The sequence below is a fragment of the Leisingera sp. JC1 genome, assembly GCF_001679925.1.
Lineage (GTDB): Bacteria > Pseudomonadota > Alphaproteobacteria > Rhodobacterales > Rhodobacteraceae > Leisingera.
The window spans coordinates 1-198,314 of record NZ_LYUZ01000125.1; the positions used below are offsets into that span (position 1 = coordinate 1).

The 198,314-nt window shown below is 63.6% G+C and carries 192 protein-coding genes, 6 tRNA genes and 3 pseudogenes; 108 read left to right on the plus strand and 93 right to left on the minus strand.

The genetic code is table 11. The features are described 5' to 3' along the window. The 3 genes and pseudogenes from A9D60_RS26690 to A9D60_RS20210 form a co-directional block, all read left to right on the plus strand. Positions 1-1,033: pseudogene (locus A9D60_RS26690) on the plus strand (hypothetical protein); the annotation flags it as partial. 164 nt (positions 1,034-1,197) lie between these two features. Next, positions 1,198-1,274: transfer RNA gene (locus tag A9D60_RS20205), tRNA-Pro, on the plus strand. A 125-nt stretch (positions 1,275-1,399) separates the two neighbouring features. Continuing rightward, positions 1,400-2,479 (plus strand): 2'-deoxycytidine 5'-triphosphate deaminase, encoded by a 1,080-nt coding sequence (locus A9D60_RS20210; protein ID WP_065269263.1) that lies wholly within the window; start codon positions 1,400-1,402, stop codon positions 2,477-2,479. Positions 2,480-2,523: 44 nt separating this feature from the next. On the opposite strand, the gene A9D60_RS20215 is transcribed toward A9D60_RS20210, so the two are convergent. Then, entirely contained in the window at positions 2,524-3,057 is a 534-nt protein-coding gene (locus A9D60_RS20215) for an Lrp/AsnC family transcriptional regulator (protein ID WP_065269424.1), read from the minus strand. Between the two features lie 71 nt (positions 3,058-3,128). Between A9D60_RS20215 and A9D60_RS20220 the strand changes: the two genes are divergently transcribed. Further along, entirely contained in the window at positions 3,129-4,283 is a 1,155-nt protein-coding gene (locus tag A9D60_RS20220) for an MFS transporter (RefSeq protein WP_065269264.1), read from the plus strand. Here the strand turns inward: A9D60_RS20220 and A9D60_RS20225 are convergent. The 10 genes from A9D60_RS20225 to A9D60_RS20270 all read right to left on the minus strand — a co-directional run bounded on the left by A9D60_RS20225 (position 4,276) and on the right by A9D60_RS20270 (position 13,069). Continuing rightward, positions 4,276-4,473, minus strand: a complete 198-nt coding sequence (locus tag A9D60_RS20225) for a hypothetical protein (RefSeq protein WP_065269265.1) — start codon at positions 4,471-4,473, stop codon at positions 4,276-4,278. The two genes, A9D60_RS20220 and A9D60_RS20225, sit on opposite strands and share 8 nt — an antisense overlap. An 80-nt stretch (positions 4,474-4,553) precedes the next feature. Then, complete coding sequence (gene scpB / locus A9D60_RS20230) at positions 4,554-5,231, minus strand: SMC-Scp complex subunit ScpB (RefSeq protein WP_175392997.1); 678 nt, start codon at positions 5,229-5,231, stop codon at positions 4,554-4,556. After that, positions 5,231-6,025 carry a segregation and condensation protein A gene (locus tag A9D60_RS20235; RefSeq protein WP_065269266.1) on the minus strand — a complete coding sequence of 265 codons (795 nt, stop codon included), beginning with the start codon at positions 6,023-6,025 and terminating at the stop codon, positions 5,231-5,233. The genes scpB and A9D60_RS20235 overlap by 1 nt, the downstream gene beginning before the upstream one ends. Beyond that, entirely contained in the window at positions 6,018-7,022 is a 1,005-nt protein-coding gene (nagZ, locus tag A9D60_RS20240; protein WP_065269267.1) for a beta-N-acetylhexosaminidase, read from the minus strand. The genes A9D60_RS20235 and nagZ overlap by 8 nt, the downstream gene beginning before the upstream one ends. 153 nt (positions 7,023-7,175) lie before the next feature. Then, the gene (locus A9D60_RS20245) at positions 7,176-8,390 is read right to left on the minus strand and encodes an SPOR domain-containing protein (RefSeq protein ID WP_065269268.1); all 1,215 of its coding nucleotides are present in this window, start codon (positions 8,388-8,390) and stop codon (positions 7,176-7,178) included. 118 nt (positions 8,391-8,508) lie between these two features. Further along, positions 8,509-10,254, minus strand: coding sequence for an arginine--tRNA ligase (gene argS / locus A9D60_RS20250; protein ID WP_065269269.1), 1,746 nt, complete (start codon positions 10,252-10,254; stop codon positions 8,509-8,511). Between the two features lie 89 nt (positions 10,255-10,343). Then, complete coding sequence (locus A9D60_RS20255; protein WP_065269270.1) at positions 10,344-10,682, minus strand: YciI family protein; 339 nt, start codon at positions 10,680-10,682, stop codon at positions 10,344-10,346. Then, entirely contained in the window at positions 10,679-10,978 is a 300-nt protein-coding gene (locus A9D60_RS20260; protein ID WP_019296548.1) for a YciI family protein, read from the minus strand. The genes A9D60_RS20255 and A9D60_RS20260 overlap by 4 nt, the downstream gene beginning before the upstream one ends. 146 nt (positions 10,979-11,124) lie before the next feature. Then, entirely contained in the window at positions 11,125-11,517 is a 393-nt protein-coding gene (locus A9D60_RS20265; RefSeq protein WP_065269271.1) for a GFA family protein, read from the minus strand. A gap of 400 nt (positions 11,518-11,917) precedes the next feature. Continuing rightward, positions 11,918-13,069: a deoxyguanosinetriphosphate triphosphohydrolase gene (locus A9D60_RS20270; protein ID WP_065269272.1), complete on the minus strand. Its 1,152-nt coding sequence runs from the start codon at positions 13,067-13,069 to the stop codon at positions 11,918-11,920. A gap of 91 nt (positions 13,070-13,160) precedes the next feature. Between A9D60_RS20270 and A9D60_RS20275 the strand changes: the two genes are divergently transcribed. After that, positions 13,161-13,484 carry a HesB/IscA family protein gene (locus A9D60_RS20275; protein WP_039178633.1) on the plus strand — a complete coding sequence of 108 codons (324 nt, stop codon included), beginning with the start codon at positions 13,161-13,163 and terminating at the stop codon, positions 13,482-13,484. A 123-nt stretch (positions 13,485-13,607) separates the two neighbouring features. Here A9D60_RS20275 and A9D60_RS20280 read toward each other — a convergent pair whose 3' ends face one another. The 3 genes from A9D60_RS20280 to A9D60_RS20290 form a co-directional block, all read right to left on the minus strand. Further along, positions 13,608-14,525: a DMT family transporter gene (locus tag A9D60_RS20280; protein ID WP_065269273.1), complete on the minus strand. Its 918-nt coding sequence runs from the start codon at positions 14,523-14,525 to the stop codon at positions 13,608-13,610. Beyond that, a complete protein-coding gene (locus tag A9D60_RS20285) occupies positions 14,525-15,586 on the minus strand; it encodes a DUF6902 family protein (protein ID WP_065269274.1) in 1,062 nt (353 codons plus the stop codon). The genes A9D60_RS20280 and A9D60_RS20285 overlap by 1 nt, the downstream gene beginning before the upstream one ends. A 97-nt stretch (positions 15,587-15,683) precedes the next feature. Then, on the minus strand, positions 15,684-16,352 hold the full coding sequence (locus tag A9D60_RS20290) for a DUF6749 family protein (RefSeq protein WP_065269275.1): 669 nt from the start codon (positions 16,350-16,352) through the stop codon (positions 15,684-15,686). 362 nt (positions 16,353-16,714) lie between these two features. Here A9D60_RS20290 and xth point away from each other — a divergent pair, with 362 nt between their 5' ends. Next, positions 16,715-17,521 carry an exodeoxyribonuclease III gene (gene xth / locus A9D60_RS20300; protein ID WP_065269277.1) on the plus strand — a complete coding sequence of 269 codons (807 nt, stop codon included), beginning with the start codon at positions 16,715-16,717 and terminating at the stop codon, positions 17,519-17,521. A 107-nt stretch (positions 17,522-17,628) separates the two neighbouring features. Here xth and A9D60_RS20305 read toward each other — a convergent pair whose 3' ends face one another. Then, positions 17,629-18,795, minus strand: a complete 1,167-nt coding sequence (locus A9D60_RS20305) for an FAD-dependent monooxygenase (protein ID WP_065269278.1) — start codon at positions 18,793-18,795, stop codon at positions 17,629-17,631. A 104-nt stretch (positions 18,796-18,899) separates the two neighbouring features. Continuing rightward, complete coding sequence (dksA, locus tag A9D60_RS20310; protein ID WP_039146440.1) at positions 18,900-19,322, minus strand: RNA polymerase-binding protein DksA; 423 nt, start codon at positions 19,320-19,322, stop codon at positions 18,900-18,902. A gap of 175 nt (positions 19,323-19,497) precedes the next feature. On the opposite strand from dksA, the gene A9D60_RS20315 reads away from it, so the two are divergent. The 5 genes from A9D60_RS20315 (at position 19,498) to A9D60_RS20330 (ending at position 24,278) form a co-directional block, all read left to right on the plus strand. After that, positions 19,498-20,337 carry an AAA family ATPase gene (locus tag A9D60_RS20315; RefSeq protein WP_065269279.1) on the plus strand — a complete coding sequence of 280 codons (840 nt, stop codon included), beginning with the start codon at positions 19,498-19,500 and terminating at the stop codon, positions 20,335-20,337. A 191-nt stretch (positions 20,338-20,528) separates the two neighbouring features. Then, complete coding sequence (locus tag A9D60_RS20320) at positions 20,529-21,890, plus strand: DUF2927 domain-containing protein (RefSeq protein ID WP_065269426.1); 1,362 nt, start codon at positions 20,529-20,531, stop codon at positions 21,888-21,890. A gap of 48 nt (positions 21,891-21,938) precedes the next feature. Further along, entirely contained in the window at positions 21,939-22,106 is a 168-nt protein-coding gene (locus A9D60_RS26695) for a hypothetical protein (RefSeq protein ID WP_039178657.1), read from the plus strand. A gap of 53 nt (positions 22,107-22,159) precedes the next feature. Continuing rightward, the gene (locus tag A9D60_RS20325) at positions 22,160-23,344 is read left to right on the plus strand and encodes a vWA domain-containing protein (RefSeq protein ID WP_065269280.1); all 1,185 of its coding nucleotides are present in this window, start codon (positions 22,160-22,162) and stop codon (positions 23,342-23,344) included. Between the two features lie 25 nt (positions 23,345-23,369). Next, on the plus strand, positions 23,370-24,278 hold the full coding sequence (locus tag A9D60_RS20330) for a PhzF family phenazine biosynthesis isomerase (RefSeq protein ID WP_065269281.1): 909 nt from the start codon (positions 23,370-23,372) through the stop codon (positions 24,276-24,278). 214 nt (positions 24,279-24,492) lie between these two features. Here the strand turns inward: A9D60_RS20330 and A9D60_RS20340 are convergent, their stop codons facing one another. After that, positions 24,493-24,861, minus strand: a complete 369-nt coding sequence (locus tag A9D60_RS20340) for a hypothetical protein (RefSeq protein ID WP_065269283.1) — start codon at positions 24,859-24,861, stop codon at positions 24,493-24,495. A 188-nt stretch (positions 24,862-25,049) separates the two neighbouring features. Between A9D60_RS20340 and A9D60_RS20345 the strand changes: the two genes are divergently transcribed. The 5 genes from A9D60_RS20345 (at position 25,050) to A9D60_RS20365 (ending at position 30,220) form a co-directional block, all read left to right on the plus strand. Further along, positions 25,050-26,516 (plus strand): alkaline phosphatase D family protein, encoded by a 1,467-nt coding sequence (locus tag A9D60_RS20345; RefSeq protein ID WP_065269284.1) that lies wholly within the window; start codon positions 25,050-25,052, stop codon positions 26,514-26,516. A gap of 201 nt (positions 26,517-26,717) precedes the next feature. Continuing rightward, positions 26,718-27,467, plus strand: a complete 750-nt coding sequence (gene minC, locus A9D60_RS20350; protein WP_065269285.1) for a septum site-determining protein MinC — start codon at positions 26,718-26,720, stop codon at positions 27,465-27,467. Continuing rightward, on the plus strand, positions 27,467-28,315 hold the full coding sequence (minD, locus tag A9D60_RS20355) for a septum site-determining protein MinD (protein WP_065269286.1): 849 nt from the start codon (positions 27,467-27,469) through the stop codon (positions 28,313-28,315). The genes minC and minD overlap by 1 nt, the downstream gene beginning before the upstream one ends. A gap of 3 nt (positions 28,316-28,318) precedes the next feature. Beyond that, complete coding sequence (minE, locus tag A9D60_RS20360; RefSeq protein ID WP_065269287.1) at positions 28,319-28,582, plus strand: cell division topological specificity factor MinE; 264 nt, start codon at positions 28,319-28,321, stop codon at positions 28,580-28,582. Between the two features lie 186 nt (positions 28,583-28,768). Further along, positions 28,769-30,220 (plus strand): HD-GYP domain-containing protein, encoded by a 1,452-nt coding sequence (locus A9D60_RS20365; protein ID WP_065269288.1) that lies wholly within the window; start codon positions 28,769-28,771, stop codon positions 30,218-30,220. 10 nt (positions 30,221-30,230) lie between these two features. Here A9D60_RS20365 and A9D60_RS20370 read toward each other — a convergent pair whose 3' ends face one another. Beyond that, positions 30,231-31,403, minus strand: coding sequence for a threonine/serine ThrE exporter family protein (locus A9D60_RS20370; protein ID WP_065269289.1), 1,173 nt, complete (start codon positions 31,401-31,403; stop codon positions 30,231-30,233). Positions 31,404-31,553: 150 nt separating this feature from the next. Here A9D60_RS20370 and A9D60_RS20375 point away from each other — a divergent pair, with 150 nt between their 5' ends. Beyond that, complete coding sequence (locus A9D60_RS20375) at positions 31,554-32,240, plus strand: M48 family metallopeptidase (protein ID WP_065269427.1); 687 nt, start codon at positions 31,554-31,556, stop codon at positions 32,238-32,240. 55 nt (positions 32,241-32,295) lie between these two features. On the opposite strand, the gene A9D60_RS20380 is transcribed toward A9D60_RS20375, so the two are convergent. Both A9D60_RS20380 and A9D60_RS20385 read right to left on the minus strand, forming a co-directional pair. Further along, entirely contained in the window at positions 32,296-32,844 is a 549-nt protein-coding gene (locus A9D60_RS20380) for an RSP_2648 family PIN domain-containing protein (protein ID WP_065269290.1), read from the minus strand. A gap of 5 nt (positions 32,845-32,849) precedes the next feature. Beyond that, positions 32,850-34,064: an RSP_2647 family RNA methyltransferase gene (locus A9D60_RS20385; RefSeq protein WP_065269291.1), complete on the minus strand. Its 1,215-nt coding sequence runs from the start codon at positions 34,062-34,064 to the stop codon at positions 32,850-32,852. 151 nt (positions 34,065-34,215) lie between these two features. Here A9D60_RS20385 and A9D60_RS20390 point away from each other — a divergent pair, with 151 nt between their 5' ends. Continuing rightward, the gene (locus A9D60_RS20390; protein WP_065269292.1) at positions 34,216-35,349 is read left to right on the plus strand and encodes a WD40/YVTN/BNR-like repeat-containing protein; all 1,134 of its coding nucleotides are present in this window, start codon (positions 34,216-34,218) and stop codon (positions 35,347-35,349) included. 19 nt (positions 35,350-35,368) lie between these two features. On the opposite strand, the gene A9D60_RS20395 is transcribed toward A9D60_RS20390, so the two are convergent. Continuing rightward, positions 35,369-35,641 carry a hypothetical protein gene (locus A9D60_RS20395; RefSeq protein WP_065269293.1) on the minus strand — a complete coding sequence of 91 codons (273 nt, stop codon included), beginning with the start codon at positions 35,639-35,641 and terminating at the stop codon, positions 35,369-35,371. Further along, positions 35,622-38,429 (minus strand): glutamine-synthetase adenylyltransferase, encoded by a 2,808-nt coding sequence (locus A9D60_RS20400; RefSeq protein ID WP_065269294.1) that lies wholly within the window; start codon positions 38,427-38,429, stop codon positions 35,622-35,624. The genes A9D60_RS20395 and A9D60_RS20400 overlap by 20 nt, the downstream gene beginning before the upstream one ends. 476 nt (positions 38,430-38,905) lie before the next feature. On the opposite strand from A9D60_RS20400, the gene A9D60_RS20405 reads away from it, so the two are divergent. The 4 genes from A9D60_RS20405 (at position 38,906) to A9D60_RS20420 (ending at position 41,207) form a co-directional block, all read left to right on the plus strand. Continuing rightward, a complete protein-coding gene (locus A9D60_RS20405) occupies positions 38,906-39,361 on the plus strand; it encodes a DUF2852 domain-containing protein (RefSeq protein WP_065269295.1) in 456 nt (151 codons plus the stop codon). Between the two features lie 76 nt (positions 39,362-39,437). Beyond that, positions 39,438-39,869: an RDD family protein gene (locus A9D60_RS20410; RefSeq protein ID WP_065269296.1), complete on the plus strand. Its 432-nt coding sequence runs from the start codon at positions 39,438-39,440 to the stop codon at positions 39,867-39,869. A 130-nt stretch (positions 39,870-39,999) separates the two neighbouring features. Then, a complete protein-coding gene (locus tag A9D60_RS20415) occupies positions 40,000-40,824 on the plus strand; it encodes an arginyltransferase (protein ID WP_065269297.1) in 825 nt (274 codons plus the stop codon). Continuing rightward, positions 40,824-41,207, plus strand: a complete 384-nt coding sequence (locus A9D60_RS20420; RefSeq protein WP_065269298.1) for a VOC family protein — start codon at positions 40,824-40,826, stop codon at positions 41,205-41,207. The genes A9D60_RS20415 and A9D60_RS20420 overlap by 1 nt, the downstream gene beginning before the upstream one ends. Before the next feature lie 144 nt (positions 41,208-41,351). On the opposite strand, the gene A9D60_RS20425 is transcribed toward A9D60_RS20420, so the two are convergent. The 3 genes from A9D60_RS20425 to A9D60_RS20435 form a co-directional block, all read right to left on the minus strand. Continuing rightward, complete coding sequence (locus A9D60_RS20425; RefSeq protein ID WP_065269299.1) at positions 41,352-43,706, minus strand: TRAP transporter large permease; 2,355 nt, start codon at positions 43,704-43,706, stop codon at positions 41,352-41,354. A 14-nt stretch (positions 43,707-43,720) separates the two neighbouring features. Continuing rightward, positions 43,721-44,647: a TRAP transporter small permease subunit gene (locus A9D60_RS20430; protein WP_065269300.1), complete on the minus strand. Its 927-nt coding sequence runs from the start codon at positions 44,645-44,647 to the stop codon at positions 43,721-43,723. 133 nt (positions 44,648-44,780) lie between these two features. Beyond that, positions 44,781-45,863 carry a TRAP transporter substrate-binding protein gene (locus A9D60_RS20435; RefSeq protein ID WP_065269301.1) on the minus strand — a complete coding sequence of 361 codons (1,083 nt, stop codon included), beginning with the start codon at positions 45,861-45,863 and terminating at the stop codon, positions 44,781-44,783. A gap of 283 nt (positions 45,864-46,146) precedes the next feature. Between A9D60_RS20435 and A9D60_RS20440 the strand changes: the two genes are divergently transcribed. The 3 genes from A9D60_RS20440 to A9D60_RS20450 all read left to right on the plus strand — a co-directional run bounded on the left by A9D60_RS20440 (position 46,147) and on the right by A9D60_RS20450 (position 49,322). Beyond that, a complete protein-coding gene (locus A9D60_RS20440; RefSeq protein ID WP_065269428.1) occupies positions 46,147-47,574 on the plus strand; it encodes a cache domain-containing protein in 1,428 nt (475 codons plus the stop codon). 66 nt (positions 47,575-47,640) lie between these two features. Beyond that, positions 47,641-48,285 carry a response regulator transcription factor gene (locus A9D60_RS20445; RefSeq protein ID WP_065269429.1) on the plus strand — a complete coding sequence of 215 codons (645 nt, stop codon included), beginning with the start codon at positions 47,641-47,643 and terminating at the stop codon, positions 48,283-48,285. A 68-nt stretch (positions 48,286-48,353) separates the two neighbouring features. Then, positions 48,354-49,322: a LuxR C-terminal-related transcriptional regulator gene (locus A9D60_RS20450; protein WP_065269302.1), complete on the plus strand. Its 969-nt coding sequence runs from the start codon at positions 48,354-48,356 to the stop codon at positions 49,320-49,322. A 3-nt stretch (positions 49,323-49,325) separates the two neighbouring features. On the opposite strand, the gene A9D60_RS20455 is transcribed toward A9D60_RS20450, so the two are convergent. Further along, positions 49,326-50,474 carry a lytic murein transglycosylase gene (locus A9D60_RS20455; RefSeq protein WP_065269303.1) on the minus strand — a complete coding sequence of 383 codons (1,149 nt, stop codon included), beginning with the start codon at positions 50,472-50,474 and terminating at the stop codon, positions 49,326-49,328. Positions 50,475-50,739: 265 nt separating this feature from the next. Between A9D60_RS20455 and A9D60_RS20460 the strand changes: the two genes are divergently transcribed. After that, complete coding sequence (locus A9D60_RS20460; protein ID WP_065269304.1) at positions 50,740-51,729, plus strand: MBL fold metallo-hydrolase; 990 nt, start codon at positions 50,740-50,742, stop codon at positions 51,727-51,729. A gap of 65 nt (positions 51,730-51,794) precedes the next feature. Here A9D60_RS20460 and A9D60_RS20465 read toward each other — a convergent pair whose 3' ends face one another. Continuing rightward, positions 51,795-52,646: a HalD/BesD family halogenase gene (locus A9D60_RS20465; protein ID WP_065269430.1), complete on the minus strand. Its 852-nt coding sequence runs from the start codon at positions 52,644-52,646 to the stop codon at positions 51,795-51,797. Between the two features lie 404 nt (positions 52,647-53,050). Between A9D60_RS20465 and A9D60_RS20470 the strand changes: the two genes are divergently transcribed. Both A9D60_RS20470 and ilvN read left to right on the plus strand, forming a co-directional pair. Then, a complete protein-coding gene (locus A9D60_RS20470; RefSeq protein ID WP_065269305.1) occupies positions 53,051-54,802 on the plus strand; it encodes an acetolactate synthase 3 large subunit in 1,752 nt (583 codons plus the stop codon). 87 nt (positions 54,803-54,889) lie between these two features. Continuing rightward, entirely contained in the window at positions 54,890-55,450 is a 561-nt protein-coding gene (gene ilvN, locus A9D60_RS20475; protein WP_065269306.1) for an acetolactate synthase small subunit, read from the plus strand. A gap of 29 nt (positions 55,451-55,479) precedes the next feature. Here the strand turns inward: ilvN and A9D60_RS20480 are convergent, their stop codons facing one another. Then, a complete protein-coding gene (locus tag A9D60_RS20480; RefSeq protein ID WP_065269307.1) occupies positions 55,480-55,830 on the minus strand; it encodes a hypothetical protein in 351 nt (116 codons plus the stop codon). 235 nt (positions 55,831-56,065) lie between these two features. Here A9D60_RS20480 and A9D60_RS20485 point away from each other — a divergent pair, with 235 nt between their 5' ends. Next, entirely contained in the window at positions 56,066-56,863 is a 798-nt protein-coding gene (locus tag A9D60_RS20485) for a helix-turn-helix domain-containing protein (protein ID WP_083194284.1), read from the plus strand. A gap of 2 nt (positions 56,864-56,865) precedes the next feature. Here A9D60_RS20485 and A9D60_RS20490 read toward each other — a convergent pair whose 3' ends face one another. After that, entirely contained in the window at positions 56,866-57,636 is a 771-nt protein-coding gene (locus tag A9D60_RS20490) for a DUF2189 domain-containing protein (RefSeq protein ID WP_065269308.1), read from the minus strand. A 250-nt stretch (positions 57,637-57,886) separates the two neighbouring features. After that, positions 57,887-59,014 (minus strand): peptide chain release factor 2, encoded by a 1,128-nt coding sequence (gene prfB, locus A9D60_RS20495; RefSeq protein ID WP_065269309.1) that lies wholly within the window; start codon positions 59,012-59,014, stop codon positions 57,887-57,889. Positions 59,015-59,239: 225 nt separating this feature from the next. Between prfB and A9D60_RS20500 the strand changes: the two genes are divergently transcribed. Continuing rightward, positions 59,240-61,237 carry a Hint domain-containing protein gene (locus A9D60_RS20500; RefSeq protein WP_065269310.1) on the plus strand — a complete coding sequence of 666 codons (1,998 nt, stop codon included), beginning with the start codon at positions 59,240-59,242 and terminating at the stop codon, positions 61,235-61,237. Here A9D60_RS20500 and A9D60_RS20505 read toward each other — a convergent pair. The 3 genes from A9D60_RS20505 to A9D60_RS20515 all read right to left on the minus strand — a co-directional run bounded on the left by A9D60_RS20505 (position 61,231) and on the right by A9D60_RS20515 (position 66,363). Then, positions 61,231-63,732 (minus strand): penicillin-binding protein 1A, encoded by a 2,502-nt coding sequence (locus tag A9D60_RS20505; RefSeq protein WP_065269311.1) that lies wholly within the window; start codon positions 63,730-63,732, stop codon positions 61,231-61,233. The genes A9D60_RS20500 and A9D60_RS20505 overlap by 7 nt on opposite strands. 166 nt (positions 63,733-63,898) lie before the next feature. Next, positions 63,899-65,125 carry an N-acetylmuramoyl-L-alanine amidase gene (locus A9D60_RS20510; RefSeq protein WP_065269312.1) on the minus strand — a complete coding sequence of 409 codons (1,227 nt, stop codon included), beginning with the start codon at positions 65,123-65,125 and terminating at the stop codon, positions 63,899-63,901. Between the two features lie 92 nt (positions 65,126-65,217). Further along, entirely contained in the window at positions 65,218-66,363 is a 1,146-nt protein-coding gene (locus tag A9D60_RS20515) for a pyridoxal phosphate-dependent aminotransferase (RefSeq protein WP_065269313.1), read from the minus strand. Between A9D60_RS20515 and A9D60_RS20520 the strand changes: the two genes are divergently transcribed. Then, positions 66,362-67,741, plus strand: a complete 1,380-nt coding sequence (locus A9D60_RS20520) for a M48 family metalloprotease (protein ID WP_065269314.1) — start codon at positions 66,362-66,364, stop codon at positions 67,739-67,741. The two genes, A9D60_RS20515 and A9D60_RS20520, sit on opposite strands and share 2 nt — an antisense overlap. Beyond that, entirely contained in the window at positions 67,738-68,502 is a 765-nt protein-coding gene (locus A9D60_RS20525) for a DsbA family protein (protein ID WP_065269315.1), read from the plus strand. The genes A9D60_RS20520 and A9D60_RS20525 overlap by 4 nt, the downstream gene beginning before the upstream one ends. A gap of 77 nt (positions 68,503-68,579) precedes the next feature. On the opposite strand, the gene ispG is transcribed toward A9D60_RS20525, so the two are convergent. The 3 genes from ispG to hemA form a co-directional block, all read right to left on the minus strand. Continuing rightward, positions 68,580-69,701, minus strand: coding sequence for a flavodoxin-dependent (E)-4-hydroxy-3-methylbut-2-enyl-diphosphate synthase (gene ispG, locus A9D60_RS20530; RefSeq protein WP_065269316.1), 1,122 nt, complete (start codon positions 69,699-69,701; stop codon positions 68,580-68,582). Positions 69,702-69,805: 104 nt separating this feature from the next. Continuing rightward, a complete protein-coding gene (locus tag A9D60_RS20535) occupies positions 69,806-71,035 on the minus strand; it encodes a helix-turn-helix domain-containing protein (protein WP_065269317.1) in 1,230 nt (409 codons plus the stop codon). Between the two features lie 130 nt (positions 71,036-71,165). Continuing rightward, positions 71,166-72,401, minus strand: coding sequence for a 5-aminolevulinate synthase (gene hemA, locus A9D60_RS20540; RefSeq protein ID WP_217492080.1), 1,236 nt, complete (start codon positions 72,399-72,401; stop codon positions 71,166-71,168). A gap of 387 nt (positions 72,402-72,788) precedes the next feature. On the opposite strand from hemA, the gene A9D60_RS20545 reads away from it, so the two are divergent. Beyond that, positions 72,789-74,180, plus strand: a complete 1,392-nt coding sequence (locus tag A9D60_RS20545) for a M20/M25/M40 family metallo-hydrolase (RefSeq protein ID WP_065269318.1) — start codon at positions 72,789-72,791, stop codon at positions 74,178-74,180. A 38-nt stretch (positions 74,181-74,218) separates the two neighbouring features. Here the strand turns inward: A9D60_RS20545 and A9D60_RS20550 are convergent, their stop codons facing one another. Further along, on the minus strand, positions 74,219-74,869 hold the full coding sequence (locus tag A9D60_RS20550) for an imm11 family protein (RefSeq protein WP_141117993.1): 651 nt from the start codon (positions 74,867-74,869) through the stop codon (positions 74,219-74,221). Between the two features lie 375 nt (positions 74,870-75,244). Here A9D60_RS20550 and A9D60_RS20555 point away from each other — a divergent pair, with 375 nt between their 5' ends. The 3 genes from A9D60_RS20555 (at position 75,245) to A9D60_RS20565 (ending at position 76,943) form a co-directional block, all read left to right on the plus strand. After that, complete coding sequence (locus A9D60_RS20555) at positions 75,245-76,123, plus strand: alpha/beta fold hydrolase (RefSeq protein WP_065269320.1); 879 nt, start codon at positions 75,245-75,247, stop codon at positions 76,121-76,123. Positions 76,124-76,244: 121 nt separating this feature from the next. Next, positions 76,245-76,466: a hypothetical protein gene (locus A9D60_RS20560; RefSeq protein WP_019296794.1), complete on the plus strand. Its 222-nt coding sequence runs from the start codon at positions 76,245-76,247 to the stop codon at positions 76,464-76,466. Positions 76,467-76,526: 60 nt separating this feature from the next. Then, positions 76,527-76,943: a nuclear transport factor 2 family protein gene (locus A9D60_RS20565; RefSeq protein ID WP_065269321.1), complete on the plus strand. Its 417-nt coding sequence runs from the start codon at positions 76,527-76,529 to the stop codon at positions 76,941-76,943. A gap of 44 nt (positions 76,944-76,987) precedes the next feature. Here A9D60_RS20565 and A9D60_RS20570 read toward each other — a convergent pair. The 7 genes from A9D60_RS20570 to A9D60_RS20600 all read right to left on the minus strand — a co-directional run bounded on the left by A9D60_RS20570 (position 76,988) and on the right by A9D60_RS20600 (position 79,118). Continuing rightward, a tRNA-Asp gene (locus tag A9D60_RS20570) sits at positions 76,988-77,064 on the minus strand. A gap of 67 nt (positions 77,065-77,131) precedes the next feature. Beyond that, positions 77,132-77,208, minus strand: a tRNA-Asp gene (locus A9D60_RS20575). A gap of 82 nt (positions 77,209-77,290) precedes the next feature. Next, positions 77,291-77,367, minus strand: a tRNA-Asp gene (locus A9D60_RS20580). 201 nt (positions 77,368-77,568) lie between these two features. Then, a tRNA-Val gene (locus A9D60_RS20585) sits at positions 77,569-77,644 on the minus strand. A 75-nt stretch (positions 77,645-77,719) separates the two neighbouring features. After that, complete coding sequence (locus A9D60_RS20590; protein ID WP_065269322.1) at positions 77,720-78,289, minus strand: histidine phosphatase family protein; 570 nt, start codon at positions 78,287-78,289, stop codon at positions 77,720-77,722. 117 nt (positions 78,290-78,406) lie between these two features. After that, positions 78,407-78,481, minus strand: a tRNA-Val gene (locus tag A9D60_RS20595). Positions 78,482-78,662: 181 nt separating this feature from the next. Then, complete coding sequence (locus tag A9D60_RS20600) at positions 78,663-79,118, minus strand: Lrp/AsnC family transcriptional regulator (protein WP_065269323.1); 456 nt, start codon at positions 79,116-79,118, stop codon at positions 78,663-78,665. A gap of 132 nt (positions 79,119-79,250) precedes the next feature. Here A9D60_RS20600 and A9D60_RS20605 point away from each other — a divergent pair, with 132 nt between their 5' ends. Next, positions 79,251-80,306, plus strand: coding sequence for a Glu/Leu/Phe/Val family dehydrogenase (locus A9D60_RS20605; RefSeq protein WP_065269324.1), 1,056 nt, complete (start codon positions 79,251-79,253; stop codon positions 80,304-80,306). Between the two features lie 319 nt (positions 80,307-80,625). Here the strand turns inward: A9D60_RS20605 and lon are convergent, their stop codons facing one another. The 4 genes from lon to tgt all read right to left on the minus strand — a co-directional run bounded on the left by lon (position 80,626) and on the right by tgt (position 86,422). Next, positions 80,626-83,037 (minus strand): endopeptidase La, encoded by a 2,412-nt coding sequence (gene lon / locus A9D60_RS20610; protein ID WP_065269325.1) that lies wholly within the window; start codon positions 83,035-83,037, stop codon positions 80,626-80,628. 236 nt (positions 83,038-83,273) lie between these two features. After that, positions 83,274-83,933, minus strand: coding sequence for a hypothetical protein (locus tag A9D60_RS20615; protein ID WP_065269433.1), 660 nt, complete (start codon positions 83,931-83,933; stop codon positions 83,274-83,276). A 133-nt stretch (positions 83,934-84,066) separates the two neighbouring features. Beyond that, positions 84,067-85,152, minus strand: a complete 1,086-nt coding sequence (locus tag A9D60_RS20620; RefSeq protein ID WP_065269326.1) for an alkene reductase — start codon at positions 85,150-85,152, stop codon at positions 84,067-84,069. Between the two features lie 139 nt (positions 85,153-85,291). Beyond that, a complete protein-coding gene (gene tgt / locus A9D60_RS20625) occupies positions 85,292-86,422 on the minus strand; it encodes a tRNA guanosine(34) transglycosylase Tgt (RefSeq protein ID WP_065269327.1) in 1,131 nt (376 codons plus the stop codon). Positions 86,423-86,492: 70 nt separating this feature from the next. On the opposite strand from tgt, the gene rimK reads away from it, so the two are divergent. From rimK to A9D60_RS20640, 3 genes are all read left to right on the plus strand, one after another. After that, complete coding sequence (rimK, locus tag A9D60_RS20630) at positions 86,493-87,899, plus strand: 30S ribosomal protein S6--L-glutamate ligase (RefSeq protein ID WP_065269328.1); 1,407 nt, start codon at positions 86,493-86,495, stop codon at positions 87,897-87,899. 233 nt (positions 87,900-88,132) lie between these two features. Beyond that, positions 88,133-89,023: an SPFH domain-containing protein gene (locus A9D60_RS20635; protein ID WP_039179938.1), complete on the plus strand. Its 891-nt coding sequence runs from the start codon at positions 88,133-88,135 to the stop codon at positions 89,021-89,023. Further along, on the plus strand, positions 89,023-89,298 hold the full coding sequence (locus A9D60_RS20640) for an NfeD family protein (RefSeq protein ID WP_065269329.1): 276 nt from the start codon (positions 89,023-89,025) through the stop codon (positions 89,296-89,298). The genes A9D60_RS20635 and A9D60_RS20640 overlap by 1 nt, the downstream gene beginning before the upstream one ends. A 680-nt stretch (positions 89,299-89,978) precedes the next feature. Here the strand turns inward: A9D60_RS20640 and betI are convergent. Continuing rightward, positions 89,979-90,620, minus strand: coding sequence for a transcriptional regulator BetI (gene betI / locus A9D60_RS20645; RefSeq protein WP_065269330.1), 642 nt, complete (start codon positions 90,618-90,620; stop codon positions 89,979-89,981). Positions 90,621-90,729: 109 nt separating this feature from the next. Here betI and choX point away from each other — a divergent pair, with 109 nt between their 5' ends. The 7 genes from choX (at position 90,730) to A9D60_RS20680 (ending at position 95,783) form a co-directional block, all read left to right on the plus strand. Further along, complete coding sequence (choX, locus tag A9D60_RS20650; RefSeq protein WP_065269331.1) at positions 90,730-91,656, plus strand: choline ABC transporter substrate-binding protein; 927 nt, start codon at positions 90,730-90,732, stop codon at positions 91,654-91,656. 5 nt (positions 91,657-91,661) lie between these two features. Further along, positions 91,662-92,594 (plus strand): alpha/beta fold hydrolase, encoded by a 933-nt coding sequence (locus A9D60_RS20655; RefSeq protein WP_175392998.1) that lies wholly within the window; start codon positions 91,662-91,664, stop codon positions 92,592-92,594. Then, positions 92,581-93,414: a choline ABC transporter permease subunit gene (gene choW / locus A9D60_RS20660; protein ID WP_065269333.1), complete on the plus strand. Its 834-nt coding sequence runs from the start codon at positions 92,581-92,583 to the stop codon at positions 93,412-93,414. The genes A9D60_RS20655 and choW overlap by 14 nt, the downstream gene beginning before the upstream one ends. 1 nt (position 93,415) lies before the next feature. Further along, entirely contained in the window at positions 93,416-94,447 is a 1,032-nt protein-coding gene (gene choV, locus A9D60_RS20665; RefSeq protein WP_065269334.1) for a choline ABC transporter ATP-binding protein, read from the plus strand. A gap of 124 nt (positions 94,448-94,571) precedes the next feature. After that, on the plus strand, positions 94,572-95,036 hold the full coding sequence (locus A9D60_RS20670) for a MarR family winged helix-turn-helix transcriptional regulator (protein ID WP_065269335.1): 465 nt from the start codon (positions 94,572-94,574) through the stop codon (positions 95,034-95,036). Continuing rightward, positions 95,029-95,403 carry a hypothetical protein gene (locus A9D60_RS20675; protein WP_065269336.1) on the plus strand — a complete coding sequence of 125 codons (375 nt, stop codon included), beginning with the start codon at positions 95,029-95,031 and terminating at the stop codon, positions 95,401-95,403. Before A9D60_RS20670 ends, A9D60_RS20675 begins: the two co-directional genes overlap by 8 nt. Before the next feature lie 59 nt (positions 95,404-95,462). Then, positions 95,463-95,783, plus strand: coding sequence for a monooxygenase (locus A9D60_RS20680; RefSeq protein WP_065269337.1), 321 nt, complete (start codon positions 95,463-95,465; stop codon positions 95,781-95,783). A gap of 444 nt (positions 95,784-96,227) precedes the next feature. On the opposite strand, the pseudogene A9D60_RS25680 reads toward A9D60_RS20680, so the two are convergent. The 5 genes and pseudogenes from A9D60_RS25680 to A9D60_RS20715 form a co-directional block, all read right to left on the minus strand. After that, positions 96,228-97,593, minus strand: a pseudogene (locus A9D60_RS25680) (IS1182 family transposase); the annotation flags it as partial. Positions 97,594-97,842: 249 nt separating this feature from the next. Beyond that, on the minus strand, positions 97,843-98,253 hold the full coding sequence (locus tag A9D60_RS20700; protein WP_141117994.1) for a nuclear transport factor 2 family protein: 411 nt from the start codon (positions 98,251-98,253) through the stop codon (positions 97,843-97,845). A gap of 64 nt (positions 98,254-98,317) precedes the next feature. Continuing rightward, positions 98,318-98,911 carry a carbonic anhydrase gene (locus A9D60_RS20705; protein WP_065269341.1) on the minus strand — a complete coding sequence of 198 codons (594 nt, stop codon included), beginning with the start codon at positions 98,909-98,911 and terminating at the stop codon, positions 98,318-98,320. 20 nt (positions 98,912-98,931) lie between these two features. Continuing rightward, complete coding sequence (locus A9D60_RS20710; RefSeq protein ID WP_065269342.1) at positions 98,932-99,540, minus strand: glutathione S-transferase family protein; 609 nt, start codon at positions 99,538-99,540, stop codon at positions 98,932-98,934. Beyond that, positions 99,533-100,573, minus strand: a complete 1,041-nt coding sequence (locus A9D60_RS20715) for a PhzF family phenazine biosynthesis protein (RefSeq protein ID WP_254656754.1) — start codon at positions 100,571-100,573, stop codon at positions 99,533-99,535. The genes A9D60_RS20710 and A9D60_RS20715 overlap by 8 nt, the downstream gene beginning before the upstream one ends. Positions 100,574-100,656: 83 nt before the next feature. Between A9D60_RS20715 and A9D60_RS20720 the strand changes: the two genes are divergently transcribed. The 6 genes from A9D60_RS20720 to A9D60_RS20745 all read left to right on the plus strand — a co-directional run bounded on the left by A9D60_RS20720 (position 100,657) and on the right by A9D60_RS20745 (position 105,255). After that, entirely contained in the window at positions 100,657-101,595 is a 939-nt protein-coding gene (locus A9D60_RS20720; RefSeq protein ID WP_065269343.1) for a LysR family transcriptional regulator, read from the plus strand. Between the two features lie 100 nt (positions 101,596-101,695). Continuing rightward, on the plus strand, positions 101,696-102,562 hold the full coding sequence (locus A9D60_RS20725) for a PhzF family phenazine biosynthesis protein (RefSeq protein WP_065269344.1): 867 nt from the start codon (positions 101,696-101,698) through the stop codon (positions 102,560-102,562). After that, a complete protein-coding gene (locus A9D60_RS20730) occupies positions 102,559-103,542 on the plus strand; it encodes an ornithine cyclodeaminase family protein (RefSeq protein ID WP_065269345.1) in 984 nt (327 codons plus the stop codon). The genes A9D60_RS20725 and A9D60_RS20730 overlap by 4 nt, the downstream gene beginning before the upstream one ends. Positions 103,543-103,642: 100 nt before the next feature. Next, positions 103,643-104,065, plus strand: a complete 423-nt coding sequence (locus tag A9D60_RS20735) for a hypothetical protein (RefSeq protein ID WP_065269346.1) — start codon at positions 103,643-103,645, stop codon at positions 104,063-104,065. Between the two features lie 2 nt (positions 104,066-104,067). Further along, positions 104,068-104,808: an SDR family NAD(P)-dependent oxidoreductase gene (locus A9D60_RS20740; RefSeq protein ID WP_065269436.1), complete on the plus strand. Its 741-nt coding sequence runs from the start codon at positions 104,068-104,070 to the stop codon at positions 104,806-104,808. A 60-nt stretch (positions 104,809-104,868) separates the two neighbouring features. After that, on the plus strand, positions 104,869-105,255 hold the full coding sequence (locus tag A9D60_RS20745; protein ID WP_065269347.1) for a TetR/AcrR family transcriptional regulator: 387 nt from the start codon (positions 104,869-104,871) through the stop codon (positions 105,253-105,255). A 472-nt stretch (positions 105,256-105,727) separates the two neighbouring features. On the opposite strand, the gene A9D60_RS20750 is transcribed toward A9D60_RS20745, so the two are convergent. The 7 genes from A9D60_RS20750 to A9D60_RS26705 all read right to left on the minus strand — a co-directional run bounded on the left by A9D60_RS20750 (position 105,728) and on the right by A9D60_RS26705 (position 111,803). Continuing rightward, positions 105,728-106,168, minus strand: coding sequence for a c-type cytochrome (locus tag A9D60_RS20750; RefSeq protein WP_065269348.1), 441 nt, complete (start codon positions 106,166-106,168; stop codon positions 105,728-105,730). A gap of 15 nt (positions 106,169-106,183) precedes the next feature. Next, on the minus strand, positions 106,184-107,434 hold the full coding sequence (locus A9D60_RS20755; RefSeq protein WP_175393000.1) for an ABC transporter ATP-binding protein: 1,251 nt from the start codon (positions 107,432-107,434) through the stop codon (positions 106,184-106,186). Positions 107,435-107,489: 55 nt separating this feature from the next. Continuing rightward, the gene (locus tag A9D60_RS20760; protein ID WP_065269350.1) at positions 107,490-108,188 is read right to left on the minus strand and encodes a copper-binding protein; all 699 of its coding nucleotides are present in this window, start codon (positions 108,186-108,188) and stop codon (positions 107,490-107,492) included. 37 nt (positions 108,189-108,225) lie between these two features. Continuing rightward, positions 108,226-109,584: a multicopper oxidase family protein gene (locus A9D60_RS20765; RefSeq protein WP_065269351.1), complete on the minus strand. Its 1,359-nt coding sequence runs from the start codon at positions 109,582-109,584 to the stop codon at positions 108,226-108,228. Positions 109,585-109,598: 14 nt separating this feature from the next. Continuing rightward, positions 109,599-111,059 (minus strand): TolC family protein, encoded by a 1,461-nt coding sequence (locus tag A9D60_RS20770; RefSeq protein ID WP_065269352.1) that lies wholly within the window; start codon positions 111,057-111,059, stop codon positions 109,599-109,601. Further along, positions 111,059-111,283 carry a hypothetical protein gene (locus tag A9D60_RS20775; protein ID WP_083194293.1) on the minus strand — a complete coding sequence of 75 codons (225 nt, stop codon included), beginning with the start codon at positions 111,281-111,283 and terminating at the stop codon, positions 111,059-111,061. Before A9D60_RS20775 ends, A9D60_RS20770 begins: the two co-directional genes overlap by 1 nt. Positions 111,284-111,365: 82 nt before the next feature. After that, positions 111,366-111,803 carry a hypothetical protein gene (locus tag A9D60_RS26705; protein ID WP_175393001.1) on the minus strand — a complete coding sequence of 146 codons (438 nt, stop codon included), beginning with the start codon at positions 111,801-111,803 and terminating at the stop codon, positions 111,366-111,368. 295 nt (positions 111,804-112,098) lie between these two features. Here A9D60_RS26705 and A9D60_RS26265 point away from each other — a divergent pair, with 295 nt between their 5' ends. Together A9D60_RS26265 and A9D60_RS26710 are read left to right on the plus strand one after the other, a co-directional pair. Continuing rightward, complete coding sequence (locus A9D60_RS26265; protein ID WP_065269355.1) at positions 112,099-112,356, plus strand: hypothetical protein; 258 nt, start codon at positions 112,099-112,101, stop codon at positions 112,354-112,356. A gap of 33 nt (positions 112,357-112,389) precedes the next feature. Further along, positions 112,390-112,986, plus strand: coding sequence for a hypothetical protein (locus A9D60_RS26710; RefSeq protein WP_065269356.1), 597 nt, complete (start codon positions 112,390-112,392; stop codon positions 112,984-112,986). Here the strand turns inward: A9D60_RS26710 and A9D60_RS27105 are convergent. Both A9D60_RS27105 and A9D60_RS20795 read right to left on the minus strand, forming a co-directional pair. Next, positions 112,939-113,382, minus strand: a pseudogene (locus A9D60_RS27105) (integrase); the annotation flags it as partial. The gene A9D60_RS26710 and the pseudogene A9D60_RS27105 sit on opposite strands and share 48 nt — an antisense overlap. 333 nt (positions 113,383-113,715) lie before the next feature. Next, positions 113,716-114,474, minus strand: a complete 759-nt coding sequence (locus tag A9D60_RS20795; protein ID WP_065269357.1) for a hypothetical protein — start codon at positions 114,472-114,474, stop codon at positions 113,716-113,718. Between the two features lie 240 nt (positions 114,475-114,714). On the opposite strand from A9D60_RS20795, the gene A9D60_RS20800 reads away from it, so the two are divergent. The 4 genes from A9D60_RS20800 to tpiA all read left to right on the plus strand — a co-directional run bounded on the left by A9D60_RS20800 (position 114,715) and on the right by tpiA (position 117,860). Beyond that, entirely contained in the window at positions 114,715-115,077 is a 363-nt protein-coding gene (locus tag A9D60_RS20800; protein ID WP_039178951.1) for an SUF system Fe-S cluster assembly protein, read from the plus strand. A 126-nt stretch (positions 115,078-115,203) separates the two neighbouring features. Further along, the gene (locus A9D60_RS20805) at positions 115,204-116,427 is read left to right on the plus strand and encodes a glycerophosphodiester phosphodiesterase family protein (RefSeq protein WP_083194288.1); all 1,224 of its coding nucleotides are present in this window, start codon (positions 115,204-115,206) and stop codon (positions 116,425-116,427) included. A 168-nt stretch (positions 116,428-116,595) separates the two neighbouring features. Beyond that, positions 116,596-116,955, plus strand: coding sequence for a HesB/IscA family protein (locus A9D60_RS20810; RefSeq protein ID WP_065269358.1), 360 nt, complete (start codon positions 116,596-116,598; stop codon positions 116,953-116,955). Between the two features lie 155 nt (positions 116,956-117,110). Beyond that, positions 117,111-117,860: a triose-phosphate isomerase gene (gene tpiA, locus A9D60_RS20815; protein ID WP_065269359.1), complete on the plus strand. Its 750-nt coding sequence runs from the start codon at positions 117,111-117,113 to the stop codon at positions 117,858-117,860. Positions 117,861-118,039: 179 nt separating this feature from the next. On the opposite strand, the gene A9D60_RS20820 is transcribed toward tpiA, so the two are convergent. The 5 genes from A9D60_RS20820 to A9D60_RS20840 form a co-directional block, all read right to left on the minus strand. Continuing rightward, complete coding sequence (locus A9D60_RS20820) at positions 118,040-119,416, minus strand: TRAP transporter large permease (protein WP_065269360.1); 1,377 nt, start codon at positions 119,414-119,416, stop codon at positions 118,040-118,042. After that, complete coding sequence (locus A9D60_RS20825; protein WP_065269361.1) at positions 119,416-120,093, minus strand: TRAP transporter small permease; 678 nt, start codon at positions 120,091-120,093, stop codon at positions 119,416-119,418. Before A9D60_RS20825 ends, A9D60_RS20820 begins: the two co-directional genes overlap by 1 nt. A gap of 101 nt (positions 120,094-120,194) precedes the next feature. Then, a complete protein-coding gene (locus A9D60_RS20830) occupies positions 120,195-121,196 on the minus strand; it encodes a DctP family TRAP transporter solute-binding subunit (RefSeq protein ID WP_065269362.1) in 1,002 nt (333 codons plus the stop codon). A 692-nt stretch (positions 121,197-121,888) separates the two neighbouring features. Beyond that, entirely contained in the window at positions 121,889-123,118 is a 1,230-nt protein-coding gene (locus A9D60_RS20835; RefSeq protein WP_065269363.1) for a sigma-54-dependent transcriptional regulator, read from the minus strand. Then, positions 123,115-124,857, minus strand: coding sequence for a sensor histidine kinase (locus A9D60_RS20840; protein ID WP_065269364.1), 1,743 nt, complete (start codon positions 124,855-124,857; stop codon positions 123,115-123,117). Before A9D60_RS20840 ends, A9D60_RS20835 begins: the two co-directional genes overlap by 4 nt. Positions 124,858-124,916: 59 nt before the next feature. Between A9D60_RS20840 and A9D60_RS20845 the strand changes: the two genes are divergently transcribed. Next, positions 124,917-126,101: a cytochrome P450 gene (locus A9D60_RS20845; RefSeq protein ID WP_065269365.1), complete on the plus strand. Its 1,185-nt coding sequence runs from the start codon at positions 124,917-124,919 to the stop codon at positions 126,099-126,101. 190 nt (positions 126,102-126,291) lie between these two features. Here A9D60_RS20845 and A9D60_RS20850 read toward each other — a convergent pair whose 3' ends face one another. Beyond that, complete coding sequence (locus tag A9D60_RS20850) at positions 126,292-127,200, minus strand: LysR substrate-binding domain-containing protein (RefSeq protein ID WP_065269438.1); 909 nt, start codon at positions 127,198-127,200, stop codon at positions 126,292-126,294. Between the two features lie 105 nt (positions 127,201-127,305). On the opposite strand from A9D60_RS20850, the gene A9D60_RS20855 reads away from it, so the two are divergent. Next, positions 127,306-127,587, plus strand: coding sequence for a hypothetical protein (locus A9D60_RS20855; protein ID WP_065269366.1), 282 nt, complete (start codon positions 127,306-127,308; stop codon positions 127,585-127,587). Positions 127,588-127,626: 39 nt separating this feature from the next. Here the strand turns inward: A9D60_RS20855 and A9D60_RS20860 are convergent, their stop codons facing one another. Then, positions 127,627-128,094 carry an Lrp/AsnC family transcriptional regulator gene (locus A9D60_RS20860; RefSeq protein WP_019295909.1) on the minus strand — a complete coding sequence of 156 codons (468 nt, stop codon included), beginning with the start codon at positions 128,092-128,094 and terminating at the stop codon, positions 127,627-127,629. Positions 128,095-128,303: 209 nt separating this feature from the next. On the opposite strand from A9D60_RS20860, the gene cobA reads away from it, so the two are divergent. The 7 genes from cobA (at position 128,304) to A9D60_RS20895 (ending at position 133,859) form a co-directional block, all read left to right on the plus strand. Next, positions 128,304-129,059 carry a uroporphyrinogen-III C-methyltransferase gene (gene cobA, locus A9D60_RS20865; RefSeq protein WP_083194289.1) on the plus strand — a complete coding sequence of 252 codons (756 nt, stop codon included), beginning with the start codon at positions 128,304-128,306 and terminating at the stop codon, positions 129,057-129,059. Further along, entirely contained in the window at positions 129,059-129,367 is a 309-nt protein-coding gene (locus A9D60_RS20870) for a DUF2849 domain-containing protein (RefSeq protein ID WP_065269368.1), read from the plus strand. The genes cobA and A9D60_RS20870 overlap by 1 nt, the downstream gene beginning before the upstream one ends. Beyond that, positions 129,360-131,024, plus strand: coding sequence for a nitrite/sulfite reductase (locus A9D60_RS20875; RefSeq protein WP_065269369.1), 1,665 nt, complete (start codon positions 129,360-129,362; stop codon positions 131,022-131,024). The genes A9D60_RS20870 and A9D60_RS20875 overlap by 8 nt, the downstream gene beginning before the upstream one ends. A 4-nt stretch (positions 131,025-131,028) precedes the next feature. After that, positions 131,029-131,790: a phosphoadenylyl-sulfate reductase gene (locus A9D60_RS20880; protein ID WP_065269370.1), complete on the plus strand. Its 762-nt coding sequence runs from the start codon at positions 131,029-131,031 to the stop codon at positions 131,788-131,790. Between the two features lie 5 nt (positions 131,791-131,795). Then, complete coding sequence (locus A9D60_RS20885) at positions 131,796-132,191, plus strand: DUF934 domain-containing protein (RefSeq protein WP_065269371.1); 396 nt, start codon at positions 131,796-131,798, stop codon at positions 132,189-132,191. A gap of 141 nt (positions 132,192-132,332) precedes the next feature. Next, positions 132,333-133,199, plus strand: a complete 867-nt coding sequence (locus tag A9D60_RS20890; protein WP_065269372.1) for a ferredoxin--NADP reductase — start codon at positions 132,333-132,335, stop codon at positions 133,197-133,199. A gap of 135 nt (positions 133,200-133,334) precedes the next feature. Continuing rightward, positions 133,335-133,859 (plus strand): hypothetical protein, encoded by a 525-nt coding sequence (locus A9D60_RS20895; RefSeq protein WP_254656755.1) that lies wholly within the window; start codon positions 133,335-133,337, stop codon positions 133,857-133,859. A gap of 94 nt (positions 133,860-133,953) precedes the next feature. Here the strand turns inward: A9D60_RS20895 and A9D60_RS20900 are convergent, their stop codons facing one another. Further along, a complete protein-coding gene (locus A9D60_RS20900) occupies positions 133,954-134,523 on the minus strand; it encodes a hypothetical protein (RefSeq protein WP_065269374.1) in 570 nt (189 codons plus the stop codon). 457 nt (positions 134,524-134,980) lie between these two features. Here A9D60_RS20900 and infC point away from each other — a divergent pair, with 457 nt between their 5' ends. Together infC and A9D60_RS27285 are read left to right on the plus strand one after the other, a co-directional pair. Continuing rightward, positions 134,981-135,442: a translation initiation factor IF-3 gene (infC, locus tag A9D60_RS20905; RefSeq protein ID WP_441295068.1), complete on the plus strand. Its 462-nt coding sequence runs from the start codon at positions 134,981-134,983 to the stop codon at positions 135,440-135,442. A 127-nt stretch (positions 135,443-135,569) separates the two neighbouring features. Beyond that, complete coding sequence (locus A9D60_RS27285; protein ID WP_065269376.1) at positions 135,570-136,208, plus strand: methyl-accepting chemotaxis protein; 639 nt, start codon at positions 135,570-135,572, stop codon at positions 136,206-136,208. A 55-nt stretch (positions 136,209-136,263) separates the two neighbouring features. Here the strand turns inward: A9D60_RS27285 and A9D60_RS20915 are convergent, their stop codons facing one another. The 7 genes from A9D60_RS20915 to A9D60_RS20945 form a co-directional block, all read right to left on the minus strand. Then, a complete protein-coding gene (locus A9D60_RS20915) occupies positions 136,264-137,052 on the minus strand; it encodes an FAD binding domain-containing protein (RefSeq protein ID WP_065269377.1) in 789 nt (262 codons plus the stop codon). An 86-nt stretch (positions 137,053-137,138) separates the two neighbouring features. Further along, complete coding sequence (locus A9D60_RS20920) at positions 137,139-139,502, minus strand: xanthine dehydrogenase family protein molybdopterin-binding subunit (protein WP_065269378.1); 2,364 nt, start codon at positions 139,500-139,502, stop codon at positions 137,139-137,141. Positions 139,503-139,602: 100 nt separating this feature from the next. Then, positions 139,603-140,088, minus strand: a complete 486-nt coding sequence (locus A9D60_RS20925) for a (2Fe-2S)-binding protein (RefSeq protein ID WP_065269379.1) — start codon at positions 140,086-140,088, stop codon at positions 139,603-139,605. A 164-nt stretch (positions 140,089-140,252) separates the two neighbouring features. Next, positions 140,253-141,254: a molybdopterin-binding protein gene (locus A9D60_RS20930; protein ID WP_065269380.1), complete on the minus strand. Its 1,002-nt coding sequence runs from the start codon at positions 141,252-141,254 to the stop codon at positions 140,253-140,255. Further along, positions 141,251-142,231 carry an XdhC family protein gene (locus A9D60_RS20935; RefSeq protein WP_441295067.1) on the minus strand — a complete coding sequence of 327 codons (981 nt, stop codon included), beginning with the start codon at positions 142,229-142,231 and terminating at the stop codon, positions 141,251-141,253. Before A9D60_RS20935 ends, A9D60_RS20930 begins: the two co-directional genes overlap by 4 nt. Positions 142,232-142,306: 75 nt before the next feature. Then, positions 142,307-143,557, minus strand: coding sequence for a vWA domain-containing protein (locus tag A9D60_RS20940; RefSeq protein WP_065269381.1), 1,251 nt, complete (start codon positions 143,555-143,557; stop codon positions 142,307-142,309). A gap of 58 nt (positions 143,558-143,615) precedes the next feature. Then, positions 143,616-144,533 carry an AAA family ATPase gene (locus tag A9D60_RS20945; protein ID WP_065269382.1) on the minus strand — a complete coding sequence of 306 codons (918 nt, stop codon included), beginning with the start codon at positions 144,531-144,533 and terminating at the stop codon, positions 143,616-143,618. 210 nt (positions 144,534-144,743) lie between these two features. Between A9D60_RS20945 and A9D60_RS20950 the strand changes: the two genes are divergently transcribed. The 26 genes from A9D60_RS20950 to A9D60_RS21080 all read left to right on the plus strand — a co-directional run bounded on the left by A9D60_RS20950 (position 144,744) and on the right by A9D60_RS21080 (position 171,829). Next, positions 144,744-145,805, plus strand: a complete 1,062-nt coding sequence (locus A9D60_RS20950; protein ID WP_065269383.1) for a glycosyltransferase family 2 protein — start codon at positions 144,744-144,746, stop codon at positions 145,803-145,805. A gap of 156 nt (positions 145,806-145,961) precedes the next feature. Continuing rightward, entirely contained in the window at positions 145,962-146,918 is a 957-nt protein-coding gene (locus A9D60_RS20955; RefSeq protein ID WP_065269440.1) for a phosphoadenosine phosphosulfate reductase, read from the plus strand. Positions 146,919-146,982: 64 nt separating this feature from the next. Beyond that, a complete protein-coding gene (pyrC, locus tag A9D60_RS20960) occupies positions 146,983-148,023 on the plus strand; it encodes a dihydroorotase (protein ID WP_065269384.1) in 1,041 nt (346 codons plus the stop codon). A 132-nt stretch (positions 148,024-148,155) separates the two neighbouring features. Next, a complete protein-coding gene (locus A9D60_RS20965; RefSeq protein WP_065269385.1) occupies positions 148,156-149,781 on the plus strand; it encodes a calcium-binding protein in 1,626 nt (541 codons plus the stop codon). 109 nt (positions 149,782-149,890) lie between these two features. Continuing rightward, positions 149,891-150,568, plus strand: a complete 678-nt coding sequence (locus tag A9D60_RS20970; protein ID WP_065269386.1) for an orotate phosphoribosyltransferase — start codon at positions 149,891-149,893, stop codon at positions 150,566-150,568. A gap of 334 nt (positions 150,569-150,902) precedes the next feature. After that, positions 150,903-152,441: a replicative DNA helicase gene (locus A9D60_RS20975; RefSeq protein WP_065269387.1), complete on the plus strand. Its 1,539-nt coding sequence runs from the start codon at positions 150,903-150,905 to the stop codon at positions 152,439-152,441. 76 nt (positions 152,442-152,517) lie between these two features. Continuing rightward, complete coding sequence (locus A9D60_RS20980; protein ID WP_254656756.1) at positions 152,518-153,510, plus strand: agmatine deiminase family protein; 993 nt, start codon at positions 152,518-152,520, stop codon at positions 153,508-153,510. Between the two features lie 104 nt (positions 153,511-153,614). Beyond that, complete coding sequence (alr, locus tag A9D60_RS20985) at positions 153,615-154,652, plus strand: alanine racemase (protein WP_065269388.1); 1,038 nt, start codon at positions 153,615-153,617, stop codon at positions 154,650-154,652. Continuing rightward, entirely contained in the window at positions 154,649-155,431 is a 783-nt protein-coding gene (locus A9D60_RS20990) for an MlaE family ABC transporter permease (RefSeq protein WP_065269389.1), read from the plus strand. Before alr ends, A9D60_RS20990 begins: the two co-directional genes overlap by 4 nt. Beyond that, positions 155,428-156,174: an ABC transporter ATP-binding protein gene (locus A9D60_RS20995; protein WP_065269390.1), complete on the plus strand. Its 747-nt coding sequence runs from the start codon at positions 155,428-155,430 to the stop codon at positions 156,172-156,174. Before A9D60_RS20990 ends, A9D60_RS20995 begins: the two co-directional genes overlap by 4 nt. A 16-nt stretch (positions 156,175-156,190) precedes the next feature. Continuing rightward, positions 156,191-157,159, plus strand: coding sequence for a DUF2971 domain-containing protein (locus tag A9D60_RS21000; RefSeq protein WP_065269391.1), 969 nt, complete (start codon positions 156,191-156,193; stop codon positions 157,157-157,159). Positions 157,160-157,164: 5 nt separating this feature from the next. Beyond that, positions 157,165-157,617, plus strand: a complete 453-nt coding sequence (locus A9D60_RS21005) for a paraquat-inducible protein A (RefSeq protein ID WP_065269442.1) — start codon at positions 157,165-157,167, stop codon at positions 157,615-157,617. A gap of 148 nt (positions 157,618-157,765) precedes the next feature. Continuing rightward, complete coding sequence (locus tag A9D60_RS21010; RefSeq protein ID WP_065269392.1) at positions 157,766-158,557, plus strand: DNA repair protein; 792 nt, start codon at positions 157,766-157,768, stop codon at positions 158,555-158,557. A gap of 65 nt (positions 158,558-158,622) precedes the next feature. Continuing rightward, on the plus strand, positions 158,623-159,984 hold the full coding sequence (gene radA, locus A9D60_RS21015; protein ID WP_039179052.1) for a DNA repair protein RadA: 1,362 nt from the start codon (positions 158,623-158,625) through the stop codon (positions 159,982-159,984). Positions 159,985-160,026: 42 nt separating this feature from the next. Further along, the gene (locus A9D60_RS21020; RefSeq protein ID WP_039179055.1) at positions 160,027-160,581 is read left to right on the plus strand and encodes a CvpA family protein; all 555 of its coding nucleotides are present in this window, start codon (positions 160,027-160,029) and stop codon (positions 160,579-160,581) included. 387 nt (positions 160,582-160,968) lie between these two features. Next, positions 160,969-161,649, plus strand: a complete 681-nt coding sequence (locus A9D60_RS21025) for a Hint domain-containing protein (protein WP_065269393.1) — start codon at positions 160,969-160,971, stop codon at positions 161,647-161,649. Positions 161,650-161,900: 251 nt separating this feature from the next. After that, complete coding sequence (locus tag A9D60_RS21035) at positions 161,901-163,301, plus strand: selenium-binding protein SBP56-related protein (protein ID WP_065269395.1); 1,401 nt, start codon at positions 161,901-161,903, stop codon at positions 163,299-163,301. A gap of 3 nt (positions 163,302-163,304) precedes the next feature. Continuing rightward, entirely contained in the window at positions 163,305-163,964 is a 660-nt protein-coding gene (locus A9D60_RS21040; RefSeq protein ID WP_065269396.1) for a hypothetical protein, read from the plus strand. Between the two features lie 183 nt (positions 163,965-164,147). Next, positions 164,148-165,170, plus strand: a complete 1,023-nt coding sequence (locus A9D60_RS21045) for a DMT family transporter (RefSeq protein WP_065269397.1) — start codon at positions 164,148-164,150, stop codon at positions 165,168-165,170. Between the two features lie 254 nt (positions 165,171-165,424). Next, the gene (gene purF, locus A9D60_RS21050; protein ID WP_039179065.1) at positions 165,425-166,945 is read left to right on the plus strand and encodes an amidophosphoribosyltransferase; all 1,521 of its coding nucleotides are present in this window, start codon (positions 165,425-165,427) and stop codon (positions 166,943-166,945) included. A 102-nt stretch (positions 166,946-167,047) separates the two neighbouring features. Beyond that, entirely contained in the window at positions 167,048-167,635 is a 588-nt protein-coding gene (locus A9D60_RS21055) for a DUF2199 domain-containing protein (protein ID WP_254656757.1), read from the plus strand. A gap of 156 nt (positions 167,636-167,791) precedes the next feature. Then, positions 167,792-168,052 carry a hypothetical protein gene (locus A9D60_RS21060; RefSeq protein WP_065269398.1) on the plus strand — a complete coding sequence of 87 codons (261 nt, stop codon included), beginning with the start codon at positions 167,792-167,794 and terminating at the stop codon, positions 168,050-168,052. A 115-nt stretch (positions 168,053-168,167) separates the two neighbouring features. Further along, positions 168,168-168,815 carry an SDR family NAD(P)-dependent oxidoreductase gene (locus A9D60_RS21065; protein ID WP_065269443.1) on the plus strand — a complete coding sequence of 216 codons (648 nt, stop codon included), beginning with the start codon at positions 168,168-168,170 and terminating at the stop codon, positions 168,813-168,815. 237 nt (positions 168,816-169,052) lie between these two features. After that, positions 169,053-169,847, plus strand: a complete 795-nt coding sequence (surE, locus tag A9D60_RS21070) for a 5'/3'-nucleotidase SurE (protein WP_065269399.1) — start codon at positions 169,053-169,055, stop codon at positions 169,845-169,847. Beyond that, positions 169,844-170,491: a protein-L-isoaspartate(D-aspartate) O-methyltransferase gene (locus A9D60_RS21075; RefSeq protein WP_065269400.1), complete on the plus strand. Its 648-nt coding sequence runs from the start codon at positions 169,844-169,846 to the stop codon at positions 170,489-170,491. The genes surE and A9D60_RS21075 overlap by 4 nt, the downstream gene beginning before the upstream one ends. Before the next feature lie 102 nt (positions 170,492-170,593). Further along, positions 170,594-171,829 carry a peptidoglycan DD-metalloendopeptidase family protein gene (locus tag A9D60_RS21080; protein ID WP_065269401.1) on the plus strand — a complete coding sequence of 412 codons (1,236 nt, stop codon included), beginning with the start codon at positions 170,594-170,596 and terminating at the stop codon, positions 171,827-171,829. A gap of 75 nt (positions 171,830-171,904) precedes the next feature. On the opposite strand, the gene A9D60_RS21085 is transcribed toward A9D60_RS21080, so the two are convergent. Next, positions 171,905-172,747 carry an ATP-binding protein gene (locus A9D60_RS21085; RefSeq protein ID WP_065269402.1) on the minus strand — a complete coding sequence of 281 codons (843 nt, stop codon included), beginning with the start codon at positions 172,745-172,747 and terminating at the stop codon, positions 171,905-171,907. Between the two features lie 117 nt (positions 172,748-172,864). Between A9D60_RS21085 and A9D60_RS21090 the strand changes: the two genes are divergently transcribed. After that, positions 172,865-174,028: an adenylate/guanylate cyclase domain-containing protein gene (locus A9D60_RS21090; RefSeq protein ID WP_254656758.1), complete on the plus strand. Its 1,164-nt coding sequence runs from the start codon at positions 172,865-172,867 to the stop codon at positions 174,026-174,028. A gap of 63 nt (positions 174,029-174,091) precedes the next feature. Here the strand turns inward: A9D60_RS21090 and A9D60_RS21095 are convergent, their stop codons facing one another. Further along, on the minus strand, positions 174,092-174,733 hold the full coding sequence (locus A9D60_RS21095) for a hypothetical protein (RefSeq protein ID WP_065269404.1): 642 nt from the start codon (positions 174,731-174,733) through the stop codon (positions 174,092-174,094). Here A9D60_RS21095 and A9D60_RS26270 point away from each other — a divergent pair. Next, positions 174,732-175,022, plus strand: a complete 291-nt coding sequence (locus A9D60_RS26270) for a hypothetical protein (RefSeq protein WP_141117996.1) — start codon at positions 174,732-174,734, stop codon at positions 175,020-175,022. The genes A9D60_RS21095 and A9D60_RS26270 overlap by 2 nt on opposite strands. A 67-nt stretch (positions 175,023-175,089) precedes the next feature. Further along, on the plus strand, positions 175,090-175,587 hold the full coding sequence (locus A9D60_RS21100; protein ID WP_065269405.1) for an AAA family ATPase: 498 nt from the start codon (positions 175,090-175,092) through the stop codon (positions 175,585-175,587). 131 nt (positions 175,588-175,718) lie between these two features. Here A9D60_RS21100 and tatC read toward each other — a convergent pair whose 3' ends face one another. From tatC to A9D60_RS21115, 3 genes are read right to left on the minus strand one after another with little or no spacing between them, the layout of a single operon-like run. Then, positions 175,719-176,615 (minus strand): twin-arginine translocase subunit TatC, encoded by an 897-nt coding sequence (gene tatC / locus A9D60_RS21105; protein ID WP_065269406.1) that lies wholly within the window; start codon positions 176,613-176,615, stop codon positions 175,719-175,721. Beyond that, a complete protein-coding gene (gene tatB / locus A9D60_RS21110) occupies positions 176,612-177,088 on the minus strand; it encodes a Sec-independent protein translocase protein TatB (protein WP_065269407.1) in 477 nt (158 codons plus the stop codon). Before tatB ends, tatC begins: the two co-directional genes overlap by 4 nt. 6 nt (positions 177,089-177,094) lie before the next feature. Beyond that, positions 177,095-177,310 carry a twin-arginine translocase TatA/TatE family subunit gene (locus tag A9D60_RS21115; protein WP_065269408.1) on the minus strand — a complete coding sequence of 72 codons (216 nt, stop codon included), beginning with the start codon at positions 177,308-177,310 and terminating at the stop codon, positions 177,095-177,097. Between the two features lie 226 nt (positions 177,311-177,536). Here A9D60_RS21115 and A9D60_RS21120 point away from each other — a divergent pair, with 226 nt between their 5' ends. Together A9D60_RS21120 and A9D60_RS21125 are read left to right on the plus strand one after the other, a co-directional pair. Further along, positions 177,537-177,845, plus strand: coding sequence for a hypothetical protein (locus tag A9D60_RS21120; RefSeq protein ID WP_065269409.1), 309 nt, complete (start codon positions 177,537-177,539; stop codon positions 177,843-177,845). 72 nt (positions 177,846-177,917) lie between these two features. Continuing rightward, positions 177,918-178,592, plus strand: coding sequence for a helix-turn-helix transcriptional regulator (locus tag A9D60_RS21125; RefSeq protein WP_065269410.1), 675 nt, complete (start codon positions 177,918-177,920; stop codon positions 178,590-178,592). Between the two features lie 64 nt (positions 178,593-178,656). On the opposite strand, the gene A9D60_RS21130 is transcribed toward A9D60_RS21125, so the two are convergent. The 5 genes from A9D60_RS21130 to A9D60_RS21150 all read right to left on the minus strand — a co-directional run bounded on the left by A9D60_RS21130 (position 178,657) and on the right by A9D60_RS21150 (position 184,017). Then, positions 178,657-179,508: a GNAT family N-acetyltransferase gene (locus A9D60_RS21130; RefSeq protein WP_065269411.1), complete on the minus strand. Its 852-nt coding sequence runs from the start codon at positions 179,506-179,508 to the stop codon at positions 178,657-178,659. A gap of 42 nt (positions 179,509-179,550) precedes the next feature. Next, a complete protein-coding gene (locus tag A9D60_RS21135) occupies positions 179,551-180,657 on the minus strand; it encodes an ABC transporter ATP-binding protein (protein ID WP_065269412.1) in 1,107 nt (368 codons plus the stop codon). Between the two features lie 228 nt (positions 180,658-180,885). After that, positions 180,886-181,935 carry a methyltransferase domain-containing protein gene (locus tag A9D60_RS21140; protein WP_065269413.1) on the minus strand — a complete coding sequence of 350 codons (1,050 nt, stop codon included), beginning with the start codon at positions 181,933-181,935 and terminating at the stop codon, positions 180,886-180,888. 156 nt (positions 181,936-182,091) lie between these two features. Next, positions 182,092-183,222 (minus strand): hypothetical protein, encoded by a 1,131-nt coding sequence (locus A9D60_RS21145; protein ID WP_065269414.1) that lies wholly within the window; start codon positions 183,220-183,222, stop codon positions 182,092-182,094. A 15-nt stretch (positions 183,223-183,237) separates the two neighbouring features. Beyond that, positions 183,238-184,017 (minus strand): SDR family oxidoreductase, encoded by a 780-nt coding sequence (locus tag A9D60_RS21150; protein WP_065269415.1) that lies wholly within the window; start codon positions 184,015-184,017, stop codon positions 183,238-183,240. A gap of 205 nt (positions 184,018-184,222) precedes the next feature. Here A9D60_RS21150 and A9D60_RS21155 point away from each other — a divergent pair, with 205 nt between their 5' ends. From A9D60_RS21155 to A9D60_RS21165, 3 genes are all read left to right on the plus strand, one after another. Further along, a complete protein-coding gene (locus tag A9D60_RS21155) occupies positions 184,223-185,236 on the plus strand; it encodes a Hint domain-containing protein (RefSeq protein WP_065269444.1) in 1,014 nt (337 codons plus the stop codon). 213 nt (positions 185,237-185,449) lie between these two features. Then, entirely contained in the window at positions 185,450-187,255 is a 1,806-nt protein-coding gene (locus A9D60_RS21160) for a CHASE domain-containing protein (RefSeq protein ID WP_065269416.1), read from the plus strand. Between the two features lie 15 nt (positions 187,256-187,270). Then, on the plus strand, positions 187,271-187,693 hold the full coding sequence (locus A9D60_RS21165; RefSeq protein ID WP_065269417.1) for a response regulator: 423 nt from the start codon (positions 187,271-187,273) through the stop codon (positions 187,691-187,693). Between the two features lie 63 nt (positions 187,694-187,756). On the opposite strand, the gene A9D60_RS21170 is transcribed toward A9D60_RS21165, so the two are convergent. From A9D60_RS21170 to A9D60_RS21190, 5 genes are all read right to left on the minus strand, one after another. Next, a complete protein-coding gene (locus A9D60_RS21170; protein ID WP_065269418.1) occupies positions 187,757-189,211 on the minus strand; it encodes a caspase family protein in 1,455 nt (484 codons plus the stop codon). Between the two features lie 278 nt (positions 189,212-189,489). Beyond that, on the minus strand, positions 189,490-190,293 hold the full coding sequence (locus A9D60_RS21175) for an abortive infection family protein (protein WP_065269419.1): 804 nt from the start codon (positions 190,291-190,293) through the stop codon (positions 189,490-189,492). Positions 190,294-190,456: 163 nt separating this feature from the next. Then, entirely contained in the window at positions 190,457-190,828 is a 372-nt protein-coding gene (locus A9D60_RS21180) for a hypothetical protein (protein WP_065269420.1), read from the minus strand. A 284-nt stretch (positions 190,829-191,112) separates the two neighbouring features. Further along, positions 191,113-191,478, minus strand: a complete 366-nt coding sequence (locus tag A9D60_RS21185) for a BrnA antitoxin family protein (RefSeq protein ID WP_052272283.1) — start codon at positions 191,476-191,478, stop codon at positions 191,113-191,115. Positions 191,479-191,680: 202 nt separating this feature from the next. Beyond that, the gene (locus A9D60_RS21190) at positions 191,681-193,294 is read right to left on the minus strand and encodes an ATP-binding protein (protein WP_065269421.1); all 1,614 of its coding nucleotides are present in this window, start codon (positions 193,292-193,294) and stop codon (positions 191,681-191,683) included. 186 nt (positions 193,295-193,480) lie between these two features. Between A9D60_RS21190 and A9D60_RS21195 the strand changes: the two genes are divergently transcribed. The 4 genes from A9D60_RS21195 (at position 193,481) to A9D60_RS21210 (ending at position 198,107) form a co-directional block, all read left to right on the plus strand. Then, positions 193,481-195,088 (plus strand): peptide chain release factor 3, encoded by a 1,608-nt coding sequence (locus A9D60_RS21195; protein ID WP_065269422.1) that lies wholly within the window; start codon positions 193,481-193,483, stop codon positions 195,086-195,088. Positions 195,089-195,186: 98 nt separating this feature from the next. After that, on the plus strand, positions 195,187-196,128 hold the full coding sequence (locus A9D60_RS21200; protein ID WP_065269423.1) for a glycosyltransferase family 2 protein: 942 nt from the start codon (positions 195,187-195,189) through the stop codon (positions 196,126-196,128). A 183-nt stretch (positions 196,129-196,311) separates the two neighbouring features. Next, complete coding sequence (locus tag A9D60_RS21205) at positions 196,312-197,724, plus strand: DEAD/DEAH box helicase (RefSeq protein ID WP_065269445.1); 1,413 nt, start codon at positions 196,312-196,314, stop codon at positions 197,722-197,724. Positions 197,725-197,927: 203 nt separating this feature from the next. Beyond that, positions 197,928-198,107, plus strand: coding sequence for an RSP_7527 family protein (locus A9D60_RS21210; RefSeq protein ID WP_141117998.1), 180 nt, complete (start codon positions 197,928-197,930; stop codon positions 198,105-198,107). Positions 198,108-198,314: the final 207 nt, after the last annotated feature.

Consider the following 198,314-nt stretch of genomic DNA (forward strand, 5'->3'; position numbering starts at 1 on the left):
GCTGACAGGCCAGGCGCACTTGCCGGAACCGGAGCCGGTCTCCGAAGATGCCCCTGCAGAGGAGCCAGCCCCGGCCGCCGCCGAGCTGCCGCTTGTGGCCGGGCATCTGTTGCAGGAAGACATTCAGGAAACCGCCCCGGAAGCGGCTTCAGAGCCAGCCCCTGAGGCACCGTCCGCGCCGCTGGAAGAAATCGCACCGCTGACCGGTCAGGAAGACCTGTCAGAGCCGGACGACGGTCGCGCCACAGAGCTGAAAGATCCTGAGGAGCCGGAACCGGATCGCACCGCTGCGGAAACGCCTCTGGCCGCCGGGCGGCCCCCGGAAGAGGGTATTCAGGACTATACTCCGCAACCCGAACCTGCGCCGGAACCCGCTGCCGAAGCCATGGATTTTGAGGAAGAGAACCTTACCTCTGCCGCAGGTCCTGAGGCAGAGGAGCAGACGCCGCTTGCAGAAGGGCCTGCTGAGGCGGAGGCGCCGGCAGAACCGGCCCCGGCGGAAGACACGCTGGTCGCCGCCGCAGGGATGCAGCCGGAAGAGCCGCTGGATTTCACCTTTGCTGCGGAAGAGCCGGTGCCCGAACCGGAAGAATCCCCCCTCTCCGACCCAGCTGCAGCCTTCCCGCCGCACGACTTGGACGAAGCCGCCCGCCAGGTGGACGCACTGGAGTTTGCTGCCGGTTTCAACGGCGGCGGTGGTGACAGCGCCGGGGAGGCAGCCCAGCCGGACCCGGAACTTGAGGAAGAACCGGACGTGCAAACGGCTGACCTGGAGGAGCCGTCCGCCCAGCCGGACATTGTGCCCGGGGAAGTGCCGCAAGAGCCAGCAGAACCGGCACCGGAACCTGCACTGGAGGATGCCGCCGAAGAGCCGGCAGAAGCGCTCGGCGAAGAGGCGCCGGCCACCCCGGTGCCAATTCAGCCCGGCATTCTGGCGCTGCTGGCAGAAACCCGCAGCCTGCCGCCGCAGTCGCTGGCGGCGATAGCCGCCTGCACCGAAGAGCTGCGCACGCTTGTTCAGAACAGGTCCTGAAACCGGCAAGCCGGAGTTCTGCGTGAATTCCGCCCCGGGGAAACGGCTGCAGCCCGGGCCTGCCCCGGCAACTGCCTCTGCCTGCTGAATTTCTTTGCGGGGCTGCAAAAAATCTTGCCGCCCCCTCTTGCCCCTGCTGCGAAAACGGTTAGAAGGCTTTGCAACGGGCTATGGCGCAGCCTGGTAGCGCGTCCGTCTGGGGGACGGAAGGTCGCAGGTTCGAGTCCTGCTAGCCCGACCAAATGAAAAACGCCCGGGTGTTTGCGCACCCGGGCGTTTTCGTATCCGGCGCAAGGCTTTGGCGATTGCGCAACGGGGCCAATTGAGCCAGCATCGCCGCAAAGCCGGCGCGGAGGGGGACAGGACATGACAGGCGTATTGCCCAGCCAAACCATTGAAATGATGCTGGAGCGCGGGGATATCACCGTCAGCACGCCGCTGGTGGAGGGCCAGGTGCAGCCCGCGAGCCTTGATTTGCGCCTCGGCAGCGTGGCCTACCGGGTGCGGGCCTCGTTCCTGGCGGGCCAAGGCCGGAGCGTGTCCGACCGGCTGACCGAATTCGAGATGCACCGGATCGACCTGAGCCATGGCGCGGTTCTGGAAAAAGGCTGCGTCTATGTGGTGCCGCTGATGGAGGGGCTGGCGCTGCCGCAGGATGTCTCTGCCGTCGCCAACGCCAAAAGCTCCACCGGGCGGCTGGACCTTCTGACCCGCACCATCACCGACGGCGGTGAGGAGTTCGACCGCATCAAGCCCGGCTACACCGGGCCGCTTTATGCGGAGATCTGCCCCCGCTCCTTCTCGGTTCTGGTGCGTCCCGGCATGCGCCTCAACCAGATCCGTTTCCGCACCGGCCAGGCGGTTCTGTCGGACGCCGAACTGAAAATGCTGCACGCCGGCTCTCCACTGGTGGACGGCGAAGCGGTGATCGAGGACGGGCTGGGCTTTTCCGTCGATCTGAAATTGCCCGGCACCGATCTGGTCGGCTACCGGGCCAAGCCGCATACTGGCGTGATCGACCTGGACCGGATCGGCGAATACGATCCGCAGGAATACTGGGAAGAGGTGCGCACCAAGGACGGCCGCATCATCCTGGACCCCGGCGCGTTCTACATTCTGGTCAGCCGCGAGGCGGTGCATATCCCACCTGCCTATGCCGCTGAGATGGCGCCCTATCTGGCGATGGTGGGCGAGTTCCGGGTGCATTACGCGGGTTTCTTCGATCCCGGCTTCGGCCACGACGCCGCTGGCGGCACCGGCTCGCGCGGAGTGCTGGAGGTGCGCTGCCACGAGGCGCCTTTTGTGCTGGAGCACGGCCAGGTCGTCGGGCGCCTGGTCTATGAGAAGATGGCCGAGGTGCCGGAGCAGCTTTATGGTGCGGGCATTGCCTCCAACTACCAGGGCCAGGGGCTGAAGCTGTCGAAACACTTCAAAACGCCTGCTTGACCCTTTCGCCCGGCGGCACCGCCGGGCCGCGTCCGTCCGCGATCTCAACGTTTGATATACAGCTCCTCCTCCAATTCCGCGCTGACGCCGGCCTGCACCGTGCGCTCCAGATGGGTGGAGAGCGTCATATAGGTGCGGGTGCCGCGCACGCCTTCAACGTCATAGATGCGGGCCAGCAGCCCCTCCAGCGCATGCGGAGACGCCACCCTCACTTTGAGGATCAGGCAGGTGTCGCCGGTGGCAGTGTGAATCTCCTCCACCTCCGGCCAGGCCTCCAGCGACAAAAGCTCCGCCGTCTTGCCCCAGCCCACCGTGTCCACATGGATGAAGGCCAGCATCGGCTTGCCCACCGCGGGCCCGTCCAGCTGCGCCACCGTCGCCCGGATCGCGCCGGACGCCCTGAGCCGTTTCACCCGCTCATGCACCGCGGGCGCCGAGAGGCCCACTTCCTGCCCGATGGCGGCGTAGGAGAGCGTCGCATCAACGCTCAGCGCGCCTAATATTTTTCGGTCTAATGCGTCCAGCGCACGGGGTGTTCCGCCGCTTCTCCGAACCTCATCTGTTTTTTCTCTCACCATTTCTGCGCGCCCTTCACAGAACCTCATTCAGAACATAGCAAAGATACCCGAACATTCTTCAAGGTAAACCCATGCGAACCCCGATTCTGATCCTGATGAGCGCCATTGGCGTGATTGGCGCCAACTCCCTGCTGCTGTCGCCGGTGGTGACGGCGGTCAGCCAGACCCTGAATGCCACCACGGCAGAGGTGATGCGGGCCGCCAGCGCCTATGGGCTTGGGGTCGCCGCCGCAGCCTTGCTGCTGGCGCCGCTCGGGGACCGGATCGGTGCCGGGCGGCTGATGCGTGCTGCCCTCCTGCTGCTTGGGGCCGGGCTGGGCGCCAGCGCCGCAGCACCGGATGTCTGGACACTGATGGTGGCACAGGCGGTGTGCGGGCTGGCGGCCGGGGCCGCCCTGCCCTCGATCTACACGCTGGCGATGGTGATTGCCCCCAAGGGGCGCGAGGCGCAAGTGCTGGGCTACGTGCTGGCGGGATGGACGGTGTCGATGGTGCTGGGTGTCAGCGTCAGCGCCTGGGCCACTGATCTGGCAGGCTGGCGCGCGGTCTATGGCACTCTAGCAGGGGTGGCGCTGCTGCTGTGGGCCGCCTCCGCTTCGCTGCGGGCCGCGGGCAGCCCCAGCGGCCAGGCGACCTCGCCGCTGACGGCACTGCGGGTGCCGGGAATCGCGCGCGGCCTCCTGGCAACCGCGCTGCTGATGATGGGGTTCTACAGCAGCTATTTCTTCACTGGCGCCCATATCACGCAAGGATTGGGCCTGAGCACCACCCAGGCGGGCCTGCTGCCGCTGTTTTACGGCATCGGCTTCGGCCTTGCGGTGCTGCTGGATCCACTGTTGGACCGGCTGGGGCTTGCCCGTGCCACCGCACCTGTGCTGCTGGCGGTCACAGCCAGCTACCTTCTGATGATGGCAGTTTCGCAGGAGTATATGCTGCTGCTGGGTGCCGCTCTGATCTGGGGCGTGTTCCAGCATCTTGCGCTCAATTTGCTGGTGGCGCGGCTTACCGCGCTGGAGCCTGCGCAGCGCGGTGCGATCATGGGGCTTTACAGCACCGTCACTTATCTCTGTGTCTTTGCAGCGCCCTTTGCGGGTGGGCTGCTGTTCGCAGGCTGGGGTTTGGCCGGCTGCCTGATGCTGTCCGCTCTGCTGGCGCTCAGCGGCGCGGCTGAGGCGCTTGGCCTCCGGCGCAAGCCCGGCGCGCTGCCTGCCGGTTCCGCTACCTGACCTTGGGGATGCGCGACCTTGCATTGCGCAATTTGCGCTGCGGGCTGGGGCCGGGCCCGAATCCCGGTGTCGGCCCCTTGCTCTTGCCCAGTCGCTTCGCGCCGTGTTGCGCGGCGCGGCGCAGCCCGGCATTAACCGCGCGCCCGATCAGGCGGCGCAGCACCATGCGGATGATCCAGTTCGCACTCATGGCATAAATCCCCAGTCTGCCTGCCAGCCATCATAGAATAGTAATGCGGCAATTTCCGGGCGCTCTGAGCCGCGGGGGTGTCACTCCTCGAACAGTTCCGCCTGTTCTTCTGTCTCGTCGTCCTCGTCGCCGCCCTGGCCCAGCGGCAGGCTGCCCGGCGGCGGGCGGTTCTCCAGCAGGCCCGCGGCGCGCAGTTCCTTGAGCCCCGGCAGGTCGCGGGCGCTTTCCAGCCCGAAGTGGTCCAAAAAGTCCGGCGTCACCACAAAGGTCACCGGCCGGCCCGGTGTCATCCGGCGGCGGCCGAGGCGGATCCAATCCATTTCCATCAGCTGGTCGATGGTGCCGCGCGACACCGACACGCCGCGGATTTCCTCGATCTCCGCCCGGGTCACCGGCTGGTGGTAGGCGACAATTGCCAGGGTTTCGATCGCGGCACGGCTCAGCTTGCGCAGCTCGGTGGTTTCCTTCTGCATCAGGAAGCCAAGGTCCGGCGCGGTGCGGATCGCCCAGGCATCGCCCAGCCGCACCACCCGCACGCCGCGCCCCTCATAGCGCTTGCGCAAATGCTCCAGCGCCTCGCGCGGGTTGCAGCCAGGCGGCATGCGGCCTTCGAGATCGCGCAGGGTAACGGGCTCGGCGCTGGCAAACAGCACCGCCTCCACCATCCGCTCCTGCTCGGCCATGGGCGGTGCGTCAAACAGGGTGTCGTTCTCGGTCCGGCCAGAGCTGCCGGCCGCATCCATGATCTGATCTTCCATCAGGTATCCTCGTCGAGGCTGCGCAGCTGAATCGGCGCAAATGTTTCGCTCTGGCGCAGCTCTGCCTTGCCTTCCTTGACCAGCTGCAGCGAGGCGGCAAAGGTCGCTGCGGTGGCCGAGCGCCGCTTCACGGGATCGCTGTGCCAGCCATCCGGCAGATAGCTGATCAGGTCGGTCCAGTCGCCGGTAAAGCCCAGCAGGTGGCGCATCCGGTCCAGCGCCTCCTCCATGGTGAAGACCGAATCCCGGTCCATCACGAAGGGGCGGAAATCCTCCTTGGTGCGGATGCGGGCATAGGCCTGCATCAGATCCAGGAGGTTGGCGGTATAGGTGACGGTCTTGATCCGTGCGACGCTCTCTTCCTCGCCACGGGCAAAGAAGTCGCGGCCCAGCCGGTCGCGGCCCATCAGCCGCGCAGCGGCATCGCGCATCGCCTGCAAGCGCTCCAGCTGGAATGCCAGGTGGGCGGCCAGCTCTTCACCCGACGGCCCCTCTTCCTCAGGATCGGGGGGCAGCAGCAGGCGGGATTTCAGGAACGCCAGCCAGGCCGCCATCACCAGGTAATCGGCGGCCAGCTCAATGCGCAGCTCCTTGGCCTTCTCGACAAAGGCCAGGTACTGTTTCGCCAGCTCCAGCACGGAGATCCGGCGCAGGTCCACCTTCTGCGTGCGCGACAGCGTCAGCAGCAGGTCGAGCGGCCCTTCGAACCCGTCCACATCCACGATCAGGGCCTCGGCCGCCAGCCGTTCCTCTACGCTCGTGTCCGCTTCTGAAAAAAGTGTCTGCTCAGCCATACACCTGCCCGCCCATGAGGGCGGCAAGTTCTCTTTCAGCGCTCATAATGTCAAGGGCAACAGGCGCGCGGCGGGCCTCCAGCGCGCGCTCTGCGCGGGACTGCGCCGCTTCGCTCATGGTGCCGGCAGCCTCAGCCACCGCCATCCGTTCCTCCAGCGAGGCATTGCACAGCAGGACCACATCGCAGCCCGCCTCAATCGAGGCGCGGGCGTTGTCCGCAAGCGATCCCTGCAGCGCCTTCATCGAGATATCGTCGGTCATGATCAGCCCGTCAAAGCCGATGCGTTCCCGGATCAGCCGCATCATCACCGGCGACGTTGTGGCCGGGCGATCGTCATAAGCGCCGTAGACCAGATGCGCGGTCATCCCCAGCGGCAGATCATTAAGCGCCGCAAAGGCGGCAAAATCGCTGTCCTCCAGCGTCTCCGGGTGGCTGGCCACATGCGGCAGGTCCAGATGGCTGTCTGCGGTGGCGCGGCCGTGGCCGGGGATGTGTTTCAGCACCGGCAGCACGCCGCCGTCCAGATGCGCGGTGGCCACCGCGCGGGCGATCCGCGCCACCGTTGCGGCACTGGTGCCATAGCAGCGGTTGCGCAGGAATTCATGGGTTTCGGCAAAAGCGATATCCGCGATCGGGGCGCAGTTGCTGTCGATGCCCAGCCCGTGCAGCTCATGCGCGATCAGCCGGTAGCGCAGGTACATGGCACGGACGGCATCCTCGCCGGCCAGTTGCACATGCTCCAGCGGCGGGCGCCAGTTGCGCGCCAGCGGCTTGCGCAGCCGCTGCACCCGGCCGCCTTCCTGGTCGATGGTGATCGGGCAGTTGCGGCCAACCGCCTCGCGGAAATCCCCGCAAAGGGCCTGGATCTGTTCGACATCTTCCAGGTTGCGGGCAAACAGGATGAAGCCAAACGGATCGGCATCACGGAAGAACGCCTTTTCATCCGCTGTCAGCCGCAGGCCTTCGGCATCAAGGATCGTGGCTCCGTAGGTCATGAGTGCCCCCTGGTGTTCGCGCTCCCCCAGTCAGTGACAAAAAGGGCTGCGCCCGGCCCGGCGGGGAGGGTGCAAAGCGCCCGCCCCGTGGGGGGCGGGACGGGCGCTGCCCGGCCTCGCAGCCGGGCGGAACATAAGTCTGCCTCTGTACTGTTACCGGGTGGTTACCGGAATGCAATCCGCATTGCCGGCCACCAGCGCCGAACAGAACCGGCGCGCGTCCGACAGACCGTCGAACCCCATCGCCCGCAGCCGGTAGAAGGTGCGGCCGCCGCTTTCGGCGCGCTGAATCACCCGCTGTTTGCTGTCCAGATACTCCGGGAAACGGGCGCTGATACGGTCCCATTCCGCGCGCGCGACTTCCGGGCTTTCATAGGCGCCCAGCTGCGCCAGACGGGTGCCGGCGGTCAGGGTTGCCGGATCCACATCCACGGTTCCGGCTCGCGCTGCCGGTGCGGCTGCGGCCGGAGCGGGGCTGAACCGTGCCGGACGGGCCGAGGGCCGCAGCGAGACCTTGACGCCGGGCGCATTCAGCAGCGCCGGAGACACGGTGGCAGCGGCCAGCGTTGGCTGCAAGGGTTCCGGCTGCACAATCGCCGGGGCTGCTGCCGAGGCGGGAACCGCAGCGGAAACATCCTCGGCTTCGCGTGCAAGCTCCGCCACAAGCGCATCAATGTCGCCGTTCTGGAAGGAGGCCACCGCCTCATCGCTGACACTGGCTGAGGCACCAGGGGCAGAAGGCAGCTCAGGCTCTGCCGGGACCGCGGGCAATTCCGCGGCCGGCGCAGCTTCGGCTGCCAGTTCCGGCAGCGGCTTGTCATCTTCTGTCAGCTGAATGGCAGCGGGGGCCAGGGTCAGCCGGTCTGCGGGCGCCTCGGCGCTGCCGCTGGCCGCCACGGCGTTCACCGCAAGACCCTGATGGTCCGCCTGGCTGCCGCCCGGATTTGCAGGCTGTTCGCGCATCGGACCTTCAGCCGCACGCACTACCGGCACGCCGCTGACGTCGCGCATCACCAGCTTGTACCCCCAGAACCCAACGCCCGCGACCAGCGCGATGGAGGCCACCGCACCCAGGATGCTCAAGGATTTGGAGAACCGCGCCCGCAAGCCAGCTGGCGCCGCGGCGTAGGCTGCGTAGTCATCAGCGCCATAGCCCTGCCCCTCCGGCTGATAACCATAGGCCGGATCCTCATAGCCATAGGCCGGCTCAGCGCCGGGCCCTGTATACTGCTGGCCGCCATAAGGCTGGCCCGCATAATGCTGATCGGAGTACTGCTGCCCGTAAGAACCGCCAGTTGCAGTGTCCTGCTGCTGGTCACTGCCCTGAGAATAGGCGTGGCCGTGGCCCGCCTGCGCAAAATACGCCATTGTCCGCCTCACTGCCCGGAATGGCGGCGCCTTTTGGCACCGCGCTCCCAGATCTCTTGAACTGCCTCGTTCCGGCGGAATGCGCAATTTATGTCCGCAGGGGCGTGCGCCCCTTTGGTTATCGCATCTCTTCTGCCGGTTTCACGCCAAGAATACCAAGACCAGCGGAAATAACAACGGAAACGGCCCGGGCCAGCGCCAAATTTGCATGTGTTGCCAATTGGCTGCTTTCGTTAACAAAGCGTAAACCTTCGTTCGACTTGCCCAGATGGTACAACCCGTGCAGCTCGGACGCGAGGTCATAAAGGTAGAAGGCCACCCGGTGCGGCTCATGGGTGCGGGCAGCGATTTCCACCTGACGCGGCCATTCGGCCAGCTTCTTGGCCACTGCCAGCTGCGCCGGATCAGCGATCAGGGTCAGGTCAGCGGCGTTCAGGGTGGCGTCATCCGCAGCAATGCCCTGCTCCTCTGCCTTGCGCAGGGTCGAGCAGATCCGCGCGTTGGCGTATTGCACGTAAAACACCGGGTTGTCCTTGGACTGCTCCAGCGCCTTGTCGAGGTCGAAGTCGAAGCCCTGATCGTTCTTGCGCGTCAGCAGCATGAAGCGGGTGACGTCCGCGCCCACCGCATCGACCACATCGCGCAGGGTGACAAAGGTCCCTGCCCGCTTGGACATCTTGAATTCCTGGCCGTCCTTGAACAGCTTGACCAGCTGGCACAGCTTGATATCCAGCGGCACCTTGCCGTCGGACAGCGCCGAAACCGCGGCCTTCATCCGCTTGACGTAACCGCCATGGTCGGCGCCGAAAATGTCGATCAGCTCGTCAAAGCCGCGCTCCACCTTGTCGAAGTGATAGGCGATGTCCGGCGCGAAATAGGTCCAGGAGCCATCGGATTTCTTCACCGCCCGGTCAACATCGTCGCCGTGGTCGGTGGATTTGAACAGGGTCTGCTCGCGCGGCTCCCAGTCGTCGGGCTTCTTGCCCTTCGGCGGCTCCAGCACGCCCTGATAGATCAGTCCCTTGGATTCCAGGCTGGCCAGTGCCGCCTCGATCTTGCCGGTGCCATAGAGCGATTTTTCGGAATAGAACTTGTCCATTTTGATGCCGAGCTGGGCCAGATCCTCGCGGATCAGCTCCATCATCGCATCGGTGGAGAACTCGCGCACCTCGGCCAGCCAGACGTCCTCGCCCTTGCCGACATAGGCATCGCCCACCTTGTCCTTCAGCGCCTGGCCGACGGGGACCAGGTAGTCGCCCGGATAGGTGCCGTCGGCAAAAGCCACTTCCTGCCCGTGCGCCTCCAGGTAGCGCAGGTAGACAGAGCGTGCCAGCACATCGACCTGGCCGCCGCCGTCGTTGATGTAATACTCGCGGGTGACGTCGTATCCGGCATAGGCCAGCAGCGCCGCCAGCGCATCGCCGAACACCGCACCGCGGGTATGGCCCACATGCAGCGGGCCGGTCGGGTTGGCGGAGACATATTCCACATTCACGCGCTTGTCCGCGCCCATGTCCGAGCGGCCGAAATCCGTGCCCGCGTCCAGGACCGATTTCAGAACACCCTGCCAGACGCCCGGCGCCAGCCGCAGGTTGAGGAAGCCGGGGCCTGCAACCTCAGCCGAAGTGATCCGCTCATCCGCGGCCAGTTTGGCCGCCAGCGCCTCGGCAATATCGCGCGGCTTCATTTTCGCGGGCTTGGCCAGCACCATCGCCGCATTGGTCGCCATGTCGCCATGAGCGGCATCGCGCGGCGGCTCCACCGCCACATTGGCAAAGTCGAGCCCCTCGGGCAGCGCGCCTTCGCCGGTCATGGCGGTCAGGCTGTCAATCACAAGCGTGCGGATATCGGTAAAGAGGTTCATGTCTGGCGTCCCAATGGTTCGGCTTTGCGGCTTATCATGCCTAGCCAGAGGGTCAACACTTCTGTGGACTCTTCACCCGTTCGCGCTGTTCAAAGAACCGCGGTACGGTCTTCCAGGATCTTACCCCAGGTGAAGATCTCGTAGGAGCGGAAGGCGGGCACGTAAAACGGATCGCCATGGATCAGGTGCTCCACCTCGATCCGGTCCTCGGCCTCGACAATCCACAGGGCGCCGCAGAAATCGCCATCCGTGTCCGGCTTCAGCCCGCCGCCGATGCGCAGCTCCGGGTGATCCTCGACATAGGCCACATGGGCGTCGCGCCGGGCCTTGTCCGCGCGGATATCCATCATCGCAGGCGCATCGCGGAACAGCACCGCCCAGCGGGTCAGTGCGGGCGCGGATTTACGGGCTTCACGGGCGGCGGTCATGAAAACATCCCCTGGATGGCGGAGGCGGTGCCCCATTCGGTTATCTTATAAGTGCGCAGAGAGGCCACGTAGTACGGGTCCTGCAGGATCAGCCGCTCCACATCCTGGCGGGTTTCGGCCTCGACATTCCAGATCGCGCCGGGGAAATCCTGCATCGGCCGCATCGCCAGCGCGCCGCCGATCTGCAGCTCTGGCCGCGCACGCACAAAAGCGATATGCGCCTCGCGCCGCTTCTTGTCGCTGCGCACCCGGTCCATTTCGGGCTTGTCCGTGAATGTGACGGTCCAGCGTGCCATGGCTTTTCCCTCGTTATGCCTCCCCTCGCGGATACCGCCGATGCCCCGCGGCATCATAGGGCCAGATCATAACACGGCTTACGGCCAATTCGGGAAACCGCATCGCACGCAAGGCGGGCAGTCCGCCCCGCCCTGCGCTGCAATGCCTAGGCCGGATGCCCCTGCGATTGCTTTGCCCCGTCGCAGATTTCATACCAGCCAGGCTTCTCGCCCACGAACTCATGAAAGCTGTTTGCCACCTCCAGCGCACCGTCCAGCGCATTTGCGGCGATCGGGAAGCTCTCCTCCTCCGACAGGATTTCCCCGAGCGAACTGCCGCAGATCCGGCAGAAGCAGCGGCCGTATTTGTAGGGCGGCGCAGGCTGATACAGCGCCACCTCCTCCTTGCCTGCAATCCAGCGCAGATCGTCCTTTTTGACAAAGACAATGGTGCTGGCCCCGGCCTTGCGGCAGCGGGAGCAATGGCAGGTGCCCATCAGCGCGGGCTGCGCCAGCAGTTCAAACTTCACCGCGCCGCAGCAGCAGCTTCCCTCAATCATTCCGGCAATCCTTCTGTTCACTTGAATTTATCAAGAACATTACAAGAACATCTATTGCCGAACAAGCCGCCGAAAGGCGTTGCGCAAAGGCCCGCCGCAGCGCACGCCCCGCTTGCCCGCCCTTAACCTGGATCTGCGATTATCACTTCCGCTGCAGCACATGGCGCGGGTCTGGCACCCCGTGCGAACAGGAGACCAGGACCCCCAAGACCACCTCCACAAAAGGTGCAGGGGCGTTAAATGGTTGAAGCTTTTGACCGGACCCGGGGCGCGCTGGCGTTCCGGCCCTACCCTCCGCCCCCGTTGGCGGCGCCGCCATCTTAACACCGCCCCATTGAAAGGCATGCAGACAGGACAGACGCAGACAGAAGAACAGCAAAACGGCAGCAGCCGGAAGCCCTTACACCTCGACCTTCACCCCGATCAGCCGCTCATGCAGCTGCAGGGCAAAGCGGTCGGTCATGCCGGCAATATAATCCGACACGATCCGCGCCAGCGCGGTGCGGTCCTGTGCCGCCGCGATCTCGGCGTGCCAGCGTTCCGGCATGTCCTGCGGGTTGTCCAGGAAATAGGGAAACAGCGCCTCCACCACCTTGGCCACCTTAGCACGCTTCTCCATCACCGAGGGCGCCCGGTACATACGGGTGAACAGGAAGGCGCGGATCTCCTTCAGCCCCTCCCAGATCTGCGGCGAGAACTGCACCACAGGGTGATCCAGTGCCCGCACCTCCTCAACGCTTTGCACGCCGGTCTCCGCCAGCAGGCCACGAGCTGTGGAAATCACATCGCCCACCATCACCCCGAAGAACCGCCGCAGCGCCTCGTGCCGGCGGCGGTTCGGGTCCAGCCCGGGATACAGCCGGTCCACCTCGCCATAGGCCTGATCCAACAGCGGCAGCCGCGCCAGATCATCGTCGCTGAACAGCCCGGCCCGCAGCGCATCATGCAGATCGTGGTTGTTATAGGCGATGTCATCCGACAACGCCGCCACCTGCGCTTCGGCGCTGGCGTGGGTGTGCAGTTCCAGGTCGATGGCGGCATTGCATTCCGCCAGCGCCCAGGGCAGTTCGCCCACTACCGGGCCATTGTGTTTTGCAATGGCTTCAAGGGTTTCCCAGGTCAGGTTCAGCCCGTCAAACTCGGCATAGTGGCGCTCCAGGCAGGTCACGATACGGATCGCCTGGGCATTGTGGTCAAAGCCGCCATAGGGCGCCATCAGCGCATGCAGCGCATCCTCGCCGGTGTGGCCGAACGGCGTGTGGCCCAGGTCATGCGCCAGCGCCACTGCCTCGGTCAGTTCCTGATTCAGCCCCAATGCTCCGGCGATGGTGCGGCCCACCTGCCCGACCTCGATCGAATGCGTCAGCCGGGTGCGGTAGTTGTCGCCCTCATGCTCCACAAAAACTTGCGTCTTGTGCTTGAGCCGCCGGAAGGCGCTGGCGTGGATGATCCGGTCGCGGTCACGCTGGTAGGGCGAGCGGAAGGAGCTTTCCTCCTCCGGCACCTGCCGCCCGCGGCTGCGGTCCGGCATCGTGGCATAAGGCGCATGCATATGAAATCTTTTCCCTTACAAATCTTGCCGCCTGAATTGCACCTTTCTATATAAAGCTTTGCGCTGCAACCTACGCCCGTGGAGAAAGCTGATGAACCTGCCCCCCAAAGTCACCGACCGCGCCTTTGCCCGGCTGGCCGAGATCGGCGCCGCGGACCAGGGCCAGGCACTGCGGGTCGCGGTGGAAGGCGGCGGCTGCTCCGGCTTCCAGTACGAGATCGCGCTGGATGAGGCCAAGGAGGACGATCTGGTGCTTGAAGGCCAAGGCGAAAAAGTCGTGGTCGACAGCGTCTCCCTGCCCTTCCTGGAAAACGCGGTGATTGATTTCACCGAGGAACTGATCGGTGCGCGGTTCACCATCGAGAACCCAAACGCTACCTCCAGCTGCGGCTGCGGAACCTCGTTTTCGATGTAATCCTTACCTTTCAGGCACGTTTCCCGGCGCGGGAAACGACTCGGAAAACATGTGCTCTCCGGGCCGGAATTATCGCATAAATTCGGCGCCCCTTGCGGGGCACGGCGGCTTTGCCGTCAGATGTTACGGATCAGTCTGCAGCTGTCCCGATGTACGCAGCCGCGGCATTGGCGGGCCGAATTGGTCCCAGACCAGATAGAGGCCGGACAGGATCACGATCGCACCGCCCAAGTAAGTGGAGGCAGGTGGGAACTCCCCAAAAAACACCGCGCCGATCACTGCCATCCAGATGAACTGCAGGTTCATCAGCGGCGTCACCGCGTAGGAGGCCAGCAGACGCAGCGCCACCACCAGGAGCCAGCGCGCCCCGAACAGCAGGAACGCATAGGCCGCCGCCCAAGCAACATCCGCCAGCGGCATCGGCACCCAGACAAAGGGCAACACCACCAGCATCGCACCGCACAGTGTGAGGTTCGGGTACAGCACCTGTGCCAGCGCATTGCTTTCATAACGGCCGATAAACCGTGCCATGGTCATGGAAAACGTGCCGGACACCACTGCGCCGAAGGCAATCAGATGCCCCCAGCCGGAATGCGCCCCGCCATCGTTGTGGGGCAGCAGGAACAGCACCCCGGCAAAGCCCGCCAGCAGCGCAATCCAGGCCGCCGGGCGCACCGGCTCTTTCAGCACCAGCCCGGACATCGCCCCCGCCAGAAGCGGCATCAGGCCGATGAAGACAAAGACCTCTGCAAAGGGCAGCAGCCGGAAGGCATAGAAGAAACAGACCGCGGCAATCAGCGTCGCCACCGAGCGCAGCGCCATCGCCCGCGGGCAGCGGGTGCGGAAGCCACCGCGCTGCCTTGGCATCCTGTCAGCCAGCAGGCAGAAGCCCGCGACCATGGCACCGGACAGCGCATAAAGCTGCGCCGCCGCATACTGGCCCGCCAAAAGCTTCGTGATCCCGTCAGCAGAAGCGATCAGCCCGGTGTAGGCCACTACCAGCATGGCCCCGCCCAGGGCCTGGTTGCGGGAACACGCCATCACGCGGCCCCTGCGCTGCCCGCCCGGGCAAATCCTTCGAAGAAACTCGCGAACCCGGCGCAGCTGCGCTCCGCGGCGCTCAGCAGCCCATGCTCTTCCTCATTCAGCATGGCCTCGATCCGCGCCTTGACCGCGCCCCAGCCCGGCCGGCCGGTTCCAGCTTCAAAAACGGCTTCTGAAAGGCTTCTCAAGATACTTCCTCCCCGCACCGCTGACACATGCACGCCCCCTGAGGGTACGGCCTGCCGGAACGCCGGGCGCCCGGACAGGATCATGAGCCAGTTAGCAACAAAATACTCGTGATAAGAATCATGAAGTCCAGAAAATTCTCGTTCTGATAGAGTAAAAGCGGAAACCTGCCTGTCAACCCAGCTCTCCCAGGCAGCAGGCGGCTGCTGCCCGGCGTAGCGCAACGCGATGCAGATCTCGGCCAGCAGATCGGCGTTCTGGTCGAGGAAGGCCACCAGACCGGCAAACTCCAGGCTGGTCAGTGCTGCCTGGGGCAATTGCGGGTCGCGGCGGCCGTATTCCGACAGGTAAAAGACAATGTGGGTCAGCTCGTAAGCGGCTTTCTTGTTCGGTATGGCGAAGGTTTCAGGCCGCGAGATGAACGCGCGCAGCCGGTCGTCCAGCCCGTCGTCCGCCAGGACCTCTCCGCGGCGCGCCAGCAGGCGGCGGGCCTCGGCGCGCTGCAGGTCGGACAGCTCTGCCTGCGCCAGCCCCTCTGCCTGAATCCAGGCGGCCAGCTGCGCGCCGGTCCCGCCGGGCAGGCCCAGATCCTCCAGATCCAGGCAGATCGACAGGATGAAGCGGTAATACTGGCGGAAGAAACTGATGTGCCGCGCCGCACCGTCGTAAAACCCCTGCAAGGGCGCCAGGGCCTCAGCGGCAACATCGGCCCCGGTGCATTCCAGAATGTTCAAAAGCTCGGCGTTTTCCTTGAGCCAGAACACGTCTTCCTGGGTGCGCCGCTGCGTGGCAAAGCTGCCGATCAGCGCGGCCTGCGCAGCCGCCCGGGACTGGCGGGCGGCAGGTGAGAAGAACGGGATGATCTGGGCCATGGAAACCTCCTGCGGGTGTGTGCGGCGCGGCAAGGGCGGCCCCCTATTAGGGACCGCCAATGGTCAGGGGCCGGGAGGGAGACCGGCCCCGTCCTGATCAGCTGCCGGAGGAGAACAGCCGGGTTGCATCGCCATCGCTGGTGCGGGCCTCTGCCGCCGGTGCGGAGCCGGAGGAGAACAGATGCGTTCCCTCGCCTGCGCCGCGCTCAGCCGTGGCGGCCGGAGCCGAGCCCGAGGAGAACATCTCCACGCCCTCTCCCGCTTCGGTACCGGCACGTGCTGCGGGGGCAGAGCCTGACGAGAACATTTCGGTCAGATCACCGGAGGCCGTTTCGCTTTCCGCTGCCGGCGCGGAGCCGGACGAAAACATCTCCGTCAGATCACCGCTGGCAACCTCTGATTGATCACTGGGCGCAGAGCCGGATGAAAACATCTGCACCAGGTCGCCCGCAGACGTGTCGGCACGGGTCGCAGGCGCAGAGCCGGAGGAGAACATTTCCACCAGGTCGCCAGCGGCGGTTTCGCTGCATGCCGACGGCGCCGAACCGCTGGAGAACAGCCCGGTTTCCCCGCCCGCCCAGCTCTCCGCCGTCTGCGGCATGGAGCCCGAAGAGAACAGCGAAACGCCTTCGCCTGCTGACAGATCCGCAGTGCATACAGGTGCGGAGCCGGAGGAGAACAACTCTGTTGCATCACCTTCAAACAGGCTGGCGCCTGCGGCCGGGCGTGTGGCGCGGATGGTCTGGATTTTACGCTGAGCAGTCATGTTTGGAACCCCATTCGTTAAGGACAAAAGGCTCCTTGACGCTGGCACGGGCGCCGCGCAGCGCAAACAAAAAATGCAATTTCACATTGTATTTTGTAGTTTCAATTACTTTAACTTCAAGCCGCTATTTTTTGCGCAATTTCAATTATTTCAATTCGTCCACAGGATATTCACCGCGTTATTCACACGCATATTATTGCAAAGTAAAGAAACTCAACCCTAGGGGTATTTTTCACCCATGCAAAACGCCGGTGAGTCGCAGCGCCACAGGTGATTCGCGAATCGCGCATCGGGCTTGCCCCGGGACGCTGATTCAGCGATAGATCGGCCCCGAATAAAGAATTCTGCGCCGGAGGCAAGCCATGAAAATCGCCACTTTTAACATCAATGGCATCAAGGCCCGGGCGCAGGCGCTGCCGGACTGGCTGGATGAGGCGCAGCCGGACGTGGTGCTGCTGCAGGAAATCAAGTCGGTGGATGAGGCCTTCCCGCGCGAGATTTTCGAGGAGCGCGGCTATAACGTCGAAACCCACGGCCAGAAAAGCTTCAACGGGGTGGCGATCCTGTCCAAGCTGCCGCTGGAGGACGTGACCCGCGGGCTGCCCGGCGACGACAGCGACGAACAGGCACGCTGGATCGAGGCCACAGTGGTGGGCAAACAGGCGATCCGGATCTGCGGCCTGTACCTGCCCAATGGCAACCCGGTGGAGCTGGAGGCGGACGGCAGCCCGGTAGCGGGCGGCAAATATGCTTACAAACTCGCTTGGATGGAACGGCTTAAGGCCCGCGCAGAGGCGCTGATGGCCGCAGAGATGCCCGCGCTGATGGCCGGGGATTACAACATCATCCCGCAGGCCGAAGATGCCAAGCGCCCGGAGGCCTGGACCGAGGACGCACTGCACCGGCCGGAAAGCCGTGCAGCGTATCAGCGGATCGTCAACCTGGGCTTTACCGAGGCGTTCCGGGCACGCCACCAGGGGCCGGGGCATTACTCCTTCTGGGACTACCAGGCCGGCGCCTGGAACCGCGACGACGGCATCCGCATCGACCACTTCCTGCTGACACCGCAGGCCGCCGACCTGCTGCGGGACTGCCAGATCGACAAGGATGTGCGCGGCCGGGAGAAACCCTCCGACCACGTGCCGGTCTGGGTGGACCTCGACATCTGAACGCGGCCCGCGCCGCGTGTCAGCGCGGCGCTGTGCCCAACGGGAGCGGTTCATTTTCAATGAAACTGCGACGGGCGGGAGCCGACCCTGCCCGCCATGGGACCGCCTCAGGCAGTGACGTCGTGGCGGTAGATCCAGTCGAACTGGCTGACCATACGGTCCGGGGCGAAGCGGCCGCCCAGCTTCAGCACCTGATGCGCAGGCCAGCTGAGCGGCGCGCGCAAATGGTATTTCCACGCGTTGATGCTGGCAGCCTGCACCACTTTTTCGGCCCGCGCGCGGCGGCGTTCCTGGAACATTGCCAGGCCGGAGGCCATGCCCGCGGCCTCCTGCAGGGAACGCGCCAGCACCCAGGCATCCTCCAGCGCCAGGTTGGCGCCCTGCGCCATGAAGGGCAGAGTCGGATGCGCGGCGTCCCCCAGGATGACAGTGTTTTCGCCGTGCCAGCGGTCTGCCACCGGATGGCGGTACAACCCCCAGAGCAACACCTCCTCCACCGCCTCAAGGAGCGCTGCAGCGTTGCCGCCGAAGCCAGCGAAGGCGGCGCGCAGGTTGGCGGGATCATCCTTGAAATTCCAGCCTTCCTCAGCCCAGGCGCGGCGCTCCTGCACTGCGACCAGGTTCATCAGGCTGCCATCGCGCAAAGGATAGGCCACCAAGTGCCGTCCCGGCCCCATGAACACCTGCGCCTCCGGCGGCAGGTTCAGGTAATTGGGCACCGTGGCGCGCCAGGCGACCTGGCCAGTGAAAAAAGGTTTGCGCTCTCCGTTCAGGGCCACCCGGGTTTTCGAATGCAATCCGTCGGCGCCAACCAGCAGATCACCGCCGCACTGTGCGCCATTGCTGAGATGCACCAGCGGTTGCGGGCCAGGCACAACCCGGTCGGCCTTCTGCAGCAGCCGCACCTGAACGCCTTCGCGGCGGGCCGCACCGGCCAGGATGCCAATGAGGTCGGAACGGTGCACAAAGTAGTAAGGCAGCCCGGCGGCGTATTCATCCAGATCCAGCCGCAGCACCTGATTGCCGCGCCGGTGGCCGCGCAGCACCACCGCACGCGCCCGCTGCGAGCACCAGGCCAGATCATCGGCCAGCCCCAGCGCCTTGAGCACCTGCACGCCATTTGGGGTGATCTGCAGGCCCGCGCCCACCTCGGAGATCTTCTCGGCCTGCTCCAGCACGGTGACGGATGCACCAAAGCGGCGCAGCGCCAGCGCTGCAGCCAAGCCGCCGATCCCGGCGCCGATGACGGTTGTTTTCAGGCCTTTGAGGTCCATGGGGCTCCCGCAGATTCTCCGCCCGCCCCCAATGGAACAAAAAACGCCGGAGCAAAAGGCCCCGGCGTCAATGTTTCCTGCGATTTTGCCGCCAAAATCAGCGGTTAATCGTCGCGGTGGACCTTTTCGCGGCGCTCGTGGCGCTCCTGCGCTTCCAGGCTCATGGTTGCGATCGGACGCGCATCCAGGCGTTTCAGCGAGATCGGGTCGCCGGTCACTTCGCAATAGCCGTATTCGCCCTCGTCGATGCGGCGCAGCGCCGAGTCGATCTTGGCGACCAGCTTGCGCTGGCGGTCGCGGGTGCGCAGCTCCAGCGCGCGGTCGGTCTCTTCGCTGGCACGGTCGGCGACATCGGGAATATTGCGGGTGCTGTCCTGCAGCCCCTCAATCGTGTCGCGGGTATCCGCCAGCAGATCCTGCTTCCATTCCAATAGCTTGCGTCGAAAGTATTCGGTCTGCCGCTCATTCATGAACGGCTCATCTTCGGCCGGGCGGTAGTCGTCCGGCAGAAACACTTCTTGCTTCATTTCGGCTCCTTCGGTCTGGCCCATCATGCTGGTCATAAACAATACCTCAACACTTTGGATCCCCCTCTGCCGCAGCGTTTATCCCTATCGGACAGGAATGTCACTACACAATAGTGGCGCCGTTTGGTTAAAACCGTGATAACAAGACGGCAATCACGGCTGAGACGGGAAAGATATGCGATTTCAGGGCACTAAGGAATATGTTGCAACGGACGACCTGAAGGTTGCGGTTAATGCGGCGGTGACGCTGGAGCGGCCGCTGCTGGTCAAGGGCGAGCCCGGAACCGGCAAAACCGAGCTGGCCAAGCAAGTTGCCAGCGCGCTGGGGCTCAGGATGATCGAGTGGAACGTGAAATCCACCACCCGCGCCCAGCAGGGCCTCTATGAATACGATGCGGTCAGCCGCCTGCGCGACAGCCAGCTGGGCGAGGAGCGCGTGCATGATGTGAAGAACTACATCCGCAAGGGCAAGCTGTGGGAGGCATTTGAAGCTGACGAGAAGGTCGTGCTGCTGATCGACGAAATCGACAAGGCCGACATCGAGTTCCCCAACGACCTGCTGCAGGAGCTCGACAAGATGGAGTTCCATGTCTACGAGACCGGCGAGACCATCAAGGCAAAGCACCGCCCGGTGATGATCATCACCTCCAACAACGAAAAGGAACTGCCGGACGCCTTCCTGCGCCGCTGCTTCTTCCACTACATCCGCTTCCCCGACGCGGAGACGATGAAGAAGATCGTCGAGGTGCATCACCCCGGCATCAAGGAAAGCCTGCTGACCGCCGCGCTGACCCAGTTCTACGAGATCCGCGAGACGCAAGGCTTGAAGAAGAAGCCCTCCACCTCCGAGGTGATCGACTGGCTGAAGCTGCTGCTGGCCGAGGATCTGAGCCCCGAGGACATTGCCCGCGACGGTGCCGATGCGCTGCCCAAGCTGCACGGGGCGCTGCTGAAGAACGAGCAGGACGTGCATCTGTTTGAACGGCTCGCCTTCCTGGCGCGCGGGCGGCGCTGAGGGCGGGATGAAGCCACACTGGCAGGCGCTCTTGCAGCGGCCTGCCTGTTTCGCTTCAAATCGCCGCCGCTTTCCCCTATCAGAAGTGAAGGGCCAGGCTGCGGCAGCCAGGCCGCTAGGGAGACACCTGAGTGCCCGCGGACGCAGCAATTGAACCGGTCAAGACACCCCGCCGCGGCGGGCGCCGCCTGATGCAGGCCGCCGCCGGAGTTCTGGCGGCACTGGCGCTGGCCGCCTGCACCGCCCCGACAGCCCGGGTCGAGGCGCCAMCCCGCGCGGCCGCCGAGCCACTGGCGCTGCCGCCAGTCAAGGTCTTTTCCGCGCCGCGCCCGCAAGCCCCGCAGCGCGCCAATTCTGAAATTGCCCGTGATTTCCTGGATCTGCACTTCCAGCTGGAAGGCGGCAGCACCCTGCCCCATTTCACCCGCTTCGAAACACCGGTCACCCTGCGCGTCACCGGCGCACCGCCACCGGGGTTTAACCGCGACCTGTCGGCGCTGCTCAACCGTTTGCGCAACGAGGCCGGCATCTCCATCCGCAGGGTCGCAGAGGGTGAAGCCAGCATCACCATCCAGGCCGTCACCCGTGCCGAGATCCGCCGCGCCCTGCCCAAGGCGGCCTGTTTCGTGGTGCCCAATGTCTCGTCTCTGGCGGAGTACCGCCGCAACCGGCGCAGCCCGCGCACCAATTGGGCGCTGCTGCGCGAGCGCAGCCGGCTGGCAGTGTTCATTCCCAATGACACCAGCCCGCAGGAAGTGCGCGACTGCCTGCACGAGGAACTGGCACAGGCCATCGGCCCGCTGAACGACCTTTACCGGCTGCCGGATTCGATCTTCAACGACGACAACATGCACGCGGTGCTGACCGGGTTCGACATGCTGATCCTGCGCGCAACCTATGCGCCTGAGCTGCAAACCGGCATGACCCGCGCCCAGGTGGCCGCCCGGCTGCCCGCGATCCTGTCCCGGCTGAACCCGCGCGGGAATAGCGTTGCGGCATGGCCGCTGCCGGCGACTCCGCGGGCCTGGTCTGCCGCTTATGAGCAGGCGCTGGGGCCGCAGGCCGCCCTGCGGGAGCGGCTGCGCGCCGCCAACAGGGCCGCGGAAATCGCCCGCGACCTGGGCTGGAGCGACCACCGCCGCGCCATGAGCCACTATACGCTGGGACGGATGCTGCACATCCGCGAGCCGGAGCTGGCATTGCAGCATTTCCTGACCGCCCAGACCTATCTGCAGGCGCAGCGCGGCACAGCTATCCATCAGGCCAAGCTGGCGGTGCAGCTGGCCGCCCATGATGTGGCCACCGGAAATGGCGCTGCAGCCCTGGCCCGGCTGAAGCCCGCCGCGGCAACGGCAGCGGCGCATGAAAATGCCGCGCTTCTGTCCACGCTGCTGATGCTGCAGGCAGAGGCCCTGGACCTGCAGGGCAAGACGGTTGAGGCACGCCGGGTCAGACTGGACAGCCTGGGGTGGGCGCGCTACGGCTTTGGCCCCGACTGGGTGGTGGAGGCCCGGCTTGAGGAGGTTGCGGCGCTGCGGTCCGCCGGCTCCTGATACAGCCTTGAATACACAGATTCTGAAAGACAACGGACGGAAAGAACCATGATCGTAATCCTCGGCGTTCTGCTGGGCGGCCTGATCGGCGCCCTGAAGGCAAAGAAACGGGGCGGCAACACCTTGGACATGCTGCAATACGGTGCTGTTTATGCCATCATCTTTGGCGTGCTCGGCCTGCTGGCCACCATCCTGACCCACCGGGTGCTGGCCTAGCGCCCGCCCTCGCCCGACCGCGCCAGTTCACCCCTGCCGGAGACCGATCCGCGATGTTCCAGCCCTTCTTCGAAAATCTGCGCAAGGCGTCCATTCCTGTGTCCTTGCGCGAATATCTGACCTTTCTGGAAGGGATGAAGGCGGGGCTGGCCACTTATGACATCGAGGCGTTTTATTTCCTCGCCCGCGCGGCGATGGTGAAGGATGAGCGCAACATCGACAAGTTCGACCGCGCCTTTGCCGCTACATTTGAAGGCTTGGAGGCAATTCCTGCAGAGGCGGTGATGGAGGCCGTGGACATTCCCGAGGAATGGCTGCGCAAGATGGCGGAGAAGCATCTGAGCGCGGAGGAGAAGGCCGAAATCGAGGCGCTCGGCGGCTTCGACAAGCTGATGGAAACGCTGAAAGAGCGTCTCAAGGAACAGCAGGGCCGCCACCAGGGCGGCAACAAGTGGATCGGCACCGCCGGAACCTCGCCCTTTGGGGCCTACGGCTATAACCCCGAAGGCGTGCGCATCGGCCAGAAGGAAAGCCGCCACCAGCGCGCGGTCAAGGTCTGGGACAAGCGCGAGTTCAAGAACCTCGACGGCGATGTGGAACTGGGCACCCGCAACATCAAGGTCGCCCTGAAGCGGCTGCGCCGCTGGGTGCGTGAGGGTGCGCAGGAAGAGCTGGACCTGGACGGCACCATCCGCTCCACCGCCGAGCACGGCTATCTGGACGTGAAGACACGGCCGGAGCGGCACAACGCTGTGAAAGTCTTGCTGTTTCTCGACGTGGGCGGCTCGATGGATCCGCATATCCAGGTGGTGGAGGAGCTGTTCTCCGCCGCACGTGCCGAGTTCAAGCACCTGGAATACTACTACTTCCACAATTGCCTCTATGAAGGCGTGTGGCGCGACAACCGGCGGCGCTGGAACGAGAAGACACCGACCCATGAGGTGCTGCGCACCTACGGTCCGGATTACAAATGCATCTTCGTCGGCGATGCCTCAATGTCGCCTTACGAGATCGCCTATCCCGGCGGCGCCAATGAGCATTGGAACGAGGAAGCAGGCCAGGTCTGGCTGCAGCGCGCGCGGGAGGCCTGGGCGTCGAACCTGTGGATCAACCCGGTGCCGGAAAAATACTGGGACTACACCCATTCGATCAGCATGATCCGGGAGATTTTCGAGAACCGGATGGTGCCGATGACGCTGGACGGGCTGGAATGCGGCATGCGGGAGCTGAGCCGGTAAGAGGCAGTCACCACGGGGACGTTCAATGACAGTGATCCATGTGATCGACGCCTTCACCCGGACGCCCGGCCAGGGCAACCGGGCCGGGGTTGTGCTGGAGGCCGAGGGGCTCAGCAGCAGCGAGATGCAGGCGATTGCGGGTTTTGCCGGGTTTTCCGAGACCGCCTTTGTGCTGCCTGCCCAAGGCAAGGATCACGACCTGCAGGTCCGCTATTTCACTCCCAGCGCCGAGGTGCCCATCTGCGGCCATGCCACCGTCGCGGCACATTTCCTGCGGGCACGGATGCTGGGGCTGCCGGACTACCGCGTGCGGGCGCTGACAGGTGCAGGGGTGCTGCCGGTCCGCGCTGCGGAGGGCGGTGCGGATATGCAGGTGGAGATGACTCAGGGCGCGGTGGTTCACGGACCTGTTCTGGAAGCTGCTGACCGCAAGGAGCTGCTGGCGGCGCTGGGGATCGGTGAGGCGGAACTGGTTCAGGGGCTGCCGGTTCAGGTGGTCTCGACCGGCCATTCCAAGGTGATGGTGCCGCTGCGGCACCGCGCGACCGTGGACAGGCTGGAACCTGACCTGCCCCGGCTGGCGGCACTGAGCAAGCGGATCAGCTGCAACGGCTATTTTCCGTTTGCCGCCGAACGGGCAGACGGCAGCCTGGAAACCCACGGCCGCATGTTCGCCCCGGCCATCGGCATCGCCGAGGATCCGGTGACCGGCAACGCCAACGGCCCGGCCGGTGCCTATCTGCTGGCACAGGGGCTGCTGCCGGATGTGCCGCTGCAGACCTACGCCGGGCATCAGGGCCGCGCCATGGGGCGGCCGGGCACCGTCTTTGTGACACTGGATCAGACCGGAAGCAGCCTGTCGGTCCGGGTATCCGGCCACGCGGTGGAGGCCGGAACACTCACATTCCCGGCGGCCCGGCCGCACAGCGGCTAACCGCGGCCAAGGGATGGTTAGCGGGCGGCACCGCAGCCCTCCCGCGCCTGCAGGTGCAGCGGCTGCCGCCGCTCCCCCTTGGCAGCCTTGGGCATGGCATCCTGCCCGGCGGGCAGGATGCGCGCCGGAGCCCCGGTTCCGGCGCCGGGCCCTACCGGCAGGCCGGCATTTTCAATGCAGGCCGGACGGGCGGGAGTGATCAGCCAGCAGTTCGTCAGCCGCCCCACAGCCCCCAGGCGCCCAAGCCGGCTACCGGCACGAACAGCCAGCCCTGGGGCAGCAGGCGGTAGCCTGCCCGGCGCAGCGGCGGCAGCAGCAGGCCCACCAGCGCCGCCGCCGCTGCCATTGCCGTCCCCGCCAGCGCCATCCCTGCTGTTCCGCGGGCGCCGAGGAACAGGAAAAGGGCCATCAGGCCAAGAAACCCGGTGACCATGTGCCAGCACAAAAGCATGGTTTCGCGCGCCGCGTCCGGCAGCTGCCGGTCCTGCGCCAGCGGCCGGGCGCATTCACGGCCGCCCGCAAAAGCGTGAACCAGCATCCACAGGGCGGCCAGCGCCGCAGCGGCAAGAAAGCTCCATTGCATCTCAAATCTCCTAAAAAAATCAGCCGCATCGGCCGGGCCGGAGGCGGCAGGGAAACACGCGCGGCCACTCAGACCACGGCGGCCGCGGCAGCGCCACTGTCAATTCTGCCGCAGTCCCGGGCCATGACCCGGCACAATGCCGCCAGCGGTTGAATGCTGTGCAAGGCGCACCTAGGTGCTGGGACGGTATGAGCAGCAGCACCCGGACACCAGGCCCTGTCGGCGGACCCGCCATGGAAGCAATCACCGGCCCCATCCTGATCCTTGATGATCTGCGTGATGGCCGGATGTTTCTGGCTGCCCTGTTCATTGCCCCCAAAGGTGCCACCCTGCCGCCGCTGCTGCTGGATGATGGCGCAACGCAGCCCGAGCCGCTGGCGGAATACAGCGCCTGCACGGTGCTCGGGGCGCGGTTCAGCCTGCCTGCGGACCGTCCCTCTGCCTACCAGTGGAACGGCACGCGTTTTGCGCTGGCAGGCGGTTTTGGCGGCGATCTGCGGATCGCCTATGCCTCCTGCAACGGTGAGGAGCATGGCGACCTGGACCGCGACGGCGCTGAACGCAACGCGATGTGGGCGCGGATGGGCGCGGAACATGCGGAACAGCCGTTCTCGCTGCTGCTGCATGGCGGTGATCAGGTCTATGCGGATGAGGTGACACATGGCCATCCGCTGAGCGACGACTGGCCGGACCGCCTGCCCCGCGATCCCGCACGCGCAGAGCTGGACGATCTGCGCCGCCACCTGCGCGAACGGTTCCTGGAGCGGTACCTGGCGGTCTACAGCGCGCCGGAGTTCGCCTGGATCGCCGCCCGGGTGCCATCGCTGATGCAATGGGACGACCACGACATCTGCGACGGCTGGGGATCCCTGCGCCGCTCACGCACCTGTTCCCCGGTCGGCCAGACCCTGTTTGCCGCTGCACGGGAGGCGGCGCTGCTGTTTCAGCACGGCTGTGCGGACGGAGACCTGCCTGCCCGCTTTGCCGATCCCGAAGGCAGCCACCTGGGCTGGCGCGTCGAAGCACCGGGGCTGCGGCTGCTGGCCCCCGACCTGCGGTCGGAACGCAGCCGGCGCCGGGTGATGGCGCGGGGCGGCTGGCGGATGATGAAGACCGCGGCCAAGCAGCGCTTTGACGGGCGCAGCCTGATCCTGTCGAGCGTGCCGCTGCTGGGGCCGCGGCTGTCGCTGCTGGAGCTGCTGATGGTGCTGACACCCCGGATGCAGAAATACGAGGACGACCTGCGCGATCAGTGGCAGAGCCGGGCGCACCGGGCTTCCTGGCGGCGGATGCTGCGGCTGGTGCGGGACATGGCGGCGCAGGACGGCCAGCAGGTGACAGCCCTTTCCGGCGAGATCCATCTGGCCGCGCGCGGAGAAATGGCACTTGGCGGCGGCAAGCTGCTGCACCAGCTGGTGGCCTCCGGCATTTCCCACCGGGCACCGCCGCGGGCCTGGGCTAGGGTGCTGGGGATGCTGTCGCGGCTGGGCGACGCGCCCTTGCCCGGCCACCCCATCCGCATCCGCAAGATCCCCGGCCAGACCGGGCGCTATGCCGCCGAGCGGAACTATCTGGTTCTGGAACGCAACGGTGAAACCTGGTCTGCCGCCTGGGAGCTGGAAACCTCCGGCCGGTCTGCGCCGCTGACGCTTTAGCCCGGGCGCCGCGGCCAGGGCGGCAACCGTTTTCTGCGCAACCCCAGGCAGATCATCTGCGGAAATCCGCCGCCGGGTGCGGCGGCAGGCGCATGTCCGCCGACCCTGCCCGGCTGCGGTTGAACGGCCTGCCCGCCTGACGCTACCCAAGGGGAAAAGCCGCGGGGAAACAAGCCCGCCATTTCCGAGCAGGAGCATCGCGTGAGCGTGCCGCATCAAGACATCAAACCGCGTGGCAGTGCGCCTGCCGCAAGCGTGAAGCCGTTCCAGATCCGCGGGCGGTATTTCACCGCTGTTGCCTTGCGCCCCGAAGACGGGCCGCTGGACCAGGCGTTTTACGCAGCACTGGACGCGCAGCTGCGCTGGAGCCCGCATTTCTTTGACGGCGCGCCGCTGATCCTGGATCTGGCGCAGGCCCCGGGGCTGAGCCGCCCTGCCGAATTGCGGGCGCTGGCGGACAGCCTGCGCAGCCGTGATCTGGCGGTCTTCGGGGTGCAGAACGCCACCCCCGCGCAGGCCGCAGCGGCAGAGGACGCCGGGCTGATCACCCTGGCCAGCGGCAAGGACGCGCCGCTGAACACCGGACCGGGTACACGCCGGGAAATCCCCAAGAAATTGCGCCCGCCCCAGAATGTGGTGATCACCCGGCCGGTGCGCTCCGGCCAGACGGTGGTGGCGGAGGGCGGCGACCTGGTGGTGGTCGGACCTGTCAGCTCCGGCGCGGAGCTGATCGCGCGCGGCAATATCCATGTCTACGGCCTGCTCAGGGGCCGTGCCATGGCCGGTGCCGAGGGCGACGAGAGCGCCCGCATCTTCTGCCAGCGGCTGGATGCGGAGCTGCTGGCCGTCGCGGGCCTTTACCGGACGAACGAGAATTTGGAGCCGGAGCTATTGAACCGCGCAGCACAGGTATTCCTGCGCGATGGCCGGCTGTGTGTGGAGGCACTGTAATGAGCAAGGACCTGACTTTGGAAGAACCGATGGGCCGGGTGATCGTTGTCACCTCAGGCAAGGGCGGCGTGGGCAAGACCACAACCTCGGCGGCGGTGGGCGCCGAGCTGGCACGGCGCGGGCACAAGACGGTGGTGATCGATTTCGATGTGGGTTTGCGCAACCTGGACATGATCATGGGCTGCGAGCGCCGGGTGGTGTTTGACTTCATCAACGTCATTCAGGGCGACGCCAAGCTGAAGCAGGCGCTGATCCGCGACCGGCGGCTGGAAAACCTGGCGGTGCTGCCGACCTCTCAGACCCGAGACAAGGACGCGCTGACCAAGGAAGGCGTCGAAAAGGTGCTGGAAGAACTGCGCAAGGAGTTCGACTACATCATCTGCGACAGCCCCGCGGGAATCGAGCGCGGCGCCCAGATGGCGATGCATTTTGCCGATGAGGCGATTGTCGTCACCAACCCCGAAGTGTCCTCTGTCCGCGACAGCGACCGGGTGCTGGGACTGCTGAACAGCATCACCGAGCGGGCCGGCAAGACCGGCGCCGAGCCGGTCAAGGCGCAGGTGCTGATCACCCGTCACGACAAGGCCCGCGTCGACAGCGGCGAAATGATGACGGTGGAGGACGTGCTGGAGGTCCTGGCGGTGCCGCTTTTGGGGATCATCCCCGAAAGCAAGGCAGTGCTGCGCGCCTCCAACCTCGGCGTGCCGGTGGTGCTGGATGACCCCTCGGCGGCGGCCGCCGCCTATGAGGACGCGGTGGGCCGGCTGATCGGCGAGCAGATCGAGATGCGGATTGCGGCAGACCCGCGCCGCGGCTTGCTGCAGCGGCTGTTCCGGCGGGCGGTGTAAGGCATGTTCGGATTTTCCCTCCGCCCCCGCAAAGCGGCCTCTGCCAACACGGCCAAGGAACGGCTGCAGATCCTGCTGGCGCATGAACGAAGCGGTGCCGCCGCCCGCCCCGACTGCCTGCCGCAATTGCAGCGCGAGATCCTGGACGTGATCCGCCGCCACATGCAGATCGGCGACGAGGCGATCGACATCCGCATGGAACGCGGCGACGAACTGTCGAGCCTGGAGATCAACATAGAGTTCCCGGGCAAACTGGGCGTGAACTAGGGCCGGGGCCCGCCGGGCTGCCAGCCGGCCGCCCCTGCACGCTGACCAAGGGGCTGCCATCCGGCGGCCCCGGACATTTTAGGAAAATCCGGCGCAGAGTCCCCACCCCTATCCTGCGCCGGGTAAGGGCAGGTTAATCCTGTCCGTGCTGTCATGGGCCTTCCGCATTTTCCCTGCCGAAGGCCCATGACACATTACGTTTCCCCACTCAGTCCCGGACAGGCCGGAGATGCCGCGCCGCAGGAGACCTTGCGCCTTGGCGAACTGCTGGGTGCGCTCAGCCATGCGCTGGACCTGACCGAAGGCCAGCCCGAAGGCCATTGTGTCCGCTGCTGCTGGATCGGCATGCAGGTGGCGGCTGAACTGGGACTGGGGCAGCAGGCGCGCTCTGATCTCTATTTCACGCTGCTGATGAAAGATCTGGGCTGCAGCTCCAACGCGGCGCGGATCTGCCAGCTGTATATGACCGATGACCTGTCCTTTAAGCGCAGCTTCAAGACCGTCAGCGGCCTGCGCCAGGGCCTTGGATTCCTGTGGCGCAACACCGCCGCCGCGGCCGCGCCCTGGACCCGGCTGAAGACGCTGAAGCACGTGCTGGCCAGGAACAGCGAAATTGCCGGGGAGCTGATCGAGACCCGCTGCAACCGCGGCGCGGCGATTGCCCGGCAGATGCGGTTCTCCGAAGACGTGGCGGAAGGCATCGCCTGCCTGGATGAGCATTGGGACGGCGGCGGCCAGCCGCTGGGACTGACGGGCGATGCGATCCCGCTGTTTGCGCGCATCGCGCTAATGGCGCAGGTGACGGATGTTTTTGCCACGGATCTCGGGGCTGAGGCCGCAGCAGAGGAACTGGAGCGGCGCGCGGGCACCTGGTTCGATCCGGACCTGGTGCCGGTCTTCACCGCAGTGATCCGGCGGCCGCGGTTTCTGGCGGATCTGCAGGACCCCGGGCTGGAGGCAGAGGTTTTTGCCACCCCTCAGGCCCGGCACATTCATGCCGTGGACGAGGAATACCTGGATGAGATCGCCCGGGCGTTCTCGCTGGTGATCGACGCCAAGAGCCCCTTCACCCACGGCCATTCGCAGCGGGTGGCGCGCTATACCGGGCTGATATGCGACCAGCTGGGATATGCCCCCGGCCGCCGCCGCTGGATGGTGCGCGGTGCGCTGTTGCATGACATCGGCAAGCTGGGGATCTCTAACACCATCCTGGACAAGCCCGGCAAGCTGACAGATGAGGAGTTTGCCCTGATGAAGCAGCACCCGGTACTGGGCCATGAGGTGCTGAGCCGGATCCATGCCTTCCGCGATCTGGCGGATGTGAGCGCGGCGCATCACGAGCGACTGGACGGAAAGGGCTACCCCTACGGGATGGATGCCAGCCAGCTGACCCAGGAGATGCGGGTGATGGCGGTGGCCGATATCTTTGACGCGCTGACCGCCGAACGCCCCTACCGCGCGGCGCTGCCGCTTGAGAAGACCTATGCCATCATGGATGACCTGGCCGGTCCCGGCATTGATCCGGAGTGTTATGCCGCGCTGCAGGACGCGGTGACGGCCAGCGGCTGGCCCGCAGCCACGGACGCGCCTCTGGCCGGCGGTGAATGGGAGCTGTCCGAAGCCGAACGCAGCGCATAGGGTCCCGGCCCTAGCTGGCGAGGTTGCGGTTTTTCTGCGAATAGAGTGCCAGTGCCGTCMCCTGCCCCGCCACGATGGCCGAGAACATCAGCAGCGCCGACAGGCCGATGCTGGCATCCGCCATCAGGGTTTCGTTGAACAGCGACTGGGTAGCGCTCATCAGCACCCGGCTGCCGGGGACCAGGATCAGAATGCCCTGCACGATGTAGATGGCGCCGGTCAGGTTCAGCGTCTTGGCGAGCCAGGTGCCATAGAGGGTGATACACATGGCGGTGACCCAGGTGCCGACGATCCAGCCGCCGCCAAAACCCAGGTAGAGCGGCCCCCACATGCCCAGCACGGTGACCGGCAGCGCCCGCAGGATATCTGCCAGCCGTGCGTTGAAGATCACCCCGATCGAAAACGACAGCGCAGGCAGCGCCAGATAGGGCATCCACCACAGGACGCCGTTCACGTTCTCCACATGCGGTGTTGCCCCCCACAGCGCGGCGCCGATACTGACGCCGATGTAGATGCCGATGAACAGTTTCATCAGCACAAAAATCGACTGGGCAAACAGGCTGGAGCCGGAGATCACGTCGTTGAAGGCGAGGCATTCCAGCGAGTTGGCAATCGACAGTCCTGGCACGAACAGCACGATGGCAGCGATGCAGGTGCCCCAGACCGGCACCTCCACCCCCATGCTGCTGACCAGCGATACGGTAAGGCCCGCAACCAGCGCCGACAGGAATTCGACCAGGATCACCCGGTCGCCGCGGCAGAACAGCTGGCACAGCCAGACCAGAAAGCCCAGCACCGCTGACAGCGCAATGGTGGTCAGCGCGCTGCCGATCAGGGTCAGGAAGGCAGGCGGGATCGCGATATTGGCAAGCATGATCAGCCAGCCGGGATAACGGCCCGGCTCCTCAATCCCCGGGTCCTCCACCGCGTTGATGCGGATGATGGTGCGGGCCAGCAGGCTGAGATTGATCTGCGCGGGCTCCAGCCGGCGGATGATGAACTGGTTGTCCTCGTCCGGGAACTGGCAGGAGATCGAGGTGGGCGTGGCCTGCACGATCACGTTGATGCCCTGTTTGCGGGCATAAAACTGCAGGTATTTTTCGATCTTGTAAGGCGCACAGCCGCTGCGGTGCAGGGTTTCGCCGGTGTCGGCGATATTGCGGAGCTGAGAGAGCGGAGCCATGTGCCGGAAGCCGTTGTTATCTGGAGCCTTTGGGAACGCTCCCCTTATAGGATGGATTGCCCGGCAGCGAGTGCGGAATTTGCATGGCGGCTTGCACGGAATGCAAGGCTGACCCTTGCTGCTGCCGGGCTTTCCGCCCATATCTGTGCCATGCTGCGCCTACTTCCCATTCTGCTGGCCGTTGCCTATGGCCTTGTCATGTACCGGATCTCGATCTGGCGCACCCACCGGGAGCTGGACCAGCGCTCAACTGAGCTGGCAGACCCCAGGCTGAAGCAGCTGACCGACCGGCTGGCGGCAGCGCTGAACGTGGCCCGCATCCCGGTCCATATCTACGAGGTCGACCCGGTCAACGGGCTGGCCGCACCTGACGGGCGGATCTTCATCACCCGCGGGTTTTACCGCAAATACCAGAATGGCGAGGTCAGCGCCGAGGAAATGGCGAGCGTCATTGCGCATGAACTGGGCCATGTGGCGCTGGGGCACGCGAAGAAGCGGATGATCGACTTCTCCGGCCAGAACGCGCTGCGCACCGCGCTGATGATGATCCTGGGCCGCTACATCCCCTTTATCGGGCCGTGGATTGCCGGGGTGCTGACATCGCTGCTGGCGGCACGGCTGTCGCGCGGCGATGAGTATGAGGCGGATGAATACGCCGCCGCGCTGCTGACCAAGGCGGGCATCGGCCTGGCGCCGCAGAAAAGCCTGTTTGCCAAGCTAGAGGAGCTGACCCAGCAACGCGCCGGCATGGCACCAGCCTGGCTGATGAGCCATCCCAAGACGGACGAGCGCATCGCCGCGCTGGAGCGGCTGGAAGACAAATGGGCCAAGGGCTGAGCCTGCTGGCAGGCCGGGATTGAGGGGCTCGCCCCTCAAACTCCCCGGAGCATTTTCACAAAGAAGAAGAGAGCGCCTTGGCGAGCCGCGGCAGGCGGGCTTTCTTGAGCAGCGGACGGATCTCCCAGCTGCCGCCGGACAGGCGGTTGGCTTCGGCCAGAACCTCTGCCCCCAGCGCCTCCATGCCTGAGCTGTCCTGCAGCCAGAAGCCATAAAGCAGCTCGTCCGGGCCGAGGCGCTGCAGGCCTTCCTCTGCCAATGTGTGGCGGGGGAAGTCCTTGTTGTTGACGGTAACGATAGCGTCGGCGTGGCCAGCGATGGCGGCGGCCAGCACATGAGTGTCGGCGCTGTCAGGCAGCCAGAGACGCGCCTCGACGCCCGGTGCGGCGGGGACTTCAGCCTTGGGCCACCCGGCGCGGACTAGGGCGATCTCCGCCTTGGCCTGCGCCGCGCCCGCGGGGCCGAGTTTCAGCGCCGCGCGTTCCCACTCGCCCAGGATCCGGGCGGACCAGAGAGGGGTGAAATGGCCGAGGCGCGCCGCGCCCAGCAGCATCTCCCGCATCACTGTCGGGTAGAGGACGCAGGTATCGAGGAGCAGCTTCACCCGCGTCAGTCCAGCCGGAAGAACACGGCTTTCAGATAGCCGCTTTCGGCCAGCTGGGGCAGTTGCGGGTGGTCGGGGCCTGCATATCCGGTGTGGATGAGCGCCGCCCGGCGGCCGCCCTTGCCGATGCCGCGAGCCGAGGCGTTGCGGAAACGGGTAAGGTCGGCGGCGTGCGAGCAAGAGCAGAGGCCCAGGTAGCCGCCGGGTTTGATCAGCGGAGCGGCCAGTTTGGCGACGCGCTCATAAGCGCGCAGCCCGGCTTCCAGCGCCTGTTTCGAGGGCGCAAAGGCGGGCGGGTCGCAGATGACGACGTCAAAGGTCTCGCCCTCTTCCCCCAGCGCCGTCAGCACGTCGAAGGCATCGCCCTGGCGGGCCGTGAACTTGTCCTTGAACCCGGCAGCTTCAGCACCCTGGGCGGCCAGTTCCAGCGCCGCGGCGGAACCGTCGACGCAGGTGGCTGCCCCGGCACCGCCTGCCAGCATCGCAAGACCAAAGCCGCCGACGTGGGAAAACACGTCCAGCACCTTGGCGCCCGGCGCGGTCAGGCGGGCGGCAAAGGCATGGTTTTCGCGCTGGTCGAAGAACAGCCCGGTTTTCTGGCCGCCGGTGAGGTCGGCCATATAGGTGGCGCCGTTCATCTGTACCGGCACCGGCGCAGCGGGGGCCGCGCCCAGCAGGGTCTGGTTCACATCATCCAGCCCTTCCAGCCCGCGGGTTCGGCCTGAGGCGTTTTTCAGGATCACCTCTGCGCCGGTCACCTCGGCCAAAGCGGCGGCGAGCATGTCCAGATGCGCCTCGGCCCAGGCGGCGTTGGGCTGCACCACGCAAGCGGCGCCGAAGCGGTCGATCACCACGCCGGGCAGACCATCGGATTCGGCGTGCACCAGCCGGTAGAACGGCGCGTCATACAGGCGTTCGCGCATCTCCAGCGCACGCGACAGGCGGGCGGCAAACCACGCCTGATCAATCACCGCTTCCGGGTCGCGGTCCAGCATCCGGGCGATGATCTTGCTTTCGGGATTGACCGAGACCAGCCCCAGCGGGCGCTGCGCCTCATCCTCCAGCACCGCCAGGGTGCCGGGCGCCAGCTTGCGGGTGCGGCGGTCGGTCACCAGTTCATTGGCATAAACCCAAGGGAACCCGTGCCAGATGGCGCGGGCGTTCGATTTGGGTTTCATTTTAACGCGGGGGCGCTGGAGCGCATCGGAGGAGGCTGTCATGGGGTCCTCTTAGCGGTAAGCCCGGGACAGGAAAAGAGGCCGCGTGGCCCCGCCCGCATGACGGTGTTGCCACGCAGCCCCCTGCTGACCGCCCCCTGCCGGTGCGACATTGGCAAGAACCTGTGGTAACCTTGCGGCAGGAGGAGCCGCCATGAGCACAACCGCAAGAGTTCTTCTTGGCACCACCAAGGGCGCCTTTGTCCTGACACCGGACGGCAAGGACTGGTCTGTCAGCGGCCCCCACTGCGATGGCTGGTGCATTAACCACGTGATCGGTGATCCGGAAAACGGCATTCTGTGGGCCGGCGGCGGCGGCGACTGGCCGGGCGCCGGGGTCTGGCGCTCCGCGGATGGCGAGGCATGGGAGCTGTGCAAACTGTCCAATGGCCAGATAGATGAATGGGCGGCCGCGGACCCTGAAACGGCGGCCTTCTTCAACTGGGAACCGGTTGAGGTGCCTTTTGACGATCTCAAGTCCGTGTGGTCGCTGCACAGCGCGCATGGGGTTCTTTTTGCGGGGACCAAGCCGGCTGCACTGCTGTCCAGCAGGGATGGCGGCAGGACGTGGGAGAGGAACAGCGCCCTTGATGGCCACCCGTCGCGCGAGAGCTGGAACCCAGGTGCGGCCGGGCTGGTTCTGCACACCCTGCTGAGCGATCCGGAAAACGCGGGCAAGCTGTGGCTGGGGATTTCCGCGGCGGGCGTTTTTGCGACTGAGGATGGCGGCAATAGCTGGGAGCGGCGCAACCGGTTGTCCAATGACACGGTCTGCACGGAGCATCATCACCCCGCAGCACCGCGCAACGGCGAGACCGGCCACTGCGTGCACAACATGCAGCGCGGCCCCGGCGATCTGCTCTATCAGCAGAACCATCACGGCACCTACCGCAGCAGCGATGGCGGGCGCACCTGGAGTGACATCACGGATGGGTTGCCCTCCACCTTCGGCTTTCCCATTGCGGTGCATCCGCAGGATCCGGACACGATATGGGTGCTGCCGCTGAACGGCGATGCCGCCGGTCGGTTTCCGCCGGAGGCCTCGGCGGCAGTTTGGAAGTCCACCGATGGCGGAGAGACGTGGCAGGCCAAACGCGAAGGGCTGCCGCAAGGCGCGTGTTTCTTCACCGTGCTGCGCCAGGCCATGGCCACCGATGCGCAGGCAGGGGTCTATTTCGGCACCAACTCCGGCTCAGTCTTTGCCAGTTTCGATGCAGGTGAAAGCTGGTCGGAAATCGCCCGGCACCTGCCGACGATCCTGTCTGTTGAAACACTTAGCCGCACGTAGCGGCCAGCCAGCCCGGAGCCTAGCGCTCGCGCGAGCGCCAGCCGCCGCGGCGGCGCGGTTTTTCGGCGCCTTGCAGCCCGTCGCGCAGTACCGCGGTCATCGGATGCTCTGGATGGGCATCGCCATAGAGCTCCAGCAGTGCCTGGATGTCGGCGCGGCTGTCGCGCGCAGCGTCCATACCCAGCGCCCAGTCAAAGAAAATGCTGCGGCACTGGGCATCAGTGATGCCCTCGATCCGGTAGGATTCGTAGATCAGCCCGCGCGGGTCCTGTTCAGTGCTGCCCGTCTTCATCCGCCGCTTCCCTTTCCAAGGTTTCGCCAATCAGCGCTGCGCAGCGGCTGTAACGGTCCTGCAGTTCCTGCTCCAGCGCATCCAGCCGGTCGAAGCCGGTGGTGCGGCAGAGGAACTGCGCCCCGCCCTCTCCCAGTGTTGCGGCGTCCAGCGCCTTGGCAGAAAGCAGCCGGGCTGCGCATTGCACGGACCAGAATAGCCGGTATCCGGCAGTCAGGTATTCCGCATCCGCGTCATTCAGCCACCCGGCAGCGACAGCGCCCCGAAGACCTGAAGCCACATCGCGGGCGGCGGAAGCAGAGGTGAGCGTGCCCGCCTGCGACAGCAGCTCGATATCCATCATCCGCCCTGATCCGTTCTTGGCGTCCCAGACGCCTGCGGGTGTCTTGGCGGCGGCGAGGCGTTCCCGCATCTGCGCCACCTCGCGCAACACCTTGCCGCTGTCGCGCGGCTCTAACAGGAAGCCCGTTCGGAATTCCTCGATTTCGGTGGTCAGGCTGCGGTCGCCAGCAATGGTGCGGGCGCGGGTGAGGGCCAGATGCTCCCAGACCCAGGCCTCGTTCTGCTGGTACAGGGTGAAGCCTGCAAAGCTGACAGCGACGGGACCTTGTGTGCCCGACGGGCGCAGGCGCATGTCGACCTCATAGAGGCGGCCCTGCGCCATCGGGGCCGACAGCGCGGTCACAAAGGCCTGGGTCAGGCGCGCGTAATAGGGGCGCGTGGCCAGCGGGCGCTTGCCATCGGACATTTCCACACCTGCGGGGTCGTAAATCACGATCAGGTCGAGGTCGGACTGCGCGTTGATCTGCCCGGCCCCCATCGAGCCCATTGCCAGCACTGCGGCGCCGCGGCCGGGCGGGGGCCCGTGCTTCTTCGAGAACTGCGCCACAACCTCCGGCGCGATCCCGGCAATCACCACCTCTGCCAGCTCAGCATACTGGGCGCCTGCCTGGTGGCCGTCGATCAGCCCGCGCAGATGGTGCACACCGATCCGGAAGTGCCACTCCTTGCACCAGCGCCGGGTGGCGTCGAGGCGGGTTTCGTAGTCGTCTTCCTGCTCCAGCCGCGCTTTCAGTTCCGCCTTCAGTTTTTCCGCCCCAGGCCATGGGTCGAAGAAGGAGCCGCCGATCACCGCATCAAAGACGGCAGAATTGCGCGAAAGGAAGCTGGCCAGATCGCCTGAGGTACCCGCGATATCAATCAGCAGGTCGATGAGTTGCGGGTTCGCGCCGAACAATGAAAACAGCTGCACCCCAGCCGGCAGCCCGGCCAGGAAGCCATCCAGGGCCAGCAGGGTCTCGGCTGGCTTGGCCGTCTTGGCCACGCGGGCCAGCAGCTCCGGCTTCAATCCTTCGAAGATCCGCGCGCCGCGTGATGAGCGCAGCGCTGGATAGGTGGGCCATCGGGCAATGATGGCGCCATCAAGTTCCGCCGTCTCCTCTGCCAAAGGCGCAGGCGCCGGTGCGGCGCCAGGGGAGAAGAACCCCTCGGTCAGCTCATGCACCTCTTCCAGGCGGCTCCGTATTTCGGATTGCAGCTCTGCCGGGTCGCGGTCCATCAGGCAGGCGATGCGGGAAATGCCGTCCTCCGACTTGGGCATCTTGTGGGTCTGGGCATCATGCACCATCTGGATGCGGTGCTCGACCTCCCGGTGGGCGCGGTAATGGGCAGTCAGGATCTCTGCCGCTTCCGGCGGTACCCAGCCCTTGCCTGCCAGTGCCGCCAGCCCCTCCACCGTGCCGCGCAGGCGCAGATCCTCGTCGCGCCCCCCCGCGATCAGCTGGCGGGTCTGGGTGAAAAACTCGATCTCGCGGATGCCGCCGCGGCCCAGTTTCATGTCGTGGCCCGGCACGTGCAGGGCACCGCCAGTGCCCTTGTTCTCGCGGATGCGCAGGCGGATGTCATGGGCGTCCTGGATCGCGGCAAAGTCCAGGTGCCGCCGCCACACGAAGGGACGCAGGGTGTTCAGGAACCGCTCCCCCGCCGCGATGTCGCCTGCGCAGGGGCGCGCCTTGATATAGGCGGCTCGCTCCCAGGTGCGGCCCAGGCTTTCGTAATACCGCTCCGCCGCTTCCATCGCCAGGCAGACGGGCGTGACCGCCGGGTCCGGACGCAGCCGCAGGTCGGTGCGGAACACATAGCCGTCGCCGGTGCGGTCGCTGAGCGCGGCGCACATGTTCTTGGTCGCGCGCACCATGCCCTGGCGCGCCTCGTAGAAATCATCCGGGTCAAAGCGGGTTTCGTCGAACAGGCAGATGAGGTCGATGTCGGAGCTGTAGTTCAGCTCATGCGCACCCATCTTGCCCATCGCCAGGATAGTGAGCCCCCCCGCGGTCTCCACGTCGTCCTCCGTGAGGCCGGGCAGTTTCTTGCGGCGGATCAGATTGGCGATCTCCGCCTTGATCGCCACATCTGCGCACAGCGCGCCGAAATCGGTGAGTGCGCCGGTCACCCGCTCCAGGGTCCAGCCGCCCGAGAGATCGCAGAGCGCTGTCAGCAGAGCCAGCCGCCGCTTGGCCTGGCGCAGGCCCGGTTTCAGCTGCGCCGTCTCCAGCGCGCGGCAGTCCGCAAAGACCTGCTGCAACGCGGCCTGCGGATCGTGCAGCGCTTCCGGCAGCCAGCCTGCTTCGCGATCCGTCAGTTCCTTGAGGTACGGGCTGGAGCCGCAGGCGCCGGCAACCAGCTCTGCCAGTTCGCCGGACAATTCCGGGACCAGTGCACGCGCCTCTGCGCCAAGCTCCGGGTCATAAGGGCGGGGAATGCGGGAGATCGTCAGGCCAGTCGTCATGGAGCGAGACTGTGCCGCAGGCAGGATGGCGTCAATGGGTGAATTGCCGCGCTGCCGCACAGGTTTACCAAGGGTCAGGAATACCCGAATAGGTTAAGATTGAGTTTTAAGGTAATGTTAACGTTACGGTTATGCTCCCGTTACGGAGCCATTTCGAAGTAAAGAGTGTTTTGTTTTCAAGGGGCGCTTGGATCGGTCCGTGAATTCTTACTGGTTCTCGCAACTGCATTGCAGTGTCGCCCCCGCATCCGGCCATGTAACCGGAGCATAACCGCGCCTTCCTCTTCCCAGCATTCTCCGCAGCTTCCTGTATGCCCCGACCGCATACGCGGATTTCGCGCCAGGCTGCCGTTGCTGCGTCTTCCAGCGTGAAAATGTGAAAAAGATTTACATGGGGACTTGAAAGCCCGCGGGCGGCTTCCGATATGCAATCATGTGAAAGGGATTTACATTCACCCGCAACCTGGAGGACCCCGATGACGAGTTTCACCCCGACCGCCCCTGCCGCCCCGGTACAGGGCTGGTTTTCCCGCAGCGAAGCCTGGCTGGACAGCAAGGGCAAGGGCGCCTGGATCGCCGCCATGGTCCTGGGTTTCGTGTTTTTCTGGCCGGTTGGCCTGGCCCTTCTCTTCTACATGATCTGGAGCAAACGCATGTTCAGCAAATCCTCCTGCCGCCACCGCAAGTCCTGGGCCCGCCACGGCTACTCGGCGATGAAACCCTCGGGCAACAGCGCCTTTGACACCTACAAGGCCGACACGCTGCGCCGCCTGGAACAGGAGCAGCATGATTTTGAGGCCTTCCTGCAGCGCCTGCGCGAAGCCAAGGACAAGGTGGAGTTCGACGAGTTCATGGACGAACGCGCCCGCACCGCCTCCAGCGAGGACCTGGAGGACGAGGATCAAGACCAGGGCGAGCCCAAGCGCCACTGACCTCATCCGCCTCCGGCTGCCCCGCCCATCCGTCCGGGCGGGGCTTCCCCGTGCCCATTCAGCAAAGGACCCCTTGATGACCGCCCTGCCCGATCCCGACTACCAGGCAGAATTCTATGCGTCTGTGCCCGCCAAGCGTTTGATCGCCTGGGTCATCGACAGCATCCTGATCTTTACGCTCAGCGCCGGTGCCGTGGTGCTGACGGCCTTTACCGGCCTGTTTATCTGGCCGCTCCTGTATCTGGCGGTTGGCTTTGCCTACCGGACCGTGACCATCGCCAACGGGTCCGCCACTTGGGGCATGCGTTTTGCCGGGATTGAACTGCGCGACGGCGAAGGCCGCCGGATGGACAGCGGCATGGCTGCGCTGCACACCGCGGGCTATTCTCTGTCACTGGCGCTGCCGGTGCTGCAAGTGGTCTCCGTAATCCTGATGCTGACCTCCGCGCGAGGCCAGGGTCTGACGGATCATTTCCTCGGCACCGTGATGCTGAACCGGCGGGTTTGAATGAAACCGGCAAGACAGCGTTAAACCATTTTCCACAAGACCGCTTGGCGCACCGGAACCGCGTTGCTATCATCTTTGTGACCACAGGCGATCTGTTCCGCCTGTTCCGCGAAACTGCCGACGGGTTCCGATGCGCCATACACTACCCATTGCGCCGCAATTCTATGTGACGGCACCGCAGCCCTGCCCCTATCTGGAGGGCCGGATGGAGCGGAAGCTGTTCACTGCGCTGCAGGGCGACGGGGTGGACCAGCTGAACAACAGCCTCAGCCAGCAAGGGTTCCGCCGCTCGCAGAATGTGCTGTACCGCCCGTCCTGCTCGGAATGCTCCGCCTGCCTGTCGGCGCGGATTGACGTTGCGGCCTTCAGTCCCAGCCGCAGCCAGAAACGCACGCTGAAACGCAATGCGCATCTGGAACGGCGGGCGACCTCGCCCTGGGCGACAGAGGACCAGTTCGCGCTGTTCCGCAACTACCTGGACAGCCGCCACGCGGATGGCGGCATGGCCGATATGGACGTGTTCGAATACGCCGCAATGATCGAGGAAACCCCGGTGCGCAGCCGGGTGGTGGAATATGCGGCACCCGGCAGCAGCACCCTGACCGCGGTGTCGCTGACCGATGTGCTGGAGGACGGGCTGAGCATGGTCTATTCCTTCTACGCCCCGGACCGGCCGCAGGACTCGCTCGGCACCTTCATGATCCTGGATCACATCAAGATCGCGCAGGAGGCGGGGCTGCCGTATGTCTACCTCGGCTACTGGGTGCCAGGCAGCCAGAAGATGGGCTACAAGGCCAAGTTCTCCGGACTGGAGATCTATCACCAGAGCGAATGGAAGAAGATGAGTGACCCGTCGCAGTTCGAGACCGCCAGCCATCCGCTGTCGACCGATCCGATTGCCGAACAGGTCGCCAATATCCAGCTGCCTGAACAGCCGATTCACCGCGAACGCTGATGCAATTCCTCCATGCCGTTTCGCTGGTGGTGCCGGATTACGACGCCGCCATCGCCTTTTACTGCGGCCAGCTGGGCTGGCAGCTGGCGGAGGATATCGACCAAGGCCGCAAGCGCTGGGTGCGGATCCTTCCGCCCGGAGCGCAGCAGGGCAGCCTGATCCTGGCCCGTGCCGAAGGGCCTGAGCAAGAGGCTGCCATCGGCAACCAGTTCGGCGGCCGCGTCGGACTGTTTCTGGCCACGGATGATTTTGCCCGCGACCACGCGGCAATGCAGGCCCAAGGCGTGCAGTTTGAGGAGGAGCCGCGGCACGAGCCCTATGGCACCGTCGCCGTCTGGCGCGATCCCTTCGGCAACCGCTGGGACCTGATCCAGTTCACCTGAGGCCCCCGCCGCCCCCTTTCATCTTTCCGCAAATACTCCGGGGTGAATGCGCCAACGGCGCAGAGGGGCAGCGCCCTTGCCGGTTCCAGATATGCAAAGGGGCCCGCATGGGGCCCCCTTTTCGTTTCATTTGCACAACCCGGATCAGTTCGGGATCAGCGCGGGCACGATGGTGACGATCGACGGGAACAGCCACAGGATGCCGATGCCCACCACTTGGATCAGCACAAACGGCACGATCCCGCGGTAGATATGGGCCGTTGTCACCTCCTTCGGCGCAACCCCGCGCAGGTAGAACAGCGCAAAGCCGAAAGGCGGCGTCAGGAACGACGTCTGCAGGTTCACCGCCACCATGATGGTCACCCATTTCGGATCAAACGACCCGCCATAGATCACCGGGCCGACGATCGGGATCACGATGTAAATGATCTCCAGGAAGTCCAGCACGAAGCCGAGGAAGAACAAGACCAGCATCACGATCAGGAAGACCGTCATCTCGTTATCGAAGCTCTTCAGGAACTGCTGGATGTAGTGCTCGCCGCCAAAGGAGATAACCACCAGATTGAGCAGCTGGGAGCCGATCAGGATGGTGAAGACCATCGAGGTCACCTTGGCGGTTTCCCGCACCACCGGGGTCAACACGCCGGAGCGGAACAGAACCCAGCAGCCATAGAGCAGGCCGAACAGCGCATAGAGGTACATCGCGTAGGCCGCAAAAAAGGCGATCCAGCTTTCGACGCTCACGCCGCCCTGGTTTACGCGCAGGTCGAAGTTCATGCCGATCAGGATGCACAGCATGACAGCAAATGTGGACCAGATGATGATCTTGCCCGATTTGCCCTCGTCCTGCAGCTTGCGGTAGGCCGCCAGCATGATGGCACCGCCTGCCCCCAGCGCCGCGGCCGGCGTCGGGTTGGTGATGCCGCCCAGGATCGAGCCCAGCACCGCAACGATCAGCACCAGCGGCGGGAATACCACCCGGATCAGATCGTTTTTGGCGCAGCGGGCCGCAGCCTCACGGCAGCCATAAAGCGCCAGCAGCAACGGCAGTGCGATCCACAGCACCGTCACCCCGGCAGAGGTGGTGGGCGCAATCGCCACAAGATCCACCAGCGCAATCAGCAGGATACCGATAGAGCCGAGGATCAGCGGTTTGGCATCGCGCGACGGCGCCACACCGCGACCGAAGGCCAACACCAGACCCAGCAGAACCATGATCACGGTGATACCGGTGCCGATGGGCGCAGCAGAAGCGATCTTGGCTTCGCGGGCGGCAGCGATTTCCTCTTCGCTCAGCCGCTTGGCCAGGGCCACGCCGCCTGCCTCGTTGATGGCCTTCTGCTCTTCCACCGCGGTATCCCAGGCTTCCTGCCCGTGCAGTTCGATCATGGACGCCTTGCATTCCGCACCGACACTGGTGCGCAGGGAAGCGGTTTCACCAGCGTCCGAGAAAGTGGACACGACAATGTTCTGGCTGCCGATCACGTTGAAGCTGTTCAGCAGGATGGCACCGCCGATCAGCGCCGCAGGCACACCGAGGAACCAGATCAGGCCTTCGTTGCGGGTGATCACCTCGCCGGTGCCGCCTTCGATATTCACGGCCGGCGCCTTGTGCGGGTTCAGCAGCGCATAGCCGAATGCATAGGTGGCATAGAGGATCGCCAGCATGATCCCCGGCAGCAGCGCCGCCTGGAACAATGTGCCGACCGAAACAACCGCCGGTTCGCCCAGATAGGTGAGCGCGTCAGAGCAGCCTGCTTCCATCGCGCGGGTTTCCTGCGCGGTGGAATAGAGGTCGCCCGCCAGCGTGCCCAGAAGAACAATCACGATAGACGGCGGGATGATCTGCCCGAGGGTGCCGGAGGCGGCGATCACGCCGGTCGCCAGTTCTGGCGAGTAGTTGTTGCGCAGCATGGTCGGAAGGGCCAGCAGGCCCATGGTCACCACGGTGGCACCGACGATGCCGGTGGAGGCCGCCAGGAAGGCGCCCACGACAACAATCGACACCGCCAGACCGCCGGGCAGCGGCCCGAAGACGCGCGCCATGGTGGTCAGCAGGTCATTGGCGATCTTGGAACGTTCCAGGGTGATGCCCATCAGGACGAACATCAGAACCGCCAGCAGGGTTTCAATCGATGCGCCCGCCAGCACCCGCTCGTTCATCCGGTTGACGATGAAGGAGACGTTGCGGTCCAGCGCCACTTCCCAGCCCTGAACAAAAACCGGTTCCGCCATGCGCGGCAGGTCCGGGTACCTGAATATGGATATCTTGTCGGGCCTGATGCCCGATCCCACCAGATCACGGTAGGCCTGCGACGAGGTGTCGATGGCCTGGTGGATCAGGATGCCGGCGCTGTCCAGCGCCGCGATGATCCCGAAGGAGATGATCCCGGCACCGCCGATGGCAAAGGCCACCGGGAAGCCGGAGAGGATGCCCCCGAAGAGGCAGAAGAATACGATGAGCAGGCCGATCTCGACGCCATCAAGTCCAAATAGCATGTTTCCGACGTCCCTTAATGCGTGCCTTCGTAGGCTTCTTCACCCTCTCCAAGGCTGTCCTTGTCGAGGTATTTGTTTTCGCTGCCCTGGCCTTCGACGAACTCCAGGAAGGAGCGGTAGAAGAAGGCGATAGCGTGCAGGAACACCAGGCCTGCAAAGGCGATCAGCAGGATTTTGAACAGGAAGTAGGCGTTGAATCCGTTGGGGCTGAAGCCGATGGTCTCCACGTTCCAGCGCAGGGCGCGGGATTTCATCACCAGCCGGTCAAGCGAGTCCGAAGCCGATGGTTTCGGCACGATCAGATGCCGCCACAGGAAGAACCAGCCGTACATCCACGTCAGAACCGCGGCGGGCATCATGAATAAGAGCGAACCGAGCATGTCGACCACCCGCTTGGCGCGGAAGCTGATGCCGGAATAGATCAGGTCCACCCGCACATGGCCGCCCTGCACGAAGGTGTAGGTCACGCAAAGACAGACCACCAAGGCGTTGTAAAACTTCAGTTCTTCTGCAAACCAGCTGATGTCCTGGCTGAACGGAATGCCAAAGCCGAAACTGATGTCGGGCCGCGCGAACACCCGCTGCATGAACACGATGATGATCTGCTGCAAGACCATCAAAAGGCCCGCCCAGGCAAAGAAGCGGCCGACGGTATTGGCCAGTCCCTCCAGCCCGCGGACCATGCCCCACATGAAGCCGCGGAAGTAGATGCCGACAGCGGTCAGCACCAGGAAGGCGGTGAAGATCACAAAGAAGAACTCGACCGAGCCGCCGTAATAGACGAAGCGCATGATCGAGGCCTTGTCGGACCAGTCGAGCCAGAGCTGCGGATGGGTTATGGCATAGCCGAAATTGTAAAAGGCGCCGGCGATGTTCTGGACCAGCCAGAGCAATCCGCCCGCTATGGCGCCGAAGAAGGTGAGGCCACTCTCTTCCTGCATGTTTCCCCCGGGGGTCTTTGCTGCGGCGGGTCAGGCGCGCGGCCCGTCGGCCGGCCTGTATCCCGCGTCACGCAACTGGAAAAGGATCCCCCGCGGCGCGCGCGGAGGATCCGGTTGATGCCGGTCAGGCAGATCAGCCGAGGACGCGGTCGCGCTGAACGCGGTAGGCGCCTTCGGATTTGGTGATCCAGCCGGAGGAGGCTTTCATCGACGCTTCGACGCTGCCGCGGATTTTTGCAAACAGCTCATCGCCCATGAACTCGTCCAGGGTTTCCTTGGTGGCTGCGCCGAAGGCATCCCAGACGCTGTCGGGGAATTCCAGGGTCTTCACGCCGCCGGACTGCAGGCGCTGCAGCGCTGCACCGTTGTTGTTCATGAACTGCGCCAGGCTCCACTGGTGGCCGGCGGCCGATGCCATCTCGATGATCTTCTGATGGGCAGGCGACAGGCCTTCGAAGACTTCGCGGTTGGTGGCAACCGACAGCGCCGCGCCCGGCTCGTGGAAGCCAGCGGTGTAGTAGGTCTTGGTGATTTCCTGGAAACCAGCCTTTTCGTCCGCCCAGGGGCCGATCCACTCGGTGCCGTCGATGGCGCCGGAGGACAGCGCCTGATACACTTCGGAGCCCGGGATGTTCTGCACGGACGCGCCCAGCTTGCCCAGAGCCTTGCCGCCCAGGCCCGGCATCCGGAATTTGAGGCCGTTGAAGTCCTCGGGGCCGTTGATTTCCTTGTTGAACCAGCCGCCGGACTGCGGGCCTGTGTTGCCGCCGATGAAGGACTTGAGGCCGAAGATCTGACCCAGTTCGTCATGCAGCGCTTGGCCGTCGCCGTGGTAGTACCAGTTGGTCAACTCCTGCGGGGTCATACCGAACGGCACGGCGGTGAAATACGCATAGCCCGGGTGCTGGCTGACGAAGTAATAGTCAGCGGCGTGGTACATGTCGGCCTGGCCCGCGGTCACGGCGTCGAACACTTCGAACGCGCCAACCAGCTCGCCTGCGGCTTTCACGTCAACGGTCAGGGTGCCGTCGGACATGGCAGTGATGGTGTCGGCCACAAACTGCGCCGAGTCATGCACACCTGCCAGACCGCGGCCCCAGGTGGTGACCATGGTCAGGGTGCGGTTGCCCTGGGCATAGGCCGGTGCCGCCAGGGTGCTGGCTGCTGCTGCGGACCCGCCCAGCGCGGATGTTTTCAAGAAAGAACGGCGATCCATTAATTATTCCTCCCATTATCAATTCGGATTGCCCCAGGTCCCCCCAAGGCGGATCGGTTCGAGTGCGGTCAGCCTAGCGGCGGTGAATTTTATGTGAATACCTAGTACTGCGTAGAACGGAACGTTTTTGCCGGTAATTGCAGCAAATCGCATGCATTTCATGCACGAAGCGAAAGGCACCCGGCTCCCGCAAGACGTGCAAACCACCCCTGCCCCTTTGATTCCTCTGGGCGGCTGCGCAATGATTCGGTACACGATTCTGACCCATTCCAGCGGAGTGCCCATGCGCCTGTTCCGTTCCTTGCTGCGCCCTGACTATGCGCAGAAACTGTCGCTGCTGATGACCCTGCCGCTGATTGTGGCGGGCACTGCGATTGCGCTGGTGGTGGGCTATCAGTCCCGCGCCCTGGCCGAACGCGAGATCCAGGCGCTGGAGCTGCAGCTGCTGGAGGCCAAGAAAGCGGAGCTGCGCAATTACGTGACCCAGGCGCGCAACGGCTTTGCCCACATCTATGGCCTGGCGGCGCCGGATGACGCAGAGGCCAAGGAGCAGGTGACCCAGATCCTGAGCGCGATGATCTACGGTAAGGACGGGTTCTTTTTCGTCTACGACTATGACGGCACCAACCTGGTGAGCCCGCGGCAAACCGAATACATCAACCGCAATTGGGCGGGTCTCACCGACAGCGCTGGCGTGCCGGTGGTAGACGAGTTTATCCGCCTGGCCCGCGACGGGGCTGGCTGGCACAGCTTCACTTGGGACAAACCCTCCACCGGGGAAGAGGCGCAAATGATCGCCTATGTGCTGGGGCTGCAGGACTGGCAGTGGGTGATCGGCACCGGCGTCTTCATCGACGATGTGCTGGCCTCGGTGGCCGCCTCTCGAGCGGAGGTGGAGGCCCGGGTGCGGCGCACGTTCTTGTATATCGGCGGCATCACCTTGGTGTCACTGGCGCTGGTCTTTGCTTCCGGCATGTTCCTGAACATCCGCGAGCGGCGGCTGGCGGACGCCAAGCTGAAGGAGCTGACCCAGCGGGTGTTCGACGCCCAGGAAGAAGAACGCGGCCGGGTAGCGCGGGAGCTGCATGACGGGATCAGCCAGCTCTTGGTCGGGGTGCGCTACGCGCTGGACAACACCCGCCGGCGCCTGTCGCGCGGCGATGGCGAAGGTGCGGCAGCCCCACTGGAAAAAGGCACAGAGAACCTGCTGACTGCCATTACCGAGGTGCGCCGGATCAGCCGCGACCTGCGCCCCGGCGTGCTGGACGATCTTGGCCTTGGGCCGGCGCTGAAGGCGTTGACCGATGACTTCGCCGTGCGCACCGGCATCGAGACCGAGTTCTCCACCGTCGTTTTCCGCAACCGTCTGGACCAGGATTCCAAGATTGCCCTTTACCGTATCGCACAGGAAGCGCTGACCAATATCGAGCGCCATGCGGAAGCGTCCAAGGTCAGCATCGACCTGCGCGGCCATACCCGCGGCGCCACCATGCGGATCTCCGATAACGGCCGCGGGCTGCCGCCGCGCGACGCCCGCACCGGGCCGGGGATCGGCCTTCGCAACATGCAGGAGCGGATTGAGCAGCTTGACGGCACCTTGCGCATTCTGTCATCACGGGGCACCCAGAGCGGCACCGTGATCGAGGCAAGCCTGCCCCTGAGCCACCTGCTGCCGCCGGGCGAGGAAGGCACACCAGCGCAATTGCCGTAAATCCTGGGGAGGATACGGCACCCTGCGCGGCCTTTGCAAAGTTCAACAACTGCCGTTGGGGGGATGATGGCGGATCCGGTGAAAGTTCTGATCGTGGATGACCACCCGATGGTGGCAGAGGGCATCCAGTCGATCCTGGAAAGCTATGACGATATCGAAGTTGTCGGCTCCCTGACTGACGGGCAGGATGCGGTGGACCGGATGGGCGGGCTGGCACCTGACGTGGTGCTGATGGACCTCAACATGCCCAAGCTCGGCGGCCTCAGCGCCACTGAGATCATCCTGGAGCAGCACCCCGGCACCCGCATCCTGATCCTGTCGATGCATGACAGCGCCGAATATATCTCCACCGCGCTCAGCCACGGGGCCATGGGCTATGTGCTGAAGGATGTGCCGACCGACGAGATCAAACAGGCCATTGACGCGGTGATGCAAGGCAAGACCTATCTGTGCACCGGCGCCGCAGGCTCGCTGAAACCCAAGGATGGCGATATCCGCGAGGCGCTGACGGGGCGTGAACAGACCATCCTGCTGGAACTGGCGCAGGGCAAGTCCAACAAGGAAGTCGCGCAAACGCTTGATATCTCCGTCAGGACCGTCGAGACCCACCGCAAGAACATCAAGCGCAAGCTGGGGATTTCCTCTACCGCCGGCCTCACCCGCTATGCGCTGGAGCATGGCGTGCTGCAGGGCACCGGCGCCGGGTTCTGACCGCCATCCAGATTTTCCTTTGTGATCCGCAGCCCCTGCCCTAGCCTTGCGCGTCAAGGAGCTGCGCCATGACAACAGACAAGCCCGCGATCCCCCCGCAGACCCAGGCCAAATGGCAGAGGGTGGTGGATCTGGTGGCAGAGCTGACCGATGTGCCCGCCGCGCTGATCATGGCAACGGTCGATCTGGATCACCGGGTCAAGGTTTCCAACACTTCAGAGAACAACCCCTATTATCCGGGCCGAAAATACCATCTGAACGAAAAGCTCTATTGCTTCGGTGTTTTTGAAAACGACGGCGAGCTGGTGGTCGAGGACGCCCAGTGCGAACCGCGCTGGCAGGACAACGAGGATATGGAGCACGCCATGTCCTTTTACATCGGCTATCCGATCAAATGGCCGGATGGAGAGGTTTACGGCACCATCTGCGTGCTCGACACCCGGCGCAACAAACGCGCGCTGATGTTCCGCAAAGGGCTGCAGGAGTTCTGCCGGGTGGTCGAGGGCGATCTGGCGCTGTTGCTGGAGGTGGCCCAGCGCAAGCAGGCGCAGGCAGAGCTGCGCGAGACGGTGCGGGCGCGGGAAGACACCATCAAGCGCCGCACCAAGGCGCTGGAGGAGGCCAACACCGCACTGCGGGTGCTGATCGACAACGTGGAGGCGTCGCGCCACGAGAGCGAGCAGCAGATCGTGCAGCAAATCAAGGGAATGGTGCTGCCCTATGTGGCCAAGCTCAGGCATCTGGATTCGGGCCGCGAGCTGCAGAGCGCCTATCTGATGATGATCGAGGACAATCTGAAGAACATCACCTCAGCGCTCTCGTCCAAGCTGGCACAGACGCTAGAGCAGCTGACGCCAGCGGAGACAGAGATCATGCAGCTGATCATGATGGGCCGCACCACCAAGGAAATCGCCGCCACCCTGGGACGCGAAACCAGCACCATCGACTTTCACCGCAACAACATCCGCCAGAAACTGGGTCTCAGCCGGCGCGAGAACCTGCGCCAGCATCTGATTGCGCTGAGTTCGGCGGAGTAGCCGCTAGTTCAGACTGCTGAGCAGTGCCTGCGACGGGTCACCGGTTGCCGGCAGGCCGCGGCTGGACTGGTAAGCGCTGATTGCCGCGCGGCTTTTCGGCCCCAGTACCCCATCTGCGCCACCGGTGTCGAAACCGCGCGCAGTCAGGCGTTTCTGCAGCAGGATGCGGTCGTCCTTGGTTAGCCCGTATTTGTCCGGCGGAAAGCTGGCGCGCAGCGGGGCGCCGCCGGCAATGCGGTCGGCCAGATGGCCCACACCGATCGCATAGGCATCCGAATTGTTGTAGCGCTTGATCACGTTGAAGTTGCTGGTGACGGTGAACACCGGCCCGCCCGGTTGCGGCTGCAGGCTGCGGCCCGAAGGGATGCCCGGCGCACCGGCCTCGCCGCCCCATTTCAGGCCGCGGGTCCAGCCGTTCCGTTGCAGATACGCGGCAGTGGAGGCAAGCGCGTCGGTCGGGTCCTCCGACCAGATGTCGCGGCGCCCGTCGCCGGTGAAATCCACCGCAAAGGCCTGATAGGAAGTCGGGATGAACTGGGTATGCCCCATGGCGCCCGCCCAGCTGCCGGTCATCCGCGCAGGTGCAATGTCACCGTTCTGCAGGATCTTCAGCGCCGCAATCAGCTGTTTTTCAAAAAACGCACCGCGCCGCCCGTCGTATGCCAGCGTCGAGGTGGCTGAGATCACCGGCACGTTGCCGCGGCGTTCACCGAAGAAACTCTCCAGCCCCCAGATCGCGCAGATGATTTCCGCATCGACGCCATAGCTGCGTTCCAGCGTGCGCAGGGTGGACTGGTGGCGGGCAAAGGCGGCACGGCCCTTGGCAAGGCGTTCGTCCGAGACGGCGATGGAGAGGTAATCCTCCAGCGAGCGCTTGAATTCGGTCTGATTCCGGTCGCGCTTGACGACGCCCGGCAGATAGCCCGCACCGCGGAAGGCGGCACGCAGGGTGGCGCTGGAAATGCCGCGGGCCTCTGCCCGAGTGCGGAAGGCGGCAACCCAGGCGTCATAGCCCGCATTAGGCACGGGCCGCAGGTCCGCAGGCAGGCCGGAGGTGCCGCTGGGCCCGCTGCCTGCCGGCACCGTGCTGCTGCAGGCGCTCAGCCCCAAGGCTGCAAGGCCAAATCCGAAATGACGCCGTGTGATGTTCATGCTCTCTGCCCGCTCCAATAGGTGATTAGCTGCCCGGTTCCGTCCGGATCCTTTGAAAACAGGCTGCCAGAAACCAGCAGATGCGCCAAGGCCCGGTTTTCCTCCACAGCAAGGACCCGCCGCTGGTACACGCGCACCCATTATGGGGACTACCCCCATATTCCCCCCACAATCTTCCGGGGCACCCCTTGGAGCCGTTGATGCCTAGCCTGTTTGCATCGCTGCGCCAAGGCGGCAGCCAGACAACAACAGGGAGACGGAACCAATGGATGAGCAAAAGAAAAACCTGAAACCGGCCAGGCTTGATGGCAGCAAGGATGATCTTGCCCCCGGCCTGTCCCGGCGCAGTTTCTTTGCGGCAGCGGGCGCGGCAGGCGTCGGAACAGCCGCCAGCCTGCTGGGCAGCACCAGCGCACATGCGCAATCAACCGACTGGCTGCAGCCCGGCAACAACAACCATGTAATTGATCTGCAGAACATGTCTGCCTTTGCGGATGGCGAGGTGAAGATCGATTTCTACGGCCATTGCGCTCTCAAGATCACCTCGCCCGGCGGCGCCTCCATCCTGTTCGATCCGTGGCGGGACGATCCCTCCGGTGCCTGGGGGCTTTGGTTCAAGCAGAAATTCCCGGAAACGCTGGTGGATATCACCATGTCCACCCATACCCATTTCGACCACGACGCCATCGACCGCCCGCAATCGACGATGGTGCTGGACCGGATGGTGGGCAGTTTCGAATTCGCGGACCTCAAGATCACCGGCTACGCCGACAAGCACGCCTGCGTGGCGCCGGGCTGGTACCCCTGGACCAACGCCCTGGCGGAATTCGGGGTTGAGGCCTGCCCGCCCAACAACCCGGGCCACATGGACATGGTGACCTATGTGGTGGAGACCGGCGGCATCCGCACCCTGATCTGGGGTGATAACCGGCCCGACCCGGCCGACGGGTTCTGGGACGCCATCGGGCGCATCGACGTGCTGACCCTGCCGGTCGACGGTTCCGAGCACATCCTGTCCTATGAGCAGGCCAACGCGCTGGTGGAACGGATCCAGCCCAAGGTGGTGATCCCCACCCATTACCTGTCGGAAACCACCACCTACACCCTGTCGACGCTGCAGCCCGCCGACACCTGGGTAAAGGACCAGAAAAGCTTCAAGATGCTGGACGGAGCCTCTCTTTCGCTGGCGGCGGCGGATGTGCAGGGGATGAATATGGAGTTTCTGTATTTCGGGCATAACGCGCTGACGGAGTAATCCTCGGCATTGCCGCAACATTGTTGTGCCCGTCCGGGCGCCCTCCCCCCGGGGCGCCCGTTTTGTCAGTCCCGCAGCGCGTCTGCGCGCAGGCCCTCGCGCTCGTAGTGGCGCGGCAGGACGCGGCCATAAAGCTGCCGGGTGCGTTCCACCCCGCCGCACATGCCCTCGGTCTCGACAAAGGAGAAGATGCCAACATACCGCCTGCGCGGGCCTTCCACCGGAGCCACCCTGTGCAAAGAGTAGCGGCCGCGGAAGATCTGCAGATCGCCCGGCTGCAGCACCAGCCTGCGCACCAGGGGCGAGCCGCCCGCCAGCACCCGCGCCACGCCGTCGTAGTTTTCATCCGTGGGTGTGCGCAGCATTGGCGCGTATTCGAAATCTCCACCCGCCTCGCCATTCTGGATCGCCAGCGTCACCGTGTAGTTGTTGGTGTCAAAATGCCAGGGGAAGCCGTCCCCCTCCTCCACCATGTTGATGATCACATCCGCCAGCGGATCGTCATAGCGGAAGAAACGGTCCTCCGGCTCCCCCAGCGCTTCGCGGATGAACGGCATGAAGCCTGGAAATTCATAGATTGACCGCAGCGGGCTGGCGGCGCCGAAATTGTCCGCAGGAATAAAGGCATTGGAGCGGTCGTAGAACTGGCGCACCGGGTGGGTTTCCGGCAGCGCCGGGTCGTCTTTGGAGAAATAGGCATTGGTGCGGCTGAACGATTTGTGCCCCTGAACTGCCACGGTATCAGCTTCGGCTGCCAGCCTAACGATGCCGTCCGGGTGCACAAATCCTGGCAAGACCGCGCAGCCGTCAGCCTCCAGCTCGCTTTGCACGTCCGCCATCATCCGCGCGTAGGCGGGCGAGCCGGGCCTGTCGATGGGATACCGGCCCAGATCCACCAGTTCTGCAAGTTCAGCCATGTTCATGTCCTTCCCTGTCGCCTCATTTAAGATCAGCTTGCCCGCTGGTTCCGGAGCGATCTGGCACAATCGGGACATGGGAACGCCGGTTTTGAACGAATCCACACCGGCACGCGCCGTCACTTTCGCGGAAATTTCGCCGCACCCCGGTCCGCAAGCAAGAAAATGTCCCTGAACCGGTGTTTTTTGACAGCTTTCGCGGTTGACGCCCCTGTCCGGCAGACATAATGTCGCCCGCAACGCAAGAAGGAGCCTGTGGCAGTGACCACCCTAGTCGTAATCGTAGGAACCAAGCGCATGGGCCGGTAACGGTAGACCATAATCGAACCCATGCGCCTCCGACCTGAAATCGGGGGCTTTTTTTATGCGTAACGGACGATGCCGCCAATTGGAGCAAAAAGCAGATGACACGTGAAATGACCGGCGCAAAGATGGTTGTCCAAGCCCTGAAGGACCAGGGTGTGGACGTAGTCTTCGGATACCCAGGCGGCGCCGTGCTGCCGATCTATGACGAGATCTTTCTGCAGAATGACATTCGTCACGTGCTGGTCCGCCATGAGCAAGGCGCGGTCCACGCCGCCGAAGGCTATGCCCGCTCCACCGGCAAGCCCGGTGTTGTCCTGGTGACCTCCGGCCCCGGTGCCACCAATGCGGTCACCGGCCTGACTGATGCGCTCTTGGATTCGATCCCGATTGTGGTTCTGACCGGCCAGGTGCCGACCTTCATGATCGGCTCCGACGCTTTCCAGGAGGCCGATACCGTCGGCATCACCCGCCCCTGCACCAAGCACAACTGGCTGGTCAAAGACACCGATGCGCTGGCAAGCACCCTGCATGAGGCCTTCCATGTCGCCAAATCCGGCCGTCCTGGCCCGGTTCTGGTGGACATCCCCAAGGACGTGCAGTTTGCCAATGGCAAGTACCAGGGGCCGAAGCCCTCGGCTTCGCATTACCAGCCGCAGGTCAAAGGCGACATGGAAGAGATCACCGAGCTGGTCGAGGCCATCGAGAAGGCCAAGCGCCCGGTGTTCTATACCGGCGGCGGCGTCATCAACTCCGGCACCGCGGCCAGCCAGCTGCTGCGCGAACTGGTTGATGCCACCGGCATTCCGGTCACCTCGACCCTGATGGGGCTTGGCGCCTATCCGGCCTCCGGCAAGAACTGGCTGGGGATGCTGGGCATGCACGGGCTTTATGAGGCCAACATGGCGATGCACGGCTGCGACCTGATGATCAACATCGGCGCCCGCTTCGATGACCGGATCACCGGCCGCATCGACGCCTTCAGCCCGAAATCGAAAAAGGCCCATATCGACATCGACCCCTCCTCGATCAACAAAGTGATCCGGGTCGACATTCCGATCGTCGGCGATGTGGCCCATGTTCTGGAGGACCTGCTGAAGGTCTGGAAATCGCGCGGCCGCAAGGTGAACCGTGAGGCGCTGGATAAATGGCACAAGCAGATCAACGAATGGCGCGCGGTGAACTGCCTGTCCTTCAAGAACTCGGAAAAGACCATCAAGCCGCAGTACGCGCTGCAGCGCCTGGAGGAGCTGACCAAGGGCCGTGACCGTTACGTCACCACCGAGGTCGGGCAGCACCAAATGTGGGCGGCGCAGTACCTGGGATTTGAGGATCCGAACCGCTGGATGACATCCGGCGGGCTTGGCACCATGGGCTATGGTTTCCCGGCTTCGATCGGCGCGCAAATGGCGCATCCGGACGCGCTGGTGATCAACGTCGCGGGCGAGGCATCCTGGCTGATGAACATGCAGGAAATGGGTACCGCGGTGCAGTTCCGCCTGCCGGTGAAGCAGTTCATCCTCAACAACGAGCGCCTGGGCATGGTGCGCCAGTGGCAGGAGCTGCTGCATGGCGAGCGTTACAGCCACAGCTGGTCCGAGGCGCTGCCTGATTTCGTGAAGCTCGCCGAGGCCTTCGGCTGCAAGGGCATCTGCGTCAGCGATCCTGCCGATCTGGATGATGCGATCATGGAAATGATCGACTACGACGGGCCGGTGATTTTCGACTGCCTGGTCGAGAAGCACGAGAACTGCTTCCCGATGATCCCGTCGGGCAAGGCGCATAACGAGATGCTCTTGGGCGAGGCCGAGACGCAGGGCGTCATCCAGGCCGGCGGCGCAGTGCTGGTGTAACCGCGGCGGCGCCGCAAATTTCTTCGAAGAAATTTGCCAGGAAAATTCGAATTTTCCTGGCAGCGACATACGAGAGGAAGACCACGAATGTCTGCCCTGCATATCAAAAAAGGCTCCAACCGCCATTCCGCCTACAACCTGCGCCCGACGTTCTCGGACGTGCAGGAGCGCCACACCATTGCGGTGCTGGTGGAAAACGAACCCGGCGTTCTAGCCCGGGTGATCGGCCTGTTTTCGGGCCGCGGCTACAATATCGAAAGCCTCACCGTGGCCGAGGTGGACCATACAGGCCACCTGTCGCGTATCACCATCGTCACCACCGGCACGCCGCAGGTGATCGAGCAGATCAAAGCGCAGCTGGGCCGGATCGTCTCGGTCCGTGACGTGCATGACCTGACGGTCGAAGGCGCAGCGGTGGAGCGTGAGCTGGCCATCCTCAAAGTGGCCGGCGAAGGCGACAAGCGCGTCGAAGCGCTGCGGCTGGCGGATATCTTCCGTGCCAATGTGGTCGACAGCACCCTGAACAGTTTTGTGTTTGAAATCACCGGCGCACCGGAAAAGATCGATGCCTTTGCCGATCTGATGCGCCCGCTGGGGCTGAGCGAAATTGCCCGCACCGGCGTTGCCGCCCTGCTGCGCGGGAACTGATCCTGGCACCGGCCCTTGAAGGGCCGGCGTTATCCTTGAATGTTGCGAAGCGGTGCGGAAACGCGCCGCTTTGCTGCTGCCTGCAGCGGGAAGGGAACGACTTTCTGCTCCTGGCTGCCGGCGTCAGCCGCCTTGCACTCTGCCGTTGCACTCAACCGGTCTGCCAGATCAGGGCTGCCCTGCTCCAGCACAATAGCGAGATTTTCAGCAACTCTGATATTGCCACTCAGGGTTACATCAAATTCAATCCAGTCCCCCGGATTGAGTTCAGCGCACTCTGTTCCAGCCTTGTTTGTATAAAAAGCAAGGTCCCCCTGGTCATCGCACCAGATCACGGCTTTGGTCAGGGGGGCGTCACTCCATAAAATGACTCCAATCATACCAGTCCTCGTATTGCCGCCCTCCAATTCTGAAGCAATTGAGCTGACGCCAACATGACAAAAAACGAGTCCCGCTGTTGCATTTTGTGTCAGTTCGGCTAGCCTCCTGACGTGAACTAGAGACACCCCTGACGCGATTTGGGTGCACAGACTGATGTGCTGATGCCTGAAACTGGCATAACCCACCGGTAAAAAGGGAAAATTCTACGTAAATGCCGAACCATCAGGACCCCGAATGAACAGCCAGAACCGCTCTCCAGCTGACCTGAGGAACATGTTTGGCGCGAACTTGCGTCAATTGGCGCGGCAATACCGGTCGATTTCAGAGCTGTCGCGCCAGCTCGGAATCAACCGCACGCAATTCAACCGGTACCTGTCTGGCGAGAGTTTTCCGCGCCCGGATATTCTCGACCGCATTTGCCGTTTCTTCGACGTGGACGCCCGTATCCTGCTGGATCCGGTGGATACGCTTTCAAAGGCGGGTCAGGTCGTAAACGGCGCGTTTCTGGCGGATTTCCTTGGCCATGGCGTTCAGCAGCTGACCGAGGAGTTTTTCCCTTCGGGGTTTTACCGTTTCACGCGCCGCAGTTTCATCAATGAAGAGAAATTCGTGATCGGCCTCGTCTACGTGTTCCGCACAGGGGGCGTCACCTATATCAAGGGGTTCGAGGCAAAGGAGGCGATGCTGAGCCAGGGTTTGCCGGCCAGCACCGGGGTGCGTGAGTTCCGCGGCTACGTCAGCGGCCACGAGGACGGCGTCGCCTTTGTCATTGCCCGGCGCAAGGCAATGACATACTCGTTCAACTACCTGGCGCGGGTGGCATCCCTGCAGAACAACTTCTGGTCCGGATATGTTGCCCGCACTGTCCGGGAGAGCGGTACCGGGGAGAGGGTGACGCGAATGGTCTATGAACACCTGGGCCGCGACACGTCCCAGGTTCTGGCCGCCGCGCGCAGCGCGGGATTTGCTGACGAGGATGCTCTGCTGCCCTTCCACCGCCGCCTGCTGAACACCACCCAGCCCTTCCGCTGACGCTAACCAGCGTCAGCCAGCCTGTAGATGTGCCAGGTGGCGTGGCCCAACAGCGGCAGCACCAGGAACAGTCCCAGGAACCATGGCAGCAGCGCTGCAAAGGTCAGAACCGCAATCAATCCTGCCCAGACCATCATCACTGCGAAGTTCTGCTGCACATACTGGAAACTGGTGATCATGGCGGTGACGAAATCCACCTCGCGGTCCAGGAGCAGTGGCAGCGCAATGACGGTGATCATGTAAAGAAGCAGGGCAAACAGTGCCCCCACCACGGTGCCGACTGCCAGCATGGTCAGCCCGTTGGCCGTCAGGAACACCTCTGCCGAGGTGGAGATATTGGTCATCGTCGCATTCCCCAGGAACAGGGCAAAGATCATGTGGCCGAGAAAGAACCAGAACAGGAACACCACCACGATGATGGCGCAGATCGACGGCAGTTGGCGGCGGCTTTGCTGCAGCACCACGCCCAGGATTCGGCCGACTGCGATCCCCCTGCCCTGTTCCAGCCGGTGCGACACCTCATAAAGGCCCACGGCAGCAAAGGGGCCGATCAGCGGGAAGCCGATGGCCGCCAGCACCAGCCAGTAGGTGGTGCCTGTGCGCACGGTGATCCAGGCCATCACCCATCCTGCCAGCACATAGACGGCAGCAAAGAACAGCCCGTATAGCGGCTTCCTGCGATAATCCGCCCAGCCCCGGCGCAGTGCCTCGAACAGCATCTGCGTCGTAACCGGCTGCAGCGGCGGCACACCAAAGGGCTTTTCAGGTGTCATGACGCTACTCCTCCCCTCAGGCAGGCCCGGTTTTCTGTCCTGTAACGGATGGCCTGCGTCCTTTTCAAAATGAAGCATCAAAAATGCTGCATTTGAGCCTAGCCGGGAAACCTTCGGAATAAAATGCTTTGCAGATGCATGATTTAGCTGCCGTCCCGCCCTTGGCAGTGCCAGCCCGAAACAAAAGGGGCAGCCCGCTCAGGCCGCCCCTCCTAGGTCCGCAAGATGCCCAAAGCGGGCATCAAATGGATCAATCCTCGGCCTGCGCGTCGGCGCGGCTCTTGCCGGACACGTTCAGCGCCAGGGTGGCGGCCATGAAGCCGTCCAGGTCCCCATCCAGCACGCCTTTGGTATCAGACGTCTCATGCTGGGTGCGCAGATCCTTCACCATCTGATAGGGCTGCAGAACATAGGAGCGGATCTGGTTGCCCCAGCCGGCATCGCCCTTGGCCTCATGCGCCTCGTTGATGGCTGCGTTGCGGCGGTCCAGTTCCTGCTGGTAGAGGCGCGATTTCAGCGCCTTCATGGCGATGTCGCGGTTCTGGTGCTGGGACTTCTCGGACGAAGTCACCACAATGCCGGTCGGGATGTGGGTGATCCGCACCGCCGAGTCAGTGGTGTTCACGTGCTGGCCGCCCGCGCCCGAGGAGCGGTAGGTGTCAACGCGGATATCAGAAGGGTTCACCTCGATCTCGATATTGTCGTCCACCACCGGATAGACCCAGACGGAGCTGAACGACGTGTGCCGCTTGGCCGCCGAGTCGTAGGGCGAAATCCGCACCAGCCGGTGCACGCCGCTTTCCGATTTCAGCCAGCCATAAGCGTTGTGGCCGGAAATCTTGTAGGCGGCGGATTTAATACCCGCCTCGTCACCTGCGCTTTCGGACTGCAGTTCGACCTTGTAGCCCTTTTTCTCTGCCCAGCGCACATACATCCGCGCCAGCATAGACGCCCAGTCGCAGCTCTCGGTGCCGCCGGCGCCTGCGTTGATTTCCAGGAAGGTGTCGTTGGCATCCGCCTCGCCGTCCAGGAGCGCTTCCAGCTCCTTTTCGGCCGCCTTGTCCTTGAGAGCCGCCAGCGCCGCCTCGGCATCCTTGATCACCTCGGCATCGTCTTCCATCTCGCCCAGTTCGATCAGCTCGATGTTGTCCGACAGATCCTGTTTGATGCCCTTGTAGGTATCAATGGAGTCCACCAGCGCCTGACGCTCGCGCATCAGCTTCTGTGCCGCCTCCGGATCGTCCCACAGGTTCGGGTCTTCGACCCGCGCGTTGAACTCCTCCAGCCGGTACTCGGCAGTTTCCCAGTTCAACCGCTGGGCCAGCAGCTCCAGCGATTTCTCGATGTCTGCGACGATATTCTGGGTTTCCGCGCGCATGGGAGGTCCTTGCAATCTGAGATCAGGCCTGCGTGATAAACCACCCTTGCGCCGCGGGCAAGCGGCCAGCATGTCCCGGCGGGCGCCAGGAGACACAGAAAATGCATCTTAAATGCCGCGCGTTATCCGATCCGGAAAATACGTGGAATTAACGCGGCCTGCCAAACCCTGAAAGCTGAAACGCGCGGTCAGCCTGCGCTGCCGAGTACTTGGGGAACTAGGATTATGCCCAGCGGATATCTTGTCCAGCTTGGAGACGGGTCGCTCGATCACGGCGATACCATCACGTCCACCTATTCCTCCTTTACCACCGACCAGAACCTGGGGGCCGGCAATTGGAGCTGGAGCGGGACGCACGGCGGCACGCCCTATTCCAACGAGGTGGAACCAGGCGTCTACTATCTGGCGACCAACGGCAACGTCTATTTCGTTCCGGACTACGGTCCGGTCGACTCGGTCAGTTCCGCCAGCGCAGACAGCCCGCCTGCCTATTCCGACACCGATGGCGAGGTTGAGGGCACCAGCGGCTCCGACACCATCGATAGCAGCTATTCCGATGCGGACGGCGACCAGATCGACAATGGCAACGGCGGCGGTGCCTCCGGCAACCAGGACACGGTGGAGGCCGGTGCGGGCGACGATACCGTGGATGCAGGCGCTGACAACGACATGGTGTTCGGCGGCTCCGGCGGCGACAGCCTGGCAGGCGGCAGCGGCGGCGACACGATCTATGGCGACAGCAGCAGCGAAGCAGGTCTGACAGAATCCGACCAAAGCATCGGCAATTCAAACGTCACCGACACCAGCAGCGGCTTCACCGTCACCGCCAGGGACCTGTCCGGCACCGCAAACGCCGCCAACATCGACTATTACGACGGCGGCTTTGGTGTCGCCGGTGCGATCTCCGATTCAGACAGCTCGGTGGACGCGCAAATCGGCTACGACAAGGCTTCGGGAATATCCGAAGAAATTATCGTCGACTTCGATCAGGATACAGACGACGTCAGCTTTTCCTTCAAACACCTTTATACTGACACCTACGGCGAAGAGGGCCATTGGGCGATTTACAAGGACGGCGCCCTTGTCGCTGAGGGCGACTTCACGGAGACCACGCCAGGCTCAGGCACCGGCACCATCGACATCAACGGCTACGGTGATTTCGACCAGCTGGTGCTGTCCGCCAACCTGCAGACCGATGGCACCGACGGCTCTGACTATATGGTCACAGATGTCACCTTCACCGTTCCGCCGGAAGACCCTGCGGATGGGGATGACAGTATCGACGGCGGCGACGGCGATGACGTGATTTATGGCCAAGGCGGCGACGATACCCTGGTGGGGGGCAGCGGGGCTGATACGCTGGACGGCGGTGCGGGCGACGACAGTATTGTTGCAGGAGAAGGAGACTCCGCCAGCGGTGGCGCTGGCGACGATTACTTTACAATCGAAGACACGGGCGACAGCGGCAGCAACGATGTCACCATCACCGGCGGGGATGACGGTGAAACCTCGGGCGACACGCTGGATTTCAACGGCCAGCTGGACAAGGGCACGCTGGTCATCACCGATGACACCGGCGGCAGCAAGACCGGCAGCGCCAAATTGCTGGACGGAAGCACGGTCTATTTCTCCGGCATCGAAAACATCATCTGCTTTACTGCAGGCACACGTGTCGCCACGCCTGCGGGCCTGCGCCGCATCGAAACACTGCGCCTGGGCGATCTGGTGATGACCCGCGACAACGGCATGCAGCCGGTGCGCTGGATCAGCCAGTCAACGGTCCCGGCCCAGGGCAACCTCGCGCCGGTCCGCATAAAGGCCGGCCAGTTCGGGGCGGAGCGCGACCTCTTGGTCTCGCCGCAGCACCGGATGCTGTTCTCCGGTTCACAGGCCAGCCTGCTGTTCGGTGCAAGCGAGGTTCTGGTCTCTGCCGTGCATATGCTGAACGACCGCTCTATCCGGCGGGAGCCGGGCGGCACGGTGACCTATGTGCATGTGCTGTTCGGCCAGCATGAGATCATCTATGCCGAAGGCGCCGCCTCCGAGAGCTTCCACCCGGGCATTCAGGCTGTCTCAGCGCTGGAGGAACCGGTGCGCGAGGAACTGTTCCGCATCATGCCGGATCTGCGCTGGCACAGCGGCGAAGGCGGACGAACCGCCCGCCTCTGCGCCTCGCGCCATGAGGCCGCGCTGCTGCTGCCGCGCGCGCCGCAGGATCAGTAAAGCCCGCCGGAACTGACTGTGCCGAAGGTCGCCTTGGGCCCCAGAACGGCCGTGCCGCCGCTGGAGGTGGTGACCTGACGGCCGGACTGCTGAACTTCCTCGATCAGCGGCAGGTTCGACCCCATCGCAAAACCGCCATCATAGGTCAGGCCGAAGATCGGCTCCGCCCCGTCGCGGAAGTATTCCGCCACCACATAGGCGCCAGAAGCGCCATCAGGCAGGCGTGCGCCGGTGTAGCGGTCGATCTTGATGAAATGGCCGCCTTCCGGCACCTCGAATGGGCCGCCGCCGAATTTCTCGGTCGCCTTCTTCATGAACTGCTGGAACACCGGACCGCACATGGTGCCGCCATAGGCGCCGCGGCCCATCGGGCGGGGCTGGTCAAAGCCCATGTAGCAGCCGGCCACGATGTTGGAGGTGAAGCCGACAAACCAGACATCGCGGGAATCGTTGGTGGTGCCGGTCTTCCCCGCGGTGGGCACCGGCAGGTTGATCACGCTCGACGCAGTGCCGCGGTCAACCACGCCCTTCAGCATCGAGGTCAGCTGGTAGGCGGTGATCGGATCCATCACCTGCTCGCGGTCGGTGACAATACGCGGCGCCTGACCGGGCGCCAGCGTGGGATCGGAGCAGTCCACACAGTTGCGGTCATCATGGCGGTAGATGGTCTTGCCGAACCGGTCCTGCACCCGGTCTACCAGCGTCGGCTGCACCCGCTCGCCGCCGTTGGCGAACATCGCGTAGGCGGCCACCATCTTGTAGAGCGTGGTTTCCTCTGCGCCCAGCGAGTTGGCCAGGAATGGGCCCATATTATCATAGACGCCGAACCGTTCGGCGTAGCCCGCCACAACCGGCATCCCGACCTCCTGTGCCAGACGGATAGTCATCAGGTTCCGGCTCATCTCGATGCCGGTGCGCAGCGGCGTCGGCCCGTAGAACTTGTTGGTGGAGTTCTTGGGCCGCCACAGGCCCTGCGGCGTGTTGATTTCGATCGGGGCGTCGACGACGATGGTCGCGGGGCTGTACCCGCTGTCCAGCGCTGCCGCATAGACAAACGGTTTGAAGCTGGAGCCGGGCTGCCGCATCGCCTGGGTCGCGCGGTTGAACACCGAATGCTGGTAGGAGAAGCCGCCCTGCATCGCCAGAACCCGGCCGGAGTTCACGTCCATCGCAACAAAGCCGCCCTGGACCTCAGGCACCTGCCGCAGCGACCAGTGGCTGAAGGCGTCATCCTTCTTCTCGGCCCGCACCAGCACCACGTCGCCGCGGGCAAAGTTGTCGGCAAAACTGCCCTTCATCCACTTGATGTCGGAACGCGGCACCGACCCGGTGCCTTCACTGTGCTCAACACCGACGGTCAGGCGCTCGCCGCCAACTTCCAGCACCACCGCCGGATACCAGCGCCCGCCGAGCACGACATCGCGGGACACCTCGGTGTTTGCCAGCGCCGCACGCCAGGTGGCCTCGTCCTTCAGCTGTTCCTCTTCCAGCTTGATGCCGGTGCCGCGCCAGATCCCGCGGGAGCGGTCGTATTTCTCCAGGCCGCCGCGCATCGCCAGCGCTGCCTCGGCCTGCATGTCATGGTCGATGGTCGCGCGCACCGTAAAGCCGCCGGTGAAGAACTCGCCCTCGCCGAAGTCCTCGGTCAGTTGGCGGCGGATTTCATCGGTGAAGTAATCGCGCGGCGGCAGCGTGGTGCGGAAACCCTCGAAATCGCCGTTTTGGACAGACCGAAGCGGCTGTGCCACCTCGACCTCATACAAGTCCTTGGAGATATAACCGTTCTCGCGCATCTCCCGCAGCACGTAGTTGCGCCGCGCCAGCAGGCGCTCCTTCTGGCGCACCGGATGGTAATCGGACGGCGCCTTGGGCATCGAGGCCAGCGTCGCCGCCTCATGCGGTTCCAGCTCACCTAGGGTCTTGTTGAAATAGGTCTGCGCCGCTGCCGTCACGCCATAGGAGTTCTGGCCGAGAAAAATCTCGTTCAGGTACAGCTCCAGAATGCGTTCCTTGTCGAGCGTTTCCTCCAGCCGGGTGGCGAGGATGATCTCCTTGATCTTGCGCTCGGCCCGGCGGTCGCCGGACAACAGGAAGTTCTTCATCACCTGCTGAGTGATGGTGGACGCGCCGCGCACGTTCTGCCCGCGCGAGCGCACCGCTTCGATCGCCGCCGCGGCGATGCCGCGGGCGTCATAGCCGGAATGGCTGTAGAAGTTCTTGTCTTCCGCCGAGATAAAGGCCTGTTTCACCAGGTCCGGGATCTCATGCGACGGGGTGAACAGGCGCCGTTCCTTGGCGAATTCATCAATCAGGTGCCCCTCGCCCGAATAAATCCGGCTGATCGTCGGCGGCTGGTACTGGGCCAGCGATTCATGGCTCGGCAAGTCGCGCCCGTAGATCCAGAACACCGCCCCGATGGTCAGCGCCACCATCGCCACGCCAAGGGTGATGGTGCTGAAGATGGAACCGAAGAAAGAGAATATGAACCTGAGCACGGATGTTGGCCTTTCACGCGGGGTGCCGCCTATATAGGGACGGCAAGCGCCCGCGTCAAAACGGGAAACGGAGGAGATGCGCCGGGGAAGGTGGGAAAATCCTAGCAGATTTCACCCCATCCAGCCCCGATTTGCAGGTGACCCGCCGATTCAGGCGCAAATACGCCTACTGCCGCACCAGCGCCCGGCGGGCATCATCCTGCGCGCGCCAGGCGATCAGCCCGTTGAGAATGCCGCGTGCCGCTTTGGCCCGCCACTCTGCGTCCACCAGATTCTTGATATCGCGCTTGCTGGACAGAAACCCAAGCTCCACCAGAACAGATGGGATATCAGCGGATTTCAGCACCGAAAACCCGGCAGAGCGCAGCGGCCTGTTGTTGATCGGCCGCCCCTGCGCCCGCAGCCCGTCTATCAGCGCCGCCGCCAGCGCGTCACTGCGCGGCTGGGTTTCCTGACGGGCCAGGTCCAGCATCACAGCCGTCACGCCGTCGTCAGCCTGACTGAGGTCGGTGCCAGAGAGCAGGTCACCGCGCAGATGCCGTTCCGCCAGCTTGGCCGAGGCTGCATCAGAGGCTTCCTTGGACAGGGTATAAACCGTAGACCCATGCGCGCGGCCTTCGGAGATTGTGTCCGCATGCAGCGAGATGAACACATCCGCCCCGGCCTGATGCGCCATTGCGATGCGCCGCTCCAGCGAGACAAAGTAATCGTCATCGCGGGTCATCTGCACGGTGAACTGGCCGGACCGCACCAGCGCCTCTCCCAGTTCGCGGGCGAATTGCAGCATCAGGTGCTTTTCGACGACCACCTCCGTCTCGGCACCCGGATCAATGCCGCCGTGGCCCGGATCCAGCATCACCAGCAGCGGCGCGTTCTCATCCCGCTCCGCGTTGGCCTCCATGGTCTCCGGTGCGGGCAGGTCCCAGCGCGGGTCCTGCGGCGCCCCGGCGCTGGCGGCAAACTCCTCCGCTGCGGCCTGTTCCAGCGCAACTGTCAGTGTTGCGGCCGCTGTCACCTGATCAACCGACAAAGCGGCAGAGGCCACATTCATCGGTTCCGCCAGCTGCAGCACCAGCCGCGACCAGCCGGGAACATAAGTGCCGAATTGCGCCGCGGTGACCTTTTCCCCCTTCAGCAGCTTCTCTGCCGTCAGCCCGGTCCAGTCGACCTCCTGGAAATCCAAAACCAAACGCGGCGGCTCCGTCAGGGTGAACAGCCGGTACGGCACCCCCTGGCTGAGGCCCAGGGTGATCTCAGCCCCCTGCCCGGCGTCCCGCACATGGCTGGCGCCGGCGTCAATGCGCGCCAGGCCGCTGAAGCTGCTGCCGGACTGCGCCCAGGCGCTTGCCGCCAAGGCCCAGATCAATGCGGTGAGTGTGATCAGTCTGCCCATATCTGCCTCATGCCTGGCCCTCCGGCCTTTTGGCCGGCAGACTAGGCAATTTGCGCGTGATTGGAAATCCGCCTTCTGCGTCTATCCGCGGCTCAGTCCCGAGACGCCATGAACAGTGCCAGCCGCGCCAGGCCTTCCTCGATATCCGCGGTCGAACGCGCGTAGGAGAACCGCAGCGTGGTGGCGCCGCGGACGGGATCGAAATCCAGCCCCGGTGTCACAGCAACGCCCGCCTTTTCAAGGATTTCCGCAGCAAAGCTGCGGCTGTCATCGGTCAGGTCCGAAACATCGGCATAGACATAAAACGCCCCGTCCGGCGGTGCGATCTTAGTGAAACCGGCCTTGGGCAGCCCGTCCAGCATCAGCTGGCGGTTCCTTGCGTAAACGGCGAGGTTATCCCGCATTTCATCTTCGCAATCGAGTGCCGCCAGGGCTGCTACCTGGCTGGCGTGCGGCGCGCAGATGAACATGTTCTGGGCAATGCGTTCGACCACCCGCACATGATCCTCCGGCACCACCATCCAGCCAACCCGCCAGCCGGTCATCGAAAAAAACTTGGAGAAGGAGTTGATGACATAACACTCGTCGGTCAACTCCAGCGCCGTGACCGCCTTCGCCTCATATTCCAGCCCGTGATAAATCTCGTCGGATATGAAGCTGGCGCCCTCGCCCTTTGCTGCATCAATCAGCGCGCCCATCGCCGCGCGGTCCAGCATGGTGCCGGTCGGGTTGGCGGGTGAAGCCACCATGAGACCCGACAGTTTCTGCCCTGCAATGTCCGCCGCGACCGGCTGCAGCCGGTTTTCCGGTGCCGTCTGGATGTCCACCGGCACCAGCCCCAGCGCCTTCAGGATCTGCCGGTAGGAGGGATAGCCCGGCGCGCCGATACCCACGCGGTCGCCGCTGTCAAAAAGCGCAGTGAAGCTGAGCAGAAAAGCGCCGGAGGAACCCGGCGTCACGATCACCCGTTCCGGGTTCAGATCGACGTTGTACCACTCGCCGTACAGCTGCGCGATCCGCTTGCGCAGGGCTGGCAAGCCCAAGGCAACAGTGTAGCCCAAGGCATTGTTTTCCAGCGCATTCCCCAGCGCCTTAAGCGCACCCGAGGGCGCCCCGGTCGAAGGCTGGCCCACCTCCATGTGGATGATATGGCGGCCTGCCTCCTCAGCCTTGCGGGCAGCCTCCATCACATCCATCACAATGAAGGGATCGACCTCGGACCGGGTTGAGTTTCGCATGCTAATCTCCCAATGTGCGCGCATGAGTTTTGACCGTTTCTTCCGGCTGGCGTCAATCCCGGCTCTTCTGGTTTGCGCGCTTGTCCAATTTGCGGCCGCGGCGCAGGCGGCGTCGATCTCGCTCCTGCGCGATCCGGACATTGAACATGGGCTGAACAGGCTGGCCGCCCCGGTTCTGCGCGCCGCGGGGCTGAACGCAAACCGGGTGCGCATCCTGCTGGTCAATGACAGTTCCTTCAACGCTTTCGTCCTGGATTCCCGGACGATTTTCGTGAATTACGGGCTGATCCTCAAGGTTACCTCGCCAGAGATGCTGCAGGCCGTGCTGGCCCATGAGGCCGCCCATATCACCAATGGCCATCTGTCGCGGCGGATGCAGAACCTGCGCTCGGCCAACAGCGCCGCGGGACTTGGTCTGGCACTGGCTGCGCTGGCTGCGGCGGCAGGCGGCGGGGATGCCGCAGCTGGTATTGCCATCGGCACCCAAAGCTCGGCCTTCCGCAGCTTCCTGGCCCACACACGGGCCGAAGAAAGCAGTGCCGACCGCTCTGCCGCCGAATACCTCAACCGTGCGGGCATCAGTCCGCAGGGGCTGGTCGATCTGCACCGGGCCTTTGCCGGCCAGGAAGTGCTGAGCGCCGGCAGCCAAGACCCATACACCCGGTCCCATCCCCTCAGCCGCGACCGCATGCGTGCCGCGCAAGCCTACCTTGCGGCCTATGGCGACAAGGGACAGACCGATGCGGAGGCGCAATACTGGTTTGCCCGTGTCCGCGGCAAACTGTCGGCTTTCACCCGGGCCCCGAAATGGACCCTGCGCCGGGTGCGCGAGGAACAGTACAAGGACGTCCGCCTGATGCGCGAGGCCGCGGCCTATCACCGGCAGAACAGCCTCAAGAAAGCATTGAATGCGATCAATGGCGCGCTGGCTGCGCGCCCCTCCGATCCTTTCTATCATGAACTGAAGGGGCAGATCCTGATCGAAAACCGCCAGTGGTCAGCCGCACTTGCCGCCTATGGCAAGGCGGTCAGCCTCGCCCCCAAGGACCCGCTGATCCTGACAGGCTACGGCCGCGCGCAACTGGCGGCGGGACAGCCCAAGGCGGCGCTCAAATCCATGGAACGTGCCCGCGCCATCGACTTCCGCAATACGGTGCTGCTGCGCGACATGTCACTGGCCTATGCCAAGACCGGGCAGAACGGCATGGCCGCCCTGGTCACCGCCGAACGCTATGCCCTGCAAGGGCGTCTGAATGATGCAGGCATTCACGCCAAACGGGCCGTGGCCCAGCTGCCAGCAGGATCCCCCGCCGCGCGGCGGGCAACCGATGTGCTGGTGGCCTATGAACAAGCTCAGAAGAGAAAGAGACGGAAATGACCCTTTTCACCCGCACCGCCACCGCCGCGGCCACTGCCATCGCCCTTTTGGGTGCCCCGGCGCAGGCTTTTGACATCAACGCGATGTCGGAGGCTGAGCGCGAGGCCTTTGGCAAGGAAGTTCGCAGCTACATTCTGGCAAATCCGGAACTGATCCTGGAGGCGGTTGACCTTCTGGAGCAGCGCCAGCAGCAGGCCGAAGCTGTGCGCGATGACGCGCTGGTCGCCGATAATCTGGAGGAACTGGTCAACGACGGCTATTCCTGGGTTGGCGGCAATCCCGAAGGCGACATCACCCTGGTCGAATTCATGGACTACCGCTGCGGCTACTGCCGGCGCGCCGCGCCTGAAGTGGCCAAGCTGCTGGAAAGCGATGGCAACATCCGCCTGGTGATCAAGGAATTCCCGATCCTGGGCGACGCCTCTGTGCTGTCGGCGCGCTTTGCCGTCGCCACCAAGCAGGTGGCGGGCGGCGACGCCTACAAGAATGTGCATGACGCGCTGATCGAGTTTGGCGGCGAGCCGAACGAGGTGGCGTTGCGCCGCCTGGCCGAAGGCTTGTCGCTGGATGCCGAGGCGATTTTCGCAAAGATGGACAGCGAGGAGGTGACTGCCGAGCTGCGCCAGACCCGGGCGCTGGCGCAAAAGATGGCGATCTCCGGCACCCCGACGTTTGTTCTGGGCACCGAACTCCTGCGCGGCTACCTGCCCGCCGATCAGATGGAGCTGATGGTGGCTGAGATCCGCGAGCAGCAGAGCTGAGATACAATCTGAACCGGTTGAACCGGGGCGCTGCCCCGGACCCCGGAGTAATTAGGTAAAGATGAAGGAGCGGAAGCTTACTCCGCCGCCTCTTGAGCCGCCTCGATCTGGGCGGCCTTTTTCTCGACCTCCTCAACGATGTGGTCGACCATCTGCTCGTTGGACATCTTGTGGCTGGCCTTGCCCGCCAGATAGACCATGCCGGAGCCCGCGCCGCCGCCGGTAAAGCCCACATCCGTCATAAGCGCCTCGCCCGGGCCGTTCACCACGCAGCCGATGATGCTGAGGCTCATCGGGGTATGGATATGGGCCAGCCGCTCCTCCAGCGTTTCCACCGTCCTGATCACGTCGAACCCCTGCCGCGCGCAGGACGGGCAGGAGATGATGTTGACGCCGCGGTGGCGCAGGCCGAGGGACTTGAGGATCTCGAAGCCCACCTTCACCTCCTCCACCGGGTCGGCAGAGAGGCTGACCCGCAGCGTGTCGCCGATGCCCATCCACAGCAGCTGGCCCAGGCCGATGGCGGATTTGATGGTGCCGGAGACAAAACCGCCAGCCTCGGTCACGCCAAGATGAATGGGCGCGTCGGTAGCTTCAGCCAGCTGCTGATAGGCGGCGGCGGTCATGAAGACGTCGGAGGCTTTCACCGAAATCTTGAATTCGTGGAAATCATGATCCTGCAGGATGCGGATATGGTCGAGACCGCTCTCCACCATTGCCTCCGGACAGGGCTCGCCGTACTTGTCCAGCAGATGCTTTTCCAGACTGCCGGCATTCACCCCGATGCGGATTGAGCAATTGTGGTCGCGCGCTGCCTTGATCACCTCGGCCACGCGCTTCTCGTCGCCGATGTTGCCCGGGTTGATGCGCAGGCAGGCTGCGCCGGCCTCGGCGGCCTCAATGCCGCGTTTGTAGTGGAAATGAATGTCGGCAACGATCGGCACCGGGCTTTCGCGCACAATTTCCTTCAACGCCTTGGAGGAGGCCTCATCCGGCACCGAGATCCGCACCAGATCGGCGCCTGCCTCTGCCGCGGCCTGGACCTGCGCGACCGTGGCTGCCACATCAGTGGTCAGCGTGTTGGTCATGGTCTGCACCGCAATCGGGGCGTCGCCGCCGACGGGCACGTTGCCTACATGGATCTGACGGCTTTTGCGGCGTTCGATATGGCGCCACGGGCGGATGTGATTGATCGACATTACGGCTGGTGTCCCGGCTGGATCCTGTTGGGGATTAGATACGTGCAGACGCCCGGCGCTGCAATGGCAGCACCGGGCGTTCGGCAAGAATTCCATTGGCAGGATTACTCGGAGGGTTGCTGGATCTCTGCCTGAAGTTGCGCCACCAGCGTCGCCAGCGCCTCGTTGCTGCCGTCCTGCAGATCCGCCAGTTCAAACCGGCCGGTGATCGCATCCATCGACAGCTCGACATTCTTGGTGACCTGACCGCGTTCGCCGACCGGGCCGAAATGCTGGCCGTTCACGGCAAAGTAAATTGCGCTGCTTTCACCGGTGCGCAGTTTCGGCGCATCCTCGGTCGCCGGCACCTGGAACCGCTGGCCCGCGTCCATGATGGTTTCCAGGATCACGCTGCCGTCCGCCGCGGTGACCTGCACCCAGGAAGGACGCACTGCAACCATTTCGACACCCGGCGTAACCGCGGCCAGAACCTGCGGCACCTGCGGTCCCTGCTCACCCTGCTGAAGCGGCCCGGCGCCGTCAAACGGCAGGCTGGCCTCCGCAAGGCTGACCGTGGGCACATCCGGCGCTGCAAAGTTGCCCAGCGTCGAAGGGTCAATGGTGGAGATCGGCGCATCGCGCGCCACCAGCACCGGCACATCCAGCGCCTGCGGGCGGTAAAGCCGGTCCAATGCCTCAGCCGCGGGATCCTGAGCGCCGTCGGCAACCTCCAGCACCGCGCTGCTCAGCGGGTCGAGATCCGCCAGCACTGCCGGGGTCTGATCCACCGGTGCAAACTGCACCTGCTGCACCTCTTTCAGGACGGCCCAGCCGCCATAGGTAATGCCGCCAATCAGGCCGGCCAGCACCATCAGCGAACCGACGGCGCGCAGCTCAATCTGGCTGAGGATACTGCTGGGCGCGGGAATGAACGGGGTATTCGGTGAGGCAAAGGCATCGCCGCCCAGCCCTTTAGACGCAACAACCGGCGCTTTGCCGGATTTGCTGCGGCTGGAGGCCTCGGCCGACATGCCGTGCGCCACGGAGAAGCCGCTTTCCTTGCAGAAATCCTGAAACGCCTGTTCGGCATCCATGTTCAGATAGCGCGCGTAGGAGCGCACATAGCCGGCGATGAAGCCCGGCGTGTCAAAAGCGGAAGGATCGGAGTTTTCGATGGCAGCGATATAGGAGGCCTTGATCCGCAGTTCGCGCTGGACGTCGAGCAGCGATTTGCCCATCGTCGCCCGCTCGCCGCGCATCACGTCGCCGAGCTTCAGCTCGAAATCGTCAAAACCCTTCGGCTCTGCCGTTCCGCCATGCTCATCTTGCTTGCGCTGGGTGAAGCGCCCGATCATGCCTGCCGTCCCATACTATGCCTGCCGCCATCGTTTCTGAACGGTGAAAGAATCACATCCGCGACTCAGATCCGTTGATTGATTAGCAACAGCGTAACACACTCAGTGTTAATTTACACTGATCAGTAAGTTACCCGGCAAGTTCGGCACGATTCAGCGCACAATGCGACCACAATGCGTCCATTGCATGGACCAGCGCGTCGATCTCCTTGGGTCCGTGCACCGGCGAGGGGGTGAAACGCAGGCGCTCGGTACCGCGCGGCACGGTGGGGAAGTTGATCGGCTGCACGTAGATGCCGTAGTCCTCCAGCAGGTGGTCGGACAGCACCTTGGTATGGACCGGATTGCCGACGATCACCGGCACGATGTGGCTGCCGTGATCGATGATCGGCAGACCCAGCCCTTTCAGTCTCAGTTTCAGCACCTTGGCCTGGTCCTGATGCTTGTCGCGCAGGTCCTGCGCACCCTTCAGATAGGCGACTGAGGCCGCTGCCCCGGCTGCCACGGCAGGTGCCAGCGAGGTGGTGAAGATAAAGCCTGGCGCATAGGAACGGATGGCGTCGCACATCTTGGCCGAAGCCGCGATATAGCCGCCCATCACGCCATAGGCCTTGGCCAGGGTGCCATTAATGATGTCGATGCGGTAGGCCAAGCGGTCGCGCTCCGTGACGCCGCCACCGCGGGGGCCGTACATGCCAACCGCGTGCACCTCGTCGATGTAGGTCAGCGCGCCGAATTCATCCGCCAGATCGCAAATCTCGGCAATCGGCCCGAAGTCGCCGTCCATCGAATAGACCGATTCGAAGGCGATCAGCTTGGGCGCCTTTGGGTCGTCGGCTTCCAGCAGTTCGCGCAGGTGGGCCACATCGTTGTGGCGGAAGATGCGCTTGGCGCCGCCATTGCGGCGCACGCCTTCGATCATGGAGGCGTGGTTCAGCGCGTCGGAATAGATGATCAGCCCCGGGAACAGCTTGGGCAGAGTGCTCAGCGTCGCGTCATTGGCGATATAGGCCGAGGTGAACAGCAGCGAAGCTTCCTTGCCGTGCAAGTCGGCCAGTTCGGCCTCCAGCTGCTTGTGATAAACCGTGGTGCCGGAGATGTTGCGGGTGCCGCCGGAGCCTGCGCCGGTTGCATCGATGGCGTCATGCATCGCATCCAGAACCAACGGGTTCTGGCCCATGCCCAGATAATCGTTGCCGCACCAGACGGTGATGTCCTGCTTGCTGCCATCAGGCCGGTTCCACACCGCATGCGGGAAATGGCCCTTCTTGCGCTCGATGTCGATGAAGGTCCGGTAACGGCCCTCTTCGTGAAGGCTGGCAATCGCTGCGTCCAGTTTCGCGGTATAGTCCACCGGCATCTCCATAGCTAAATGTGCTCCTGCGGAGCACGCGGGCTGTGTAAAGGGCACGGGTCTTCTGACGATTAGGCCACAATCACGTTCACGATTGGTTACCTGAGGCAGTCCCTTCGATCAACTGCATACGCGCCGCCAAGGGTGCGCAACATTGATGCAGGTCAAATAAAACTTAAACAAAGGCCGGGCAAGGACAGCTGCGGCCAACCTTTGGCCGTTTGCGTCGTATCTGTTTCCGGAAATTCCTAATAATGCGCAGGATCGGAAACCTCAGCAGCGGAAAATGCCAGGGATTTCCGGCCCTGAGGCCTCTGGCCCCTCCTCAATCACGCTGCTAGGGTCCGCGGCAAATCGGCCCGTTTCCCGGGCCTCCCCGGACAAACAGGAGAGCAAGAGATGGCACTGAATGACGTTCTGGACCGGATCGACGCAGAGCTGGACGCAGCCACCGAACGGCTGATGGAGCTGTTGCGGATCCAGTCCATTTCCACCGATCCGGCCTACAAGGCAGAGTGCGACAAGGCCGCCGACTGGCTGGTGGCAGATCTGAACTCCATCGGCATCAAGGCGGAAAAGCGCGTGACCCCGGGCCACCCGATGGTGGTCGGCCACGTGGGCGAGGAAAACACCGATGCGCCGCATGTGCTGTTTTATGGCCATTACGATGTGCAGCCGGTCGACCCGCTGAACCTCTGGAACACACCGCCGTTTGAGCCGCAGCTGGAGGATACCCCGAACGGCACCGTGATCCGCGGCCGCGGGTCTTCGGACGACAAGGGCCAGCTGATGACCTTTGTCGAGGCCTGCCGTGCCTGGAAGGCTGTCAACGGCTCCCTGCCCTGCCGCATCACCTTCTTCTTCGAGGGTGAAGAGGAAAGCGGCTCCCCCTCGCTGATCCCCTTCATGGAGGCCAACGCCGAGGAGCTGAAAGCCGATATCGCGCTGATCTGCGACACCTCCATGGTGTCGCGCGGGGTGCCGTCGATCTCCTCGCAGCTGCGCGGCATGCTGAAGGATGAGTTCACCCTCATCGGCCCCCGCATCGACCTGCACTCCGGCCATTACGGCGGCCCCGGCCTGAACCCCCTGCGTGAGCTCAGCCGCATCGTCGCCTCCTTCTATGACGAGGAAACCGGCAAGGTCGCCGTCGACGGCTTCTATGAAGGCGTGCATGAGGTGCCCGAGGACCAGCTGCGCCAGTGGGAAGGCTGCGGCTTTGACGAGAAGGACTATCTCGACAACGCCGGCTACACACAGGCGCATGGCGAAAAGAACCGCTCGGTGCTGGAACAGCAATGGGCGCGCCCGACGCTGGAGGTGAACGGCCTCTGGGGCGGCTACAACGGCGCCGGCTCCAAGACCGTGATCCCGTCAGAGGCGCATTGCAAGATCACCTGCCGCCTGGTGGGCGACATGGACCCGGACGCGCTGCGGGTGAAGATCCGCAACCATGTGGAGGCGCAGCTGAAACCCGACTGCAAGGTGGTCTGGGACAATGATCTCGAAGGCTCCAAGGCTTCGGTCATGGACATCACCCGCCCCGAATTCACCGCCGCCCGCGCCGCGCTGTCGGACGAGTGGCAGCGCGAAGCGGTGTTCTGCGGCATGGGCGGCTCGATCCCGATCGCGGGTTTCTTCAAGTCGATCCTGGGCATGGAATCGATGCTGGCAGGCTTTGCCAACGATGACGACGCCATTCACTCGCCAAACGAGAAATACGACCTGAAAAGCTTCCACAAGGGCATCCGCTCCTGGGCCCGCATACTGGACGCGCTGACGCAGAAGTAAAGACAGACGGGCGGAGGTTCTGCGGAGCCTCCACCCGCTCAAACGGTCACGATCTTGCAGGGGCGGAACCCCAGCCAGCGGGTGCTGAGGCCCGAGGACTTGATAGCCTTCTTTAAACGGTCCGAGAAAAACACGCGGCTGCTGACGCTGCGGTCCAGCCAAAGATCGAGTTCCCCGGCCGTCTCGGGATCCAATGCAATTTCATGGTCTCCGGCCATGGAGGGAAACCAAACTTTTCCAGTTCGGGCGGGCTCTAACCCGGTTGACTCTTCTGCCACCAGCGTCCGGCGGTCCTCCCGAATATGCATGAAGTACCAGCGTCTCGGGCGCAGGGTTTTCTGGTCGTACTCGTAAAGCGGCACCTCGTGGAACCGTGTGCGGCCCATGTTGAAGGTCCGCAAGAGGTCGTGCATTGTTCCAGAAACAATGACCAGCCCCTGGTGCCCCATGAACAAATCCGGGAGGTTGTCCTTTTTCTTGCTGGAGAGGTCCCGCAGCGCAAAGAAAATATAGGCTGGATATTCGTCAGTGTTGATTTCTGGTTCAATCCCATAGGCATAGCGACGTTGGAAGGCAACGCGCCACTTCAGATCGGCACCGGGAAAGAAGAAGTCTAAAGATTTGATATTCCCGGGAGAGCTGAGGAGCTGGGATTCCCAGATTTTTTGGTGCGGCACAGCGGCCTCCATCGCATACAGGCCTGAGACGAGAACTGTTTTCCCGGCTACCTCTGCCAGCCTCAAAACACAACCGTAAGCTGCTTCACTCTGACACGTTTCCAGCCACCCCGCCCCCCCTCGCAACATCCCGGAAACGCACACGGACGCCCTCCCGCCCGTCATCGGCGCTCTGATGAGCCCCTCTTCCCGTTGGGCCTGGCGCCGCCGCCGGCGGCGCGCGCCGTGCCTCCGCACGGCGCCGGGCCCAAGGCTTGCTGTGCGGCATCTTTGATGCCGCGCCAAGGCGCGGGAGACCTCCGCTTTCTCCCGAACGCAGCGGCAGGCTTGATCCGGCGCGCGGCTCTGGCTCCAATATGCTTGACGCCGCCGCCAAGGGAGAGACCCATGCCATCCTCTGAAAACACCGGCACCCTTCAGGTGAACGGCCAGGAAATCGCCTATTCCCTCCAAGGCAGCGGCCCGCCGCTTTTGCTGCTGCACGGTTTCCCCCAAACTAAAGAGATGTGGGAAGACTCCGCCCCGCTCCTCGCCCGACACTTCACCGTAGTGACAGCCGATCTGCGCGGCTATGGCGCCAGCTCCAAACCCGACGGCGTGGAAGCCATGAGCTTCCGCAACATGGCAGCCGACCAGCTGGCGCTGATGCAGGCACTGGGATATCCGCGCTTTCACCTCGCTGGCCACGACCGCGGCGGCCGCACCGCCCACCGGCTGGCGCTGGATGCGCCCGAAGCCGTCGCCAGCCTCACCGTGATGGACATCATCCCGACGCATCTGCTGCTGGATCAGCTTACACAGCAGGTCGCCCGCGCCTATTACCACTGGTTCTTCCTGGCCCAGCCCGCGCCGCTGCCGGAACGGATGATCGGCGCCGATCCGCAAGCCTATTTCGAAAGCTGCCTGCTGGGCTGGGGCGGTGCCTCGCTCTCAGATTTCCCGCCTGTCGCACTGGCCGCCTACCGCCGGGCCTGGGCGGACCCGGCCTGCGTCCATGCCATGTGCAACGATTACCGTGCCGCGATTGAGGTGGACTTCCACGACGACGCCCGCGATCTGGGCCGTCAGATCCACTGCCCCTCGCTGGTGCTTTACGGTGCAGATGGCGCCATGGCCCGGGCTTATAACGTTGCCGCCGCCTGGGAGCCGCACCTGCAGGACATGTCTGCGCGCAGCGTGCCTGGCGGGCATTTCTTCATCGACAGCGCCCCGGCCGAAACCGCTGCGGCAATGCTTGACTTCCTGACCCCGCTGCCGCCGCCCTGAAACTTCGCCCGGCTCCGCTCCGCGGCTTTGATGTTCGTTTTACGCACCCGGTTAAGACTTGCTTATCGCTCTTGCCCTAGCCTTGCGGAAGCAAGCATGCGGCCAGCAAACGGAGGCAGAAATGACACAAAGCAGGTTCAACCGCCCGCCAGGGTTCGAAGGCAACCAGACCGACCCGGAGGAAAGCTACCGCGCCGGTTACCAGCACGGCACAAGGGTGCTGCTGCGCTACCTGGAATCCAACCCCAAGCCCGACCTGGACCGGCTCAAGAAATGGGTGGATGCGGAGCTGACCGGCTGGCGTCACGATACCGAGGCAGCCCCGAACCCGCCGGCTATCTAACCGCTCTGCTTCAGCCGCAGACCGCTTGCCTGACCCGACTCCCGCGGTCAGGCTGGTGCCATGACACAATCGATTCTGACCGACGGCCCGCGACTGGCCGATTTCCTCGCCTTGGAAACCCAGGTCTGGGAGGCATTGGTTGCGGGTGACCCGGAGGCCGACGGCCGAATGCTGACAGAGGACTTCCTAGGCGTCTATCCCAGCGGCTTTTCCGGTAAGACAGGCCATTGCGACCAACTGAAAAACGGACCGGTGATGGCGGGCTACCGCCTCAGCGACGCACAACTGCGTATTATCAGCCCGGATTCCGTGCTGCTCAGCTACCGCGCGGCCTATCTGCCCGCTGGCACCACGGCATGGAAATCGATGCTGATTTCGTCTCTGTGGGAGAAACGCGCAGAAGGCTGGCGCAACAGCTTCAGCCAGGACACTCCCGAAGTCACAGCGGACCCGGAAAAACCACCGGAACACGGATGACAAACGCCAGGTGCGCATCCAATTTTTTCAACTGAGGAAGAAAGTGGCGCGGTTGACGGGGCTCGAACCCGCGACCCCCGGCGTGACAGGCCGGTACTCTAACCAACTGAGCTACAACCGCGCATGGGCCTTTCGGCTATGATCCCCATCCGGGGCGGACCCTGAGACGCCAGGGCGGCGGGCGAAAGTGGCGCGGTTGACGGGGCTCGAACCCGCGACCCCCGGCGTGACAGGCCGGTACTCTAACCAACTGAGCTACAACCGCATTTTCGCCTTGCGGCGGACCGTTTCCGATCCAGATCCCCTCCGGGGCGGTCCCTGTTCAGCCCCGGGACGGGGCGCAGCAGTGGCGCGGTTGACGGGGCTCGAACCCGCGACCCCCGGCGTGACAGGCCGGTACTCTAACCAACTGAGCTACAACCGCCCGCTGCACATTCAGGCATCGCTGCCGAATGTTGGGCTGTAATATTCTCCGCCCCGTGACCCGTCAAGCGGTGTTTTGCCTTTTTCAGAACTTTCCCGGAAAAAAATGCAACGCCCTGGCCAACGCACTGAATCTGAATAAAAAACACAGCCGCAACAGACATTTGCGCGGGTGCGTCACGAAACCTGGACAGGGGGAGGATGGTGGGTCGTGAGAGGCTCGAACTCCCGACATCTTCGGTGTAAACGAAGCGCTCTACCAACTGAGCTAACGACCCGTTGAGCGGGGATTTAGACAATGCCGCCGGACAGCGCAAGGGGGCATCGCAGATTTTTTTGCCAGCCCGGCCCGCTTATTCCATAACTGTTTCCATCCCGTTTTCCAGCACATAGACACAGCCCTGCCCGTTCGGCAGCGCCGCCATCCGGTCGCGGCTCAGCCCGCAGACAATGCCCCGCATCACCTGCCCCAAGAGCCCATGTGCCACCACCACCGACGGGCCGGTCAGCGACTGCATGAAATCCAGGATGCGGGCATGGAAACTGCCGTACCCCTCCCCGCCCGGCGCCTCGCAGAACAGGTCAAGGTTTCGCGGATTGGCGCCGTGGATATCCGGATATTCCGCAGCGACCTCCCCCAGCGTCATCCCCTGAAAGGCCCCGGCATAGGCCTCTGCCAGCCGCCCATCGGTCACAAAGGGCGCTCCGCCAAGGGCGATATCGGCGGTTTGCTGCGCCCGCCCCMGAGGCGAGGCATAACAGGCCGGGTTCTCTGCCATCACCGGCGCCATCAGCACGGCTTGGCGGCGGGCGTGCTCCACCCCCAGGGCTGTCAGCGGTGATTCCAGTTGCCCCTGGATGCGGCGCTCTGCATTCCACGCGGTCTGCCCGTGCCGCAGCAGCCAGATTTTCGGAAACTGCATGATATGCCCCCTGCCCGGTTTTGTTTCAGGCAAAGTGGTAACGCCGCATAAGCACCAGCGAAACCCCGGAAAAGCAAAAGGCGCTCAACCTTTTCAGGGAGCGCCTTTGGAAAATGATGGTGGGTGATAAGAGATTTGAACTCCTGACATCTTCGATGTGAACGAAGCGCTCTACCACTGAGCTAATCACCCGTGAGGCAGGCTTTTAACTGTCCGGTGCAGGCTCCGCAAGAGGGTCATTGGCAGATTTTTGCGCTTCCCGCGCATTTTCTTCAGCGGCGCTGTCTTCGGCTTTCCCGAGGTCAAATGGAGGGTGCAGCCGGCCAAAGGGACTGAGGTTCAGCCCCGCGCCCCTCCTGTCGCCATGAACCGGTCAGCAGGACGGCAGCGCGTCGCGTTGTATCATAGTCCGCAATGTGAAGCTGGACCGGGTGTTGCGGATACCGGGCACCCGCATCAGCCGGTTCTCAAGGAAACGGTCGAAATCCGGCAGGTCCTCCGCCACCACCCGCAAGAGGATGTCCCGCGTGCCGGTCATCAGGTAGCACTCCATCACCTGGTCGAACTTGCGCACTGCCGTCTCAAAAGCCTGCAGCGCATCGGTGGACTGCCGCTCCAGTTCCACCGCCACGAAAATCGTGACCGGCAGCCCCAGCTTAGCCTGATCCACCCGCGCCGAATAGCCCGCGATCACACCGCTGGCTTCCAGGTTTGCAACCCTTCGGGCGCAGGGCGTCGGGGACAGGCCGATCATCTCCGACAGTTCGGAAATCTTCAGCCGCCCGTTGCGCTGAAGCGCGGCGACAATCTTGCGGTCAATCGAATCCATGGAGCTTTCCTCTAACCTGACCACCAATTATGGCGGCTATCGCCAAAAGTTACAGCCCCAAGAGCTCTTTTTGGTGAAAACCGGCGTTTGCGCGCTGGTATTATCGGAAAAAGTTTTGGAGGAGCCATCCAGATGACAGTGACCGCCGTTGCGTCCAGCACCCACGAAGAGATTTACCGCGTAGAGGAGCCCTCTGTTGGCCTCCTGGGCTTTATCGCTGTGCATTCCACCCAGCTGGGCCCGGCGGCCGGCGGGCTGCGCATGCGTCCCTATGCCTGCGAAGACGAAGCCCTGACCGACGTCAAGCGCCTCAGCGAGGGCATGACCTACAAGAATGCTGCGGCAGGGCTGACCCTGGGCGGCGGCAAGGCGGTGATCATCGGCGATCCGGCCAAGGACAAATCGCCAGAGCTGCTGAGCGCCTTTGCCCGAGCCATCGAGGGCCTCGACGGCCGCTACATCACTGCCGAGGACATGGGCATGAGCCCCGCCGACATGGCGGTCCTGGCGGAGGAAACCCGCTTCGTGGCCGGTCTGGCCGACGGCGAGTTCGCCAGCGGCGACCCCTCGCCGATCACCGCGCGCGGCATCTTCAACGCAATCCGAACCACCCGTGCCCACAAGCACGGCAGCCGCGATCTGGACGGCGTCACCGTGTCGGTGCAGGGCCTGGGCCACGTCGGCTGGTACCTCTGCCAGTTCCTGCACGAGGCAGGCGCCAAGCTGGTGGTCACCGACATCGACGAGTCCCGTGTCGAGCAGGCAATTGCCGAATTCGGTGCTAAGGCGGTGCCGCTGGCAGAGATCTATAGCGCCGAGGCAGACGTTTTTGCCCCCTGCGCCATCGGCGGCATCCTGAACGCTGAAACCATCCCGCAGCTTAAGGCGGACACCGTGGCAGGCGGCGCCAACAACCAGCTGGCCACGGCAGAGGACGGCGCGGCGCTGCACGCCCGCGGCATCCTCTATGCGCCCGATTTCGTGGCCAATGGCGGCGGCATCATCAACGTCGCGACCGAGATCCAGAAGATCAAGGACCGCGAGGGCTTTGTTACCGAGAAGCTGCAGGCGCTGGATGAAACCATGGCGGCGATCCTGACCCAGGCCAAGGCGGCGGACGTCAGCCCAGCAGAAATGGCAATTGCCACGGTGCAAACCAAAATGGAACAGGCCAGCAAAGCCGCCTGAGCTTTTCTGACAGCAGCGCTGCGGGTGCACTCCCGCCTCCACAAGGCGCCCGGCCTATGGCCAGCCGCCATCCGGATTTTGGGCCCGGCGGCCTGCCCTGATCGGGCAGGCCGCGCGCCGCACCCGGGGTGCGGCGCCACGCCCAACGGCTGTGGCGGCGCTGAAAGCGCTGCCAGAAGCGGGCGGGAGCACCTGCCTCTCGTTCGCAACCGCCCAGAACAATATGCCCCGGCAAGAAGGGCCAGAACGGAAGAGAAAACTGAAAAGGGCGGCCCCCTCGGACCGCCCTTTCCTTTAATCTTATTGCCGGATCAGCGGATCAGTGCGCTGTTGCGCCTGCCCCCTCGCCGGAGCCTTTCAGCGCCGCCTTGGCAGCTGCGGCTTCCTCCGCCTCCTCATCCCACTCGATGGGCTCGGGCTTGGAGACCAGCGCGTGCTCCAGAACCTCGGACACATGGGACACCGGGATGATCTCCAGCCCTTCCTTCACATTGTCCGGGATCTCCGGCAGGTCCTTTTCGTTCTCCTGCGGGATCAGCACCGTCTTGATACCGCCGCGCAGCGCCGCCAGCAGCTTCTCCTTGAGACCGCCAATGGCGCTGGCATTGCCGCGCAGCGTGACCTCGCCGGTCATCGCAATATCCTTGCGCACCGGAATGCCGGTCAGCACCGACACAATCGCGGTCACCATAGCCAGGCCGGCGCTCGGGCCGTCCTTCGGCGTTGCGCCGTCCGGCACGTGCACGTGGATATCCAGCCGGTCGAACTGGGGCGGCTTGACGCCGATCTGCGGGCTGACCGAGCGCACATAGCTCGACGCCGCCTCGATCGATTCCTTCATCACATCGCCCAGCTTGCCGGTGGTCTTCATCCGGCCCTTGCCCGGCAGCCGCAGCGCCTCGATCGACAGCAGTTCACCCCCAACAGAGGTATAGGCGAGACCGGTGACAACACCCACCTGGTCCTCCAGCTCTGCCAGGCCATAGCGGTACTTTTTGACGCCCAGGAAATCATCCAGATTTTCCGCCGTCACAGTCACGCTTTCGGCCTCTTTCTTGACGATCTTGGTCAGCGACTTGCGCGCCACCTTGGCGATTTCGCGCTCCAGGTTCCGCACGCCCGCCTCGCGGGTGTAGGTGCGGATCATCTCGGTCACCGCATCATCGGTCAGCTCGAACTCCTTGGCCTTCAGGCCATGGTTCTTCACCTGCTTGGAAATCAGGTGCTGCTTGGCGATCTCGCGCTTTTCGTCCTCGGTGTAGCCCGAGAGCGGAATGATCTCCATCCGGTCCAGCAGCGGCCCGGGCATGTTGTAGCTGTTCGAGGTGGTCAGGAACATCACGTTCGAGAGGTCATATTCCACCTCCAGGTAGTGATCCATGAAAGTGTTGTTCTGTTCCGGATCCAGCACCTCCAGCATAGCGCTCGCCGGGTCGCCGCGGAAATCCTGGCCCATCTTGTCGATTTCATCGAGCAGGATCAGCGGGTTGGTGGTCTTGGCCTTCTTCAGCGCCTGGATGATCTTGCCGGGCATAGAGCCGATGTAGGTGCGGCGGTGGCCGCGGATCTCAGACTCGTCGCGCACGCCGCCCAGCGAAATGCGGATGAACTCGCGGCCGGTCGCCTTGGCCACGGATTTACCCAGCGAGGTTTTGCCCACGCCCGGAGGGCCGACGAGACACAGGATCGGTCCCTTCAGCTTGGCCGAGCGCTGCTGCACTGCCAGGTATTCGACGATCCGCTCCTTGACCTTCTCCAAGCCATAGTGATCCGCATCGAGGATCTCCTGCGCGCGGTTCAGGTCTTTCTTGACGCGGGACTTGTTGCCCCACGGGATCGACAGCATCCAGTCGAGGTAGTTGCGCACCACGGTGGCTTCCGCCGACATCGGCGACATGTTCTTGAGCTTCTTCAGCTCAGCATCGGCCTTCTCGCGCGCCTCTTTCGACAGTTTGGTGGCGGCGATTTTCTCTTCCAGCTCGGCGATTTCGCCTGCACCTTCCTCGCCGTCGCCCAGTTCCTTCTGAATGGCCTTCATCTGCTCATTCAGATAGTACTCGCGCTGGGTCTTCTCCATCTGGGATTTGACGCGGGTCTTGATCTTCTTCTCGACCTGCAGGACCGACATTTCGCCCTGCATCAGGCCATAGACCTTCTCCAGCCGCTCGCTGACAGAGAGCGTCTCCAAGAGTTCCTGCTTGCGGTCAACCTCGATGCCCAGGTGACCCGCCACCAGGTCGGCCAGCTTGGCCGGCTCCGCGGTTTCACCAACGGCAGACAGCGCCTCTTCGGGGATGTTCTTGCGGACTTTGGCGTACCGCTCGAACTCGTCGCCCACGGTGCGCACCAGCGCCTCGGTGGTGGTGACGTCACCCGGGATCTCGCTCAGTTCCTCGGCCTTGGCCTCGAAGAAGTTGTCGTTTTCCAGGAATTCGGTGATCTTCACCCGGCTCTGCCCCTCGACCAGCACTTTGACGGTGCCATCAGGCAGTTTCAGCAGCTGCAGCACATTGGCCAGCACGCCGACGGTGTAGATGCTATCGGTTTCGGGATCGTCCTCGGAAGGGTCGATCTGGCTCGACAGCAGGATCTGCTTGTCGTCGGCCATCACCTCTTCCAGGGCGCGCACCGATTTTTCCCGGCCCACGAACAGCGGCACAATCATGTGGGGGAACACCACGATGTCGCGCAGCGGCAGGACTGGGTAGGAGGAATTGAGTGGCTCTTGCATACTCGGTCCTTTGGTTAGGCAAGACGGCCCGGCCCCGGTATTGGCAGCTTTGGCCCGTCTCCTCATTGGATGTCTTTACTTGGTGGGGCGGCTCTGTGTTTTCAACCGCGCATCCTCAAGGCTGGGGCTCACCTTGCCCGCTGCGCGCCGGGACCACAAGGGCGCAAATGCAGGAAGGGTGAGCAAATGATGAAGGCCTTGCGGGGCTCCCCTGTGGATAACTCCGCAAGGGCCTGTCAGCGCCGCAACAGCGTGATCAAACCGCGCTCCAGCCGCCCGCCCGGGCCGGTTTCGCGGTAGGTTCCGCTCATCCGGCCCTGATCGACCAAAAACAACCGGATGTCCTGCCGCAGCGCCTCTCCGGTGCCGCTGTCACGCTCTGCCAGCAGGTTCAGCCGCAGCAGCTGATCCGCGCCGCAGGGCAGCGCGCCCAGCGCCAATTCATCCAGGAAAACTTCAGCGCCGTCAGCCAGATCGCCACGGCCGACGCTTTCGGCCCTGAGGCCGGTTCCAGGCTTCAAGTACGCCCGATCCTCGACCCCGATGGGCAGAAACCCCAAGGCGGCGGAATCCGCCACCAGCCGCCCGTTGCGGAATCCCAGCCGCAACACGTCACCGGTGCGTTGCGGCAGCGGCACCATTTCGATGCGCCCGCCAGTGTTCAGCGAGATTTCACCCGGCCCCTTCTGCACGATCCATTGCCCGCGCAATGCCTGCGAGCCGCCCTTGATCAAATCGTCAATGGAGATACGGCAGCCATCCAGCGGCGGCGCCTTGAAGAAGCTTGAGGCCTCCGCCAGGGATCCGGGCGCTGTGTTGCTCTGTGCAGTTTGCGCCTCGGCCACCGGAGCACCGCCCAGCAGGGCGGCCATAACCAGCGCACGCAACAATGTCATCGCCATCCTCCGCATTTTGGCGGCAGGATAGCGGAGAAGGTCTTCATAACAGGTGAACGCGGGCGCATGGCCCGCTATCGGCGGCCGGGCGTGTTCTGCCCGGCCGCAAGCCCTTAATCTAAACGTTAGAGGGCTACTCGGCCGCCACCTGCTCCAGCACCGGGTAGTCGGTAAAGCCTTCGTCCCCGCCGCCGTAGAAGGTTTCCGGATTGCCTTCGTTCAGCGGCGCGTCTGCTGCCAGCCGGTCCACCAGATCCGGGTTTGAAATGAAGGGGCGTCCGAAGGCCACGAGGCCGACTTCGCCGGATGCCGTCCGCGCCAGTGCAGTTTCGCGGTCATAGCCATTGTTGGCCATATAGGTGCCGGTGTAGAGCTTGCGCAGGGTCTCGAAATCGCCTGTACGGGCACCGCCGGTTTCCCCTTCAACCATATGCAAATAGGCCAGGCCATAGCTGTTCAGGCGCTGGATCAGCGGCGTATAAAGGCCGACGGGATCGCTGTCGGACACATCGTTGAAGGTGGCGAAAGGCGACAGACGCAATCCGACGCGATCGGCCTGCCAAACTGTCAGCAGCCCGTCCAGAACCTCGAACACAATCCGGGCGCGGTTTTCCGGCGATCCGCCATAGGCATCGGTGCGGGTGTTCACCCCGTCCTTCAGGAACTGCTCCAGCAGGTAGCCGTTGGCCGCATGCAGCTCGACCCCGTCGAACCCCGCGTCCTTGGCGTATTTCGCTGCCTGCACATAGTCGGCGATGACCCTCTGGATGCCATCTGCGCTCAGCGCCTCCGGCTGAGCCGTCGGCACGAAGCCTTCATGGGTGAAGGTCTGAGCCTCAGCCGCGGCATCGGTGGAGGACACGGCTTTGGTGCCTTCGGGCAGCAGCGAGTCATGCGTGATCCGCCCGACATGCCACAGCTGAATGACGATCTTGCCGCCCTTCGCATGGACCGCATCGGTGACCTTGCGCCAGGCTGCGGCCTGGGCCGCCGTGTGAATGCCCGGGGTCTGGATATACCCCTTCGCTTCGGGGCTGATCTGGCTGCCCTCGGTGATGACCAGGCCGGCGCCCGCCCGCTGGGCATAATATTCCGCATGCCGGTCCAGCACTTCTCCGGTTCGGTCGTCAGCCCGGTTGCGGGTCAGCGGCGCCATAACGATGCGGTTTTTCAGCTCGATTGCACCAGCAGTGCTGGCGGAAAACAATTCTTGGCTCACGGGGATTTCCCTCCGGTCAAAGTTTCCAGCAACAGGAATGTTGCCGGAAAGACCTGAGCATTCCGCCCCGCGCGTTCAAGCAGGGGCCAACCAGAACTGCTGCTCACCTGCGCACAGCAGACTGTTCAATTGCGCGGCTTTACAGCCGCTCAATATCGCCCTGTGCGCGGATGTCGTGGAAATCCTTCTGCCAGACCTCAAACGTGCCAGTGGCAATCGCCTCCCGCATACCCCCCATGATCTCCTGGAAATAATGCAGGTTGTGCCAGGTCAGCAGCATCCCCGAAATCATCTCGTTGGAGCGGAACACATGGTGCAGATAGGCGCGGGAGTAGTTCGCACAGGCCGGGCAGGAACAGTGCTCATCCAGCGGCCGCGGGTCGTCCTGGTGGCGCGCGTTCTTGATGTTCACCACGCCGTAGCGGGTGAAGGCCTGCCCGGTGCGGCCCGACCGCGACGGCAGCACGCAGTCCATCATGTCGATACCGCGGGCGACAGCGCCGACGATGTCGTCGGGCTTGCCTACGCCCATCAGATAGCGCGGCTTGTCTTCGGGCAGGAAACCGGGGGCATAATCCAGGCAATCGAACATCGCCTCCTGCCCCTCGCCCACCGCCAGGCCGCCCACCGCGTAACCTTCGAATCCGATCTTCTTCAGCGCCTCGGCGCTTTCCTCGCGCAGGTCCGGTTCCAGCCCGCCCTGCATGATCCCGAACAGCGCATGGCCGGGCCGGTCGCCGAACGCCTCGCGGCTCCGCTCCGCCCAGCGCATCGACAGCCGCATCGACTCGGCGATCCGGTCCCGCTCCGCAGGCAGCGCCGGGCATTCGTCGAAGCACATCACGATGTCGGCCCCCAGCAGCCGCTGGATCTCCATCGACCGTTCCGGCGTCAGCTCATGCTTGGAGCCGTCCACATGGCTCTTGAAGGTCACGCCCTTCTCGGTGAGCTTCCTGAGCCCCGCCAGCGACATAACCTGGAAACCGCCGCTGTCGGTCAGAATCGGGCGCTCCCAGTTCATGAACTTGTGCAAGCCCCCCAGCCGGTCGATCCGCTCCGCCGTCGGGCGCAGCATCAGGTGGTAGGTATTGCCCAGCAGAATATCGGCCCCGGTCGCGCGAACGCTTTCCGGCATCATCGCCTTGACGGTTGCGGCAGTGCCAACCGGCATGAAGGCAGGCGTGCGGATCTCGCCGCGCGGGGTATTAATGATACCTGTGCGCGCTTTGCCGTCGGTTGCCTTCAGTTCGAAGTTGAAAAGCTCTGCCATCTCGTATTCCTGCCGTTACACTCAAACCGGCATCCCGGTGATTCACCCCTAATGCCAAGGAGCCAAGCCCATGTCCACAGCCGACCCTGCACCGCAATTGAAACTCGGCTGGGAGGAATGGGTCAGCCTGCCGGACCTCGGCCTGCCCGCCCTGCGCGTCAAGGTCGACACCGGCGCCCGCACCTCATCGCTGCACGCCACCGGGATCGAAACATTCGGGCCCGCAAACGCCCCCAAGGTGCGCTTCATGGTGCATCCCATTCCCGGCCAGTATGATCTGGAAATCCCCTGTTCCGCCCTGATCAAGGACCGGCGCGAGGTCACCTCCTCCAACGGCGAAAGCGAAATGCGCTTTGTGATCGAGACGCCGATGGAGATCGCAGGACAGTCCTGGCCGGTGGAACTGACGCTGACCGACCGGCGCGGCATGGCCAAGCACATGCTGCTGGGCCGCCAGGCGCTGACCGAGAACGTGACCGTGGTTCCGGGCGAGCGCATGTGCCAGCCCGCACTGGACTATTCCGTCTACACCTCCGCCAATATCCGCAAATCCGCCCCCAAACGCGCCCTGCGCATCGCCGTTCTCAGCCGCGAGGACAATTACTCCACCCGCCGCCTGGTCGAGGAGGGCGAAAGCCGCGGCCACACGGTGGAGGTGATCAACACCACCCGCTGCTACATGGCTCTGAACGCGCTGGCGCCGGAAATCCACTACGACGGCAAGCGCCTGCCCCGCTATGACGCGGTGATCCCGCGCATTGGCGCCTCCGTCACCCAATACGGCACCGCACTGCTGCGCCAGTTCGAAACGCTGGGCACCTACTGCGTCAACGGGTCCGAGGGCATCACCGCCAGCCGCGACAAGCTGCACGCGCACCAGATCCTGGCCCGCCACAAGATCGGCATGCCCGCAACCGCATTCGCCGCTTCGCCAAAGGACACCGGAAGCCTGATCCAGATCGTCGGCGGCGCGCCCCTGATCGTGAAGCTGCTGGAAAGCACCCAGGGCAAGGGCGTGGTGCTGGCCGAAACCAAGAAAGCCGCCGAAAGCGTCATCACCGCATTCCGCGGGCTCAAGGCCAACTTCCTGGTGCAGCAGTTCGTAAAGGAAGCTGCCGGCGTGGACATCCGATGTCTGGTGGTCGGCTCCAAGGTGGTGGCCTCGATGAAACGCTCCGGGGCTGAGGGCGACTTCCGCTCCAACCTGCACCTGGGCGGCAGCGCCGAGGCGGTCCGCATCAGCAAGGAGGAGCGCACCACCGCCGTGCGCGCGGCCCGCGCCTTTGGTCTTAACGTGGCGGGCGTCGACCTGTTGCGTTCTGAGACCGGCCCCAAGGTGCTGGAAGTGAACTCTTCCCCCGGGCTGGAAGGGATCGAGAAGACCTCCGCCAAGAACATCGCGGGCCTGATCTACGCCGAGATCGAGAACCGGGTCCGCCCGGCGCCGCTGCGGCGGCTGAAGCCCACCAGCAACTGACCTGTGCTGGCAGGCCTGTCCGGGCTTGCCAGCCTGCGCCGCGACGCGTCATATACGCCGGAAACCCTTGAAACCGCCGCGGCAAACACCCATTTGTATACCATTGCACACAAAGGGGCCTGTCATTGAACAAGGCCAAGACCCCCGGCGCAGAGCCCCTGCCCGGCGCGCCGCCGGAACCGGCTGCGTTTGCAGCCTCTGCGGCCCCTGCTGATCCATCAAAGGAATTTTACATGAACGAAGACCTAATCCTCGAACTCCTGTCCGGCAACCTGCTGTATCTGCTGGGCGCCGTGCTGCTGGTCATCATTGTCCTGAAAGGCATCAAGATCGTGCCGCAGTCGGAAAAATACGTGGTCGAACGCTTCGGCCGCCTGCACTCGGTGCTTGGCCCGGGCATCAACTTCATCGTGCCCTTCCTAGACGTCGCCCGCCACAAGATCTCGATCCTAGAACGCCAGCTCCCGAACGCCACCCAGGACGCAATCACCAAGGACAACGTGCTGGTGCAGATCGACACCTCGGTGTTCTACCGCATTCTTGAGCCGGAAAAGACAGTCTACCGGATCCGCGACGTCGACGGCGCCATCGCCACCACCGTGGCCGGCATCGTGCGCGCCGAGATCGGCAAGATGGACCTGGATGAGGTGCAGTCGAACCGGGCCCAGCTGATCTCCCGCATCCAGGAAAGCGTCGAAAGCGCGGTGGACGACTGGGGCATCGAAGTGACCCGCGCCGAGATCCTGGACGTGAACCTGGATCAGGCCACCCGCGATGCGATGCTGCAGCAGCTGAACGCCGAACGCGCCCGCCGCGCCGAGGTGACCAAGGCCGAGGGCCAGAAACGCGCCGTTGAGCTGCAGGCCGACGCAGAGCTGTACGCGGCTGAACAAACCGCCAAGGCCCGCCGCATCCAGGCTGAGGCCGAGGCCTATGCGACTGAAGTGGTGGCCAAGGCGATTGCTGAAAACGGGCTGGAGGCTGCGCAGTACCAGGTCGCCCTGAAGCAGGTGGAGTCCCTGACTGCGCTTGGCAAAGGCGAAGGCAAGCAGACCATCGTGGTTCCCGCCCATGCGCTAGAGGCCTTTGGCAATGCCTTCAGCTTGCTGAAAGGAGGCAAGTGATGGACGCCCCCTTTTGGGCCTTGTGGTGGGTTTGGGGCGCCGGCGCGCTGGTGCTGGCCATCCTCGAGGTGCTGGCACCGGGCTTTGTCTTCCTGGGATTTGCCATCGGCGCCGCCGCGGTGGCACTGCTGCTGCTGGCCGGCGCCGGCATCACCCTGCCGCCGCTGCTCCTGATCTTCGCCGCCCTGTCGCTGGCGGCCTGGCTGGTGATGCGCAAGCTCTTCGCCCTGCCCAAGGGCCAAGTGAAGACCTTCAACCACGATATCAACGACTGATCCTTTGGCCGGAGCCCTCCCGGGCTCCAGTCCTGTCATGGTTTTGCATTCCTGCCTTCATCCGGCGCATTCGTTTCTCAGACAGCGTCTTGCTGCCCCGTCTGCCCGAACCGGATGCCAGCGCGTTTCTCTTCAACATCTCCAAGCCCGGCCGCTCCCATGACCTGACAAGGCACACTGGGTGTCCGGAAAGCATCCAGCTCTTGCTTGCAGCCTTTCACAAGTGCCGGAAGGCAGAACGCGCTGCGGGACAGAGCGGACTTTCGCTGCGCGCTCAGCCTGGGCAGGACCGAGTGTCTCCTGTGCGCAGAAAGCGGGCGTTGCAAACTCGGTCGTTTGACGTAGCCAGCCGAGGTTTTGTGCTGCAGTGCAGCCCGCCGTTCCGGTCGTTCGCTGCGGCCGCGAGGTTATGGAACCGGTTAACTTACACAGTGCGGGACGGAGCTGACTTTCGCTGCAAGTGCAGCTGATGCAGCCCTTAGTGCCGGGTTTGCTGCAGGTTTCTCGGACGCCAGCAGAAGATTCATCTCGGCGCACGCGCAGGCCTGCCAAATCTTCTGCACTGCGTCCCGATCCTCCGGACCAAAGGGACCCGGTGCCTAACTTCTCTGTGCAAACTGACAAGGTGGCGGCTCCCGCTCCAAAGATCCCAAACGGGGGAATATTGCCAGTAAGCGGGTTCAGCCCGGGTTCAGGATCGACTGAATCTCATCTATACGGGCCTTGGCAGCCAATCTTTCGGGGCTGTTGGGGAACAGGGACTCCATAAGCAGTTCCATTTGCTGGAGCGCGGTGTCCCGGCCGATGCCGCCTTCATGCAGCCCGCACCGCAACCACAGCCCGTCGATCATGACCGAAATCGCCAAGGCGACCTCCTCCGCCCTTTCCCGCTCTGCCAGCTGTTCCAGCGCATGCATCAGGTTTGAGCGCATCCGCTGGTGAATGGCGGTCTGTATCCTCTGGTAGCTTGGATTGTACGGGATCTCCGCGAGCAGCGACAGCCAGGCATGCGCAATCTTGGGAGTAAAAAACTGGCGCGAGAAGTTGGCTTCGATCACTGAATAGACCCTCTCCCAGGGCGTGTTTGAGCGAATCAAGAGCGCGCTGACTTCGCGGGCCAGGTCCGCATTGCCGTAGCGCAGGGCCATTTCCAGCAGCCGGGCCTTGTTTCCGAAATAGTGCAGGACGTTGGTCTTGGAGACGCCTGCGCGTTTGGCGACCTTCTCCACGGTGGTTCCGGAAAGCCCTTCTTCACTAAGGGTTTCGAAGGCAGCCTTGGAATATTCCTCGGTCCTTAGCCGCCACAGTTTGTTCCGCTTCATCCGTCTCTCCCAGAGCTGGCCCGAGTAAATATTTCGTTGACTCGAGTGTCAATGTGTACCTATCAGACTTTTTATAGACCAGTGAGTCTATACAATCAGGGAGAAAAAAATGAAGGCATTCTCGATTTCAGCTGCCCTTGGCATTTCGCTTCTGGGGGCGGGTTTGGCTGAAGCATCCTGCGAAAAAGTTCGGATGGCGGAGCCGGGCTGGACGGACCTGGCGCTCACTTCAGGTGTGGCATCCGTGCTGCTGAAGGGGCTGGGGTATGAGGCGGAAACAAAGGTGCTCGGCACCACGGTTACCTATGAGGCGATGGTCAACGGCGACCTGGATCTGTTCCTGGGATACTGGGACCCTGCCATGGCAACCTATTTTGCGCCCTATATCGAGGGCGATGCCATCGAGACGGTGAACCAGAACCTGGAGGGGGCGAAGTACACCTTTGCCGTGCCGAAGTACGTGTATGAGGCGGGCGTCACCAGCTTTGCCGACCTGGCCGCCCACTCAGAAAAGTTCGGCAGCCGCTTCTACGGCATCGAACCCGGCTCAAACACGCAGATGATGGATATCATCGACACGAATGCCTTCGGGCTGGGCGGCTGGAACGTCGTTGAAAGCTCGGAGCAGGGCATGCTGGCGCAGGTGCGCAGGGCCGTATCGCGGGAGGATTGGGTCGTGTTCCTCGGGTGGGCCCCGCATCCGATGAACGTGGAATTCGACATCGAGTACCTGAGCGGCGGCGACGACTATTTCGGTCCGGACTTCGGGGCCGCGACAGTACATACCCAGACCCGCGCGGGCTATACCGAGGAATGCCCGAACATCGGGCGCCTGATCGCCCAGCTGGACTTTACCGTGCCGATGGAAAGCGAGGGCATGGGGTACATCATCAACGATGGTGAAGATCCCGAAGAGGCTGCGATGCGGCTGATCAAACAGCACCCGGGCATGCTGGACGGTTGGCTGGACGGAGTGTCCACCCTTGCAGGCGGCCCGGGACTGCCCGCAGTCCGCGCCTATACCGGGCTGGAATGACCATCATGGAGTGGCTCATTCCTCACACCGCCAAGGCAAATGGCCAGCCGGTGCAGCTCGGCTACTGGGAGGCCGGTGATCCGGCTGCCCATCCCGTTGTCCTCTTGGTCGGGCTAGGCATGCAGGCGATCGAGTGGCCCGCGGATTTTATCCGGCAGCTGTCGGAAACCCGCCGGGTCATCTGCATTGACAACCGCGATGCTGGAAAGTCGCCGCGCTGCGGTGAAGACAGCGAGCCGCTTGCTGCCGGGATCTGGATGCAGGGCGATACCGCGGCCGCCCAGGATCTGGCCCCGTATTCCCTTTTTGACATGCGGGATGATGTCCTGGCGCTGCTGGACCGCCTGCAGGTCGGCACCTTCGACATCATCGGGTTCTCCATGGGCGGCATGATCAGCCAGCTGGTTGCTGCCGCCGCAGGCCCGCAGGCCGGACGCTTTGTGCAGCTGGCCAGCAACGACGGAACCGCCGAAGTCGATGGCGACGCGGATTCCAGGTGCCGGATGGCGCGTTTGTTCACCCGGCCTTCGGATCCGGAACTGATCCGGACATACCTGCTGGAAGACGCTTTGGCCTATGGCGCGGGCCGCCTCACCGACACGCCGGAGCTTCGGAGCGAAGTCAACGCTGCTTTCTCCGCTGGGTATTCTTGCGGCGGTGCAGCCCGCCACGCACTTGCGGTTCTGACCACACCGGACCGGCGGCCGCTGCTCAAGTTAATCCAAAGCCGGACATTGGTTCTGCACGGCGACCACGACAGCTGCATTTCCCCGCAACGGGGCGCGGCAGCGGCCGCGCTGATCCCTGATGCGCGCTTCGAACTGCTGCCGGGCGTCGGGCATGTTCTGGATCCTATGATGTGCGATGCCGCCCTCAACTGGCTGGAGCCGACTGCAGGCACAAGTACAAGAATTGGAGAAAGCCATGGATTGGCTTGAAACACATAAGATCCCGGTCGGCCATTGGGCAAAGCTGATGGTCGACTGGCTGACCGGCAACATGGCCTGGTTCTTTGACGGGCTGTCAGAGGTGATCGGAGCCATCGTCGCAGGCACTCTTTGGCTGCTGCAGATGCCGCATCCGCTGGTGCTGGTCGGCCTGGTTTCAGGGCTGGCCTGGTATTTGCACCGCTCGCTGACCTTGACTGCCTTTGCGGCACTCGGCCTGCTTCTGGTCATCAACCAGGGGTACTGGATCGAGACCACAGAAACACTGTCTCTGGTGCTCGCGGCAACCACTATGTCGATGCTGATCGGCGTGCCTGTCGGGGTTCTGGCTGCCGGGCGGCCTTGGCTCTACCAGCTTCTGCAGCCGCTTCTGGATCTGATGCAGACGATCCCCACCTTCGTCTACCTGATCCCGGCGCTGGTGCTGTTTGGTCTCGGTGCGGTTCCGGCCTTGATTGCAACAGTTGTGTTTGCCGTCCCCGCCCCGATCCGGCTGACTTACCTTGGCATCTCCTCAACGCCGCATGCGCTGGTGGAAACTGCGGATGCCTTTGGCGCCACCCCGGCGATGGTGCTGTGGAAGGTGAAACTACCCTGGGCCATGCCTCAGATCCTGGCCGGATTGACCCAGACCATTATGCTGTCGCTGTCGATGGTCGTTGTGGCTGCGCTTGTCGGCGCCAGCGGGCTGGGCGTTCCCACCCTGCGCGCGCTCAACCAGGTCAATGTCGGCAAGGGCTTCGAAGTTGGCATTGTAATTGTTATCGTTGCGATCCTTCTGGACCGCCTGCTGAAAGCCGGGAGGAGCTGATATGGAACAGCCGGTCATCAAGTTCGAAAACGCCAGCATCGTGTTCGGCGACAATCCGAAATCCGCACTGCCGCTGATGGACGCGGGCCTGAGCCGGGAAGAGGTCCGGGCCGAAAGCGGGCAGATCCTGGGGGTCCACAACTGTTCGCTCGAGGTGCAGGAAGGTGAGATCGTGGTGCTGATGGGCCTGTCCGGCTCCGGCAAGTCGACCCTGCTGCGCGCCTCCAACAGGCTCAATCCGCTGGCTGCCGGCACCGTGCATCTGCGCAGCAAAGGCGGGCTTGTGGACCTGGCCGCCGCCTCTGCCGCAGAATTGCGGAGCCTCCGCCGCCATGACGTGTCGATGGTGTTTCAGCAGTTTGGCCTGCTGCCCTGGCGCAGCGTGCTGGAAAACGCGGCCTTCGGGCTGGAGGCTGCCGGTGTGCCACGGGAGGAGCGGCTTCAGCGGGCCATGCGGCAACTGGAGAAGGTGCATCTTGGGCAATGGGCCAATACCAATGTCTCAGAGTTGTCGGGCGGTATGCAGCAGCGGGTGGGCTTGGCCCGCGCCTTTGCCACCGACGCGCCGCTCCTGCTGATGGATGAGCCGTTCTCGGCGCTGGACCCGCTGATCCGCAACGAGCTGCAAGACGAACTGCTGGAGCTTCAAGCGGACCTGAAAAAGACGATCCTTTTCGTCAGCCACGATCTGGACGAGGCGATCAAACTTGGCAACCGGATTGCGATCATGGAAGGCGGCCGCATCGTGCAGTTGGGCACGCCGCAGGAAATCGTGCTGAAGCCGGCCACGGACTATGTGCGGAACTTCGTGTCCCACATGAATCCGATGAATGTGCTTCATGCAGCCGAAATCATGAAGCCGGTCAACGGTACCATCCCCTCCGGCGCGCGGGTGCGCGATGTCGGCACGACGGTAAAGGACCTGATGCGGGCGCAGCTGATCGATGGCGGAGAGTACTTCGTGTCCAATGGCCGCGACATCATTGGCAGGCTGGATCATTCTGATATCTTCAAGGCCCTGCTGCGCGAATAGCGCAGCAGGGTTTCCCGGCGCAGAACCAGCTTATTGCTTAGAAAAAACAACAGCGTGGCGACCCCCTCCCATTTTCTTAAAGGCGTATCTTGAAATACCCCTACATAGGGATAAATACCAAAGCATGAAACGAAACACACATGACCGCGAAAACATGGCCTTGGTTCTGGCCCTCCTGCGCAATGCCCAGCAGTTCCACCGGACGATCGGCCCGGTATTCCGGGCCGCTGGACTGACAGCGTCGCAATGGGACGTGCTGGAAACCCTCAGCAACAAGGGCCCGATGACCGTAAATGCGCTGCTGGAACGGGCGCTGGGAACCTCCGGCAACCTGGATGTGGTGATCAAGAACCTGATCCGCTCCGGGCTTGTCGAAAAATCGGTCAGCGATACGGACCGGCGCAGCCGCGTCCTGTCCCTGACAACCGAAGGCAGGGCAAAGGTCGAAACCTTCCTGCCCACCCACAACGCCGCGCTAGCGGAGATCTTTGAAGGCCTGCCCGCCGACGGCAAGCGCCAGACCATCCGGATGCTGAACCGGCTCCGCCGCAGCATGCACCACACCCGAAAGGATCATACTGATGAGTAATCGCACCTTCCTGACAGCGCACAGCGTGATCTACGCTTTCTTTGCGCTGGCGCTGTTCTTTGCGCCCGGCCTGTTGTGGCCGAACTACGGCGTCGAGCTGAACGACCGCTACGCCTGGTTCCTGTCGCAGCACAACAGCATCTTTCTGGGCGGCATCGCGGTCATCAGCTTCCTGTTCCGCGATGCGCCCTCCGGCAGCGGCGAGGGCCGCAAAATCCTGACCGGCCTGATGTGGACCAACCTGCTGGGCCTCGTTGTCACCTTCTACGCCGGTGCCACAGGCATTTTCACGGGCTTCGGCTGGTCGGATCCGGCTTTCTTCGCCCTGCTCTCGCTTCTTTGCTTCCTGCAGCTCCGCAAGGGCTGACCCGCTACAACGCAAACACCGCAACACGTTTTCCCTCAACTCCTCAAAAGGACCCACGCATGAGCACTCAGAAAATCTGGGACATCCACCTCACCTATGATGGCCCCGTCACCGAAGAATTCCTCCAAGGCGCCAAACAGCTTGCCGAGAGCATTGCCCAGGAACCGGGCGTTGTCTGGAAAATCTGGACCCATGAGGCCGGCACCAATCACTTTGGCTCCACCTATCTGTTCAAGGATCTGGAGCATCTGGAGGCCTACAAGGCCATGCACATCCCCCGCCTGAACGCGATCGGCATCGAGGTCGTCAGCGACCACGTGTTCGACGTGATGGAAGAACTCAGCCGGATCAACCGCGCGCCAGTTGGGACAAGTTCGTAGACCGGCCCGCTGGTCCTGAGTGCCTCTCCTGACCGCAACAGGAGAGGCCTTCCCAATCCGGGTTCATTCTACAATTTCTTCCCGCCTGAGCCTCAGTTGCGGCAAATAAACCTTGGTTCCAGGGCTAGAACGAACAAGTAGGGTAGCCGCTATTCGCCATCCCGGTAGTTTACAGCAAATGCCGACCCGTCCTTGGCGGCAATGGACTCTATGCCCGGTAGGACGTCAGTGTTATGCGCAGCCAGAACGGCCCAGCCATTGGCCAGGCGCCGTGCAAAGAACACCATTATTGCAAAACGGTCCCCGAGGGTATCACCTGCCTTGCCAATCTGCCCTGCCAGTTTTCAGCGGGTGTGAATGATCGCGGTGTCGCCGCCAACCCGCCGGACCTTGATACCCCGGGCAGTAATCTCTGAGTGCCGGAAGAACGTACTGAGCCCGTAGGGGCAGCAGCTTTGCGAGCTTTCTGAGGTTCCGGGCGGTGGCTGCGAGGTGGAACTCGTCCCGCGCACCGCATGGGCCGCGTAATCGGAGCCGGTCAATCCCAAGGATCCGCTTCTGGTGCGCAAACAGCATTTCCACCTTCTTCCGGAGTTTGCAGGAAATCGCATATTGCTTCGTCTGGGCGATTGCACGAGCCACATCGCTGGAGGGTTCATAGATCGACCGGGTCACCTTACGCTGAGGGGCTTTTGGACAGCAGCTTGGTTTCAAGCCACAGGCATCACAGTCGGACTTACGGGCCCGGTAGCGCAGCATGCCATCCTGATCCGGCTTGGCTTCCCTTGGTTTCGAGAACGCCCGGCGATATTGCCTGAGCTCCTTGCCGCCTGGGCAGACGTAAGCGTCGTTCGCGGCGTCATAAATGAAGTCGGCCCGCTCGATTGTGCCGTCCTTACGGCCGGATTTATCTACCACCGGGATATGCGGTACAATCCCCCGCTCTTCTGCCAGCCAGTTCAGCATGGGGCCGGTTCCATAGGCCGTATCGGCTATCAGCCGCTCGGGCTTAAGACCAAAAGTATCAGTGACCCGGTCCACCATCGTCCGTACGGCGCCAACCTCGGCCTGCCTGATCGAACGGGTGGCCTCGATATCCAGGCTCACAGCATTGCCGGTGCCGATCAGGTAGTTCGCGGAATATGCAAAATAGGCAGGTCCGCCCCGCGCGCCCGGTCCATTGCGAGGCAGGGTCAGAATGCGATGTGAACTTCGGCTTCACCGGGCTGGCCGCGCCAAAGGCGGCGTCATCAAGTGTGTCCAGATACTCCCTGACAGCGCGCGGCGCATCCGCCGGGTCAAGCGTCGCCGGTTCCCAATCGTCCTGCGGCGAGGAGTTCTGCCGATTGGCATCCGCCTGGATCAGGCTGGCATCCGCGGCAAAACGCTGGCCGCTGGCCAGCCCTTCCTCAATGCAGCGCGCGACCACGGTTTCGAAGACATGCCGCAGGAGATCGCGGTCGCGGAAACGCCCACGCCGGTTTTTCGAGAAGATCGAGTGATCCGGCACCGGATCGGTGAGATCGAGGCGGCAGAACCAGCGGTACGCAAGGTTCAAGTGAACTTCTTCGCAAAGCCGCCGCTCGGATCAGATGCCCATAGCGTACCCCACCAAAAGCATTCGGATGATCAGTTCCGGATCCAAGGACGGCCTGCCGGTCGTGCTGTAATAGGGAGCTTGGTGCTGGCGGAAAACGGACAGGTCCACAAACTGGTCAATCACTCGCAGCATGTGGTCACTCGGCACATGATCCTCAATGGAGAACTCATAGAACAGTGCACCTTGAGCTTCCTGCCTCGGTCCCATCATCGCCATCAATCCCGGATACCAATGTGAAGATTGAATCAGCGTTCAGACCGCAAGCCAACCTGAGTTTTTCAACGGAATAGGCTCTTTGCAGACCTCGGATGCCGCGCAGCATCGGCACGACCAAGGGCGCTTATTAAAACGATGACCGGCCCTTTGCGGACATTGAGTGGTGGTGGGCGGCTCCTCAGCGCAGCACGCGATATCGGACATTGGCAGGTAGCGCGGCCTGAAAACCCACAGCGTTGCCAATCAGCTCTGGCTCTCCTTTCGGTGCCACCATTCCTCCAGGCGGTTGCAGATCATGCCGTCCCGGGAACTGGAAAAGACTAACCGGAATACCCCGTCCAGTTTTACAAGCCTCCCAGAGGCTTTGCGCCTGAATACGGCCTGCCATCCTGCAATTGCTGTGTTCCCTGCAATACACCAGATCTGCGCTGAAAACCTGATGTCTTCCTGCGCATCTGCCGCACCTTCTTGCCAATACTGCCTGATTTGTTCCCGGCCCGTCAGCGGTTCGCTGAACGGGGTCTCATGGTATTCTGCAGCAACCGTGAACAGGGCGGCCGCCTCGTCCGGGTCGCCTTCGATCCAGGCTCTGCCATAGGCCTTCAGCCAGTCTTCAACATCCTGTTCTCTCATGCCCGCTTCCAATTTTGGCAAGTGGCTAACGCAATATCCTTTACGCGCTGCAGCAGGCCGACAGCTCTGCCGCCGGCCCGAAAAGTCACACGGCCAGAGACTGCGCGACCTTGATCAGCTTTTCCTCGTCGATGTCGTACATGTAACCGTAAATATTGGCGTGTTTGGGGGTTCCGGCGGAGTCCCGCATCAAAAGGACATCATGCTCAAGGGAGGCAGTGTAGTCGCTGATGCAAATGCTTTCTGCCGGGTAAAGCTGTTCAATATCGGCACCATGTTCCTGATTGTAGGCGTCAATGATCCCCTCTTTGGTGAACGAAGTGGCGCCGCAATGGGTGTGGTGAACGATGACGATGTTCTCGATCCCGAACAGGTGCTGCGCCACTGTGACGGACCGCAAGGCGTCATAAGCCCGGCCTCCTGCCACGCAAACCTCGAAGACATTTGTTGTCGAAGCGATTTTGCTGCCATTGCCGTCGGTGACGATCTCTCCGGGGTGGGTCTGACCGAACTCTTCAGCGACCAGCCGCGGCACTTGGGCGATGCGCGGGTCATAGCAATAGACGACCACGGTTTTCAGCGGCACCGCCTTGGCGAATTCCTTGCGCACCGCCGCTTCGTCAAAGCCGGGTTGCTTGGAAAAGGCATAAGCATCGAAGCTCTGATGATTGCCACACATGTTAGTCTCCTTTCTTCAGGTTAGAAAACCGCTGCAAGCGCGCGCTGCACCGGGGGGCGCTCCTGCGCCTCACGGTACCAGCGCCGGGTGGCCGGCAATTCCTTAAGGCGGCCGGTGCCCAGCAAGTGAATCATGGGAAAAGCGGCACAGTCCGCCGCTCCGAAACGGGTGCCTCCGAGGAAACTGCAGATGCAGAGCCGCTGCTCGATGGCCGCAAGCGCGCGTGTTGCCCGCGCCTCGCCAAAGGCTAGGCCGGCGCTGCTGCCCTCTTCGCGCTCCAGGCTGAGCCCGAAATTGACGGGTGCCACCAGGTCGGTCATCACCAGGCTCAGGGCTTCAAGTGCGCGGGCGCGGTCCGCCCGGGAGACTGGCAGCAACTGGCCCGACTTTTCGGCCAGATACAGTAGGATCGCCATGGATTGGCTCAGGGTGATCTGGGCGCCGCAAGGGCCTTCGCTGTCGATGATCAGTGGCACCTGGCCCATCGGGTTGAGGGCAAGGAACCCGGGCCTGTCCTGATCCCGCTCGCGCAGGTTCACAGGCACGGCCCGGTAAGGCAGCCCGGTTTCCTCCAGAGCGATCAGCACCCTGTAAGTGTTGCCGGTGGTCCATCCGTAAAGATCAATCATTTCCCCCTCCCGCTGCCGGTGCCGGGCTGTGATCCAGCTTGATCTGCAGCTCCTTCATCACCGCGCCGTAGCCGCCGGCCATCAGCCCGGTGACCCGGCCTGCGTCGTGGTTCAGTTCAACCGTGATCTCGCTTGGCGAAGCGGGCTCCATGAAGTGGCCCTGCTCGATCAGCAGCTTTGGCCTGCGCACGCCGAGGTGGTCATAGAGCGCGCAGGCCAGCGGTCCGGCTGCCATGCCGGTGGCCGATTCTTCGCTGATCCCGTAACGCGGTGCAAACATGCGAGCGGTTGCGTCAGCAGAGGTAGCACCGGGATCCGTCGTGAACACGTAAATGCCGATCAGATCCAAGGCGTCGCTGATGGCCTCGAGCTGCGCCAGGCCGGGTTTCACCGCCTTGAGCGCGGCACCGTCTTTGACTGCAACCAGCACAAAACTGTTGCCGGTATTGGCCAGTTTGGGAGAGAAGCGCGGATCCAGATCCTCCGGCGTCAGCCCCAGTGCGTTCAGCACATCCTGTTCCTGAACGCCCCGGTCCGCCCAGTCCGACGGGTCTTCGTACCGCGGTGCCAGCTGCTCCATATAGGCGGCGCCATCCCGGATGATGATCTTGCGCGGGCCGTCCACGGTCTCTTTCGAGGTCGCCCCCTCACTCACCCGTCCGAGCTCAGCGAGATAGCTGAAGGTGGCGATGGTAGCATGGCCGCAATGGGCAATGCGGCGTGTTGGAGTGAAGAAATCCAGCTTGAACCCTTCAGTTTTGGATCGGGACACAAAGGCGGTTTCGGACAGGCCGACCTTCTTCGCAATTTCAAGCATTTGCGCGTCGCTGAGGCCGTCCGCATCCAGCACAACGCCAGCAGGGTTGCCACCGGTTGCCTGCGACCGGGCGCCGGCGCCATCACCAAGGCTCTTAAGGTCCATTTCGCTTAATCCGTCGCGCCCGGCCTCCAGCAGTTCAGGATCGCCACAATCCTTGAGCGTGACAAAACCATTGACGATACGGGCGGTGACTGTGGCTTCAATGCGGGTCATGCTTTCGGCTCCTTTTCATGAATTGCCGTCAGCATGATCCATCCCTTGCCAGGAATACATTGATATAACTATGATCCTGATTCATGAAACAGACCGACAGCCTGCTGCCGAAGCTGATCCAGAGCTCACCCTTGCTGGAGGCAATAGCCGAAGAGCAGAACTTCACCCGCGCCGCGGAGCGTCTCGGCATTGAGCAATCGGCAGTCAGCCACAGGGTCAAGGCGCTGGAAGAAGCGCTTGGGGTGCCGCTGTTTGACCGCACCACCCGCCGGATCATGCCGACCGAAGCCGGCCGAATCCTGTGTGACGCCGCGCAGCACAGCGGCAGCGCCTGGCGCGCTGCTCTCACCCGGCTGCATGACCTGAAGACCAGCCGCAGTCTGCGCCTGTCGGTTTCTTCCTCAGTGGCGATGAAATGGGTTGTGCCCGCCCTGCAGCGCGCGCAGGACAGCGGACTGGATCTGCTGGTCGACGTGGATGATCGGCTGGTCGACCTGCACGCAGGCGAGGCCAAGGCGGCAATCCGCTATGGGCTGGGCCCCTATCCCGGGCTGCATTCCGAGCCTCTGCTGCAGGCGGTTCTGCTGCCCGTCAGCCGGCCCGGCTATCTTGGGCCGGTACCGCTGCAGGACTATTGCCGCCAGCCCGGCGCCCGGCTTCTGGTGGATCGCTTCGGCGAAAGTGACGGCACCGGTTTCAGCTGGCAGGAATATTTTGCCGGCCGCGGCTGGGATATTGAGTTCGAACGCTCCATCAACGCCTTTGCCCGTGCCGATCTTGCCATCCAGGCTGCCATTGGTGGCATGGGCATTGCGCTCGGGCGCAGCCTGCTGGTGGAAAATGATCTTGAGGCTGGATTCCTGGAAGTTGTTGGCAAGCCGGTGAAATCCCGCGCCCGCTACTGGCTGGTCACCMCCCCCGCCAATGCTGCCACCGATGGGTATCACGCGTTGCGCCAGTGGGTTCATGAAGAGATTTCAGTAATCCACGCGCAGCAATCAAAGCTGTTCAGTACGGGCTGATTCCCATATTCATGAAGCGGGCTCATGTACATATGGTTCGCCCCGCGCCCTGTTTCTGAGCTAGCCAGGAGGCAGATGCTCAGTTCAGCGGGGATGCGGCATGCACTATGTCTTATGCGATGTTTTCTCGGACGGCCCGTTCTCCGGCAACAGCCTGGCGGTTTTCCCAGAGGCCCGGGCACTGGACGGCCGGCAGATGCTGCAACTGACCCGGGAGCTCAAGCACTTTGAGTCCGTCTTTCTGACCGGGCCCGTCCTCGTAAACGGCAGCCGCCCTCTGCGGGTTTTCGATCTGGAAGAGGAGCTGCCGTTTGCCGGCCACCCTTTGCTGGGCACCGCGGCCGTGCTGCATCACCTGGAGCAGCCCGCTGAAACGGCTGAGACCGCCTTTGCTTTGGGAGACCGCCAAGTGACTCTGCGCTCCGCCCGCTGTGCGGCCGGGTTTGACGTTTGGATGGATCAAGGAAAGCCTCTGTACCTGGCAGAGCTGAACGGCCCCGCCGCGCGGGAGCTTGTCAGCTGTTTCTCACTGGCGCCGGAGGATCTGGCCCCAGACCTGCCGTTGGAAGTCGTCTCGACCGGGCTGCGCTATCTGGTGGTGCCGGTCCGGCAGGGCTTGGACAGGGCGGCCATCCGTGTCCCGGATCTCGAGCAGCGGCTGGCGGAGGTAGGCGCGCAGTTTGCTTACCTGTACGACGTCCGCCAAAACGAAGGGCGCCATTGGACCAACGATGGGCGGATCGAGGACATTGCAACCGGCAGCGCCGCAGGCGTCATCGGCGCTTATGCCCATAAACACGGGCTGCTGAACGCGGCCACCACGTTGGAACTTAAGCAGGGGCAGTATGCAGGCCGCCCCAGCCGTCTTTCTGTACAGGTCGAAAGTGGACCCGATGGGATCTGCACTGTCCGAGTTGGCGGTCAGGTTTCGATCCTGGGCACCGGCCGGTTCGAGGTGCTGCCATGACGCCTGCCCTGCGCCATATCACCCGCGAAGAAATCGCCGCCCGGCTGTCCCACGCAGCCCTGCTGTCACCGGTGCGCCAGGCGATGATTGCCTACAGCACAGGCAAAGCCACCGCGGCGGCTCAGGTGCTGTTCCCGGCGCCGGGTGCCGATGTGCATGTCAAAAGCGCAGTTCTGCCTGGCGCCCCCATTTTCACCGTCAAGCTCGCGGGCTGGTCGGAAAGCCTGAAAGCAGGCACCGGCAGCGGCCATAGCGGGCTGATCCTCGCCTGCTGCTCCAAGACCTGTCGGCCGCTTGCGCTGCTGCACGATGGCCACCTGATTTCCGACTACCGGACCGGCGCTGCCGGCGCTTTGGCCGCGCACAGCTGCCTGTCCGCCGGCCCGGTGGATGCGGCGCTGCTGGGTGCCGGCACCCAGGCGCGCCATCAGATCCAGGCGCTGGCGCAATTGCGGGAAATCCGCAGCCTCCGCATCTGGGCCCGTCGGCCAGAGGCAGCCAGATCGCTATCAGCTTCCTTGCAGGCCGAGTTTCCGGCAAGCCGGATCTCCACCGCCGGCAGCACTGCCGAAGCGATGCGTGGAGCCAGGTTGGTTGTCTGCGCCACCGCCGCCACAGAACCCTTGTTTCAGGCCGCAGATGTGAAGACCGGACAGACAGTTATCAGCATTGGCTCTGATGACGAAACCAAATGCGAGATACCCGCCGCTCTGCTCGCCCGGGCCGACAAGGTCTTTACCGACAGCCTTGAACAGGCCCGCGCCTATGGCAACGCAGCCCGCGCCCTGTCTTTTGGCCTGACGGAGGCAGAACTTGGGATGCAGGAATTGGGCGCTGCCTGGGCCAACAATGACCGGCTGCGCAACAACGGACGCCAAGTCATCGCTTGCAGCCTGACCGGGCTGGGCGTGCAGGACCTTGCTGCGGTTTCAACCCTGTTCAACTGGGAAACACCCCGGGCGAACTCCGCACCCGCTTAAAAGACCGGATAACGGCGGCAGCCTTAAGGAACCCGCTGCGGCGAGCGGGACCTGCTTCCGCCTTTTCATAATGATCGATGTGAAAACAGGAGACACGAAAATGACCGACACTCTGGGCTGGAAAATCGAAGGCCATTCGTTCCGGGACGGCAGCCTGCTGGCAGATTGGGAAAAAATCTACCAGGACAACACCTGGCACTGGCAGTACGACACCCACGAAATGACCTTCGCCATCTACAAACACGACGGTCAGTACTGGAAACTGTATCATGCCCGCTTTGTGCAGCCCGGCGCCGATGAATATTCTTATGGCTTTGGCGGCCAGTCATGCAGAATGGTGGAGGTGGAATACACACGCCGTGCGCGCTCGACCCATTCTCACATGCTGATGGAAAAGTGCGACCGCCAGTGGATCCGGACCTACGAATACGACCCCGCGATCATGACCGTCATCACCGCCGGTGAGGAGAACGGAAAATACGGCGCGCCCTATACCGAAATCCGCAAGAAACAGTGGGCCTGACCATGGCCGGGCCTCTCTGCATCATCACCGGCGTCGGCGACGCCACCGGCAGCGCCACGGTGCGCAAGTTCATCTCGCAAGGCTACCGGGTAGCCATGATCGCCCGCAACGCGGACCGCCTGCAGGCGCTGGCAGACCAGCACCCCGGCACAAAGGCCTATGCCTGCGACCTTTCCGATCTGCAGGCCTTTGAAACCTGCCTGACCAGGATCGAGGCGGAAATGGGTGTGCCTCGGGTACTGGTGCATAATGCGGTGTCGCATAGTTTTGGCCGGTTCCGCGAGCTGGATCCGCTGGAGATCGAACGGAACTTCCGGGTCAACACTACCGCCTTGCTGGTCTTTGCCCGCTTCTTTGCGGACAAGATGGCCGCCAGCGGCGGCGGGGCAATCCTGGCCACCGGCAATACTGCATCGCACCGCGGAGTGCCGAACTACGCGCTGTTTGCCCCGACAAAGGCCGCACAGCGCAACCTGTGCGAGGCGCTGGCGCGGGACCTGGGCCCGGAAGGTATCCACGTTTGCTACCTGTCGGTGGATGCCGCCATCGACGTGACCTGGCTAGGCGCCAGCGACGCAGAGCGCCCCAGCTGGCTGGTGCCGCCCGCAGACTGGCCGCATGCGCGGGAGGATTTCTTCGCCCATCCCGACGGCATCGCCGCAGAGATCTATCACTTCACCCACCAGCACCGGACCACCTGGTCCTTTGAGACCACAATCCGCCCCTTTACGGAAAAGTGGTGACCCCGCAGCCGCGGCAGGTGCTCTATGCCCGCCGCGGCCTCAAGCAACAGGAAGAGCACCATGGGAAGGCACAAGGAATTCGACCCGGACGATGCCGTGGAAGCTGCGCTCAAGGTGTTCTGGCGCAAAGGCTACCATGATGCCTCTCTGCAGGATCTGATCGCCGGCACCGGTGTCAAAAACTACGGTCTCTATTCGGTCTTCGGCTCCAAACACGGCTTATACTTGGCCGCTTTCGACCGCTACAACCGGGACGTACCGCCCTCCGGCCCCGAAAACGATCGTCCAGATGGACCAAAGCCCGGTCATGCACTAACAATCAAATTGGACCACTCAAGTGGGGCTGATCAGTGGGCTTGGATCAGCCATCTCAATGCCTCCAATGCCGCAGGCACAAACGCAAACGGCCCCGCTGGTACGGAGCATAACATCTCGTTTATAATGTAGTTTTTTGGTTGCGGGAGCAGAATTTGGACACTATTTCATTCAAGCCCGATAACTGGCGGATGCGTTGCCAGCCGCCATCCATTGCAAGCGCAGTCTAGTTTTCTCTTAAGTCCGCTTTGCGCAGGAAGCTGCCACTGCAAAGTTGCGAACCGTCTTCGCCCTTCGGAACCTGACCGGCCCAATCCCGACCCTGGCAACGGTATCCTGATGCTGCGGTTGCAGCCCGCAATCCGGCCATTCGCTGCGAGCGCATCATAGAAAGCTATTCAAACTCACACTTCGCGGGACAACGTGAGCTTATCCTTCAAGCTGCATAAATTTAGGAATTGCTCTATTTGCCTGTGGGGAACCACTGGAACAATAGCATGACATAGTTTCCTGCAAGAATTGCCCCGGGTGCGGCCGTACCCCGTTCGCGGCAAGGGCCGCGGAGACGCGAACAGACGGCAAGGTCCTGCTTCCAGCCCACAGACTAGTGAATACCATTTGCCTTCTGCAGTTCCCGCACATACCGGGTGATGCCCTTAACGTCGCCATCCGTCAGCCCCTGCTGCGGAGGCATGCTGCCGAATTCCCAGTGGTGCGCCCGCACGCCATTTCGGACAGCCAGCAGGAAGGCAGCGTCGCCATGGTGCGAGGGTTCATAGATCTTATGAACCAGCGGCGGCCCCATGCCGTTGCGCCCCGCAGCATTCTCTCCGTGGCAATCGGCGCAGACCGCGTCAAAGGCGCGCTTGCCGATCAGTGCGGTTTCGCTCAAATCCGCCGGCAACTTAACCGCGCTGAGCGGCGCACCGGGCTCCAGAACAGAGCGTTGCGCGGCCGCATCATTTCTACCGGTGCTGTTGTACACAAAGAAGGCTGACGCCGTTAACACGGCTGCGGCAACTGCGATGGCAATGGTTTTCCTCATGGTGTTCTTTTTCTCCTATCCGGGGAATGAAATGCCGCTTACGGCCGGAACTGTGCAATGACTCTGCTGCCTTGCTGCGGTCGCCGGCCCGGACGCCCCGCCGGAGCGGAACGCGAAAGCGCGTATTTCCTGGTAGCGGATCCGCACGTCCTCGCTTTGCTGGTAGAAGCGGAACAGATCCTTCAGCGGGGAGGAGAACTCCTTGTGCGCCGTCAGCATCGCCACCAGCGCGCCCAGCGAGACCCGCTCCTGCAGCACGAAGTAGCCGCCCAGGGAATAGAACAGGAACGGGGTCAGGGCGGTAAGGAAGTTGTTGATGGCCTTGGCCAGGAATTTCAGCCGGTGGATCTGCAGGCGCAGATCCTGCAGCTGCCGGAAGTTGCGCGCAACCGGCAGCGCGCCCTGGCCGCCCGCCCGCATCTGCATGTCCAGATGGCCGCCAAGCTGCCGCATCACGCGAATGCGTTTACGGGACACGGCATTCACCCGCCGCTGCAACCGCGGCACAATAATCAGTTGCAAAGGCAGCACTGTGAGCGCAGCAGCCGCAAGGATCGGATCTTGCGCAAACATGAACAAGAGGATTGTTGCCAGGGTTCCGCCCTGCAGCAGAGGAACGGCCAGCAGTTCAGAGGCAAAGCCGCCAACGGGTTCAACCTCGGGGCCGAGCACCGGCATGATGGCAGGCTGGCGCTGCGCAGGCTGGTCTCGCCGCCACCGGCGGTAAACCGCAAGGCGGAGCCGCCGTACAAAGTTCTCGGCGACCCGCCCCTTTAAAATGTTCAGCCGGAATTTGGTGAGGCCGTTGAGCGCAATCACGGCCAGATAGGCACCACAGAGCAGAAACAGCAGCGAGACTTGCGGGAAGTCGTATCCCAGAACCGCAACCGTCCCGACCTGGCTTTCAAAAACACGGTTCACGATCTGCTTGGGCAGTTCGAGGGTCAGGTAGAGGATCGGCATGGCAGCCAGACTGAGCAGAACCAGGGCAACCTGCTGCCGTCCGGTGGCGTGCAGGATATGGCCCGGCAGGCTGGCCCGAATGCTGCTTGCCTGCCCCAGTGCCGCGCGGTCAGGTGCCGGGACGGCCTGAAAGCGCCTGCGCAGCAGCATGGCCGCCTGGACGGCCAGGGTTGCCGCCAGCATCGCGGGAGCCAGGACCAGCACCAGATGCATCATCGGGTGCAGCCAGGCAGGCGCACTGCTGTCATAGCTGAAACCCAGCGCCGCCGCCGCGTCATGCGCAAGAGTGTGGAATTCAGGCATCATTTTCTCAGGTCTGAGTTCCGGGAAGCGGGGGGCGCCCGCCTCCCGTCCGGGATTACTTCAACGCTGTCACGGTCAGCTTGCCCTTGATCCGTTCGGCAGTGAATTCGATGGCGTCGCCGGCCTTCAGCTGGTCCAGCATCGCGTCATCGGCGACCCGGAACACCATGGTCATTGCCGGCATCTCCAGGTCCACCAGTTCTTCGTGTATGATGGTGACCTTGCCGGACTTGGCGTCGACCTTTTTAACCGTGCCCGCGGTAAAGGTGCCGCCGCCGTCCGCCAGCACAGCGACCGGCCCATGCATGCCGGATTCATAGTGGCCCGGGATCAGGCAAGCGAACTCGAAGGTGCCTTCGTTGGAGAAGGTCCAGACCACTTTCCCGCTGGCGCCCGGATCCAGACGCACTGAGTTAGGGTCGTCATGCTCCATCTCCATCTTGGCCATCATCGCCTTATGGTGGACATTGCGCTCAGCCGTATCCAGCACGAATTCATGCTCCAGCTCACCAGCGTTGGTGATCACGAATTTCACCGTCTCACCTTTGGCAAAGGTGAAGCTCGACGGCTCAAACAGCATCTCGCCGTCATCGGTTTCCCTCATGGTGACAGCGACTTCACGGTCTGCATGTGAGGCCTCGCCGGGTTTGCCGACTTCCATACCGCCGTCATGCCCGCCGCCATGGGTGCCGCCGGCCAGGGCCGGAGCGGCGGAAAGAGCGGCGGCGAGGGCTGCGGAAAGGATCTTGTTCATATCTGTTTCCTCTTCAGGTTTGGTAAGGTGCCAGGGCTCAGCCCTTGGCAGTTGGTTTCGGGGTAATGCGGGTTTGCGCGTCTTCCACGCGGGCAAAGTCCGGCAGCTCGCCAGTCCACTCATAGGTCTGGGTTCCGGGCGGGTTCTCGTACCAGCCGGGGTCGCTGTAGTCGTTTGCATCAATGCCCTCGCGCACCTTCACGACCGAGAACATGCCGCCCATTTCCAGCGGCCCGTGGGGGCCCCAGCCAGCCATCATAGGCACGGTGTTGTCGGGCAACGGCATCGACATCTCGCCCATATCCGCCATGCCTGCGGTGCCCATCGGCATGTATTCGGGCTGCAGATTGCGGATCTGGCCCGTCAGCTTGCGCTTGTCGGTGCCGATGAAGGTCGGCACGTCGTGGCCCATCGCGTTCATCGTGTGGTGCGACTTGTGGCAGTGGATTGCCCAGTCGCCCGGATGCACCGCGTCGAACTCATAGGCGCGCATGGCGCCGACGGGGATGTCGATCGACACCTCCGGCCAGCGGGCGCTTTCGGGCACCCAGCCGCCATCTGTGCAGGTGACCTCAAAGTCATAACCATGCATGTGGATCGGGTGGTTGGTCATGGTCAGGTTGCCGGTCCTGACCCGCACCCGGTCGCCCTGATTGACCACCAGCGGGTCGATGTCCGGGAAGATCCGGCTGTTCCAGCACCACAGGTTGAAGTCCGTCATCTCCATCACCCGCGGCACATAGGAGCCGGGGTCGATATCAAAGGCGTTGAGCATGATCAGGAAGTCCCGGTCCACCCGCATGAAATCCGGGTCCTTGGGATGCACGATGAACATGCCCATCATCCCCATCGCCATCTGCACCATCTCATCCGCGTGCGGGTGGTACATGAAGGTGCCGGATTTGATCAGGTCGAACTCATAGACAAAGGTCTTGCCCGGCGGGATGCCCGGGTGGCTGAGGCCGCCGACCCCGTCCATGCCTGAAGGCAGGATCATCCCGTGCCAATGCACCGAGGTATGCTCCGGCAGCTTGTTGGTGACAAAGATCCGCACCCGGTCGCCCTCCACCGCTTCTATGGTGGGGCCGGTGGATTGGCCGTTATAGCCCCACAGATGCGCGATCATGCCTTCGGCCAGCTCGCGTTCGACAGGTTCGGCGACCAGGTGGAACTCCTTCACTCCGTTGTTCATCCGGAACGGCAGCGTCCAGCCGTTCAGGGTGACCACGGGGTTGTAGTCCGGCCCGGTCGTGGGGGACAGCGGCGGCTGAGTTGCTGCGCTGTCCATTGTGGCGGCTTCGGGCAGACCCATGTTGGCGGTCTTGCCCCAGGCCTGACTGGACACCAGAGCCGCACCTGCGGCGCCGGCCCCAAGCAGTTGACGTCTGTTCATCATCTCATGTGATCCTTTCAATGGCCTGCACCGCCGCCGGCGGCGATTTCAGTACTGCCGCCCTGCGGGGCTGATCCTGCGCCGCCGCCGTAGATCGCGGCGCTGACATTTGCCTGGGCCAGCCAGAAATCGCGTTTGGCATTGGCCGCCTCCAGCGAGCCCGCCAGTTTTTCGCGCACGTCGGTCAGCAGTTCGAAGGTGCTGGAGATCATGCCGTTGTAACTGAGCAGCCCTTCCTCCTCGATTGTCCGGCGCAAGGGCACCAGCACGTCGCGGTAGTGGCGCGCGATCTCAAAGGAAGAGTGATAGGCCAGCTCTGCGCTGCGGGCTTCGGAGCGGACATTGACCGCCCGTTCAGCCAATGCGTTGGCCGCCTGCAAATAAGCCAGCTCCGCCTTGCGCATCCGGGCCTTGCCGGTGTCGAAGAGCGGAATGGCGAATTCCAGTTCCAGCTGCGGCAGGGTTTCGGTATGGGTTTCCCCATCCTCCCGCTCGCGCTCCGCCTCGGCCCCGGCAATCAGCTCCAGATCGGTGACCAGCCGGGTCCGGTCCGTCAGGCCAAAGGCGCGGGCCTGCGCCTCCAGCCCAAGTTTGGAAACCTTCAGATCAACGCGGTTTGCCAGCGCTGCCTTTTCGATCGACGCCACTCGCGGCAGGGATTTCGGCAGGACCGGCAGAGCGTCTGGCACAAAATAGCTGGCATCGCTGCCCCACAGGCCCATCAGCCGTGTGAGCTCCTCCTTGGCCAGCTGCGCCTCCAGCCTGGCACGGGCGACTTGGCCTGCAAGCTCTGCATTAAAGGCAAACTCCCGCGCCTGCCCCGCCTTGTTCAGCGCACCGGTCTTGCCCAGCTGGCTGGCCAGCTCGGCCCCCGCTGCCGCTGTCCCGCTGGCTTGGCGCAGATAGCTCAGCCGCTCAAACGCGGCCACGGCATTGATCCAAGCCGCCCGGGTCTGCCCAGCCAGCGCCAGCGTGTCGTTGACAGCATTCAGCTGCGCCTGCTGAAACTGCGCCTCAGCCACCGCAATGCGCTGTTTGCGGGTCTTCACGTCCAGCAAATTCACGGCAATGGTCGATTCCAGCGCCCGGTACAGGCCCAGTTCCGGCGCGCCGATCCCCATCAGGCCGATGGAGACCACAGGGTTCTCCGGCGTCATCTGCTGCCAAACATCAGCTGCAGAAAGGCCAACCGCGGCATAAGACGCTTGCAAACCCTTGTTGTTCAAAAGCGCCGCCTGCACCGCGGTATCGGCAGAGATTGTCTTGCCATGAACCAGCTGCCGGACTTCCTTGGCCAGCGCTTCGTTCTGAGCCTGTGTCTGGGCAAAGGCCGTGCGTTTGCCGATCGCGGCCGAGGTCTGGCTCGCGATCTCCTGAAACCCGGCCTGCGGACTGGTGAATTTGTCCGGCACCGCTGCTGAACAGGCGGCCAGCACCAGGGGCGACGCGAGTAGGACGCGCCAAGTTTTCGCTGACATCAATGGTTCTCCTGCTGCTGCTCGTTGACACCTCGCCAGGACCCAGGGCCGCTTGGCTCGTAAGTTTCAAAACCTGAGAGGGGAGATTGGTAGTTCAGGGAGCGGTAAGGTCCGGATTGCGCGGCGGCATTTTGCAAGGCTGAGGTATCGGGCAGCGCTGCCGGTGTCCTGGCGCACGCTCCCAGCAGCAGGGCGCCCGCCCCGGCCAGAAAGAGAGATTTCATGTGGTGTTCCTGAAAATATCTGCACGGTTCCTGCATCTGCATGCAGGAGGGTGTTAGTGCCCGTTCAAACGGTTAAGATGTCTCAGGCTTGCGGAGGGCGCAGGAGTGCGGGCTGCCCGCGGGACGGCAGCTGTGAATTCTCCTGCTTCCAATGTACAGGCACCGCCAGGGAGGTTTTCTCCGGCAAGAAGGTCAGCACTGCATCCGCCATGCAAGAACCTGAACAGCAGCTCCCGATGTCACCGGTCTGAGGATTTTCCTGGCCATGGTGCGCGCCGGTCTGGGCTATTTCATGCCCCGTGCCATGCAAGGCGTCACCGGCGTGACTCTGACCAGTTTGCAAGACTGCAACGTTGCCGTGATGGCCGGAGATGGTATGCGCGGCGGAAGGCAGCGAAAACCCCAGCGCAAGGATCACAGCCAATGCAGCAGTCACCCTGATCAGCCGGAAGATATGTGCCACACAAGCCATGAGGTTATTTCTCATGACAGGACCACCGCGCGTCAAGTCGGCAATCATGCGTTCCGGGCACAAATTTGCTTATTTCAGAGACGTTTTTCCTAAGTTTTCTGGTCTGAACGCAACCCGCTTAGCGGCCCTGTGAACCTTCCTGTGCAGGAAGGTCGCCGTCAGCCGGAGAGGGTGATTCGGAGATGAATAAACCAGCATAGAAGGCAAACCTGCTGCACCGGAAAAGCCAGTTTCTGAGGACTTGCAATCTCAGGAGACCTTTCGGCACAAGCCGGACCTCCAGTTCTTCCGGTAGCGCTGCAACGCAGCATGCGTTGACTCGGGCTCTTGGGTAATTCAGGTTATGCGAGCATACGCCGAAACAGCAGCCAAGGCGAAGGAACTTGGCGACCTATGGGAAGGTTCGGCATGGCGGGACTGCCTGTCTGACCACGAATTGGCAAAGGTGCTCGGTGTGAATGTGACGGATCGCATCCTCGCGCGCGTCGATAGCCGGATGAAATCCGGCGAAGTCACCGCAGCCGAAGCCGAAGCCGCCGTTACACGCACAAGCGAGCTTGTGGCTCTTGTTCCAGGATTGCTGGAGAAGGCGCAGAAGTAGACAGACCTTGAAGCCGAGCTTCCAGCATCGCTCGTGCAGCTTACCGAGCAAGTCGAGTATGGCCACCAATTCAAAGACGCCTTGGCCAGCTATCAGCAATGCCAAATGGAGGAGGCTGAACAGCAAGCTCGCTTGGATATTCGCGAGCGCTGGAAAACCTTTATCTCAAAAGCTTCTTCCAGGTTTTCTGCTGCAGAGGCCGCGCTTTCCAAAGCCAAGATCAATGACATCGATGCCGAGTACAAGTCCATGTACAAGGACATTATGAAGGTTGGTGGCGTTGTGCCCGATCTGCAGCGCGCCGATGACAAAGAAGACCTGAATGTCGAACTCAGCGATTTCCATTGTCAGCGCAAGGTATCCGCTCGCGCACTGCTCTCCGAGAGTTACCGAAACGCTCTGGCGATATCCGTCTTCCTAGCGGCGGTGATGAAGCATTCCGGCGCGCCGCGCTTTGTTGTGCTTGATGATGTGACCTCAAGTTTTGATGCCGGGCACCAGTTCTATCTTATGGAACGGATCAGGACCAAACTGCAGCATCCGCAGAACGCAAACGGGCTGCAATTTATCATACTGAGCCACTATGGACTTCACCCAGTCCCGCACGAGAAGGGCGTACTGCCGCGTTGAGATGTGCAGACGATCGTGAAATCGGCCCGGCCAGAGGTATTCTGAGCCGACCATCATCGGTTCCTCCATCCATCGCGAGAGCGACTTGCGCGTGCCCTCCGTTATCTCGAAGCGTACTGGTTGCTGTGTCTTGCTCCGGACAATCGAGGCGCGTTCCTTGACCTGGCCCGAGGCGTCGACATCCGCGACCCTCAGTTTCACTAGGTCACAGCTACGCAGTTTGCTGTCGATGGCCAGGTTGAACAGGGCGAGATCCCTGTGGTTCAGGGCAATCTCCAAACGGACGCGAATGGCCCAGACGTGTTTTGGCAGGAGCGGCCGCTTATGACCGACAACGCGCCCCTTGTTCCAGGCTGGGCGGCACGCGCGAATGGCGGGTAAATTGGCAATAGGCATGATAGGCCCTCCGATCCACCACACCCTGCCACGACACCAATCCGACGTTGGTGCATAATCCTATCATGCTGATCCAGCAGCGCGGCTAGTTGCGGTTAGATCAACCGGGCGATGAGTTGGGGAAGTCTCAGGCCGAGAGCGAAGCTTCGAAGGTAATGCCCTTGCCCATGCCAGGATGAACGTCAGCAATTGATGGATTGGCTGGCAAGGCTCGCACTTGCAGCATCCAGCACCGCGTGCCCCATTCGCATGTCCGGTTCGGGCTGCGAGCGGTCCAGCGCGCTTGCAGCATCCAGGGTGGGTAGAGGTGGCGCCAAGCTCTCTAATCGGCCCTCAAAACCGGAACCCGACCCCGGCCAGCAGGCTGTGCGTCACCGCGTCATGGCGGAAGAAGTTGCCGGTGCCGCGGGTGCCTTCTTCATACTCCACCCCCAGCCCGCGGTAGAGCACATAGATGGACGCGTTCTTCCAGCGGTGATGCACCAGGCCGCCCATCAGAGACCAGCTTTCCTCCGACCCGGCGCCAAATCCGCCGATGTCCCCTTCCAGGGTAACGCTGAAGCTGTCCGACAGCCGCCGTTCCCAGCGTATGCCAACGACGGGATCAGTCCAGTCCGCCCCGCGCCGCAGGGCCGCCCCAGGCAAGGAGGCGGTCACATCCACATCCCAGTGGCGCAGGCCGCCGAAAACCTCAAACTGATCCGGCCCGCTCCCGAACCGGTAGGTCACCAGCGCCTCGGCCAGGTTCTGGTCATAGCGCACCCCGCCCGGCCCCACTGACGACAGCGCATTGGAATCGGCATCCAGCACCGCATAGCGCAGCCGGAAGCCGAAATTGCTGTAGTGGGTGCCCTCGAACTGCAGCATCCCGCCCGCCTGCAGCTGGTCGAACACATCGCCGGCGTCAATGGAAACATCGCCGCCGGTCCAGCCCAGCTCGGTCGTGCTGTCGATGGAAGGGGCAACCATGAACGGCGTCAGCTGCCACTGCCAGCTTTCCCCTGCCGCGGCGGCAACCGCCCCAGCCAGACCCGCGGCGGCCGCCAGACAGACCTGCGCGGCAGCGCGTAGGGGTGCAATCGGATCACGCATCGCTCCTCCCGGCGCACCAGTCCACCCGGCCCGGACGGCAAACAGCATCCGGTCCGCTGCAATCTGGCAGCCTTTACAAAAACATCGCGGGGGACTCACAATTTAGAGCGGGTGCAGCCCCAAATCAAATTTTCACATCAGCGTGAGGCACATTTCCCTAGCCCTGCCATGACCGCCGCCTCTGGACGCCGGGGCGCATATTCCCTATATAAACCGTCGGAAAATAGAACCGGGATCCTCATGACCAACCCTGCCGAACCGCTCGAAGGCGCCCCGCTGATCGCCCCCTCCTCCGTCAGCCACCCGCTGTACGAGGCCATCGTCGACGCCTGCCGCACCGTCTATGACCCGGAAATCCCGGTGAATATCTACGAGCTGGGCCTGATCTACACCATCGACATCAATGACGAGAACGACGTGAAGATCATCATGACGCTGACCGCACCGGGCTGCCCGGTGGCAGGCGAGATGCCAGGCTGGCTGATCGATGCTGTCTCGCCGGTCGACGGCGTCAAAAGCGTCGATGTCGAACTGACCTGGGAGCCGCCCTGGGGCATGGAGATGATGTCCGACGAGGCCCGCCTCGAACTGGGCTTCATGTAAGGGTCCAGGCCTGCGCGCCGCGCTGGTTGTCATGGGAATTTGATGCGCCCGTCATGCGGGCGCAATCCGGTTGTTACATACAGGCGCCACTCTCGGCGCAAATTTTGACCAACCGGAGAATTTTCAATGCGCTTTGCCCTGACTTCGGCAACCGCCCTGCTTGTGTCTACCGCCGTCTTTGCCGGCAATCCCCCGGTAGCGGCGGATACGGGCCTCAGCTACGGCCCCCGCCCCGCCTATCTGGTCTCCAAGCTGCCCGAGGGCGCACTGAAAGAGAAGCTGCAGTCCTGCCTGGGCCAGGCGCCGCAGCGCACGGGTTTCTCCATCGGCCACCGCGGCGCGCCGCTGATGTTCCCCGAACACACCGCCGAATCCAACATCGCCGCCGCGCAGATGGGCGCCGGCATCCTGGAATGCGACGTCACCTTCACCAAGGATCTGGAGCTGGTCTGCCGCCACGCCCAGAACGACCTGCACACCACCACCGACATCCTGACCTCGGATCTGGCGGAGACCTGCATCACCCCGTTCACTCCGGCGGACGGCGAAACGCCTGCTAGCGCCGAGTGCCGCACCTCCGACATCACCCTGGCAGAGTTCCGCACCCTGCAGCCCAAGATGGACAGCGCCGACAAGACAGCCCTCACTGCCGAGGCCTACCAGGGCGGCACCGCCAGCTGGCGCTCCACGCTGTTTGCCAGCGGCGCCACCAGCATGACCCACGCGGAATCGATCGCCCTGTTCAAATCGCTTGGCGCCAAGTTCACCCCGGAGCTGAAGAGCCCGGCGGTGGAGATGCCTTTCAACGGCTTCTCCCAGGCAGACTACGCGCAAAAGCTGATCGACGAGTACAAATCCGCCGGCATCCCCGCCTCCGACGTCTGGGCGCAAAGCTTCAACCTGGATGACGTTCTCTACTGGATCGAAAACGAACCGGAGTTCGGCAAGCAGGCGGTGTTCCTCGACGCCAGCTACGACCTCGAAGGCTTCGACCACAATAACCCGGCAACCTTCCCGCATGACTTTGCCGCGCTGCACGCCAAGGGCGTCAACTACATCGCCCCGCCGATGTGGATGCTGGTCACTGCTAAGAATGGCAAGATCGTCCCCTCGGCTTATGCCAAAGAAGCCAAGGCCGCCGGTCTCAAGCTGATCACCTGGACGCTGGAACGCTCCGGCCCGCTGGCCTCAGGCGGCGGCTGGTACTTCCAGTCCGTCTCCGATCTGACCACCGATGACAGCATGTATTACCAGCTGCTGGACGTGCTGGCCCGGGACGTGGGGGTTGAGGGCGTGTTCTCCGACTGGCCCGCCACCACCACCTTCTACGCGAACTGCATGGGGCTCTGACCACCGTCCCCCCCTATGACGGACCCCATCACCGGCCGCCTCCCTGCCCAGGAGGCGGCCTCTTTTAATTCTGCATGACAGGCATATGTTATTGCTTCCCTGTCGCATCCGGGGTTGAGCCGCCCCGGCAGCCATCCTAGATAACAGGGTAAGCGCAAGGAGACATACATGTTCGGCATTCCCGGCAAACAGGCGGTGACGATGACGCCCAAGGCTGCGGCCCAGATCGCCAAATTGATGGCCAAGGACGGACATGCCGGCCTGCGTATCGGCGTCAAGAAGGGCGGCTGCGCGGGCATGGAATACACCATGGAATATGTCGATCAGGCCGACCCCAATGACGAGGTGGTGGAACAGGACGGCGCCCGCATCCTGATCGCCCCGATGGCGCAGATGTTCCYGTTCGGAACCGAGATCGACTATGAGGTGACGCTCCTGGAAAGCGGCTTCAAGTTCAACAACCCCAACGTCGCTGAGGCCTGCGGCTGCGGCGAGTCGATCTCCTTCAAGGAAGCCCCCGGCACCTGATCCGGCACAAGCGGACAGAAACCACAGGGCGGGGCATTCCCCGCCCTTTTTGCTGTTCTGGCCCCTGCTGCCTTCCTGAAACTTCAAGCGAATTGCGCCGCCCCGCCACCGGTGCTACCAGTCACGCCCAAATGACAAGGATCGGAGGCACCCCCATGCGGCGGAAACTGGCAGCAGGCAATTGGAAGATGAACGGCACCGGCGGCAACCTCGCTGAACTGGCGGCGCTGGCCGAAAGCCATGGCGCCCCCGCCGCCGACATTCTGATCTGCCCGCCCGCCACACTTCTGTCGCGCGCCGCGGACACCGCCCGGGGCAGCGCCGTCGCCATCGGCGGCCAGGATTGCCACGCAAACGCCTCCGGCGCCCACACCGGCGATCTGTCGGCGGCAATGCTTAAGGACGCCGGCGCCTCCGCCGTGATCCTCGGCCACTCCGAACGCCGCGCCGACCACGGTGAAACGGACGCCCAGGTCTGCGCCAAGGCTGAGGCCGCCTTGGCCGAGGGCCTCACCGCGGTGATCTGCATCGGCGAAACCCTGGCGGAACGTGAGGCAGGCGACACGCTGAAAGTGGCCGGCACTCAGATGGCAGGCTCTGTCCCGGCCAATGCCACCGGCAAAAATACCGTGATCGCCTATGAACCGGTCTGGGCCATCGGCACCGGCAAGGTGCCGACCCTGGAACAGATTGCCGAAGTGCATGATTACCTGCGCGCTGAGCTCACCGCCCGTTTCGGGGCGGAAACCGCAGGCAGCATCCGCCTGCTCTACGGCGGCTCGGTCAAGCCTTCGAACGCGGGCGAAATCTTTGCTGTCTCCAACGTCGACGGCGCGCTGGTGGGCGGTGCAAGCCTCAAGGCCGCGGATTTCTCGCCGATCATCAGCGCTTTGGAAAACAGCTGACATTCCGCTGCGGCGCTGACCTCGGGATTGAGTATTTCCAGAAAGATGAAACTCTGGCAGTTTTCACCTTTGCCAAATACTCCGGGGTGAATTGGCCCGGAGGGACAAGAGGGGCAGCGCCCCTGCCCTGAAACGAAAAACGCCCCGGAACTCCGGGGCGTTTTCTTTTGCGAACCTGCCTAGTTCGTTATGATCTCCGGCCCCATCACCGCGTTTGGCAGCACTGTCGACAGCCACGGCACGTAGGTGATCATGATCAGGAACACGAACAAGACCGCCAGGAACGGCAGTGCGGCCCGCACGACGCCCATCATCGGCATCCCCGCCACGCCCGAGGTCACGAACAGGTTCAGGCCGACCGGCGGTGTGATCATGCCGATCTCCATGTTCACCACCATGATGATGCCCAGGTGGATCGGGTCGATGCCCAGCTCGATGGCAATCGGGAACACCAGCGGCGCCACGATCACCAGCAGGCCCGAGGGCTCCATGAACTGGCCGCCGATCAGCAGGATCACGTTGACCACCACCAGGAACATCACCGGGCCGAAACCGGCAGACAGCATCGCATTGGCGATATGCTGCGGCACCTGCTCATCCGTCAGCACATGCTTCAGGATCAGCGCATTGGCGATCACGAACAAGAGCGTCACGGTCAGTTTCCCTGCCTCAAACAGCGTGTGCTTGGTGTCGCTGTGGAAGAACGCCGTCACCAGCGCATAGGGCTTCTTCATGAGCGGAGTCTTGGCCTCGCCCTCGCCGTTCGACAGCGGCCCCATGTCCTTGTAGACAAAGGAGGCAATCAGGAAGGCATAGACCGCCGCCACCGCCGCCGCCTCGGTCGGAGTGAAGATGCCGCCATAGATGCCGCCCAGGATGATCACGATCAGGAACAGGCCCCAGCCGGCCTCGCGGCCAGAGGTGATGATCTCGCCCCAGCCCAGCCACTCGCCCTTCGGCAGGTTCTTGACCTTGGCCATCACATAGATGGTGACCATCAGGAACAGACCGGCCAGCAGGCCCGGGATGACGCCCGCCAGGAACATCCGCCCGACTGAGACCTCAACCGCGGCCGCATAGACCACCATCACGATCGACGGCGGGATCAGGATGCCCAGGGTGCCTGCGTTACAGATCACGCCCGCCGCAAACTCCTTGGTGTAGCCCACCTGCCGCATGCCCGCGATCACGATGGAGCCGATGGCCACCACGGTCGCCGGAGAGGAGCCGGACAGCGCGGCAAACAGCATACAGGCAAAGACGCCCGCAATCGCCAGACCGCCCGGCAAATGGCCGACGCAAGCGATGGAGAAACGGATGATCCGCCGCGCCACGCCGCCAGTGGTCATGAATGACGACGCCAGGATGAAGAACGGGATCGCCAGCAGGGTGAAATGCCCCTCAAAAGCTTCAAACAGCGTACCCGCGACAGAGGCCAGCGAACTGTCGGAGTAGATCAGCAGAAAGATGGTCGAGCTGAGGCCCAGCGACACCGCAATCGGCACCCCGATCAGCAAGAGGCCGATCACCATCGCAAAGAGGATTACCACTTCCATCAGTCATGCTCCCCGCGCTGCGCCTGCACTTCTGCAATTTCATCTTCAACTTCATGGCTGGCGACCAGCCGGTCAGCCTCGCCGCGGGCAATCTGGAACGCCGCCTGGATGAAGCGGAACACCAAGAGCAGCATCGACACCGGCAGCACGACGTAAGGCACAACCTTCGGCAGTTTTTCGTAGGAATCGCCGTAGTTGATCGCATCTTCCAGAAACTTGAACAGCCCCACCATCGGCACGTCCTGCACCTCATAGAAGCTCTGGCTGCGCGCCTTCATGTCCAGCCCGGTCGGGAACCAGCGGCCCGAGGTGGGCGGCAGGTCCGCAAACACCGCCCAATAGTCATAGGCGCCCTTCAGCAAGAGCAGCGAAAACACGATGCAGCAGCCTGCGGCAAACAGGCCAACCGCCTTGCGCGCGCCGGGCGACAGCATGTTGACGATGGCATCGACGCCCAGATGCGCGTGGGTCTTGACCGCGTAAGACGCACCCAGCAGCACCAGCCAGGCAAACAGGAACACGGTCAGCTCCAGCGCCCATAGAATGTTGGAATTGAACACGAAGCGCGCGATCACATTGGCAAAGGTAATCGCCGTCATCAGCCCCAGCAGAAGCGCGATAAGAGTTTCTTCGAGTGAATTGATAAGCCCGCTCGGGCCGGTTCTGGACCCCGCCATGGCTGCCTCCCAAGTTTTGCGGAAAGTAGGGGTGCAGGCGGCGGATCCCCGCGCCGCCTGCGGTCACGGGGCGCCCGCGCAGGGCACCCCGGAGGTGGCCCTTAGAGGCCGGTGTTGATGGCTTGCGCCGCGTCGATCTTCTCCTGGCCGACGTCGCCTGCGAATTTCTCCCACACAGGCTTCATCGCCTCGACCCAGGCCGCGCGCTGCTCAGGGGTCAGTTCGCGCACCACGCCGCCGGCGTCGATGATCGCCTGGCGTGCTTCGCCGTTCACCTTGGTCGACTCGGCGTTCCGCACCGCGGTCACCTCGTTCAGGATGGTCAGGAACTGGTCGCGCACTGCCGGATCCAGGCTGTCCAGCCAGTCCACGGAGGTCACCACCAGATAATCCAGCGCGCCGTGGTTGGTCTCGGTGATGCCGTCCTGCACCTCAAAGAACTTCTTGCCGTAGATGTTGGACCAGGTGTTTTCCTGACCGTCGACAACTCCCTGCTGCAGCGCGCCGTACACTTCGGAGAACGCCATTTTCTGCGGCGAGCCGCCGATCGCTTCCATCTGCGCCACCAGCACGTCAGAGGACTGCACGCGGAACTTCAGCCCGTTGGCGTCTTCCGGCGCCACCAGCGGCTTGTTGGCGGACATCTGCTTCATGCCGTTGTGCCAGTAGCCCAGCCCCTGCAGGCCGCGGCGCTGCATCGAGTTCAGCATCTCCTGGCCGGTCTCGGACGCCTGGAAGGCATCGACTGCCTCGATGTTCTTGAACATGAACGGCAGGTCGAACAGGCGGAACTGCTTGGTGAACTTCTCGAACTTCGACAGCGAGGGCGCGGCCAGCTGCACGTCGCCTTGCAGCATCGCTTCCAGCACCTTGTTGTCATTGTACAGGGTGGAGTTCGGATAGACCTCCATGCACATGGTGCCGTTCATTTCCTCGTTCACGCGCTTTTCCAGCAGCGCCGCAGCAATCCCCTTGGGGTGCTTGTCGGTGTTGGTGACGTGGCTGAACTTCACCACGATCTCGCCGTCGTCACAGGCGGCGCTTGCGGCGCCTGCGGAAACGGCCAGTGCCAATGCGGTGGCGGCAGTTGTAAGGAATTTCATGGTTTTTCCTCCCAGAAAAATCGTCTGTAAATCCGATGGTGCACTCAGCGCATGGCTGAGGCCTGGCAAAAGCATCCCAAGTTGCGGAAAACCGCTCAACAGTTGATTCGGGAATCACGGCGGCACGGGATTTTCCGCAATTTTGCATAGCCTTACGAGCCGGACCTAATGAACCCGCGGTGCGCCTGGAGAAAGCTGTGCGAAATCCCGCACAGGGCTTTCCGGGCTTTGTGCGGAAAACCGCACAAATGTTAGCGCCAGACAAATGATCCGGGAATCATAGCCTTCTTCTTCTTTGCAAAAATACTCCCGTCCCATTGCCGGTCAGGCGGCTATGGCTCCGCGAGGAGAGGCTCCCGGCCTCTCTCAATGCGCCCCGGCCCGGGGTGTTGCGTACCTACCGTACGCACCGCTTGCCGCTCCTTAACCCGGGCTTGCGATACTCTTTCCCGTCGCGACACCGGTGCGGACTGACACCCCGCACCACCAGGAGATCACAGGGCCCCCGAGACCACCTCTTCATTGGGTGCAGGGGCGTCCCGCACCGAAGGCTTCAGCGGACACGGGGGCTTGCGACCCCCGTCCTCCCTCCGCCCATGGCCCCAATGGGGCTTCCCGGCGGCGCCGCCTCCTTAACCACCCCGGCCTCAGCGCCGGACAGAACGACCCCCAAGGCTCCCAGGCCCGCCCCCTCAGCGGCGGAAATCCTCGGGCCGGATGCCATAGCGGGCCAGCTTGTCATAAAACGTCTTGCGCGGCAGCTTCAGAGCTTCGGCGGCCGCAGCCGCGCGCCCGTTGGCCCGGCCCAGCGCCGCAATCAGCAGCGACCGCTCCACCTGCGCCATCTGCTCTGCCAGCCCCAGCCCGGCCGCGGCGGCGGCCTCCTCCGGCATCCCCAGCACAAAGCGCATCGCCGCCGACATCAGCGACCGCGCATTGCCCGGCCAGTCCTGCGCCATCAGCGCCGCCAGATGCTCCTGGCTGATCTCCGGCGGCTCGATCCCCGCCTGCTCTGCCGCCTGCGCCACGTAATGGCGGAACAGCACCGGAATATCGCCCGGACGCTCCGCCAGCGACGGGATCCGCACCCGCATCACATCCAGCCGGTAAAACAGATCGGCACTGAACCCGCCCGCTTCTGCCTTGCCCGCCAGATCAGCGCTGGAACCCGCGATGATCCGCACCCCGCCGCCCTGCTCCAATTGCGCCAGCAGCGCATACTGCGCCGCCTCCGGCAGCGCCTGCACCTCATCCAGAAACAGCGAACCGCCCGCCGCCTCCTGGCACAGTTCCGCAACTGTCTCTGCCGCCAGCCCGGCGGCAGGGCGTTTCACAAACGGGCCTTGCGCGGCAGGCGACATCAAGTGGATAACCTCCGCCACCTTGGAAATGCCGCTGCCCGGCGCGCCTGTCACCAGCACCTCTGCCCCGGTCGGCGCCACCGCCCGCACCCGCTGGCGCATTTCCTTGGCCTGCGGCGAGGTCCCGAACAGCAGCCGCGCTGCCGGGTCGCCGGTCTCCAGCTGGTGCTTCAGCCGCCGGTTCTCCAGCACCAGCGCCCGGGTCTTCAGGGCGCGCTCCAAGACCGGCAGGAAGTCGGCGGGCGCGCAGGGTTTCTCAAGGAAATCAAACGCCCCCTGTGACATCGCCTTCACCGCCATCGGAATGTCGCCCTCGCCGGTCAGCAGCACCACCGGCAGCTCCTCGTCCATGCCGCGGGCATAGTCCAGCAGGTGAAACCCGTCCCGCCCCGGCATCCGGATATCCGACACGATAATGCCTTCAAACGCGGGGGTGATGTGATCCTTGGCCGCCACAAACGACCCGCAGACAACTACATCCAGATCGTTCAGTTCCAGCGTCTGCGCCAGCGCCTCGCGCACCGCCGCGTCGTCATCCACCAGCAGCACCTTGCAGGTCATGCGGCATCCCCCTTCTCTTCCGCTTCGCGCCACGGCTCCAGCTCCACCGTGAAAACCGCGCCGCCGCCGGTATTGGCACCGCGGATATTGCCGCCAAAGCTCTGCACCAGCCCATAGGAGATCGACAGCCCCAGCCCCATGCCCTCAGAGCTGCCCACCGCCTTGGTGGAATAGAACGGATCGAACATTTTCTCCGGCTCCTTGATGCCGGGGCCGCTGTCCTGCACCCGCACCTGCAGCCGCGGCCCGGTGTCGACAGAGATCGAGATCACCTTCTCCACCTGCCCCTGCATTGCATCCGAGGCATTGTTGATCAGGTTCACAAACACCTGCGTCAGCCGCACCTCGCCGCCCCAGGCATGGACCGGTCCGCCGCAGGCTGCCGCGTTCCAGCGCAGGTCAATCTGGTCGGCCTTCAGCCGCGGCGCAGTCAGCTCCACCGCGGTGCCGATCACCTGCACCAGGTCGACCTGCCCCATCGGCTCGCTCTCATTGCGGGCAAAGGCGCGCAGGTTCTTGATGATCCGCGCCATCCGCGCCGCCATGTCGGCAATCCGGCCCAGGTTTTCGCCGGTCCGCTCCGCCTTGCCGCGCTCCAGGAAGGCGGCGCCGTTCTCGGCATACTGCTGAATGGCCATCAGGGGCTGGTTCAGCTCATGGCTGATGCCTGCTGACATCTGACCGAGGGCCGACAGCTTGCCCGCCTGCACCAGCTCCTGCTGCGCCCGCTTCAGGGCCGCCTCGGCCTCCTCGCGCTCGCGCACCTCGCGGCGCAGCTGGGTGTTGGCAGCCGACAGGTCGCGGGTGCGCTGCTCAACCCGGCTCTCCAGCACCGCATTGGCCTCCGCCAGGGTGCGCCGCCGTTCCATCACGATGAACAGCATCGCCCCAAACGCCAGGCACACCGCCGCCACCGCCGCCGCCTGCAGCATCGCAATCCGCCGGGCCGGCGCCACATCCACCAGGATCTCGCCGGTCATGCCAATGAGCGGCAGGTCCACCGACAGATGCAGCGCCCGGGCCGGCAGATAGGGGCTGCCCCGCACGGTCCAGATCTCATGCTCGGAGTGGAAATCCCGGCCCGTCACACTTGGGGTCTGCCCCTCCGCGCCGCGGCGCCAGAACAGCAGCTCCGCCCGGTTGGAAATGAACACCTCACCGTTTTGGCTGCTGAAATACACCGCAGGCAGCGAGCCGCGCCAGGTCTGCTCCACGTCATTCACATCCGCCGCCACAACCAGCGCCCCGCGCACACCGCCAGGCCGGAACACCGGCGCGGCATAGAAATACGCCCGCCGCCCGTCCTTCTGCAGAACCGCATGGCCGGTGCCCATGGCCCCCTGCATGGCGCGGATGAAATAGGCCTGATCCGCCACGTCCGGCCCGGAAATCCCCTCCGCCGCCGCCAGCACCCGCCCGTCCGCGGCAGCAAAGAACACATCCAGCGCCGCGGTCTTGTCAGCGACCGCGCGCAGCAGCTTCGCCGCCTCGTCTTGCGCTGCAGGCGTCGAGAGGTCTGCCAGTCCCGGATGCTCCGCCGTCAGAACTGCCAGTTCCTGATAGACCTGCAGCTGGGTGCTGACCCGGTCCGAGGCCAGCGCCAGATCCGCCGCGCTGCGCTCTGCCAGGCTGGTCAATGCCTGACGGTAGCCATAGGACCAGACCGCAAGCGCCAAGGCCGCCACGGCCACAAGGAACCCGGCGGGCAGGCTCCAGCGAAGATAGTGCTGTGTTTTCATTGCGGCACGTTATCAAAGCGCCCCTTGCATTGACCAGACGCAACAGCAACAACCGGTATATGAAGACTTTAATCCAATCCCCCACCGATCCCGCCTTTGTGCAGGACCCCTATCCGTTCTACGCCGCCGCCCGGGCGGAGGGGCAGCTGCACCACTGGCAGGACTACGGCATGGTTGCCGCCTTCGGCCATTCCGCCGTGCACATGCTGCTGCGCGACCGCCGCTTCGGCCGCGAGGTGCCGGAAGAGCTGCGCAAGCCCGGCCCTGCCCATCTCGCCCCTTTCCTGGCGGTGGAAGCGCATTCAATTCTGGATGCCGAACCGCCCCGCCACACCCGCCTGCGCCGCCTGGTGCTGCACGCTTTCACCTCGCGCGGGATTGCGGCGCTGGAACCGGGGATCAGGGAACTGTGCCACCAGCTGGCCGGCAGTTTCCCGGACCAGCCCTTTGACCTCCTGGACACCTATTGCACCCAGGTGCCGGTGATCACCATCTGCCGCCTGCTGGGCGTGCCGGAGGAAATGGCGCCGCAACTGCTGGACTGGTCGCACAAGATGGTGGCGATGTACCAGGCGTCGCGCACCGAAGAAACCGAACACGCCGCGGCACAGGCCTCGCAGGAGTTCACGGAGTTCCTGCGCGGCTACATCGCCGAGCGCCGCAACGATCCCCGCGACGACCTCATCACCCGGCTGATCGCGGCGGAGGAGGAAGGCGATAAGCTGTCAACGGACGAGCTGATCGGCACCTGCATCCTGCTCTTGAACGCGGGCCATGAGGCCACCGTGCACTCATTGGGCAACGGCGTGAAGACCATGCTGCAGCAAGGCTGGCAGCCCGAATGGCTGGCACCGGATGGGATCGAAGGGCTGGTGGAGGAAATCCTGCGCTTTGATCCGCCGCTGCACATGTTTACCCGCTACGCCTACGAGGAGGCAGAAGTCTTCGGCCACACCTTCCAGCGCGGCGACCAGGTGGCCCTGCTGCTGGGCGCCGCCAACCGCGATCCTGCGGCGCTGGACGATGCAGGCAGCTTTGACCCGACCCGCCCGCCGAAGGTGAACAAGAGCTTTGGCGGGGGCCTGCATTTCTGCGTCGGCGCGCCGCTGGCCCGGCTGGAGATGCAGATCGCCCTGCCGGCCCTGTTCGAGCACTGCCCGGACCTGAAGCTGGCGGCGGAACCGGAATATTCAAACACCTACCACTTCCACGGCCTCACACGGCTGATGGTCACCCGCAGTTGAACACCGGGACACTCCCGCCCGCGCATCGGGGATCACAGATCCCCTTGCGCGGTTGGGCCAAGCGCCGCTGACGCGGCGCGGCGCCCCTCTTTCACCTTTGGCAAAATACTCCGGGGGTGAGGCGCCCCGGCGCCGCGGGGGCAGCGCCCCCTCCCGCCCTCCTGCCCTCCTGCCGCGCCCGGCCCGGATGTCACTCCGGCAAGGCTGGCAGGGCCGCCATGCCGGGACTGTTCATCAGCCACTCCCGGAAGGCGGCCACCTTGGGGTCGTTCCATTTCTGCCGTTCGCCGATCAGCGCATAAGATCCTTGCGGGGTGGCGCAGGCCATTTCCGGGAAGGGCAGCACCAGATCCCCCCTTTCCAGTTCATCGCGGCACAGGACCAGGTCAGCCATCACCACGCCGGTCCCGATCACTGCTGCGCGGGTGGCCATGTCGAGGTTCGGGAAGACTTCGCCGCTGTCCGGGTCCACCCCCTCCACCCCGAAGTGTTCCAGCCAGGTGTGCCAGTCCTCGCGGCGCGGGGTTTCGTGCAGCAGCCTCAGACCCGCCAGCGCCGCAGGACCGTCCGCAAGCGCAGGCAGCAGCGACGGCGCGCAGGCCGGCGAGAGGATCATGCCGAACAGCGGCATGACCTCGATATCCGCAGGCCGTCCCGGAATGTTTTCCAGCGAAATGCCAAGATCGTACTCCGACCGTTCAAACCCCTTGCTGCCATAGAAGTCGGTGGCCAGCCGCAGGGTGATCTCCGGATGCGCCAGGCGGAACTGCTCCAGCTGCGGCAGCAGCCAGCGCAGCGACAGGGTCGGCGGGCAGATCACCCGCAGCTCGGAGGCATCCGCCGCGATCCGCTCCACCTCGTGCAGCATCTTCGCAAAGGCCTCTGTCAGCACCGGATAAAGCCGCCGCCCTGCCTCCGTCAGCGCCACCCCGCGGGCATTGCGGTGAAACAGCTGCACGCCGATGTGGTCCTCCAGGATCTTCACCTGGCGGCTGATGGCACCGCGGGTCACGAACAGTTCCTCCGCCGCAGCAATGAAGCCTTCGTGGCGGGCGGCGGCCTCAAAGGCGCGTAACGAATTGAGGGGCGGCAGGCGCATCATGTCACCATGGGTCAGTTTTCCTGATCCATGGTGGAGATTAACTGGTTTGCGCGCAAGCCCCCTCCGCCCCTATTCCTCAGAGGCCAGAACGGAGGAATAGCCATGACTTCATATTGTGAACAAGCAGACGCCCGGCAGCACGGTTTTTTGACCCGCAGCCTGCTTGGCTGGATTGCAGGCCTGAAGCGGCTGACGAAAGCTGAGCCTTGCGCAGCGGCATTCCCGGAGTCGGTGCAGGTGCCGCTGCACGAGTTGGAGCGGCTGACGGAAACATCTCCGCATCTGCTGGCCGATATTGGCGTAGTGCCGCAGGCATCCGCCGAAGACACGTCGCCCTGGCGGCTGCAGGACGGGCGCCACCTGCTGCTCCGCCCGCCTCTGTGACTATCAGCTGCGGCCTGCCACCCGCCGCCGCGCGCGCCCTCAGCTGCCCAGCGGCAGCATGGTGGTGGACTTGATCTCTTCCATCGACAGAAGCGCGGTCACATTGTGCACTTTCACCTCTGAGATCAGCGCCTGATAGAACACGTCGTAGGCACGGGCGTTCTGCACCCGCACCTTCAATATATAGTCGATGTCGCCCGCCAGCCGGTGGGCCTCCTGCACCTCGGGGCGCTCCTGCAGCGCCTTCAGGAACTTGGCCTGCCATTCCGCCTCATGCTCCGAGGTGCGGATGAGGACAAAGAAACAGGCCTCAAACCCCAGGGAATCCGCATCCAGCAGCACTGTCTGCTGGCCGATCACCCCGGCCTCCTTCAGCTTGCGGATGCGATTCCACACCGGGGTCTTGGAAGACCCCACCCGGCGGGCTATTTCATCCAGCGACTGGCTGGCGTCGCGCTGCAGTTCAGCCAGAATTTTCCGGTCCGTGCCGTCGATCCGCACCGTCATTCCTGTTTTCTCCTTTTGTGAGGACCAATCGGCCCGATGTCCCGCCGCGGCAAAACCAATGTTCTTATTTATCCGCCCATATAGCGCAATACCGGGAATATTTCCTATATCTACCCTCAAGTCAAACACACTCAGAGGGTACAGGAATGTCCGCACCATCGACACATGCTGCCAATGCCGCCGCTCCCGCCCGTGGCAGCATGGACTGTATGGTTGCAGGCCAGGTGTGCTTTGCGGGCTCCGGCCCCGGCGATGCAGAGCTTCTGACCCTGAAAGCGCTGCGCGCGCTGCAAGCCGCTGATGTTATCCTGCACGACCGCCTGGTCAGCGATGAAATCCTCGCGCTGGCCGGCCCGCAGGCTGTGCTGGAAGACGCCGGCAAGGAAGGTTTCGGCGCTCAGGTCTCCCAGGCCGACATCAACGCCCGTCTGGTCGAGCTGGCCAAGCAGGGCAAGAAGGTGCTGCGCCTCAAGGGCGGCGACCCGGCGATCTTTGCCCGTCTGGATGAAGAGCTGACCGCCTGCGAGGAAGCGGGCATCGCCTACAGCATCATTCCCGGCATCACCGCCGCCTCCGCTGCCGTGGCCGCCATCGGCCAGAGCCTGACGCAGCGCGGCCGCAATACTTCGGTCCGGTTCCTGACCGGCCATGCGATGACCGGCTTTGCCGATCACGACTGGGCCGCGCTGGCGCGCCCGGGCGAGGTTGCCGCGGTTTACATGGGCAAGAAATCCGCCCGCTTCGTGCAGGGCCGACTGATCATGCATGGCGCCGACCGCGCAACGCCGGTGACCATCATCGAAAACGCCTCGCGCCCCGGTCAGCGGGTGCTGGAAACCACACTGGACCGCCTGCCTGCCGACCTTGGCGCGGCTGGTTTCGGCGGCCCTGCCCTCACATTCCTGGGACTTGCCCCGCGCCAGGCGGCGGCAGCCCTGAACGATCTCAAAACGGAGCTTGCATAATGGCCCGCGCCTTTACGCCCAAAGTCATCACCGCCAACGACCTGCTCGAAGGCGACGTGATCTATTTCACCGCCGAAGACACCTGGACCCGCGAGCTGTCGGAAGCTGAGCTGATCACCGACGAGGCAGACGCCCAGCTGCGCCTGCTGGAAGCGGAAAAGCAGAACATCCGCATCGTCGGCGCCTATCTGGCCGATGCCAAGGCAGGCCCGAACGGCCCCGAGCCGACCCACTTCCGCGAGGAATTCCGCCGCACCGGACCCTCGAACTACTTCCACGGCAAACAGGAGGCCGAAGCCAATGTATAAGTACAATGAATTCGACGAAGCCTTCCTGGCGGAACGCAACGCCCAGTTCCGCGCCCAAGTCGAGCGCCGCATCGACGGCTCCCTCACCGAGGATGAGTTCAAGCCGCTGCGCCTGATGAACGGCGTCTACCTGCAGCTGCACGCCTATATGCTGCGGGTTGCGATCCCCTATGGCACCCTGAACCCGAACCAGATGCGCACCCTGGCGCTGCTGGGTGAGAAGTGGGACAAGGGTTACGGCCATTTCACCACCCGCCAGAACATCCAGTACAACTGGCCGAAACTGCGCGACCTGCCGGACATGCTGGACGCGCTGGGTGAAGCCGGCCTGCACGCCATCCAGACCTCGGGCAACACCATCCGCAACACCACCGCCGACCATTTCGCCGGTGCCGCCGCGGATGAACTGACCGACCCCCGCCCCTATGCCGAGCTGATCCGCCAGTGGTCCACCGACCACCCGGAATTCCAGTTCCTGGGCCGCAAGTTCAAGATCGCCATCACCGGCAGCAGCGCCGACCGCGCTGTGATCAAGGCGCATGACGTGGGCCTGCAGGTGGTGGAGCAGGACGGCAAGACCGGCTTCAAGGTCGTCGTCGGCGGCGGCCTGGGCCGCACCCCGATGATCGGCCAGGTGCTGCGCGAGTTCCTGCCGCAGGCGGACCTGCTGCCCTATCTGGAGTCGGTTCTGACCGTCTACAACGTGCTGGGCCGCCGCGACAACAAGTACAAGGCGCGCATCAAGATCACCGTCTCCGAGAACGGCATCGACACCTACCGCGCAATGACCGAGGAAGCCTTCATGGCGATCCGCGGCCAGTACGACGGAACCGACCAGCAGCTGCTGGAAGAGATCAAGACGCATTTCCAGGCGCCGGAGTTCCGCTCCGCCCCGACCGATGCGTTCGATGCAGCCTATGCAAACGACCCGGTGTTCCGCGCCTGGGCCGACACCAACCTGCACGCGCACCGTGCCGAGGGCCACGCCATCGCCACCATCTCGATCAAGGCGCATGGGGCAACCCCGGGCGACGCGACGGCGGAGCAGATGCGGGTGATGGCCGACCTGGCCGAGCAGTACGGCTATGGCGAACTGCGCATCAGCCACCAGCAGAACGTGATCCTGCCGCATGTCCACAAGAACGACCTGCCGGCCATCCACGCCACGCTGAAGGCGCACGGCCTGGCCACCGCCAACATCGGCTTGATCTCGGACATCATCGCCTGCCCGGGCATGGATTACTGCGCGCTGGCAACCGCCCGCTCGATCCCGGTGGCGCAAGAGATTGCAACCCGCTTTGACGAACTGAAGATGGAGCACGACATCGGCCATCTGCAGATCAAGATCTCGGGCTGCATCAACGCCTGCGGCCACCACCATGTTGCCCATATCGGCATCCTGGGCCTGGACCGCGCGGGCGTCGAGAACTACCAGATCACCCTGGGCGGCGACGCCACCGAGACGGCTGCCATCGGCACCCGCACCGGCCCCGGCTTTGCCTATGACGAGATTGTTCCCGCCGTGGAGCGCATCGTCGAGGTCTACATGGCCCAGCGTGAAAGCGCGGAGGAAACCTTCCTCGAAACCTACCGCCGGATCGGCATGGAGCCGTTCAAGGCAGCACTGTATCCCGAGGCTCAGAAAAAGGTCGCCTGATCTGATGTTCCAACCAGCCGGAAATAGGCCCGCCGGAGAAGCAGAGCTTCTCCGGGACCGGGAGCTGGCCGCCAAGGCGGAAGCGTTGAATGCGCGCTACCGCCACCATTCGGCCACCTCGGTGATGGAGGGCGCGTTGCGGGACGCAGGGCACATCGCCCTGGTCTCCTCTTTCGGCGCGGAATCCGTGGTGCTCTTGCATATGGCCGCGATCATCGACCCGATGACGCCGGTTGTGTTTGTGGACACCGAACTGCTGTTCACCGAAACGCTGATCTATCAGCAGGAAGTGAGCGAGCGGCTGGGCCTGCGCAATGTGCGCATCATCCGCGCCGACGACATCGCCGAGAAGGACCCCTACGGGGCCCTCAAGTTCAGCGACAAGGACGCCTGCTGCACGCTGCGCAAGACCGTGCCGCTGCAAAAGGCGCTGGCGGACTACGACGGCTGGATCACCGGCCGCAAGCGGTTCCAGTCCGGCACCCGTGCGGCGCTGGAGTTCTTCGAGGTCGAAGAGGGCACCGGGCGGCTCAAGATCAACCCGCTGGCCCACTGGGCGCCCGAGGACGTGCGCGCCTATATGGATGAAAACCGCCTGCCCCGCCATCCGCTGGTGGCCAAGGGCTATCCCTCGATCGGCTGCGCGCCCTGCACCAGCCCGGTCAAGGAAGGCGAAGACCCGCGCGCCGGCCGGTGGCGCGGCGAGAACAAAGAAGAATGCGGCATCCACGTTGTGGACGGCCAAATGGTACGCACAGGAGCGTGAGTGAGATGACTTTTATCGTGACTGACACCGGCTTTGCCGCCGACGACTGGACCGCCGGCTTTGAGGGCAGCAACGTGCTGGAGCTGGCCTCGGACGCCAATCTGAACGGCGTGGCGCTGGACGGCGTGGAGCTGGTGCGGGTGAACTTTCCCAGCTTTGCCGACGGCCGCGGCTTCACCCTGGCCCGGCAGCTGCGGCTGAAGGGCTACCAGGGCCGCCTGCGCGCCTTCGGCCATGTGATTGCCGACCAGTACGCCATGGCCCGCCGCTCCGGCTTTGACGAGGTGGAGCTGAGCGATGAGCTGGCCGCCCGCCAGCCCGAGGACCAGTGGCTGGCCCGCGCCAACTGGAAAGACCACAGCTATCAGGCCCGCCTGCGCGGCAGCACCGCTGCCCGCTAAGCCAGCCCCTTAACCCGGGACACTCCCTGAAACCGGCTCCGTTGCGTCAGACGCGGGGCCGGTTTCGCAAAACAGGGGGTTTTCCTGACATGTATCAAAGACTAATCAGAGGTGCCGGTTACTCCTCCGGCAGTGGAACCGATGAATGAGATGACACCCGTGACCGACACTGCAACCGACCCGAAACCGGCCAAAGCCGTGCCGGCCCTGCCCGATGCGCAGACCGTGACCCAGGTGAAACACTGGACCGACCGGCTGTTCTCCTTCCGCTGCACCCGTCCGGCATCGCTGCGGTTCCGCTCCGGCGAGTTCGTGATGATCGGCCTGATGAATGACCCGGACCCGAAGACCGGCAAGCAAAAGCCGCTGCTACGCGCCTATTCCATCGCCTCCCCCAGCTGGGACGAGGAAATGGAGTTCTACTCGATCAAGGTGCAGGACGGCCCGCTGACCTCCAAGCTGCAGCACATCAAGGAAGGCGACGAGATCATCCTGCGCCCCAAGCCCGTCGGCACCCTGGTGCATGACGCGCTGGTTCCGGGCAAGCGGATCTGGTTCTTTGCGACCGGCACCGGCTTTGCCCCCTTCGCCTCACTGCTGCGCGAGCCGGAAACCTATGAGAAATTCGACGAGGTGATCATCACCCACACCTGCCGCGAAGCAGGCGAGCTGACCTATGGCCGCGAGCTGATCGAAAGCCTGAAAGACGACGAGTTGCTGAACGAGGTGATCGGCGAGGGCTTCTGGAAGAAGATCAAGTATTACCCGACCACCACCCGCGAAGAGAGCCCCAAGATGGGCCGCATCACCGACCTGATGCGTTCCGGCGAGGCGTTTGCCGATCTCGGCGTGCCACCGCTGAACCCGGAAAGCGACCGGGCGATGATCTGCGGCAACCTGGCCTTCAACCTGGAGCTCAAGGACCTGTTCGAGAACACCTATGGGCTGGAAGAAGGCGCCAACTCGAAACCTGCGCATTTCGTGGTGGAAAAGGCGTTCCTGGACTGATCCCGGGCCAGGCCGCCCCTGATGGCGGCCTCATTTTTGACACTGTATTGACGGGAGGCTGCCGCCTCCCGTTTATCTTTTGTTGGTGATGAATCGGTAATTCTGCTGCTGAGATCCAGAATGGAGCAACAGCAGATGCACAACGAAACGGCCCCCGGGCAGGCGCCCGTCTTTCAGTCCGTCAGAACCGAAGCAGGCAAGGCCCGCGTCCGCGCCGCGCTGTCCGGCTTCCAGAACCGCCCCGACCCGGTGCAGCCGCCGCTGCAGGACAGGATTGCCGCCATCAAGGCCCGCTTCGACCTGCGCGCCATGACACCGCAGGACATCGACCAGATGTTCGACGCGCTGGTGCAGGAAGGCCAGCCGATGACCGCACCGATGCTGCTGCTGAATTCGATGGGCGAACGCTTCCGCAGCCATCTGGCCGGCCTCACCGGCAAGGAGTATGACGGCGGCAAGGCCCTGGACCTGATCGCGGTGGCGCAGCTGCAAATCCAGCGCGCCCGCAAACAGGGCGGCGCCAGCGGCGGCTGGGAGAGCTTCCTGGCGTTCCTGGTGCCGCAATCGCCCTCTGAGCAACCCGCAGCCCAGGCGCCGCTGGAGCACATGGCGCGCCTCGCCCAGCAGGCCCAAGCGCAGGTGCACGTGCGGCCGAACTGACCCGCAATTCCAGCGCAGAACTGTGCTGGAATGGAAAAGGCGGCCGGGATGTCCCTGCCGCCTCTCCTTTTTTTTGCATCTGCAGCGCGGTGAATCACTCGCTGGCGGTTGCAGCCTCTTCAGCGGTGCCGGTTGCGGCGGTGCCGGACTGGTTCAGCAATTCCTCAGCGGTGGAGGTTGCGCTGTCCAGCGCGTCGGTGGCGGCGTCCTGGGTGGCATCAGCCGCGCCAGCCGCTGCATCCGCAGCGCTGTCTGCCGCCTCTGTGGCGGTGTCGACCGCGCTGTCAGCCGCAGTAGCCGCTGCATCTGCCGCAGTGCCGGTGGTGTCCCCGGCCGCGTCGGCAGCGCTGTCAAGCGCGTCGCCCACGGTCTCGGTGACCGCAGTTGCGGCCTCGTTCACCGCATCCTGTGCGGCCTCGACAGCTGCGCCTGCGGCTTCGGCGCCCGCCTCAACCGCATCATCCAAGGCCTCAGCAGCCTCCTGGGCCGCCTCTTCCGCCGCTGCAGCCGGCTCTTCCGACGTTACCGGCCCGGTGCTGCTCTGCTCTTCCTGCACCGCCGGCGCCTCAGCCGGGACCGGCTCCTGCGCGTCCTGGCGGCTGACCACCAGATAGGCCCCAACGGCCGCGGCGCCCAGCGCCAGCACGATCAACAACTGTTTCATGGTCTCTCTCCTCACTCCTGCCGGCCCGCCCGGGCCGGGGCCGCAGCTGGTGCGGCATCTGCCTGCCAGATGGCGATGCAAGGGCCGCAGCTCAAGGGGGAAGTTTGCGCCAGGCGCGTCACGGGCGGCTGAGCGCCGCCCTGCCTGCGCAAAACTGGCGGAAGGCCGCCGCAATCGCGCCTTTTCAGGCTGTTGCGCCGCACCGCTCACTTGGCGCGGCCCCCGGTTTCACGCCTGTTTTCCAAGCCTTTTGCAACATGCGGCCTTGAAAAGCGCCTTTCCTGCCGCCATACCGCCCATAACGCTTGAATCACACGCGCGGGGGCAGTAGCGTTCCCGCACTTTTTGCAATGACAGAAGGATCGCAGTCATAGCCCGCAGACCTCATAACGCGCCGCCGCAACGCGACACCGGCCCGCGCGTCAACGAAAAAATCCGTGCCCCCGAAATCCGCCTGATCGGCGCCGATGGCGAAAACGTCGGGGTTGTGCACCCGGCCAAAGCCATGGACATGGCGGCAGAGGCCGGACTTGATCTGGTAGAAATCTCGCCCAACGCCAACCCGCCCGTGTGCAAGATCATGGACTTTGGCAAGTTCAAGTATGAACAGCAGAAGCGCGAGAGCGAAGCCCGCAAGAAGCAAAAGATCATCGAGGTCAAAGAGGTCAAGTTCCGCCCCAACACGGACACCCATGACTACGATGTGAAGATGCGCAACGTGGTGAAGTTCCTGGAGCATGGCGACAAGGTGAAGGTCACCCTGCGCTTCCGCGGCCGCGAGATGGCGCACCAGAACCTCGGCCGCGAGCTGCTGGAGCGGGTTGCCGAGGACGTCAAGGAAATCGGCAAGGTCGAGAACATGCCCAAGATGGAAGGCCGCCAGATGATCATGATGATCGGGCCGCTCGCCAAGAAATAAGCCCGCGCGCCGCTGGTGCCGGACACAGCCCCGCAGGCCGCCGCCTGCGGGGTTTTCTTTTGCTTCGGTTAGCGGTGCCTTAACGCCTGCCCGCTATACCAGAGCCATCCCCAGTGAAGGCAGACGCATGACCAGCTTGACCGACGTTCAGAACACCGCCTTCATGGCCATCGGCCCCAGCCGTATCGCGGCGCTGTCGCTGCTGGCGCTGGCACAGGCGCCGGAGGGTGCGGACGGCACCGGCGCAGAGGATGTTCTGGCGCTGTCGGTGCAGCGGATTTGCGCGGCGTATGATATGCTCGGCAACGGGCTGGACGCCCTGCTGGCAGAGTGCAGCTATGCCCTGCCCGCTGAGCTGGAGGCCAAGCGTCAGTCCTGTCTTGAGATGCTGGCGCCGCTGCATCATGCCGTCACTGCCGAAGAGGGCGCCGCGCTGGCGCAGGTGCGCGCGGTGCCGGATCTGGCCGCCCTCTGCCTCTACCGGCTGGAACCCGCGGTGTCGGCGTTCCTCAAGGACATGGTGCAAACCCTGCGCGAGGCGCAGCAGCAGCGCGAGGAAGAACGCGACGCGCAGATGCGGGCCACCATCGCCACAGCCGAAGGCGTCGGCAAGAACATCAAGTTCATTTCCTTCAACGCCTCGATCGAGGCAGCGCGGATCGGCGAAATGGGCAAGGGCTTTGCCGTCATTGCCACCGAAATCCGGGAGCTGTCCGGCAAGACCCAGAACCTGCTGGAAGAAATGTCCGGCTATCTGAAGCACTGACACGGAAACAGGCACCGGAAACCGGTGCCTGCGCCTGTCTTTCCCCTGCGGCCGATCAGCCCGCTGCGGCCACCGCGCGCTTCGTCATCACCCCGACCAGATGGGCGCGGTATTCTTTCGTTCCGTGCATATCGCCGATCATACCGCCGGCATCCACGCTGAGCCCGTCCAGCGCGTCCGGTGCGAAACTGGTATCCAGTGCCGCCTCGGCCTCATGCCAGCGGAACACGCCCTCCTCTGACGCGCCGGTGACGGCCACCCGCACGCCCGCCGCGTATTTCGCCACGAAGACGCCCACCAGGGCAAAGCGCGAGGCGGGCTGCAGGAACTTCTGGTAGTTGGCCTTTTCTGGCACCGGGAAGCGCACCGCGGTGATGATCTCGCCTTCGTTCAGCGCGGTCTCGAACAAACCGCGGAAGTAGTCATCGGCAGTGATCTCGCGGGTGCTGGTGACAATGGTGGCGCCGCTGCCCAGCGCCGCCGCCGGATAACAGGCCGCCGGGTCGTTGTTGGCCAGCGAGCCGCCGATGGTGCCGCGGTTCCTGACTGCCGGGTCGCCGATGTGGCTGGCCAGATCCGCCAGCGCCGGATAGCTGTCCGCCGCGGCAGCGGCCACCTCTGCATGGGTGACTGCGCCGCCAATGGTCAGCATGCCGCCATTGTCGCTTAGCTCCTTCAGCTGCGGGATGCTGCTGAGGCTCACCAGTTTCGACGGCATCGCCAGCCGCTGTTTCAGCGTCGGGATCAGCGTCTGCCCGCCGCCCAGCGCCTGCGCATCCTCATCCGCCAGCGCGGCCACCGCTTCGGCGACGGTTGAGGGCTTCTCGAACTCGAATTCATACATTTCGTATCCTTTCTGAAAACCGGCCCGCCGGCTTTCATCTTTCCGAAAATACTCCGGGGGTATGGGGGCAGCGCCCCCATGAGCCCTTACCCGTTCATCGCCGCCCAGACCCGCGCAGGCGACAGCGGCATGTCGATATGGGTGACATCCTTGCCGCCCGACTGCAGCGCGTCGATCACCGCATTGACCACCGCTGGCGGCGAGCCGATGGCTCCGGCTTCGCCGCAGCCCTTCACGCCCAACGGGTTATGTGTGCAGGGTGTCTGGCAGGAATGGTCCACCTGGTAGAACGGCACATCATCAGCCCGCGGCATGGCGTAGTCCATGAAGGAGGCTGACAGCAGCTGGCCGTCTTCGTCATAGGCGGCGTTCTCCAGCAGCGCCTGGCCAATGCCCTGCCCCAGCCCGCCGTGGACCTGGCCGTCAACGATCATCGGGTTGATGATATTGCCAAAGTCATCGGCAGCCGAGAACCGTTCGATGCTTACCTTGCCGGTGTCGGGATCCACCTCCACCTCGCAGGCATAGGCGCCAGCCGGATAGGTGAAGTTGGCCGGGTCGTAGAACGCGGTCTCCTCCAGTCCTGGCTCCAGCTCCTCCAGCGGGTAGTTGTGGGGGACATAGGCCGTCAGGCAGACATCGCCCCAAGCCACCGATTTGTCGGTGCCGGCAACTGTGAACTGGCCGTCCTTCAGCTCGATATCGGCGTCCGAGGCCTCCATCAGATGGGCGGCGATCTTCTTGGCCTTATTGATGATCTTCTCGGTCGCGCGCACCATGGCCGAGCCGCAGACCGCGATGGAACGCGAGCCGTAGGTGCCCATGCCGAAGGGCACCCGACCGGTGTCGCCATGCACGATGTCGACCATGCTCTCATCAATGCCGATCATGTCGGCCACGACCTGCGGGAAGGAGGTTTCATGCCCCTGCCCGTGGGAATGCGCACCGACCATCACGCTGATAGAGCCGGTGGCGTTCACCCGCACCGTAGCCGCATCATAAAGCCCCGCGCGGGCGCCCAGCATGCCGACGATGTTGGAGGGCGCGATGCCGCAGGCCTCGATATAGCAGTTGATGCCAAAGCCGCGCAGCTTGCCGTTTTTCTCGCTCTCGGCGCGGCGGGCGGCAAAGCCCGCCACATCGGCGACCTGCTCCAGCTTGTCCATGGTCGCCACGTAATCGCCGGTGTCATAGGTCAGCGCCACCGGGGTTTCATAGGGGAACTCGGTGATGAAGTTCTGGCGGCGCAGGGCAATCGGGTCGGCGCCCAGTTCGCGCGCGGCCTTGTCGATGACGCGCTCCAGCTGGAAGGTCGCCTCCGGCCGGCCCGCGCCGCGGTAGGCATCCACCGGCACCGTGTTGGTGAAAACCGTTTTCACGTTCACCTGCACAATGGGCGTCTTGTAGTTCCCCGCCATCAGGGTGCCGTGCAGGTAGCTGGGCACCGAGGTCGAAAAGGTCGACAGATACGCGCCCATGTTGGCCATCGTGTTGGTGCGCAGTGCGGTGAAGTTGTTGTCCGCGTCCAGCGCCAGCTCGATCTTCGTGACATGATCGCGGCCATGGGCGTCAGAGATGAACGCCTCTGCCCGTGTCGAGGTCCATTTCACCGCCCGCCCGCAGGCCTTGGCGGCAAAGGTGCAGAAGGCTTCCTCGGCGTAGTGGAAAATCTTGGAGCCGAAGCCGCCGCCCACATCCGGCGCGATCACCCGCACCTTGTGTTCCGGCAGGCCCAGCACAAACGCGCACATCAGCAGGCGGATCACATGCGGGTTCTGGCTGGTGGTGTAGAGCGTGTGCTCATCCGTGGCGCGGCTGTAATCGCCGATAGCCACGCGCGGCTCCATCGGGTTGGCAACCAGGCGGTTGTTCACAAGCTCCAGCGTGGTCACATGCGCGGCGCTGTCAAAGGCCGCTTGCACCGCATCGTCATCCGGATTGCCGAACACCCAGTCATAACAGAGGTTTGAGGTCAGATCCTCATGCACCTTGGTGGCATCTTCCGCAAGTGCGGCACCCATGCTGACCACCGCGGGCTTGTCACTGAGGCTAAGCTCAATCGCTTCGGCTGCATCGCGGGCCTGTTCCAGCGTGTCCGCAACCACGGCAGCAACGATCTCGCCCACGTGGCGGATCGTATCATGCGCGATGATCGGGTGGCGCGGCTCCTGCTGCGGGTTGCCGTGGCGGTCGGTCACGCCCCAGCCGCAAGGAATGCCGCCCACCTCGGCGAAATCGGCGCCGGTGAAGATCTTCACCACGCCGGGCATTGTCTCAGCCGCGGATGTGTCGATGGAATTGATGGCTGCATGGGCCACATCGGCGCGCAGGAAATGCACATGGGCCTGGCCGTTCACGTTGATGTCGTCGGTATAGTTCCCGGCTCCTGTCAGGAACCGCACGTCCTCGCGCCGCTTGGGGCTGGCGCCGATGCCGTTATCCTTGGGCATGTCTAGTCTTCCTCCCTGGAGGGTGCTGCCTTGAGGGCGCACCGCTTTGTCAGTCACTCCTTGTTCAGCACAGGCCGGGTGCCGGCCTGGGGTCGTCCGGTTATTCCGCCGCGATGCTTGAGACGTCCTGTCCCGAGGCCGCCATGATCGCCTTGACGATATTGTGGTAGCCGGTGCAGCGGCACAGGTTGCCTTCCAGGTAGTCGCGGACCTCCGCCTCTGTGGGCTTGGGGTTGTCCTTCAGCAGTGCCGCCGCCGACATCACCATGCCCGGCGTGCAGAAACCGCATTGCAGCCCGTGGTGGTCCTGGAACGCCTGCTGGATCGTGTTGAGCGAGCCGTCGGCATTGGCCTGGCCCTCGATGGTGGCGACCTCGGCGCCCTCGGCCTCCAGCGCCAGCATGGTGCAGGCCTTCACCGCCTTGCCATCCACATGCACCACGCAGGCGCCGCACTGGCTGGTGTCGCAACCCACATGGGTGCCGGTCAGCCCCAGCTGCTCGCGCAGGAATGATGACAGCAGCGTGCGCCCTTCAACGTCGCCGCTGGCAGCCTTGCCGTTCACGGTCATGGAGACCTTGGCCATAGTACCCTCCCTTTAGCTTGTTTTTGTCTGGCTGGGGGGAGTTAAGCACGGGCAACCCCGATCCGCGAAGTGTTTTCCGGCGGGGGAACTGCGCAAATTCGCGTCAGCCGGGCTTACCCACGGTTGTGACCTCGCGTCACAAATCCCGCGCTGCAGCGCCGCATTCAGCCTTCTGCATCGCGGCGCGGCATCGGGCGCGTGGGGATTTCCTTCAGCAGCCCGCCGACGCCCATGGCGGCGATATCGGCGGAGCTGACAGGCAGGCCGCAGATCACCCGCTCCAGCACCCAATCGGCACCATTCAGCGCCGGAGAGCGGGCGCAGCCCGGCAGGCCGATCACCGCCCTGTCCTGGTGCTTGCCCAGAAACAGCAGGTTGCCGGGGTCCACAGGCATGCCGAAACGGGTCACCGTGCCGCCAGCCTGCCGCAGCCCCTGCGGCGCAACGTCATGAGGGTCGGAGGTGGCGGAGCCGGTAAGGATCAGCACTAGCTGCCCCGGCGCGTTTGCAATGGCTTCGGCCAGTTCAGCTTCGCGGTGCGCAACAACCACGCGGGGCGTGAGGGTTATGCCCATCCGGTGCAGGCGGCCCGCCATCGCGGCGCGGCCCTTGTCTGAAGGGGTGTCCTCTGTAACCGCTGTTTCGATCAGCGTGGCGGAGGACAGGACCGGCGGCAGCACGCGGATGGCGTCCCCTGCCCCCTCGCTGGCACGGCGGATGGCATCGGCCGGCACGCCATAAGAGATGATCTTGATGGTCGCCAGCATGCCGTCCGCATCGGCGCGGTGATAGTCCGGAACGGTGGCGACGGTGATCATCGGATCCACCGTGTTCACCGCCTCCAGCCTGTCCCGGTCCAGCCGCACCAGCCCGGCGCCGGTGGCATAGAGGTTCACCCGCCCGGTGCCTGCGCCGGAAATTCGGATGCCTTGCGCGGACGGGTCCGGCACCAGAGCGTTTGCCAGTGCCTCCGCCGCCGCATCCTCGTGCAGGTCAGCAGGGTCGAGCCGGGCCACGGTCAGGGTGTCATGGCCCGCGGCTGAGAGGTCTGCGAGATCTTCGCCGCTCAGCACCGTGCCCTTGGCGATCTTGCCGCTGGCGCCCTGAAGCGAATGCGCAAGGATGGCGCCCTCGGCGTCTTCCAAGGGGACCGGGCCGAACCTCATGGCTGTTTACCGCGCAGGACGGCGGTCATCTCAGACAGGATCGAGACGGCGATTTCCGCCGGGCTGGCGGCGCCGATGTCCAGGCCGATGGGGCCGTGGATGCGGGCAATCTGGTCTTCGGTGAATCCTGCATGCTGCATCCTGCCAACACGGGCGGCGTGGGTCTTCTTGCTGCCCAGCGCGCCGATGTAGAACACATCCGCCGCCAACGCGGCCTGCAGCGCTGGGTCGTCCAGTTTCGGGTCATGGGTCAGCAGCACCAGCGCGGTGCGGGTGTCGAGCCCCAGCTTTTCCACCGCCTCATCCGGCCAGTCGTCCATCAGGGTTTCATCGGGGAAACGCTCAGGAGAGGCAAAGGCCGTGCGGGGGTCGATGATCACCGGATCATAGCCCGCAATCCGCGCCATCGGCACCAGCGCCTGAGTGATATGCACCGCACCGACGCAGACCAGCCGCAGGGGCGGATTGTGGACGGCCACAAAAGTCTCGCCGTCCTCCTCCAGCCCGGAGCGGTCCATGCGCATCCGGTCCGGATATTCTGTGCGGGTGAGGCGGCGGGCGCCAGTGGCGAGATTTACCTCATATGCCACGGGGGCACGGCCGGCTCGGGCTTCCACCAGTTCATGCAGCAGCGCCTCCGGCAGGGCGGAGCCGACCGGTTCCACCAGCACCTTGATGGTGCCGCCGCAGGCGAGGCCGACGGCAAAGGCGTCTTCGTCGCTGACGCCGAATTCCAAGAGCCGGTGCTGGCCGTCCTGCAGCGCCTCCAGCGCTTCGGACACCACCGCGCCCTCGACGCAGCCGCCGGAGACCGAACCTTCGATCTGCCCCTCCCCGGACACAACCAGCTGCGACCCGGTGCGGCGCGGGGCGGAGCCCCAGGTCTGCACCACGGTGGCCAGCGCAGCGCCGGTGCCGGAACGGTGCCAGTCCAGCGCGGCTTCCGGGGCGTGTTCAAACGGGGTCATGGTCTGCATCGGCGGGCCTAAAAGGTTGCGGCGGGAGTTGCTGTCAAAATCGGCACTTGGGCGGCGGATTGCAAGCGGCAGCGGCTAGAGCATTGCCATCAGCCGCGCCTTTTCGCCCGCATCAGAAGGGCTGGAGATCACCTGCGCCAGATCCTGCAGCGAAGCGATGGAGTGACCGGCGCGGAAACTGTCGGCATAGGGCAGCATGGCGCGGATGCCTTGTGCCTTGGGGGCGAAACCGTCCCAGCGCAGCAAAGGGTTCAGCCAGATCAGGCGGCGCGACGACAGCTGCAGGCGCTGCATCTCGCGCGCCAGGCCTTCGGGGTCGCCGCGGTCCAGCCCGTCGGTGATCAGCAGCACCACCGCGCCCTGCCCCATGACGCGCCGCGACCAGTCGCGGTTGAAGGCATGCAGGCAGTCGCCGATGCGGGTGCCGCCCTCCCAGTCCTGCGCCTCTGCCCCTGCGGCGGCCAGGGCCGCGTCCACATCGCGCTGCTGCAGATGCCGGGTGATGTTGGTCAGGCGGGTGCCGAAGGTGAAGCCATGCACCCGTGCCCAGCCCTGCCCCTTGGCGTTGGCGGCGGCGTGCAGGAAATGCAGGATGATGCGGCTGTACTGGCTCATCGAGCCGGAGATATCGCAGAGCACCACCAGATTGGGCCAGCGGATGCGGCGCTTGGCGCGAGCGATCTGCTGCAGGTCACCGCCTTGCCGCGCGGCATTGCGTAAGGTTTTGCGCCAGTCAGCCCGGTGCCCGCGTTTTGCGGCCATCAGGCGGCGGGACTGGATCGGCGTCACCGGCAGTTTCAGCTGCGCCAGGATGCGCTTGGCAGCGGCGATCTCCGCCGTGCTCATCTGTTCGAAATCCAGCGTCCTGAGGCGCTCCTCTGCCGACATGGTGCGGGAGGCGTCGATCTCGATCTCGGTGCCTTCCTGCTCCGCTTCCGGGAGGTCCGGCTGCTCCAGCATGCCATCCAGCAATGCTTCTGCGGCGCGTTTCTCGGCAGGTTTAGCGGGGCGCTCCTCCTGCACGCCGCGGATCGCGGGCAGCATCGCGGCCATCATCTGCTCCAGATACCGCGGATCACGCCAGAACAGGCGGAAGACCTGGGCAAACACCACCCGCTGTTCCGGCTTGGTGACGAAACAGGCGTGCAGGGCCCAATAGAAATCCTGTCGGCTGGTGAAGCCCGCGGCGGCCACTGCGCGCACTGCATCCAGCACCCGCCCCGGCCCCGCCGGCAGCCCAGCCTTGCGCAGGGCGCGAGCGAAATGGGTGATATTGCGGAGCAGCTTGGGGTCGTCCGGCAGGGTGAGCGGCGGGTAGTCAGGCATTACCGCTCATGGGGGCGCTGCCCCCATACCCCCGGAGTATTTCCGCAAGGAAGAAGCATCAGGCAGCGTCCAAGCTGGCCTTGGCCTGATCAAGGATGCGCTTGGCCTCGGAACCGTGCAGGCGGGCTATGTCGTCCTGGTATTTCAGGATGGCACCCAAGGTGTCGGCAATCACCTCGGGGCTGAGGGCGATGACGTCGAGCGCCAAGAGGCAGTTGGCCCAGTCGATGGTTTCCGCAACGCCCGGTTTCTTGAACAGATCCTCGGTGCGCAAGGACTGCACGAAGGCGACGATCTCGCGGCTGAGCTGTTCACTGGCCTGGGGAGCGCGGGCGTGCAGGATGTCGAGTTCACGCTGGAAATCGGGGTAATCCACCCAATGGTAGAGGCAGCGGCGTTTGAGGGCGTCATGCACCTCCCGCGTGCGGTTGGAGGTGAGGATGACAATCGGCGGCTCCGGCGCCTGGATGGTGCCAAGCTCGGGGATGGTGACCTGAAAATCGCTGAGCGCCTCCAGGAGGAAGGCCTCAAAGGGTTCGTCAGTACGGTCGAGTTCGTCAATCAGCAGCACCGGGGCGCCGTGCTCATCCGGGCGCATGGCTTGCAGCAGCGGGCGTTCGATCAGGTAATCGGCAGAAAACAGTTCACTCTGCAGCGCCGCGCGGCCGGCGCTGCCCGCGGCCTCGCCCGCAGCTTCCGACGTGCGGATGGCGACCATCTGGGCGGCAAAGTTCCATTCGTAGACGGCACTCGCGGCATCCAGGCCTTCGTAGCACTGCAGGCGGATCAGGCGGCGGCCGAGGCTGGCGGCCAGTGCCTTGGCGATCTCGGTCTTGCCGGTGCCGGCCTCGCCCTCCAGAAACAGCGGGCGGCCCAGTTTCAGTGACAGAAACACCACGGTGGCGAGCGCCCGGCCGCAGACATAGCCCTGCTGCGACAGCAGGTCCTGAACCTGTTCGATGGATTGTGCCTGCATGTCCGACCTCCCCTTGCCCCGCCCAACAGGCCATGGGCAGGCGCATCGGTCAAGCGGCGGGTGCCTGCGACGCTGCGGCGAAGCGGGAGGGTTTGTATCGCCGCCGCCTTGGGGTAAGACTGGCAGCAACAAGAAAGAAGGCCGAGGCATGAGCAAGACACCCCAGATGCGGTACGAACCGGCGCACCGGCGCTGCGGGAGCGTCTGAAGATGCGGGTGCTGGCGATTCTTTGCGTGCGCAACGAGGGTGCGTTCCTGCTGGAATGGCTGGCCCATTACCGCGCGGCCGGCTTCACCGATTTCCTGGTGTTTTCAAACGATTGCCAGGACGGTACCGATTTGATGCTGGACCGGCTGCAGGAGTTGGGGCAGCTGGCGCATGTGCGCAACGAAGGGCCCTATGGCGGCGAGGGCATCCAGTTCACCGCGCTGAAGATGGCGGACAAGCACCCGCTGATGAAAACAGCCGACTGGGTGCTGGTGGCGGATGCCGACGAGTTTCCCTGCATCAAGACCGGCGGCGGAACGGTGGCGGACCTGCTGGCGGCGCTGCCGGATGCGGATGCCATCCCCCTGACGTGGCGGCTGTTCGGCAATGGCGGAGTGGCGGCCTATGAGGACCGCCCGGTCACGGAACAATTCAAGAAATGCGCGCCTGAGGTGATCCACTGGCCCTGGCGGGCCGTGATGTTCAAGACGCTGTACCGCAATGACGGCACCTATGGGAAATGCGGCGTGCACCGCCCCCGCAGCATCCGCGACAAGGCGCGGCTGGAGCGCTACCGCTGGTTTGACTGCGGGGGGCGCGAGCTGGGCGGGGACTTCAAGACCAAGCGGCTGTTTTCCGACTACGGCCAGTCCAACACGCGGCTGGCGCAGCTGAACCATTACCCCCTCGGCGCAATGGAGAGCTATGTGCTGAAGGCGGCCAGGGGCCGGGTCAACCGGCAGGCGCCGCTGGGCATGGATTACTGGGTGGAGCGCAACTATGCCGCCTGCGAAGACCATGCAATCGCCCGCTATGCGCCCGCGCGCGCCGCGCTGCAGGCGGAGCTGATGTCGGATGCGGAACTGGCCCGGCTGCACACAGCGGCGGTGGCCTGGCGCAAGGCACGGTTCCTGGAGCTGATGCTGGCCGAGGAGAACCGGGCGCTGTTCACCCGGCTGAGGATGACGCCGCCCGCGCGGGTGCTGACGGCGGAGGAAGGCGCACAGATGCGGCGCTTTGCGATGCTGGGACTGGCGGCAGAGGGCGGCACGCGGCAGGGCTAAGAGGGCATCAGCGCGCGGAAGGCAGGCAACCGCCCGCTGATCGCCCCGGACCAGACAGTAAAGAGGCCTTAGTTTTTCCAAATTTAGCCTTATTTGTCACCTAGGCGTAAATCAGCAAAACCGCCGCTCGGCGCAGGGGGACTTAAGGTGGAAGTCATGCAGGACGGACTCGAAAATCTGGATGAAGACCTTTCGGGGCTGAAACCGGCGCAATGGAAGGCGCGGCTGGCGGCGCTGGCCGAAGCGCATGGCATGTACCAGCCGCTGGGCGACAAGCATTTCACCACCTTCATCGACCAGGGCAATACCCTGCTGGTGACGTTTGAAACCATGCAGGGCATCCACAACCTGTCGGACCAGGCGCAGCCGCTGGGGTTCGATCTGGTCAAGAACCTGGGCTGGTCGCATATGTGCGTGGTTTCCGACGGCGACACCTGGTTCCGCGACGAGCGCATCTATGGCTTCTTCGATCAGCTGATCGACGACGGCTTCTTTGACGAATTTGACAATGTGCTGTTCTACGGCGCAGGCCCCTGCGGCTATGCGGCGGCGGCGTACTCCGTGGCCTCGCCCGGTGCCACCGTTGTGGCGGTGCAGCCGCAGGCGACGCTGGACCCGCGGATGACCGAATGGGACGACCGCTTTGCCGAAAACCGGCGGCTGTCGTTCACCGACCGCTACGGCTATGCGCCGGACATGCTGGATGCCGCGGGGCAGGCCTTTATCATTTATGACCCGCAGGAGCGGCTGGATGCGATGCATGCGGCGCTGTTTGCCCGCAGGAATGTCACCCGGCTGCGCGCCAGCCATATGGGCGAAGCGGTGCAGACCCGGCTGATCGAGATGGAAATGCTCTATCACATCCTGTCGCTGGCAGGCAGCGGCAAGCTGTCGGAGGCGGCCTTTTGCAAGCTGTTCCGGGCACGGCGCAACAACTCCTTCTTCCTGCGCAACCTCTTGGGCCGGCTGGAGCGGGAGGACCGCGGAGTGCTGATTGCGCTTCTGTGCCGCAACGTTACGGAGCGGATGCGGGCGCCGCGGTTCCGCCGCCGCCTGGAGGAGATGCAAAAGCGGGCGGAAAGCGGCGAATTCACCATTCCCGGCAAGCGCTGATCCGGCCGGGCCCGCGCGCATTCTGCCGCTTTGTTTCCCCGCCGCCATGTGCTAACGCACGCGCATGACCGACACGCTCACCATTCCCCGCCCCGATGACTGGCATCTGCACCTGCGCGACGGCGCCATGCTGCAGGCCGTGCTGCCCGAAACCGCCCGCCATTTCGGCCGCGCGATCATCATGCCGAATCTGGTGCCGCCGGTGGTGACCGGATCGCAGGCCGCGGCCTACCGCGACCGCATCCTGGCAGCGCTGCCGGAGGGGATGGCGTTTGAGCCGCTGATGACGCTGTACCTGACTGAGGACACCGACCCGGCGGATGTGGCTGCGGCCCACGCCAGCGGGCTGGTCAAGGCGGTGAAGCTGTATCCGGCTGGCGCGACAACCAATTCAGCCTCGGGTGTGCGCGATTTCGACAAGGTGCGCCCGGTGCTGGAGAAAATGGCCGAGATTGGCCTGCCGCTGTGCGTGCATGGCGAAGTCACCGACCACGACATCGACATCTTTGACCGTGAAGAAGTGTTTATCGACCGCGTTCTCGACCCGCTTCGTCAGGCCACCCCCGGCCTGCGCGTAGTTATGGAGCATATCACCACAGCCCAAGGTGCAGTTTACGCGCAATCTGGCGGCTCTGACCTTGCGGCGACGATCACCACGCACCATCTGATCATCAACCGCAACCACATCCTGGTCGGCGGCATCAAGCCGCACTATTATTGTCTGCCGGTCGCCAAGCGCGAAAACCATCGTCAAGCCCTGCGTATCGCCGCCACTTCCGGCCTGCCCTGTTATTTCCTCGGCACCGACTCCGCCCCGCACACCGACCCAAACAAGGAAAGCGCCTGCGGCTGTGCGGGCTGCTTCACCGCCACCAACACCATGTCCCTGCTGGCGCATGTGTTCGAGGAAGAGGGCGCGCTGGACAAGCTGGCGGGCTTTGCCTCGGAAAACGGCCCGGCATTCTATGGCCTGCCGGTGAGCAGCGAGACGCTGACCCTGAGCAAGGGCGATGCGCCGGTGGCTTTCCCGGAGAAGATCGAGAGCGGCGACGGGCCTGTCACGGTATTTGATCCGGGCTTCCCGGTGCACTGGACTGCCGAATAGCAACACACGTTAACTATTCATTAAGAAAATCATTTCTGCCCCTTGCTGAGAATCAGTGGCCTATTTCAACCTCTGGGCCATTGTTTTCCGCCAGCAGCTGCAGCTGGCGGCATATCAGTTAGGGGCAAGTAAATGACAACTTTCACATTCACCGGCGTGCGCGTTGATTTTGTAAACGGCAATGACGATTCTGTTGGGCCGGCAGACGCTGAAATCACGGTTCCTTCCGCGAACTCTACCTTTTCCTACACGATTTCAGGCCGCGACAGCGATGGTATCGCCATTATCGACATGTCGGACGATATCATTCAGCCGATCATTGACGACATCAATCTGGACAACCCCAGCATCAGCATCCTCTCCGAGGAGACCCTGATTACTCAGATAACCTGGTCGGGCGGCACCAGCGTGGTTCTGATCCTCAGCCTCGAAACCGGGGCAAATACCGATACTGAGTTCTACTTTGTGCTCGACGGCCCCGTGCCTCCGCAGCCGAACAGCGTTGCGGAATGGCAGAGCTTTACCGACTCAATCACCAACTTCGGTGATCCGACTGGAAGTTTTGCGCCAGGCGTGGACATTCCATGGTCGACCATCCCAGATGCGGAAGTCACCGAAGATGATGAGTTCTGGGGCACACCGGGCAACGATACCTATAACGGAAATGCAGGCGACGATTTTTTCGTCAGTTCGGACGGCGCCGACACATACAACGGCGGCAACGGCAGCTTTGACCAGGTTGCCTTTACCCATGATCCTGCTGGCGTGACCGTGAACCTGATGACCGGGCAGGCAATCGATGGCTGGGGAAACACGGACACCCTGAATAGTATCGAAGCGGTTCGCGGATCAGCCCATAGCGACAGCTTCCTGGGCAATGGTCAAAGAAACGTTTTCCGCGGCCTGGAAGGCAACGACACGATCAAAGGCGGCCTGGGCCGCGACGAAATCCGGTATGACCGCGATGCGCGTTACGGCGGCACTGACGGAGTGGATGTTGATCTGGCCAACGAGGTTGCAACCGATGGCTTTGGCGACAGGGACAGGGTGTTCAACATTGAAGATGTCCGCGGCACCGCCAGCGGAGACCGGCTGCTTGGGAATGCTGCCAGCAACCGGCTGGACGGTGACGGTGGCAATGACCGCTTGTTCGGCAGGAATGGAAACGATCTGCTGCTAGGCGACGGCGGTAATGACACGCTGAATGGCGGCAACGGCCACGATACTCTCAACGGCGGTGCAGGCACCGACCTGCTGGACAGCGGCGCCGGCAAGGACAGGCTGCTTGGCGGCGGTGGTGCAGACACACTGAATGCCGGCGGCGGTGACGACACCCTGATCGGCGGTGACGGTGCAGACCGCTTGCTTGGTGTAGGTGGAAGAGACAGGCTTGTGGGTGGCGGCGGCAATGACACGCTGAACGGCGGCGGGGGGAATGACACCCTGCTCGGCGGGGCGGGTTCTGACAAACTGTTTGGCGGCGCGGGAAATGACGTTCTGACTGGCAACAACGGCTCCGATACGTTCATCTTCTCCAACGGGTTTGGCAATGACACGATTAGTGACTTCAACGCGCTGGACAACAACGAGAAAATCAATCTCAGCGCTGTAAGCAGCATAACCGACCTGAGCGATCTGATCGCCAGCCACATAACCCAATCAGGTAACGACGTCATCATTGATGACCTGAATGGCAACACTATCACTCTCGAGGGTGTTCTGCTGTCCGATCTGGGTGCCGGCGACTTTATCTTCTGAGATCAGGCAGGCTGGGGCTTCGCTGTCGTTGCCCCAGCCATTTCCTGGGACTTTAATCCCGCAGCATTCCGGTTTATGGACAGCATAACCGCTGCCTAAGGATGTCCGCATGATCCCCACCTCTTACCCGTCCAAAGAAGAAATCGCCCGCCTGTCGGCCCGGATGCTGCTGGAAATCGGCGCGGTGAACTTCAACACGGATGAGCCCTACACGCTGGCCTCCGGCCTGCCCTCACCCAGCTATATCGACTGCCGCAAGCTGATCTCCTTTCCGCGCATCCGCACCACTCTGATGGATTTCCTCACCGTGACCGTGATGCGCAATGCCGGTTTCGAGGCGTTTGACAATATTGCGGGCGGCGAAACCGCCGGCATCCCCTTTGGCGCGCTGGTGGCCGAGCGCATGGCGCTGCCGATGACCTATGTGCGCAAGAAGCCCAAGGGCTATGGCCGCAATGCCCGAATCGAAGGGGTGATGACCGAGGATCAGCGGGTGCTGCTGGTGGAGGACATGACCACCGACGGCGGGTCGAAACTGTCCTTTGTGGATGCTATCCGCGAGACCGGCGCCTCCTGCGGCCACACCGCGGTGATCTTCTATTACGACATCTTCCCCGAAACCACCAAACGCCTGGGCGACCACGGCGTTGAGCTGCATTACCTGTGCACCTGGTGGGATGTGCTGGCCGAGGCCAAGGCGCAGAAAAGCTTCAGCGACGAGACGCTGGCCGAGGTCGAGAAGTTCCTCAAGGACCCGCGCGCCTGGCAGGAAGCACATAAGGCCTGAGGCGGATCAAAGGCTTGGGACGGCGGGCAGACTGCCCGCCGTCCCAGGGTTGGAAGCCGGACAGGCGGACATTCGCCTTACGCAAAGTAAAGCGTTACAAGGCGGGCTGTGGACAAGCCCGCCCCGAATCGTTTTCCGTGCAGGTTGACGCGCAGATCTTGGGGCCTTCCCAGATAGCACCGCATCATGTAGCCTGAATAGGACAGGCTTGCTGGCCTTTTGCGGTAAACGGCCCACATACCCTGCGGCTTTATCCACAGGGAATCCACAAAGATTCCCAGATAGGAGAAATCCGCGCGGCACCGTATAAGCGGGCCGAGTGACGAGAGCAGTGATGAACGAGATTACCCCTTTCGACGGCGATATGCCGCCCCCCGCCCCGATGCCGGACCATCTGCCGGCCCCCGCGCAAACGGATCAGGCCATGCCGGACAACGAGCTGCCGCATTCGGTGGAGGCGGAGCAGCAGCTTCTGGGTGCGATCCTGACCAACAACGAGGTCTACGACAAGATCGCTCTGATCATCGACTCGTCGCATTTCTACGACCCGGTCCACGCCCGCATCTACGAGGTGGCGGCGGCGCGGATCTCCAAGAACGCGCTGGCCTCGCCGGTGACGCTGAAGGCGTTTCTGGAGGACCACGAAGGGCTGAAGGAACTGGGCGGGCCGGCCTATCTGGCCAAGCTCGCGGGCGCGTCGATCTCCGCCTTTGCGGTGCGGGACTACGCGCAGATGATTTACGACCTGGCAATCCGGCGCGAGCTGATTGCCCTGGGTCAGTCGATTGCAGAAAAGGCACGCCGCGTTGACGTGGCATCAGAACCTAAAGAGCAGATCGTTGAGGCAGAGCAGTCGCTTTACCAGCTGGCAGAGCAGGGCCAGACGGAAAGCGGTTTCAAGTCATTCCTGAAGGCCGTCACAGAAGCGGTCAATGTGACCAACGAGGCGTATCAGCGGGGTGGCGGAATGGCCGGCATCTCGACGGGCCTGATGGACCTCGATAAGCAACTCGGCGGCCTGCATCCCTCGGACCTTCTCATCCTCGCAGGCCGCCCCTCTATGGGGAAGACGTCGCTGGCGACCAACATCGCCTTCAACGTTGCCAAGGCATACAAACGCGGGGTGAAACCCGACGGATCGGAAGGCGCGCTGGACGGCGGCGTGGTGGGGTTCTTCAGCCTCGAGATGAGCGCCGAGCAGCTGGCCGGGCGTATTCTGGCGGAAGCGTCTGAGATTTCCTCGCACAAGATCCGCCAGGGCGACATGACCGAAAGCGAATTCCGCCGCTTCGTGCAGGCGGCGAAGGATCTGGAAAGCTGCCCGCTGTTCATTGACGACACCCCGGCGATTCCGATTTCGCAGCTGGCCGCGCGCGCCCGCCGCCTGAAGCGGACCCACGGGCTGGATCTTCTGGTGATCGACTACCTGCAGCTCTGCCGCGGCATGTCGGACAACCGGGTCAACGAAATCGCCGAAATCTCGATGGGGATGAAGGCGATTGCCAAGGAATTGAACATTCCGGTGATCGCGCTGTCGCAGCTGTCGCGTCAGGTGGAAAACCGCGAAGATAAGCGCCCGCAGCTGTCGGACCTGCGGGAATCCGGCTCGATCGAACAGGACGCCGACGTGGTGATGTTCGTGTTCCGCGAGGAATACTACAAGGAACGGGAAAAGCCCGGCGACCACGAGCTGGAAAAGATGGAAGAGTGGAAGCAAGCGATGGAACGGCTGCACGCCAAGGCCGAGGTGATCGTCGGCAAGCAGCGCCACGGTCCCATCGGCACGGTGGAGCTGTCGTTTGAGGCGCAGTTCACCCGCTTCGGCAACCTCGCCAAGGCCTGGCAGCAGGGGCATGAGGACGGCGGCTATTGACCGCCGCCGGTTTCTGGCCGGTTCAATGGCCGGTGCCGCGGGCGCCGGCGCACTGTCCATTGCGGGAGGTCCGGGTATGGCACAGGACGGGTTCCGGGTGCCGCCCGAGGAGACGCCGCATCAGCTGACATTCATGCAATGGCCGGTGACGCCTGAGGTCTATGGCACCGGGCGCTACCGCAAGCAGGTGCAGAACCAGATCGCGCAGATTGCCAATACGGTGGCCGCGTTCGAGCCGGTGGTGATGCTGGCAGCAACAGAAGAGCACGCCCGCGCCCGGCGCAAGCTGTCCGGCAAGGTGGAGCTGTGGGACATTCCGGCCGATGATCTGTGGTGCCGCGACTCCGGCCCCCTGTTCGGGCGCAACGTGCGCGGACAATTGTCGGTGCGGCAGCTGAATTTCAACGGCTGGGGCCGCTACCATCTGCCCAATGACGAACGCATCGCTGCACGGGTGGCGGAGCGGCTGGGGCTGCCGCTGTTTGACAGCGGCATCAGGGGCGAGGCCGGCGGGGCGGAGGCGGACGGCCATGGCCTGTTGATGGCGAACGAAAGCAGCTGGGTAAACCAGAACCGCAATCCAGGCCTGAACCGCGATCAGATCGGACGGGCGCTGCTGGCCGCCTATGGCGCGGACCGGATGATCTGGGGCGAGGGCGTCAAGGGCCAGGACGTGACCGACGACCACATCGACGGGCTGGCCCGCTTTTCCGGCGGGGGCCGTGTGCTGATGATGCTGGCGGAGGCGCCTGTTCCGGGTGATCCCTTTGATGCTTCGGCCCGGCAGTTGCATCAGCGCCTGCAGGCAGAGGGCCTTCAGGTCGACACCCTGCCCTGGCCCGAGGCCGGGCGGATCAGGGACGTGAACAGCCAGTGCAGTTACGTGAACTATTACGTCTGCAACGGCGGGGTGATCGCGCCGCAAAGCGGCGACAAACGCACCGATGCGCTGGCCGCGGAGGCGCTGCGCCGCCACTACCCCGGGCGTGAGCTGGTGATGCTGGACACCGATCTGCTGGCAGAGCTGGGCGGCGGCATCCATTGCGCCACTCAGCAGATGCCGGCCTAAGCGGGCTGCCGCAGGCTGGTCAGCGCCCTGAAAGCAGGCAATTATTGGCCTGTTTGGCGGGTTTTCCCACTTGACCTGCGCACCTCCCATGTCATGAACACCGCATGAGCACGGCAAAACTGACAATCAACCTGGATGCGCTGGTCACCAACTGGCGGAATCTGGATGCGCTGACCAACTGCGAGACCGCAGCGGTGGTGAAGGCGAACGGGTACGGCCTGGATGCAGGCCGGGTGGGCAAGGCGCTGGCCAAGGCGGGCGCCCGCAACTTCTTTGTAGCGGCGGCCGAGGAAGGCGGCGCGCTGCGCCGTGCGCTGGGGCCTGGTCCCGGCATCTCTGTGTTTTCCGGCCATATGGAGGGCGACGCCAAGCTGCTGAAGGATTTTCAGCTGACGCCGATGCTGAACTCGCTGGATCAGATGCTGCGCCATTTCGAAACCCTGCCGGGGCACCCGTTCGGGGTGCAGCTGGACAGCGGCATGAACCGGCTGGGGATGGAGCATGGCGAATGGGCCGCGGTGGCAGAGATCGCCCTGGGCCAGAACCCGGTGCTCCTGATGTCGCATCTGGCCTGCGCCGATGAGCCTTCGCACGAGATGAATGCGCAGCAGCTCAAGGCCTTCCGCGGGATGACGGACGGGCTGGAGGTGCCGCGCTCGCTGGCCGCCACCGGCGGTATGCTCCTGGGCAAGGATTATCACTTTGACCTCTGCCGCCCCGGTGTCGGACTTTACGGCGGGCTGCCGTTCACCGATGCGGTTCCGGTGGTTCAGCTGGACCTGCCTGTCATTCAGGTGCGCGATATGGAACCGGGTGAAAGCGCCGGGTACGGCAATGCCTGGGTCGCCCAGCGCCCCAGCCGCATCGCCACCGTTGCCGCCGGCTATGCCGACGGGCTGCACCGGGCGATGGGCCAGGGCGGCATCCAGGTCTACGCGGGCGACACCCCCTGCCCCGTGGTCGGCCGCGTGTCGATGGACCTGATCACCGTCGATGTCACCGACCTGGCCGAGGTGCCGGATATGCTGGCGATCCTCAACGAGCAGCAGACGGTGGACACGCTGGCCGATGCGGCAGGCACCATCGGCTATGAGATCCTGACCTCCTCAGGCCACCGTTCGGCGCGGACATATTTGGGATGAATCCAATCGCTCTCCTGGCCCGGCTGGGCCGCTCCGCCCTGGCGGGCTTGGCGGCTGTCGGCCGCGCGGCGCTGTTTGCGCTGTCTGCCTTCAGCCACATGATCCGCCCGCCCTATTACCCGCGCGAGTTCTTTCAGGCGCTGCTGAACGTCGGCTGGCTGTCGCTGCCGGTGGTGGGCCTGACCGCGATCTTCACCGGCGGCGCGCTGGCGCTGCAGATTTACGCGGGCGGCGCACGCTTCAACGCTGAGGCCGTGGTGCCGCAGATCGTCGCCATCGGCATGGTGCGGGAACTTGGCCCGGTGCTGGTCGGCCTGATGATCGCGGCGCGGGTCACCTCCTCCATCGCCGCTGAGATCGCCACCATGAAGGTGACCGAGCAGATTGACGCATTGGTCACACTCTCCACCCATCCGATGAAATACCTGGTCGCGCCCCGCGTGCTGGCGGCGCTGATCACGGTGCCGGTGCTGGTCGGTGTCGGCGACATTATCGGCATCATGGGCGGCTACACGGTGGCGGTGCAGAACCTCGGCTTCAACCCGGCGGCCTACCTCAAGAACACGGTCGACTTCCTGGAAGCGCTCGACATCATCTCCTCGCTGGTCAAGGGCGCGGCCTTTGGCACCATCGCGGCGATGATGGGCTGTTACTACGGCATGCAGTCGGGCCGCGGCGCGCAGGGCGTGGGCCGTGCCACCAAGGGCTCGGTCGAATCCGCAGCCGTCCTGATCCTGGCCGCCAACTTTGTCCTCACAGGGGTGTTCTTCTCGCTATGATCCGCATGGAAAACGTCCACAAGGCCTTTGGCGACAACCGCGTGCTGAACGGCATGAACCTGGAGATTGCCAAGGGCACCTCAATGGTGATCATCGGCGGTTCCGGCACCGGCAAGTCGGTGGCGCTGAAGAGCATCCTGGGGCTGATCCAGCCGGACTCCGGCCAGATCTATGTCGATGGCAAACCCGCCGGATCGGGCGACCGCGACAAGTTCCTGGCGCGCTTCGGCATGCTGTTCCAGGGCGGCGCGCTGTTTGACAGCTTGCCGGTCTGGCAGAACGTCGCCTTCCGCCTGCTGCGCGGCGCGCTGAAGCGCCCGCAGGAGGAAGCCCGCGAGATCGCCATCGAGAAGCTGCGCCGGGTGGGTCTGCGCGCCGCAGTGGCCGACCTCTTCCCATCGGAACTGTCGGGCGGCATGCAGAAGCGCGTGGGCCTGGCCCGCGCGATTGCGGCGGAGCCGGAGATTATCTTTTTCGATGAACCCACCACCGGCCTCGACCCGATCATGTCCGGCGTGATCAACGACCTGATCCGCGAGATCGTGGTGGAAATGGGCGCCACCGCGATGACCATCACCCACGACATGACCTCTGTCCGGGCGATTGCCGACAACGTGGCGATGCTGCACGGCGGGGTGATCCAGTGGACCGGCCCGGTATCTGAGATGGACCAGTCCGGCGATCCCTATATGGAGCAGTTCATCCACGGCCGCGCGGAGGGGCCAATCGAGGCGGTGCGGTGAGGGAAGGGGAAAATCCTTGAGCGAAGAAACAGAACTGCAGCTTGCAAAGCTCTTTCATCCTTATGCCTATGAAGCAATCGAAAGGGCGAAAAACGAAGATCTCAAGTTTGCCCATTACACAAGTGCTGATGCAGCATTAAGTATTATTAGAAATTCCGAGCTTTGGATGCGCGGCGTTGCCGTGATGAATGACTACTCGGAAATTCAACACGGTCAGAGCTGTATTGCCAATGCATGGAAGCAAACTCCATACGGCGGGAGACTCAGGGCGGTACTTGACAGGCTGCAGGTTGGACTTGTCGACGAAATCGTAAATTTGTTCGACGGCCACCAACCGGGCCGTTTCAAAGACACATATCTGTTGTCAATTTGCGAACATGGTAAAGAAGGCACCCATGAAAGCAAATTGGGACGGCTCTCAATGTGGCGTGCATATGGTGGCAACACCAATGTTGCATTCGTATTTAATAATCGACCTTTCTTCTCCAACAGCAATGCGCTCTCCGCTTACTCAACTCCTGTTTTGTATGCGACAGAAGCCGATTTTGTGATTGAATTCGCAAGGCTTGTTGAAAACTTGGAGAACAACTTCGACCAATTAGCCGCGCTGCGAACGGAAGACGTGGTTCAACATTTGTTTTTTGCCCTCCACTTCGCGGTTGTATCGACAAAGCACCCGGGATTTGCAGAGGAGCGTGAATGGCGAGTCGTACATTGCCCGTCGCTTTGGCCGTCTCAAAACATCGATTTTCAAGTCCACAGCATCAACGGCGTTCCTCAAAAGGTCTATACGGTCAAGCTGCAAGATCACCCGACTGAGGGCTTTGTAGGAGCTACACTCCCGGATCTTCTCGAGGAAATTATTATTGGCCCAACGGAATACCCTGATCCCATCTACCAAGCGTTGGTCCATGAGCTGGTCAAAGCTGGTGTGTCTGACGCAGCACAAAAAGTAAGGAAATCGAATATTCCTTTACGTCGATGACCGCCATGACCCTCCGCCTCCTCACCCTCTCCCTGCTGATCCTCTACCCCGTCGCCTGGTTTGCGCCCCTGATGCGGGCGGGGCTGCTGCCCATTTTCGGCCTCAGCGAGATCTCGGTGATCACGGGCTTGCAAAGCCTTTGGGGCAGCGACGCGGTGCTGGCGCTGATCGTCACCTTCTTTGCGATCTTTGCCCCCTACCTCAAGACCATCGGCACCGCGCTGGTGCAGTGGAACCTGATGGACGCAAGGGTACAAAAGGTGCTGCATGTGCTGGGCAAGCTGGCGATGGCCGACATTTTCCTGATCGCGCTCTACATCACGCTGGCAAAGGGCATTGGCCTGGCGACCATCGAGACTGCCTGGGGATTGTACTTGTTCACTGCCTGCATTCTGGCGTCGATTGTGCTGGGGATGCTGACGGAGCGCGCGGCCAAAGCAGCGCAGGAGATGCGTTAAGCCCTTGATCCGGCGGAAAACCGCTCCATTTCATAGTGCCGGACAAGTGAAAACGCATCGACATGGGACCGGCAAGCTGCGCCCGGATCGGGCATTCCCCCTGCCCCGCCGGCCCCGTGGGGACATGTGCATCTGCTGGAGGGGGCCAATGGCCGGCATTCAATCCATCCTGTTCACCGCGCAGACCGTGTTCATGCGGCTTGCCTTTGCACTGATCTGCCTGGCCGCCGCGGCGATGCTGTCAGCAACCACGCTGGCGGCGCTGGGAATATGGCCCTGGCTGTCGCTGCAGGCGGGCCTGGGCGGCGAGGTGATGCCGCAGGCCGGCATGGCCACGCAGATCGCCCTGACCGCGCTGGCAGTGATGCTGGCGTTTTTTCTGCCCGCCAACGGGCGCATCATGGCGCTTGAGAGTTCCCACCGGCGGTTTTCGATGAATATGGAGGACGTGCTGCAGGCCTATCAGCTGGCCCATGCCGGCGACCGCGCAGGCGTGTTCACCCTGGCCTCCGAGTTTGATGCGGTGAAGGAGCGGCTGGCGTTCATGCGCGATCACCCTGACCTGCAAGGGCTGGAGCCGGATGTGCTGGAAGTGGCCGCGCAGATGAGCCAGGTGAGCCAGGTGAGCCATGAACTGGCAGAGACCTATTCAGATGCCAAGGTGGCCCGTGCCCGCCAGTTCCTGAAACAGCGGCAGGAGGAGCTGGAGACCTTCAAGGCGCGGCTGGAGGATGCCCAGATCATCATGCATGAGCTGCGCCAGTGGACCCGCGACGTGGAGATCGAGGAGAGCATCGCCAAGTCGCATCTCGGGCGGCTGCGCGGCGAGCTGTTCGAGCTGCTGCCGGAACTGTCGGCGCAGTTGCAGGGCCAGCCGGACGGCTCGGGCCCGGAAGGCGGCAGCGTGGTGCCGATCCAGCCGCCGCGCCGCGCCGACTGACGAGCCGCAGGCCGCAGTGCGCAGCCCCTTGAACAAAAGGGAAACATCTGCCACTGATCTGATCCATGGCAAAAACATCTTTCTCCTGCTCCGCCTGCGGGGCCAGCTTTTCGAAATGGTCGGGCCGCTGCGAGGGCTGCGGCGAGTGGAACACCATCACCGAGGATCAGGGGCTGTCCTCCGGCCCTTCCAAGAAATCCCTGGGCGTCAAACGCGGCCGCACCATCCAGCTGACCGATCTGTCGGCGCGGGAAACCCCTCCGCCGCGCGCCTGCTGCGGCGTGGGGGAACTGGACCGGGTGCTGGGCGGCGGGCTTGTTGCCGCCTCGGCCATCCTGGTGGGCGGCGATCCGGGGATCGGCAAATCCACCCTGCTGCTGCAGGCGGCAGCGCGGTTTGCCCAGGCTGGCGTCAAGACCGTCTATGTCAGCGGCGAGGAGGCCTCGGCCCAGGTGCGGATGCGGGCGCAGCGGCTGGGGCTGGCGGATGCGCCGGTGCAGCTGGCGGCGGAAACCAACCTGCGCGACATCCTGACCACGCTGGAAGCGGAGCGGCCGCAGCTGGCGATCATCGATTCCATCCAGACCATGTGGGCGGACCATGTGGACAGCGCGCCGGGATCGGTCAGCCAGGTGCGCGCCGCCGCGCATGAACTGACCACATTTGCCAAGCGGCACGGGATATCCATCATCATGGTCGGCCATGTCACCAAGGAAGGCCAGATCGCAGGCCCCCGCGTGGTCGAGCATATGGTCGACACGGTCCTGTACTTCGAGGGCGAGCGCGGCCACCAGTTCCGCATCCTGCGCGCGGTCAAGAACCGCTTTGGCCCGGCGGATGAGATCGGCGTGTTCGAGATGACCGGAAGCGGTCTCAGCGAGGTGATCAACCCCTCTGCCCTGTTCCTGTCGGAGCGCGGCGAGCCAAGCCCCGGATCGGTGGTGTTTGCGGGCATCGAGGGCACCCGGCCGGTGCTGGTCGAGATGCAGGCGCTGATTGCGCCCTCGCCGCATTCGCAGCCGCGCCGGGCAGTGGTCGGCTGGGACTCGTCGCGTCTGGCAATGATCCTGGCCGTTTTGGAAGCGCGCTGCGGCATCCCCTTTGCGGGCCTGGACGTCTATCTGAACGTGGCGGGCGGCATGAAGATCTCCGAACCGGCGGCGGACCTTGCGGTGGCGGCAGCGCTGCTGAGTGCGCGGGAAGACGTCGCCCTGCCCGCCGATACGGTGGTTTTCGGAGAAATTTCGCTATCCGGCGCCCTCCGGCCCGCCCCGCAGACCGAAAACAGGTTGAAAGAGGCGCAAAAACTTGGTTTCACGGCGGCGATTGCCCCTGGCGGCAGCAAAACCGTGTCCGTAAACGGTCTGAACCTCAGAAAGTCGGGCGATCTGGCAGGTTTTGTTGGCGAATTCTTCGGGGCCGGTTAAAGTCGCAAAAAATTTGAGATCGCAGGCAAACGGGCGAGGGACATGGAAGGTTTCACAATTATCGACGGGGTCGTGGCCCTGGTCATCGTGGTATCGGCGCTGCTGGCCTATTCGCGCGGTTTCGTGCGCGAGGCGATGGCGATTGCCGGCTGGATCGCCGCCGGTGTCCTGGCCTTCATCTTCGCGCCGCAGGTGGAGCCGCTGATGGCGGAGATCCCGGTGATCGGCGACTTCATCGCCGATAGCTGCGAACTCTCGATCATCGCCGCATTCGCCGCCGTGTTTGCCCTGGCGCTGATCGTGGTCTCCTTCTTCACGCCGCTGTTTTCCACCCTGGTGCAGCGGTCAGCGCTTGGCGGTCTGGATCAGGGGGCCGGTTTCTTCTTTGGCGTCCTGCGTGGCATTCTTCTGATCGCAATTGCCTTCTTCCTCTATGATGTGGTGATGACCGGGCAGAGCTTCACAATCGTTGACGAAAGCCGCTCTGCCGAGGTGTTCGAGCGCCTGACCGGCAAGATCGAAGAACGCAATCCGGAGCAGGCCCTGGGCTGGGTGACGCAGCAATATGAGGCGCTGATCGGGGCCTGCGGCCAGTAATTCCTAAGGATTACCACCTTCAGACAGATACGCGGGCGCCCCAGGGGCGCCCGTTTTGCTTGAAATTCAATGCGTTCACACAGTTATCCACAGGATGCCGGGCGCAGCCGTTAACACCGCAAATTCACATTAACACTTTGTTAACCAAAGAGAATCGGGCGCCAGAGGGCAATTCGGCGCGTCTCAAAAATTGCGTCAATTCTTAATAAATCCTCAGCCTGCACCGTGAAAAGGTTAACAATACCCCTGAAAAACCGGCTTTTGTCCCCAAAAAATCGCCTCATCCCGAAATGCGACGCACCCCTGCCCCAATTTGGTCCCAATTCGGGGGCCACATGGCTTCAACGGCAAAACGCCGGGACGAAGACGCTCAGAAGGGACGCTACTATGCAGCTGGATCACACCACAGATTTCGCCGACTACCTGCCGGTTGACGTGCTGCTGCTGACCAATCCCCTGCCGCAATCCGTGAAGCCCGCGCCCAAGCGCGCCCGCATCCGCAGCGGCGGTTTCCTGCCCGATACGCTGGTGGAGACCGAAGAGGGCTTCAAGCAGGCCCGCGACATCAAACCCGGCGACATGGTGTTCACTTTTGACGGCGGCGCCCAGGAAGTGAAGGCGGTGAAACACGCAGTGCCGCGTCTGACCACCCTGATGCACATCCCGGCGGGCGCCCTGGGCAATGACACCGATCTGATGCTGCCTTCGGACCAGAAAGTGGCGCTGGAGATGGAAACCGCTGAACGCCTGTTCGGCCTGCCGGTTGTCGTCGCCAAGCTGATCGCCCTGACCGGCTACAAGGGTATCACCGCCGCCGCGCCGGAGCGCCTGGGCCGCATCCATTTCGAATTCGCAGAAGAAGAGCTGGTCTGGGCCGAAAGCGGCATGCTGCTGCCCGCGGGTGATGCCGTTGAGGACTCCGCCTTCCACCAGCTGTCGCTGACCGAGACCCGCCAGGTTCTGGCCAGCGATGAAGGCCGCGCGCTGTCGCAGACCGGCATGGGCGAAATTGACGCCCGCCTGCCCAGCCCGCTGGACAACCTGCTGGACCGCATCCTGGCGGCCTGATCCAAGGGCCAGCCAGCAAGACATTCCCTCCCCCCTCGGGCCCGCCATTGTGCGGGCCTATTCTTTTTTGCTGCCCGGACAGGCTGGCTGGGCTCCGCCCCTGACTTTCCGCGAAAATGCGGAACACACGTTCCAAACGCAGGGGCATTTCCGGAAAAAGTTGCCCGGAAAATATATGTATGCCAGCATCCCCTCAGGCGCCAAAGGCACCGCAGAGCAACCGGCGCCCGGTATTCAGGGAGGATTTGACGATGAACTTGCGGCCTGACCCAACATTTCACGCAACGCCCAAACTGGCGATGGAGGCCCCGGCGGAGAAGCTGGCCTTCACGCTGATGCTGAGCCCCGATTTCTCGCAGCCGGACGGGCTGGCGGTGGTCGATGTCGACCCGGGCTCAGACACCTACGGCCAGATCGTGCATCAACTGATCATGCCCAACAAGGGCGATGAGTTTCACCACTTCGGCTGGAACGCCTGTTCCTCCTCCCTGTCGCCGCTGTCGGGTCATGCCTTCCTGGAACGGCGCTACCTGATCATCCCCGGCATCCGCTCCAGCCGGATCTATGTTGTGGACGTGAAGGAGCCGCTGAAGGCGAAAATCCACAAGATCATCGAACCGGAGGAGGTCTTTGCCAAGACCGGGTATTCGCGCCCGCACACCATCCATTGCGGCCCCGAGGGCATCTATGTCTCGACCCTGGGCGGCGGCGGCGAAGACGGCACCGACGGGCCGCCGGGCATCTTCATCATGGATTGCGAGACGTTTGAGATCCTGGGCCGCTACGAGATGGACCGCGGCAAGCAGGACAAGCATTATGATTTCTGGTGGAACCTGCCGCGGGATTACATGGTGAGTTCGGAATGGGCGCTGCCGCCGCAGTTTGAGAACGGCATCGTGGCGGAGGACCTGCTGAGCAACAAATACGGCCATTCGATCCACTTCTGGAACCTGCGCCAGCGCAAGAACGTGCAGACCATCGACCTTGGCGAGAACCACCAGATGGCGCTGGAAATCCGCCCCGCGCATGACCCCTCGCGCGATTACGGCTTCTGCGGCGTGGTTGTGGATACCACCAACCTGCAAGGCTCGATCTTCACCTGGTGGCAGAAGGACGACGGCACCTTTGACGCCAAGAAGACCATCACAATCGACCCGCGCCCGGAAAAGCCGGAGAACCTGCCGCCGCTGCTGCAGGGGTTCGAGGCAGTGCCGCCGCTGGTCACCGACATCGACCTGAGCCTGGACGACAAATACCTCTATGTCGCCTGCTGGGGGCTCGGCGAGATGCACCAGTACGATGTGAGTGACCCGATGAAGCCCACGCTGGCCGGCAAGGTGGAACTGGGCGGCATTGCACGCGGTGCCAAGCACCCGAACGGCAAGGATTTCGCCTATGGCCCGCAGATGGTGGAGATCAGCCGCGACGGTAAACGGGTCTACTGGACCAATTCGCTTTATTCGACCTGGGACGACCAATTCTATCCCGATTCCGAGGGCGGCCAGATGGTGATGGCCAACGTCGGCGAAAACGGCGGGCTGGAGCTGGACAAGGATTTCTATGTCGAGTTCCCCAAGGGCTACCGCAGCCACCAGATCCGGCTGGAAGGCGGCGACTGCTCCACCGACAGCTTCTGCTACCCCTCCGTCTGACGCGTGGCAGAACTCAGCACGGCGGCGGCCCTGTGGGGGGCCGTTGCACTTTCCGGTGTCTATCACGGTGTGAACCCCGGCATGGGCTGGCCGCTGGCGGTCTCAGCCGCGCTGATGGAGCGCGCGCAGGGCAGCCTGTGGCGGGCGCTGGCCGCGCTGGCGGCGGGGCATCTGCTGGCGATGGCAGCGGTGCTGTTTCCGTTCTCGATGCTGCTGGTGCTGGCCGAGTGGCAGCGCGAGATCCAGATCGGCGCCGCCTGCCTGGTGATTGCGCTGGGGCTGTACCTGTTATGGAACCGCCGCCACCCGCGCCTGCTGGCCCGCGTGCCGCCGTCGCGGCTGGCGCTGTGGTCGTTCCTGGCGGCGATGGCTCATGGCGCCGGGCTGATGCTGGTGCCGATCTACCTTGGGCTATGCGCCACCGTGGAGACCGGTGCGGGCCACGCCGCCGCCGGGGTGCTGATGACCGGCAGCGCGGGCATCGCCATAATGGTCGCGCTGGCGCATACGCTGGCGATGACGCTGGCCGGCGGCGCGATGGCCTTTGGCGTCTACCACTGGCTGGGACTGAAGTTCCTGTCCCGCGGCTGGTTCAACCTGGATCTGGTCTGGGCGCTGAGCCTGGTCCTGGTCGGCGCAGTGTCGCTGCTGACGCTGCATTGATGGCTTTTAGTACTGCGGATTACCGCCCGCCTTGCACAGAACAAGGCGCGGAAAACGCCTGCCCCGGCCGGTTCCGGAATATTCCAGGTCGCTGCTTGGCCGCCGGATGCCGCGCGATCCGTCTACTTTTCCTGGGCACAGAATGCCCGCCCCGCGGCATCCCCCGGTCTTAGGAAGCACAAATTGGAAAGCAGCAGCCGCGACGGCGATGACACCACGCTGAAAGGGATCCTTCTGCTGGTTCTGGGACTAACGGTCTTCTCGCTTCAGGATGTCATCATGAAAGTCTTCAGCAGCCAGATGGCGGTGCAGGAAGTGATCTTCCTGCGCGGGCTGGTGACGCTGGTGCCAGTCAGCCTGTGCTTGTACCTGAGCGGAGGACGCGGTGCTTTTGCGACCAGCAAACTGTTCCTGTCCTGCCTGCGCGGCGCCGCCGGGTTTGTCTGCTTCTCGACCTTTTCCATGGCGCTGGCGGTGCTGCCGCTGGCGGATGCGATGCCGCTTTACTACACCGCTCCGCTGTTCGTGGTGATGTTCTCGATCCCGCTTCTGGGCGAGCAGGTCGGCTGGCGCAGCTGGCTGGCGATCTGCGCCGGCTTTCTCGGCGTGGTATTCGTGGCCCAGCCGGGTGAAGGCGGCATCGAGCCCGCGATGATCCTCGCCATCATCTCGGCCTGCGCCTACAGCGCGCAGAGCCTGCTGGCGCGGATGCTGGGACCAACCGAAAGCGCTCTGCGGATGACCTTCTACTCGATGCTGACCTTCGTGGCACTGAGCGGCGCCATGGGGATCGTATTCGGCAGCGGCTGGCTGGACCGGTTCGGCCATCCCAGCGCCCAGTACATGTTCCGCGCCTGGAGCGTGCCGGACCTGGCCCAAACTGCGCTGATCGTGGCCGTTGGCCTGATCGCCGCCGCCGGTTTCTATTGCATCAGCCAGGCTTACCGGCTGGGTGCAGCCAGCAGCATTGCCCCGTTCGAGTACAGCTCGCTGCCAGTTGCGGTTCTGTGGGGCTGGCTGTTTTGGGGCGACATTCCGGGCAGCACCACCATCACCGGCAGCGCGCTGATTGTCGGAAGCGGTCTGTTCATCCTGCACCGTGAGGTGGTCAAACGCCGCGAAACCCGCCGCACCGCTGCCATACGCCGCAGCGCAGAAGGGAAATGTGATCCTTTGATGACAGACGCCGCGAAAGCCTCTATGTGAGGGCGCGAACAGGAAACGGATTCGGAGCCACACCGCCTTGCCGCTGCTGCAGACGCTGCCCGCCTGCCCTTGTGGACCTGACCTGATGCGCATCGCGCTGGGGAGCAGGGCTGCAACCGGCCATCAGGCTCCGGTCGTTTTGCCGGCAAGCTGCTTTGGTGCCTCCGGAATGGTGCGGGCGCAGAGAAATGCGCTAGACTGCCGGACAAGCCGCTTCCATCAGCCATCGGACTAATCGGGATTGGAGCCAGCCAATGTGCGGGATTTTGGGGATCGCAAGCCGGGACACAGAAGTCTTTGCAGAGATATATGACGGGCTTCTGATGCTGCAGCACCGCGGCCAGGACGCCTCGGGGATTGTGACCTACACCGGCGAGTTCTTCCGCGAGCGCAAGGCCAACGGCCTAGTCAAGGATGTGTTCGGCCCGTCGGATGCGGAAACCCTGACCGGACGCGTCGGCATGGGCCATGTGCGCTACCCCACCGCAGGATCGCTGAGCGCGGCGGAAGCGCAGCCGTTCTTTGTGAACGCGCCTTACGGCATCTACCTGGTTCACAACGGCAATATCACCAACACCGCCGAGCAGCGCGAAAAGGTGACCGGCAAGTACAGCCGCCATCTGCGCACCACCTCCGATTCCGAAATCCTGCTGAACGTGCTGGCCGACAAGGTCGCCGATGCTATCAAGGTCAACGGCAACGCCGAGCCGATCCGCAACATCTTTGCCGGCGTCAAAATGACCATGGAGCGGGTTCAGGGCGCCTATTCGGTGCTGTGCATGATTGCCGGTGTCGGCATGCTGGCATTCCGCGACCCGCACGGCATCCGGCCGCTGTCGCTGGGCAAACGCCCGGCACAAGGCGAAGGCGACGATTACTGCATTGCCTCCGAGGACGTGGCCTTCGGCATCAACGGGTTCGAGAAAGTCCGCGATGTGAAGGCCGGCGAGGCGGTGCTGATCGACCTCGACGGCAACCTGCATACCTTCCAGGCGGTTGAGGGCAAGCTCACCCCCTGCATCTTTGAATATGTCTACCTGGCGCGTCCCGACTCGATGATGGACGGCGTCTCGGTCTACAAGACCCAGCTGCGCATGGGCCAGGCGCTGGCCAAGCAGATCCAGGAGTCGGGGCTGGAGATCGACAGCATCATCCCGGTGCCTGATTCGGCCCGCCCGGTGGCGCTGGAAGTCGCCAACTCCACTGGCATCCGCTACCGCGAGGGGCTGGTGAAGAACCGCTACGTCGGCCGTACCTTCATCATGCCCGGTCAGGCCGAGCGGCAGAAGTCGGTGCGCCGCAAGCTCAACGCCATCCCGCTGGAGTTCAAGGACCGCAACGTTCTGCTGATTGATGACTCCATCGTGCGCGGCAACACCATCAAGAAGATCGTGCAGATGTGCCGCGAGGCCGGCGCCAAGAAGGTCTATATCGCCTCTGCCTCGCCGCCGGTGGTTTACCCGAACGTCTATGGCATCGACATGCCGACCAAACATGAGCTGATCGCAAACGGCCTCAGCATCGAGGAAATCCGCGAGGAATTGGGCGCCGATGCGCTGTTCTACCAGAAGCTCGAGGACCTGATCTGGGCGGCGCAGGAAGGCAACCCGGACATCCAGGGCTTTGACTGCTCCTGCTTTGACGGCAACTACATCACCGGCGTCACCGAAGAGTATCTGGCGGCGCTGGAAGGCAGCAGCCGGGTCAGCGCCAAGATCCAGGACATGCCGGCACCTGGCGCCTCCTGGAACGCCTCCAAGCTGGCCACCGGCTGAGACCGGCCCCAACAGGGGTTTGAACTTTGGCCCGCATGCGTCTATGAGGGCCCGGAACTTTGCATGGGGAGGCGCTGGCCGTGACGGCCCGCGCCTTTTCCTATGCTCCTGACGAAAGGCCGCCCCTTGGACGCGCATCTTGCCCGCATGCTGACTTCCCCGCGCCAGTGCCGCTGCTGCGGCGCGACGTTTGCGCAATTGCTCAGCCTCAGCTGCGACCGGCCCGACATCTGTTCCGAGGATATGGACGTAGAGGACAACTCCGCCGTGCTGGCCACCCGCGGCGACATCCTGACCGAGGATTTCTGCCGCCTCGGCGATCTGCGCTTTGTCCGCGCGGTGCTGGCAATTCCATTGAACGGCACCCGCGGCGAGGAGTTCATCCTGGGCACCTGGGCCAGCCTCAGCCGTGATGACTTCGACGCCTATCTCGACCTGTTCGAAATGCGCGAGACCGACAAGCTCGGCGACCGCCCGGCCTGGCTCGCCAATGCCATTCCGCCGGACATGCCGCTGCCCGCGGGCTGCATGCTGGAGATGCGCCCCGGCGGCCAGTACCCGGAACTGAAGGTCACGGAGCAGAACCACCCGCTCTATCCGCTGCAGAAGGACGGCGCAGAGCTGGAGGAGCTGCTGGAGCTGCTCTATGCCTACGGCCACGACCTGCCGTCGCTGGTCTATGACGCCTGAAGCCTGACGCAAGACCGCTGCGCCTTGAATGATCAAAGGCCGTCGGCGGCCTTTCTCTCAGCCTTCTGCAGCTTTCCGCCGAGACCCGTTCTGCCCGCTTGAAACAGCGGCTGCGGCACGCCAGATCCCATCCGGACAATCAAGGGACAGACGAAGATGGCGAACGAGCAGACCTCCGCCAAGGTGGCGGGGCTGGCAACCCAGACCAATGCAGTGAACCGCAGCAACCTGAGCCTGCTGGGGGTCTACGGGCCTGAGAACAGCATGAGCGCGCTGATCCGCCTGCCCTCCGGCCGCACCCGCGAGGTGAAGCGCGGCACCAAGCTGTCCCAGGGCCAGGTGGTCGCCATCGACGCCCACGGCCTCGTGCTGAACCAGCGCGGCGAAACCAGGCGCCTGGTGATGCCGGGCAGCTGAGCCGGCGGCCAGCGGCGCTAATTCCTGCAAAGTAATTTGCCAAGTGTTTTCGAAAATCCTTGGCGCTGCTTTCCGCCTCTTGACCTGCCCGCGCGGGCGGCCCAAGAAGGCGGTCATGACAGACAAAATCGCTCTCATCACCGGTGCTTCGCGCGGCCTGGGCAACGCCCTGGCCGAGGCGCTTGCGCCCACCCATCACATCGTTGCCGTTGCCCGCACCACCGGTGCGCTGGAAGAGCTGGACGACCGCATCAAGGCGGCGGGCGGCTCTGCCACCCTGGCGCCGATGGACATCACCGTGCCGGAGGCGATGGCGACGCTCTGCCGCGGCATCCATGACCGCTGGGGCAAGCTGGACCTGTGGCTGCACACGGCGATCCATGCAACCGCCCTGTGCCCGGCGCCCTCCGTGGCGGCCAAGGACTGGACCAAGGCTTTGGCAATCAACGCCACCGCCACCTCGGTGCTGATCCCTTATGTGGCCCCCCTGCTGGGCCAGTCGGGCCGCGCGGTGTTCTTTGACGACCCCAAGGCGGGCGAGAAATTCTATGGCACCTACGGTGCCACCAAAGCGGCGCAGATGGCACTGGCCCGCAGCTGGCAGGCCGAGACCGAGCGCACCGGCCCCAAGGTGAATATCCTGGAGCCGCAGCCGATGGCCACGGCGCTGCGCGCCCGTTTCCACCCGGGTGAAGACCGCGACGCGCTGAGCACGATTCAGGACGAAGCCGCACGCCTGCTGCCGCAAATCCTGGCGGACTGACGCCTGAGATTACCCCCCGGCGCCGCGCTCCCGCGCGGCGCTTGGCCCAAGGCTTTGGACGGCATCTCTTGATGCAGGCCGAAGGCGCGGGAGCGCTCCCGGCCTCTCCCGGCCACCCCGCGTGTTGCCTCCCTGCCCCGCTTTGCCGCGGATCCGGCTTCTCCTTGCGAAATCCTTGCCCCCTTCAGGTGCAGGTCCTATTCAATCGAAAACCCGGTTGAAGACGGCAGGCACCCCATGCGCATTCTGATCACCAATGACGACGGCATCAGCGCCGAAGGGCTCAAAGTTCTGGACGCAATTGCCCATGAGGTCGCGGGCCCCGATGGCGAGGTCTGGACCGTGGCGCCCGCCTTCGAGCAATCCGGCGTCGGCCACTGCATCAGCTACACCCGCCCCACCATGCTCAGCCAGCTGGGAGAGCGCCGCTTCGCCGCCGAAGGCTCGCCTGCCGACTGCGTGCTGGCGGGCATTCATGTGGCAATGCATGATCAGAAGCCGGATCTGGTGCTGTCGGGGGTGAACCGGGGCAACAACTCGGCTGAAAACGCGCTTTATTCCGGTACCCTGGGCGGCGCGATGGAGGCTGCATTGCAGGGCATCCCGGCCATGGCACTGTCGCAGTATTACGGGCCCGCCAACCGCGAGACGGAAAATCCGTTCGAGGCCTCCGCCGTGCATGGCGCCGCGCTGGTGAAAAAGATCCTGGCGGCCCAGCCGCAGGACAATCAGGATTACCGGCTGTTCTACAACATCAACTTCCCGCCGGTGCCGGCCGCCGATGTGAAAGGCGCGCGGGTTGCGCCGCAGGGGTTCCGCCGCGGCAGCCATTTCTCCGCCGAGGAGCAGCTGTCGCCCACCGGCCGCCGCTACCTGTGGATCCGCGGCGGCAACCAGCATGTCGAAACTGCCGCGGGCTCAGATGCGGCGGTCAACCTGGACGGCTTTATCTCCGTCACCCCGATGCGCGCCGATCTGACAGCGCGGGACGCAATGGACGCGCTGAAGGCGATCGAGGGCCCCGGCGCATGAGCGGCCCCGACGCGCAAACCAAGATGCAGTTCGTCTACTCCGTGCGCTCGCGCGGGGTGACCGACCAGAAGGTGCTGGAGGCGATCGAACAGATCGACCGCGGGCTGTTCGTGCGCGGAATCTTCTCGGAACGCGCTTATGAGGACGTGCCGCTGCCGATTGCCTGCGGCCAGACCATCTCGCAGCCTTCCGTGGTGGGGATGATGACCCAGGCGCTGCAGGTCAGCCCCCGCGACACCGTGCTGGAGGTCGGCACCGGCTCCGGCTACCAGGCGGCGATCCTGTCGAAACTGGCGCGCCGGGTCTACACAATCGATCGCCATGCCCGGCTGGTGCGCGAAGCGCGGATGGTGTTTGAGCAGCTGCAGCTGGCCAATGTGACCTCGCTGGTGGGGGATGGCAGCCATGGCCTCAGCGAACAGGCGCCGTTTGACCGCATCATCGTGACGGCGGCGGCCGAAGACCCGCCGGGGCCGCTGCTGGCGCAGCTCAAGACAGGCGGCATCATGGTGCTGCCGGTGGGCCAGTCCGACCACGTTCAGACCCTGATCCGGGTGCGCAAAACCGAAGACGGGCTGGAATATGACGAATTGCGCCCGGTGCGCTTTGTTCCCCTGCTTGAGGGCTTGGGGAAAGACACGTAAACTGGCAGCGGAATTCAGCCGAACCGCAAAAGGCATCGGCTATAGTGATTGACGCGAGAGAATCCCCGCGAAAAAGGGGAAGCGTGTTTTGAGGAGAGCGAAATGACCCGGATCCCCCCCGCCCGGACCGTGTTCCGCAGCCTACCGCGCGCCCGGCTGCTGGCCGTGCTGCCGCTGGCTGGTGTGCTGGCGGCCTGCCAGAGCCCGCTGGACTATGACCTGCGCGGCCAGATCGGCGCCTTCAATACCACAGGCGCGGCGCAATCCGCGACCGCGAACCGCCCTGCACCGGATGACCGCGGCCTGATCTCCTACCCGTCTTATCAGGTGGCCGTCGCCCGCCGCGGCGACACGGTGGGGGATGTGGCCGCCCGCATCGGCCTGCCCGCGGATGAGGTCGCCAGCTACAACGGCATGCAGACCGGCGACAAGATGCGTCAGGGAGAGGTTCTGGCCTTGCCGCGCCGTGCCCCTGGCAGCCTGCCCGGCAGCGCCACGCCGGGCTCGGTCGATATCGCCGCTCTGGCGGGCCAGGCCATCGACAGCGCGCCGCTGACCTCGCCCAACGCAGGCTCCGTGACCACAACCGAAATCCAGTCCGCCCCCAAGCCGCAGCCCGCCAAGGTGCAGTCCGGCCCGGAGCCGGTGCGCCACAAGGTGAAGCGCGGCGAGACCGCCTATACCATTTCGCGGCTTTACCAGGTGCCGGTGAAATCGCTGGCGGAATGGAACGGGCTGGGCAGCGATTTTGCGGTGCGCGAGGGCCAGTACCTGCTGATCCCGCTGAAAGAGCAGCCCGCCGCCGAGGTGACGCCTGCCGCTGCAGCGGCCCCCGTGGTGGTGACAGAACCGGGCGCAGGCAGTGAGACCCCGGTGCCGCCCAGCGCCAGCAAACCGCTGCCGGAGGAGAAGGTCGAACCGGCTGTGGTCAAACCTGCTGCGGAAACCCTGCCCAAGCCGGAGCTGCCTGCGCCAACCCGCAGCAGCAGCGCGGCGATGGCATATCCGGTGCAGGGCAAGATCATCAAGACCTACTCCAAGGGCCGTAATGACGGCATCGACATTGCCGGTTCCGCCGGCGCGCCGGTGAATGCAGCCGAGGCTGGCACGGTGGCAGCGATCACCAAGGATTCAGGCAATGTGCCGATTGTGGTGATCCGCCACAGCCAGAAGCTGCTGACGGTCTACCAGAACGTCGGCAACATCACCGTGAAGAAGGGCGAAAGCGTTGTCCGCGGCCAGCGTATCGCTTCGCTGCGCGGCGGCGATGATGCCTATTTGCATTTTGAAGTGCGCGACGGTTTCGAAAGCATCGACCCGCTGAGCTACCTGAACTGACGGCGGTAATGACTTGTTAACAAAGAAAAGCCCGGCTGATTGGCCGGGCTTTGCTGTTTCCAGTTTTGTGCTGCCTCAGCGCAAGGCCACCCCGTGCCGCCCGGCCAGATCGGTGAAGAACTGCCACGCCACCCGGCCCGAGCGGGCGCCGCGGGTGGCCTGCCACTCGATTGCTTCCGCGCGCAGCTCCTCTGCATCCGCCTTGACGCCGTAGGCCTCGCAATAACCCTCGATCATCGCCAGGTATTCGTCCTGATCGCAGGGATGGAAACCCAACCACAGCCCGAACCGGTCCGACAGAGACACCTTCTCCTCCACCGCCTCCGACGGGTTGATGGCGCTGGAGCGCTCGTTTTCGATCATGTCCCGCGGCATCAGGTGGCGGCGGTTGGAGGTAGCATAGAACACCACGTTCTCCGGCCGGCCCTCGATACCGCCGTCCAGCACCGCCTTGAGGCTCTTGTAGTGCTGGTCGTCATGGCTGAACGACAGGTCATCGCAGAACAGGATGAACCGGTGCTCAGAGCCGCGCAGGTGCCCCAGCAACCGCGCGACCGAAGGCAGATCCTCGCGCTGCAGCTCCACCAGCTTCAGCTCCGGGTGATCCCCCGCCAGCGCCCCGTGCACGGCTTTCACGAGGCTGGATTTCCCCATCCCCCGCGCGCCCCACAACAGCGCATTGTTGGCAGCAAAGCCTTGGGCAAACCGCCGGGTGTTCTCCAGCAAGGTATCGCGGGAGCGGTTGATGCCGACCAGCAGGTTCAGATCAACCCGGTTCACGGCTTCCACCGGCGCCAGCCGCTCCGGCCCAACATGCCAGACAAAGGCGGCGGCCGCGTTGAAATCCGGGGTTTCCAGCGGCGCGGGCGACATCCGCTCCAGCGCCTCGGCAATGCGGGTCAATGCGTTCTGGTCCATGGGGTGCCTCCGTCCGTCAGTTGCGGGATTTCAAAGCATGTTCAGGAGCAAGCGGCAAGGGCAAGCCAGCATCTGTTCTGCTGCAAACCTTAAGTATAACCTGTCCCCATGGACGCCATGGACGAACTCTCCCGCTGGATGATGACCGAGGGCCGCTGCTGCGGCGATCCGGTCAAAGTTGTCTCGCACTTCTGCACAACCCTGATTGCGGCCGGCGTGCCGCTTTGGCGGGCAAACATCGGGCAGCGGTTTGCAAACCCGCTGCTGATTGCCTGGGGCGTGGTCTGGACGCCGGAAAGCACGGAGAGCTACGACGTCACCCATGATGTGATGCTGACGGACAGCTACGTCGGCAGCTCGTTTGAGTACATTCTGGCCCATCGACGTCCGCTGCACAAAAGCCTGCGCGGCCTCGATCCTGAGGCCGACCACGTCTCCTATCATGAGTTCGCCGAGGCCGGCGGCACCGACTACTATGCCACGCTCCTGTATTACGGCGACGGGTCCATGCACGGCTGCACCTTTGTCACCCAGTCGGAAAGCGGGTTCACGGCGGAGAACCTGGCGATGATCGAGGCTGCCCTGCCCGGCCTCTCCTGCGCCCTGGAACCCGTCACCATGCGCAAGTCCTCGCGCAGCCTGCTGCGGACCTATCTCGGCGATGGGCCGTCAGACGCGGTCTGGAACGGCTCCATCAAGCGCGGCGAACGCACGGCGCTTGACGCCGTTGTCATGTTCACCGACCTGCGCGGCTTTACCGCCCTCTCGGACAGCGCCGGCGAAGAGGACGTGTTCGACGCCCTGAACACCTATTTCGACGTGGTGGTGCAGGCGGTTGAGGACGCGGGCGGTGACGTGCTGAAGTTCATGGGCGACGGCATTCTGTCGATCTTCCCCGCCGCTGATGGGACCGACCGCGCGGATCAGTGCCGCCAGGCCGCACAGGCCGCGCACACGGCGCTTGCCGGGCTTGCCGCGGTGAACACCGTCCGCGCGGAAACAGGCAAACCACCGCTGGCGATCGGCATCGGTTTGAATGCGGGCCGTGTCAGCTATGGCAACATCGGCAGCCCCGGCAGGCTGGATTTCACGGTGCTCGGCGCTGCAGTGAACCTGGCGAGCCGGATCGAAGGCCTGACAAAATCCACCGGGCATCCCGTTCTGGCATCCGCCTCTGTCGCCGCGGCTGCACCCGATCTGTTTGCCAGCTGCGGCCGCCACAATGTGCGCGGGGTTTCCGCGCCGGTAGAGGTCTTTTTCCTGCGTGGATCCGCCATGTAAAAGGGCGCGCCGGATCCGGCACGCCATAGTGGCTTCGGAACTCTCCAGTCTGCCCTTGCCGCCTCAATCCGCCGCGAAGCAGTAGAAGTACCCGTTGCCTCCGGTCCCGCGCAGGTCGTCGGCGCTGCAGCCGCGCGAATTATGCGCCGCGTTCCACGATGTATTGCCGCCGCCGTGGCGGTCATGGTGGCCGACCGTGGCGGAACCTTCACCGTTGGAGGTCCAGTTCGAACAGGTCTTGTCTCCCTCCTGCCAGGGGAAATAGGAGGTGCCGTCCTCCTGGGTGCCGGTCAGGATGTCATGCTCGTTGACATCATCGCCGCGCCCCTTGATCCGGTTGCCGTTTTCATCCACTGCCGTGCGCAGGTACAGGTTCGGCATGATGTGCAGCTGGTCAAGATCGACCGCGATCAGTTCCCCGTTGGCGTTGTACCAGGGGCCGGTGCCGATGCGCGAGCGGGCAGAGATGCCGCGCTTGCCCTCCTCCTGGGTGCTGAGATAGGCGCGCCAGGTGCGGCCCGCGGCGCCCGCCGCCTCTGCCAGGCTGGCGCAATGGGCATCCGCCCCCTCCAGCCCGCCCAGATTGCCGCCGTCGCCAAGGCCGACAGAGGTGACGAAGAACCCCATCGGCGGATCTTCGGCGTAGGACGCAGAGGCCAGCGCGCAGGCCGCGGTGCAGGTCAGGACAGCAAGAAACTTGTTCATGGAAACCTCCCTTATTCCAGGACTGGCCGCAGGATGCCGCATGGAAGGCGGTAAAGATACGCTGGCAGGCGGAGGTTCACGAAAGAGTGTTGGAATCACGGCCGGGTGGGTTGGCCGGGCTCTGGTGCGGGGCTCAACTGAAGGGAACGACCCGGCCGCAGGCTTCCTGGCGCTGATTGCCCGATTACGAGTGGACAGTTCGACCGCACTGTGCAAACCATCCGATATGCAAACCTCGGCTCAGAACAACGGCATTTGGCGCCAGAAGCGAATTACCGTCCCGGCCTGACACGCCGGGCCGGGTGGTTGGTCTCTGAACATCAAATGCGCTTGCTGCGCAGAACAAGGTTGTTTCCATGTATAATCCTCCTCCGACGCTGCACATGCTGTGCGGAAAAATCGCTGCTGGAAAATCCACACTGGCCAAACGGCTGGCAAGCGGAAACGGTACGGTTCTAGTTGCCGAAGACAAATGGCTGAACGCCCTTTTCTCCGATGAAATGGCGTCTGTACCGGACTATGTCCGCTGTTCTTCAAAATTACGCAGCATCATGGGACCTCACGTGTCGTCGCTGCTGAACGCAGGGGTCTCGGTGGTTCTGGATTTTCCCGCCAACACAATCGAAACGCGCAGCTGGATGCGAAGCATTCTTGATGAGACAAGCGCGTCTCATCAGCTTCACGTACTATGCGCCCCGGATGATCTGTGCTTGCAGCGGCTGCGAGACCGCAACGCCCGCGGCGATCACCCGTTTGCGGCGACCGAGGAGCAGTTCCGCCTGTTTTCCAAACACTTCGCCCCGCCGTCGCCAGCAGAGGGTTTCAATCTGGTGATGCACGAAGAGCCCAACTGATACGGGCGGAGCGATTTTTTATTGCCCGGAACGGCATCGGTCGCTCCGGCCTCAAAACCGGCCTTCACGGCTGCTGCAACAAAAAAGCGCGCCCTCGCGGGCGCGCCTTAGTACTTCAGACCGTCACAGGTCTACGTGCCCTTGCCATCCTCGGCATCTGCGGCCACCGGATCATCCGGATGCGTCTCCATCTCCTCGTCATCGTCGTAGTAGCCCTCGGCGCGCAGCTTCGCCTCGCGCTTGGCTTCTACCCGGCGGACCAGGAAGATCGAGACCTCGTAAAGCCCGTAAACCACCACAAACAGGATGATCTGGGTGATCACATCCGGCGGCGTCACCAGCGCGGCCAGCACCAGGATCGCCACAACCGCGTATTTGCGGACAGAGCCAAGGCCCTCGGCGCTCACCAGCCCGGCCTTGCCCATCAGGGTCAGCAGAACCGGCAGCTGGAAGCACAGGCCAAAGGCCACGATGAACTTGATGGTCAGGTTCAGATACTCCTGGGCAGAGCCCTGGAACACCACGCTGAGACCCTGGTTCACCTCCTCGCTGGTCACCGCCTCGCCGCCGGAGCCGAACTGCTGGAAGCCCAGGAAGAAATCATAGGCCAGCGGCGTGACCACATAGAAGGCAAAGCTGGCGCCCAGAAGGAACATGAAAGGCGACGCAACCAGGAACGGCAGGAACGCCCCCTTCTCGGACTTGTACAGCCCCGGCGCCACAAAGCGCCACATCTGGAACCCGATATAGGGAAACGCCAATATGAAACCGCCCAGGAAGGAGATCTTGATCGCGACAAAGAAGCCTTCCTGCGGGCTGATGAAGATCAGCGCGCAATCCTGGCCGCTCTCGGCCAGCACCTCGCACAGCGGCGCCGTCAGGAAGTTGAACACCGGCGTTGCCACAGTGAAGCAGATCACCATGCCGACGATGAAAGCCAGCACCGAATGGATGAGCCGCGTGCGCAGCTCGGCCAAATGCTCGATCAGCGGCGCGGTTGAGTCGTCGATCTCATCCGTCTTGCTCATGACTTGGCCTCTTCTTCCTTCGATGCCGCAGGCTTCAGCGCCGCCTCAGCCGCTTCCGCCTTGGCCAGTGCCTCCTCAGCCTCGCGCGCCTTGCGCTCAGCCGCGGCGCGGGCAGTTGACGCCTGGATCTTCTTGGCATCCTCGGCACGCTCCGCCGCCAGCTTGCCGGTCTCGCTGTCGGGGTCGTATTTGGTCGGGTCGATCGACGTCGCCATCTCCTGCGCCGCCTGCTTGACCCCGTCCATGGCAGTGCCGACGGGATTGGTTGCAGCCTTCAGCCCCTTGGCGACCTCATTGACCCCGGCCTCATCCGCCGCGTCATGCATCGCCCGGCTGAACTCGCGCGCCATCCCCTTGGCCTTGCCGACAAACCGCCCCACGTTGCGGAACAGCACCGGCAGGTCCTTGGGGCCGACCACGATCAGCGCAACAACGCCGATGACCAGCAGTTCGGTCCACCCAAGATCGAACATGAGCGCTTAGGCCTTGTCTTTTTCGGTCTCGGGGGTGACGTCCTTGGCCGTGTCTGCGGCGTCCTGCTCCAGTTCCTTGGTGCCTTCGTTGATGCCCTTCTTGAACGAGGTGATACCCTTGCCGACCTCACCCATCAGCGAGGAAATCTTGCCGCGGCCGAACAGGACCAGCACCACGACAGCGATGAGCAGCAGGCCAGGCAGGCCGATGTTGTTGAGCATGTGAGTCTCTCCTTACTTAATCCGGCGCGGATTGGCGGCGCCGGTGGAATTGTTCGCTACGGGTTTAGCGCGGGCGCTGCTTTGAGCGAAAGCAACTCCGCACGCTGAAAGCGCCTGCAAGCGCAGGAATCCGAAGTTTTTGCCAGCCGCGCGCATCCAACTGACAGGTTTATGTCAGTTGGAGGCCGGTAAATCCAGCCCATCACATGAACAAAGGAGAAACGTGATGAGCAAACATGTCGCCGAAATCGTGACCTTCAAACTGGCCGATGGCGTGAGTCCCGCGGATTTCACCGCACTGATGCAGCGCACCGAGGGCTTCGTGCGCGCGCAGGACGGTTTTGTCACCCGCCAGCTGAGCCAGGGCGAGGATGGCAGCTGGACCGACTATGTGGTCTGGCAGGACATGGCGACGGCGCAGAAAGTGGCGCAGGAATTCATGCAGCAGGACTTCACGCCGGAGGTAATGGCGGCCATTGCCCCGGACAGCGCCAGCATGCGCCATGAAGAGGTGCAGTGGCAGATGGCGCCCTAAGCACAACAGGCTGCGCCTGCGGGCCGGGCGCAGCCCTTGACCTCCTGACGCCACCGCGCAAAGGCTAGCCCCATGCGCCGCACTGACCGCCTTTTTGAAATCATCCAGATCCTGCGCGACGGGAAGCTGCACCGTGCCCAGGACATTGCCGAACGGCTGGAGGTTTCAACCCGCACCATCTACCGCGATATGGACACGCTGGTGGCCTCCGGCGTGCCGGTGGAGGGCGAGCGCGGCGTCGGCTACATGGTGCGCGAGCAGATCAGCCTGCCGCCGCTGACACTGACGCCAGAGGAACTGGAGGCACTCAACCTTGGCATGGCGATTGTCGCTGAGGCCGCCGACCCGGACCTGAAGGCCGCCGCCCTGTCGCTGGCCGCCAAGGTGGACGCGGTGCTGCCGGAACAGACCATCGCCGAGGCCGACGCCTGGAAATTCGCGGTCTACCCCTTCTCCGACGCCGCCCGCGCCCTCGCGCACATGCCCAGCTTACGCGCCGCCATCAAGGCGCGGCAGAAACTGCAGCTCAGCTACCGGCGCATCGACGGCACTTTGACGGAGCGGAAAATCCGCCCGCTGCACATGGAATACTGGGGCCGGGTCTGGACCCTCACCGCGTGGTGCGAGACGCGCGGGGATTTCCGGGTTTTCCGCGTCGACCTGATTGAAGACGCCTCTGCCCTGCCCGAACTGTTCGTAGACGAGCCCGGCAAGCGGCTGCAGGACTATGATCCCTACGGCTCCTAAGATCCTTTATTCATCTGGCTGAAAATATCCCGGGGGAGGCCCGCAGGGCCGGTGGCAGAGCCCCCTACCCCAGCTCAAAACTGGTCACGCCGTAAATCAGATCCGTTTCCAGCTGCGGCGCAGCGCCTCGGTACATCCGGGCAGTCTCAAACACCGGTTCCAGACCGAGGCTGCGCGCCATCTCAACCGCCGCTGCATGCGGCTCCGGCACATCCAGAAACACCTCCTGCCCCACAGCCAGTTCCTGCAGCAGCCGCGCCAGAAGTGCCTCCGCCGCCGGGCGCGACACCGCAACCAGCGGCCCGATCTTGCAACCGCTGCCGCAGGGCCGCAGCGTGCCGAAACCGGCCAAGCTCCCGTCCTGGTACGCGGCAATGGAAACATGCCCCTCCGCCCCCAGCCACTGCTGCCAGAAGGCCGTGCGCGGCGCCGGGAAGACACGCGCGTCCAGCGCTTCCAGCTCTGCCGTTGGGGCCGTAATCGGCGACAGATCAAACCCCTCCGGCGCCGCCGCCCCGTCACCGGGCACGCCGCCAAAGCGGATATTGCGGTAGGCCAGCGCAAACCCCGACCGGCGGTAGTTGTCCTGCTGGTCCACCACCCCGTCCAGGCCGACAACCCGCCCCCCGGCATGCGTCAGCGCCTTTTGCCACAGCGCATAGCCGTAGCCCTGCCCCCGATGCTCCGGCGCCACGATGTAGAAACCGAGGAAAGCAAACGCCGCGCCGTAATTCACCACCGAGATGCAGGCGATCATCCGCCCGTCCAGGAACCCGCCCCAGAACCCTTCTGGGTCAACACTCGCAAAGCAGGCCGCATCCCGATGGCCCGGGTTCCAGCCCTCATGCGCAGCCCAATCCACGGCGGTTTGAATTTCCGCGCCCGCCAGCGGTCTTATCTGATAACTGCCCTGCATCTGCGCCTCCTGTCGCCTTGGATGCAGAATGCCCGCTAAAGCTCAGGCAGGAAAGACAAAACAGCGGTTGCGGCGCACTGTCAGCCACATCACCCGGCCTGCCTCTGGCAGGAACACATTGGGCACCGTCGCCTTGAGCACCGAGCCATCGAAATCCATCCGGAACTCCACCAGGCTCTCGCTGCCCAGAAAGCGCGCACGCTCAACAGTCGCGCGGGCCGGCACCCCGTCGCTAGGGGTCGGCAGCGGCCCCTGGCCGCCGCGGTCGAAGTCGATGCGCAGATGCTGCGGGCGGAACACAATTTCCACCGCGGTGCCATCCGCCACGCCGGGCGCCAGGAACTCGCCAAAGACCGTGCGCGCCAGGGCGCCGTTCACCTCGGCCTTCAGCACGTTCACATCGCTGAAGAAAGACACCGCGGCCTTGTCGGCCGGGTGGGTATAGACGTTATAGGGTGCGCCCTGCTGCACGATCCTGCCGCCGCGCATCAGCGCGATCTCGTCGGCCATCCGCATGGCCTCTTCCGGCTCATGGGTGACCAACAAAACCGCGGTGTCTTCCTCTTTCAAAAGGCTCAGCGTCTCATCGCGGATACCGTCGCGCAGCCGGTTGTCGAGGCCGGAGAACGGCTCATCCATCAGCATGATGCGCGGGCGCGGCGCAATCGCCCGGGCCAGCGCCACCCGCTGCTGCTCACCGCCCGACAGCTGGTGCGGGTAGCCATCGATGAAACGCTTGAGCGACACCCGGTTCAAAAGCTCCTCGACTCGCGCGCGTTTCTCGTCCTTGCTGCCCTTCAGGCCAAAGCCGACGTTGTCGGCAACACTTAAGTGAGGGAACAGCGCGAAATCCTGGAACATCAGCCCGATCTCGCGCCGCTCCGGTGGAACCCGGAACACTGTGTCGCAGATCAGCTTGCCATCTACATAGATCTCGCCGCTATCCTGCATCTCAACGCCCGCGATCATCCGCAGGGTGGTGGATTTGCCGCAGCCCGAGGGGCCCAGCAGGCATGTCACCTGCCCGGCCTGAATCTTCAGCGAGACATCGTCGACCACCGCGCGCCCTTCGAAGAAGCGCCGGAGGTTGTGGATTTCCAGCCGCGGCGGGGCAATCGTGCGGCTGATGCCGGCGGGGGCAGTGTTCATGAGGCCTCGGGCTGTTTCCGATAAAAACGCTTGGGGTCTCGACGGGATAGCAACCCGGCGGCTTGGCCGCAAGCGGTCAGAAAAGCAGGCAAAGCTCACCGCCCGGCAGACACCGCCGGGCAGCGCCCGTCCCGCCACCCACGGGGCGGGCGCTTCGCGTCCACCCCGCCGGGCCGGGCGCCGCCCTCTGCAGGCCTTTTTCATAACTTCCGGTTTCCGGGGCTTTACCTAACAACAGCCCGGCGCAGCACCGTCCTGCTCCAGCCCGTTGAAGGGCGAATTGCTGCCGCAGCCTTCGAATATCCCATAGTGGGTATCGAAATTGCCGATGAACTCGAAATGCGGCGCAAGACGGGTGTCTTGCAGCATCATCCAGGTATTGCCGCAGACCGGGAACACCTTGCCCGCCTCGATCACATGGTGGCCGTCCAGCGTGAAGCGGTGCGGCGCGTGCGGAATGGTGCCTTTGTAGATCACCGCCTGGCCGTAGTCCTCGCAAGCCGGCTCCAAGGCTGGCAGCTTGAACAGCCGGTAAGTGGACGACAGGAACTTCAGCGGCTGCACCCGCTTCTCCAGCACCGAGTTTTCAATGGTCAGGAGGCGCGAGGTCACCATCCGCGGGTCCTTGAAACCCGACTCTTTCGCGATTGTCAGGAAGTCGTTCCAATACAGCGCTCCGGACAGGCATTCACCATAGAGCACCTCATCCTCCGCCATCTCCTGCGGCACCCGGCGGTCGGCGTAGACGTCGGAGAAATACATCTCCCCGCCCTCTTTCAGCAGATGATGCGCCCCGCGCAGCACCGCGCCCTTGTCGGTGGCGAGGTTGATCACGCAGTTGGAGACGATGATGTCAAAGGACCCCGGCTCCAGGTCCAGTTCCTCCAGCTGTTCGATGTAGCCATGGTGGAACTCGACGTTGGACCTCGCATAGCCAAAGGCCTCCGCGTGGTAGTCCTGATGGCGCTTGGCCACCTCCAGCTGCGCAGGGGTCATGTCGACGCCGACCACCTTGCCGTGCTCGCCCACCAGTGCAGACAGCGCATAGACATCGCGGCCCGCCCCGCAGCCCAGGTCAAGGATGCGCCCCCCCTCCAGTGCCTCCGGCGCGATCAGCCCGCAGCCGTAGTAGCGGGTCAGCACCTCGTCATGGATTTTGGACAGCACCGCCTTCACATGAACCGGCATGTCGTCCGGCGTGCAGCAGGCATTGGTCTGGAGGTCATCGCTGCCCTGCAGCACCTCGCCGTAATAATTCTGCACGTTTTCATGTTTCATGGCGGCGCCTCTCCTGCTGTGTCAGGAGCAAAGGGATAGCGGTGCGCGGATGGTGCGGCAATCGGGTCCGCGGGCGGTCTGACGCAAGTGTGATGGAGCGTGGGGATGCGTCTGCCCGGCCTGTTGGCCGGGCAAAACGAGTTTCGAAAACTGGTTTTAGTCACTGTCCTCCGGCAGCAGCTCAAATGCCGCCTCGGCCCGCACCTTTCCGTTCACCATCAGTTCGATCCGGTGCGGTCCCGGCACCAGCTTAAAGGTCGTGGCGTTGCCCTCCAGCTTGTGCCGCTTGTCCAATTTCAACAATTTGCCTGAAATTTTCGATTGCTTCAGTTTGAACACTTTCGCCGAAACCTTGCCGCCAGGACGCTGAAAATGAAGGATATAGTCGACCAGAACGGCCGAACCTGCCCGCCCATCCAGATGCGCCGAGAATTCCAGAGCATCGCCAATCCGCACATTTTGCGATTTCAGTGCAATTTCGGCGCCCAAGTCCAGATCCGGGTCATAGCCCAGCATCTTCATAGCTCGCGGGTGCCCCGCCTTGACCAGCCCGCGCAGGGCGTGAGAGGTCATCCAGCCCAGTTCCTTGGCCGCTTGCGCTCCCTCTGCTTGCCAGTGCTCCAGCCGGTCCATCACCAGATCCGGTTCCTTCTTGGCGATGTCGTTCAGGTGGTTGGCGATGGAGCGGGTGACATAGCGGGTCGGGTCGGAATGCAGGCGGTCCAGCAGCGGCAGCGGCTGATCCAGTGTCAGCCCGACTGCCTCGCCCCACGGCAGCCGCGGCCGGGTGCCTTCGCTGACCAGACGGCGCACATGATAGCTGGAGTGGCAGGCCCACGCCTCCATCCGCGCCAGCACCTCACCCGGCCAGCGGTTCAGGAAGGGGCGGATCGCCCATTCCATGGAGAACCGCTGGGTGATTTCCTCCAAGAGGTCCAGCGACAGCTCCGGGTGTGTTTGGATTCCCTTGGCCGCCACATATTCCCCCAAGGGGGCAAAGATGAAGTCACCGAAGTCATCATCGGTTTTCGACGGGTCCAAGGGCGGCGGCAGCGCCTTCAGCAGCATAGGCGCGGCCTCGGGCAGCGCCTCAGGCAGATGATCCGCCAGCACCTCCGCAATCAGCGTCATCCGCTGCTTAAGCTCCAGCGCCGGCAGGTCTGCCATCACCTGAGCCTCGAAAGCATCAGCATCGAACCCGCCGTCCGCGGCCGCAAACAGCCCCGCCAGATAGCGGACCTTGTCCCGGTTAAACAACTGGTCTTTCAGGGAGAACCCGCCATCCATGCGCCCTGCCCCTTCTTACATCGTGCTGTTGGTGGCACCGCCGTCCAGCAGGATGTTCTGCCCGACGATGAAGCCCGCGTGCTGCGAACACAGGAAAGCGCAGGCGGCGCCGAATTCCTGACGGGTGCCATAGCGGCCCGCGGGAATCGTGGCGAACCGCTGTTTCTGAGCTTCCTCCGGCGTGATCCCCTGCGCCTTGGCCGCGCCGCCATCCAGCGCCACGGCGCGGTCAGTGGCATGGATGCCCGGCTGCAGGTTGTTGATTGTGACACCATGGCCTGCCACCTGCCGCGAGGTGCCCGCGACATAGCCTGTCAGCCCCGCACGGGCCGAGTTCGACAGCCCCAGCACCGACACCGGCGATTTGACCGAAACCGAGGTGATGTTGACCACCCGGCCCCAGCCGCGCTCCATCATCCCCGGCAGCAGCGCCTTCATCAGCGCAATCGGCGCCAGCATGTTGGCATCCAGCGCCTTGATGAAATCCTCGCGGTCCCAGTCTGTCCACATGCCCGGCGGCGGCCCGCCCGCGTTGGTCACCAGAATGTCAACGCCCCCCGCCGCATCCAGCACCTGCTTCTGGCCCTCGGGCGTGGCGACATCGGCGGCCACAGTCACCACATCGACCCCGTACTGATCACGGATGGCCTGCGCCGAGGCCTCCAGCGCCTCTGCGCCGCGGGCGTTCATCACCAGGTTGACGCCCGCCTCTGCCAGCGCCTCGGCGCAGCCCAGGCCCAGCCCCTTGCTGCTGGCACAGACCAGCGCGCGCTTGCCGGAAATACCAAGATCCATTTTTTGTCCTCCCTCCGGATTCTTCACCGTTTGCCGGAGCTTGCACCGCCCGCCTGCCAAAGGCCAGCCCCGCCCGGCGGCTGACGCAATCGTAAAGCTGCCGGAAAATCAGCCCCGTTCCACCGCCATTGTGCCACATTCCGCAGGCATTTCTGTTGGACAGCGCGCCCCGCACGCCCACATATGGACCAAGACAGACCCGCAGATGGGACAGACAGTGACTGCCAGCCTCTCTTCCGTTCAGGCCTACCCGGCTGAGCGTTTCCGTGTCGAATACGGCGCCAATTCGGGCGATCCGCTTGGCGTGCTTGAGGATCTGGTGCTGGATGACATCTATCTGCTGAACAGCCCGTCCCCGCCGCAGCGCCTTGGCATCGCCGCCCATCACGACGGCAGTTTCACCATTGCGGACGGCAGCGCCATCGGCACCCCCGGCGCGGCGCTGCATCTGGACTGTCTGCTGACCCTAATGCCCGACCGCGGCCCCAACACCGAAACGCTGGTGATGGTGGAGGCCGACGCAGAAGGCTATATCGCCGCCATTTTCCTGGTGCCGCTGGCACCGCTGCAGCCGCAGATGCCATACACTCTGGTGAAGGCCGAGCGCGAGCCCGCCCGGCGCAAGCTGGCGCAATCGGCCTGCGTCTCCTTTACCCGCGGCACCCGCATCACTCTGTCGACCGGCGAACAGCGCCCGATCGAGGAGATGCGCGCAGGCGACCGGGTGCTGACCCGCGATGACGGCATCCAGGAAGTGCGCTGGGTCGGCCAGTCAACCCTGCGCGCGGTCGGCAACCTGGCCCCGATCCTGATCCGCAAAGGCGCTCTCAACAACTCGAACGACCTGATCGTCAGCCCCAGCCACCGGCTGATGGTCTACCAGCGCCGCGACGAGATTGGCGCCGGCGCGCCGGAACTGCTGGTGCGCGCCCGTGATCTGGTGAACGGCGGCAGCGTGGTTGTGCTCGACGGTGGCTTTACCGATTACTTCCAGATCCTGTTCGACCAGCACCATATCATCTATGCCGAGGGCATCGCGGCTGAGAGCACTTTCCTGGATCCGGTCACCCGGCAGGTGCTGCCCGAGGATTTCTGGGCCACCCGGCCCGGCAGCCTGCCGGTAACACACACCCGCGGCACCCACGGGCTGGACGTGAACCGCTCCCTGCTGGACCGGCCGGACGCTGTGCGGCTGCTGAAACGCGCCTCACTGCGCTGATCCGCGGCAAGGCGCGGGCCGCTTGGCGCAAAACGCAAATCAAACGTTATTCAGGGTGCGGGCAGCAAATGCGTGATGCGCTGCAACGCGGAAGCAATGGATGCCGGATCCTGAGGCTTGTCCGAAGAGAAGCGGCACACCCAAAAGGGTTGTTCACACTTTTTTAATCGCGCAAAAGCAGAATGAATCCCGTAGGCAAGGGATCGTGATTACATGCCGGAACAATCCTCCAGACTGCAGAACTGGCGCCGGCTCTTCAGCCACGGCCATCTTTCACTGATCCATGCTCTGATCATCGGCCTGTCGCTGCTGATGACCTTCGGCGCCTGGTATTATGCCAATGAGCAGACCGAGACCCGCACCGAAAACGCCTTCAAGGCCGCGCGGGACCAGGCAGTCGGACTGATATCCGCGCGGATGGCGAAATACGAGGATGCGCTCTGGGCCGGGGTCTCTGCCGTGCAATCCCATGGCGGTGACATGAGCTACCAGGAGTGGAAGGAATTTGCGCGTTCCCTGCGTGTGGATGAACGCTATCCCGGCATCAATGGCATCGGCATCATTCACCACGTCGAACCCGGCCAGTTCGAAAGCTATCTGCAGACCCGGCTCCGGGAACGGCCAGGGTTTGCCGTTTACCCGGCACATGACAACAGCATCCGCCTGCCCATCTCCTTTATCGAGCCGGAAGACATCAATGCCGCAGCGGTTGGCCTGGATGTCGCGCATGAGGTGAACCGCCGGACAGCAGCCCTGGCCAGCAGCGCAACCGGCCAAGCCCGGATCACCGGCCCGATCGTGCTGGTTCAGGACAAGGGCAGCACGGCAGGCTTCCTGTTTTACGCCCCCTTTTACGCCGGCGGCAGCAGCGCCAATCCGGCACCGGGGGAACGGCGCCTGGACGGCATGGTCTACGCCCCTTTTGTGGTCCGCAACCTGATGGCCGGCTTGCTGTCAAAAGACCTCAGGAACGTGCGTTTCAGCATCAGTGACGGCGGTGAGACGATCTATGATGAGCATGACCCGGCGGACCCTCAGTTCGACCCCGCCCCCAGGTTCTCCGAGACGGCCGAGCTGGAGATCTATGGCCGCACCTGGACGCTTGACTTCCGCACCAGCCTTGGCTTCCGGCAAGCGCATTCCTACTCCCAGCCGGTGCTGATCCTGATCGGCGGCCTGGTGATCGAGACGCTGGTGATTTCGCTGCTGTTCCTCATGGCGCGCTCCAGCCAGCGCGCCAGGGCCTATGCTGACCGGGTCACCGCGGACCTGCAGGAAAAAACGGCAAAACTCGAGAAGGCCCACGACGAGCTGGAGCAGTTCGTCTATATCACCTCCCACGACCTGAAGACGCCGGTGCGCGGCATCGGGGCGCTGACGGAGATTATCCGGGAAGACCTGGAAGACTACTTCAACTCCGCCGATGCAGACCCCGATGTGGCCGCCAATCTGGACCTGATCGCCGAACGGGTGGCCCGGATGAACGACCTGACCCAGGGGGTGATGGAATACGCGCGGACCGGCGCGCATTCAGCAGAAGACAAAGCGCTCCGCCTGGAGGATGTGATCGTGGCGCTGCGGTCCGACTTTGGCCTGTCCGGCACCCAGCTGGAGCTGAGCGGCAACGCAAGCCGCATCAGCACCGATACCTTCAACTTTGTCCGCGTGCTGGAAAACCTGGTTGGAAATGCGGTCAAGTACCACCCCGAACCGGAGCACGCGCAGATCTCTGTCACTGTGCAGGACATGGGAAGCCGCTACGACGTCACGGTCCGTGACAACGGCGCCGGCATCGCCCCGGAGCACCACAGCAGGATTTTCGATGTCTTTCAGACCCTGCGCCGCGCAGGCGAGCCGGAAAGCACCGGCATAGGTCTCGCCATCGTCAAGAAATCTGTGGAGCAGCACGGGTTTGCGGTTACTTTGCAATCAGAGGTTGGACACGGCGCCGAATTCCGGTTCAGCTGGCCGAACCTGGGGCGCAAAGCCCCGGCAGAACACCAAGACAAAGCCGCCTGACGTGGAGAAAACTGAATGAACATCCTTCTGGTTGAGGACAATGACGTGGACGCGCTCATCCTGGAGCGCACGCTGAAAAAGCAGTCCCCGTCAGCCAGGATCGTGCGGGCCTGCGATGGTCTGGAAGCGCTGGAGATCCTCACCACTGAACGCGCGCAGGACCTGCCGCGCCCCTTCTTCATCCTGCTGGACATCAACATGCCGCGCATGAACGGGCATGAGTTTCTGGAGGAACTGCGCGCCAAGGAAGAGATTTCCGGCAACATCGTGTTCATGTTCACCACCTCCGACAACCCCAAGGACATCGCCCGCGCCTACCACCGCAACGTGAGCGGCTACATCGTCAAGCCATGCTCCTCCGCAGGCACCAAAAAGGTGCTGAGCGCGCTGCAGGACATGTGGGAAATCTGCACCCCGCCCCAATGCGCCACGGCGTGACGCGGGGCCTGCATCCGCTGCCACAGCCGGTGCGCCCCGGAATTGCGGCCACGAAAACCCCGATCAGCGGAACTGCACCTCGCTGATCGCGGTATCCCGGTACCTGGTGCCATAATAGACACCGCTCAGCGTGAGGGTGATCCAGGTCACCTGCCCCAGCGGCGGCAGCCGCAGCTCCTGCAGCCCGTCGCGGTCCTCCAGCACAACCTCCTGCCGCACCCCGGCCGAGGTCTCCACGATCAGCGACCGCACCCGGCCGTTCTTCAGAAAGATGTCGCGGCTCTTGCCGTAACCGTTGGCCACCAGCACCCGGCTAACCTGCTGCGGCCCGTCAAAGGCAAAGCGCAGTACCTCCCCCGCGCCGTCATCCGCCCGCCCCTCGACCCAGGCGGTGCGGGCATTGCCATCCGACAGCATCGCGCCCGAATAGGCATTGCGCCCCTGCGGCGCCAGGTGGGAGGACACGCACAGCTCCGCAGGAACCGTCCCGAACCGCCCCCGGCTGCAGGCATAGGCCGGCGTTGCGGGCAGCGGCAGATGCCGCGGCGGCTGCGGCGCCGGCGCCTCCAGCCCCGCCAGCGCCTCCAGTGCCAGCAGCACATAGAAATCCTCCGGCCGGTCCCGGTGCGCATCGACAAAGGCCTGCCAGGCCGCCCGCGTGCCGATCCGCTCCGCCAGCTGGTACTTCCGGGCGATATCATCCGCCGGCGCGGCAGGCACGGGTGCAGGCTGCGCCGCCGCCGCGGGCCGGCTGTGGAAATAGAAATCCCCGGTGATCGAGCTGGTCTCCCACGGCACCTGCCGCTCCTGCGTCACCGCCAGCACCTCGCTGCGCGCCGCCTTGAACACCGCCTCGATGGTGCGCCCGCCCCCGGCTGAGATCGCCCCGGCCAGCGCCCTTGTATAGGGGGAGTTGGCCCCGCTGCCGTCCAGCGCCACATCGCCCGGTGCGGTGGCATAGGCAATCAGCGTGCCGCGCGGCGCGTCCACCGGCGCCAGCCCCCGCGCCGCCGAGCGGGCAGAGGCGGCAAAGGGGTTGTTGCGGCAGGCATCCAGAATGACGATGTTGATGCTGGCATTCGATGAATTCATCACCCGCAAAAAGCTGTTCACATTGACCGCTTCCAGGTCGATCTCATCCTCGCTGGCGATGGCGGCGCTGACCGGCACCAAGTAGTTCTCGCCGTCCACCTGCACCCCGTGCCCGGCATAATAGAACAGCCCGGCCTCCACCCCTTCGCCGCGCAGCTGCCGCCCGAACCGCAACAGCGCCTGTTTCATGCCGCCCAGATCCGCATCCAAGAGCGTGGTCACCTCGAACCCCGCCCCCTCCAGCGCCGCAGCCATCACCCGCGCATCATTGCCGGGATTGGCCAGCGGCGCGGTATGGGCATAGTTCGAATTGCCCACCACCAGCGCAATCCGCTCCCCCGCCCGGGCCGGCGCGATGGCAAGCGCCAGGAGCGCCAGCACCACTCCCGCTGCCGCGGCCCGGAACAGCCAAATCCGATACAGCATCCCGCCTCTTTCCCCGTGGTTTGCAATCAAGGGCTTGCGGGTATCTAGGCAAAGGCGGCGGGAAAAATCAATTGGGGGGAGGGAGTGGGACGGAGCGGACTTTAGCTGCAAGTGCAGCATGGACAGCCGCGAGCGTCAGCTTTGTACATTTCAGACTAAGCTAAGTCGGCTAGCAACTCACCTCGCGCCTCTTTCGTATGTCCAACAAAAGCTGCCAACCGTTTACTCGACGATTGGGTTCGCCGTGTGTTTCCTAATCTATATTCATGAGATTCGGGTCAATCCTCGAACTTCTGCGCATCCACCGTCTTTAAGAAGCGCAGCAAGGCGGTAACGCTGTCATAAATGAACCGCGCTTCCTCCATAGAAACGAGGGATTGATTGTCGTGCGCAAGAGACTTGTTGTTCCGAATGTCATTCATCGCCTCGAAAGCAGAGATAGAACTCTTGATGATCCTTTCTGACATTTCTGTCAGGTTGCGTTCAGCCTTTAGTGCCCTGACGTATCTTCCAACTCTGGAATGCAAGGGATCGTTTTCACCACACATTCCGCCGCCATGTTTTTGAATTAGCGAGGCAAACCGCTTCATGCAATAGGTATGTAACCTGTCCAGCCCAGCCTGTGGTCGACCTGCGTCCAGATCCCTACGGATCGCAGCCACCAGCTCTTGCAAGGTTTCGTTCGCTTCGAATGCTTCAATTTCCGAAGAGTCGATTGCCTGATCGTCACCTTCAAATCGCGCGACAATTCGAAAAAAAACTTCCCTTAGTTTTTCCTCTCTCACCCCGCTTCCAGCGATCATGCTGTACTCGCGATGTTCCCAGAGTGCTCGGAGCGCCCTTGCCACGATGTTTGGTTGCGCCCTCTCAATGAACGAGCGGAGGCGTTTTGCCTTCGAGGTACCTCGCCCTGAAAACAATCGCGAGCCTGGTGTGGCATCAGGGTCAACACCGACTTCATCATTAAAAAAATCTCCGAACGTCCTGTCAGAGAAATCGAGTAAGTACCCGGTCTCCATACCGAGAGCCTCCTCGAACAGTTCCCGCTCACGGCGGTGAATGAGCGTTTCATACGTCGTCATTGCTACTCACCCCCTCTGTTTAGACTTTTCTTTCTGGATTTGTCGCAACGGTCCCGTCCGTGGCTGGCTGCGAAACGCATATTATCGCACCTGCACGGAAAGAATTAAACGCATTCCTACGGCGTCATTTTTAAAATGGACTGTCTCATGATCACCCCTCAGGCTAGTCGTAGTGAGGGCCATCGACCTGTGCTCCATTAAGATCCAAGCTTTTGTTCGTCAAAACGAGGTCGAACCGTTTTAGAAAGGAGAAGAACTGTGCAATCGGCATTTCAACATCTACAGCGCGAATTTTGTCGGGTGCAGCAACAAACTCCCCTTCTGGCCCGGTGTACAGATAGACAACAAGCCCAGGGCTATCGACTGCATTGCCAGGATTTCCATTGAAGGCGATACGGAAGCCTGCCAGCCGATCATCCTCACCAGCAACGCCAAGTTGCTTCAAGTGATCGAGCAATGCTAAGTTATCGGAACGATCAGCAGCAACCGTGCCAAGGTAATCATTGTATTGAGTGCCAGCGTTAAACACATTCATTGAGAAGCCCCTTACAGAAATGTAGTAGCTAGGTTATCTCACCCAGCGCCACTCCCCTTAAGCGTGTTTCACACGATTCACAAACATCTATTTTGAAGCAGCCACTATCCTCTACAAATCGTTGTTTTCGCCCCGAAACGGCCTAGTGCGCGCTGGTTTGTGGCATGCTATACGAATTAAATACTAGACCTCGTTCGATGGCCGCTTAGGGCTCGAAGCGGCGGAAAGCCATGTCCGATGCGGAAAGCTTCTTTCCGAACGGGGCAATAGTCACAACGCCCCCCTCACTTCCGCTCCGTCCCGTCCGCATTCCGGCCCATGGCGATGTAGCGCGCCTGCAGGCTCAGGCGCAGGATCGTGTTGTCCTTGTCATGGGCCTGGATGTAGCCCGCCATCAGCGCCATCCAGTAGGTCCGCAGCACGGAGTTGATGCGGCGGCTGTAGTTCGGGCCCAGCTTGCGGAACCATTTCACCATGTCCGCGTCCAGCCGGATCGTCACCCGGGTCTTGGGTTTGCTGATCCGTTCCCAGCTGTCCATGCCGTCCCATTCGGTCGGCAGGCTCTTGTCCAGCCAGTCGCGGCGCAGGGATTGCTGCAGCTCATCAAGCTCCAGCTGCATTTCATTGTCATAGTATCGCTTGCTGGGCATCGCTCTCTCCCGTGGCGGCGGCGGTTTCGGCGCGGGGCGGCACTCCCGCGCTGATCCCACCCTGCCCCGATCCGGTTAATTCCGTGCCAGCGGTGCGTACGGTGCCCCCGCAACACCTTCGGGCAGGCCTCTGCCCCGCCATCCGGCACCGGGGGGTGCACAGGGGGTGTACAGGGGGTGCACGCCTGGCACCCCCGCTTTTTCAGGCCGGTTTTGCCTGCCGCAGGATCCGGGCCAGCAGCTCATTCTTGCGGAAGGGCTTGGCCAGGAAATCATTCATCCCGGCGGCCAGGCAGGCCTCCACATCGCTGGGCTGGGCATTGGCGGTCAGGGCGACGATGGGGCATTCCGGCAGGCCTCGTTCCTGTTCATGCGCGCGGATCCGGCGGGCGGCGTCCAGCCCGCCCAGGACCGGCATCGACAGGTCCATCAGGATCAGATCCGCGCCTTCGGAGGTAAAAATCTCCAGCGCAGTCAATACGTTAGCGGCAAAGCGCAGATCGGCGCCGGTGGCCTTCAGCATCTTCCGGACCAGCAGCTGGTTGGTCTTGTTGTCCTCCGCCACCAGGATGCGCATCCCGTTCAGCGCCTCAGGCGGCAGTTCCGGCACCGCCATGCCGGGCGGGGCGGCCAGCGCCCGCCTGCTGTCCTGAAACTGCGCCATCTCCGCGCTGCCCGAAGCCTGCTCACCCGGCCGCGGCAAGTTCAGGCCAACCGTGAATACCGATCCCTCGCCGGGCACCGATGAGGCCGTGACCGTGCCTCCCATCCGTTCCGCCAGCGCACGGGTAATGGCCAGCCCCAGACCTGTGCCTTCGATCACGCGGGCGGCTTTCCGGTCGACCTGCTCAAAGGCGGAAAAGATCCATTTCATCTGCGCAGGCTCAATCCCGATGCCGGAATCGGAGACCTGAATACGCAGGGGCAGCGCCGAGGCGGCGGGGTCATAGGCGACGCTGACGGTGACGTGGCCGTCTTCAGTGAACTTGATCGCGTTGCCGAGCAGGTTCATCAGGATCTGGCGGATCTTGCTGGCATCGCCTGCAAAATCATGCGGCACATCTTCGGGGTACTCGGTGCGCAGATCAATCCCCTTGTAGGCGGCCCTCGCCCACAGGAGGGTGCCCACATCCTGAACCACGTCCCGCAGCGAAAACGGCGCATCGTGCAGGGAGATCTTATCGGCCTGGATCTTGGAGAAATCGAGCACGTCGTTGATCACCGTCAGCAGGGCCGTCGCGGAATTGAAAATCGTATCGGCAAACAGCTGCTGCTGTTCGTCCAGGCCGGTTTCCTTCAGCAACTCGCACATGCCGATGATGCCATTCATCGGCGTCCTGATCTCATGGCTCATGTTTGCGAGAAACCGTTCCTTGGCCTGGCTGGCCTCCTCGGCCTTGTCCAGGGCCATCCGGGTCAGCTCCAGCGCCTCGTCGCGCTCCCGCTCAGTCGTGATGTCTGTCGAAGACCCGACAAGATAGGTCATGCGCCCGTCCGCGCCGAACACGGGACGGAGAGTGGTGCTGAGGTATTTTTCCTTGTTCTGGGTCGGGAGGACGATGTCGTAGGTCGCCTCCCTGCCGCTGCTGATCACTGCCAGATGATGGTTCAAGGCGCGGCGTCCGGTTGCCCCGCCATAGAGTTCGAGTGCGGTCTTGCCTGCAAAATCGCTGTGCTCGAACTTGGTGAACTCCCGCGACTTGGTGTTCATGTGCACGTAACGCGGCAGCCCGTCTTCGCCTACCTTCAGGACAATCACCGCAATCTCGACTGCGTCGAGAACGCCGAAATGATCTGAAAATTCATCCTGCTGCACGTATCGTTCCTGAGACGGGAGAGCTTTTGAAATCCTGTAACACACAGTCGCAGCGCAAGTGTTACAGGAAAAGCGTTAGCAAATTACAGGCAAAACATTCGATGCCATTGCGGAATACAGGGCCAACACGGCCCTCAGTCTCCGTTTTTCTTGCCTCTGACGCGGTTTCTGGATACAGCCACCCGCATGTTGGACACCGCTGCAAACCGCCCCGAACTGCCCGCCGAAATTGCGCGGCGCCGGACCTTTGCGATCATCTCGCACCCGGACGCCGGCAAGACCACGCTGACTGAAAAGTTCCTGCTGTACGGCGGTGCGATTCAGATGGCCGGCCAGGTGCGCGCCAAGGGCGAGGCGCGGCGCACGCGCTCTGACTTCATGCAAATGGAGAAGGACCGCGGAATCTCTGTATCGGCGTCCGCAATGTCGTTTGATTTCAGCGGCTTCCGCTTCAACCTGGTGGATACGCCAGGCCACTCGGACTTCTCCGAGGACACCTACCGCACGCTGACGGCGGTGGATGCGGCAGTGATGGTGATCGACGGTGCCAAGGGTGTGGAAAGCCAGACCCAGAAGCTGTTCGAGGTCTGCCGCCTGCGCGACCTGCCGATCCTGACCTTCTGTAACAAGATGGACCGCGAAAGCCGCGACACCTTTGAGATCATTGACGAGATCCAGGAAATGCTGGCGATCGACGTGACCCCGGCAAGCTGGCCCATCGGCGTGGGCCGCGATTTCATCGGCTGCTACGACATGCTGCGCGACCGGCTGGAACTGATGGACCGCGCCGACCGCAACAAGGTGGCGGAAAGCATCGCGATTGAGGGCCTGGACGACCCCAAGCTGGCCGAGCATGTGCCTGCGCATCTGCTGGACAAACTGCTGGAAGAAGTCGAGATGGCGCGCGAACTGCTGCCCGCCCTGGACCCGCAGTCAGTGCTTGAGGGCCACATGACCCCGATCTGGTTCGGCTCTGCCATCAACTCCTTCGGCGTCAAGGAGCTGATGGACGGCATCGGCAAATACGGTCCCGAACCGCAGCCCCAGTCAGCCGAGCCGCGCCAAGTGGCACCGGAGGAAAAGAAGGTTGCGGGCTTTGTGTTCAAGGTTCAGGCCAACATGGACCCCAAGCACCGCGACCGGGTGGCCTTTGTCCGCATGGCCTCGGGCCACTTCAAGCGCGGCATGAAGCTGACCCATGTGCGTACCAAGAAGCCGATGGCAGTGTCGAACCCGGTGCTGTTCCTGGCCTCCGACCGGGAACTGGCAGAGGAAGCCTGGGCCGGTGACATCATCGGCATCCCGAACCACGGCCAGCTGCGCATCGGCGACACGCTGACCGAGGGCGAGGCGATCCGGGTGACCGGCATCCCGTCCTTTGCCCCGGAACTGCTGCAGGGCGTGCGCGCAGGCGACCCGATGAAGGCCAAGCACCTGGAAAAGGCGCTGATGCAGTTTGCCGAGGAAGGTGCGGCCAAGGTGTTCAAACCCTCGATCGGCTCCGGCTTCATCGTTGGTGTTGTCGGCCAGCTGCAATTCGAGGTTCTGGCCAGCCGGATCGAGATGGAATACGGCCTGCCGGTGCGGTTCGAGGCAAGCCAGTTCACCAGCGCGCGCTGGGTCAGCGGCGACAAAACGGCGGTGGACAAGTTCATCAATGCCAACAAACAGCACATCGCCCATGACCACGACGGCGACATCGTCTACCTGACCCGCCTGCAATGGGACATCGACCGGGTGGTGCGGGACTACCCGGACTTGAACCTGACAGCGACCAAGGAAATGATGGTCTGAAAAAACGCCCGGTCCGCCCGGGCGTTTTACTTGCTGGGCTTGCACTTTTGCCTTCCGGCGGAAATGGTTGTGAAAAACGGCAAGGCAAGAGGCAGGCAATGGCGGATCAGGGCGTCAAATGGGGCATCGTCAGCACCATAAAGGCGGACGCCGAAACGATTTTGAACTTTGCCGCGTACCATCTGGACCTGGGCGCGCACCGGCTGCACATCTACCTGGATGAACCGAATCCCGAAGCCTATGTACAGCTGAAGCAGCACCCCAAAGTGCGGGTCACGGTGTGCGACGGCGGCTATTGGCAGAAACGCTGCGGCTACCGGCCAGCCAAACACCAAATACGCCAGATACAGAATTCCGCCCATGCCTACCAGCGGATCCAGACCGATTGGATCGCCCATATCGACGTGGACGAGTTTCTCTGGCCCGCTAAGGACCTAGGGCAAATGCTCGCCACCCTGCCCTCCAGCACTTTGGGCGCCAAGATACGCCCGATTGAAGCGCTGGCGGGACATGACGGGCAATTCAAGGCGATGATCCCAAGGGGACCGGACCGTGAGGCGGAGGTGCGCACCGTCTACCCGGCCTTCGGAGGGTTCTTGAAGGGCGGTTTCCTCAGCCACACAGCCGGCAAGGTCATTGCCAGGACGGGCGTGCCGCAGGCGGAGGTGCGCATTCACAATATGTATTTGGCAGGCAAAAAGATCAAAGTGTCCGCCGCTCTGGAAGAAGTTGACCTTTGCCATTGCCATGCTTTGAGCTGGGAGCAGTGGCAAACCACCTACCAGTACCGGTTGCAGCACGGCTCGTACCGGCCCGGATTGAAGCCTGGGTATTCGCGGCTGTTCGGCGGATTGAACTCACATGAGCTTCTGTCGCTGATCGAAGAAGAGCACGGCCAGGACGGCTTGCGCAGCTTCTTTGATGAGGTCAGCGCCCGGGATCCTGAGGTTTACCGCAAGCTGCAGGAACGCGGGCTGGTGCGGAATCGCCCCCTCGGTCTGGAGGAGAAACGGCAAAAACACTTCCCCGGTTTCGGCTGATTTGTTTCCATTTTGCCGATCCCGGCAACGAAAACCTTGCAAAATCCGGCATTAATTGACCTCAGCATGGGATTTTGCTATGCCCCGCCACGAGCCGGCAGCTGCCACACCGCATGACCTTTTGCGGAGCCGGCTGCAACACACACGCGCGGGCCAGGTCAGTGTCCGCAATGACGGATGCATATGACAAAATTCACCGATCTGAACCTTAATCCCAAGGTCCTCAAAGCCATTGAGGAAGCCGGGTACGAAACCCCCACACCGATTCAGGCAGGGGCCATCCCGCCGGCGCTGGAGGGGCGCGATGTTCTGGGAATCGCCCAGACCGGCACCGGCAAGACAGCGTCGTTCACGCTGCCGATGATCACGCTTCTGGCCCGCGGCCGCGCCCGCGCCCGGATGCCGCGCAGCCTGGTGCTGTGCCCGACCCGCGAACTGGCCGCCCAGGTGGCCGAGAACTTCGACACCTACGCAAAGCATGTGAAGCTCACCAAGGCGCTGCTGATCGGCGGGGTCTCCTTCAAGGAGCAGGACGCGCTGATCGACAAGGGCGTCGACGTGCTGATCGCCACGCCGGGCCGCCTGCTGGACCATTTCGAGCGCGGCAAGCTGCTGCTGACCGGCGTGCAGATCATGGTGGTGGACGAGGCCGACCGGATGCTCGACATGGGCTTCATCCCGGATATCGAGCGCATTTTCTCGCTGACGCCGTTCACCCGCCAGACGCTGTTCTTCTCGGCCACCATGGCGCCGGAGATCGAGCGGATCACCAACACTTTCCTGTCCGGCCCTGCCCGCATCGAAGTGGCCCGCCAGGCCACCGCGTCGGAAACCATCGAACAGGCTGTGGTGCAGTTCAAGGCGTCGCGCCGCGACCGCGAGGGCAGCGAGAAACGCAAGGTTCTGCGCGCGCTGATCGACGCCGAGGGGGACAAGCTGACCAACGGCATCATCTTCTGCAACCGCAAGACGGATGTGGATATCTGCGCGAAATCGCTCAAGAAATACGGTTATGACGCGGCTGCCATCCATGGCGACCTGGATCAGAGCCAGCGCACCAAGACCCTGGACGCATTCCGCGAGGGATCCTTGCGCATTCTGGTCGCCTCTGACGTCGCCGCCCGCGGCCTGGACGTGCCGAGTGTCAGCCATGTGTTCAACTTCGATGTTCCGGGCCACGCCGAGGACTACGTCCACCGCATTGGCCGCACCGGCCGCGCAGGGCGCGAAGGCAAGGCGATCACCATCTGCATCCCGCGCGACGACAAGGCCCTGGCGGCTGTCGAAGGCCTGATTCAGAAGGAAATCCCGCGGCTGGAGAACCCGGTCAAGCCGGAACCCAAGACGGAAAAACCTGCCCGGTCCGCAAAAGCAGACAAGGCAGACAAGGCAGACAAGGCAGACGCGGATACCCGCGAGGGCCGCAAGGTCGAGAGCCGCGAGCGCCGCAGGGATGAAAAGCCTGCGCAGAAGCAGGAGCGTTCATCGGGCCGCGGCGGCAAGCACGGCAAGCGCGACGACAAGGTTGTTGTCGGTATGGGCGACCACCTGCCGAGCTTCATCGCGCTCAGCTTTGCCGAGCGCCGCGCCAGCTGATACCTCAGCAGCAGGCAGAAAGATCAGGCCGCCCAAGGGGCGGCCTTTTTTGTGGCATCCAGGCCTGCCCGCGATGCACATGCAGCATGGCCACCTTTGCGCTTGCAGCATAGCGGGTCTTCGATCTTGGCCGGCGTAATTCGGCGCAATGCGGCGTATTGCATCCATCAACACGAAACGCGCCATTGATGATGGGCTACGCCATGAATACCAACGACACCAAAACCCTGACCATCTCCCAGTTCCAGGCCATTGAGGCCCGCGCCCACGAGCTGCGCGCTGAGGCCTTTGCAGCCATGATGCGCCGCCTGTTCGGTGCTCTGTTCAGCGCTCCGCGCAAGGTGGTCTCCTGCCCCAGCTGCGCCCGCCCGCTGCACGGCTGAGACGACCGCCGCTCCCTCTGGAGCAGCATCTGAATTGAAAACGCCGCGTGCCCCAGAGGCCGCGGCGTTTCTCTTTTTCAACCGGTGCCGGTTTGGGCCCGCGCCGCGGGCCCGTCAGGGGCTGCGGCGCGGGGCCCAAAGGGGCCTGCCGCATCTGTAATGCGGCATGGGCCGGGCGGGCGGGCCGCCCTGCCCTGCCGGCAGGGC

What these genes read in the sequence shown, in the direction of transcription:
- A9D60_RS20210 (WP_065269263.1), top strand. Translation starts at nt 1,400, where the DNA reads ATGACAGGCGTATTGCCCAGCCAAACCATTGAAATGATGCTGGAGCGC.
- A9D60_RS20215 (WP_065269424.1), bottom strand. Translation starts at nt 3,057, where the DNA reads ATGGTGAGAGAAAAAACAGATGAGGTTCGGAGAAGCGGCGGAACACCC.
- A9D60_RS20220 (WP_065269264.1), top strand. Translation starts at nt 3,129, where the DNA reads ATGCGAACCCCGATTCTGATCCTGATGAGCGCCATTGGCGTGATTGGC.
- A9D60_RS20225 (WP_065269265.1), bottom strand. Translation starts at nt 4,473, where the DNA reads ATGAGTGCGAACTGGATCATCCGCATGGTGCTGCGCCGCCTGATCGGG.
- scpB (WP_175392997.1), bottom strand. Translation starts at nt 5,231, where the DNA reads ATGGAAGATCAGATCATGGATGCGGCCGGCAGCTCTGGCCGGACCGAG.
- A9D60_RS20235 (WP_065269266.1), bottom strand. Translation starts at nt 6,025, where the DNA reads ATGGCTGAGCAGACACTTTTTTCAGAAGCGGACACGAGCGTAGAGGAA.
- nagZ (WP_065269267.1), bottom strand. Translation starts at nt 7,022, where the DNA reads ATGACCTACGGAGCCACGATCCTTGATGCCGAAGGCCTGCGGCTGACA.
- A9D60_RS20245 (WP_065269268.1), bottom strand. Translation starts at nt 8,390, where the DNA reads ATGGCGTATTTTGCGCAGGCGGGCCACGGCCACGCCTATTCTCAGGGC.
- argS (WP_065269269.1), bottom strand. Translation starts at nt 10,254, where the DNA reads ATGAACCTCTTTACCGATATCCGCACGCTTGTGATTGACAGCCTGACC.
- A9D60_RS20255 (WP_065269270.1), bottom strand. Translation starts at nt 10,682, where the DNA reads ATGACCGCCGCCCGTGAAGCCCGTAAATCCGCGCCCGCACTGACCCGC.
- A9D60_RS20260 (WP_019296548.1), bottom strand. Translation starts at nt 10,978, where the DNA reads ATGGCACGCTGGACCGTCACATTCACGGACAAGCCCGAAATGGACCGG.
- A9D60_RS20265 (WP_065269271.1), bottom strand. Translation starts at nt 11,517, where the DNA reads ATGATTGAGGGAAGCTGCTGCTGCGGCGCGGTGAAGTTTGAACTGCTG.
- A9D60_RS20270 (WP_065269272.1), bottom strand. Translation starts at nt 13,069, where the DNA reads ATGCATGCGCCTTATGCCACGATGCCGGACCGCAGCCGCGGGCGGCAG.
- A9D60_RS20275 (WP_039178633.1), top strand. Translation starts at nt 13,161, where the DNA reads ATGAACCTGCCCCCCAAAGTCACCGACCGCGCCTTTGCCCGGCTGGCC.
- A9D60_RS20280 (WP_065269273.1), bottom strand. Translation starts at nt 14,525, where the DNA reads ATGGCGTGTTCCCGCAACCAGGCCCTGGGCGGGGCCATGCTGGTAGTG.
- A9D60_RS20285 (WP_065269274.1), bottom strand. Translation starts at nt 15,586, where the DNA reads ATGGCCCAGATCATCCCGTTCTTCTCACCTGCCGCCCGCCAGTCCCGG.
- A9D60_RS20290 (WP_065269275.1), bottom strand. Translation starts at nt 16,352, where the DNA reads ATGACTGCTCAGCGTAAAATCCAGACCATCCGCGCCACACGCCCGGCC.
- xth (WP_065269277.1), top strand. Translation starts at nt 16,715, where the DNA reads ATGAAAATCGCCACTTTTAACATCAATGGCATCAAGGCCCGGGCGCAG.
- A9D60_RS20305 (WP_065269278.1), bottom strand. Translation starts at nt 18,795, where the DNA reads ATGGACCTCAAAGGCCTGAAAACAACCGTCATCGGCGCCGGGATCGGC.
- dksA (WP_039146440.1), bottom strand. Translation starts at nt 19,322, where the DNA reads ATGAAGCAAGAAGTGTTTCTGCCGGACGACTACCGCCCGGCCGAAGAT.
- A9D60_RS20315 (WP_065269279.1), top strand. Translation starts at nt 19,498, where the DNA reads ATGCGATTTCAGGGCACTAAGGAATATGTTGCAACGGACGACCTGAAG.
- A9D60_RS26695 (WP_039178657.1), top strand. Translation starts at nt 21,939, where the DNA reads ATGATCGTAATCCTCGGCGTTCTGCTGGGCGGCCTGATCGGCGCCCTG.
- A9D60_RS20325 (WP_065269280.1), top strand. Translation starts at nt 22,160, where the DNA reads ATGTTCCAGCCCTTCTTCGAAAATCTGCGCAAGGCGTCCATTCCTGTG.
- A9D60_RS20330 (WP_065269281.1), top strand. Translation starts at nt 23,370, where the DNA reads ATGACAGTGATCCATGTGATCGACGCCTTCACCCGGACGCCCGGCCAG.
- A9D60_RS20340 (WP_065269283.1), bottom strand. Translation starts at nt 24,861, where the DNA reads ATGCAATGGAGCTTTCTTGCCGCTGCGGCGCTGGCCGCCCTGTGGATG.
- A9D60_RS20345 (WP_065269284.1), top strand. Translation starts at nt 25,050, where the DNA reads ATGAGCAGCAGCACCCGGACACCAGGCCCTGTCGGCGGACCCGCCATG.
- minD (WP_065269286.1), top strand. Translation starts at nt 27,467, where the DNA reads ATGAGCAAGGACCTGACTTTGGAAGAACCGATGGGCCGGGTGATCGTT.
- minE (WP_065269287.1), top strand. Translation starts at nt 28,319, where the DNA reads ATGTTCGGATTTTCCCTCCGCCCCCGCAAAGCGGCCTCTGCCAACACG.
- A9D60_RS20365 (WP_065269288.1), top strand. Translation starts at nt 28,769, where the DNA reads ATGACACATTACGTTTCCCCACTCAGTCCCGGACAGGCCGGAGATGCC.
- A9D60_RS20375 (WP_065269427.1), top strand. Translation starts at nt 31,554, where the DNA reads ATGCTGCGCCTACTTCCCATTCTGCTGGCCGTTGCCTATGGCCTTGTC.
- A9D60_RS20385 (WP_065269291.1), bottom strand. Translation starts at nt 34,064, where the DNA reads ATGACAGCCTCCTCCGATGCGCTCCAGCGCCCCCGCGTTAAAATGAAA.
- A9D60_RS20390 (WP_065269292.1), top strand. Translation starts at nt 34,216, where the DNA reads ATGAGCACAACCGCAAGAGTTCTTCTTGGCACCACCAAGGGCGCCTTT.
- A9D60_RS20395 (WP_065269293.1), bottom strand. Translation starts at nt 35,641, where the DNA reads ATGAAGACGGGCAGCACTGAACAGGACCCGCGCGGGCTGATCTACGAA.
- A9D60_RS20400 (WP_065269294.1), bottom strand. Translation starts at nt 38,429, where the DNA reads ATGACGACTGGCCTGACGATCTCCCGCATTCCCCGCCCTTATGACCCG.
- A9D60_RS20405 (WP_065269295.1), top strand. Translation starts at nt 38,906, where the DNA reads ATGACGAGTTTCACCCCGACCGCCCCTGCCGCCCCGGTACAGGGCTGG.
- A9D60_RS20410 (WP_065269296.1), top strand. Translation starts at nt 39,438, where the DNA reads ATGACCGCCCTGCCCGATCCCGACTACCAGGCAGAATTCTATGCGTCT.
- A9D60_RS20415 (WP_065269297.1), top strand. Translation starts at nt 40,000, where the DNA reads ATGCGCCATACACTACCCATTGCGCCGCAATTCTATGTGACGGCACCG.
- A9D60_RS20420 (WP_065269298.1), top strand. Translation starts at nt 40,824, where the DNA reads ATGCAATTCCTCCATGCCGTTTCGCTGGTGGTGCCGGATTACGACGCC.
- A9D60_RS20425 (WP_065269299.1), bottom strand. Translation starts at nt 43,706, where the DNA reads ATGCTATTTGGACTTGATGGCGTCGAGATCGGCCTGCTCATCGTATTC.
- A9D60_RS20430 (WP_065269300.1), bottom strand. Translation starts at nt 44,647, where the DNA reads ATGCAGGAAGAGAGTGGCCTCACCTTCTTCGGCGCCATAGCGGGCGGA.
- A9D60_RS20435 (WP_065269301.1), bottom strand. Translation starts at nt 45,863, where the DNA reads ATGGATCGCCGTTCTTTCTTGAAAACATCCGCGCTGGGCGGGTCCGCA.
- A9D60_RS20440 (WP_065269428.1), top strand. Translation starts at nt 46,147, where the DNA reads ATGCGCCTGTTCCGTTCCTTGCTGCGCCCTGACTATGCGCAGAAACTG.
- A9D60_RS20445 (WP_065269429.1), top strand. Translation starts at nt 47,641, where the DNA reads ATGGCGGATCCGGTGAAAGTTCTGATCGTGGATGACCACCCGATGGTG.
- A9D60_RS20450 (WP_065269302.1), top strand. Translation starts at nt 48,354, where the DNA reads ATGACAACAGACAAGCCCGCGATCCCCCCGCAGACCCAGGCCAAATGG.
- A9D60_RS20455 (WP_065269303.1), bottom strand. Translation starts at nt 50,474, where the DNA reads ATGAACATCACACGGCGTCATTTCGGATTTGGCCTTGCAGCCTTGGGG.
- A9D60_RS20460 (WP_065269304.1), top strand. Translation starts at nt 50,740, where the DNA reads ATGGATGAGCAAAAGAAAAACCTGAAACCGGCCAGGCTTGATGGCAGC.
- A9D60_RS20465 (WP_065269430.1), bottom strand. Translation starts at nt 52,646, where the DNA reads ATGGCTGAACTTGCAGAACTGGTGGATCTGGGCCGGTATCCCATCGAC.
- A9D60_RS20470 (WP_065269305.1), top strand. Translation starts at nt 53,051, where the DNA reads ATGACACGTGAAATGACCGGCGCAAAGATGGTTGTCCAAGCCCTGAAG.
- ilvN (WP_065269306.1), top strand. Translation starts at nt 54,890, where the DNA reads ATGTCTGCCCTGCATATCAAAAAAGGCTCCAACCGCCATTCCGCCTAC.
- A9D60_RS20480 (WP_065269307.1), bottom strand. Translation starts at nt 55,830, where the DNA reads ATGATTGGAGTCATTTTATGGAGTGACGCCCCCCTGACCAAAGCCGTG.
- A9D60_RS20485 (WP_083194284.1), top strand. Translation starts at nt 56,066, where the DNA reads ATGAACAGCCAGAACCGCTCTCCAGCTGACCTGAGGAACATGTTTGGC.
- A9D60_RS20490 (WP_065269308.1), bottom strand. Translation starts at nt 57,636, where the DNA reads ATGACACCTGAAAAGCCCTTTGGTGTGCCGCCGCTGCAGCCGGTTACG.
- prfB (WP_065269309.1), bottom strand. Translation starts at nt 59,014, where the DNA reads ATGCGCGCGGAAACCCAGAATATCGTCGCAGACATCGAGAAATCGCTG.
- A9D60_RS20500 (WP_065269310.1), top strand. Translation starts at nt 59,240, where the DNA reads ATGCCCAGCGGATATCTTGTCCAGCTTGGAGACGGGTCGCTCGATCAC.
- A9D60_RS20510 (WP_065269312.1), bottom strand. Translation starts at nt 65,125, where the DNA reads ATGGGCAGACTGATCACACTCACCGCATTGATCTGGGCCTTGGCGGCA.
- A9D60_RS20520 (WP_065269314.1), top strand. Translation starts at nt 66,362, where the DNA reads ATGCTAATCTCCCAATGTGCGCGCATGAGTTTTGACCGTTTCTTCCGG.
- A9D60_RS20515 (WP_065269313.1), bottom strand. Translation starts at nt 66,363, where the DNA reads ATGCGAAACTCAACCCGGTCCGAGGTCGATCCCTTCATTGTGATGGAT.
- A9D60_RS20525 (WP_065269315.1), top strand. Translation starts at nt 67,738, where the DNA reads ATGACCCTTTTCACCCGCACCGCCACCGCCGCGGCCACTGCCATCGCC.
- ispG (WP_065269316.1), bottom strand. Translation starts at nt 69,701, where the DNA reads ATGTCGATCAATCACATCCGCCCGTGGCGCCATATCGAACGCCGCAAA.
- A9D60_RS20535 (WP_065269317.1), bottom strand. Translation starts at nt 71,035, where the DNA reads ATGATCGGGCGCTTCACCCAGCGCAAGCAAGATGAGCATGGCGGAACG.
- hemA (WP_217492080.1), bottom strand. Translation starts at nt 72,401, where the DNA reads ATGGAGATGCCGGTGGACTATACCGCGAAACTGGACGCAGCGATTGCC.
- A9D60_RS20545 (WP_065269318.1), top strand. Translation starts at nt 72,789, where the DNA reads ATGGCACTGAATGACGTTCTGGACCGGATCGACGCAGAGCTGGACGCA.
- A9D60_RS20550 (WP_141117993.1), bottom strand. Translation starts at nt 74,869, where the DNA reads ATGGAGGCCGCTGTGCCGCACCAAAAAATCTGGGAATCCCAGCTCCTC.
- A9D60_RS20555 (WP_065269320.1), top strand. Translation starts at nt 75,245, where the DNA reads ATGCCATCCTCTGAAAACACCGGCACCCTTCAGGTGAACGGCCAGGAA.
- A9D60_RS20560 (WP_019296794.1), top strand. Translation starts at nt 76,245, where the DNA reads ATGACACAAAGCAGGTTCAACCGCCCGCCAGGGTTCGAAGGCAACCAG.
- A9D60_RS20565 (WP_065269321.1), top strand. Translation starts at nt 76,527, where the DNA reads ATGACACAATCGATTCTGACCGACGGCCCGCGACTGGCCGATTTCCTC.
- A9D60_RS20600 (WP_065269323.1), bottom strand. Translation starts at nt 79,118, where the DNA reads ATGGATTCGATTGACCGCAAGATTGTCGCCGCGCTTCAGCGCAACGGG.
- A9D60_RS20605 (WP_065269324.1), top strand. Translation starts at nt 79,251, where the DNA reads ATGACAGTGACCGCCGTTGCGTCCAGCACCCACGAAGAGATTTACCGC.
- lon (WP_065269325.1), bottom strand. Translation starts at nt 83,037, where the DNA reads ATGCAAGAGCCACTCAATTCCTCCTACCCAGTCCTGCCGCTGCGCGAC.
- A9D60_RS20615 (WP_065269433.1), bottom strand. Translation starts at nt 83,933, where the DNA reads ATGACATTGTTGCGTGCGCTGGTTATGGCCGCCCTGCTGGGCGGTGCT.
- tgt (WP_065269327.1), bottom strand. Translation starts at nt 86,422, where the DNA reads ATGGCAGAGCTTTTCAACTTCGAACTGAAGGCAACCGACGGCAAAGCG.
- rimK (WP_065269328.1), top strand. Translation starts at nt 86,493, where the DNA reads ATGTCCACAGCCGACCCTGCACCGCAATTGAAACTCGGCTGGGAGGAA.
- A9D60_RS20635 (WP_039179938.1), top strand. Translation starts at nt 88,133, where the DNA reads ATGAACGAAGACCTAATCCTCGAACTCCTGTCCGGCAACCTGCTGTAT.
- A9D60_RS20640 (WP_065269329.1), top strand. Translation starts at nt 89,023, where the DNA reads ATGGACGCCCCCTTTTGGGCCTTGTGGTGGGTTTGGGGCGCCGGCGCG.
- betI (WP_065269330.1), bottom strand. Translation starts at nt 90,620, where the DNA reads ATGAAGCGGAACAAACTGTGGCGGCTAAGGACCGAGGAATATTCCAAG.
- choX (WP_065269331.1), top strand. Translation starts at nt 90,730, where the DNA reads ATGAAGGCATTCTCGATTTCAGCTGCCCTTGGCATTTCGCTTCTGGGG.
- A9D60_RS20655 (WP_175392998.1), top strand. Translation starts at nt 91,662, where the DNA reads ATGGAGTGGCTCATTCCTCACACCGCCAAGGCAAATGGCCAGCCGGTG.
- choW (WP_065269333.1), top strand. Translation starts at nt 92,581, where the DNA reads ATGGATTGGCTTGAAACACATAAGATCCCGGTCGGCCATTGGGCAAAG.
- choV (WP_065269334.1), top strand. Translation starts at nt 93,416, where the DNA reads ATGGAACAGCCGGTCATCAAGTTCGAAAACGCCAGCATCGTGTTCGGC.
- A9D60_RS20670 (WP_065269335.1), top strand. Translation starts at nt 94,572, where the DNA reads ATGAAACGAAACACACATGACCGCGAAAACATGGCCTTGGTTCTGGCC.
- A9D60_RS20675 (WP_065269336.1), top strand. Translation starts at nt 95,029, where the DNA reads ATGAGTAATCGCACCTTCCTGACAGCGCACAGCGTGATCTACGCTTTC.
- A9D60_RS20680 (WP_065269337.1), top strand. Translation starts at nt 95,463, where the DNA reads ATGAGCACTCAGAAAATCTGGGACATCCACCTCACCTATGATGGCCCC.
- A9D60_RS20705 (WP_065269341.1), bottom strand. Translation starts at nt 98,911, where the DNA reads ATGTGTGGCAATCATCAGAGCTTCGATGCTTATGCCTTTTCCAAGCAA.
- A9D60_RS20710 (WP_065269342.1), bottom strand. Translation starts at nt 99,540, where the DNA reads ATGATTGATCTTTACGGATGGACCACCGGCAACACTTACAGGGTGCTG.
- A9D60_RS20715 (WP_254656754.1), bottom strand. Translation starts at nt 100,573, where the DNA reads ATGACCCGCATTGAAGCCACAGTCACCGCCCGTATCGTCAATGGTTTT.
- A9D60_RS20725 (WP_065269344.1), top strand. Translation starts at nt 101,696, where the DNA reads ATGCACTATGTCTTATGCGATGTTTTCTCGGACGGCCCGTTCTCCGGC.
- A9D60_RS20730 (WP_065269345.1), top strand. Translation starts at nt 102,559, where the DNA reads ATGACGCCTGCCCTGCGCCATATCACCCGCGAAGAAATCGCCGCCCGG.
- A9D60_RS20735 (WP_065269346.1), top strand. Translation starts at nt 103,643, where the DNA reads ATGACCGACACTCTGGGCTGGAAAATCGAAGGCCATTCGTTCCGGGAC.
- A9D60_RS20740 (WP_065269436.1), top strand. Translation starts at nt 104,068, where the DNA reads ATGGCCGGGCCTCTCTGCATCATCACCGGCGTCGGCGACGCCACCGGC.
- A9D60_RS20745 (WP_065269347.1), top strand. Translation starts at nt 104,869, where the DNA reads ATGGGAAGGCACAAGGAATTCGACCCGGACGATGCCGTGGAAGCTGCG.
- A9D60_RS20750 (WP_065269348.1), bottom strand. Translation starts at nt 106,168, where the DNA reads ATGAGGAAAACCATTGCCATCGCAGTTGCCGCAGCCGTGTTAACGGCG.
- A9D60_RS20755 (WP_175393000.1), bottom strand. Translation starts at nt 107,434, where the DNA reads ATGCCTGAATTCCACACTCTTGCGCATGACGCGGCGGCGGCGCTGGGT.
- A9D60_RS20760 (WP_065269350.1), bottom strand. Translation starts at nt 108,188, where the DNA reads ATGAACAAGATCCTTTCCGCAGCCCTCGCCGCCGCTCTTTCCGCCGCT.
- A9D60_RS20765 (WP_065269351.1), bottom strand. Translation starts at nt 109,584, where the DNA reads ATGATGAACAGACGTCAACTGCTTGGGGCCGGCGCCGCAGGTGCGGCT.
- A9D60_RS20770 (WP_065269352.1), bottom strand. Translation starts at nt 111,059, where the DNA reads ATGTCAGCGAAAACTTGGCGCGTCCTACTCGCGTCGCCCCTGGTGCTG.
- A9D60_RS20775 (WP_083194293.1), bottom strand. Translation starts at nt 111,283, where the DNA reads ATGAAATCTCTCTTTCTGGCCGGGGCGGGCGCCCTGCTGCTGGGAGCG.
- A9D60_RS26705 (WP_175393001.1), bottom strand. Translation starts at nt 111,803, where the DNA reads ATGATTGCCGACTTGACGCGCGGTGGTCCTGTCATGAGAAATAACCTC.
- A9D60_RS26265 (WP_065269355.1), top strand. Translation starts at nt 112,099, where the DNA reads ATGCGAGCATACGCCGAAACAGCAGCCAAGGCGAAGGAACTTGGCGAC.
- A9D60_RS20795 (WP_065269357.1), bottom strand. Translation starts at nt 114,474, where the DNA reads ATGCGTGATCCGATTGCACCCCTACGCGCTGCCGCGCAGGTCTGTCTG.
- A9D60_RS20800 (WP_039178951.1), top strand. Translation starts at nt 114,715, where the DNA reads ATGACCAACCCTGCCGAACCGCTCGAAGGCGCCCCGCTGATCGCCCCC.
- A9D60_RS20805 (WP_083194288.1), top strand. Translation starts at nt 115,204, where the DNA reads ATGCGCTTTGCCCTGACTTCGGCAACCGCCCTGCTTGTGTCTACCGCC.
- tpiA (WP_065269359.1), top strand. Translation starts at nt 117,111, where the DNA reads ATGCGGCGGAAACTGGCAGCAGGCAATTGGAAGATGAACGGCACCGGC.
- A9D60_RS20820 (WP_065269360.1), bottom strand. Translation starts at nt 119,416, where the DNA reads ATGGAAGTGGTAATCCTCTTTGCGATGGTGATCGGCCTCTTGCTGATC.
- A9D60_RS20825 (WP_065269361.1), bottom strand. Translation starts at nt 120,093, where the DNA reads ATGGCGGGGTCCAGAACCGGCCCGAGCGGGCTTATCAATTCACTCGAA.
- A9D60_RS20830 (WP_065269362.1), bottom strand. Translation starts at nt 121,196, where the DNA reads ATGAAATTCCTTACAACTGCCGCCACCGCATTGGCACTGGCCGTTTCC.
- A9D60_RS20835 (WP_065269363.1), bottom strand. Translation starts at nt 123,118, where the DNA reads ATGACCTGCAAGGTGCTGCTGGTGGATGACGACGCGGCGGTGCGCGAG.
- A9D60_RS20840 (WP_065269364.1), bottom strand. Translation starts at nt 124,857, where the DNA reads ATGAAAACACAGCACTATCTTCGCTGGAGCCTGCCCGCCGGGTTCCTT.
- A9D60_RS20845 (WP_065269365.1), top strand. Translation starts at nt 124,917, where the DNA reads ATGAAGACTTTAATCCAATCCCCCACCGATCCCGCCTTTGTGCAGGAC.
- A9D60_RS20850 (WP_065269438.1), bottom strand. Translation starts at nt 127,200, where the DNA reads ATGCGCCTGCCGCCCCTCAATTCGTTACGCGCCTTTGAGGCCGCCGCC.
- A9D60_RS20855 (WP_065269366.1), top strand. Translation starts at nt 127,306, where the DNA reads ATGACTTCATATTGTGAACAAGCAGACGCCCGGCAGCACGGTTTTTTG.
- A9D60_RS20860 (WP_019295909.1), bottom strand. Translation starts at nt 128,094, where the DNA reads ATGACGGTGCGGATCGACGGCACGGACCGGAAAATTCTGGCTGAACTG.
- cobA (WP_083194289.1), top strand. Translation starts at nt 128,304, where the DNA reads ATGGTTGCAGGCCAGGTGTGCTTTGCGGGCTCCGGCCCCGGCGATGCA.
- A9D60_RS20870 (WP_065269368.1), top strand. Translation starts at nt 129,059, where the DNA reads ATGGCCCGCGCCTTTACGCCCAAAGTCATCACCGCCAACGACCTGCTC.
- A9D60_RS20875 (WP_065269369.1), top strand. Translation starts at nt 129,360, where the DNA reads ATGTATAAGTACAATGAATTCGACGAAGCCTTCCTGGCGGAACGCAAC.
- A9D60_RS20880 (WP_065269370.1), top strand. Translation starts at nt 131,029, where the DNA reads ATGTTCCAACCAGCCGGAAATAGGCCCGCCGGAGAAGCAGAGCTTCTC.
- A9D60_RS20885 (WP_065269371.1), top strand. Translation starts at nt 131,796, where the DNA reads ATGACTTTTATCGTGACTGACACCGGCTTTGCCGCCGACGACTGGACC.
- A9D60_RS20890 (WP_065269372.1), top strand. Translation starts at nt 132,333, where the DNA reads ATGAATGAGATGACACCCGTGACCGACACTGCAACCGACCCGAAACCG.
- A9D60_RS20895 (WP_254656755.1), top strand. Translation starts at nt 133,335, where the DNA reads ATGCACAACGAAACGGCCCCCGGGCAGGCGCCCGTCTTTCAGTCCGTC.
- A9D60_RS20900 (WP_065269374.1), bottom strand. Translation starts at nt 134,523, where the DNA reads ATGAAACAGTTGTTGATCGTGCTGGCGCTGGGCGCCGCGGCCGTTGGG.
- A9D60_RS27285 (WP_065269376.1), top strand. Translation starts at nt 135,570, where the DNA reads ATGACCAGCTTGACCGACGTTCAGAACACCGCCTTCATGGCCATCGGC.
- A9D60_RS20915 (WP_065269377.1), bottom strand. Translation starts at nt 137,052, where the DNA reads ATGTATGAATTCGAGTTCGAGAAGCCCTCAACCGTCGCCGAAGCGGTG.
- A9D60_RS20920 (WP_065269378.1), bottom strand. Translation starts at nt 139,502, where the DNA reads ATGCCCAAGGATAACGGCATCGGCGCCAGCCCCAAGCGGCGCGAGGAC.
- A9D60_RS20925 (WP_065269379.1), bottom strand. Translation starts at nt 140,088, where the DNA reads ATGGCCAAGGTCTCCATGACCGTGAACGGCAAGGCTGCCAGCGGCGAC.
- A9D60_RS20930 (WP_065269380.1), bottom strand. Translation starts at nt 141,254, where the DNA reads ATGAGGTTCGGCCCGGTCCCCTTGGAAGACGCCGAGGGCGCCATCCTT.
- A9D60_RS20935 (WP_441295067.1), bottom strand. Translation starts at nt 142,231, where the DNA reads ATGCAGACCATGACCCCGTTTGAACACGCCCCGGAAGCCGCGCTGGAC.
- A9D60_RS20940 (WP_065269381.1), bottom strand. Translation starts at nt 143,557, where the DNA reads ATGCCTGACTACCCGCCGCTCACCCTGCCGGACGACCCCAAGCTGCTC.
- A9D60_RS20945 (WP_065269382.1), bottom strand. Translation starts at nt 144,533, where the DNA reads ATGCAGGCACAATCCATCGAACAGGTTCAGGACCTGCTGTCGCAGCAG.
- A9D60_RS20950 (WP_065269383.1), top strand. Translation starts at nt 144,744, where the DNA reads ATGCGGGTGCTGGCGATTCTTTGCGTGCGCAACGAGGGTGCGTTCCTG.
- A9D60_RS20955 (WP_065269440.1), top strand. Translation starts at nt 145,962, where the DNA reads ATGCAGGACGGACTCGAAAATCTGGATGAAGACCTTTCGGGGCTGAAA.
- pyrC (WP_065269384.1), top strand. Translation starts at nt 146,983, where the DNA reads ATGACCGACACGCTCACCATTCCCCGCCCCGATGACTGGCATCTGCAC.
- A9D60_RS20965 (WP_065269385.1), top strand. Translation starts at nt 148,156, where the DNA reads ATGACAACTTTCACATTCACCGGCGTGCGCGTTGATTTTGTAAACGGC.
- A9D60_RS20970 (WP_065269386.1), top strand. Translation starts at nt 149,891, where the DNA reads ATGATCCCCACCTCTTACCCGTCCAAAGAAGAAATCGCCCGCCTGTCG.
- A9D60_RS20975 (WP_065269387.1), top strand. Translation starts at nt 150,903, where the DNA reads ATGAACGAGATTACCCCTTTCGACGGCGATATGCCGCCCCCCGCCCCG.
- A9D60_RS20980 (WP_254656756.1), top strand. Translation starts at nt 152,518, where the DNA reads ATGGCACAGGACGGGTTCCGGGTGCCGCCCGAGGAGACGCCGCATCAG.
- alr (WP_065269388.1), top strand. Translation starts at nt 153,615, where the DNA reads ATGAGCACGGCAAAACTGACAATCAACCTGGATGCGCTGGTCACCAAC.
- A9D60_RS20990 (WP_065269389.1), top strand. Translation starts at nt 154,649, where the DNA reads ATGAATCCAATCGCTCTCCTGGCCCGGCTGGGCCGCTCCGCCCTGGCG.
- A9D60_RS20995 (WP_065269390.1), top strand. Translation starts at nt 155,428, where the DNA reads ATGATCCGCATGGAAAACGTCCACAAGGCCTTTGGCGACAACCGCGTG.
- A9D60_RS21005 (WP_065269442.1), top strand. Translation starts at nt 157,165, where the DNA reads ATGACCCTCCGCCTCCTCACCCTCTCCCTGCTGATCCTCTACCCCGTC.
- A9D60_RS21010 (WP_065269392.1), top strand. Translation starts at nt 157,766, where the DNA reads ATGGCCGGCATTCAATCCATCCTGTTCACCGCGCAGACCGTGTTCATG.
- radA (WP_039179052.1), top strand. Translation starts at nt 158,623, where the DNA reads ATGGCAAAAACATCTTTCTCCTGCTCCGCCTGCGGGGCCAGCTTTTCG.
- A9D60_RS21020 (WP_039179055.1), top strand. Translation starts at nt 160,027, where the DNA reads ATGGAAGGTTTCACAATTATCGACGGGGTCGTGGCCCTGGTCATCGTG.
- A9D60_RS21025 (WP_065269393.1), top strand. Translation starts at nt 160,969, where the DNA reads ATGCAGCTGGATCACACCACAGATTTCGCCGACTACCTGCCGGTTGAC.
- A9D60_RS21035 (WP_065269395.1), top strand. Translation starts at nt 161,901, where the DNA reads ATGAACTTGCGGCCTGACCCAACATTTCACGCAACGCCCAAACTGGCG.
- purF (WP_039179065.1), top strand. Translation starts at nt 165,425, where the DNA reads ATGTGCGGGATTTTGGGGATCGCAAGCCGGGACACAGAAGTCTTTGCA.
- A9D60_RS21055 (WP_254656757.1), top strand. Translation starts at nt 167,048, where the DNA reads ATGCTCCTGACGAAAGGCCGCCCCTTGGACGCGCATCTTGCCCGCATG.
- A9D60_RS21060 (WP_065269398.1), top strand. Translation starts at nt 167,792, where the DNA reads ATGGCGAACGAGCAGACCTCCGCCAAGGTGGCGGGGCTGGCAACCCAG.
- A9D60_RS21065 (WP_065269443.1), top strand. Translation starts at nt 168,168, where the DNA reads ATGACAGACAAAATCGCTCTCATCACCGGTGCTTCGCGCGGCCTGGGC.
- surE (WP_065269399.1), top strand. Translation starts at nt 169,053, where the DNA reads ATGCGCATTCTGATCACCAATGACGACGGCATCAGCGCCGAAGGGCTC.
- A9D60_RS21075 (WP_065269400.1), top strand. Translation starts at nt 169,844, where the DNA reads ATGAGCGGCCCCGACGCGCAAACCAAGATGCAGTTCGTCTACTCCGTG.
- A9D60_RS21080 (WP_065269401.1), top strand. Translation starts at nt 170,594, where the DNA reads ATGACCCGGATCCCCCCCGCCCGGACCGTGTTCCGCAGCCTACCGCGC.
- A9D60_RS21085 (WP_065269402.1), bottom strand. Translation starts at nt 172,747, where the DNA reads ATGGACCAGAACGCATTGACCCGCATTGCCGAGGCGCTGGAGCGGATG.
- A9D60_RS21090 (WP_254656758.1), top strand. Translation starts at nt 172,865, where the DNA reads ATGGACGAACTCTCCCGCTGGATGATGACCGAGGGCCGCTGCTGCGGC.
- A9D60_RS26270 (WP_141117996.1), top strand. Translation starts at nt 174,732, where the DNA reads ATGGAAACCTCCCTTATTCCAGGACTGGCCGCAGGATGCCGCATGGAA.
- A9D60_RS21095 (WP_065269404.1), bottom strand. Translation starts at nt 174,733, where the DNA reads ATGAACAAGTTTCTTGCTGTCCTGACCTGCACCGCGGCCTGCGCGCTG.
- A9D60_RS21100 (WP_065269405.1), top strand. Translation starts at nt 175,090, where the DNA reads ATGTATAATCCTCCTCCGACGCTGCACATGCTGTGCGGAAAAATCGCT.
- tatC (WP_065269406.1), bottom strand. Translation starts at nt 176,615, where the DNA reads ATGAGCAAGACGGATGAGATCGACGACTCAACCGCGCCGCTGATCGAG.
- tatB (WP_065269407.1), bottom strand. Translation starts at nt 177,088, where the DNA reads ATGTTCGATCTTGGGTGGACCGAACTGCTGGTCATCGGCGTTGTTGCG.
- A9D60_RS21115 (WP_065269408.1), bottom strand. Translation starts at nt 177,310, where the DNA reads ATGCTCAACAACATCGGCCTGCCTGGCCTGCTGCTCATCGCTGTCGTG.
- A9D60_RS21120 (WP_065269409.1), top strand. Translation starts at nt 177,537, where the DNA reads ATGAGCAAACATGTCGCCGAAATCGTGACCTTCAAACTGGCCGATGGC.
- A9D60_RS21125 (WP_065269410.1), top strand. Translation starts at nt 177,918, where the DNA reads ATGCGCCGCACTGACCGCCTTTTTGAAATCATCCAGATCCTGCGCGAC.
- A9D60_RS21130 (WP_065269411.1), bottom strand. Translation starts at nt 179,508, where the DNA reads ATGCAGGGCAGTTATCAGATAAGACCGCTGGCGGGCGCGGAAATTCAA.
- A9D60_RS21135 (WP_065269412.1), bottom strand. Translation starts at nt 180,657, where the DNA reads ATGAACACTGCCCCCGCCGGCATCAGCCGCACGATTGCCCCGCCGCGG.
- A9D60_RS21140 (WP_065269413.1), bottom strand. Translation starts at nt 181,935, where the DNA reads ATGAAACATGAAAACGTGCAGAATTATTACGGCGAGGTGCTGCAGGGC.
- A9D60_RS21145 (WP_065269414.1), bottom strand. Translation starts at nt 183,222, where the DNA reads ATGGATGGCGGGTTCTCCCTGAAAGACCAGTTGTTTAACCGGGACAAG.
- A9D60_RS21150 (WP_065269415.1), bottom strand. Translation starts at nt 184,017, where the DNA reads ATGGATCTTGGTATTTCCGGCAAGCGCGCGCTGGTCTGTGCCAGCAGC.
- A9D60_RS21155 (WP_065269444.1), top strand. Translation starts at nt 184,223, where the DNA reads ATGGGACAGACAGTGACTGCCAGCCTCTCTTCCGTTCAGGCCTACCCG.
- A9D60_RS21160 (WP_065269416.1), top strand. Translation starts at nt 185,450, where the DNA reads ATGCCGGAACAATCCTCCAGACTGCAGAACTGGCGCCGGCTCTTCAGC.
- A9D60_RS21165 (WP_065269417.1), top strand. Translation starts at nt 187,271, where the DNA reads ATGAACATCCTTCTGGTTGAGGACAATGACGTGGACGCGCTCATCCTG.
- A9D60_RS21170 (WP_065269418.1), bottom strand. Translation starts at nt 189,211, where the DNA reads ATGCTGTATCGGATTTGGCTGTTCCGGGCCGCGGCAGCGGGAGTGGTG.
- A9D60_RS21175 (WP_065269419.1), bottom strand. Translation starts at nt 190,293, where the DNA reads ATGACGACGTATGAAACGCTCATTCACCGCCGTGAGCGGGAACTGTTC.
- A9D60_RS21180 (WP_065269420.1), bottom strand. Translation starts at nt 190,828, where the DNA reads ATGAATGTGTTTAACGCTGGCACTCAATACAATGATTACCTTGGCACG.
- A9D60_RS21185 (WP_052272283.1), bottom strand. Translation starts at nt 191,478, where the DNA reads ATGCCCAGCAAGCGATACTATGACAATGAAATGCAGCTGGAGCTTGAT.
- A9D60_RS21195 (WP_065269422.1), top strand. Translation starts at nt 193,481, where the DNA reads ATGTTGGACACCGCTGCAAACCGCCCCGAACTGCCCGCCGAAATTGCG.
- A9D60_RS21200 (WP_065269423.1), top strand. Translation starts at nt 195,187, where the DNA reads ATGGCGGATCAGGGCGTCAAATGGGGCATCGTCAGCACCATAAAGGCG.
- A9D60_RS21205 (WP_065269445.1), top strand. Translation starts at nt 196,312, where the DNA reads ATGACAAAATTCACCGATCTGAACCTTAATCCCAAGGTCCTCAAAGCC.
- A9D60_RS21210 (WP_141117998.1), top strand. Translation starts at nt 197,928, where the DNA reads ATGAATACCAACGACACCAAAACCCTGACCATCTCCCAGTTCCAGGCC.